The sequence below is a fragment of the Paraburkholderia sp. Cpub6 genome (genome assembly GCF_014201065.1).
GTDB lineage: Bacteria > Pseudomonadota > Gammaproteobacteria > Burkholderiales > Burkholderiaceae > Paraburkholderia > Paraburkholderia tuberum.
In genome coordinates, this window is record NZ_JACHDM010000002.1 from 1 (window position 1) to 227,630 (window position 227,630).

The 227,630-nt window shown below is 64.8% G+C and carries 210 protein-coding genes, 2 tRNA genes, 1 other RNA gene, 2 pseudogenes and 2 riboswitches (1 of these 217 running past the window's edge); of the genes and pseudogenes, 121 read left to right on the forward strand and 94 right to left on the reverse strand.

The window, feature by feature from the left end; translation table 11 throughout:
• From tnpA to HDG33_RS04760, 3 genes and pseudogenes are all read right to left on the reverse strand, one after another.
• A partial coding sequence (gene tnpA, locus HDG33_RS04750; RefSeq protein WP_409258968.1) for an IS66-like element accessory protein TnpA occupies positions 1-319 on the reverse strand: 319 nt, incomplete at its 3' end.
• A gap of 46 nt (positions 320-365) precedes the next feature.
• Positions 366-607: pseudogene (locus HDG33_RS04755) on the reverse strand (transposase); the annotation flags it as partial.
• 102 nt (positions 608-709) lie between these two features.
• Complete coding sequence (locus HDG33_RS04760) at positions 710-1,906, reverse strand: M20 aminoacylase family protein (protein ID WP_184022853.1); 1,197 nt, start codon at positions 1,904-1,906, stop codon at positions 710-712.
• A 187-nt stretch (positions 1,907-2,093) separates the two neighbouring features.
• Between HDG33_RS04760 and HDG33_RS04765 the strand changes: the two genes are divergently transcribed.
• Together HDG33_RS04765 and HDG33_RS04770 are read left to right on the forward strand one after the other, a co-directional pair.
• Complete coding sequence (locus tag HDG33_RS04765; RefSeq protein ID WP_184022854.1) at positions 2,094-4,172, forward strand: molybdopterin-dependent oxidoreductase; 2,079 nt, start codon at positions 2,094-2,096, stop codon at positions 4,170-4,172.
• A gap of 147 nt (positions 4,173-4,319) precedes the next feature.
• On the forward strand, positions 4,320-5,993 hold the full coding sequence (locus tag HDG33_RS04770) for a long-chain fatty acid--CoA ligase (protein ID WP_184022855.1): 1,674 nt from the start codon (positions 4,320-4,322) through the stop codon (positions 5,991-5,993).
• Between the two features lie 126 nt (positions 5,994-6,119).
• On the opposite strand, the gene HDG33_RS04775 is transcribed toward HDG33_RS04770, so the two are convergent.
• Positions 6,120-7,316 (reverse strand): porin, encoded by a 1,197-nt coding sequence (locus HDG33_RS04775; RefSeq protein ID WP_184022856.1) that lies wholly within the window; start codon positions 7,314-7,316, stop codon positions 6,120-6,122.
• Between the two features lie 304 nt (positions 7,317-7,620).
• Between HDG33_RS04775 and coq7 the strand changes: the two genes are divergently transcribed.
• The 18 genes from coq7 (at position 7,621) to lpxC (ending at position 28,095) form a co-directional block, all read left to right on the forward strand.
• Positions 7,621-8,259 (forward strand): 2-polyprenyl-3-methyl-6-methoxy-1,4-benzoquinone monooxygenase, encoded by a 639-nt coding sequence (gene coq7, locus HDG33_RS04780; RefSeq protein WP_184023305.1) that lies wholly within the window; start codon positions 7,621-7,623, stop codon positions 8,257-8,259.
• 456 nt (positions 8,260-8,715) lie between these two features.
• Entirely contained in the window at positions 8,716-9,144 is a 429-nt protein-coding gene (mraZ, locus tag HDG33_RS04785; protein WP_013090620.1) for a division/cell wall cluster transcriptional repressor MraZ, read from the forward strand.
• A gap of 15 nt (positions 9,145-9,159) precedes the next feature.
• The gene (gene rsmH, locus HDG33_RS04790; protein WP_184022857.1) at positions 9,160-10,113 is read left to right on the forward strand and encodes a 16S rRNA (cytosine(1402)-N(4))-methyltransferase RsmH; all 954 of its coding nucleotides are present in this window, start codon (positions 9,160-9,162) and stop codon (positions 10,111-10,113) included.
• A complete protein-coding gene (gene ftsL, locus HDG33_RS04795) occupies positions 10,110-10,460 on the forward strand; it encodes a cell division protein FtsL (RefSeq protein ID WP_090801975.1) in 351 nt (116 codons plus the stop codon). The genes rsmH and ftsL overlap by 4 nt, the downstream gene beginning before the upstream one ends.
• Positions 10,457-12,322, forward strand: a complete 1,866-nt coding sequence (locus tag HDG33_RS04800; protein ID WP_184022858.1) for a penicillin-binding protein 2 — start codon at positions 10,457-10,459, stop codon at positions 12,320-12,322. The genes ftsL and HDG33_RS04800 overlap by 4 nt, the downstream gene beginning before the upstream one ends.
• Positions 12,319-13,881: a UDP-N-acetylmuramoyl-L-alanyl-D-glutamate--2,6-diaminopimelate ligase gene (locus tag HDG33_RS04805; protein ID WP_184022859.1), complete on the forward strand. Its 1,563-nt coding sequence runs from the start codon at positions 12,319-12,321 to the stop codon at positions 13,879-13,881. Before HDG33_RS04800 ends, HDG33_RS04805 begins: the two co-directional genes overlap by 4 nt.
• Positions 13,878-15,290 (forward strand): UDP-N-acetylmuramoyl-tripeptide--D-alanyl-D-alanine ligase, encoded by a 1,413-nt coding sequence (murF, locus tag HDG33_RS04810; protein ID WP_184022860.1) that lies wholly within the window; start codon positions 13,878-13,880, stop codon positions 15,288-15,290. The genes HDG33_RS04805 and murF overlap by 4 nt, the downstream gene beginning before the upstream one ends.
• A gap of 17 nt (positions 15,291-15,307) precedes the next feature.
• The gene (gene mraY, locus HDG33_RS04815) at positions 15,308-16,477 is read left to right on the forward strand and encodes a phospho-N-acetylmuramoyl-pentapeptide-transferase (RefSeq protein WP_184022861.1); all 1,170 of its coding nucleotides are present in this window, start codon (positions 15,308-15,310) and stop codon (positions 16,475-16,477) included.
• Between the two features lie 25 nt (positions 16,478-16,502).
• Entirely contained in the window at positions 16,503-18,041 is a 1,539-nt protein-coding gene (gene murD / locus HDG33_RS04820) for a UDP-N-acetylmuramoyl-L-alanine--D-glutamate ligase (protein WP_184022862.1), read from the forward strand.
• Positions 18,038-19,303 carry a putative lipid II flippase FtsW gene (ftsW, locus tag HDG33_RS04825; protein ID WP_184022863.1) on the forward strand — a complete coding sequence of 422 codons (1,266 nt, stop codon included), beginning with the start codon at positions 18,038-18,040 and terminating at the stop codon, positions 19,301-19,303. Before murD ends, ftsW begins: the two co-directional genes overlap by 4 nt.
• Entirely contained in the window at positions 19,300-20,424 is a 1,125-nt protein-coding gene (gene murG / locus HDG33_RS04830; protein ID WP_184022864.1) for an undecaprenyldiphospho-muramoylpentapeptide beta-N-acetylglucosaminyltransferase, read from the forward strand. The genes ftsW and murG overlap by 4 nt, the downstream gene beginning before the upstream one ends.
• The gene (murC, locus tag HDG33_RS04835; RefSeq protein ID WP_184022865.1) at positions 20,421-21,824 is read left to right on the forward strand and encodes a UDP-N-acetylmuramate--L-alanine ligase; all 1,404 of its coding nucleotides are present in this window, start codon (positions 20,421-20,423) and stop codon (positions 21,822-21,824) included. The genes murG and murC overlap by 4 nt, the downstream gene beginning before the upstream one ends.
• Position 21,825: 1 nt before the next feature.
• Positions 21,826-22,767, forward strand: a complete 942-nt coding sequence (locus HDG33_RS04840; protein ID WP_184022866.1) for a D-alanine--D-alanine ligase — start codon at positions 21,826-21,828, stop codon at positions 22,765-22,767.
• A gap of 23 nt (positions 22,768-22,790) precedes the next feature.
• On the forward strand, positions 22,791-23,543 hold the full coding sequence (locus HDG33_RS04845) for a cell division protein FtsQ/DivIB (RefSeq protein WP_184022867.1): 753 nt from the start codon (positions 22,791-22,793) through the stop codon (positions 23,541-23,543).
• Between the two features lie 27 nt (positions 23,544-23,570).
• Positions 23,571-24,803: a cell division protein FtsA gene (gene ftsA, locus HDG33_RS04850; protein WP_008921172.1), complete on the forward strand. Its 1,233-nt coding sequence runs from the start codon at positions 23,571-23,573 to the stop codon at positions 24,801-24,803.
• Between the two features lie 116 nt (positions 24,804-24,919).
• Positions 24,920-26,122 carry a cell division protein FtsZ gene (gene ftsZ, locus HDG33_RS04855; RefSeq protein ID WP_184006597.1) on the forward strand — a complete coding sequence of 401 codons (1,203 nt, stop codon included), beginning with the start codon at positions 24,920-24,922 and terminating at the stop codon, positions 26,120-26,122.
• 265 nt (positions 26,123-26,387) lie between these two features.
• The gene (locus HDG33_RS04860; RefSeq protein WP_184022868.1) at positions 26,388-26,891 is read left to right on the forward strand and encodes a peroxiredoxin; all 504 of its coding nucleotides are present in this window, start codon (positions 26,388-26,390) and stop codon (positions 26,889-26,891) included.
• A 286-nt stretch (positions 26,892-27,177) separates the two neighbouring features.
• Positions 27,178-28,095 (forward strand): UDP-3-O-acyl-N-acetylglucosamine deacetylase, encoded by a 918-nt coding sequence (lpxC, locus tag HDG33_RS04865; RefSeq protein WP_090801955.1) that lies wholly within the window; start codon positions 27,178-27,180, stop codon positions 28,093-28,095.
• A gap of 63 nt (positions 28,096-28,158) precedes the next feature.
• Here lpxC and HDG33_RS04870 read toward each other — a convergent pair whose 3' ends face one another.
• Positions 28,159-28,641, reverse strand: a complete 483-nt coding sequence (locus tag HDG33_RS04870) for a DciA family protein (RefSeq protein WP_090801953.1) — start codon at positions 28,639-28,641, stop codon at positions 28,159-28,161.
• 285 nt (positions 28,642-28,926) lie between these two features.
• On the opposite strand from HDG33_RS04870, the gene secA reads away from it, so the two are divergent.
• From secA to HDG33_RS04890, 4 genes are all read left to right on the forward strand, one after another.
• Positions 28,927-31,743, forward strand: coding sequence for a preprotein translocase subunit SecA (gene secA / locus HDG33_RS04875; protein WP_184022869.1), 2,817 nt, complete (start codon positions 28,927-28,929; stop codon positions 31,741-31,743).
• A 153-nt stretch (positions 31,744-31,896) separates the two neighbouring features.
• A complete protein-coding gene (gene argJ, locus HDG33_RS04880; RefSeq protein WP_184022870.1) occupies positions 31,897-33,138 on the forward strand; it encodes a bifunctional glutamate N-acetyltransferase/amino-acid acetyltransferase ArgJ in 1,242 nt (413 codons plus the stop codon).
• Positions 33,139-33,175: 37 nt separating this feature from the next.
• The gene (locus HDG33_RS04885; RefSeq protein WP_184022871.1) at positions 33,176-34,045 is read left to right on the forward strand and encodes an ATP-binding protein; all 870 of its coding nucleotides are present in this window, start codon (positions 33,176-33,178) and stop codon (positions 34,043-34,045) included.
• Positions 34,042-34,512: an NUDIX domain-containing protein gene (locus HDG33_RS04890; protein WP_184022872.1), complete on the forward strand. Its 471-nt coding sequence runs from the start codon at positions 34,042-34,044 to the stop codon at positions 34,510-34,512. Before HDG33_RS04885 ends, HDG33_RS04890 begins: the two co-directional genes overlap by 4 nt.
• Before the next feature lie 87 nt (positions 34,513-34,599).
• Here HDG33_RS04890 and yacG read toward each other — a convergent pair whose 3' ends face one another.
• From yacG to HDG33_RS04935, 9 genes are all read right to left on the reverse strand, one after another.
• Positions 34,600-34,803 (reverse strand): DNA gyrase inhibitor YacG, encoded by a 204-nt coding sequence (gene yacG, locus HDG33_RS04895; protein WP_184022873.1) that lies wholly within the window; start codon positions 34,801-34,803, stop codon positions 34,600-34,602.
• A 123-nt stretch (positions 34,804-34,926) separates the two neighbouring features.
• Positions 34,927-35,682: a cell division protein ZapD gene (gene zapD / locus HDG33_RS04900; RefSeq protein WP_008921182.1), complete on the reverse strand. Its 756-nt coding sequence runs from the start codon at positions 35,680-35,682 to the stop codon at positions 34,927-34,929.
• 188 nt (positions 35,683-35,870) lie between these two features.
• The gene (coaE, locus tag HDG33_RS04905; RefSeq protein WP_184022874.1) at positions 35,871-36,485 is read right to left on the reverse strand and encodes a dephospho-CoA kinase; all 615 of its coding nucleotides are present in this window, start codon (positions 36,483-36,485) and stop codon (positions 35,871-35,873) included.
• Between the two features lie 3 nt (positions 36,486-36,488).
• Positions 36,489-37,430, reverse strand: a complete 942-nt coding sequence (locus tag HDG33_RS04910; protein WP_184022875.1) for an A24 family peptidase — start codon at positions 37,428-37,430, stop codon at positions 36,489-36,491.
• 27 nt (positions 37,431-37,457) lie between these two features.
• Positions 37,458-38,696 carry a type II secretion system F family protein gene (locus tag HDG33_RS04915; RefSeq protein ID WP_184022876.1) on the reverse strand — a complete coding sequence of 413 codons (1,239 nt, stop codon included), beginning with the start codon at positions 38,694-38,696 and terminating at the stop codon, positions 37,458-37,460.
• Positions 38,693-39,949 carry a GspE/PulE family protein gene (locus HDG33_RS04920; RefSeq protein ID WP_184022877.1) on the reverse strand — a complete coding sequence of 419 codons (1,257 nt, stop codon included), beginning with the start codon at positions 39,947-39,949 and terminating at the stop codon, positions 38,693-38,695. The genes HDG33_RS04915 and HDG33_RS04920 overlap by 4 nt, the downstream gene beginning before the upstream one ends.
• 147 nt (positions 39,950-40,096) lie before the next feature.
• Positions 40,097-41,395: an HlyC/CorC family transporter gene (locus HDG33_RS04925; RefSeq protein WP_184022878.1), complete on the reverse strand. Its 1,299-nt coding sequence runs from the start codon at positions 41,393-41,395 to the stop codon at positions 40,097-40,099.
• A 242-nt stretch (positions 41,396-41,637) separates the two neighbouring features.
• Positions 41,638-41,714, reverse strand: a tRNA-Pro gene (locus HDG33_RS04930).
• Between the two features lie 49 nt (positions 41,715-41,763).
• Positions 41,764-42,756 carry a polyprenyl synthetase family protein gene (locus tag HDG33_RS04935; RefSeq protein WP_184022879.1) on the reverse strand — a complete coding sequence of 331 codons (993 nt, stop codon included), beginning with the start codon at positions 42,754-42,756 and terminating at the stop codon, positions 41,764-41,766.
• Positions 42,757-43,041: 285 nt separating this feature from the next.
• Between HDG33_RS04935 and rplU the strand changes: the two genes are divergently transcribed.
• The 4 genes from rplU to proB all read left to right on the forward strand — a co-directional run bounded on the left by rplU (position 43,042) and on the right by proB (position 46,186).
• A complete protein-coding gene (gene rplU, locus HDG33_RS04940; RefSeq protein WP_184022880.1) occupies positions 43,042-43,353 on the forward strand; it encodes a 50S ribosomal protein L21 in 312 nt (103 codons plus the stop codon).
• Between the two features lie 25 nt (positions 43,354-43,378).
• Positions 43,379-43,639: a 50S ribosomal protein L27 gene (gene rpmA / locus HDG33_RS04945; RefSeq protein ID WP_008923994.1), complete on the forward strand. Its 261-nt coding sequence runs from the start codon at positions 43,379-43,381 to the stop codon at positions 43,637-43,639.
• 237 nt (positions 43,640-43,876) lie between these two features.
• Entirely contained in the window at positions 43,877-44,998 is a 1,122-nt protein-coding gene (gene cgtA / locus HDG33_RS04950; protein WP_184022881.1) for an Obg family GTPase CgtA, read from the forward strand.
• A gap of 69 nt (positions 44,999-45,067) precedes the next feature.
• Positions 45,068-46,186, forward strand: a complete 1,119-nt coding sequence (gene proB, locus HDG33_RS04955) for a glutamate 5-kinase (protein WP_184022882.1) — start codon at positions 45,068-45,070, stop codon at positions 46,184-46,186.
• A gap of 133 nt (positions 46,187-46,319) precedes the next feature.
• On the opposite strand, the gene HDG33_RS04960 is transcribed toward proB, so the two are convergent.
• Positions 46,320-46,877 (reverse strand): CNP1-like family protein, encoded by a 558-nt coding sequence (locus tag HDG33_RS04960; protein ID WP_184022883.1) that lies wholly within the window; start codon positions 46,875-46,877, stop codon positions 46,320-46,322.
• Positions 46,878-46,953: 76 nt separating this feature from the next.
• The gene (locus HDG33_RS04965; RefSeq protein ID WP_090801927.1) at positions 46,954-47,703 is read right to left on the reverse strand and encodes an RNA pyrophosphohydrolase; all 750 of its coding nucleotides are present in this window, start codon (positions 47,701-47,703) and stop codon (positions 46,954-46,956) included.
• A gap of 300 nt (positions 47,704-48,003) precedes the next feature.
• Here HDG33_RS04965 and HDG33_RS04970 point away from each other — a divergent pair, with 300 nt between their 5' ends.
• Complete coding sequence (locus HDG33_RS04970; RefSeq protein WP_184022884.1) at positions 48,004-49,740, forward strand: proline--tRNA ligase; 1,737 nt, start codon at positions 48,004-48,006, stop codon at positions 49,738-49,740.
• 12 nt (positions 49,741-49,752) lie between these two features.
• The gene (locus HDG33_RS04975) at positions 49,753-50,352 is read left to right on the forward strand and encodes a MarC family protein (protein WP_018421862.1); all 600 of its coding nucleotides are present in this window, start codon (positions 49,753-49,755) and stop codon (positions 50,350-50,352) included.
• Positions 50,353-50,449: 97 nt separating this feature from the next.
• On the opposite strand, the gene HDG33_RS04980 is transcribed toward HDG33_RS04975, so the two are convergent.
• Entirely contained in the window at positions 50,450-51,001 is a 552-nt protein-coding gene (locus HDG33_RS04980; protein WP_008923084.1) for a hypoxanthine-guanine phosphoribosyltransferase, read from the reverse strand.
• A gap of 157 nt (positions 51,002-51,158) precedes the next feature.
• Positions 51,159-52,526, reverse strand: coding sequence for a signal recognition particle protein (ffh, locus tag HDG33_RS04985; protein WP_090801921.1), 1,368 nt, complete (start codon positions 52,524-52,526; stop codon positions 51,159-51,161).
• 81 nt (positions 52,527-52,607) lie between these two features.
• Between ffh and HDG33_RS04990 the strand changes: the two genes are divergently transcribed.
• The 7 genes from HDG33_RS04990 to HDG33_RS05020 all read left to right on the forward strand — a co-directional run bounded on the left by HDG33_RS04990 (position 52,608) and on the right by HDG33_RS05020 (position 60,908).
• Positions 52,608-53,531, forward strand: a complete 924-nt coding sequence (locus tag HDG33_RS04990; protein WP_090801919.1) for an inner membrane protein YpjD — start codon at positions 52,608-52,610, stop codon at positions 53,529-53,531.
• 8 nt (positions 53,532-53,539) lie between these two features.
• Positions 53,540-53,851: a PP0621 family protein gene (locus HDG33_RS04995; RefSeq protein ID WP_090801917.1), complete on the forward strand. Its 312-nt coding sequence runs from the start codon at positions 53,540-53,542 to the stop codon at positions 53,849-53,851.
• Positions 53,848-54,444: a 1,6-anhydro-N-acetylmuramyl-L-alanine amidase AmpD gene (gene ampD, locus HDG33_RS05000; RefSeq protein WP_184022885.1), complete on the forward strand. Its 597-nt coding sequence runs from the start codon at positions 53,848-53,850 to the stop codon at positions 54,442-54,444. Before HDG33_RS04995 ends, ampD begins: the two co-directional genes overlap by 4 nt.
• A 534-nt stretch (positions 54,445-54,978) precedes the next feature.
• Entirely contained in the window at positions 54,979-58,002 is a 3,024-nt protein-coding gene (locus HDG33_RS05005) for a ribonucleoside-diphosphate reductase subunit alpha (RefSeq protein ID WP_184022886.1), read from the forward strand.
• A 594-nt stretch (positions 58,003-58,596) separates the two neighbouring features.
• Positions 58,597-59,832 (forward strand): ribonucleotide-diphosphate reductase subunit beta, encoded by a 1,236-nt coding sequence (locus HDG33_RS05010; protein ID WP_090805471.1) that lies wholly within the window; start codon positions 58,597-58,599, stop codon positions 59,830-59,832.
• A gap of 87 nt (positions 59,833-59,919) precedes the next feature.
• Positions 59,920-60,237, forward strand: coding sequence for a hypothetical protein (locus HDG33_RS05015; RefSeq protein ID WP_084754174.1), 318 nt, complete (start codon positions 59,920-59,922; stop codon positions 60,235-60,237).
• 29 nt (positions 60,238-60,266) lie between these two features.
• Entirely contained in the window at positions 60,267-60,908 is a 642-nt protein-coding gene (locus HDG33_RS05020; RefSeq protein WP_184022887.1) for a histone H1-like DNA-binding protein, read from the forward strand.
• 225 nt (positions 60,909-61,133) lie between these two features.
• Here HDG33_RS05020 and HDG33_RS05025 read toward each other — a convergent pair whose 3' ends face one another.
• From HDG33_RS05025 to HDG33_RS05070, 10 genes are all read right to left on the reverse strand, one after another.
• On the reverse strand, positions 61,134-61,610 hold the full coding sequence (locus HDG33_RS05025; RefSeq protein WP_184022888.1) for a glycine zipper 2TM domain-containing protein: 477 nt from the start codon (positions 61,608-61,610) through the stop codon (positions 61,134-61,136).
• A 25-nt stretch (positions 61,611-61,635) separates the two neighbouring features.
• Positions 61,636-62,574, reverse strand: coding sequence for a carbohydrate kinase family protein (locus HDG33_RS05030; protein ID WP_090801910.1), 939 nt, complete (start codon positions 62,572-62,574; stop codon positions 61,636-61,638).
• A 95-nt stretch (positions 62,575-62,669) separates the two neighbouring features.
• Positions 62,670-63,170 carry a thiol peroxidase gene (tpx, locus tag HDG33_RS05035; protein WP_090801909.1) on the reverse strand — a complete coding sequence of 167 codons (501 nt, stop codon included), beginning with the start codon at positions 63,168-63,170 and terminating at the stop codon, positions 62,670-62,672.
• Between the two features lie 72 nt (positions 63,171-63,242).
• On the reverse strand, positions 63,243-64,625 hold the full coding sequence (locus HDG33_RS05040) for a zinc-ribbon and DUF3426 domain-containing protein (RefSeq protein ID WP_184022889.1): 1,383 nt from the start codon (positions 64,623-64,625) through the stop codon (positions 63,243-63,245).
• Between the two features lie 47 nt (positions 64,626-64,672).
• Positions 64,673-65,575: a 50S ribosomal protein L11 methyltransferase gene (gene prmA, locus HDG33_RS05045; RefSeq protein ID WP_090801906.1), complete on the reverse strand. Its 903-nt coding sequence runs from the start codon at positions 65,573-65,575 to the stop codon at positions 64,673-64,675.
• 3 nt (positions 65,576-65,578) lie between these two features.
• Positions 65,579-66,943: an acetyl-CoA carboxylase biotin carboxylase subunit gene (accC, locus tag HDG33_RS05050; RefSeq protein ID WP_184006568.1), complete on the reverse strand. Its 1,365-nt coding sequence runs from the start codon at positions 66,941-66,943 to the stop codon at positions 65,579-65,581.
• Between the two features lie 116 nt (positions 66,944-67,059).
• Positions 67,060-67,530, reverse strand: a complete 471-nt coding sequence (gene accB, locus HDG33_RS05055; RefSeq protein ID WP_184022890.1) for an acetyl-CoA carboxylase biotin carboxyl carrier protein — start codon at positions 67,528-67,530, stop codon at positions 67,060-67,062.
• A 77-nt stretch (positions 67,531-67,607) separates the two neighbouring features.
• Positions 67,608-68,063: a type II 3-dehydroquinate dehydratase gene (aroQ, locus tag HDG33_RS05060; RefSeq protein ID WP_090801901.1), complete on the reverse strand. Its 456-nt coding sequence runs from the start codon at positions 68,061-68,063 to the stop codon at positions 67,608-67,610.
• 208 nt (positions 68,064-68,271) lie between these two features.
• A complete protein-coding gene (locus HDG33_RS05065) occupies positions 68,272-68,832 on the reverse strand; it encodes a TlpA disulfide reductase family protein (protein ID WP_184022891.1) in 561 nt (186 codons plus the stop codon).
• Positions 68,833-68,851: 19 nt separating this feature from the next.
• Positions 68,852-69,502 carry a UDP-N-acetylmuramate--alanine ligase gene (locus tag HDG33_RS05070; RefSeq protein WP_184022892.1) on the reverse strand — a complete coding sequence of 217 codons (651 nt, stop codon included), beginning with the start codon at positions 69,500-69,502 and terminating at the stop codon, positions 68,852-68,854.
• A gap of 188 nt (positions 69,503-69,690) precedes the next feature.
• Here HDG33_RS05070 and mpl point away from each other — a divergent pair, with 188 nt between their 5' ends.
• The 16 genes from mpl to pyrF all read left to right on the forward strand — a co-directional run bounded on the left by mpl (position 69,691) and on the right by pyrF (position 87,747).
• Positions 69,691-71,085 carry a UDP-N-acetylmuramate:L-alanyl-gamma-D-glutamyl-meso-diaminopimelate ligase gene (gene mpl, locus HDG33_RS05075; RefSeq protein WP_184022893.1) on the forward strand — a complete coding sequence of 465 codons (1,395 nt, stop codon included), beginning with the start codon at positions 69,691-69,693 and terminating at the stop codon, positions 71,083-71,085.
• Entirely contained in the window at positions 71,082-71,696 is a 615-nt protein-coding gene (locus HDG33_RS05080) for a YqiA/YcfP family alpha/beta fold hydrolase (protein WP_184022894.1), read from the forward strand. Before mpl ends, HDG33_RS05080 begins: the two co-directional genes overlap by 4 nt.
• A gap of 215 nt (positions 71,697-71,911) precedes the next feature.
• Positions 71,912-74,044 carry a ribonuclease catalytic domain-containing protein gene (locus HDG33_RS05085; protein WP_184022895.1) on the forward strand — a complete coding sequence of 711 codons (2,133 nt, stop codon included), beginning with the start codon at positions 71,912-71,914 and terminating at the stop codon, positions 74,042-74,044.
• Positions 74,041-74,904, forward strand: a complete 864-nt coding sequence (gene aroE / locus HDG33_RS05090) for a shikimate dehydrogenase (RefSeq protein ID WP_184022896.1) — start codon at positions 74,041-74,043, stop codon at positions 74,902-74,904. Before HDG33_RS05085 ends, aroE begins: the two co-directional genes overlap by 4 nt.
• Before the next feature lie 25 nt (positions 74,905-74,929).
• Entirely contained in the window at positions 74,930-75,664 is a 735-nt protein-coding gene (gene mtgA / locus HDG33_RS05095; RefSeq protein WP_184022897.1) for a monofunctional biosynthetic peptidoglycan transglycosylase, read from the forward strand.
• Positions 75,665-76,027: 363 nt separating this feature from the next.
• On the forward strand, positions 76,028-77,056 hold the full coding sequence (locus HDG33_RS05100; RefSeq protein WP_184022898.1) for an IclR family transcriptional regulator: 1,029 nt from the start codon (positions 76,028-76,030) through the stop codon (positions 77,054-77,056).
• On the forward strand, positions 77,053-78,168 hold the full coding sequence (locus tag HDG33_RS05105; protein ID WP_184022899.1) for a 2-dehydro-3-deoxygalactonokinase: 1,116 nt from the start codon (positions 77,053-77,055) through the stop codon (positions 78,166-78,168). The genes HDG33_RS05100 and HDG33_RS05105 overlap by 4 nt, the downstream gene beginning before the upstream one ends.
• A gap of 45 nt (positions 78,169-78,213) precedes the next feature.
• Positions 78,214-78,894, forward strand: a complete 681-nt coding sequence (locus tag HDG33_RS05110; RefSeq protein WP_090801888.1) for a 2-dehydro-3-deoxy-6-phosphogalactonate aldolase — start codon at positions 78,214-78,216, stop codon at positions 78,892-78,894.
• Positions 78,891-79,679: an SDR family oxidoreductase gene (locus HDG33_RS05115; RefSeq protein ID WP_184022900.1), complete on the forward strand. Its 789-nt coding sequence runs from the start codon at positions 78,891-78,893 to the stop codon at positions 79,677-79,679. The genes HDG33_RS05110 and HDG33_RS05115 overlap by 4 nt, the downstream gene beginning before the upstream one ends.
• Before the next feature lie 120 nt (positions 79,680-79,799).
• Positions 79,800-80,798 (forward strand): arabinose ABC transporter substrate-binding protein, encoded by a 999-nt coding sequence (locus HDG33_RS05120; RefSeq protein WP_184022901.1) that lies wholly within the window; start codon positions 79,800-79,802, stop codon positions 80,796-80,798.
• A 262-nt stretch (positions 80,799-81,060) separates the two neighbouring features.
• Complete coding sequence (gene araG / locus HDG33_RS05125; RefSeq protein ID WP_184022902.1) at positions 81,061-82,617, forward strand: L-arabinose ABC transporter ATP-binding protein AraG; 1,557 nt, start codon at positions 81,061-81,063, stop codon at positions 82,615-82,617.
• 54 nt (positions 82,618-82,671) lie between these two features.
• Positions 82,672-83,688, forward strand: coding sequence for an L-arabinose ABC transporter permease AraH (araH, locus tag HDG33_RS05130; RefSeq protein WP_184022903.1), 1,017 nt, complete (start codon positions 82,672-82,674; stop codon positions 83,686-83,688).
• Positions 83,689-83,739: 51 nt separating this feature from the next.
• Positions 83,740-84,540 carry an SDR family NAD(P)-dependent oxidoreductase gene (locus HDG33_RS05135; RefSeq protein WP_090801880.1) on the forward strand — a complete coding sequence of 267 codons (801 nt, stop codon included), beginning with the start codon at positions 83,740-83,742 and terminating at the stop codon, positions 84,538-84,540.
• Positions 84,537-85,478: an SMP-30/gluconolactonase/LRE family protein gene (locus tag HDG33_RS05140; protein WP_184022904.1), complete on the forward strand. Its 942-nt coding sequence runs from the start codon at positions 84,537-84,539 to the stop codon at positions 85,476-85,478. The genes HDG33_RS05135 and HDG33_RS05140 overlap by 4 nt, the downstream gene beginning before the upstream one ends.
• A gap of 220 nt (positions 85,479-85,698) precedes the next feature.
• Complete coding sequence (locus HDG33_RS05145) at positions 85,699-86,760, forward strand: aldose 1-epimerase (protein WP_184022905.1); 1,062 nt, start codon at positions 85,699-85,701, stop codon at positions 86,758-86,760.
• 171 nt (positions 86,761-86,931) lie between these two features.
• Complete coding sequence (gene pyrF / locus HDG33_RS05150) at positions 86,932-87,747, forward strand: orotidine-5'-phosphate decarboxylase (RefSeq protein WP_184022906.1); 816 nt, start codon at positions 86,932-86,934, stop codon at positions 87,745-87,747.
• A gap of 51 nt (positions 87,748-87,798) precedes the next feature.
• Here the strand turns inward: pyrF and HDG33_RS05155 are convergent, their stop codons facing one another.
• From HDG33_RS05155 to thiL, 4 genes are all read right to left on the reverse strand, one after another.
• On the reverse strand, positions 87,799-88,329 hold the full coding sequence (locus HDG33_RS05155) for a cupin domain-containing protein (RefSeq protein WP_184022907.1): 531 nt from the start codon (positions 88,327-88,329) through the stop codon (positions 87,799-87,801).
• Positions 88,330-88,361: 32 nt separating this feature from the next.
• Complete coding sequence (locus HDG33_RS05160; protein WP_184022908.1) at positions 88,362-88,862, reverse strand: CinA family protein; 501 nt, start codon at positions 88,860-88,862, stop codon at positions 88,362-88,364.
• A 109-nt stretch (positions 88,863-88,971) separates the two neighbouring features.
• Positions 88,972-89,547 (reverse strand): phosphatidylglycerophosphatase A, encoded by a 576-nt coding sequence (locus HDG33_RS05165; protein WP_184022909.1) that lies wholly within the window; start codon positions 89,545-89,547, stop codon positions 88,972-88,974.
• On the reverse strand, positions 89,537-90,538 hold the full coding sequence (thiL, locus tag HDG33_RS05170) for a thiamine-phosphate kinase (RefSeq protein WP_184022910.1): 1,002 nt from the start codon (positions 90,536-90,538) through the stop codon (positions 89,537-89,539). Before thiL ends, HDG33_RS05165 begins: the two co-directional genes overlap by 11 nt.
• 178 nt (positions 90,539-90,716) lie before the next feature.
• On the opposite strand from thiL, the gene HDG33_RS05175 reads away from it, so the two are divergent.
• The 3 genes from HDG33_RS05175 to HDG33_RS05185 all read left to right on the forward strand — a co-directional run bounded on the left by HDG33_RS05175 (position 90,717) and on the right by HDG33_RS05185 (position 94,467).
• Complete coding sequence (locus HDG33_RS05175) at positions 90,717-93,056, forward strand: NADP-dependent malic enzyme (protein WP_184022911.1); 2,340 nt, start codon at positions 90,717-90,719, stop codon at positions 93,054-93,056.
• A gap of 420 nt (positions 93,057-93,476) precedes the next feature.
• Positions 93,477-93,890: a ribonuclease gene (locus HDG33_RS05180; RefSeq protein ID WP_184022912.1), complete on the forward strand. Its 414-nt coding sequence runs from the start codon at positions 93,477-93,479 to the stop codon at positions 93,888-93,890.
• A 16-nt stretch (positions 93,891-93,906) separates the two neighbouring features.
• Positions 93,907-94,467: a barstar family protein gene (locus HDG33_RS05185; protein WP_184022913.1), complete on the forward strand. Its 561-nt coding sequence runs from the start codon at positions 93,907-93,909 to the stop codon at positions 94,465-94,467.
• A gap of 129 nt (positions 94,468-94,596) precedes the next feature.
• Here HDG33_RS05185 and HDG33_RS05190 read toward each other — a convergent pair whose 3' ends face one another.
• From HDG33_RS05190 to speE, 3 genes are all read right to left on the reverse strand, one after another.
• Entirely contained in the window at positions 94,597-95,337 is a 741-nt protein-coding gene (locus tag HDG33_RS05190; RefSeq protein ID WP_184022914.1) for a 16S rRNA (uracil(1498)-N(3))-methyltransferase, read from the reverse strand.
• A gap of 19 nt (positions 95,338-95,356) precedes the next feature.
• Positions 95,357-95,770 carry a glyoxalase/bleomycin resistance/extradiol dioxygenase family protein gene (locus HDG33_RS05195; RefSeq protein WP_090801864.1) on the reverse strand — a complete coding sequence of 138 codons (414 nt, stop codon included), beginning with the start codon at positions 95,768-95,770 and terminating at the stop codon, positions 95,357-95,359.
• A 104-nt stretch (positions 95,771-95,874) separates the two neighbouring features.
• Positions 95,875-96,777 carry a polyamine aminopropyltransferase gene (speE, locus tag HDG33_RS05200; protein ID WP_184022915.1) on the reverse strand — a complete coding sequence of 301 codons (903 nt, stop codon included), beginning with the start codon at positions 96,775-96,777 and terminating at the stop codon, positions 95,875-95,877.
• A gap of 269 nt (positions 96,778-97,046) precedes the next feature.
• Between speE and tkt the strand changes: the two genes are divergently transcribed.
• Both tkt and gap read left to right on the forward strand, forming a co-directional pair.
• Positions 97,047-99,068, forward strand: a complete 2,022-nt coding sequence (gene tkt / locus HDG33_RS05205) for a transketolase (RefSeq protein WP_184022916.1) — start codon at positions 97,047-97,049, stop codon at positions 99,066-99,068.
• Between the two features lie 112 nt (positions 99,069-99,180).
• Positions 99,181-100,191, forward strand: coding sequence for a type I glyceraldehyde-3-phosphate dehydrogenase (gene gap, locus HDG33_RS05210; protein ID WP_008923882.1), 1,011 nt, complete (start codon positions 99,181-99,183; stop codon positions 100,189-100,191).
• Positions 100,192-100,262: 71 nt separating this feature from the next.
• On the opposite strand, the gene HDG33_RS05215 is transcribed toward gap, so the two are convergent.
• The gene (locus HDG33_RS05215) at positions 100,263-100,949 is read right to left on the reverse strand and encodes a FadR/GntR family transcriptional regulator (RefSeq protein ID WP_184022917.1); all 687 of its coding nucleotides are present in this window, start codon (positions 100,947-100,949) and stop codon (positions 100,263-100,265) included.
• Positions 100,950-101,185: 236 nt separating this feature from the next.
• On the opposite strand from HDG33_RS05215, the gene HDG33_RS05220 reads away from it, so the two are divergent.
• The 3 genes from HDG33_RS05220 to HDG33_RS05230 all read left to right on the forward strand — a co-directional run bounded on the left by HDG33_RS05220 (position 101,186) and on the right by HDG33_RS05230 (position 104,200).
• Entirely contained in the window at positions 101,186-102,514 is a 1,329-nt protein-coding gene (locus tag HDG33_RS05220; RefSeq protein WP_184022918.1) for a C4-dicarboxylate transporter DctA, read from the forward strand.
• Positions 102,515-102,649: 135 nt separating this feature from the next.
• Positions 102,650-103,660 (forward strand): allantoicase, encoded by a 1,011-nt coding sequence (gene alc, locus HDG33_RS05225; protein WP_184022919.1) that lies wholly within the window; start codon positions 102,650-102,652, stop codon positions 103,658-103,660.
• A 27-nt stretch (positions 103,661-103,687) separates the two neighbouring features.
• On the forward strand, positions 103,688-104,200 hold the full coding sequence (locus HDG33_RS05230) for an ureidoglycolate lyase (protein WP_184022920.1): 513 nt from the start codon (positions 103,688-103,690) through the stop codon (positions 104,198-104,200).
• Positions 104,201-104,302: 102 nt separating this feature from the next.
• Here HDG33_RS05230 and fur read toward each other — a convergent pair whose 3' ends face one another.
• Positions 104,303-104,731, reverse strand: a complete 429-nt coding sequence (fur, locus tag HDG33_RS05235) for a ferric iron uptake transcriptional regulator (RefSeq protein WP_013090534.1) — start codon at positions 104,729-104,731, stop codon at positions 104,303-104,305.
• Positions 104,732-104,883: 152 nt separating this feature from the next.
• On the opposite strand from fur, the gene HDG33_RS05240 reads away from it, so the two are divergent.
• The 9 genes from HDG33_RS05240 (at position 104,884) to HDG33_RS05280 (ending at position 114,815) form a co-directional block, all read left to right on the forward strand.
• Positions 104,884-105,732, forward strand: a complete 849-nt coding sequence (locus HDG33_RS05240) for an outer membrane protein assembly factor BamE (RefSeq protein ID WP_184022921.1) — start codon at positions 104,884-104,886, stop codon at positions 105,730-105,732.
• Between the two features lie 357 nt (positions 105,733-106,089).
• Complete coding sequence (gene dapB / locus HDG33_RS05245; RefSeq protein WP_184006535.1) at positions 106,090-106,887, forward strand: 4-hydroxy-tetrahydrodipicolinate reductase; 798 nt, start codon at positions 106,090-106,092, stop codon at positions 106,885-106,887.
• Positions 106,888-106,965: 78 nt separating this feature from the next.
• On the forward strand, positions 106,966-107,685 hold the full coding sequence (locus HDG33_RS05250) for a MotA/TolQ/ExbB proton channel family protein (RefSeq protein ID WP_184022922.1): 720 nt from the start codon (positions 106,966-106,968) through the stop codon (positions 107,683-107,685).
• A 101-nt stretch (positions 107,686-107,786) separates the two neighbouring features.
• Positions 107,787-108,215 (forward strand): biopolymer transporter ExbD, encoded by a 429-nt coding sequence (locus HDG33_RS05255; protein ID WP_184022923.1) that lies wholly within the window; start codon positions 107,787-107,789, stop codon positions 108,213-108,215.
• A gap of 184 nt (positions 108,216-108,399) precedes the next feature.
• Positions 108,400-110,991 (forward strand): leucine--tRNA ligase, encoded by a 2,592-nt coding sequence (leuS, locus tag HDG33_RS05260; RefSeq protein ID WP_184022924.1) that lies wholly within the window; start codon positions 108,400-108,402, stop codon positions 110,989-110,991.
• A gap of 88 nt (positions 110,992-111,079) precedes the next feature.
• The gene (gene lptE, locus HDG33_RS05265; RefSeq protein ID WP_184022925.1) at positions 111,080-111,631 is read left to right on the forward strand and encodes an LPS assembly lipoprotein LptE; all 552 of its coding nucleotides are present in this window, start codon (positions 111,080-111,082) and stop codon (positions 111,629-111,631) included.
• 54 nt (positions 111,632-111,685) lie between these two features.
• Complete coding sequence (gene holA, locus HDG33_RS05270; RefSeq protein WP_184022926.1) at positions 111,686-112,813, forward strand: DNA polymerase III subunit delta; 1,128 nt, start codon at positions 111,686-111,688, stop codon at positions 112,811-112,813.
• 264 nt (positions 112,814-113,077) lie between these two features.
• A complete protein-coding gene (locus HDG33_RS05275) occupies positions 113,078-114,349 on the forward strand; it encodes a glutamate-5-semialdehyde dehydrogenase (RefSeq protein ID WP_184022927.1) in 1,272 nt (423 codons plus the stop codon).
• 49 nt (positions 114,350-114,398) lie between these two features.
• Complete coding sequence (locus HDG33_RS05280) at positions 114,399-114,815, forward strand: CopD family protein (protein ID WP_018421800.1); 417 nt, start codon at positions 114,399-114,401, stop codon at positions 114,813-114,815.
• A 112-nt stretch (positions 114,816-114,927) separates the two neighbouring features.
• On the opposite strand, the gene HDG33_RS05285 is transcribed toward HDG33_RS05280, so the two are convergent.
• Positions 114,928-115,773, reverse strand: a complete 846-nt coding sequence (locus HDG33_RS05285) for a MurR/RpiR family transcriptional regulator (RefSeq protein WP_090801838.1) — start codon at positions 115,771-115,773, stop codon at positions 114,928-114,930.
• Positions 115,774-116,070: 297 nt separating this feature from the next.
• On the opposite strand from HDG33_RS05285, the gene edd reads away from it, so the two are divergent.
• From edd to HDG33_RS05305, 4 genes are all read left to right on the forward strand, one after another.
• Entirely contained in the window at positions 116,071-118,047 is a 1,977-nt protein-coding gene (gene edd, locus HDG33_RS05290; protein WP_184022928.1) for a phosphogluconate dehydratase, read from the forward strand.
• Between the two features lie 2 nt (positions 118,048-118,049).
• Complete coding sequence (gene eda, locus HDG33_RS05295) at positions 118,050-118,691, forward strand: bifunctional 4-hydroxy-2-oxoglutarate aldolase/2-dehydro-3-deoxy-phosphogluconate aldolase (RefSeq protein ID WP_184022929.1); 642 nt, start codon at positions 118,050-118,052, stop codon at positions 118,689-118,691.
• Positions 118,692-118,947: 256 nt separating this feature from the next.
• Positions 118,948-120,351: a gluconate:H+ symporter gene (locus tag HDG33_RS05300; protein ID WP_184022930.1), complete on the forward strand. Its 1,404-nt coding sequence runs from the start codon at positions 118,948-118,950 to the stop codon at positions 120,349-120,351.
• Positions 120,352-120,361: 10 nt separating this feature from the next.
• Positions 120,362-120,856 (forward strand): gluconokinase, encoded by a 495-nt coding sequence (locus tag HDG33_RS05305; RefSeq protein ID WP_090801834.1) that lies wholly within the window; start codon positions 120,362-120,364, stop codon positions 120,854-120,856.
• Between the two features lie 98 nt (positions 120,857-120,954).
• On the opposite strand, the gene purB is transcribed toward HDG33_RS05305, so the two are convergent.
• Complete coding sequence (purB, locus tag HDG33_RS05310; protein ID WP_184022931.1) at positions 120,955-122,343, reverse strand: adenylosuccinate lyase; 1,389 nt, start codon at positions 122,341-122,343, stop codon at positions 120,955-120,957.
• A gap of 164 nt (positions 122,344-122,507) precedes the next feature.
• On the opposite strand from purB, the gene HDG33_RS05315 reads away from it, so the two are divergent.
• The 6 genes from HDG33_RS05315 to HDG33_RS05340 all read left to right on the forward strand — a co-directional run bounded on the left by HDG33_RS05315 (position 122,508) and on the right by HDG33_RS05340 (position 128,357).
• Entirely contained in the window at positions 122,508-123,464 is a 957-nt protein-coding gene (locus HDG33_RS05315) for a LysR family transcriptional regulator (RefSeq protein ID WP_184022932.1), read from the forward strand.
• A gap of 161 nt (positions 123,465-123,625) precedes the next feature.
• On the forward strand, positions 123,626-124,948 hold the full coding sequence (locus HDG33_RS05320; RefSeq protein ID WP_184022933.1) for a Glu/Leu/Phe/Val dehydrogenase: 1,323 nt from the start codon (positions 123,626-123,628) through the stop codon (positions 124,946-124,948).
• Positions 124,949-125,232: 284 nt separating this feature from the next.
• Entirely contained in the window at positions 125,233-126,126 is an 894-nt protein-coding gene (locus tag HDG33_RS05325) for a glutamate/aspartate ABC transporter substrate-binding protein (protein WP_184022934.1), read from the forward strand.
• 91 nt (positions 126,127-126,217) lie between these two features.
• Positions 126,218-126,958, forward strand: coding sequence for an amino acid ABC transporter permease (locus HDG33_RS05330; protein ID WP_184022935.1), 741 nt, complete (start codon positions 126,218-126,220; stop codon positions 126,956-126,958).
• Positions 126,958-127,635 (forward strand): glutamate/aspartate ABC transporter permease GltK, encoded by a 678-nt coding sequence (gene gltK / locus HDG33_RS05335; protein ID WP_184022936.1) that lies wholly within the window; start codon positions 126,958-126,960, stop codon positions 127,633-127,635. Before HDG33_RS05330 ends, gltK begins: the two co-directional genes overlap by 1 nt.
• Complete coding sequence (locus tag HDG33_RS05340) at positions 127,632-128,357, forward strand: amino acid ABC transporter ATP-binding protein (RefSeq protein WP_090801826.1); 726 nt, start codon at positions 127,632-127,634, stop codon at positions 128,355-128,357. Before gltK ends, HDG33_RS05340 begins: the two co-directional genes overlap by 4 nt.
• A 100-nt stretch (positions 128,358-128,457) precedes the next feature.
• Here the strand turns inward: HDG33_RS05340 and HDG33_RS05345 are convergent, their stop codons facing one another.
• Positions 128,458-129,417: a class II glutamine amidotransferase gene (locus HDG33_RS05345; protein WP_184022937.1), complete on the reverse strand. Its 960-nt coding sequence runs from the start codon at positions 129,415-129,417 to the stop codon at positions 128,458-128,460.
• Between the two features lie 163 nt (positions 129,418-129,580).
• On the opposite strand from HDG33_RS05345, the gene pyrC reads away from it, so the two are divergent.
• The 3 genes from pyrC (at position 129,581) to rnpB (ending at position 132,032) form a co-directional block, all read left to right on the forward strand.
• On the forward strand, positions 129,581-130,642 hold the full coding sequence (gene pyrC, locus HDG33_RS05350) for a dihydroorotase (protein ID WP_184022938.1): 1,062 nt from the start codon (positions 129,581-129,583) through the stop codon (positions 130,640-130,642).
• Positions 130,643-130,653: 11 nt separating this feature from the next.
• Complete coding sequence (locus HDG33_RS05355; RefSeq protein ID WP_184022939.1) at positions 130,654-131,583, forward strand: DUF3025 domain-containing protein; 930 nt, start codon at positions 130,654-130,656, stop codon at positions 131,581-131,583.
• 35 nt (positions 131,584-131,618) lie between these two features.
• Positions 131,619-132,032: RNase P RNA component class A (rnpB, locus tag HDG33_RS05360), an RNA gene on the forward strand.
• Positions 132,033-132,119: 87 nt separating this feature from the next.
• Here the strand turns inward: rnpB and HDG33_RS05365 are convergent.
• Entirely contained in the window at positions 132,120-132,542 is a 423-nt protein-coding gene (locus HDG33_RS05365) for an OsmC family protein (protein ID WP_026226035.1), read from the reverse strand.
• A 635-nt stretch (positions 132,543-133,177) separates the two neighbouring features.
• Here HDG33_RS05365 and rplM point away from each other — a divergent pair.
• The 3 genes from rplM (at position 133,178) to erpA (ending at position 134,611) form a co-directional block, all read left to right on the forward strand.
• Positions 133,178-133,606 (forward strand): 50S ribosomal protein L13, encoded by a 429-nt coding sequence (rplM, locus tag HDG33_RS05370; RefSeq protein WP_013090508.1) that lies wholly within the window; start codon positions 133,178-133,180, stop codon positions 133,604-133,606.
• 11 nt (positions 133,607-133,617) lie between these two features.
• Positions 133,618-134,010: a 30S ribosomal protein S9 gene (gene rpsI, locus HDG33_RS05375; RefSeq protein ID WP_011489810.1), complete on the forward strand. Its 393-nt coding sequence runs from the start codon at positions 133,618-133,620 to the stop codon at positions 134,008-134,010.
• 235 nt (positions 134,011-134,245) lie between these two features.
• A complete protein-coding gene (gene erpA, locus HDG33_RS05380; protein ID WP_027198818.1) occupies positions 134,246-134,611 on the forward strand; it encodes an iron-sulfur cluster insertion protein ErpA in 366 nt (121 codons plus the stop codon).
• A gap of 121 nt (positions 134,612-134,732) precedes the next feature.
• Here the strand turns inward: erpA and HDG33_RS05385 are convergent, their stop codons facing one another.
• Positions 134,733-135,863 carry an anhydro-N-acetylmuramic acid kinase gene (locus HDG33_RS05385; RefSeq protein WP_184023306.1) on the reverse strand — a complete coding sequence of 377 codons (1,131 nt, stop codon included), beginning with the start codon at positions 135,861-135,863 and terminating at the stop codon, positions 134,733-134,735.
• Between the two features lie 179 nt (positions 135,864-136,042).
• Between HDG33_RS05385 and tyrS the strand changes: the two genes are divergently transcribed.
• From tyrS to HDG33_RS05400, 3 genes are all read left to right on the forward strand, one after another.
• Entirely contained in the window at positions 136,043-137,293 is a 1,251-nt protein-coding gene (gene tyrS, locus HDG33_RS05390) for a tyrosine--tRNA ligase (RefSeq protein ID WP_184022940.1), read from the forward strand.
• Positions 137,290-137,748 (forward strand): D-aminoacyl-tRNA deacylase, encoded by a 459-nt coding sequence (gene dtd, locus HDG33_RS05395; protein WP_184022941.1) that lies wholly within the window; start codon positions 137,290-137,292, stop codon positions 137,746-137,748. Before tyrS ends, dtd begins: the two co-directional genes overlap by 4 nt.
• Before the next feature lie 102 nt (positions 137,749-137,850).
• A complete protein-coding gene (locus HDG33_RS05400) occupies positions 137,851-138,519 on the forward strand; it encodes a histidine phosphatase family protein (RefSeq protein ID WP_184022942.1) in 669 nt (222 codons plus the stop codon).
• Between the two features lie 36 nt (positions 138,520-138,555).
• Here HDG33_RS05400 and HDG33_RS05405 read toward each other — a convergent pair whose 3' ends face one another.
• From HDG33_RS05405 to ruvC, 4 genes are all read right to left on the reverse strand, one after another.
• Positions 138,556-139,533 carry an oxygenase MpaB family protein gene (locus tag HDG33_RS05405; RefSeq protein WP_184022943.1) on the reverse strand — a complete coding sequence of 326 codons (978 nt, stop codon included), beginning with the start codon at positions 139,531-139,533 and terminating at the stop codon, positions 138,556-138,558.
• A 23-nt stretch (positions 139,534-139,556) separates the two neighbouring features.
• Complete coding sequence (gene ruvB / locus HDG33_RS05410) at positions 139,557-140,618, reverse strand: Holliday junction branch migration DNA helicase RuvB (RefSeq protein WP_184022944.1); 1,062 nt, start codon at positions 140,616-140,618, stop codon at positions 139,557-139,559.
• 30 nt (positions 140,619-140,648) lie between these two features.
• Complete coding sequence (gene ruvA / locus HDG33_RS05415) at positions 140,649-141,230, reverse strand: Holliday junction branch migration protein RuvA (RefSeq protein ID WP_184022945.1); 582 nt, start codon at positions 141,228-141,230, stop codon at positions 140,649-140,651.
• Positions 141,231-141,306: 76 nt separating this feature from the next.
• Positions 141,307-141,849, reverse strand: coding sequence for a crossover junction endodeoxyribonuclease RuvC (gene ruvC / locus HDG33_RS05420; protein ID WP_184006515.1), 543 nt, complete (start codon positions 141,847-141,849; stop codon positions 141,307-141,309).
• Between the two features lie 131 nt (positions 141,850-141,980).
• Between ruvC and HDG33_RS05425 the strand changes: the two genes are divergently transcribed.
• Positions 141,981-142,220 carry a hypothetical protein gene (locus HDG33_RS05425; RefSeq protein ID WP_184022946.1) on the forward strand — a complete coding sequence of 80 codons (240 nt, stop codon included), beginning with the start codon at positions 141,981-141,983 and terminating at the stop codon, positions 142,218-142,220.
• A 74-nt stretch (positions 142,221-142,294) separates the two neighbouring features.
• Here the strand turns inward: HDG33_RS05425 and purH are convergent, their stop codons facing one another.
• The 5 genes from purH to HDG33_RS05450 form a co-directional block, all read right to left on the reverse strand.
• The gene (gene purH / locus HDG33_RS05430; protein WP_184022947.1) at positions 142,295-143,860 is read right to left on the reverse strand and encodes a bifunctional phosphoribosylaminoimidazolecarboxamide formyltransferase/IMP cyclohydrolase; all 1,566 of its coding nucleotides are present in this window, start codon (positions 143,858-143,860) and stop codon (positions 142,295-142,297) included.
• 55 nt (positions 143,861-143,915) lie between these two features.
• Complete coding sequence (locus HDG33_RS05435; RefSeq protein ID WP_008919619.1) at positions 143,916-144,149, reverse strand: Fis family transcriptional regulator; 234 nt, start codon at positions 144,147-144,149, stop codon at positions 143,916-143,918.
• Positions 144,146-145,222 carry a tRNA dihydrouridine synthase DusB gene (dusB, locus tag HDG33_RS05440; protein ID WP_090801809.1) on the reverse strand — a complete coding sequence of 359 codons (1,077 nt, stop codon included), beginning with the start codon at positions 145,220-145,222 and terminating at the stop codon, positions 144,146-144,148. Before dusB ends, HDG33_RS05435 begins: the two co-directional genes overlap by 4 nt.
• Before the next feature lie 188 nt (positions 145,223-145,410).
• Positions 145,411-146,682 (reverse strand): UbiH/UbiF/VisC/COQ6 family ubiquinone biosynthesis hydroxylase, encoded by a 1,272-nt coding sequence (locus tag HDG33_RS05445; RefSeq protein ID WP_184022948.1) that lies wholly within the window; start codon positions 146,680-146,682, stop codon positions 145,411-145,413.
• 6 nt (positions 146,683-146,688) lie between these two features.
• Positions 146,689-148,107, reverse strand: a complete 1,419-nt coding sequence (locus HDG33_RS05450; protein WP_184022949.1) for an aminopeptidase P N-terminal domain-containing protein — start codon at positions 148,105-148,107, stop codon at positions 146,689-146,691.
• Positions 148,108-148,318: 211 nt separating this feature from the next.
• Here HDG33_RS05450 and HDG33_RS05455 point away from each other — a divergent pair, with 211 nt between their 5' ends.
• Positions 148,319-148,933: a glutathione S-transferase C-terminal domain-containing protein gene (locus HDG33_RS05455; RefSeq protein WP_184022950.1), complete on the forward strand. Its 615-nt coding sequence runs from the start codon at positions 148,319-148,321 to the stop codon at positions 148,931-148,933.
• An 83-nt stretch (positions 148,934-149,016) separates the two neighbouring features.
• Here HDG33_RS05455 and lnt read toward each other — a convergent pair whose 3' ends face one another.
• The 7 genes and pseudogenes from lnt to HDG33_RS05490 form a co-directional block, all read right to left on the reverse strand.
• A complete protein-coding gene (gene lnt / locus HDG33_RS05460; RefSeq protein ID WP_184022951.1) occupies positions 149,017-150,774 on the reverse strand; it encodes an apolipoprotein N-acyltransferase in 1,758 nt (585 codons plus the stop codon).
• Positions 150,775-150,896: 122 nt separating this feature from the next.
• The gene (locus HDG33_RS05465) at positions 150,897-151,802 is read right to left on the reverse strand and encodes an HlyC/CorC family transporter (RefSeq protein ID WP_184022952.1); all 906 of its coding nucleotides are present in this window, start codon (positions 151,800-151,802) and stop codon (positions 150,897-150,899) included.
• A gap of 219 nt (positions 151,803-152,021) precedes the next feature.
• Positions 152,022-152,681 (reverse strand): gamma-glutamylcyclotransferase, encoded by a 660-nt coding sequence (locus HDG33_RS05470; RefSeq protein WP_184022953.1) that lies wholly within the window; start codon positions 152,679-152,681, stop codon positions 152,022-152,024.
• A 41-nt stretch (positions 152,682-152,722) separates the two neighbouring features.
• Positions 152,723-153,184: an rRNA maturation RNase YbeY gene (gene ybeY / locus HDG33_RS05475; RefSeq protein WP_184022954.1), complete on the reverse strand. Its 462-nt coding sequence runs from the start codon at positions 153,182-153,184 to the stop codon at positions 152,723-152,725.
• An 84-nt stretch (positions 153,185-153,268) separates the two neighbouring features.
• Positions 153,269-154,345: a PhoH family protein gene (locus HDG33_RS05480; RefSeq protein ID WP_184022955.1), complete on the reverse strand. Its 1,077-nt coding sequence runs from the start codon at positions 154,343-154,345 to the stop codon at positions 153,269-153,271.
• Between the two features lie 43 nt (positions 154,346-154,388).
• Positions 154,389-155,774, reverse strand: a complete 1,386-nt coding sequence (miaB, locus tag HDG33_RS05485) for a tRNA (N6-isopentenyl adenosine(37)-C2)-methylthiotransferase MiaB (protein ID WP_184022956.1) — start codon at positions 155,772-155,774, stop codon at positions 154,389-154,391.
• A 132-nt stretch (positions 155,775-155,906) separates the two neighbouring features.
• Positions 155,907-156,266: pseudogene (locus HDG33_RS05490) on the reverse strand (LysR substrate-binding domain-containing protein); the annotation flags it as partial.
• Between the two features lie 126 nt (positions 156,267-156,392).
• On the opposite strand from HDG33_RS05490, the gene HDG33_RS05495 reads away from it, so the two are divergent.
• Entirely contained in the window at positions 156,393-157,115 is a 723-nt protein-coding gene (locus HDG33_RS05495; protein WP_184022957.1) for a helix-turn-helix domain-containing protein, read from the forward strand.
• Positions 157,116-157,253: 138 nt separating this feature from the next.
• Positions 157,254-157,436: riboswitch (FMN riboswitch) on the forward strand.
• Between the two features lie 147 nt (positions 157,437-157,583).
• Positions 157,584-158,303: a 3,4-dihydroxy-2-butanone-4-phosphate synthase gene (ribB, locus tag HDG33_RS05500; protein WP_184022958.1), complete on the forward strand. Its 720-nt coding sequence runs from the start codon at positions 157,584-157,586 to the stop codon at positions 158,301-158,303.
• Between the two features lie 95 nt (positions 158,304-158,398).
• Here ribB and HDG33_RS05505 read toward each other — a convergent pair whose 3' ends face one another.
• From HDG33_RS05505 to glpD, 3 genes are all read right to left on the reverse strand, one after another.
• Positions 158,399-159,085: an HAD family phosphatase gene (locus HDG33_RS05505; RefSeq protein ID WP_184022959.1), complete on the reverse strand. Its 687-nt coding sequence runs from the start codon at positions 159,083-159,085 to the stop codon at positions 158,399-158,401.
• A 123-nt stretch (positions 159,086-159,208) separates the two neighbouring features.
• The gene (glpK, locus tag HDG33_RS05510) at positions 159,209-160,708 is read right to left on the reverse strand and encodes a glycerol kinase GlpK (RefSeq protein ID WP_184022960.1); all 1,500 of its coding nucleotides are present in this window, start codon (positions 160,706-160,708) and stop codon (positions 159,209-159,211) included.
• Between the two features lie 259 nt (positions 160,709-160,967).
• Positions 160,968-162,497: a glycerol-3-phosphate dehydrogenase gene (glpD, locus tag HDG33_RS05515; RefSeq protein WP_184022961.1), complete on the reverse strand. Its 1,530-nt coding sequence runs from the start codon at positions 162,495-162,497 to the stop codon at positions 160,968-160,970.
• Between the two features lie 198 nt (positions 162,498-162,695).
• Between glpD and HDG33_RS05520 the strand changes: the two genes are divergently transcribed.
• Positions 162,696-163,070: a hypothetical protein gene (locus HDG33_RS05520; RefSeq protein ID WP_184022962.1), complete on the forward strand. Its 375-nt coding sequence runs from the start codon at positions 162,696-162,698 to the stop codon at positions 163,068-163,070.
• Positions 163,071-163,098: 28 nt separating this feature from the next.
• Here HDG33_RS05520 and HDG33_RS05525 read toward each other — a convergent pair whose 3' ends face one another.
• From HDG33_RS05525 to HDG33_RS05535, 3 genes are all read right to left on the reverse strand, one after another.
• Positions 163,099-163,752: a TetR/AcrR family transcriptional regulator gene (locus HDG33_RS05525; RefSeq protein WP_184022963.1), complete on the reverse strand. Its 654-nt coding sequence runs from the start codon at positions 163,750-163,752 to the stop codon at positions 163,099-163,101.
• Between the two features lie 195 nt (positions 163,753-163,947).
• The gene (locus HDG33_RS05530) at positions 163,948-164,145 is read right to left on the reverse strand and encodes a hypothetical protein (protein ID WP_167368606.1); all 198 of its coding nucleotides are present in this window, start codon (positions 164,143-164,145) and stop codon (positions 163,948-163,950) included.
• 306 nt (positions 164,146-164,451) lie between these two features.
• Positions 164,452-165,231 (reverse strand): DeoR/GlpR family DNA-binding transcription regulator, encoded by a 780-nt coding sequence (locus tag HDG33_RS05535; protein WP_184022964.1) that lies wholly within the window; start codon positions 165,229-165,231, stop codon positions 164,452-164,454.
• Positions 165,232-165,550: 319 nt separating this feature from the next.
• Between HDG33_RS05535 and ggt the strand changes: the two genes are divergently transcribed.
• The 4 genes from ggt (at position 165,551) to HDG33_RS05555 (ending at position 170,610) form a co-directional block, all read left to right on the forward strand.
• On the forward strand, positions 165,551-167,191 hold the full coding sequence (ggt, locus tag HDG33_RS05540) for a gamma-glutamyltransferase (protein WP_184022965.1): 1,641 nt from the start codon (positions 165,551-165,553) through the stop codon (positions 167,189-167,191).
• Positions 167,192-167,375: 184 nt separating this feature from the next.
• Positions 167,376-168,746 carry an MFS transporter gene (locus tag HDG33_RS05545; RefSeq protein WP_184022966.1) on the forward strand — a complete coding sequence of 457 codons (1,371 nt, stop codon included), beginning with the start codon at positions 167,376-167,378 and terminating at the stop codon, positions 168,744-168,746.
• Positions 168,747-169,110: 364 nt separating this feature from the next.
• Positions 169,111-169,938, forward strand: a complete 828-nt coding sequence (locus tag HDG33_RS05550) for a ferritin-like domain-containing protein (RefSeq protein ID WP_026226031.1) — start codon at positions 169,111-169,113, stop codon at positions 169,936-169,938.
• Positions 169,939-170,076: 138 nt separating this feature from the next.
• Positions 170,077-170,610 carry a hypothetical protein gene (locus tag HDG33_RS05555; protein WP_184022967.1) on the forward strand — a complete coding sequence of 178 codons (534 nt, stop codon included), beginning with the start codon at positions 170,077-170,079 and terminating at the stop codon, positions 170,608-170,610.
• A 59-nt stretch (positions 170,611-170,669) separates the two neighbouring features.
• Here HDG33_RS05555 and HDG33_RS05560 read toward each other — a convergent pair whose 3' ends face one another.
• The 4 genes from HDG33_RS05560 to HDG33_RS05575 all read right to left on the reverse strand — a co-directional run bounded on the left by HDG33_RS05560 (position 170,670) and on the right by HDG33_RS05575 (position 175,283).
• A complete protein-coding gene (locus HDG33_RS05560; RefSeq protein ID WP_184022968.1) occupies positions 170,670-172,250 on the reverse strand; it encodes a DEAD/DEAH box helicase in 1,581 nt (526 codons plus the stop codon).
• 225 nt (positions 172,251-172,475) lie between these two features.
• Positions 172,476-173,096, reverse strand: coding sequence for a PAQR family membrane homeostasis protein TrhA (gene trhA, locus HDG33_RS05565; RefSeq protein ID WP_184022969.1), 621 nt, complete (start codon positions 173,094-173,096; stop codon positions 172,476-172,478).
• Between the two features lie 132 nt (positions 173,097-173,228).
• Positions 173,229-174,530 carry a cytochrome c gene (locus HDG33_RS05570; protein WP_184022970.1) on the reverse strand — a complete coding sequence of 434 codons (1,302 nt, stop codon included), beginning with the start codon at positions 174,528-174,530 and terminating at the stop codon, positions 173,229-173,231.
• A 21-nt stretch (positions 174,531-174,551) separates the two neighbouring features.
• Positions 174,552-175,283: a c-type cytochrome gene (locus tag HDG33_RS05575; protein ID WP_184022971.1), complete on the reverse strand. Its 732-nt coding sequence runs from the start codon at positions 175,281-175,283 to the stop codon at positions 174,552-174,554.
• Between the two features lie 394 nt (positions 175,284-175,677).
• Here HDG33_RS05575 and copC point away from each other — a divergent pair, with 394 nt between their 5' ends.
• Both copC and HDG33_RS05585 read left to right on the forward strand, forming a co-directional pair.
• Positions 175,678-176,055: a copper homeostasis periplasmic binding protein CopC gene (gene copC / locus HDG33_RS05580; protein ID WP_184022972.1), complete on the forward strand. Its 378-nt coding sequence runs from the start codon at positions 175,678-175,680 to the stop codon at positions 176,053-176,055.
• Positions 176,052-176,981: a CopD family protein gene (locus HDG33_RS05585; RefSeq protein WP_184022973.1), complete on the forward strand. Its 930-nt coding sequence runs from the start codon at positions 176,052-176,054 to the stop codon at positions 176,979-176,981. Before copC ends, HDG33_RS05585 begins: the two co-directional genes overlap by 4 nt.
• A 135-nt stretch (positions 176,982-177,116) precedes the next feature.
• Here HDG33_RS05585 and HDG33_RS05590 read toward each other — a convergent pair whose 3' ends face one another.
• A complete protein-coding gene (locus HDG33_RS05590) occupies positions 177,117-177,419 on the reverse strand; it encodes a hypothetical protein (protein ID WP_184006488.1) in 303 nt (100 codons plus the stop codon).
• 247 nt (positions 177,420-177,666) lie between these two features.
• Positions 177,667-178,815 carry a galactonate dehydratase gene (gene dgoD / locus HDG33_RS05595; protein ID WP_090801766.1) on the reverse strand — a complete coding sequence of 383 codons (1,149 nt, stop codon included), beginning with the start codon at positions 178,813-178,815 and terminating at the stop codon, positions 177,667-177,669.
• 182 nt (positions 178,816-178,997) lie between these two features.
• On the opposite strand from dgoD, the gene HDG33_RS05600 reads away from it, so the two are divergent.
• Positions 178,998-179,711 (forward strand): FadR/GntR family transcriptional regulator, encoded by a 714-nt coding sequence (locus HDG33_RS05600; RefSeq protein WP_184022974.1) that lies wholly within the window; start codon positions 178,998-179,000, stop codon positions 179,709-179,711.
• A gap of 23 nt (positions 179,712-179,734) precedes the next feature.
• On the opposite strand, the gene HDG33_RS05605 is transcribed toward HDG33_RS05600, so the two are convergent.
• Positions 179,735-181,204, reverse strand: coding sequence for a DHA2 family efflux MFS transporter permease subunit (locus tag HDG33_RS05605; RefSeq protein WP_260336435.1), 1,470 nt, complete (start codon positions 181,202-181,204; stop codon positions 179,735-179,737).
• 205 nt (positions 181,205-181,409) lie between these two features.
• On the opposite strand from HDG33_RS05605, the gene HDG33_RS05610 reads away from it, so the two are divergent.
• Positions 181,410-181,853: a MarR family winged helix-turn-helix transcriptional regulator gene (locus tag HDG33_RS05610; protein WP_184022975.1), complete on the forward strand. Its 444-nt coding sequence runs from the start codon at positions 181,410-181,412 to the stop codon at positions 181,851-181,853.
• A gap of 76 nt (positions 181,854-181,929) precedes the next feature.
• Here HDG33_RS05610 and HDG33_RS05615 read toward each other — a convergent pair whose 3' ends face one another.
• The 8 genes from HDG33_RS05615 to HDG33_RS05650 form a co-directional block, all read right to left on the reverse strand.
• Entirely contained in the window at positions 181,930-182,268 is a 339-nt protein-coding gene (locus HDG33_RS05615; protein ID WP_184022976.1) for a hypothetical protein, read from the reverse strand.
• 114 nt (positions 182,269-182,382) lie between these two features.
• Positions 182,383-184,215, reverse strand: coding sequence for an allophanate hydrolase (gene atzF / locus HDG33_RS05620; protein WP_184022977.1), 1,833 nt, complete (start codon positions 184,213-184,215; stop codon positions 182,383-182,385).
• Between the two features lie 17 nt (positions 184,216-184,232).
• Entirely contained in the window at positions 184,233-187,832 is a 3,600-nt protein-coding gene (gene uca / locus HDG33_RS05625) for an urea carboxylase (RefSeq protein ID WP_184022978.1), read from the reverse strand.
• A gap of 172 nt (positions 187,833-188,004) precedes the next feature.
• Positions 188,005-188,646 carry an urea amidolyase associated protein UAAP2 gene (locus tag HDG33_RS05630; RefSeq protein ID WP_184022979.1) on the reverse strand — a complete coding sequence of 214 codons (642 nt, stop codon included), beginning with the start codon at positions 188,644-188,646 and terminating at the stop codon, positions 188,005-188,007.
• A gap of 15 nt (positions 188,647-188,661) precedes the next feature.
• Positions 188,662-189,378 carry an urea amidolyase associated protein UAAP1 gene (locus tag HDG33_RS05635; RefSeq protein ID WP_184022980.1) on the reverse strand — a complete coding sequence of 239 codons (717 nt, stop codon included), beginning with the start codon at positions 189,376-189,378 and terminating at the stop codon, positions 188,662-188,664.
• 13 nt (positions 189,379-189,391) lie between these two features.
• A complete protein-coding gene (locus tag HDG33_RS05640; RefSeq protein ID WP_184022981.1) occupies positions 189,392-190,183 on the reverse strand; it encodes an ABC transporter ATP-binding protein in 792 nt (263 codons plus the stop codon).
• Positions 190,180-190,992 carry an ABC transporter permease gene (locus tag HDG33_RS05645; protein ID WP_090801751.1) on the reverse strand — a complete coding sequence of 271 codons (813 nt, stop codon included), beginning with the start codon at positions 190,990-190,992 and terminating at the stop codon, positions 190,180-190,182. The genes HDG33_RS05640 and HDG33_RS05645 overlap by 4 nt, the downstream gene beginning before the upstream one ends.
• A gap of 75 nt (positions 190,993-191,067) precedes the next feature.
• Positions 191,068-192,138, reverse strand: coding sequence for a putative urea ABC transporter substrate-binding protein (locus tag HDG33_RS05650; RefSeq protein WP_184022982.1), 1,071 nt, complete (start codon positions 192,136-192,138; stop codon positions 191,068-191,070).
• 57 nt (positions 192,139-192,195) lie between these two features.
• A riboswitch (guanidine-I (ykkC/yxkD leader) is annotated at positions 192,196-192,295 on the reverse strand.
• Between the two features lie 299 nt (positions 192,296-192,594).
• On the opposite strand from HDG33_RS05650, the gene HDG33_RS05655 reads away from it, so the two are divergent.
• Positions 192,595-193,806 (forward strand): MFS transporter, encoded by a 1,212-nt coding sequence (locus HDG33_RS05655; protein WP_184022983.1) that lies wholly within the window; start codon positions 192,595-192,597, stop codon positions 193,804-193,806.
• A gap of 183 nt (positions 193,807-193,989) precedes the next feature.
• Here HDG33_RS05655 and HDG33_RS05660 read toward each other — a convergent pair.
• The 4 genes from HDG33_RS05660 to HDG33_RS05675 all read right to left on the reverse strand — a co-directional run bounded on the left by HDG33_RS05660 (position 193,990) and on the right by HDG33_RS05675 (position 198,377).
• Positions 193,990-194,066: transfer RNA gene (locus HDG33_RS05660), tRNA-Met, on the reverse strand.
• An 86-nt stretch (positions 194,067-194,152) separates the two neighbouring features.
• The gene (locus tag HDG33_RS05665) at positions 194,153-195,811 is read right to left on the reverse strand and encodes an MFS transporter (protein ID WP_184022984.1); all 1,659 of its coding nucleotides are present in this window, start codon (positions 195,809-195,811) and stop codon (positions 194,153-194,155) included.
• A 208-nt stretch (positions 195,812-196,019) separates the two neighbouring features.
• Positions 196,020-197,579: a sensor histidine kinase gene (locus HDG33_RS05670; RefSeq protein ID WP_184022985.1), complete on the reverse strand. Its 1,560-nt coding sequence runs from the start codon at positions 197,577-197,579 to the stop codon at positions 196,020-196,022.
• 9 nt (positions 197,580-197,588) lie between these two features.
• On the reverse strand, positions 197,589-198,377 hold the full coding sequence (locus HDG33_RS05675) for a response regulator transcription factor (protein WP_184022986.1): 789 nt from the start codon (positions 198,375-198,377) through the stop codon (positions 197,589-197,591).
• A gap of 254 nt (positions 198,378-198,631) precedes the next feature.
• Here HDG33_RS05675 and recA point away from each other — a divergent pair, with 254 nt between their 5' ends.
• The 8 genes from recA (at position 198,632) to HDG33_RS05715 (ending at position 207,115) form a co-directional block, all read left to right on the forward strand.
• Positions 198,632-199,708, forward strand: a complete 1,077-nt coding sequence (gene recA, locus HDG33_RS05680; protein ID WP_018421721.1) for a recombinase RecA — start codon at positions 198,632-198,634, stop codon at positions 199,706-199,708.
• Between the two features lie 7 nt (positions 199,709-199,715).
• Positions 199,716-200,474 carry a recombination regulator RecX gene (recX, locus tag HDG33_RS05685; RefSeq protein ID WP_184022987.1) on the forward strand — a complete coding sequence of 253 codons (759 nt, stop codon included), beginning with the start codon at positions 199,716-199,718 and terminating at the stop codon, positions 200,472-200,474.
• A 130-nt stretch (positions 200,475-200,604) separates the two neighbouring features.
• Entirely contained in the window at positions 200,605-201,279 is a 675-nt protein-coding gene (locus HDG33_RS05690) for a DUF2889 domain-containing protein (RefSeq protein WP_184022988.1), read from the forward strand.
• A gap of 54 nt (positions 201,280-201,333) precedes the next feature.
• Positions 201,334-202,503 (forward strand): ADP-forming succinate--CoA ligase subunit beta, encoded by a 1,170-nt coding sequence (sucC, locus tag HDG33_RS05695; protein WP_184022989.1) that lies wholly within the window; start codon positions 201,334-201,336, stop codon positions 202,501-202,503.
• 131 nt (positions 202,504-202,634) lie between these two features.
• The gene (sucD, locus tag HDG33_RS05700) at positions 202,635-203,516 is read left to right on the forward strand and encodes a succinate--CoA ligase subunit alpha (RefSeq protein ID WP_184022990.1); all 882 of its coding nucleotides are present in this window, start codon (positions 202,635-202,637) and stop codon (positions 203,514-203,516) included.
• A gap of 166 nt (positions 203,517-203,682) precedes the next feature.
• On the forward strand, positions 203,683-204,387 hold the full coding sequence (locus HDG33_RS05705; protein ID WP_184022991.1) for a TerC family protein: 705 nt from the start codon (positions 203,683-203,685) through the stop codon (positions 204,385-204,387).
• A 157-nt stretch (positions 204,388-204,544) separates the two neighbouring features.
• Positions 204,545-205,168 carry a pilin gene (locus tag HDG33_RS05710; RefSeq protein WP_184022992.1) on the forward strand — a complete coding sequence of 208 codons (624 nt, stop codon included), beginning with the start codon at positions 204,545-204,547 and terminating at the stop codon, positions 205,166-205,168.
• 162 nt (positions 205,169-205,330) lie between these two features.
• Complete coding sequence (locus HDG33_RS05715) at positions 205,331-207,115, forward strand: Wzy polymerase domain-containing protein (RefSeq protein WP_184022993.1); 1,785 nt, start codon at positions 205,331-205,333, stop codon at positions 207,113-207,115.
• 53 nt (positions 207,116-207,168) lie between these two features.
• Here HDG33_RS05715 and HDG33_RS05720 read toward each other — a convergent pair whose 3' ends face one another.
• Both HDG33_RS05720 and moaC read right to left on the reverse strand, forming a co-directional pair.
• A complete protein-coding gene (locus tag HDG33_RS05720) occupies positions 207,169-207,519 on the reverse strand; it encodes a nucleotide pyrophosphohydrolase (protein WP_184022994.1) in 351 nt (116 codons plus the stop codon).
• A 31-nt stretch (positions 207,520-207,550) separates the two neighbouring features.
• Entirely contained in the window at positions 207,551-208,030 is a 480-nt protein-coding gene (gene moaC, locus HDG33_RS05725; protein WP_018421713.1) for a cyclic pyranopterin monophosphate synthase MoaC, read from the reverse strand.
• Positions 208,031-208,217: 187 nt separating this feature from the next.
• Here moaC and HDG33_RS05730 point away from each other — a divergent pair, with 187 nt between their 5' ends.
• Positions 208,218-209,951 (forward strand): M48 family metalloprotease, encoded by a 1,734-nt coding sequence (locus HDG33_RS05730; protein ID WP_184022995.1) that lies wholly within the window; start codon positions 208,218-208,220, stop codon positions 209,949-209,951.
• Between the two features lie 30 nt (positions 209,952-209,981).
• Here HDG33_RS05730 and HDG33_RS05735 read toward each other — a convergent pair whose 3' ends face one another.
• The 6 genes from HDG33_RS05735 to HDG33_RS05760 all read right to left on the reverse strand — a co-directional run bounded on the left by HDG33_RS05735 (position 209,982) and on the right by HDG33_RS05760 (position 214,731).
• Entirely contained in the window at positions 209,982-210,557 is a 576-nt protein-coding gene (locus HDG33_RS05735) for a DUF2946 family protein (RefSeq protein WP_184022996.1), read from the reverse strand.
• Positions 210,550-211,602, reverse strand: coding sequence for a hydrolase (locus HDG33_RS05740; RefSeq protein ID WP_184022997.1), 1,053 nt, complete (start codon positions 211,600-211,602; stop codon positions 210,550-210,552). Before HDG33_RS05740 ends, HDG33_RS05735 begins: the two co-directional genes overlap by 8 nt.
• Before the next feature lie 52 nt (positions 211,603-211,654).
• Positions 211,655-212,101, reverse strand: coding sequence for a nuclear transport factor 2 family protein (locus HDG33_RS05745; RefSeq protein WP_184022998.1), 447 nt, complete (start codon positions 212,099-212,101; stop codon positions 211,655-211,657).
• A 165-nt stretch (positions 212,102-212,266) separates the two neighbouring features.
• Positions 212,267-213,292 (reverse strand): lipopolysaccharide heptosyltransferase II, encoded by a 1,026-nt coding sequence (waaF, locus tag HDG33_RS05750; RefSeq protein ID WP_184022999.1) that lies wholly within the window; start codon positions 213,290-213,292, stop codon positions 212,267-212,269.
• Between the two features lie 246 nt (positions 213,293-213,538).
• Positions 213,539-213,733, reverse strand: a complete 195-nt coding sequence (locus HDG33_RS05755) for a zinc-finger domain-containing protein (protein ID WP_008920434.1) — start codon at positions 213,731-213,733, stop codon at positions 213,539-213,541.
• Positions 213,734-213,807: 74 nt separating this feature from the next.
• Entirely contained in the window at positions 213,808-214,731 is a 924-nt protein-coding gene (locus HDG33_RS05760) for a branched-chain amino acid transaminase (protein WP_184023000.1), read from the reverse strand.
• A gap of 226 nt (positions 214,732-214,957) precedes the next feature.
• Between HDG33_RS05760 and HDG33_RS05765 the strand changes: the two genes are divergently transcribed.
• From HDG33_RS05765 to HDG33_RS05805, 9 genes are all read left to right on the forward strand, one after another.
• Positions 214,958-215,713 (forward strand): AzlC family ABC transporter permease, encoded by a 756-nt coding sequence (locus HDG33_RS05765; protein ID WP_184023001.1) that lies wholly within the window; start codon positions 214,958-214,960, stop codon positions 215,711-215,713.
• The gene (locus tag HDG33_RS05770) at positions 215,710-216,033 is read left to right on the forward strand and encodes an AzlD domain-containing protein (protein WP_184023002.1); all 324 of its coding nucleotides are present in this window, start codon (positions 215,710-215,712) and stop codon (positions 216,031-216,033) included. The genes HDG33_RS05765 and HDG33_RS05770 overlap by 4 nt, the downstream gene beginning before the upstream one ends.
• Positions 216,034-216,311: 278 nt before the next feature.
• Complete coding sequence (locus HDG33_RS05775) at positions 216,312-217,505, forward strand: phosphoglycerate kinase (protein WP_184023003.1); 1,194 nt, start codon at positions 216,312-216,314, stop codon at positions 217,503-217,505.
• Between the two features lie 487 nt (positions 217,506-217,992).
• Positions 217,993-219,429, forward strand: coding sequence for a pyruvate kinase (gene pyk / locus HDG33_RS05780; protein ID WP_184023004.1), 1,437 nt, complete (start codon positions 217,993-217,995; stop codon positions 219,427-219,429).
• A gap of 188 nt (positions 219,430-219,617) precedes the next feature.
• A complete protein-coding gene (gene fba / locus HDG33_RS05785; protein WP_184023005.1) occupies positions 219,618-220,682 on the forward strand; it encodes a class II fructose-bisphosphate aldolase in 1,065 nt (354 codons plus the stop codon).
• A gap of 133 nt (positions 220,683-220,815) precedes the next feature.
• Positions 220,816-221,706, forward strand: coding sequence for a phosphoribosylaminoimidazolesuccinocarboxamide synthase (locus HDG33_RS05790; RefSeq protein ID WP_184023006.1), 891 nt, complete (start codon positions 220,816-220,818; stop codon positions 221,704-221,706).
• A 57-nt stretch (positions 221,707-221,763) separates the two neighbouring features.
• Complete coding sequence (gene purE, locus HDG33_RS05795) at positions 221,764-222,282, forward strand: 5-(carboxyamino)imidazole ribonucleotide mutase (protein WP_018421699.1); 519 nt, start codon at positions 221,764-221,766, stop codon at positions 222,280-222,282.
• 104 nt (positions 222,283-222,386) lie between these two features.
• On the forward strand, positions 222,387-223,583 hold the full coding sequence (locus HDG33_RS05800; protein WP_184023007.1) for a 5-(carboxyamino)imidazole ribonucleotide synthase: 1,197 nt from the start codon (positions 222,387-222,389) through the stop codon (positions 223,581-223,583).
• Positions 223,584-223,593: 10 nt separating this feature from the next.
• A complete protein-coding gene (locus HDG33_RS05805) occupies positions 223,594-224,646 on the forward strand; it encodes an L-threonylcarbamoyladenylate synthase (protein ID WP_184023008.1) in 1,053 nt (350 codons plus the stop codon).
• 162 nt (positions 224,647-224,808) lie between these two features.
• On the opposite strand, the gene HDG33_RS05810 is transcribed toward HDG33_RS05805, so the two are convergent.
• The 3 genes from HDG33_RS05810 to dacB all read right to left on the reverse strand — a co-directional run.
• Positions 224,809-226,014 (reverse strand): SGNH/GDSL hydrolase family protein, encoded by a 1,206-nt coding sequence (locus tag HDG33_RS05810; protein WP_184023009.1) that lies wholly within the window; start codon positions 226,012-226,014, stop codon positions 224,809-224,811.
• Between the two features lie 95 nt (positions 226,015-226,109).
• Positions 226,110-227,027 carry a sterol desaturase family protein gene (locus HDG33_RS05815; RefSeq protein ID WP_184023010.1) on the reverse strand — a complete coding sequence of 306 codons (918 nt, stop codon included), beginning with the start codon at positions 227,025-227,027 and terminating at the stop codon, positions 226,110-226,112.
• Between the two features lie 188 nt (positions 227,028-227,215).
• Positions 227,216-227,630, reverse strand: the final stretch of a protein-coding gene (gene dacB, locus HDG33_RS05820) for a D-alanyl-D-alanine carboxypeptidase/D-alanyl-D-alanine-endopeptidase (protein WP_409258972.1). The gene runs 1,169 nt beyond the window's last position; only the last 415 of its 1,584 coding nucleotides appear in the window; the start codon falls outside the window, past its right edge — the gene reads right to left on this strand; it ends in the stop codon at positions 227,216-227,218.

Sequence of the window (227,630 nt, forward strand, 5' to 3'; positions counted from 1 at the left end):
TCCGGTTGCAGACGTCCCTTGCATCTGGGGGCATCGCCACGCGCTGCGGCGGCGTCTCATGAACCACCGCCACTGGAATCAGGCACGTCGTTTCCCCCTGCAATTGCTCGCGATAGCGACGCCGCCAGGTAAACAGCATGTTTGCATTGATGCCATTGTCCCGCGCCAGCTTCGCGACCGACGCACCAGGCTCACATGCCGCGGCCGCAAGCCGGCGTCGAAACTCGCGATCATAATTCGGGCGTCCCTTGCGGCTACCCGGCTTGGCTTCCGACTCTGTCACAGTGATGTCCATCAAATCGAAAATGATGGGCACCACTTTGATGTCGGTTCTCGCCGCCGTCTACGACGGTCGTCGTGAGGTGCTTACCGAGCAGTCGCTGGAGTTCCCTGATTTGCTTCAGCGCATCGCTCAGCTCCGACGCTGGTACGACTTCCTCCCCGGCACTGACAGCCGACAGGCTGCCATCCCGATACAGCTTGCGCCAGTGAAACGACTGGTTCGGATTCACGCCGTGCTGGCGTGCAACCATCGAGACCGACTTGCCCGGCTCGAAACTCTCTCTCACCACCGCCGCCGGCGTTCCGGTCCCATCAACACTTCCATCACTTCTTGTTTGTTGCTAGTCAAAAACACAGTCATATGCCTACCCGCTATTTTAAGTGGGAAACTGTGTCCGGTGATTCAGGGGGCCGCTCCATCAACTCTCTACTTCCCTTGCGCCAGAAACTTCTGCGCCAGTCGGACCCAATACGTCGATCCCACCGGCAACAACTCGTCGTTAAAGTCATAACTCGCGTTGTGCAGCATACAAGGGCCCGCGCCGTGGCCCGCCTCGCGGTGGCCGCCATCGCCGTTGCCCAAAAACGCATAGCAACCCGGTTTCGCCAGCAGCATGAACGAAAAATCTTCGGCACCCATGGTCGGTTCAACCGCGTCATCGACATTTTCCGCGCCAACGATCTCTTTCATGACCGACGCCGCAAAACGCGCTTCCTCGCTGCTGTTGATCGTCGGGGGATAGTTCCGGTGGAATTGGATCTGAACGGAGCAATCGTATGCTTCGGCTGTACTGTGCGCGATCTTGCGCATGCGTGACTCGATCAGGTCGAGCGTTTCTGTAGTGAAGGTCCGAACGGTCCCCGCGATCCATGCGTCGTCCGGTACTACATTGACCGCATCGCCCGCATGTATCTGCGTTATCGACAATACCGCAGTATCCAGCGGCTTTTTGTTTCGCGTGATGATGCTTTGCAGCCCGTTGGCAATTTGCACCGCCGCAAAGACCGGATCACGGCCATTGTGCGGTAGCGCTGCATGCGAGCCGACGCCCTTGATTTCGATGCGAAATTCATTGCTCGACGCCATGATCGGGCCTTCGGTCACGCCGAAGTGGCCCGCCGGCATGCCCGGCCAGTTGTGAATGCCAAACACGGCGTCCACGGGGAATTTGTTGAACAAGCCGTCGTCCATCATAGCCTTCGCGCCGGCGCCGCCTTCTTCAGCCGGCTGGAAAATGAACACGATCGTGCCGTCGAAAGCACCATGTTTGGCCAGGTAGTGCGCGGCACCGAGCAGCATCGCCGTATGTCCGTCGTGCCCGCACGCATGCATCTTGCCGTCGTTCGTCGACCGATGATCGAAGCTGTTGAGCTCCTGGATCGGCAGCGCGTCCATGTCGGCTCGCAGGCCAATCGCGCGCGAGCCGTTACCTCGTTTCAATACGCCGACCACGCCCGTCTTGCCGAAACCACGGTGGGTCTCGATGCCCCAGGACTCGAGCGAACGCGCGACGAGATCAGCAGTCGCCGTCTCTTCGTAGCGCAACTCCGGGTGGGCATGGATGGTTCGTCGAAGGGTCTGGATTTCGCCGCGAGCGGCTTGAATTTCGGGGATGAGTTTCATGATGGAGTGATTATGCGTTTGTGCTTGACGAGCATGAGATCGCCGCGGACCACGTCGGCCCGGGCACTGCGGATAATTCATTCTACGCCGAAGGCATTTTTGGTGGCGCCACGGAGGTCGGCGGCCTATAGACGTAATAAAATTCCACTTTGCGCGACCGCTTACTGCTCGCCAGGACACATTGCCGATGAACGCCCCGACCGAATTCGCGCGCGCCGTGTGCCCGCACGATTGCCCCGACACCTGCGCGATGCGCGTGACCATCGACAATGGACGGGCGATCAAGGTCGCCGGCGATCCCGACCATCCGCCGACTCAGGGCGTGCTGTGCACAAAGGTCAGTCGTTACGCGGAGCGTGTATACCATCCGAACCGATTGACGACGCCCATGAAGCGTGTCGGCCGCAAGGGCGAGGGCCGTTTCGAGCCAATCAACTGGGACGAAGCGTTCGACCTTGCCGCAAGCCGCCTCGGCGAGATTGTCCGTCGCGCGTCGGAAGCGATTCTGCCTTACAGCTACGCGGGCACGATGGGCCTGGTGCAGGGCGATAGCATCGCGCAACGCTTTTTCCACAAGCTCGGCGCATCGCAGCTGGATCGCGCGATTTGCGCGGCGGCCGGCGCTGCCGGCCTCAAATACACGTACGGCGCCGGCATCGGTATGCACACCGAGTTTTTCGCCGAGAGCGAGGTGATCCTGATCTGGGGAGCGAATCCGATCGCATCGAATCTGCATTTCTGGACGCGCGCGCAGGAAGCCAAACGTCGCGGCGCCCGGCTGATCGCAATCGATCCGTATCGCTCGCTGACCGCGGAGAAATGCCATCAACACATCGCGCTGAAGCCAGGCACAGACGGCGCTCTCGCGCTCGGCATCATGAACGTCCTGATTACCGAGAATCTGCTCGACTACGAGTACATCGCGGCGCACACGCTGGGCTTCGCCGACTTGAAGGTGCGTGCGCTCAGCTATCCATTGTCTCGGGTTAGTGAAATCTGTAGCGTCGAAGAAGAGGAAATCGCCGATCTTGCGCGACTTTACGCCAGCACGAAGAAAGCCGCGATCCGCTTGAATTACGGTCTGCAGCGGGTGCGTGGCGGGGGCAATGCGGTGCGCGCAATCGCGTGTCTGCCGTCGCTGACCGGCGCATGGCGCGAGCGCGCGGGCGGGGCGCTGTTGTCGGCGAGCGGTTGGGCACCGGTCGACTCGCACGCGTTGCAGCGTCCCGACCTGATGCCGGGTTGGCCGTCGAAGCCGAGCCGCGTGATCAATATGAATGCGATCGGCGACGCGTTGCTGCATCCGGGCGACGCGACGTTCGGCCCCAAGGTCGAGGCGATCGTGGTCTACAACTCGAATCCGGTCGCGGTCGCACCGGACTCCGAACGTGTCGCGGCGGGTTTTGCGCGCGAGGATCTGTTCACGATCGTGCTCGAGCATTTCCAGACCGACACCGCGGATTACGCCGACCTGCTGTTGCCTGCCACGACGCAGCTCGAGCATCTCGACGTGCACAAGTCGTACGGTCACACGCACGTGATGGTCAACCTGCCCGCCATCGCGCCGTTCGGCGACGCACGGCCGAATACCGATATCTTCCGCAGCCTCGCGCGCCGCATGGGCATGACGGAGCCGGCGCTCTTCGACAGCGACGAAGCCGTCGCGCAAGCCGCATTTCGCTGGGACGACAAGACGCTGGACGGTGTCGACTGGCCGATGCTGAAGCAAGCCGGCTGGGCCCGTCTCAATCTGCCTGACGCGCCATTTGCCGACGGTGGTTTTCGCACGCCATCCGGCAAGTGCGAGTTCTACAGCGAGCGCCTTGCGCAACAGGGCCTCGACCCGCTGCCGGACTACCTGCCACCCTACGAATCGGCCGACGGCGCGCCCGAACTGGCGGCCCGCTATCCGCTCGCGATGATTTCACCGCCCGCGCGCAACTTCCTGAACAGCACCTTCGTGAACATCGAGAGTCTGCGCGCGACGGAAGGCGAGCCGCATCTGGACATCCACCCTGCCGACGCGCACGCGCGCGGCATCGGCGACGGCGATCAGGTGCGCATCTTCAACGACCGCGGCTTGATGCAAGCGCGTGCCCGCGTGACCGACCGGGCGCGCGAAGGCCTGGTCGTCGGGTTGTCGATCTGGTGGAAGAAGCTCGCGCCGGACGGCCGCAACGCGAACCAGTTGACGAGCCAGGCACTCACCGATCTCGGCGGTTCGGCGACGTTTTACGACTGTCTCGTCGAAGTCGAGCGGGCCTGAAAGCCGCGCCGCACATTGAAGCTGGCGCCCAGCCTCGCAAGTTCGAGGCTGCCGTCTAACCTCATCGCTTTGCCCATTGGCCGCAATATGCCCATGCTACGATGCGTTTTTAGCACGACCATTCGAAAATAATTCAGGAGACGCTGCATGGAGAAAATCTGGCTGAAATCTTATCCGCCCGGCGTTCCAGCAGAGATCGACCCGACACGCTATTCGTCGGTGACCGAGTTGCTCGAGGAAGCCTTTCGCGAACACCGCGCAAAGCCGGCGTTCGTGTGCATGGGCAAGCAGATCAGCTACGGTGAACTCGACGAGCTTTCGCGCAATCTTGCAGCGTGGCTGCAGTCGAAAGGGCTCACGCGCGGCTCGCGTGTCGCGATCATGATGCCGAACGTGCTGCAGTATCCAGTCGCGCTCGCCGCGATTCTGCGCGCGGGCTATGTGGTCGTGAACGTGAATCCGCTGTACACGCCGCGCGAACTCGAGCACCAACTGAAGGACAGCGGCACTGAGGCGATCATCCTGCTCGAGAATTTCGCGGGGACCTTGCAGGCAATCGTGCGCAATACGCCGGTCAAGCATGTGGTCGTCGCGGCGATGGGCGACCTGATGGGCATCAAAGGCCCGCTCGTGAACTTCGTCGTGCGCAAGGTCAAGAAGATGGTGCCGGCGTGGAGCCTGGCTGGGCACGTCAAGTTCAACGACACGGTCTCGGAGGGTGCACGTCTGACGTTCAAGCCGGTCCGGCAGGGGCCCGACGATATCGCGTTCCTGCAATACACGGGCGGCACCACCGGCGTGGCCAAGGGCGCGACGCTGCTGCACCGGAACCTGATCGCGAACGTGCTGCAGTCGGAGGTCTGGCTCAATCCGGTGCGCGCGAACCGCACGGATATCGATCAGTTCATTACGGTCGTCGCGTTGCCGCTGTATCACGTGTTCGCGCTGACCGTGTGCGGGCTGCTGACGATCCGCACCGGCGGTCTCGGCGTGCTGATTCCGAATCCGCGCGATATCCCCGGCATGATCAAGTCGCTCGAGGGGTATGCGATCACGACGATTCCCGCGGTCAACACGCTCTACAACGCGATGTTGAACAGCCCCGACTTCCACAAGCTCGACTTCTCGAAGCTGCTGACCGCGAACGGCGGCGGCATGGCGGTGCAGGAGGCGGTCGCGAAGCGCTGGTTCGAGCTGACGCGCACGCCGATCGTCGAGGGCTACGGGCTGTCGGAAACGTCGCCGTGCGTGACCTGCAATCCCGTCACCGCCACCGAATACAACGGCACGATCGGCCTGCCACTGCCGTCGACCGAAGTCTCGATCCGCGACGACGAAGGCAACGAAGTGCCGCCCGGCCAGTCCGGCGAGATCTGCATCCGCGGCCCGCAGCTGATGGCGGGCTACTGGAACAGGCCCGACGAAACCGCCAAGGTGATGACGGCGGACGGCTTCTTTAAATCAGGCGACGTCGGCATCATGGGCGCGGACGGCTTTGTGAAGATCGTCGATCGCAAGAAGGACATGATTCTGGTGTCCGGCTTCAACGTGTATCCGAATGAAGTCGAGGACGTCGTCGCAAAGCTGCCGGGTGTGTTCGAAGTCGCGGCGGTGGGTGTACCGGATCAGCATTCCGGCGAGGCAGTGAAGCTGTTCGTCGTGAAAAAGGATCCGTCGCTGACCGACGAACAGATCTTCGCATACTGCAAAACGCAACTGACCGGCTACAAGCGGCCGAAGGTCGTCGAATTCCGCGCCGAGTTGCCGAAGAGCAATGTCGGCAAGATCCTGCGCCGCGAGTTGCGCGACGGCAGGGCTTAAGCGAGCGAAGAACAAAAACCCGGCGCACGAAAATGCGCCGGGCTTTTTGTTGCCCGTACAAAATCCGCGCATAAAAAAAGGCGCCCGAAGGCGCCTTTGAGACAAACTGCGTTTTTTTACGACTTATTAGAACTTGTGACGGATACCGATACGAGCCGTGAACTGGTTGTTGCTCGACGAACCGGTCAGGCCGTTGATGCCTGCCGTTGCTGCGACCACCTGACCCGTTGCGTTGACCGTGTCGCCCAAAGCGTGCTGGTACACGCCGACCAGGTACACGTCGGTACGCTTGGACAGGAAGTAGTCCACGCCCAGCGCGCCTTGGTGGTACTGAGCACGCGAGTTGCCTTCGATCTGCGTGCCGCGCGTGTAGTCATACGCCGCGCCGACCAGCAGTGCCGGGGTCAACTGATACTTGAAGTTGATTTCGCCGTTGTTGAACGTTGCCTTCTGGCCAGCGAACGGCGACGCGAACGTCTTGCCGAGGTTGCCGAACTGGATGTTCGAATACGTCAGGCCGATGGTTGCCGCGCCGAACGTGTACGCACCGCCCGCGCCGATGACCTGGTACGTGTTGGCCGATGCGAAGCCTGCGTAGATCGGGGTCGTGACTGCGAAGTTAGCTGCAGTAGTACCCGTGGCCGGCGTATTCGTTGCGATCGTGCCGCCGTTGTTGAACAGACCGCCCGAAGCTGCCGGCGTGCGCGCGTTCAAATAACCCAAGCCCAATTGCAGCGGACCGTTGTTATAGCCAGCACCCAACGACCAGATCTGGTTATGCGTGAAGTCACCGGCGACGCCGCCGAAGCTATACGTGCCGCCGAACTTCAGGCCGTTGTAGTCTTTGCTGGTGAACTTGACCGTGTTGTTGGTGCGATACGCGTTGTTGAAGTTGTCGATATCGCCCGGGTGAGCGGCGATGTAGCCGCCCCACTGATCACCCGATTCGAACGGACCCACGTAGTCGACGACGGAGTCGTACTGACGACCCAGCGTGACCGTGCCGAACTGGCTCGACAGACCGACGTAAGCCTGACGACCGAACATCAGGCCGCCTTGACCGAGCTTGCCGTTGGTCACGTCAAAGCCGTTTTCCAACACGAACAGGGCCTTCAGACCGCCGCCCAGATCTTCAGTGCCACGCAGGCCGAAACGCGAGCCTTGCAGGACGCCGCTGGACATGTTGTACAGATGCTTACCGCCCGAGTTGGTGTTCATGTTGATACCAACGTCAACGATGCCGTACAGGGTCACGCTGCTCTGCGCATGAGCGACGCCTGCGAATGCGCCCAGTGCTGCGAGAGCGAGAAGCGACTTTTTCATCGAATGATCTCCAAGGAATACGAATCTTTTGTACAAGGCGAAATATTTAGTTAGTGCTGAGGGCCTTGCTGTCCAACTTCGCGAGAAGTTGCCACGTAATGTAACAAAAGGCATACATGGAACAAAGAAAAAGGAGTCGCTCCGGAAGGCCGCTGTTTCGTTTACGCAACATGGTCTAGAATCGCAAATTAACCGCCCATTTCATGCGGATTGGTGCCTGTCGGGCCACGGCTTTCGCGTCGCGAGGCCTTGTCGCACGGACCTTCCGGAACGATGCGGCGGTTATCGAATCAGGGAGCGCTTTATGTTGCTGGACGAGTTGATTGGCGAGTTTGATCGGGGTTTACGCTCACTGACGGGGGTCTCGCGGATGAGCCGTCCGCTGCCGCTTCCGCAGGCTTCCGCGGCGACGGCCGAAGCTCCCGAACTCTCGTCCGCGGAGCGCGCGCATGCGGCGGGTTTGATGCGTGTGAACCACGTCGGCGAAGTGTGCGCGCAGGCGCTTTACCAGGCGCAGAAACTCGCCACCGACTCACCTTCATTGCGCGCCATGTTCGATCACGCCGCGTCGGAAGAAGAGGATCATCTGGCGTGGACCGCCAAACGCCTCCAGGCGCTCGACTCGCGTCCGAGTCTGCTCAATCCGCTGTGGTACACCGGCGCGCTCGCGATCGGTCTCGCCGCGGGGCGTCTCGGCGATCGCGTGAGTCTTGGCTTCATGGCCGAAACGGAGCGCCAGGTCGAGCAGCATCTCGACAGTCATCTCGATCAGCTCCCCGCCGCGGACCATGAATCGCGCGCGATCGTCGAGCAGATGCGCGTCGATGAAGCGCAGCACGGCAAGGCCGCGATGGACGCGGGCGGCATCGAGTTGCCGTTTCCTGTACGCGCGTTGATGCGTGCGATGTCGAAGGTGATGACGCGCACCGCCTATTACATATGAGCGTTTCACCCGCTTCGCTTCGCTAACCGGCGCACCGCACGTATCGCCTCAGCCATCGCTGAACGCATTTCCGCAAGCGAGACGGCGCCGCGCGCCCCGTTCGTCGTCGATCCGGGCGACGCCGCCTCTTCCCTTTCAGAATCCCTTGACGATCTCTTTCAATTCGCGCTGTTTCCTCGCACTTTTCACGTATCACCTTCACAAGTTGCACTAGCCCTTTCATTTATAACGGTTTTCTGTTTTATGCTGGACGTGAAGGAGTCGCGCTAAGTCCTTGTTCTAGCAAACAAAATCCGCTCGAAAAGCGCGCCGCTCCCTTGACCCGTGTTTAGCGTTCCTCTAAAGTGGGAGACAGTGTGAGAAAGTGTATTTTTGTGTGTTCTCGGCACCACTTTCGGGTAGATTTTCACGGACCGGGCGGGCGGCGCAAACAGCGCCGCAATAGGGGAGAGCGAAGTGTTCCAAGGGGCGTCGGCGCTGACGCTCGATGCGAAAGGGCGGATGTCGATTCCCTCTCGTTATCGGGATGCGCTGCAAACACAGGCAGAGGGCCGGGTGACGATCACCAAGCACCCGGACGGCTGCCTGTTGCTCTTTCCGCGCCCCGAATGGGAAATCTTCCGTGACAAGGTCGACAAGCTGCCCATGAACGCCGCCTGGTGGAAACGCATTTTTCTCGGCAATGCAATGGATGTGGATATGGACGGCGCAGGCCGTGTGCTCGTGTCGCCGGAGTTGCGAGCGGCTGGCTCGCTGGAGAAAGAAGTGACCTTGCTCGGCATGGGCCGCCATTTCGAGCTGTGGGATGCACAGATCTACGCCGCGAAGGAACAGGCGGCGATCGCCGAGGGCATGCCCGACGCGTTGAAAGATTTCACGTTCTGATCGCGGCTTATTTATATGGCACCTGCGATGGGAAACGAATTGCAGCATCGCACGGTGCTGCTGAACGAAGCGGTCGATGCGCTGGTCACGCGCGCCGACGGCACGTATGTGGACGGCACGTTCGGCCGTGGCGGCCATAGCCGCCTCGTGCTGGAACGGCTCGGTGAAGCAGGGCGGCTGATCGCGTTCGATAAAGATCCGCTCGCGATCGCGACGGCGCAGAAGATCGCCGATCCGCGCTTTGCCATCGTCCACGAGAGTTTTGCTTCACTGCGCGCCGCGATGGCGGAGCGCGGGGTAGGGCGTGTGTCGGGGGTGTTGCTGGATCTGGGCGTGTCGTCGCCGCAAGTCGACGATCCGGAGCGGGGCTTCAGCTTCCGCGCCGACGGCCCGCTCGACATGCGGATGGACCCGACGCGCGGCGAGTCCGCCGCTGACTGGCTCGCGCGGGCCACGGTGCAGGAATTGACGGAGGTGATACGAGATTATGGGGAAGAACGGTTTGCTTTTCAGATTGCAAAGGCGCTTGTTGCTCGCCGGGCAGAGTCCGACCGTCTTGGGCCTCTCGTCAGCACGGGCGAGCTTGCCCAAATCGTGGCTAACGTCGTCAAAACCCGTGAGAAGGGCAAGGACCCGGCAACCCGCACCTTTCAGGCTATACGGATTCACGTCAATCAAGAGCTTGCGGAGCTGCAAGTCGTTCTAGAAGCAGCGTTGTCGTTGTTGGAGCAAGGGGGGCGGCTGGTGGTCATCAGCTTTCATTCGCTCGAGGACCGGATCGTCAAGCGATTCATGCAGGCGCACGCGAGCACGCCGGCGGTGGATCGCCGTCTGCCGATCCGCGCGGTCGACCTGCCGAGCCCTCCGCTCAAGATCATCGGCCGCGTATTCGCGAGCGACGCTGAAGTCGCCGGCAACCCGCGCGCCCGTTCTGCCGTGATGCGCGTGGCGGAGCGGATCGCGCCATGAACCGCCTCAATATTTTCCTGCTGATCATCGTGATGGGCTGTGCCTTGTCGGTCGTCAACGCGACCAATCAGCAGCGTCAGATCTTTATCCAGCTGCAGCGCGCGCAGTCGCAGGAGCGTCAGCTGCAGCAGGACTATTCGCAGCTTCAATATCAGCAGAGCGCGCTGTCCAAAACGTCGCGCATCGAGCAGCTCGCCACTGCCTCGCTGAAGATGCAATCGGTCACCACGGGCCGCACCCAGTACCTGACGCTCGCCCCGGGTGCCGCGACGGCGATCGACGCACCCATTCCGACTTCCGCGCCGGCCTCGGCGCCGGTCGCGACCCGTCGCGGAGCCACGCGATGAAAAAATCGTCGGCCCACAAGAGCGTTGCGTTTTCGGCCAATCCGATTCTGTCGGTGCGCCTGCCGATGTGGCGCTCGAAGCTCGTCGTGTTCCTGCTGTTCATGGCGTTCGTCGCGCTCGCCGCGCGCGCGTTCTGGATTCAGGGGCCGGGCAACGCGTTCTATCTGAAGCAGGGCGAGATCCGCTATCAGCGCCGCATCGACATGCCGGCCACGCGCGGCAAGATTCTCGACCGCAACGGCCTCGTGCTCGCCACGAGTCTGCCGGTGCGTGCAATCTGGGCGATTCCCGAATCGGTGCCCGACGACCTCGGCGCCGACAAGCTCGACGCGCTCGGCAAACTGCTCGGCATGACCACTAAGGAATTGCGCTCGAAGCTGTCGGAAGACAAGACCTTCGTCTACGTGAAGCGCCAGGTGCCGGTCGACGTCGCAGAAAAAGTCGCGGCGCTCGACATCCCCGGCATTTACTCGCGCGACGAGTACAAGCGCTTCTATCCGGAAGGCGAGATCACCGCTCACCTGATCGGCTTCACGAACGTCGAGGACGAGGGCCAGGAAGGCGTCGAGCTCGGCGACCAGAAGCTCCTCGCGGGCATGTCGGGCAGCCGTCGCGTGATCAAGGACCGGATGGGCCACATCATCGAGGATGTCGACGAACAGGTCGTGCCGCACAACGGCAAGGACGTCGATCTGTCGATCGACAGCAAGATCCAGTACATCGCCTATACGAACCTGAAAGCGGCCGTCGAGAAATTCAAGGCGAAGGCCGGCGCGGCGATGGTGATCGACGTGCGCACCGGCGAAGTGCTCGCGCTCGTCAATTACCCGACCTACAACCCGAACGACCGCTCGCACCTGACCGGCGACCAGCTGCGCAACCGCATCCTCACCGACACGTTCGAGCCGGGTTCGATCATGAAGCCGTTCACGGTGTCGCTCGCGCTCGATCTGCACCGGGTGACGCCGACTACACTGGTAGATACGGGCAACGGGCACTTCGTACTCGACGGCGCGCCGATTACCGACGACAGCGGCTTCGGCGTGCTGACGGTCGGCGGCGTGATCCAGAAGTCGAGCAACATCGGCGCGACCAAAATCGCGATGCAGTTGCGGCCCGAAGAGATGTGGAACATGTACACCAGCATCGGTCTCGGCCAGGCACCGAAGGTCGGCTTTCCGGGCGCGGCGGCGGGCCGTCTGCGTCCGTGGAAGAGCTGGCGCCGCATCGAGCAGGCGACGATGTCGTACGGCTATGGCCTGTCGGTGTCGCTGTTCCAGCTCGGCCGCGCGTACACCGCGATCGCGCACGACGGCGAAATCATGCCGGTGACGATTTTCCACACGCCGGGCGACCCGCCGGCCACCGGTCCGCAGATCTTCTCGCCGACCACCGCGCGTGAAGTGCGCGCGATGCTCGAAACCGTGGTGTCGCCGCAAGGCACATCGCCGGATGCGGCGGTGCCCGGCTATCGCGTCGGCGGCAAGAGCGGTACCGCGTACAAGCACGGTCCGCACGGCTACGACCACTCCAAATATCGCGCCTCGTTCGTCGGCATGGCGCCGATGCCGAATCCGCGCATCGTCGTTGCGGTGTCGGTCGACGAGCCGACGGCCGGTAGCCACTTCGGCGGCCAGGTGTCGGGCCCGGTGTTTTCGGGCATCGCCGGGGATACGCTGCGCGCGCTGAACGTGCCGCCCGACATGCCCGTCAAGCAGATGGTCGTGTCCGACGATTCGGCGCCGCCCGCGCCCGGCGCGCCGGCCACGCCGCCCGTGGTGAAGAAGCTGTCGACGAGCCCCGGCGTGAAGAAGATGACCATTTCCGCCACCCCGAAAAATCATCCAGGAGTCGAGCGATGAGCGCGCTGCGCGAGCAACATCCAGCGCACCGGCAGATCGCCGACGCCCTCGCCTGGCTGCACGCACACGTGCAGCCAGGCGCGCATCTGCACGCCGACACGCGCTCGCTCGCGGCCGGCGACGCGTTCTTCGCATACGCGGTCGATGGCGCGGACAACCGCCCGTTCATCGACGCCGCGATCGAGCGCGGCGCGGCCGCCGTGCTCGTGCAATCCGAAGGCTTCGGCGGCACGCTCGATGCGTCCGTCGCGCACGCGGTGCCGGCGTTGAACGAACTCGCCGGCACGATCGCGAGCGCGTGGTATCGCGATCCGAGCGACGCGATGCTCGCGGTCGGCATCACCGGCACGAACGGCAAGACCTCGTGCAGCCAGTGGGTCGCCGCGGCGCTGTCCGCGCGCGGCATGCGCTGCGCGATCGTCGGCACGCTCGGCACAGGGCTCGTCGGCCAACTCGTGCACACCGGCTTCACGACGCCCGACGCACCGCAATTGCAACGCAGCCTCGCGCAATTGCGCGACGCGGGCGCGCAGGCGGTGGCGATGGAAGTGTCGTCGCATGCGCTGCACCAGGGGCGCGTGAACGGCACCGCTTTCGACATCGCGGTGTTCACGAACCTGACGCAGGACCATCTCGACTATCACGGCACGTTCGAGGCCTATGAAGCCGCCAAGGCGCGTCTGTTCGCCTGGCCCGAGCTGCGCGCGGCCGTGATCAATCGCGACGATGCCGCCGGCCGGCGTTTGCTCGCGAGCACGCGTAGTCACGCGCGCACGATCGCGTATGGCATCGAGGGCGAGCATGGCGACGCCAACGCTGACGGCACACCGCAAGCCGACGCGTGGCTCACTGCATCGAACGTGCGTGCCACCGCGACCGGCACCGCGTTTCATCTGAGCACCTCGGACTGGGGCAACGCCGAAGTCGAAGTGCAAACGCTCGGCCTCTTCAACGTCGCCAATCTGCTCGCGGTGCTCGGCGTGCTGCTCGCCGCCGACGTGCCGTTCGACGCGGCGCTCGCCGAACTCGCGAAGCTCGAACCGGTGAACGGCCGCATGCAGCGTCTGGGCGGCCGTCTGCAGAACGACGAACCGCTCGTCGTGATCGACTACGCGCACACACCCGATGCGCTCGAAAAGACGCTCGAAGCACTACGGCCGATCGCGACGGCGCGCGGCGGCGAACTCGTCTGCATGTTCGGCTGCGGCGGCGACCGCGATGCGACCAAGCGTCCGCTGATGGGCGCGATCGCCGAGCGGCTGGCGGACGACGTCGTCGTGACGAGCGACAACCCGCGCAGCGAAGATCCGCTCGCGATCATCGAGCAAATTGCCGCGGGCATGCAGGAAGCGTCGCAGGCGCGCCGCATCGAGGACCGCGCGAGCGCGATCCTGCAGGCGATCCGCGGCGCCGCGCGCGAAGACGTGATCGTGCTGGCCGGCAAGGGGCACGAAGCCACACAGGAAATCATGGGCAAGAAACGCGCTTTCTCCGATCAGGACCACGCCCGCCTCGCGCTCGCCGCGCGCGCCACACAAACACGCGGAGGTGGCGAATGAACATGTTCTCGCTACGTGCAGCCGCCGCGCAGATCCCCGGCGCGAGCGTCACCGGCGACGACAGCGTGCGCTTCGAGCGCGTGTCGACCGACAGCCGCAGCGCTGGCCCCGGCGATCTGTTCATCGCGATCAAGGGCGACCGTTTCGACGCGCACGACTTCCTGCCGCAAGTGGCCGAGCGCAACGTCGCGGCGGTGCTCGTCGCGCGCACGCCGGATAGCTGGAGCGTGCCCGCGATCCGCGTCGCCGATACGCGCGAAGCGCTCGGCGCGCTCGCGCGCGGCTGGCGTCGTCAGTTCGACCTGCCGCTCGTCGCGGTCACGGGCAGCAACGGCAAGACCACGGTCAAGGAAATGATCGCCTCGATCTTCGCGGCCGCGGTCGGCGCGGATGCGCGTCTCGCGACCGCGGGCAATTTCAACAACGACATCGGCCTTCCGCTCACCCTGTTCCGTCTGCATGCCGCGCATCGGCTCGCCGTGGTCGAACTCGGCATGAACCATCCGGGCGAAACTGAACTGCTCGCGAAGCTCGCCGAGCCGACGGTTGCCGTCGTCAACAACGCGCAGCGCGAGCACCAGGAATTCATGGCGAGCGTCGAGGCGGTCGCGCTCGAACACGCGAGCGTGATTCACGCGCTGTCGCCGGAAGGCACGGCGGTATTCCCCGCCGACGACGCATACGCGAGCATCTGGCGCGTCGCCGCGACCGGCAGTCGCATCATCGATTTCGCGTTGAACAGCGCGGAGCGCACGACCGAAGCCGCGGTGAAGGGCAGGTTCGACGGCAAGCGTTTGAGTATCGACACGCCGCAAGGCCATCTCGACGTCACGCTGCAGGTGCTCGGCAATCACAACGCACACAACGCGCTCGCGGCGGCCTCGGCGGCGTTGGCAGCGGGCGTGTCGCTCGACGCGATCCAGCGCGGCCTCGAATCGTTCGGCGCGGTGAAGGGTCGTCTGCAGGTCAAGCAGGCCGTGCTCGGCACGCTCGCGGGCGCAACCGTGATCGACGACACCTACAACGCGAATCCCGATTCGATGCGCGCCGCGATCGACGTGCTCGCGTCACGTGAATCGCCGCGTGTGCTCGTGATGGGCGACATGGGCGAAGTCGGCGACAACGGCCCGGCGTTTCACCGCGAAATCGGCGCGTATGCGAAAGAGCGCGGTATCGACGCGCTGTATGCGATGGGCGACGCCTCGCGCGACGCCTGCACCGCATACGGCGCGGGTGCGCACCACGTCGCCGATGTCGGCGCACTGGTCGCGCAACTGCAGCAGGCCGGCTTTGGCGCTGCCGCAACGCTTCTCGTGAAAGGCTCGCGCTTCATGCAGATGGAGCGCGTGGTGGACGCCGTTACGAGTCCACAACCCAACGCCGCGGGCACGACGCCCGCTGCACATTGAAATAGAAGGATCCAGGCATGCTACTGGCGCTGGCGCAATGGCTGCAGAATGACGCAAGCTTCTTGCGCGTGTTCAGTTATCTGACGTTTCGCGCGGTGATGGCGACGATCACCGCGTTGTTGATCGGGCTCGTCTGCGGCCCGGCGGTCATTCGCAAGCTGACCGCGATGAAGGTCGGCCAGGCCGTTCGCAAGGACGGTCCGCAAACTCACCTCGTCAAATCGGGCACGCCGACGATGGGCGGCGTGCTGATCCTGCTCGGCATTGCCGTGGCCACGCTGCTGTGGGCCGATCTGACCAACCGCTTCATCTGGATCGTGATGCTCGTCACGTTCGGCTTCGGCGTGATCGGCTGGGTCGACGATTACCGCAAGGTCGTCTACAAGGACCCGCGCGGCATGTCATCGCGCGAGAAGTATTTCTGGCAATCGGTGATCGGCCTGTTCGCGGCGGTTTATCTCGCGTTCAGCGTGTCCGAGGCGAGCAACGTGCGCGTGTTCGACCTGTTCATGGCGTGGGTGCGCAGCGGTCTGTCGATGGGCCTGCCCGCGCGCGCCGACCTGCTGCTGCCGTTCTTCAAGTCGATCACTTATCCGCTCGGCGTGTGGGGCTTCATCGTGCTCACGTACCTCGTGATCGTCGGCGCGAGCAACGCGGTGAATCTGACCGACGGCCTCGACGGCCTCGTGATCATGCCGGTCGTGCTGGTCGGCGCGTCGCTCGGTGTGTTCGCGTACGTGATGGGCAGCTCGGTCTACTCGAAATACCTGCTGTTCCCGCACATCCCCGGCGCGGGCGAATTGCTGATCTTCTGTTCGGCGATGGGCGGCGCGGGTCTTGCGTTTCTTTGGTTCAACACGCACCCGGCGCAGATGTTCATGGGCGACGTCGGCGCGCTCGCGCTCGGCGGTGCGCTCGGCACGGTCGCGGTGATCGTGCGTCAGGAAATCGTGCTGTTCATCATGGGCGGCATTTTCGTCGCGGAAACGCTGTCGGTGATGCTGCAGGTCACGTGGTTCAAATACACGAAGCGCCGTTACGGCGAAGGGCGGCGGTTCTTCAAGATGGCACCGCTGCATCACCATTTCGAATTGTCGGGCTGGAAGGAAACGCAGGTGGTCGTGCGTTTCTGGATCATCACGTTGATGTTGTGCCTGTTCGGTTTGTCCACGCTCAAATTGCGTTAAGCAGCAGTATTTAAGGAAGCAGGCGATGTTCGGCGAGAAGTTTCGGGATCGGCAAAAGCCGATGGTGCTCGTGCTGGGACTGGGTGAATCCGGTCTCGCGATGGCGCGCTGGTGCGCCAGGCACGGCTGTCGGCTGCGCGTGGCCGATACGCGCGAAGTGCCGCCGAATCTGTCCGCGCTCGAAGCGCATGGCGTCGATGCCGATTTCGTCGGCGGTCCGTTTTCGCCGGTGCTGCTCGAAGGCGTCGAGCTGGTCGCGATCAGCCCGGGACTGTCGCCGCTGGCCGCCGATCTGCTGCCGCTGATCACGGCGGCGCGCGAGCAGGGCATCCCGGTGTGGGGCGAACTCGAACTGTTCTCGCAGGCGCTGCGCGCGCTCGGCGAGTCCGGCTACGCGCCGAAGGTGATCGCGATTACCGGCACGAACGGCAAGACCACGACGACGAGTCTCGCCGGCCTGCTGTGCGAACGCGCGGGCAAGAAGGTCGCGGTGGCGGGCAACATCAGCCCGTCGCTGCTCGACAAGCTCTCCGAAGCGATCGACCAGACTGCGCTGCCCGACGTGTGGGTGCTCGAACTGTCGAGCTTCCAGCTGGAGACCTCGCATACGTTTGCGCCGGACGCGGCCGCCGTGCTCAACATCACGCAGGATCATCTGGACTGGCACGGCGGACTTGATGCGTACGCAGCCGCGAAGGGCCGCATCTTCGGTACACGGACGGTGCGCGTGCTGAACCGCGACGACGCACGCGTAATGGCGCTCGCGCCTGCCAGCGGCGACGCGGAGGTCGTCACGTTCGGCGTGACCGAGCCGAAGAACGACGGTGACTATGGCCTCCTGCGCGACAACGGCATGGTGTGGCTCGTCGAAGCGCAAGATCGCGACGCGAGCGACGAGTCCCCCAAGGGGACTTCCTTCGGGGCGCCGACGCCGAAGCGCCGTCGCAAGAACGAAGCAGCCGCAACGCCCGACATCGCGTTGAAGCGTCTGATGCCCGCCGACGCACTGCGCATCCGTGGCCTGCACAACGCCGCCAACGCGTTGGCCGCGTACGCGCTCGCACGCGCGATCGGCCTGCCCGGCGCGCCGCTTTTGCACGGCCTGCGCGAATATCGCGGCGAGCCGCATCGCGTGGAACTGATCGCGTCGATCGACGGTATCGACTATGTGGACGACAGCAAGGGCACCAACGTCGGCGCGACGGTCGCCGCGCTCGACGGTCTCGCGCAGCGCGTCGTGCTGATCGCCGGCGGCGACGGCAAGGGTCAGGAGTTCGAGCCGCTCGCCGCACCGGTGATGCGCTGGTGCCGCGCGGTGATGCTGATCGGCCGCGATGCGCCACAGATTCGCGCGGCGCTCGAACATTGCGGCGTCGCGATGACCGATCACGCGACTCTTGAAGACGCGACGCGCGCGGCCACCGCGCTCGCGCAGCCCGGCGACGCGGTGCTGCTGTCGCCCGCGTGCGCGAGCTTCGACATGTTCAAGGGTTACGCACACCGCGCGGCGGTATTTCGCAGCACGGTCGAAGATATCGCGGCCGAACGGGGGACGATGATATGAGCTGGTCGGAACGTTTCGGCTCGCGCGAACCCTCCGGCGGCAACGGCGCCGCGGCGCGCACGTCCACCCGCACGGGCGGCAGCGGTCTCGCGAGCGCGGTCAACGGCGTGCGGCCGCTGCGCTCGCGCATGCTCGACTACGACCACTCGCTGCTGTGGGTCGTCGTCGCGCTGCTCGGGCTCGGCGTCGTGATGGTGTACTCGGCGTCGATCGCGATGCCCGATTCGCCGAAGTACGCGTCGTATCGCGATTGGGCGTTCCTCGTGCGCCAGATCATCTTCGTGCTGATGGGCGCGGCGGTCGGCGTCGCGTCGTTCCGCATTCCGATTTCGACGTGGGACAAGTACGCACCGAAGCTCTTCCTGATCTCGCTCGTCGCGCTCGTGATCGTGCTGATCCCGCACGTCGGCAAGGGCGTGAACGGCGCGCGCCGCTGGATTCCGCTCGGCATCACGAACATGCAGCCGTCGGAAATCATGAAGCTCGCGGTGACGATCTACGCGGCGAACTACACGGTGCGCAAGCAGGAATACATGCACAGCTTCGCCAAGGGCTTTCTGCCGATGGCCGTCGCGGTCGGTCTCGTCGGCATGCTGCTGCTGCTCGAGCCGGACATGGGCGCGTTCATGGTGATCGCGGCGATCGCGATGGGCGTGCTGTTCCTCGGCGGTGTGAACGGCAAGCTGTTCGGCGGCCTCGTCGCGACCGCGGTGGGCACGTTCACGTTGCTGGTGTGGGCGTCGCCGTGGCGTCGTGAGCGGATCTTCGCCTACCTCGACCCGTGGGACGATCGCTACGCGCAGGGCAAGGCGTATCAGCTGACGCACTCGCTGATCGCGTTCGGGCGCGGCGAGTGGTTCGGCGTCGGTCTCGGCGGCAGCGTCGAGAAGCTCAACTATCTGCCGGAAGCGCATACCGACTTCATTCTCGCGGTGATCGGCGAGGAGCTGGGTTTCGTCGGCGTGCTCGTCGTGATCCTGATGTTCTACTGGATCGTGCGCCGCTCGTTCGAGATCGGCCGCCAGGCGCTCGCGCTCGATCGCACGTTCGCGGGTCTGGTCGCGAAGGGCGTCGGCATATGGTTCGGCGCGCAGACCTTCATCAACATGGGCGTGAACCTCGGCCTACTGCCGACCAAGGGCCTGACGTCGCCGCTCGTCAGTTACGGCGGCTCGGGCATTTTGTTGAACTGCGTGGCGATCGCGGTGCTGATGCGGGTCGACTATGAGAACCGGGTGTTGATGCGCGGGGGCAAGGTATGACGGCTCTGCCACAACGCACGCTGATGGTGATGGCCGGCGGCACCGGGGGACATGTGTTCCCGGGGCTCGCGGTCGCACATCTGATGCAGGCGTGGGGCTGGAAAGTCGTGTGGCTCGGCAACCCCGCGGGCATGGAAGCGACGCTGGTACCGAAGCACGGCATTCCAATGGAGTACCTGCGCTTCGGCGGCGTGCGCGGCAAGGGCCTGAAGACCAAGCTGATGCTGCCGGTGAACCTGCTGCGCGCATGCACGCAGAGTTTGAGCGTGCTGCGTCGCGTGAAGCCCGACGTCGTGCTCGGCATGGGCGGCTACATCACGTTCCCGGCCGGTCTGATGACCGCGCTGAGCGGTCGGCCGCTCGTGCTGCACGAACAGAATTCGATCGCGGGTCTCGCGAACAAGGTGCTCGCGAAGCTCGCGAAGCGCGTGCTGGTCGCATTTCCAAATGCGCTGCCGCACAGCGAATGGACCGGTAATCCGATTCGCGAGGAACTTGCGCGGGCGAATCCACCCAAAGCACGCTACGCGCAGCGTAATGGTCCGCTGAACATGCTCGTCGTGGGCGGCAGTCTCGGCGCCGCGGCGTTGAACGAAGTCGTGCCGCGCGCGCTCGCGCTGCTTGGCTCCAACGAGAGACCGCGCATCGTGCATCAGGCGGGCGCGAAGCATATCGACGCTCTGCGCGAGAACTACGCGGCGGCTGGTTTGCAGGCTGGTGCGGATGTCTCGCTCGTGCCGTTCATCGACGACATGACGAGCGCTTACGAAGCAGCCGATCTGGTGATCTGCCGCTCGGGCGCGATGACCGTGTCGGAGATCTCGGCGGTCGGCGTCGCGGCGCTGTTCGTGCCGTTCCCGTACGCGGTCGACGATCACCAGACCACTAATGCAGCGTTCCTCGCCGACAACGGCGCGGCGCTGGTCGTGCAACAACGCGATCTGTCGGCGGAAAAGCTCGCCGACTGGTTGCGCAGCCAGACGCGGGAAAGTCTCGCGGAAATGGCGGAGCGTTCGCGCTCGCTCGCGAAACCGGATGCCACCGAACAGGTCGCGCAGATCTGCGCGACGGTGGCGGCTGCGGGTTCGATGGCGGGCGTGAGCCCAGAAGGAAAGCAATGAAACACATCGTCAAACACATTCATTTCGTCGGCATCGGCGGCGTGGGCATGAGCGGCATCGCCGAAGTGCTCGTCAATCTTGGCTATCAGGTGAGCGGCTCGGACCTGTCGGGCAACGCGGTCACCGAGCGCCTCGCCGGGCTCGGTGCGCGCATTTCGATCGGGCACGCGGCGCAGAACATCGAAGGCGCGAACGCGGTGGTGGTTTCGACCGCGGTGCGCAGCGACAACCCGGAAGTGCTGGCCGCGCGTCATCGCCGCATTCCGATCGTGCCGCGCGCGGTGATGCTCGCGGAGTTGATGCGTCTGAAGCAGGGCATCGCGATTGCCGGCACGCACGGCAAGACCACGACCACGTCGCTGGTCGCGAGCGTGCTCGCCGCGGGCGGGCTCGATCCGACCTTCGTGATCGGCGGCCGGCTGATCAGCGCGGGCGCGAATGCGCGCCTCGGCACCGGCGACTTCATCGTCGCCGAGGCGGACGAATCGGACGCGTCGTTCCTGAACCTGTTCCCGGTGATCGAGGTCATCACGAACATCGATGCCGATCATATGGACACCTATGGCCACGACTTCGCGCGTCTGAAGCAGGCCTTCATCGAATTCACGCACCGTTTGCCGTTCTACGGCATCGCGGTGCTGTGCGTCGACGATCCGAACGTGAAGGAGATCCTGCCGTTCGTGTCGAAGCCGATCATCCGCTACGGTTTCGCGGCCGATGCGCAGGTGCGCGCGGTCAACGTCGAAGCTCGCGAAGGCCGCATGCATTTCACCGTGATGCGCGAAGACGCGGCGCCGCTCGACGTGACGTTGAACCTGCCGGGCGAGCACAACGTGCAGAACGCGTTGGCCGCAATTGCAATTGCGACTGAACTTGAAGTGAAAGATGCCGATATCCAGCGAGCGCTCGCGGATTTCAACGGCGTCGGCCGACGCTTCCAACGCTATGGCGAAGTGCCGGTTCTCAGCGACGGCCAGGCCGCGGGCTCCTACACGCTGGTGGACGACTACGGTCACCACCCGGTCGAAATGGCCGCCACGTTGGCGGCGGCGCGCGGCGCATTTCCGGGCCGGCGTCTGGTGCTGGCGTTCCAGCCGCACCGCTTCACGCGCACGCGTGATTGCTTCGAGGATTTCGTGAAAGTGCTGTCGACCGTCGACGCGCTCGTGCTGACCGAAGTCTATGCGGCCGGCGAAGCGCCGATCGTCGCCGCCGACGGCCGCGCATTGGCGCGCGCGCTGCGCGTCGCGGGCAAGGTCGAGCCGGTGTTTGTCGATACGGTGGATGAAGTGCCGGACGCGCTGTCCACGGTGGTGCGCGACGGCGATGTGGTGATTACGATGGGCGCGGGTTCGATCGGCGGTGTGCCGGTTCGACTCGCTCAGGAACAGAAGGTGTGAGATGAGCAGTATCGACCCTAAACAATTCGGCAAGGTGGCAGTGCTGCTCGGTGGTAATTCCGCCGAGCGCGAGGTGTCGCTCAATTCCGGGCGCCTGGTGTTGCAAGGCCTGCGTGACGCGGGCGTCGACGCGCATCCGTTCGATCCGGCCGAGCGTCCGCTGTCCGCGTTGAAGGATGAAGGCTTCGTGCGCGCGTTCAACGCGCTGCATGGCGGCTACGGCGAGAACGGCCAGATCCAGGGCGCGCTGGATTTCTATGGCATCCGTTACACCGGTAGCGGCGTGCTCGGCTCGGCGCTCGGTCTCGACAAGTTCCGCACCAAGCTCGTGTGGCAGCAGCTCGGCATTCCGACTCCGCCGTTCGAAGCGGTGCTGCGCGGTGACGACTACGAAGCGCGCGCCAGGGAGATCGTCGCGAAGCTCGGTCTGCCGCTGTTCGTGAAGCCGGCGAGCGAAGGTTCGAGTGTCGCCGTGATCAAGGTGAAGAGCGCGGACGCGCTGCCGGCCGCGTTGATCGAAGCCGTGAAGCACGACCGTATCGTCGTGGTCGAGAAGAGCATCGAAGGCGGCGGCGAATACACCGCGTGCATCGCCGGCAATCTGGACCTGCCGGTGATCCGCATCGTGCCGGCTGGCGAGTTCTACGACTACCACGCGAAGTACGTCGCCAACGACACGCAGTATCTGATTCCGTGCGGTCTCGGCGCCGAAGAGGAAGCGCGCCTGAAGGTGCTCGCGCGCCGCGCGTTCGATGTGCTCGGCTGCACCGACTGGGGCCGCGCGGACTTCATGCTCGACGGCGAAGGCAAGCCGTACTTCCTCGAAGTGAATACGGCGCCCGGCATGACCGATCACTCGCTGCCGCCGAAAGCGGCGCGCGCGGTCGGCATCAGCTATCAGGAACTGGTGGTCGGCGTGTTGGCGCTGACGCTGCAGGATTAACCAAGGCAACCGCAAGCGACACCATGTGGAACAACGTTCGCCAGCTCAATCTCGCCACCAACGCGCTGCACGCGTTGCTGGTGCTCGTGCTGCTGGCGGCGGGCGCTTACTGGCTGATCCAGCGCCCGAATTTCGCGCTGCGCGAGATCCAGATCGACGGCGATACCGAGCACATCAATTCGCCGACGGTACGCGCCGGCGTGGTGGGGCGACTGAAGGGCAACTACTTCACGGTCGATCTCGACGTCGCGCGGCAGGCGTTCGAGCAGATGCCGTGGGTGCGTCACGCGAGCGTACGGCGCGTGTGGCCGAATGCACTGGCTGTCACGCTCGAGGAGTACAAGCCGCTTGGGACGTGGGGCAGCGATCAGCTGGTGAGCGTCGACGGCGAGCTGTTCACCGCGAACCAGGGCGAGCTCGACGGAGACCTGCCGGCGTTCGACGGCCCGGACGGTACGGCGAAGGAAGTCGTCGCGCGTTATCACGACTTCCAGAAGTGGTTTGCGGCGATCCACGAGACGCCCGAGGAAGTGACGCTGTCGCCGCGCTACGCGTGGACGGTGAAGCTGTCGAACGGCACGCAGGTGGAGTTGGGCCGCGAACGCAATCAGGACACGCTGGCCGATCGCAGCAAGCGCCTGACCGCGGCATGGAGCGCGGTGACGCAACGTTGGGGAAAGGATATCGAGAATGCGGACTTGCGCTATCCGAACGGTTTCGCGATTCGTGCCACTGGCATGCGCTTCATCAGCGAACCCGACAAGGGCAAGAAGTAAACGGACATCACACGCACTGAGCACGCTATGAGTAAAGACTATAAAGATCTGCTGGTCGCCCTCGACATCGGAACGTCGAAGGTAGTGGCCATCGTCGCCGAGTTGAAGGGCGAGGGTCACTACGAGGTGATCGGTCTCGGCCAGAGCGAATCGAAGGGGCTCAAGAAGGGCGTGGTGGTGAATATCGAAGCCACCGTGCAGTCGATTCAGCGCGCGCTCGAGGAAGCCGAGCTGATGGCCGACTGCAAGATCACGAACGTGTTCACCGGGATCGCCGGCAGCCATATCCGCAGCTTCAATTCGAGCGGCATGGTCGCGATCAAGGAGAAGGAAGTCACGCAGGCCGACGTCGCGCGCGTAATTGAAACCGCGAAGGCGATCAACATTCCGACCGACCAGCAGGTGCTGCATATCCTCACGCAGGAATTCATCATCGACGGTCAGGAAGACGTGCGCGAGCCGATCGGCATGAGCGGCATCCGCCTCGAAGTGAAGGTGCATATCGTGACCGGTGCCGTGAGCGCGGCGCAGAACATCGTCAAGTGCGTGCGTCGCTGCGGCCTCGAAGTGAACGACCTGATTCTGCAGCCGCTCGCGTCGTCGCTCGCGGTGCTGACGGAAGACGAAAAGGAACTGGGCGTGGTGCTGGTCGATATCGGCGGCGGCACGACGGACATCGCGATCTTCAGCGAAGGCGCGATTCGCCACACGGCCGTGATTCCGATCGCCGGCGACCAGATCACGAGCGACATCGCGATGGCGCTGCGAACGCCGACGCCGGATGCCGAGGACATCAAGGTTGACTACGGCATCGCCAAGCAGGCGCTCGCCGATCCGGACGAGATGATCGAAGTGCCGGGTCTCGGCGAGCGCGGTCCGCGCACGCTGTCGCGCCAGGCATTGGCGGCCGTGATCGAGCCGCGCGTCGAAGAACTGTTTTCGCTCGTGCAGCAGGTGGTGCGCGAGTCGGGTTATGAGGAACTGCTGAGCTCGGGCGTCGTGCTGACGGGCGGCGCGTCGATGATGATCGGCATGGTCGAACTCGGTGAGGACATTTTCCTGAAACCGGTGCGCATCGGCGTGCCGGAGTATGCGGGCGGTCTCGCCGACGTCGTGCGCAATCCGCGCTATTCGACGGCGATGGGTCTGCTCGTCGAAGGACGCTCGCAGCGTATGCGCGGGCGCAAGGTTGCGGTGCAGTCGGGGTCGATGGGACAGGTGTTCTCGCGCATGAAGGACTGGTTCCTCGGCAACTTCTGACTACGGGTTTCGAGAAATTCGCGCTGGTGCCGGCGGCCGGCGCGCGACAGGGGGTTGCCCGATCTCCTGCCGGATAACGCCGAGTGGCGGTAACTTTTTATCTTGACGGAGGCAACATGGAATTCCAGATGCTGGAAACCGAAACGAGCGGCACGATCATCAAGGTCGTCGGAGTCGGTGGCGCTGGCGGCAATGCCGTTCAGCACATGATCAACAAAGGCGTGCAAGGCGTCGACTTCATCGTGATGAACACGGACGCGCAGGCGCTGTCGCGTTCGCGTGCCACCGCGGTGATCCAGCTCGGCAACACGGGTCTGGGCGCGGGCGCCAAGCCGGAAATGGGCCGCGCCGCCGCTGAAGAAGCACGCGAGCGTATCGCCGACGCACTGCGCGGCGCGCACATGGTGTTCATCACCGCCGGCATGGGTGGCGGTACCGGCACGGGCGCGGCACCGGTCGTCGCGCAGATCGCGAAGGAAATGGGTATTTTGACCGTTGGCGTCGTCAGCAAGCCGTTCGAATTCGAAGGCGGCAAGCGTATGCGCGTGGCGGAAGCCGGTTCGCAGCAACTGGAGGATCACGTCGACTCGCTGATCGTCGTGCTGAACGACAAGCTGTTCGAGGTGATGGGCGACGACGCCGAAATGGACAAGTGCTTCCAGTGCGCTGACGACGTTCTGAACAACGCTGTCGCGGGCATTGCGGAAATCATCAACGTCGACGGTCTCGTCAACGTCGACTTCGAAGACGTGAAGACCGTAATGGGCGAGCAGGGCAAGGCGATGATGGGCACGGCGACGGTTGCCGGCGTCGATCGCGCGCGTCTTGCTGCCGAACAGGCCGTCGCGAGCCCGCTGCTGGAAGGCGTCGATCTGTCGGGCGCGCGTGGCGTGCTGGTCAACATCACGTCGAGCCGTTCGCTGCGTCTTTCGGAAACGCGCGAAGTGATGAACACGATCAAGAGCTATGCCGCGGAAGATGCCACGGTGATCTTCGGCGCCGTGTACGACGACGCGATGGGCGACGCGCTGCGCGTGACGGTCGTTGCGACGGGCCTCGGCCGAGCGGCGAAGAAGCAGCAATCTGCACCGATGACGCTGCTGCGCACCGGCACCGACAACCAGCCGATCGGCGCGATGGCGCATGCGGCGTACGCACCGGCGGCAGGCCACGCCAGCACGGCCGACTACGGCGCGCTCGATACGCCGGCAGTGTGGCGCACGTCGCGCGACACGGCGGCCTCGCACGTGCAGGCGCTGCAGGAAAAGGGCGTCGATACGTACGACATTCCGGCATTCCTGCGCAAGCAGGCGGACTGAGCGCACGGGCAGGCTTCGTTGCCGCGTTGCGAGTAAGGTCGCAGATGCAGCGCTGGCGGACGAATGCACGAGCGTGGCGGGTGAACGGCAAGCAGGTCGCTTATCGTCTGATTCGCGGCAGGGGCAACTGTCCTCTGCGGATTCGCGAAGCGGACGAAGTGACTGCCGCCGAACGGCGTTGGCTTATCGTTGAATGGGCCGAACCGAAATTCACTGCGACACGAGGACGTGCGAGCGTGCTTCGCATCGATGCAAAGGACTGAGCATGATCAAGGTAGGTGAAAAGCTGCCCGACGCGACGCTCTTCGAGTACGTCGAAGACGACCGGGCGGGCTGCACGATCGGACCGAACAGTTTCGACGTGCACGAGCAGACGGCGGGCAAGCGCGTGGTGATCTTCGGATTGCCCGGCGCGTTCACGCCGACCTGTTCGGCCAAACATGTACCGGGCTATGTCGAGCATGCCGAGCAGTTGCGCGCTGCCGGCATCGACGAAATCTGGTGCGTGTCCGTCAACGACGCGTTCGTCATGGGCGCGTGGGGACGCGATCAGCACACCTCGGGCAAGGTGCGCATGATGGCGGACGGTAGTGCGGCTTTCACACGGGCGCTTGGTCTGGAGCAGGATCTGTCGGCGCGCGGCATGGGGATCCGTTCCCTGCGCTACGCGATGGTGATCGACGACGGCGTGGTCAAGACGCTGAACGTCGAGGCTGCCGGCAAATTCGAAGTCAGCGATGCAGCGAGTATTCTCGCCACGTTGAGCTAGTTGCTGACGTCGCACCTTCGTCGCGACCCTGCGCTTATGCCGCGTGGCGTTACGGCAACGGTGATTACGACGCTTTTGTGACAGGCCGTTACGCGGGCCGATGACCGGAAACGCCTCCGTTCCGGGGCATCGGCCCGTCACGCTTTCCGTCGCTGAGCCCAGTGGGTAATGCAGCGAAACAGATTGTCACGTTCCCCGCAAAGACGCTGGTCTGGGGATTGGAGTATAATTCGCGCTATGGAATAAAAAATCCTGATTAGGATTTTCAATCGAACAGAATGCCATTATGTTGAAGCAGCGCACAATTAAATCGATCGTCAAGACTGTCGGCATCGGGCTGCACTCCGGCCGTAAAGTCAATCTGACACTCCGCCCGGCGGCGCCGGGCACTGGCATCGTGTTTTCGCGCGTGGATTTGCCCACGCCGGTGGACATTCCTGCGTCGGCGCTGGCGATTGGCGATACGCGTCTGGCTTCTGTGTTGCAGAAAGACGGCGCGCGCGTGTCGACCATCGAGCATCTGATGTCCGCCTGCGCCGGTCTTGGCATCGACAATCTTTACGTCGACGTCACCGCCGAGGAAATCCCGATCATGGACGGCAGCGCGGGTTCGTTCGTGTTCCTGATCCAGTCGGCGGGTATCGAAGAGCAGAACGCGCCGAAGAAATTCATCAAGGTCACGAAGCCGGTCGAAATCCGTGACGGCGACAAGTTCGCGCGCCTCGATCCGTACTTCGGTTTCAAGCTCAAATTCACGATCGACTTCCGTCACCCGGCCGTGGACAAAACCGGTCAGGCGTTGGAAGTGGATTTCGCCAACACGTCGTACGTGCGCGAAATCGCGCGTGCCCGCACGTTCGGCTTCGCGCATGAAGTGGAAATGATGCGTGAGCTCGGCCTCGCGCGCGGCGGCAGCATGGACAACGCGATCGTGCTCGACGAGTATCGCATCCTGAACAACGACGGCTTGCGTTACGACGACGAGTTCGTCAAGCACAAAATGCTCGACGCCATCGGCGACCTGTACGTGGTCGGCCACCCGCTGCTCGCGTCGTACACCGCGTACAAGTCGGGCCACGGTCTGAACAACGCGTTGCTGCGTGAGCTGCTCGCGCACGAAGACTCGTACGAAATCGTCACTTTCGACGACACGCAGAAGGCCCCGCGCGGCTTCGCGTACGAGACGCAGACTGCGTTCGCATAAAGCCAGCGTAACAGGCAAGCAAACAAAAAACGGCCCCTCGGGGCCGTTTTTTTCGTCGAGCGTTCAGCGATTGCGCCGATGTCGCGCGGCCATGCGCGCCAGCGCCTCCTGCAACGGCGAAGGCTCGAGCGATTCGCTCAACGCCTGCAGCGCGGCGGCGCCCGCCGGCGTCATGCGCGCCTGTTTTACGGGCGGCGGTTCTTTCAGCGGCTGCGGCCGCACGCGAATCTTCAGCGCCTGCACGGGCCAGCCGCGCTGCTGCAAATCCGCCAGCAGCCGCGGCTCCAGATGCCGCAGACGCGCCGCGAGCGCGTTGTGCGCGGCGAACAGGGCCAGCACGCCCTCCTTGATGAAGCCAGGCTCGACGCTCGTCGCCAGATAATCGGGCAGCAGCTCGCGCAGATCCTTCTCGAGCGCGGCGATCTGCTCGACGCCTGCGCGCAGCGCAGCGAACGCGTCCGTGCGGCCGAGTACCTCGGCAAGCGGTTGCGGACGGCGCCGATCGAACTGCTTCGGCGGCCTTGAAAAGGACGAAAAACGGCTCATGTTTGGGATTGACGACGTGAGCTCGCCCCATGCGCGCTCACGCCGCGATTGTACCGCGCGGGCAGCTTGCGAAGTCGGTCCGCGCCGCGCCGGAGGTTGCCGGGCGGGGCTGGCGGAGGTCGGCGCCGTCACGCCTGCGACACGAGCGCGGCCGGAGGCGCGTGCTAAAATGCCCGATTCGAATTCACTCTTGGACTAAGCCGCCGAGGACTTTCCGACCCAGGCGCGGTATGCGCATAGTGCATACCGCGAGCCAGCCGAAGCCGCGACGCAGACACCGATCCGATGACCACCGGTTTTCTACAGAAGATTTTTGGCAGCCGTAATCAGCGGCTAGTCAAGCAATATCAAAAGACCGTCGCGGCGATCAATGCGCTCGAGCCGCAGATCGAGCAATTGACGGATGACCAACTGCGCGCCAAAACGGGTGAATTCCGCCAGCGCGTTGCGAGCGGCGAATCGCTCGACAAGATCCTGCCGGAAGCGTTCGCGGTCTGCCGCGAGGCCAGCAAGCGGGTGCTGAAGATGCGCCACTTCGACGTGCAGCTGATCGGCGGTATGGCGCTGCACTACGGCAAGATCAGCGAAATGCGCACCGGCGAGGGCAAGACGCTCGTCGCGACGCTGCCGGTCTACCTGAACGCGCTGTCGGGCCGCGGCGTCCACGTGGTCACGGTCAACGACTACCTCGCGCAGCGCGACGCCGAATGGATGGCGCGTCTCTACAACTTCCTCGGTCTGTCCGTCGGTATCAACCTGTCGCAGATGGAGCACACGGCGAAGCAGCAAGCCTACGCCGCCGACATCACCTACGGCACCAACAACGAATTCGGCTTCGACTACCTGCGCGACAACATGGTCTACGAGACCGACGCGCGCGTGCAGCGTAGCCTGAACTTCGCGGTCGTCGACGAGGTGGACTCGATCCTGATCGACGAAGCGCGTACGCCGCTGATCATCTCCGGCCAGGCCGAAGATCACACCGAACTCTACGTGCGCATGAACGCGTTGCCGCCGCTGCTCGAGCGCCAGATCGGCGAAGAGAAGGCGGACGGCACCGGCGTCGAGAAGCCGGGCGACTACACGCTGGACGAAAAAGGCCGTCAGGTCTTCCTGACCGAGTCGGGCCACGAAAAGGCCGAGCGCCTGCTCTCCGAGTGGGGCCTGATCGGCGACGGCGAAAGCCTGTACGCGCCGCAGAACATCACGCTGATGCACCACGTGTACGCGGCGTTGCGCGCGCACACGCTGTTCTTCAAGGATCAGCACTACGTCGTGCAGAACGGCGAAGTAATCATCGTCGACGAATTCACCGGCCGTCTGATGGCCGGCCGCCGTTGGTCTGACGGTCTGCACCAGGCGGTCGAGGCGAAGGAACACGTGAAGATCCAGAGCGAGAACCAGACGCTCGCATCGATCACGTTCCAGAACTACTTCCGCATGTACGCGAAGCTGGCCGGCATGACCGGCACGGCCGACACCGAAGCGTACGAATTCAACGAGATCTACGGTCTCGAAACGGTCGTGATCCCGACCAACCGTCCGCCGAAGCGGATCGACAAGCAGGATCAGATCTACAAGACCGCGAAGGAACGCTACGACGCGGTGATCCGCGACATTCGCGAGTGCTTCGAACGAGGTCAGCCGGTGCTGGTTGGCACGACGTCGATCGAGAACTCGGAGCTGCTGTCGCATCTGCTGAAGCAGGTCAGCTTGCCGCACGAAGTGCTGAACGCGAAGCAGCACGCGCGCGAAGCGGAGATCGTCGCCGAAGCGGGCCGTCCGCAGCGCATCACGATCGCGACCAACATGGCCGGCCGTGGTACGGACATCGTGCTCGGCGGCAACGCGGAGAAGCAGGCGTCGTTCATCGAGCAGGACGAAACGCTCGCCGCCGACGAAAAGCAGCGCCGCATCCAGAAGCTGCACGACGAATGGCAGACGCTGCACGATCAGGTGAAGGCCGCGGGCGGCCTGCACATCATCGGCACCGAACGTCACGAGTCGCGCCGGATCGACAACCAGCTGCGCGGCCGTGCGGGCCGTCAGGGCGACCCGGGTTCGTCGCGCTTCTATCTGTCGCTGGAAGATCCGCTGCTGCGCATTTTCGCGGGCGACCGCGTGCGCGCGATCATGGACCGCCTGAAGATGCCGGAAGGCGAGGCGATCGAAGCGGGCATCGTGTCGCGCTCGATTGAATCGGCGCAACGCAAGGTCGAGGCGCGCAACTTCGATATTCGTAAGCAATTGCTCGAATACGACGACGTATCGAACGACCAGCGCAAGGTGATCTACCAGCAGCGCAACGAACTGCTCGAAGCGAACGACATCACCGAGACCATCAGCGCGATGCGTCACGGCGTGGTCGGCGACATCGTGCATCAGTTCGTGCCGGTGGGCAGCATAGAAGAGCAGTGGGACGTGCCCGAGCTCGAGGAAGTGCTGCGCAACGAATGGCAGCTCGACCTCGCGATTCAGGAAATGATCAACGAGTCGAACTCGATCAGCGCGGAAGAGATTCTCGAAGCGGTCGAGGCCGCCGCGGACGAAGGGTACGAGGCGAAGGTCCAGTTGGTCGGCCGCGAATCGTTCAGCGCGTTCGAGCGCTCGATCATGCTGCAGACGCTCGACCGCGCGTGGCGCGAGCATCTGGCCGCGCTCGATCATCTGCGTCAGGGCATCCATCTGCGCGGCTATGCGCAGAAGAACCCGAAGCAGGAATACAAGCGCGAGGCGTTCGAACTGTTCGCCGCGATGCTCGACGCCGTGAAGCTCGAAGTCACGCGCATCGTGATGAACGTGCAGATCCAGTCGCCGGAGCAGCTCGAAGCGGCCGCGGAGCAGATGGAAGAGCAGGGCGGTCATCTGGAGCACGTCGAGTTCCGTCATGCCGAGTTCGCGGAAGCCGGCGCCGCCGCGCCGGTCGCGGCCGAAGCGGCCACCGCCGCGATGATCGGCGACGCGATGAGCCACGGCCACGGCGCAGCGCCGCAGGCGGCCGTGCACATGAATGCCGACAACGTGCCGAAGGTCGGCCGCAACGACCCGTGCCCGTGCGGCAGCGGCAAGAAGTACAAGCAGTGCCATGGCAAGATCGCCTGATGGCGATGCGGCGCGCTTCCGGGCGCGCCGTGTCGTTTTTAAGCGCCGTTTGGCCGTTTTGATTTCGCGGGTGACCCGGCAACACACCCGGGTCATCAGTTCCGTTTCCCCGATGCCGGCGTCCGCCGGCATTTTCTTCGACAGGTCGCGACCATGGCTGTCAACTTTCCCTCGATCGATCCCGCTCAACTCCACCCCGTCGCCGGCGTCACGCTAGGCTGGGCGGAAGCGAATATCCGCAAACCGAACCGCAAGGACGTGCTCGTCATTTCCGTCGACGAAGGCGCGACGGTAGGCGGCGTGTTCACGCAGAACCGCTTCTGCGCGGCGCCCGTCACGGTCTGCCGCGAGAACCTGCAGCGCGTGCGCGCGGGCGGCAAGCCGATTCGCGCGCTGGTGATCAACACCGGCAACGCGAACGCGGGCACCGGTGAGCCGGGCCTCGCGGCGACGCGCGAAACCTGCGCGGAACTCGCGCGTCTCGCCGACATCGTGCCCGAGCAGGTGCTGCCGTTCTCGACGGGCGTGATTCTCGAACCGCTGCCGGTCGATCGTCTGAAGGCGGGCTTGCCGGCCGCGCTCGCGAATCGCAAGGAAGCGAACTGGTACGACGCGGCGCAGTCGATCATGACGACCGACACGCTGCCGAAGGCGAGTTCGCGCCAGGTCACGATCGGCGGTCATACCGTCACGCTGACCGGCATCAGCAAGGGCGCCGGCATGATCAAGCCGAACATGGCGACCATGCTCGGCTTCCTCGCGTTCGACGCAGCCGTCGCGCAGCCGGTCCTCGACGAGCTCGTGAAGCACGTCGCGGATCGCTCGTTCAACTGCATCACGATCGATGGCGATACGTCGACCAACGATTCGTTCATCCTGATCGCGTCGGGCAAATCGAGCCTGCCCGCGATCACGTCCACCGATTCGCCCGCTTATGCAGCGCTGCGCGACGCGGTGACCGAGGTCGCGCAGAACCTCGCGCAACTGATCGTGCGCGACGGCGAGGGCGCGACCAAATTCATGACCGTGCATGTCGAAGGCGGCTCGAGCGTCGGCGAATGCCGCCAGATCGCCTACGCGATCGGCCACTCGCCGCTCGTCAAGACGGCCTTCTATGCATCGGACCCGAACCTCGGCCGTATTCTCGCGGCCATCGGCTATGCCGGCGTTGACGATCTCGACGTCGGCAAGATCGATCTGTATCTGGACGACGTGCTGGTCGCGACTGCCGGCGGCCGCAACCCGGCCTACCGCGAAGAAGACGGCCAGCGCGTGATGAAAAAAAGCGAGATCGGCATTCGCGTCGTGCTCGGCCGCGGTAATGCGCAAGCCACGATCTGGACCTGCGATCTGTCGCACGACTATGTGAGCATCAACGCCGACTACCGCTCGTAATCAGCTTCAAAGCGCGGCCGCGGGCCGCCTACTTACCATGGACAAACTCGAACAGTTTCTGAACCGGGCCGAAGCCGTGCTCGGCCGCCTGGAAGCGATGCTTCCGCCCGCCGCGCCGGACATCGACTGGTCGGCCGCGGTCGCTTTCCGCTGGCGCAAGCGCCAGGGTCGCGGCTACTTGCAGCCGGTGCATGCCATTTCGCCGATCACGCTCGACGACCTGCAGAACATCGATCGCCAGAAGGGGTTGATCGAACAGAACACGCGCCAGTTCGTGCGCGCTCAGCCGGCCAACAACGTGCTGCTGACGGGCGCGCGCGGTACCGGCAAGTCGTCGCTGATCAAGGCGTGCCTGAACGCGTATGCGAAAGACGGCCTGCGCCTGATCGAAGTGGACAAGGACGATCTGCACGACCTCGGCGACATCGTCGATCTGATCGCGAAGCGCCCGGAGCGCTTCGTCGTGTTCTGCGACGACCTGTCGTTCGAAGAAGGCGAGTCGGGCTACAAGGCGCTGAAGGTCGCGCTCGACGGCTCGGTGGCCGCGCAGTCCGACAACGTACTGATCTATGCGACGTCGAACCGCCGCCATCTGCTGCCCGAGTACATGAGCGACAACGAGACGTACAAGCACACTTCGGACGGCGAGATTCATCCGGGTGAACTGGTCGAAGAGAAGATTTCGCTGTCCGAGCGTTTCGGGCTGTGGGTCAGCTTCTATCCGTTCAAGCAGGACGACTACCTGACGATCATCGCGCACTGGCTGCGTCATTTCGGTTGCGACGACGCCGAGATCGAATCGGCGCGCGGCGATGCGCTCGTGTGGGCGCTCGAACGTGGCTCGCGCTCGGGACGGGTCGCATGGCAGTTCGCGCGCGACTGGTCCGGCCGTAAGACGCCGGCATGAGCGACGCTAACAAAAGCGCCGGCAATAGTGCCGGCAATAGTGCCGGCAATAGCGTCGGCGCCAATGGCGCGGGCCGTCCGGTCACCGAAGTCGCGGTCGGCGTGCTGGTGCAGCCGGATGGGCGCTATCTGCTCGCGCAGCGTCCGACGGGCAAGCCGTACGAGGGCTACTGGGAGTTTCCGGGCGGCAAGCTCGAAGCGGGCGAATCGGTCGAAGCCGCGCTTGTGCGCGAGCTGCACGAGGAGCTGGGAATCGAGGTCGAGGCGAGCCATCTGTGGCATACGCTCGAACACGATTATCCGCACGCCTATGTGCGCCTCTTCTTCTGCAAGGTGACGCAGTGGTCGGGCGAGCCGCACGGGCGTGAAGGCCAGGCCTTCGTCTGGCAGAGCTTGCCGGCGGACGTCTCGCCGTTGTTGCCGGCCACGATTCCGGTGCTGGAGTGGCTCGCGGCCGAGAAGAAGTGATCGATTGAAGGCAGTGACTGAAAAGGCCACGCGGTAACGGACGCTGTATCGGCAGCGTCGGTTCGCGTGGCTTTTTTACTGGCTCGCTCAGTGCGGGTTGTAGTCGCCGCGCGGCGTTTCCTCTTCGGACGAAGACCCTTCCTGTTCGTTGCCGCCAATCTTGTATTTTTCGGCGGCCCATGCGCCGAGATCGATCTGCTTGCAGCGCTCGGAGCAGAAAGGACGGAAACGGCTTTCGGAGGTCCAGCGGACATCTTTACCGCAGGTAGGACATTTGACGACGGTAGGCATACGGTCGGACGGTCAATCGCAAACGGAACAAGTAACGAATATAGGGCTATTTCGCGCCGGTTCAAAGGCGCGTTCGGTCAAATCCGGTGTGCGCTGCTCAATGCGGCGGTGATTGACAGGCGATTACAGGCTGCAGAGCGTGAGTTGGAACGGCACGTCGACGTCGACCGCGCGCGGCCGCAGATCGCCGTCCTGCACCGTAAAGCGCACCCACAGCATGTACTTGTTGGCGCTCGCTTCGGGAATCACGCGCAATTCGGGAGCGACGCGAACCTGCATCAATTGATACGAGCGGCCCGACAGCATTTGCTGATAGCTGCCTTGCATCGCCATCACCTTCGACGCCTGGCCCGACTCACGCGCGAGCCGCAGCACGATGGTGGCCGCGTCGCGCAGCGGTAAAAGCGGAGTCACCCACTTGGCGATGTCCTGGCGACGCTGATCGGGATGCAACTGTTGCCACGCGTAATACGAGGGCAGGTCGAATTTGCAGGTACCACCGGGGATGATTGCGCGGCTGCGAATGCTCGCGAGCCACTCGTTGTCTGCAAGATGCTGGCCGGTCTTGCCTTGCATCTGCGTGAGCCCCGCAAGCGTCTGCTCGATTTCGCCGAGCACCGCTTCGAGCGCGTTCTGCTCGATGCCCGGATTGCCGCGAAATGGCGCGAGCGTTTGCCGCTGCCGCTCGAGCTCTTTCATCAGATCCGATTTCAGATCCGCGCGGCCCGCCACTTCGGAGATTTCGAACAGCGTTGTCAGTGCGACGTGATGTTCCCGCGCGTCTTCCTGAGTCAGAAAGAACGTGAAGCGCTCGAACAGATCTTCGAGCCGCAACAGCGTCCGGATTCGCTCATTGAAGGGGTACTCGTAAAGGATCAAGCGGGCTCGCCTCGGGCGTGGTCGGTGACAGGAATGCAAAACATTCTAATGCCGTGGGACTACCCAGGCAATCACGCACTTTTTCTGCGCGCTTTCGCAACTTTTTTGTGAGTTCCGGGTGTTATGAGCGCTTCGGCTCCCGCGTGCGCGCAAAGTTCAATGTGCCGGTGACGACGCGTCTGCGCGCGCTACAACTCGGCATCGCCCTTCGCCAGCGACAGATAGGCTTGATGGTGAGCGTCCACCTGCGCCTCGAGTTCTTCGAGCGGCGCATTGTCATTGACGATCACGTCGTCGGCGGCGGCGAGCCGCGCTTCGCGCGTGGCCTGGCGCGCAATGATTGCGAGCACCTGCTCACGGCTGAAGCCGTTGCGGCTCACCACACGCGCGATCTGCGTGTCGACGCTGCAGTCGACGGTGAGCACGCGATTCACGCGGTTCTTCCAGGTCCCGGACTCGACCAGCAACGGCACCACGACGATCACATACGGTCCTTTCGCTTCGCGCTCTTCGCGCTCGGTTTCCGCGCGAATCAGCGGATGCGTGATGCCTTCGAGACGTTTGCGCGCGGTCTCGTCGCTGAACACGAGCGTGCGCATGCGCGCGCGATCGAGGGAGCCGTCGGCGGCGACGAATTGCGCGCCGAATTCGGCGGCGATGTGCGGCATTGCGAGGCCATGCGGCGCGGTGATGCGATGCGCGATCACGTCCGTGTCGACGAGCGGCACGCCGCGCGCGGCGAACAGATCGGCCACCGTCGATTTGCCGCTGCCGATGCCGCCAGTGAGTCCCACAACGAACATGGTTCAGCCCCCCAGAGCCAGATAAAGCGGCGTGCCGGCAAACAGCGTCAACACACCGCCCGCCGCGAGAAACGGCCCGAACGGCAGCGGCTCCTCGAAGCGCATTCGGCCGCGCCACGTCGCCGCGAGGCCGATCACGGCACCGGCCACCGCGGCGACCAGCACGATCTGCGGCAGCGCGGGCCAGCCGAGCCACGCGCCGAGCGCGGCGAGCAGCTTGAAGTCGCCATAGCCCATGCCTTCGATACCACGCACGAGCTTGAACACCCAATGCACGGCCCACAACGCCAGATATCCGAAGATAGCGCCGAGCACCGCATCATGCAGATTCGTGAACATGCCGTTGAAATTGACGATCAGGCCGGCCCACAACAGCGGCAGCGTCAAGGAGTCGGGCAGCAAATGCGTGTCGACGTCGATCGCGCTCATCGCGAGCAACGTCGCGCACAGGCCGAACGCGGCGAGTGCCATCAGCGTCGGGCCGAACGCTATCAGTGCGCCTGCCGCGAAAGCGGCGCTCGCGATTTCGAGCAGAGGATAGCGTGCGCTGATATGCGTGCCGCACGCGGAACAACGGCCGCGTAACAGCAGGTAGCTCAGCACCGGCAAGTTTTCCCACGCGCTCAGCACATGGCCGCAATGCGGGCACGCGCTGCGCGGCACCCACAGGTTGTAGCGCGCGGGCAGTCCGTGGTCGGGCGGCGGCACGTCGGTGGTCTCGCTGATTTCGGCGCGCCATGCACGCTCGAGCATGATCGGCAATCGATGCACGACCACGTTCAGGAAGCTGCCAATCACGAGGCCAAGCACGCTCGCGAATGCGATCTGCACGCCGGCGGGCAGGCTCGCGAGCGCGAGGCCGATATCGCTGGCAAAGCGGCCCGGCAGTAAGCCCGCGAGCAGGCTGGAGGAAGGTTGTGACACGAGCGGAAGAGGAGCCTGCATGGTGACGAAGTGGATTCGGCTGCGATGCTACACCACGTTGCCGAGTTGAATAATGGGAAGATACATCGCGATGACGAGGCCGCCGACCAGTGTGCCGAGCACGACGATCACGAGCGGTTCACACAGGCTCGATAGCGTGCCGATCCTGTCGTCGACCTGGCGATCCGCAAGCGATGCGACATCGAGCAGCATGCTGTCGAGCGCGCCGGATTCCTCCGCGACCGCAACGGGCTGCACGACTTCGGGAGGGAAGCAGCGGGCCGCGAGCATAGCCGCGGCGAGCCGTTCGCCGCGCCGCAATCTGATGGCGATGCTTGCCGTCGCGCGATCGAAGAAGGCATTGCCGGTCGCCTGAGTGAGCGAATCGAATGCGTCGGCGAGCGGCGTGCCGGCGGACAGCAAGGTGCCAAGCGCGCGACTCCAGCGCGCCGCGCACAGCGTGCGCAGCAGCGGGCCGGCCACCGGCAGGTCGAGCGACAGGCGCGCGAAGCGGATGCGCGCGCCTACCGAACGACGCAGCACGAGCGTGATGGCCGAACTCATTGCGAGCATCAGTATGAACAGCGGCACACTCCAGCGCGCGGCGGCCGCCGAGAGCGCCAGCACGAACTGCGTCGGCGCGGGCAGCTTCGCGCCGAAGCCATCGAAGATCTGCTTGAACGTCGGCACGACCCACACCAGCAATGCGGCAGTTATCGCGAGCGCGAGCAGCAGGATCGCGGCTGGATAGGTGAGAGCCGCGCGCACCTTGGCGCGCTGCGCGGCGGCGCGTTCGCGATCGTCGGCGAGGCGGGCGAGCACGGTGACGAGCGCGCCCGCCGCTTCGCCCACCTCGACGAGCTGGCAATACAGCGCATTGAACTGCGCCGGGTGCCGCTGCAAGGCCGCCGAAAACCGCAGGCCGGCGGTGATGTCGCGCGCGACAGTGCCAACGATGCGCGGCATGCCTTGCCGCTGACCCGACGTCGGCGTCTGCGCGAGTAGTTCGAGCGCGGGCGCGAGCGGCAAACCGGCACGCAGCAGACTGGACAGTTGTCGCGTGAACAGCGTGACAGCGGCCGCGCTCGTCTTCGGGCGTGGCGCCGGCCCTTGCGTTGCGAGTTCGACGATAAAGAGGTTGTCGCGTTTGAGCATCGTGCGTGCGGCGCTCGCGTCGGGCGCGATCAGCGTGCCGCTTTGGCGCGTGCCGTCCGCGTCGACGCCGCGCCATCTGAAGCGTAGGTCGGCTGAGACGGACCGGGTTGGTGACAGCGCGGCGGTACTCATGCGACCTCCGTGGCGGCGAGCGCTTCGGCGAGACTCGTGGTGCCGTCGCGCACGCGCGCAAGCGCCGCGTCGCGTAACGTCGCGACCTGTTCCATCTGCGCGAGGCGGGCCAGCTCGTGCGCGCCCGCGCTTGCGACGATCTGCTCACGCATCGCGTCGGAGACGGGCATCACCTGATGAATGCCGACGCGCCCCCGATAGCCGATGCCATGACAAACCGCGCAGCCGGTCGCCGCATACGGTTGCCAGCCGTCGAGCTCATGCTCGCCAAAGCCCGCGGCGTGGAGTGCCGCCGGCGAATGCGGCGCGGGCGCGCGGCATGCGACGCACAGTCGCCGCACCAGCCGCTGCGCGGTCACCATGCGCAGCGCGGCGGCAAGGTTGTACGGCTCGACACCGATGTCGATGAGCCGCGCGATGGCCGCGGGCGCGTCGTTCGTATGCAGCGTGGACAGCACGAGGTGACCGGTTTGGGCGGCCTTCACGGCAACGTCGGCGGTTTCGTTGTCGCGGATTTCGCCAACCATGATCACGTCCGGGTCCTGACGCAGAAAAGCCCGCAGCGCGACCGCGAAAGTCAGTCCGGCTTTTTCGCGCACGCTGACCTGGTTGATGCCGGCCAGCTGGATCTCGGCTGGGTCTTCCACCGAGCAGAGGTTGCGTGCCTCGCCATTCAGCAGGTTCAGGAAGCAGTACAGCGATAGTGTCTTGCCGCTGCCCGTCGGTCCGGTGACGAGCATCAGACCGTGCGGCGCGCGGATCGCGGCGTCGACGGATTCGCGCTGCCGCGGATCGAGGCCGAGCGAATCGAGCGAAAGATCGGTGGGCAACGCGTCGAGCCGTCGTAGCACGAGCTTTTCGCCGAACAGTGTCGGCAGCGAATTGACGCGGTAATCCTCGAGCCGCCCTGGCGACGTCGCCAGGCGTAGCCGGCCGTCCTGCGGCACGCGTCGCTCGGCGATGTCCATGCGCGCGAGCACTTTCACACGCGTGACGAACGCGTCGCGCAGATGGGCGGGCGGCCGCGGAATTTCATGCAGCACGCCGTCGATACGCAGGCGCACACGCCAGCCATGCTCGGCCGGCTCGATGTGGATATCCGACGCATTGCGCCGCGTCGCTTCGTGCAACGTGTCGGTCAACAGACGCACGGCTGGGGCGTTGTCGGGGTCGTTCAGACTCGTTGCGGTGGATTCGCCGTCGACAGCGAGTGGGCGCGGCAATGCCGCGGCGGTGGCAAAGGGTGTTTGCATTAGAGACCGGTGATGAACCGCCTTTAGAACATGACGGCTTCATCTTCCGGTTGCGGGCGTCTGAATGCCATTCGGCCATTCGGCTAATGGCGCGTTTCGCGAGCCTGTGCGATGCTGACCGTAAATCAGCGTGCGGCGGCGCGAAGTTCAGGCTGACCTTGCTTTACCGGCCTTCGTGCGCGACGGCGGTTTGAAAAGCTTGACGGTGCGGATCGCCTGATCGTCGCTGCGCATCACTTCGAGCTTGGTGTCTCCGATGCGCACGCAGACGTCGCCGTCGGGGATGTCTTCGAGGATTTCGAGAATCAGGCCGTTCAGCGTTTTGGGGCCATCGGTGGGCAGCCCGAGTTGCAGCCAGCGGTTCAGCTCGCGCAACGGCATGCTTCCCGCGACGATGCATTCGCCCGCCTCGTTCCAGCCGCCGCGTGAGCTGGCGCTGCGCGGAATCGACGTGGTGAATTCGCCGATCAGTTCCTCGATGATGTCTTCCGGTGTGACGAGGCCTTGCAGTTCGCCGTATTCGTTGACGACGAGCGCGATGCGTTGCCGGCTCTCCTGAAAGTATTGCAGCTGCTGGAACACCGGCGTGCCGCTTGGCACGAAGTACGGCTCGGCGAGCAGCTCGCGCAAGGTATCGCGCTCGAGCTCCTGGTTGTGCAGCGCTGAGAGCGTCTTGCGCACGTGCAGCACACCGAGCACGCGGTCGATGTCGCCCTGGTAGACGATCAGCTTGTTGTGATAGCAGGTCTCCAGTTGATGCAGGATCTGTTCGAACGGGGCATCGAAGTCGAGGGCCTCGATACGGCGACGCGGGATCATCACGTCATCGACGGAGATGTTTTCGAGGTCGAACAGGTTCAGCAGGATGCTGCGGTGCTTGGTGGGCATGAAGCTTCCCGACTCGAGCACGATGGTGCGCAGTTCTTCCGTGGACAGCCGCTGGTCGCGTGCGCCCTTCGTGTTGATATGCAGCACACGCAGGATGCCGGTCGCGAACAGGTTGACAAACCAGATCAGTGGTCTCGCGACGCGCATCAACGGCGCGATCAGCAGGCTCGCGGGCAGCGCGATTTTCTCGGGAAACGTCGCGCCGACGATCTTCGGTGTGATCTCCGCGAACACGATAATGAGGAACGCGACGATACCGGTCGCGATCGACAGCACGAGGCTATTGCGGCCGAACGTATGCAGCGCGAGCGATGTCGTGAGTACCGGAATGATCGTGTTGAACAGGTTGTTGCCGATGAGGATCACGCCGAGCAGCTGATCGGTTTTTGCGAGCAGGCCCTGAGTCGTCTTTGCGCCGAGCGTGTTCTTGCTGGCGAGATGTTTGAGGCGATGACGATTGAGCGCCATCATCGCTGTCTCGGAAATGGAAAAGAAGGCGGAGCAGACAAGCAGCAGAAGGACGGCGCCGATCTGCGCCCATAAGGGAAGTTGTTCCACGCGTCGTGAAAAATAAGGGAAAGGATGGAGAGAATATAGCAGAGGGGGCCGCGCGCTCCGGTGTGGACGACGGCTGACGCCGCTAGGACGACAACGTGGCAACGTACGCGCTGCGCCTGGCGAGTCGGAGGAAAGAAAGCGGCGAAGGGCAGCACGAGAGCAACGAAAAAAGCGCCGCGCAAAACAAAAAACCGCCCAGCAACGCTGCGGCGGTTTTGAACCTTGAGCTAACAAGGAGAATCTGGTCGGGGTGAGAGGATTCGAACCTCCGGCCTCTACGTCCCGAACGTAGCGCTCTACCAGGCTAAGCTACACCCCGATTGGGTACTGCCGACTCGATTCAGACTAATTCGGTGTACCAGTCTCGTTCAAGACTGTCTTGCCGTCGAGTAAGAGCATAATTCTAGCAGGCTCTCCTTGAAAATGGAATGGGGAAATGACGAAATTGCTGCCGCGGCTGCCTGCGCCTCCTGTTTCGCGCACTCGAGCGTGTGATCCAGCGCGCCTGAGCGCGTGATCGCGTCGAAAATCGTATCGAAACGGTCGGTGCCACCTTGCTCGATGGCTTCGCGCGCGAGCGCCGACTGCTCGGGCGTGCCGCGTTCGATCAGATAGATGAGCGGAAGCGTCGGTTTGCCTTCGCGCAGATCGTCGCCGGCGTTCTTGCCCATCGACTCGGCCGTCCCCGTGTAGTCGAGCCAGTCGTCCATGATCTGGAAGGCGGTGCCGATGCGACGACCGTACTCGGCGGCGGCGGCTTCGGTTTTCGCGTCCGCGCCGGCCAGCACCGCGCCGAGCTGGGCGGCCGCCTCGAACAACTTTGCGGTCTTGTAGCGGATCACCTGCATGTAACGGGCTTCGTCGACGTCGGCATCGTGCATGTTCAACAGCTGCAGCACTTCGCCTTCAGAGATGATGTTGGTCGCCTCCGACAGAATTTCCATCACGCGCATCTTGCCCACGCCGACCATCATCTGGAACGACCGTGAGTAAAGAAAGTCACCGACCAGCACGCTCGCCGCGTTGCCGAACAGCGCATTGGCGGTCTGGCGGCCGCGCCTCAGGTCGGACTCGTCGACCACGTCGTCATGCAGCAGCGTGGCCGTGTGGATGAATTCGACGACCGCTGCCAGCTCGTACCGGTGCCCCGTCGTATCGCCCAGCGCGCCCGCCACCAGCAACAGCAGCGCGGGCCGCAGCCGCTTGCCGCCGGCGCTGATGATGTACTCGGAAATCTGATTGATCAGCATCACGTCCGACGCAAGACGTTGCCGGATGACGCGATTGACCTGCTGCATGTCTTCGGCGATCGGAGCAAGCAGGCTGGCGACGTTGGGGGAGGTGGTGGCAGTCGACGACATGATGGCTGAATTGGGTAGTGCCGCGAATTATAAGGCGATCGGGGCGCTTCTGGGTCGTCGGCTGCGGCGTGGATGCGGTCCGCATGGCGCGCGGGGCGCCTGCCAGGGCCGTCTGCGGGGCGCCGCGCGATACAGGTTTGCCATCTGCGAGCGCCTGCGAGGGAGGGCGAAGCCGGACGGTAGACGGTTTGGTAAGCAGGTTTTGACCGAGCAGCTAACTCTATGTATAATTGAGAGTTTCCGCGCGCGGTGCGTGGGAAAAATGAATACAGAGTGAGGTTCTCAATGTACGCGGTCATAAAAACCGGTGGCAAGCAGTACAAGGTTGCCGTCGGCGAAAAACTTAAAGTAGAACAGATACCGGCAGACATTGACGCTGAAATCACGCTCGACCAGGTTCTCGCAGTGGGCGAAGGCGAATCGATTAAGTTCGGTACGCCGCTGGTCAGTGGGGCTTCCGTCAAGGCTACCGTCGTGTCGCAAGGTCGTCACGCCAAAGTGACGATCTTCAAGATGCGTCGCCGGAAGCACTACCAGAAGCATGGCGGCCACCGCCAGAACTATACCGAACTGCGCATCGACGCGATCAACCCGTAAGCGCACCGGTTAAGGAGCAAATCAAATGGCACACAAAAAGGCAGGCGGATCGTCCCGAAACGGCCGCGACTCCGAATCGAAGCGCCTCGGCGTTAAGGTTTACGGCGGCCAGGCTATCAACGCTGGTGGCATCATCGTGCGTCAGCGCGGTACGCGCATGCACGCTGGCGAGAACGTCGGCATGGGCAAGGATCACACCCTGTTCGCGCTGAAGGACGGCCACGTCCAGTTCTCGACGAAGGGCGCGGCGAAGAAGCACACCGTTTCCGTCGTCCCGGCAGCCTGAGTTTAATCAGGCACGGGCTTCAGGACCGGAAAAAGGCCCCGCGAAGTTCGCGGGGCTTTTTTTATTGCGGCGCCTCTTTAGCTTGGCGCCGAAGCCGCGCAGCCGACCGCTCCTCATCGGCGGACTATGCCGTTCGGTCGATTGATCAACGCGCGGCGCGCGCGGCAAAATAGCAGCATCCAATCAGTATCAACCCCTGCATCGAATCGGGCAGTACACCACGGGACGGAGTAACACATGAAGTTCATTGACGAAGCGAGGATTGAAGTCATCGCCGGCGACGGAGGGGATGGCAGCGCGTCGATGCGCCGCGAGAAGTTCGTCCCGTTCGGCGGCCCCGATGGCGGTGACGGCGGCCGGGGCGGCAGCGTGATCGCGGTGGCTGACCGCAACATCAACACGCTGATCGATTACCGCTACGCGAAAAAACATCTGGCGCGCAACGGCGAAAACGGCCGCGGCTCGGATTGCTACGGCAAAGGCGGTGATGACATCACGCTGCGCATGCCGGTCGGCACCACCATCACGGACATGGAAACCGGCGAGCTGATCGCCGATCTGACCGAGCACAACCAGAGCGTGCAAATCGCGCAAGGGGGAGCCGGCGGCCTCGGCAACCTCCATTTCAAGTCCAGCACGAACCGCGCGCCGCGTCAGAAGACCGACGGCAAGCCGGGCGAGCGCCGCATGGTCCGCCTCGAACTGAAAGTGCTGGCCGACGTCGGTCTGCTCGGCATGCCGAATGCGGGCAAGTCGACGTTTATCTCGTCGGTGTCGAACGCGAAGCCGAAAATCGCCGATTACCCGTTCACCACGCTCGCGCCGAACCTCGGCGTCGTACGCGTCGGGCCGAGCCGCAGCTTCGTGATTGCCGACATTCCGGGGCTGATCGAAGGCGCGGCGGAAGGCGCCGGCCTAGGCCATCAATTCCTGCGTCACCTGCAGCGCACCGGGCTGCTGCTGCACATCGTCGACATCGCACCGTTCGATGAATCGATCGATCCAGTCGCGGAAGCGAAGGCGATCGTCAACGAACTGCGCAAGTACGACGAAGAGCTTTATCAGAAGCCGCGCTGGCTTGTGCTGAACAAGCTGGACATGGTGCCTGAGGAAGATCGCGAAGCGCGCGTGGCGGCGTTCCTCGAAGGCTTCGGCTGGGACGGTCCGGTGTTCGAGATCTCGGCGCTGACTGGCCAGGGCTGTGAAAATCTTTGCTACGCCGTGTTCGACTACCTCGCCGAGCACTCCGACGCGCAACGCGCGGCCGAAGCCGAAGACCTGGCCTCCGACGTGCGTTTCCGCGACGGGACGCAAGTATCGGCCGCGACCCGCGAAGCCGGCACCGATCCGCAGGAATAACAACTCGAGCGCCGGCGCCAGCGGCGGGTGCCGGTATGCATCACGCGTCATCTTGGGAGACAGCGCACAATGCGTTCCGTCATCGCAGATTCACGGCGATTGGTCGTCAAAGTCGGTTCGAGTCTCGTCACGAACGACGGGCGCGGCCTCGATCATGCGGCGATCGGCCGCTGGGCCGCGCAAATTGCAGCACTGCGCGCGCAAGGCAAGGAAGTCGTGCTGGTCAGCTCGGGCGCGATCGCCGAGGGCATGCAGCGGCTCGGCTGGACGAAGCGGCCGCGTGAAATCGATGAGCTGCAGGCGGCCGCAGCGGTCGGTCAGATGGGTCTCGCGCAAGTGTACGAAAGCCGCTTCGCCGAACATTCCATCCAGACTGCGCAGATCCTGCTTACTCACGCTGACCTTGCTGACCGCGAGCGCTATCTGAACGCTCGCTCCACGCTGCTCACGCTGCTGGGGCTCGGAGTTGTACCGATCATCAACGAGAACGACACGGTCGTCACCGACGAAATCAAGTTCGGCGACAACGACACGCTCGGCGCGCTGGTTGCCAATCTGATCGAGGGCGACGCGCTGATCATTCTGACGGACCAGCAAGGCCTCTTCACCGCAGATCCGCGCAAGGACCCGACCGCGACACTCGTCCAGCAAGCCGACGCCGGCGCGCCCGAGCTCGAGGCGATGGCGGGCGGTGCGGGCTCGAGCCTCGGCCGCGGCGGCATGCTGACCAAGATTCTCGCTGCGAAGCGTGCGGCCCATAGCGGCGCCAATACGGTGATCGCGAGTGGGCGCGAGTCGGACGTGCTGGTGAGACTGGCGGCCGGCGAGGCGATCGGCACCCAACTGATCGCGCGCACCGCGCGCATGGCGGCGCGCAAGCAATGGATGGCCGATCACCTGCAGGTGCGCGGCCACGTCGTGATCGATGACGGCGCGGTCGAAAAACTGACCGCCGGCGGCAAGAGCTTGCTGCCGATCGGCATCGTCGGTGTGCAGGGTGCATTCGCGCGCGGCGAGGTGATCGCGTGTCTGAGCGCGTCAGGCCGCGAGGTCGCACGTGGTTTGACGAACTACAGCAGCGCGGAAACCAAACTGATCCAGCGGCGTCCGAGCGGCGAAATTGAGTCAGTGCTCGGCTATATGCTCGAGCCCGAACTGATTCATCGCGACAATCTCGTGGTGCTTTGATCTGCGCGGCGGCGCGCATATCGCGCGTATGAAGAGCCAACAATTACGCCGTTCCAGCGCAGGCTGGAACGGCTTTTTAATCGTCACGGATAAGCAACGGCGCCTGAGTCGGGCGCGCGCCGCGCAACCGGCCTCAATGAATCTGCGACGTCTGCGTGCGCTTGTAACGAATGTTCTCGACGATGTGCTGCGCGCTGCCGGTCGGAATCTTGTTTGCGCACATATAGTCCTGATACAACGCGGCCTGGTACGCATTCAGCGCGCCGTTTTCTATCCGCGAAAACGGGTTTGCGACCGTCGTGTCCCAGCCGTCGTGATCGGCGTTCAGGCCCGCATACTGACGCCATTCATACGTGTCGCAACGGATGCCCTCGTAATTGACGTTGCGCGCACCGCCCGGGCTCGTGACGACCACCGTGTAACGCACGACGCCGTCGTTGCCGACGCTGACGGACTTCGGGTCGATCGCAAATTGCAGCGGCGTATTGCCGGAGACTTCGAACGGCAGCAGGTTCGCGTCGGAGGGCAGCGGCGGCAACGTGTCGACCTTGTTTTCAACCCAGTTGCTCTTGCGATCCAGCAGATAGGTGAACTCGCTGTCGTCTTTGTTGGTCGGTTTGCCGGCGCTCGAACAGCCTGCCAGCAGGGCGCCGGTGGCGACGCACGCCACGGCGAATGCAAGTGCTTTCAATCTGATTCCCTCGAGAGACAGACGCGGCTCGAAAGCCGCGCCAGAGAGAGGCGGCGCGAGCCGCCGCCTGGAATGGTTAATCGCGCACGCCTCGTCGGACTAACGGGGCGACGGCCTCGTCGGCTTCGGCCGTTTCGCGCTCATCCTCCGATCTCATGTTGGCATCCGGTGAGCCGGGACCGCAATCCGGCGCGACCAGCACGTGCGTCGAAGTTTCGACGCTGACCGAAGTTACGGTCGTGACGGTGGTGACCACCGTGCTTACCGTGGAATCCGGCGGGCTTTGCATCGACGACGCTATTCGGGGATAACGCGACCCATGATGCCCGCCAGGTTTTTCCGCACGCGGCGCAGGCCGGCGCATGAAACGGGACAGCTCCGTTAGCGCCAACTGATACACATCCCGCTTGAACTCGATCACACAGTCGAGCGGCACCCAATACTCGTTCCAACGCCACGCATCGAACTCAGGGTGGTCGGTGGCGCGCAAACAGATGTCGCAGTCGCGTCCTACCATCCGGAGCAAAAACCAGATTTGTTTCTGGCCGCGGTAATGACCGCGTACTTCGCGCTTGATGAACTTGTCAGGCACCTCATAACGCAACCAGTCGCGCGTGCGACCGATCACCTTGACGTGCTCAGGAAGCAGCCCGGTCTCTTCGTGTAACTCCCGATACATCGCTTGCACGGGGGTCTCACCATATTTGATGCCCCCTTGCGGAAACTGCCAGGAATGTTCACGGAGTCGTTTGCCCCAAAACACCTCGTTGTGCGCGTTCAAGAGGATGATGCCGACGTTCGGGCGAAAGCCTTCACGATCCAGCATACAACCACCTTCGAATCCTTTAAAATTGCTTTGATTATAAACAGATAACGGACCCTACGCACCGAATCGCATCAGAATGGAGCGATTCGCCGCAACAGGCCCGGGTTTGCGGTAGCCTGTCGGTTTTCCGTGCCTATCCCTTGTGAGAGAGGCTTTGCGCGGCGGTTTCGGCGCCGCACGGGGGCAGGGCGCCGCCGGTCGGGCGAACCCTGCCGGCTTCGCCGCGGATCTGTGTCGATTTCCCTCATTTTCCCCTTTTCTGGCGGTCCTACCGGAAGCCGCCGCTTTTGGACACCTTGAATGAAAGCTTCCCGTTTCTTTATCGGCACTCTCAAAGAAGCGCCCGCCGACGCCGAAATCATCAGCCACAAGCTCATGGTGCGCGCGGGCATGATCCGTCGCGTCGCGGGCGGTATCTATAACTACCTGCCGGTCGGCCTGCGTTCGATCCGCAAGGTGGAAGCGATCGTGCGTGAGGAAATGAACCGGGCGGGCGCCATCGAGCTGTTGATGCCGGCCGTGCAGCCAGCCGAACTGTGGCAGGAATCGGGGCGCTGGGAGAAGTACGGTCCCGAGCTGCTGCGCTTCAAGGACCGCAAGCAGGCCGATTTCGTGATGGGCCCGACGCACGAGGAAGTGGTCACCGACATCGCGCGCAATCAGATCAAGAGCTATCGCCAACTGCCGGTCAACTTCTATCAGATCCAGACGAAGTTCCGCGACGAGATCCGTCCGCGTTTCGGCGTGATGCGCGGCCGCGAGTTCATCATGAAAGACGCGTACTCGTTCGACAAGGACGCGGAGGGTCTGCGCGAGTCGTATCGCAAGATGTACGACGCGTACGTGCGCATCTTCACGCGCCTCGGTCTGGACTTCCGCGCGGTGGCGGCCGACAACGGCTCGATCGGCGGCAGCGGCTCGCATGAGTTCCATGTGATCGCCGACACCGGCGAAGACGACATCGCGTATTGCCCGACCTCCGATTTCGCCGCGAACGTCGAGGCGGCCGAAGCGCTACCGCTGATCGCAGAGCGCGCGGCGCCGGCAGAAGAGATGAAGAAGACCGCGACGCCCGGCAAGGCGAAGTGCGAGGCGGTTGCCGAACTGCTGAACGTTCCGCTCGAACGCACGATCAAGTCGGTCGTGCTCGCCACCGAGAACGAAGGCGCCGAGCCGACGATCTGGCTGCTGATGCTGCGTGGCGATCATGATCTGAACGAGATCAAGGCGGCCAAGCTCCCGGGCCTCGGTAATTTCCGCATGGCGACCGAAGCCGAGATCGTCGAGACGTTCGGCACACCGCCGGGCTATCTCGGTCCGATCAACACGAAGAAGCCGGTCAAGGTGATCGCGGACCGCACGGTCGCGAACATGAGCGACTTCGTGGTCGGCTCGAACGACGTCGACTATCACACCACCGGCGTGAACTGGGGCCGCGACCTGCCGGAGCCGGTCGTCGCCGACATCCGCAATGTGAAGAAGGGCGATCCGTCGCCGGACGGCAGGGGCGTGCTCGACATCTGCCGCGGCATCGAAGTGGGCCACGTGTTCCAGCTCGGCACCAAGTATTCCGAAGCGATGAACGCGGCCTGTCTCGACGAAACCGGAAAGCCTCGGCCGATGGAAATGGGCTGCTACGGCATCGGCGTCACGCGGATTCTCGGCGCCGCGATCGAACAGAATTTCGACGACAAGGGCATCATCTGGCCGGAGTCGATTGCGCCGTTCGAAGTCGTGCTGTGCCCGATGGGCTATGACCGCAGCGACGCGGTGCGTGAGCAGGCCGACAAGCTGTACGCGGAACTCGTCGCGGCCGGTATCGACGTGATCCTCGACGATCGCGGCGAGCGGCCGGGCGTGATGTTCGCCGACTGGGAACTGATCGGCGTGCCGCATCGACTGGTGATCGGCGACCGTGGTCTGAAGGACGGCAAGATCGAGTATCAGGGCCGTCGCGAGGCCGAAGCGACGCTGCTGCCGGTCGCGGATGCCGCGCACACCGTGATCGGCAAAGTGCGCGCGGCGCTGGCGAACTAAGCGGAGCGGGCGGTGGAGTACACCTTCCTGTCCGCGACGGTGCTGCTAATCCTGATCACCGATCCGCTCGGCAACATCCCGATCTTCGTCAGCTGTCTGCGCGGTGTGTCGCCGGAGCGTCGCACGGTCGTGATCCTGCGCGAGGTCGCGATCGCGTTTGCGATCCTGCTGGTGTTCATGATGCTCGGGCAGAGCTTTCTGCGCATGATGAGCCTCAGCGACCAGTCGTTGCGGATCGGCGGCGGCATTGTGCTGTTTCTGATTGCGCTGCGCATGGTGTTTCCGCATCCGGACGGTCCGTTCGGCGGCGACGCGCGCGGCGGCGAGCCGCTGATCGTGCCGCTCGCGATTCCTGCGCTAGCGGGTCCGTCGGCGTTGGCGACGGTCATGCTGCTGACCTCGCAGGCGCCGGGCAAGACGTTCGAGTGGGTCGGCGCGCTGACCGTCACGATGATCATCTGTGCGATCGTGCTGATGCTCGCCGAGCGCATTCAGGCGTGGCTCGGTGAACGTGTGATGGCGGCGTTCGAGCGGCTGATGGGGCTCGTGCTCGTCGCGATTTCAGTCGAGATGATGCTCGGTGGAATCCGCTCTTTCGTGCACAAGCTGTGAAACGCGAGCCGGTGCGCGCATTGCCACCGTCGCAGCCATAAAAAAGCAGCCAGGCAGGCTGCTTTTTTTTCGCCGGCAGGGCGGGCGGATGCCCCGCTCACGCTCCCTCGGTCAAGGCCCGAATGGTCGGCAGGTTGCGCCAGTAGCCCTTCGCATCCATCCCGCAGCCGAACACGTACCGGTCCGGCACTTCGAAGCCGCAGTAATCGGGGCGCAGCGGTTTCGCCTTCGGAATGATCTTCTCGCACAGCACCGCGGACAGGAAGCGCTTCGCGCCCATCGCGAGGATGCGGTCGCGGATTGCGGCCATCGTCTCGCCTTCGTCGAGGATGTCGTCGAGCACGAGCACCACGCGATCCTTGACCGACTCCGCCGGCGCGACGCGCCATTGCATCTCGTTGCTGCCCTTCGTCGTATTGCGGTAGCGCGTCAGGTGGATGTAGTCGAACTCGAGCGGGAAATCGAGGTGCGGCAGCAGCATGCCGGTGAATACCGCGGCGCCGCCCATCACCGACAGCACGAGCGGGAAGTCCTCGCTCATCTCGTCGCGGATGGCAGCCGCCATGCGGGCGATCGACGCAGTGACGTCCGAGGCCGAAACTATCTCTTCGGAGTGTTGAAAAATGTGGAGGGCTTCTTCGCGGTTCATGACGTCTGACGGACGGTAACTGTATACATAGTGTGAGTGGCAACGTCCCGAGGGACGTTCCCGCGAGGGACGGCGCAATGCGCTACAGAATAAACCCGCACGATGCCGAAGTCAGCCGCGCCGCACTCGGCGCGAGCGCGCGCCGGTCCCATCAAGCTTAGCGCATGCCGGGCATCATGCCCTTCATGCCGCGCATCATCTTCTGCAGGTTGCCGCCCTTGAGCTTCTTCATCATCGTGCGCATCTGTTCGTACTGGTTCAGCATGCGGTTGACTTCCTGCACCTGCACGCCCGCACCCGCGGCGATGCGGCGCTTGCGGGTCGCCTTGATCAGTTCGGGCTTGGCGCGCTCGGCCGGCGTCATCGAGTTGATGATGCCTTCCATGCGGCGCATCTGCTTCTCGGCCTGACTCATGTCGGCGCCGGCCGCGGCTTGCTGGAACTGCGCGGGCAGCTTGTCCATCAGCGACGACAGGCCGCCCATGCCCTTCATTTGCGTGAGCTGGGCGCGGAAATCGTTGAGGTCGAAGTCGCCGCCTTTCTTGACCTTGTCGGCGAGCTTCTGCGCGGCCTGCACGTCGACGCCGCGCTGCGCTTCCTCCACCAGCGCGAGAATGTCGCCCATGCCGAGAATCCGGCTCGCCATGCGGTCCGGGTGGAACACTTCGAGGCCGTCGAGTTTTTCGGCGACACCCACGAACTTGACCGGCTTGCCCGTCACGTGACGCACCGAGAGCGCCGCGCCACCGCGCGAATCACCGTCGAGCTTGGTGAGCACGACGCCGGTGAGCGGCAGCGCGTCGCTGAACGCCTTCGCGGTGTTGACCGCGTCCTGGCCGAGCATCGCGTCGACGACGAACAGCGTTTCCGCCGGCTTCAGCTCGGCGTGCAGCGCGGTGATTTCGTTCATCATCACCTCGTCGATACCGAGACGGCCGGCCGTGTCGACGAGCAGCACGTCGTGATAGTGGCGCTTGGCCCAGTCGAGCGCGGCGCGGGCAATGTCGACCGGCTTCTGGTTCAGCTCCGACGGGAAGAAGTCCGCGCCGACCTGCTCGGTCACCGTTTTCAGCTGCGCGATGGCGGCGGGACGATAGACGTCGCACGAAACGGTCAGCACCTTCTTCTTGTACTTCTCGCGCAGCAGCTTGGCGAGCTTGCCGACCGTGGTCGTTTTGCCGGCGCCCTGCAGACCCGCCATCAGGATGATCGCGGGCGGCGCGACGGCGAGATTGAGCTCGGAGGCCTTGCCTTCGTAATCGCCGCCGATCACCGCGGTCAGTTCGCGCTGCACGACGCCGACGAGCGCCTGACCCGGCGACAGGCTGGAGATCACTTCCTCGCCGAGCGCCTTCTCCTTGACCTTCGCGATGAACTCGCGCACGACGGGCAGCGCCACGTCGGCCTCGAGCAGTGCGAGACGCACCTCGCGCAGCATTTCCTGGGTGTTCGCCTCGGTGAGCCGGGCTTCGCCGCGCAGCGTCTTGACGACGCGCGCCATCCGTTGAGTCAGATTGTCGAGCATGGGGAGCGATGAACGGTGGGGCCCGCGCAGCGCGCGAAGCGCAAGACGTCGCGGAGTAGGACCCTAGTGTAAACTTCGAATATGGATATTGTACTGTATGCCCTCACCGCGCTTCTCTATGGCGGTCTTGCCGTGGCCGGCTGGCGCTCTCACCGGCACGCGGCCGTGCGGCCGCTGCTCGAGAGCGTGCCGCCGCTGCCCGGTCATGCCGCCAACGCGGGCGCTCTGGTGGCCTCCGGCATGAGCGCGCCCGGGCGCGCGCTGCTGTTCGTCGCGCTGCTCGCTCACGGCGTGCTGCTGCATAGCACGATCTTCCCGCAGAACGCGATGGTGTTCGGCTTCGCGTTCGCGCTGTCGGCGATGTTCTGGCTCGGCGCCGGCATCTACTGGATCGAGAGTTTCTTTTTCCCGCTCGACGGACTGCGCCTGCTGGTGTTGCCACTCGCGTGCGTCGCGTCGCTGCTGCCGCTCGCGTTCGGCGGCGTGCGCGTGCTGCCGTATGCGGCCGCGCCGATGTTCAAGCTGCACTTCCTGATTGCGAATATCGCGTACGGTCTGTTCGCGATCGCGGCGCTGCACGCGGTGCTGATGCTGGCGGTCGAGCGGCGTCTGCATTCGATGCGCGGTGGTCTCGCGCAAAGGCACGCGGCGGCGGACAATGGCTGGTGGTCGAGTTGGCTCGACGCGCTGCCGCCGCTGCTCACGCTCGAGAAGCTGCTGTTCCGTCTGATCGGCGCCGGCTTCGTGCTGCTCACGCTGACGCTGCTGTCGGGCATCCTGTTCAGCGAGCAGCTGATCGACCGCGCGTTGCGGCTCGATCACAAGACCGTGTTCGCGATTCTTTCGTGGGTGATGTTCGGCGCGCTGCTGACCGCGCGCAAGGTGTCCGGCTGGCGCGGCCGTGCGGCATTGCGCTGGGTGCTGGCCTCGTTCGTCGCGCTGTTGCTCGCGTACGTCGGCAGCCGTTTTGTTTTCGAGGTGCTGTTGCACCGGCCCGTGGTGTGAGTGTCCCCATGCGACAAATCTTTTTGCTGATTCTGCTGTTCATCGTCGGTCAATGGCTCGTGAAGGCGCTGCGCCGCCACGACGCGCAATCCGCGCAACGCACCGGTGCCGGCGGCGCCAACGCTGCCGGCACCGCGAATGGCGGCGCGCGTTCTTCGAATGGGCAACAGCCGCAGCTTGCCGAGCCGATGATCCGCTGCGTCGAGTGTGGCGTGCACGCACCGAAGAGCGACTCGGTCAGCGTCGCGGGGCAGGCGTTCTGCTGCGCCGCGCACGCGCAGCGCCACGGCGCGCGTCCGAGCGGGCGCGACGCCCGATGAGCGGCGCGTACAGCGTCGATGCCGACGGTTGGGTTCCTGCCGCACGCAAGCTTGCCTCGCCAAACTTCGAAGCGCGGCCGCAAGGCGCGCTGCCGACGCTGATCGTCGTTCACAACATCAGCCTGCCGCCGAACCAGTTCGGCGGCACCGCGATTGCCGAGCTGTTCCAGAACGCGCTCGACTGCAACACTCACCCGTACTACGACACGCATCTGCGCGGCGTGCGCGTGTCCGCGCATTTCGTGATTCATCGCGATGGCGCACTCGAGCAGTTCGTGTCGTGCAACGAGCGCGCGTGGCACGCGGGGCCGTCGAATTTTTTCGGCCGCGAGCGCTGCAATGATTTCTCGATCGGCATCGAGCTCGAAGGCAGCGACACCACCGCCTTCGAAGCGGCGCAATACCGCACGCTCGCCGCGCTCGTCAGAGCACTGAAGGCACGCTATCCGATCGACGCGCTTGCCGGCCACTCCGACATCGCACCCGGTCGCAAGACCGATCCCGGTCCGTATTTCGAGTGGCCGCGACTGCAGCGCGACACCTTGCTCGACGGTCGGTATTTCCCCTATCTCAAGTTTTCCGAAACGCGGTAACCCCCTTCGCACGATCTTGCGTGATCCACGGAGAACGAGGCGCAGCCTGCTTCTCCGGGGAGCTTGTGCGCGCCGCGTGAAGCAAAAGTCAAGACTGCGAGCGCAAATAAAACCTTTTGACCTGTCTCGAAACTCCACTATACTTGGTGCCGACAACTGAGTTTCGCACTATATCTTGTGTTGTGCTGTGAATAACCATGTGCATAACCGAGTGAATAAGAGTGGATAAGTCTGCGGCGTCCCGCTCCCCGAGCATGGCACCGCAAGCATTCCAGACAGCGAAAAAAATTCCTGGGGCGCAGCCGGTAGGGGATCTCCGGCCGCATCCAGAAGCATTCAGGAAAGGACCAGCCAGTGATCGCGACCGACCCGATGAAGACCGTCATCAAATCGAACCAGGCTTCCTCGCAGTTGCATTCCACCAACCGGCGTAGCCGGCCTTCCTGCACCTCATCGCACGCGCACGCGGCGGCGCGGCGTTTGATTTAATCCGCGGCACTCGCCGCAATATTTCCAAGACCAGGAGCTTTGCACATGCAAACCACCGACAACGTGACGACCCGTTACGAGGGCTCACCGACTGGCCAGGCCTTCGGCCAGACCCAAGGCGCGCAGGCGCTCGCGCCGCAAGCGAATTACGCCGACTACAAGGTGATCCGCCGCAACGGCAGCGTGGTGTCGTTCGAGCCGTCGAAAATCGCGATCGCCGTGACGAAGGCGTTCCTCGCCGTCAACGGTGGTCAGGGCGCGGCGTCGGCACGGGTGCGCGAACTGGTCGAGCAACTCACGCTGAACGTGGTGCGCGCGCTGGTGCGCAGCCGTCCGAATGGCGGCACGTTCCATATCGAAGACATTCAGGATCAGGTCGAACTCGCGCTGATGCGCGGCGGCGAACACAACGTCGCGCGTGCTTACGTGCTGTATCGCGAGAAGCGCAACCAGGCGCGCGCGCATGACGCTCATGAAGGTCAGGCAGCGGAAGGGGCCAGCACCCCGGGCCTGAACGTGACCGACAACGGCATCACGCGTCCGCTGGACATGGCTGCGCTGCGCGGCATCATCGAGTCCGCGTGCGCGAACCTCGGCGACGCCGTAAGCGCCGAGCCGATCGTCGCGGAAACGGTGAAGAACCTGTACGACGGCGTGCCGATGAGCCAGGTGTACGACTCGGCGATCCTCGCTGCCCGTACGATGATCGAAAAGGACCCGGCCTACAGCCAGGTCACCGCGCGCATCCTGCTGCATACGATCCGCCGCGAGATTCTCGAAGAGGAAGTCACGCAAGCCGAGATGGGCGAGCGCTACGCCGAGTACTTCCCGCAGTTCATCAAGCGCGGCGTGCAAGCCGAGCTGCTCGACGACAAGCTGCTGCAGTTCGACCTGAAGCGCCTCGGGGCCGCGCTCGACGCGAACCGCGACCTGCAGTTCGGCTACCTCGGTCTGCAGACGCTGTACGACCGCTACTTCCTGCATCACGACAACGTGCGTATCGAAATGCCCCAGGCATTCTTTATGCGTGTCGCGATGGGTCTGTCGCTGAACGAGATCGACCGCGAAGCGCGCGCGATCGAGTTCTACAACGTGCTGTCGAGCTTCGACTTCATGAGTTCGACGCCGACGCTGTTCAACTCCGGCACGCGCCGCTCGCAGCTGTCGTCTTGCTACCTGACCACGGTCGACGACGACCTCGACGGCATCTACGAAGCGCTGAAGGAAAACGCGCTGCTGTCGAAGTTCGCCGGCGGCCTCGGCAACGACTGGACGCGTGTGCGCGCGCTCGGCTCGCACATCAAGGGCACCAACGGCAAGTCGCAGGGCGTGGTGCCGTTCCTGAAGGTCGTCAACGACACGGCGGTCGCCGTGAACCAGGGCGGCAAGCGCAAGGGCGCGGTGTGCGCGTACCTCGAATCGTGGCACCTCGACATCGAGGAATTCCTCGAGCTGCGCAAGAACACCGGCGACGACCGTCGTCGCACGCACGACATGAACACCGCGAACTGGATTCCCGACCTGTTCATGAAGCGCGTGATGGAAGGCGGCGACTGGACGCTGTTCTCGCCGTCCACCTGCCCGGACCTGCACGACAAGTTCGGCGCCGAGTTCGAAACGGCTTACACGGCTTACGAAGACAAGGTCGCGCGCGGCGAGATCAAGCTGTTCAAGAAGATCCCGGCGGCGCAGCTGTGGCGCAAGATGCTGGGCATGCTGTTCGAAACCGGCCATCCGTGGATCACGTTCAAGGATCCGTGCAACGTGCGCTCGCCGCAGCAGCACGTCGGCGTCGTCCACTCGTCGAACCTGTGCACGGAAATCACGCTGAACACGAGCGACGCCGAAATCGCCGTCTGTAACCTCGGCTCGGTGAACCTCGTCGCGCACCTGAAGGAGCAGGCCGACGGCACGCTCGCGCTCGACCACGACAAGCTGAAGCGCACGATTAGCGTCGCGATGCGCATGCTCGACAACGTGATCGACATCAACTACTACGCGGTTGCCAAGGCGCGTAACTCGAACCTGAAGCACCGTCCGGTCGGCCTCGGCATCATGGGCTTCCAGGACTGCCTGCACGTGCTGCGCACGCCGTACGCGTCGCAGGAAGCGGTCGAGTTCGCCGATCGCTCGATGGAAGCGGTTTGCTACTACGCGTACTACGCGTCGACCGAGCTTGCCGAAGAGCGCGGCCGCTACTCGAGCTACCGCGGTTCGCTGTGGGATCGCGGCATCCTCCCGCAGGATTCGGTGGCGCTGCTCGCCGAAGCGCGCGGCGGTTATGTCGAGGTCGATTCGAGCGAGTCGATGGACTGGCCCGCGCTGCGCTCGCGTATCTCGACCTACGGCATGCGCAACTCGAACTGCGTGGCGATCGCGCCGACCGCGACGATCTCGAACATCATCGGCGTGTCGGCGTGCATCGAGCCGACCTATCAGAACCTGTACGTGAAGTCGAACCTGTCGGGCGAGTTCACGGTGGTCAACGACTACCTGGTGCGCGACCTGAAGGCGCGCGGCCTGTGGGACGAAGTGATGGTCGCCGACCTGAAGTACTTCGACGGCACGCTGTCGCGCATCGACCGCATCCCGGCCGACCTGCGCGCGATCTACGCGACCGCGTTCGAAGTCGATCCGGTGTGGCTCGTCGAGTCGGCTTCGCGTCGTCAGAAGTGGATCGACCAGGCGCAGTCGCTGAACATCTACATGGCGGGCGCATCGGGCAAGAAGCTCGACGAGATCTACAAGCTCGCATGGCTGCGCGGTCTGAAGACCACCTACTACCTGCGCACGATGGCGGCGACGCACGTCGAGAAGTCGACGGTCGCGCACGGCGCGCTGAACGCGGTGAGCTCGGGTCATGACGGCTCGGGTGGCGCAGGCGGCGCGGCAGGCGGCTTCGGCGTGGGCGGTGGCGCGGCGGGTGGTGTGGGCGGCGGCTTGCAGGCTGCTGCAGCGGTCGCAGCGACTGCCGCGGTCGCGGTCGACGCGGCACCCGAAGCGGATGGTCCGGTCTGCATGATGCGTCCGGGCGATCCTGGCTTCGACGAGTGCGAGGCTTGCCAGTAAAGATTGGCAAGCAGCGGGAGCGATGCTTGCTAACTGCACGCGAGGGTCGTAGGTGGTGATCCGCAGGCGGTGAGCGACGCGCCCCGTCGATGAAGTAGAAAGCAGGTCGACGAGCGGTGAGCAGTATCGAAGTCTCACCGCTCGTCGATGCAGTAAAGCAACCCAGCCGTTGGCAACACCAGACGATCGCACGACATGGCATCGCACCTCGACCGCCAACGCTGACGCATCACGCTCGACACGGCTCACCGCCGACTCTCGCGATGCGCGGCTCGTGCGGCATCGATCAGTCGATCAGTCCATCGATCAGTCGGCGGATGCCGTGAACGCACTGCGCAATACATATAGATAGAGCAACGAAACGTCGTGTCGAAACGTTGCTCTTCGAGTTCGCGAAGGACCTCGGCAACACATGTTCAACTCGCGTTCATCACGCGTCACTCGATGCGTCACTGGATGGGTCACACGCAGCATGTCGAACAAAGTGTTGTATGAACGTAGCAACGCGAATCGAAAACAGGAATTTTCGCGAGTGAACTCTTTTATCGCTCGTGAAAAGATGGTACAAACCGTTCTAAATTGATGGTGACATTTATGCTCAACTGGGATGACGAGATCACTGCCGTAACTCCCTCGAGCGCGACGCAACCGAACGTGTTGCGCAACGCTGCGGGGTCGGCTGTGGATTCGCAAATCGGAACGCGTTCCGCGCCGCATGCTCCCTCCGCTCAAGAAGTCTTCGCGAACGACGTCGCTGTCGCTCCCGTCGCTCATATTGGCAACGCGGTTGCCAACGCGGCGGCCGCTTCCGAAGCGCGCGTCAATGTCGCCGACAAGCGCATCATCAACGGCCAGACTGACGTCAATCAGTTGGTGCCGTTCAAGTACAAGTGGGCTTGGGAAAAGTATCTGGCGGGTTGCGCCAACCACTGGATGCCGCAGGAAGTGAACATGTCGCGCGACATCGCCTTGTGGAAAGACCCGAACGGGCTGACCGAAGACGAGCGCCGCGTCGTCAAGCGCAACCTGGGTTTCTTCGTGACGGCAGATTCCCTCGCCGCCAACAACATCGTGCTGGGCACCTACCGCCACATCACGGCGCCCGAATGCCGCCAGTTCCTGCTGCGCCAGGCGTTCGAAGAGGCGATCCACACGCACGCTTACCAGTACATCGTCGAGTCGCTCGGTCTGGACGAGGGCGAAATCTTCAACGCGTATCACGAGGTCCCGTCGATCCGCGCGAAAGACGAATTCCTGATTCCGTACATCCACGTGCTGACCGACCCGGCCTTCAAGACCGGTACGCTCGAAGCAGACCAGACGCTGCTGCGCTCGCTGATCGTGTTCGCCTGTGTGATGGAAGGCCTGTTCTTCTACGTCGGCTTTACGCAAATCCTGGCGCTCGGCCGCCAGAACAAGATGACCGGCGCGGCGGAGCAGTACCAGTACATCCTGCGTGACGAGTCGATGCACTGCAACTTCGGCATCGACCTGATCAACCAGATCAAACTCGAAAACCCGCACCTGTGGACGGCCGAATTCCGCGCCGAGATTCGCGCGATCTTCCAGCAGGCGGTCGAGCTCGAATACCGCTACGCCGAAGATACGATGCCGCGCGGCGTGCTCGGCCTCAACGCGTCGATGTTCAAGAGCTATCTGCGCTTCATCTGCAACCGCCGTTGCCAGCAGATCGGTCTCGATCCGCTGTACCCGAACGAGGAAAACCCGTTCCCGTGGATGAGCGAGATGATCGACCTGAAGAAGGAACGCAATTTCTTCGAGACGCGAGTGATCGAATATCAGACTGGCGGTGCGCTTTCCTGGGAGTAAGCCGGGATTCGTATCGCGGATGTATTCATTGATGGGGATGCCGCCGCCTGTGGCCGCGGCGCCCCGGGTTAGGAGCAGAACGGCCTGATGCAAAGCGTGCCCGGTGCCTTGACGGCCCACAAACATGACAGGCACTTTGCGGACCCTTCAGTGGGATGGGCAAACTTCCCCCCGGAAAAAGCCGCTGGCGTCGTTGCCGGCGGCCCGATCAAGCAATTGCCGGCGTCGCCTTGCGACGCCGACCAGATTTGGCGCGCGGTGCCTTCGGGCACGGCGCGCCTTACCGCATTCATTAGCGTAAGCGCGCCGCACCTGCGTACGCCGATGAATAGCCCGCTTCGTAGCGCGCGCCCTGAGAAGCGTCCGCGGGAAGCGGGTTTTGACGAAGGGTGTAGTTTGAACTGACCTCATCTGAAAACCTGAAGGAGAAAATGATGGCAACTGCAAAGAAGGCCGCGGCCAAGAAGCCCGCAGCAAAGAAGACCGCAGCAAAGAAGGCTGCTCCGGCTAAGAAGGCTGCTCCGGCCAAGAAGGTCGCCGCGAAGAAGGTCGCAGTGAAGAAGGTCGCCGCGAAGAAGGTTGCAGCGAAGAAGGTTGCAGCGAAGAAGGTCGCGGCGAAGAAGGCAGCACCGGCGAAGAAAGCCGCAGTGAAGAAGGTCGCGGCGAAGAAGGTTGCAGCCAAGAAGGTCGCGGCGAAGAAGGCAGCACCGGCGAAGAAAGCCGCGGTGAAGAAGGTCGCAGCGAAGAAGGTCGCAGCGAAGAAGGCAGCACCGGCGAAGAAGGCCGCAGCGAAGAAGGCAGCACCGGCGAAGAAGGTCGCGGCGAAGAAGGCCGCTGCCAAGAAGGCGGCGCCTGCCAAAAAGGCTGCAGCCAAGAAAGCTGCACCTGCCAAGAAGGCTGCCGCGAAGAAGGCCGCTGCGCCTGCGAAGAAGGCTGCCCCTGCGAAGAAGGCTGTCGCCAAGAAGGCCGCGCCTGCTCCCGCTGCGCCTGCTGTCTCGAGCGCACCGGCGGCGACGGTGAAGACCGCGCTGAACCCGGCAGCGGCATGGCCGTTCCCGACGGGCAGCCGTCCGTAAGCAGTAGCAGTAAGTCGACACATCGTACGATGTGTCGGATGACCGGGTCGTGCTCGATTTCTTGCGAGCGCCACCCGGTCAATGACCCGTTACCGGTGTGCCGGTGGCGGGTTTTTTTTGACCGTCGTCCCGAAATGAAAAAACACGCATGGACCCGTGAGGACCCATGCGTGTGAAGTCGTCGTCGCGGCGCTGAACTACGCGCCGCCGCGCGGGAGGTGAACTTTAGTGTGTGATGCGCGTGACGCCGCCGCTCGACAGCAGCCTCACGCGATCGCCGGCGCGGAAGATTTCGCCGGTAGCAGTTTGGGTGACGGCGCGCATGTCGCCGTTGTCGAGGCGCACGGTGATTTCGATACCGTCGCGCATGGCGACGCGGTTTTCGATTGCATTGCCGGCGACCGCACCGCCGATGCCGCCGACGATACCGGTCGCGACCGAGCCACGTCCGCCGCCGATCGTGCTGCCGGCGAGCGCGCCGAGCGCCGCGCCACCGAGTGCGCCGATGCCGATCGGCTGACCGTCGTTCGTGCTGATCCGCACCGCGCGCACGCTCTCCACCGTGGCCATGCGAACCGTCTGTTCACGCTGCGCCTGCGAGGCGGTGAAAACGTCGGGAGAGCTGCTGTTGACCGCACACCCCGACATGGCCAGCGAACCGGCGATCAAGGTGACGACGATCAGGCGACTCGATGTTCTCATTCCCAAACTCCCATAGCACGCGATATCAGTGCAGGTCGTATCCGAAGGCCTGCTTGAACCGCTCGTTGATTTCCGCCCGGCTGGGCGCGTAGTTTTGCGGGCCTTGATGCTCGATCTTCAGTGCGCCCATCAGGCTGGCGAGACGGCCGGTCGTGGCCCATCCGAGACCCTTCTCGATACCGTAGAGCAAGCCACCGCGAAACGCGTCGCCGCAGCCGGTGGGATCGAGCACCTGCCTGGCCGTTACCGCCGGAATCTCTTCGATACCGCCGCCGTGATGGATCTGCGCACCCTTCTCGCCGAGCGTGATGATCAGCGCGTCGACCTTGCCGGCGATCTGTTCGATCGACCAGCCGGTCTTGTTGCTCACCAGCGCGGCTTCGTAATCGTTGACCGCTACATAAGTAGCAAGTTCAATGATGCGCCGCAGCGTCTCGCCGTCGAACAGCGGCAAGCCCTGGCCCGGATCGAAGATGAACGGCACGCCTGCGGCGGCAAGCTGTTCGGAGTGCTGGACCATGCCGTCATAGCCGTCCGGCGCGACGATGCCGAGCGTCAGGCCCGCCACTTCGTCGGCGCGGTTCTGATGCGACTGCATCATCGCGCCCGGATGGAAAGCGGTGATCTGGTTGTTCTCGAGGTCGGTCGTGATCATCGCCTGCGCCGAGTAGGTGTCGGGCACGACGAGCACGTTTTCCGTCGACAGGCCGAGCTGCGCGAGCCGGTCCAGATAGAGCTGTGCGTCGACGGCGCCGATCGCGCCCATGATGCGTGCGTCGCCGCCGAGCAGATTCAGCGCATAGGCGATGTTGCCCGCGCAGCCGCCGAACTCGCGACGCATGGTCGGCACGAGAAAGCTTACGTTCAGGATGTGGACCTGCTCCGGCAGGATGTGCTCCCGAAAGCGGCCTTCGAAGGTCATGATGTTGTCGTACGCGAGCGAGCCGCAGATGAGCGTAGCCAAGGCGAGCGTTCCTGTATGAAAGCGGTGGGAAGAGACGCGCCGCGCCGACAGCGCCGCGCGCGAGGCGCGGCGCCGTGGTTCGCGCGCGAGAGGGCTTACTTCAGCGCGGCGAGCGCTGCGTCGTAGTTCGGCTCGTTCTTGATCTCGCCGACCAGCTCGGCGTGCACGACCTTGTCGTTTTCGTCGAGCACGACGACCGCGCGCGCGGTCAGGCCGGTCAGCGGACCGCTCGTCACGTCGACGCCGTACGCTTGCGCGAACTCATGGCCGCGGAACGTCGACGCGGTCACCACGTTCTCGATGCCCTCGGTCGTGCAGAAGCGCGACGCCGCGAACGGCAGGTCGCCCGACACGACGATGACGGCCGTGTTGCTGAGCTTCGCGGCGGCTTCGTTGAACTTGCGCGTCGACGTCGCGCAGGTCGGCGTGTCGAGACTCGGGACGATGTTGAGCACCTTGCGCTTGCCGGCGAAGTCGGCGAGCGTCAGCGGCTTCAGGTCTCGGCCGATCAGCGAGAATGCGGCGGCCTGCTGGCCGACCGACGGGAACGTGCCGCTTACTTCGATCGGGTTGCCACCCAGCGTGACTTGACTCATGTGTTGTGCTCCGAAAAGGGCGTCAGTGATGACAATGATGCGCCCGCTCGGGAGCGGGCGCGCGAGGGTGCGTTACGGATAAAAAATCTGTACGCGAAAATTGGAGGCAATCGCGCTGCCGGTGTCGAGGTGCACGATCATCGTCTGCGTCGCGTGCGCGGGCAGGCCGGACGCGATCACGGTGCCGGGCGGCACGTAATCCTGCGGCCACAGCACGCGCCGCACGGCGACGTTGTTCTGATCGTCGAGCAGCGTGAGTTCGATCGCGGGGTAGGCGAGCGCGATGTTCAGGCGGTTGTGCAGCGGCATCTTCAACTCGAGCTTGTGCGGGCCGTCGATCTGCCGCAGATCGGAGGGCTCGACCAGCAGGCCTTCGATATCGTGCGGCGGCGTCAGCTGACAGCCGAGATGCGCGCAGGCCTGCGCGTACAGGATCTGCGAGCGCGGCAGGTTGACCATCACGGTCTCGCGTTGCCACCACGCGAGTTGCGCGAGCAGCGCAATGACGAGCAGCGCGGCGAGCACCACACCGGCGACGATCCAGCCGACGCGTCTGGCGTCCACCGGGCGGGTTTCGCGCACGACCGGGAACGGATCGTCGCCATCGCTGACGGGAGGATTGACCGAGAATGGCTCGCCGCTCGATGGGGCGAGCGACGGACCGCCCGGCGGGCGCGGGCCGCCGGGACCGCCGGCGCCCGAAGCACCTGCGGCACCCATGCCTGCGGCGGCGCCGAAGCCGCCCACGCCCCCACCGACCGGGCCGAAGTGCGGCTCGTTGTCGGGCATGCCATGCAGACTTGCTGGTTCGCGCAGCGCCGGTTCATCGAGCGTGGACGGCTCCGGGCGTTCGATCTTGTGCCAGACGCGCGGCGCTTCGTCTTCGACTCGCGGTGGGGAAGCAGGCGCGGTGGGCGGGACGACAGGCGGTTCATCGACCGCGTTGTCGGCGGGATAGGCGAAGGGTTCGAGCGGCGCGTCGGCCAGCGTCGGCTCATCGTCCGCGGGTAGCGGTGCCGTGAAAGCGCCGGCGCGCAATTCCGGTTCGGTCGCCTGGCGAGGAGTGCCCGATGTGACGGGTGCGTGCTCGTTGCCGCCAGGCGGCAGCGGCGCGAGCGGCACGCTGCTCGCGTGGTCGCGCAAACGGGCATCGAGCGTGCTGCGGGAAATGCTGGTGGAGTCCTGTTCCGAAGCCGGCGCCCACGGGTCCCACGCGACGCCGCTGAAGTCCGGGTTGGGTTGCCGCACACCCGACAGCGCTTCGATTGCCGCCGCGGCGGCAACCGGTTTGGCCGTGGAAAAATCGCCGCCTTCGGAGACGTCGAACAGACTGCTCGACGCGTCGAAGACTTCCTGGCAATGCCCGCACCGCACGAGGCCGCGGCGCTGCGCAAGCTGCGCCGGTTGCAGAAGGAAGACAGTTTCGCAGAAGGGGCAACGCGTCGCCAGGTGCATATCGAGCCGTTGAGCCTGAGGCCGTTAGGTTGACAATACGCCTTATTCTAATTGCTTTCGCGGCGCGTTCCGGCGAGGCACACCCAACCTTCATGTTCGCGCCACACGCTGATATCGATCCAGCGCGCGTAGACCTGCGCGACCTCCTCGGCCTGGCGGGCGAGAATGCCCGACAGCGCGATGTGGCCGCCCGGCTTCACCTTCGACGACAGCATCGACGCCATCAGCTTGAGCGGATTGGAGAGAATGTTCGCGACCACGACGTCGAATTCGCCGGCCGGACAGGCGTCGGGCAGGCCATAGGTGACTTCGGCGTGATTGCGTTCGCTATTGTGACGCGCCGATTCGACCGCCTGCGGATCGATATCGATGCCGATCACCGGATCGGCGCCGCACTTCTTCGCGAGAATCGCGAGGATGCCCGAGCCGCAGCCGTAGTCGAGCACGGACTGGCCGGGCTTGATCGACTGCTCGATCCACTCCATGCACAGACGCGTGGTGGGGTGGCTGCCGGTGCCGAACGCGAGACCCGGATCGAGTTCGAGCACGAGCGCGTCGGGGTCCGGCGCATCGTGCCACGACGGCACGACCCAGATGCGCTCGCCGATCTGGATTGGATCGAACTGCGACTGCGTGAGCCGCACCCAGTCCTGCTCCTCGACCTCGCGCACGGTGTATGCCGGCGCGGCATCGAGTCCGATCTCGTTGGCTGCGGCGGTCAGCAGCACGGCCGGATCGTGTTCCGGCGCGAGCAGCGCGATCACGCGCGAATGCTGCCATGCCGTGCGATCCGGCGTGAGGCCGGGCTCGCCGAACAACGGCTGCTCGTCGGGCGTGTCGGCGTCGGCGTCTTCGACCGACACCGACAACGCGCCCAGCTCGAGCAGCGCGTCGGACAACTCCTCCGCGTGCTCGCGCGCCAGTTCGGCAACCAGTTCCCGATAGCTCATGACTTACGCTTCTTCCGCGACCTGCTGACGCGCGGCCAGCCGGTTTTCGAGGTAGTGGATGCTGGTGCCGCCTTCGACGAACTTCGCGTCGAGCATCAGCTCACGGTGCAGCGGGATGTTGGTCTGAATACCTTCGACCACCATTTCCGACAGCGCGATGCGCATCCGCATGATCGCCTGTTCGCGCGTGGCGCCGTAAGCGATCAGCTTGCCGATCATCGAATCGTAGTTCGGCGGCACGAAATAACCATTGTAGGCGTGCGAATCGACGCGGATGCCGGGACCGCCCGGCATATGCCACGAGGTCAGGCGTCCCGGTGACGGCGTGAACTTGAACGGATCTTCGGCGTTGATCCGGCATTCGATCGCATGGCCGCGGAACTGGATGTCGCGCTGACGGAACGTGAGCTTCTCGCCGGCCGCGATGCGGATCTGTTCCTGCACGATGTCGACACCGGTGATCAGTTCGGTCACCGGATGCTCGACCTGTACGCGCGTGTTCATCTCGATGAAGTAGAACTCGCCGTTTTCATACAGGAACTCGAAGGTGCCCGCGCCGAGATAGCCCATCTTCTTGCACGCGTCCGCGCAACGATCGCCGATACGGTCGATCAGGCGACGCGCGATGCCCGGCGCCGGCGCTTCCTCGATCACCTTCTGGTGACGGCGTTGCATCGAGCAGTCGCGCTCGCCGAGCCACACGGCGTTCTTGAACGAGTCGGCCAGCACCTGGATTTCGATGTGCCGCGGGTTCTCGAGGAATTTCTCCATGTAGACCTGCGGGTTGCCGAACGCGCGGCCGGCTTCCTCGCGGGTCATGATGACCGCGTTGACGAGCGCCGCTTCCGTGTGGACCACGCGCATGCCGCGGCCGCCGCCGCCGCCAGCCGCCTTGATGATGACCGGATAACCGATCTGGCGGGCGATCTTCACGATCTCCTTCGGATCGTCCGGCAGCGCGCCTTCCGAACCCGGCACGCAAGGCACGCCGGTCTTGATCATGGTCTGCTTGGCCGTGACCTTGTCGCCCATCATGCGGATCGTTTCCGGACGCGGGCCGATGAAGGTAAAGCCGGACTGCTCGACGCGCTCGGCGAAGTCGGCGTTCTCCGACAGGAAGCCGTAGCCGGGGTGGATCGCTTCGGCGTCGGTGACTTCGGCCGCGCTAATCAGCGCGGGCATGTTCAGATAGCTCAGATTCGACGGTGCCGGGCCGATGCAGACCGCCTCGTCGGCGAGCTTCACGTACTTGGCTTCCTTGTCGGCTTCCGAATAGACGACGACCGTCTTGACGCCGAGCTCGCGGCAGGCGCGCTGGATACGAAGCGCGATCTCGCCACGATTGGCAATGAGGATTTTTTCAAACATAGCGGGTTTTCGACTCATCAATGGGCGCCGGGTCGGTCACGACGCCGGCTGCCGCAGAGGATCGGTCGCGCGCCTCGGGACGAGCGGCGCGCGGGCGGCAAATAGTGCGTGCCGCGTTAGCCGACCACGAACAGCGGTTGGCCGTATTCGACCGCCTGGCCGTTTTCGACGAGGATTTCCTTGACTACGCCGGACTTGTCCGACTCGATCTCGTTGAGCAGCTTCATCGCTTCGATGATGCAGATGGTCTGGCCTTCCTTGACCGTGTCACCGACCTGCACGAACGGATCGGCGCCCGGCGACGGCGCGCGGTAGAACGTGCCGACCATCGGCGAGGTGACGACGTGACCCTGCGGTGCGGCGGCGGCCGGCGTGGCCGGAGCACCCGCGGGGGCTGCCGGTGCTTCGACAGCGCCGAACGGTGCCGGTTGTGCGAATTGCGGTGCGTATGAGGCGGACGGTTGGACGTAAACCGGCGGCGCATTCTTGACGATGCGGACCTTGCCTTCGCCCTCGGTCACTTCGAGTTCGGAAATACCGGACTCCGAGACGAGGTCGATCAGAGTTTTGAGTTTACGTAGATCCATCAGGGTGCCCCTTTCAATGCGTAGTGTGCCGGCGTGTGCAAGTCGCAGTAGCCGGCTCAAATTGGACGTGTTTGGATTCAGCCGCGCGACGACCCGGCCGCGAGCCGGTCGAGCGCGAATTCGAGCGCGTACAGATACCCCTTCCAGCCGAGGCCGCAAATGACGCCCTCAGCCTGGTCGGAGAAATACGAGTGATGCCGGAACGGTTCGCGGCGATGCACGTTCGACAGATGAATCTCGACGAACGGGATGCCGACTCCCGCCAGTGCGTCGCGAATGGCCACGCTCGTGTGTGTGTACGCGGCGGGATTGATCAGGATGAAATCGGTTTGCTCGGTGCGGGCCGCCTGAATACGGTCGACCAGTGCGCCTTCGTGATTGCTCTGAAACGACGCGAGTTCGACGCCTGCGTCGGCTGCGCGGTCCGCCAGCGCCTGATCGATCTGCGGCAGGGTCACGCGACCGTAGACCTCGGGTTCCCGGCTGCCGAGAAGATTGAGGTTGGGTCCGTGCAGTACCAGCAGTCGCGTCATGGTCGCTTCTTTTTCCGTGGAATTGCGCGCACTTTAGCGCTGATTAGAGAAACTTGTCTAGTTTCGCGCGCGTACGCGACGACGGCCGGCGCGGGCCGCGGCGCAGCCTTGGGTCCAACTTCACTCAAATTCGGGAATTATCCGTGTATTTTTGCTCGTTCTGCACGGAATCGCATGCCAAAAAGCGTAGCGTGGGAAATCGGGAAATTTACAGCGCGTCGAGCGTCTGGCGCAGCGCCGTCGGGTCGATCTGGCCCAATTTTGTCGAGCGGATGTTGCCTTTTGCGTCGATCACGACGGTAAACGGCAAACCGCCCGCATTGTTGCCGAACGCGCGCGCGAGGTCGGCGCCCCCGAAGCCGGTCACGTAGACGGGGTACGCGACCTTGACCTTCTGCAGGAAGGTCTGGATGTTCTTTTCCGAGTCGACGCCGAGGCCGACGAACTGGATGCCTTTCTTCGCGTACTCGCGCTGGATCTGCGACAGCGCCGGCATTTCCTCGACGCACGGAGCACACCACGACGCCCAGAAGTTGACGACGATCGGATGGCCCTTGAGCAGGCTCAGCGACTGCGGTTTGCCGTCGACGTTCGTGACCGGCGCGGTCCACAGTTGCTGCACGGGACTCGCAGAGGTGGCAGGCTGCGCTCCGGCCTGCGCCGCGTACGCGACGTCGGAACCGCGATTGAGCCAGTGATTGGCCAGTACGCCGCCGCCCGCGGCAATCAGCGCGACGACCGCGCCCGCCAGCATACGTCTCGTGTTCATCGTGCTCCGTTCTGTCTGATCAATTGGTGAAGGACGGCACTTCGTCGCCGTCGAGCAGCGCCTGCACCGCCGGCAAATTGGCCCGCGCCGTGCGGCCGCGCGCGTCGGCGCGTACCGCGCCACGCAGGTCGTCGGTTTCGTACAGCGCGACGTGGATGCCGACCGGCTCGGCGTTGCGCTCGCCCGCGGGGCGCCACAGAAAGCTCAGCGTCTCTACGTAGCCGCGGCCCGCGAAGTGGCGCGTTTCCGACACGTCGTACTGGATGTTTGCATTGAGCATGTAGATCGCGACTTCCTTCGGGTTGTCGCAAAACACCTGCAGATGCACATCCGAATGCTCGCCGGCCGTACCGCCGAGCACCGCGCCCGTCAGATACGGATTGAACGGCGCGAGCCGCTCCATCCAGTCGATCGCGATTATGCGCAGGCGCCGCAGCAGCGCCGGCTGGCTGTCACTCTGGAACAGCGACTGATATTCGCGGATTTCTTCTTCGATCTGATCGTTGTCCGGCAGCCATTCGCCGGCAACACGAGTCTCGCCGACGACCTGCCGGGCCGCCTTGCGCTTCGCGCTGGCGTAATCCAGGCCGTCTTCGGCAATCAGGCGTGCCGCCGCGATTGCGATTTCCTCGCGCAGGCGCTGCGGATCGAAATGTGATTTGCGGACCATCCTTGCATGATACTCGATCGAGCCTGCGACGCGGTTCGGCGGCCCGCACGGGGCGGCGCCGGGCGTGGCCGGCAGGGGGCAGCGCGCGTCGCGTCGGTTACAATAGGCGTCCTTTGCAGACGGTCGTTCCGACCGTCCTGTGGCTCTCTCATCCCTCGCAAGAAACGCCCCCGCGGCACGACAGGCTTATGCATATCCACATCCTCGGCATCTGCGGCACCTTCATGGGCGGTCTCGCGGTGCTCGCGCGCAATGCGGGCCACACGGTGACCGGCTGCGACGCCGGCGTCTATCCGCCGATGAGCACGCAGCTCGAGGCGCAAGGCATCGGTCTGATCGAGGGTTATGACGCGGACCAACTGAACGGCCTGAACGCGGATCTGTTCGTGATCGGCAACGTGGTCACGCGCGGCAACCCGCTGATGGAAGCGATTCTGGACCGCGGCCTGCCGTACGTGTCCGGTCCGCAGTGGCTCGGCGAGCACGTGCTGAACGGCAAATGGGTGCTGGCCGTGGCCGGCACGCACGGCAAGACCACCACGAGCTCGATGCTGACCTGGCTGCTCGAAGATGCGGGCCTGAACCCGGGCTTCCTGATCGGCGGTGTGCCGCTGAATTTCGGCGTGTCGGCGCGGCTCACCGATTCGAGCTTCTTCGTGATCGAAGCGGACGAATACGACACCGCGTTCTTCGACAAACGCTCGAAGTTCGTCCATTACCGCCCGAAAACGGCGGTGCTGAACAATCTCGAATTCGATCACGCCGACATCTTCCCTGATCTCGCCGCGATCGAAACGCAGTTCCATCATCTGATCCGCACGGTGCCACGCCTCGGCCGCGTCGTCACGAACGGCCGCGAGGACGCGCTCGAGCGCGTACTGACGCGCGGCTGCTGGAGCGAGGTCGAGCGCTTCGGCGTCCAGGGCGGCTGGGAGACCCAGGCGGCGGAGCAGGGCGTGCCCGTCGACGAACGCTTCGCCGTCTATCACAACGGCGAGCGCGTCGGCGTGGTCGACTGGCAGGTGCAGGGCGAGCATAACCGCCTGAACGCGCTCGCCGCGATCGCCGCCGCGCGCCATGTCGGCGTGCCGCCCGCGCAGGCCGCGAAGTCGCTGTCAGGCTTTCGCAACGTGAAGCGCCGCATGGAAGTGCGTGGCAGCGTCGAGGGTGTGACCGTGTACGACGACTTCGCGCATCACCCCACGGCGATCGAGACGACGGTGGCCGGCCTGCGCGCGCGGGTCGGCCGCGACAACACGCGGATCCTTGCGGTGCTGGAACCACGCTCGAACACGATGAAGCTCGGCGTGATGAAAGCGCAACTGCCGGCGAGCCTCGCCGACGCCGATCTCGTGTTCGGCTACGGCGCGCCGGGCGGGCGCGACGCGCTCGGCTGGAACCTCGGCGAAGCGCTCGCGCCGCTCGACGGCAAGGCGCAGGCGTTCGACAACCTCGACGCGCTCGTGAAGGCGGTGGTCCACGCGGCGCGCCCCGGCGACCAGATTCTGGTGATGAGCAACGGCGGCTTCGGCGGCGTGCATCAGAAACTGCTCGACGGTCTTTCGACGCGAGGCGCGTCGTGATTCTGTATCTGCACGGTTTCCGTTCGTCGCCGAATTCGTTCAAGGCGCGCCTGCTCGCGGCGCGTCTCGCCGAGCTGGGTCGCGCCGACGAGTGGTGCTGCCCGATGCTGCCGGTGTCGCCGTTCGAAACCGTGGCGCTCGCCGAATCGCTGGTCGCCGACGCACGCGCGAAGGGCGATGCGCGGCAGGTGACCGTGATCGGCAGTTCGCTCGGCGGCTACTTCGCCACCCATCTGGCCGAGAAACACGGCTGGCCGGCCGTGTTGCTGAACCCGGCGGTCGTGCCGCAGCGCGACCTGAGCGCGTATCTCGGCGAGCAGCCGTTGTGGCACGGTGGCGGCAGCATCGTCGTCGAGCCGCATCATCTGGATGAATTGCGCGCGCTCGGCGTCGCGTCGATCACGCGGCCCGAACGCTATTATTTGATGGCAGCCACCGGCGACGAAGTCCTCGACTACCGCGAAATGCTCGCGCACTATCCGGGCGCGCGCACCACGCTGATCGAGGGCAGCGACCATGCGATCAGCGAGTTCGCGCAGTATCTCGATGACGTGCTGGCCTTTTGCGACGCCGAACATGTCGAGCCGCCGGCGCCGCGCGCGGCGGCCTGACGGCACGCAAGGGCGGCGACACCGAACCCTGCCAGGACGTCAGTCAGAGAGGCACACCGACCGCCACCGCTGGTCGCAAGATTCAACCCGCTGGCACGCGCAGTGCGCGCCGCGGATTCACTATCACGAACAGGTTGCCGTGCCGCGCATGCAGTGATCGATCGCCACGGGGCGTCGGGCGCGACGGCAGACGCAAGTCAGAACGAGAGTATTGAGTGAACGTCTTCTTCGAGGAATCGGGCAGTTTCAAGGCCGGCAGCGTGCTGTCGCGCCAGGGCGACGCGTTTCAGGTCGAGTTGCCGGGCGGGCGGCGCGCGAAGGTGCGCGCGAAGGATGTGCTGATCGAGTTCGAGAAGCCCACCGCGGCCGAACTGATGCAGCAGGCCGACGCGTTGGCGCAAGAGATCGATCTGGACTTCCTGTGGGAATGCGCGCCGGACGATGAATTCCCGTTCGCGACGCTGGGCGCCGAGTACTTCGGCGCGAGCTTCGGCGCGATCGAGCGCGCGGCGCTGGTGCTGCGCATGCACGGCTCGCCGGTGTACTTCCGCCGCAAGGGCCGCGGCATGTACCAGCGCGCGCCGCAGGAGCAACTGAAGATGGCGCTCGCGGGCCTCGAGCGCAAGCGTCAGCAGGCGCTCGTGCAGGCGCAGTACGAGGAAGAGCTGAAAGCAGGCCGTCTGCCTGAAGCGTTCGCGGGCGGCAAGGGGCTCGCGCTCTTGACGAAGCCCGACAAGAACACCATCGAGTACAAGGCGCTCGAGGGCGCCGCGGCCGCGCGCGGCATCTCGCAGGCGCGGCTGATGCTCGAATGCGGCGCGATCGCGTCGCCGCGCGCGCTGCACGAAGCGAAATTCCTGTCCGAGTTCTTCCCGCACGGCACCGGCTTCCCGTCCGTCGCGGCCGCGAACGTGCCCGACGATCTGCCGCAGGCCGACGTCGAAGCGTTCTCGATCGACGACATCACCACGACCGAAATCGACGACGCGTTCTCGGTCGAGCATCTGGCCGACGGCCGTGTGCGCATCGGCGTGCACATCGCCGCGCCGGCGCTCGGCATCCAGCGTGGCGACGACGTCGATGCGATTGCGCGCGCGCGTCTGTCGACGGTCTACATGCCCGGCGACAAGATCACGATGCTGCCCGACAGCGTCGTCGACACCTTCACGCTTGCCGAGGGTGGGTATCGGCCGGCGCTGTCGCTGTACGTGATCGTCAATCGCGAGACGCAGGAGATCGTCGCGAGCGAAACGCGCGCCGAGCGCGTGTTCGTGAAGAACAATCTGCGCCACAACACGCTCGACGAAATCGTCACCGAGAAGGCGCTCGCCGAGGGCACCGGCGAGTATCCGCACAAGGACGATATCGCCGTGCTGTGGCCGTTCGCGCAAGCGCTGTTCGAAAAGCGCCAGACCGCGCGCGCCGGCTACGGCCTGCGCCGCGAAGTGCAGCGCAATACCGACTTCAATTTCTACGTCGACGGCGAGCATGTCACGATTACGCCGCGCCGGCGCGGCTCGCCGCTCGACACGATCGTCGCCGAGCTGGCGATTCTCGCGAACTCGTCGTGGGGCGGGTTCCTGCACGATCACGGCGTGCCGGGCATCTATCGCACGCAGCGCGCGTTCGGCGTGCCGAGCGGCCCGAAGCGCACGCGCATGCAGACCAACGCCGCGCCGCACGAAGGGCTCGGCGTCACGCAGTACGCGTGGAGCACGTCGCCGCTGCGCCGCTACGTCGACCTCGTGAATCAGTGGCAGCTGATCGCGTGCGTGCAGCATGGCGTGACCGCCAAGCTCGCCGCGCCGTTCAAGCCGAAGGACGCCGATCTGTTCGCGGTCGTGCAAGGCTTCGACGACACCTACACCGCGTACGCCGACCATCAGCGTCGCATGGAGTACTTCTGGTGTCTGCGCTGGCTCAGGCAGGAAAACCGCAAGCAGGTGGTCGCGTCGGTCGTGAAGGGCGATCTCGTGCGTCTCGAGGAAATTCCGCTGCTGCTGCACGTGCCGGGCCTCGGCGTGCATGCGCGCGGCACGCGTTTGCAGATGGAAGTCATGTCGATCGATGAGCTGACGATCGAAGCGTCGGTGCGTCTGTTGCACGTGCTCGATGCACCGACCGTGACGAGCGGCGGCGAAGCCGAAGAAGGCGAGGACGAGGGCGAGGAAGAGTTGCTCGACGCATCCGACGACAGCGCCGAAAGCGAAGCCGAAGCTGAAGCGGAAGCCGACGGCGGCAATCCCAACGACAACCCCAGCGCAGACGAATCCGCGGCGACCGGCGACGGCAACGACGCCGCGAACAACGCCGACCGCGACCAACACATCACGGAGCCGGGACGATGAGCGGCAACCCAACGCGCGAGCGCTACGCGGTCATCGGCAACCCCGTCGGGCATAGCAAGTCACCGTTCATCCACGGCCGCTTCGCCGCGCAAACCGGCGAGCCGGTCGAGTACGGTCATCTGCTCGCGCCGCTCGACGCGTTCGTGCCGCACGTGCGCGCGTTCATCGAAGCGGGCGGACGCGGCCTGAACGTGACGGTGCCGTTCAAGCTCGACGCACATGCATTCGCGAACACGCTGTCGCCGCGCGCGGCGGCGGCCGGCGCGGTGAACACGCTGCGGGTCGACGCCGACGGCATCTACGGCGACAACACTGATGGCTTCGGCCTCGTGCGCGACATCGAGGTGAATCTCGGCGTGTCGCTGAAGGGCGCGCGCATCCTGCTGCTCGGCGCGGGCGGGGCCGCGCGCGGTGTCGTGCTGCCGATGCTCGAGCGCGCACCGCATACGCTGACGATCGTCAATCGCACGGCGCAGAAGGCCGAAGCGCTGGTCGACCAGTTCGCGCAGGCTGCCAGCGGCGCGCACTGCCGTCTGACCGGCGGCAGCGCCCGCGCGATCGAAGCGGGCCAGTACGACGTGATCGTCAACGCGACCGCGGGGAGCCTCGATGCGTCGCTGCCCGAGTGCGACGATCGCGCGTTCGGCAACGGCACGCTCGCCTACGACATGATGTACGGCGCGCATCCGACCATCTTCATGCAGCACGCGGCGAAACTCGGCGCGCGCGGCGCCGACGGACTCGGCATGCTGGTCGAGCAGGCCGCCGAATCGTTCCATGTGTGGCGCGGCGTGCGTCCGGACAGTGCGCCGGTGCTCGCCGAATTGCGCGCGCTGCTGACGGCGCCGTCGCCCGCGTAACGTCGGCACGCGGATAGCACGCACCATGACAGCGACGCGACGCGCCAGCGGTTCGCGCGGCCAGTCCGGCCCGCTGCGCTGGCTCGCCTGGTTGACCGCGGTCGTGGCCATCGCCTGGCTCGCGACGCAGGCGTACTACTTCGCGCAGATCGCAATCTGGAACGTCGTCAATCCGCGCTCGACCGCGTTCATGCGCTCGGACGCATGGCGTCTGTCGCAGGACCGGCCGGATCTGTCGGTGCAGCGAACGTGGGTGCCGTACGATCAGATTTCGCGCAACCTGAAGCGCGCGATCATCGCGTCCGAAGACGCGAACTTCGTCAACAACAAAGGCTACGAAACCGACGCGATCCTGCAGGCGTGGGAGCGCAACAAGGCGCAAGGCCGGATCGTGCGCGGCGGCTCGACGATCTCGCAGCAGCTTGCGCGCAACCTGTTTCTGTCGCGCGAGAAAAGCTATATCCGCAAGGGCCAGGAGCTGATCATCACGTGGATGCTCGAAACGCTGATGGACAAGCAGCGCATCTTCGAGATCTATCTGAACTCGGTCGAATGGGGCAGCGGCGTGTACGGCGCTGAGGCGGCCGCGCAGTACTACTTCAAGACCTCGGCGAGCAAGCTCACGGCCGCGCAGTCGGCGCGGCTCGCGGTGATGCTGCCACGCCCCAGGTATTTCGATGAACACAGGAATTCGGCGTATCTCACGCAACGCGCGCGCGTGATTGCGCGGCGGATGGGCGCGGCTGAATTGCCGGATTGAAAGAGCCCTCGATCTCATTGTCCTGCTTCGAAGCCCGCCTCGCGCGGGCTTTTTTGCGTCAGCAGACCGCGACCGCGACAGTTTGCTAAACACTCGATCGCCCACTAAAATCTCACTATATGGACTCAACATTCACATATTGGTGATTCTCAAAAGTCGCCCTACAATCCAAGCCAACATGCATCGCGAGTCGGCGCCCCAGCGCGCCGAAACAGCGAACAGCGACAGAAAAAAACCGGAGACGAGACCGACCATGTCTGGCAGCCAACCACAGCAGCCGCGCGAGCGCGGCGCCGCACCCGTTCCCGCCCTGTTCTCCGGCCCCGCGCGCTAAGCGCAGAAACCATCCGAAGGCGAATCGCCATGAACAAAGCGATGCCCACTCCCGCCGCCAGCGCGGCCGAGGCCGCGCAGGACTCGAACGGCGGGCCGAACAGCGCCGCGAATCCGGCGCTGAATTCCGCGCCGCGCGAGGCTTCAGCCGTCAACGCCAATGTCGCCGCCAGTGCGTCCGCTACCGCGAGGGCGTCGCGCCCGGTGGCGCGCGCGGCGACCGTCGACGGTCTCGGGCTGCCGGTCACGCTGCTGGAAATCACGCCGCAGCAGGCCGGCACGCAGACGCTGTTGCGCGGCCTTGCGATTCTCGAGGCGGCCGCGGCCGGTGTGCGCGATCTGCGCAGCTTCGGCGCCGCGCTCGGCACGACCCGCAGCACCACGCACCGGCTCGTCAGCAGCCTCGTGCAGGCGCGCTATCTGCGCCAGGTGCAGGGCGGCTATCTGCTCGGGCCGAAGCTGATCGAGCTCGGCACGATCGCTCTCGAACAGATGCCGCTGACGGCCGTCGCGCGTCCGCACCTCGAGTCGCTGGCCGAGCAGACGCTCGACACGATCCACCTCGGCGTGCGCGACGGCGACGACGTGCTGTACATCGACAAGATCCCCGGCACGCGCGGCCTCGAAATGCGCTCGCGCGTCGGCCATCGGATGCCGCTCGCGTCGACCGGCATCGGCAAGGCGATGATGCTCGACCTCGCGCCGGACGCATGGCAGTCGCTGTTCGACGCGTCGCGCCGCGCGCTCGCGGGCGTCAGCTTCAAGCCGGACAACCGCCCCGATGCGCCGACCTTCCTGCAGCGCATGACGAACTACGCGGCCGGCGGCTACACGTTCGATCTCGAAGAGAACGAAGCGGCGATCCGTTGCGTCGCGGCGCCGGTGCGCGATGCGTCGGGGGCGATCGTCGCGGCGTTGTCGGTGGCCAGCACGATTCCCTATATGCCGCTCGAACGGATGGACGAACTGATTCCGGTCGTGCAGCGCGAGGCGCGCGCGATTTCGGAAGAACTCGGTTGGCGCGCACCGCGACCGGCCACGCGCAGGATCAAGCGATGAAACAAGCGGGCACCGCCACGCTGGCGAACCACCGGGCGGCCGCCGCGCCCGACACGGGCGGGAAGCCGGACGCGACCGCCGCCGCCGATACCGCCGCCGTCGATTTCACGCACGCCGCGCTGATCGCGCTCGACTGGGGCACGACGTCGCTGCGCGCCTATCTGTTCGACGCGCACGGTCGCGTGCTGGCGACGCGCGCATCGACGGCCGGCATCATGAATCTGCCGCGTGGCGCGGCCGAGGGCGGCTTCGACGCCGCGTTCGAGGACGCCTGCGGCGCATGGCTCGACCATGCGCGCGGCGCGCCGGTGATCGCGGCGGGGATGATCGGCAGCGCGCAGGGCTGGCTCGAAGCGCCGTATGTCGAGACACCCGCGAACGCCGATGCGTTGGTGGCCGGTATCGTCCGCGTGCAGACCGCGCGCGGCGCGACGCTGCATATCGTGCCGGGCGTGCTGCAACGCGGTGAATTGCCGAACGTGATGCGCGGCGAGGAGACGCAAATTTTCGGCGCGCTCAGCGCGGACGCGGACGGCGCGCACGACGCGAACTCGGTCGACAGCAACGCCCGCTCGCTGATCGGCCTGCCCGGTACGCACGCGAAATGGGCGGTCGTGCAGGCGGAGCGCATCGAGCGTTTTCATACGTTCATGACCGGCGAGGTGTTCGCCGCGCTGCGCGAGCACACGATTCTCGGCCGCACGATGGTCACGCCCGATCGCCCGGATACCGAAGCATTTCTGCGCGGCGTGAACATCGCGCGCGAGAAGGGCCAGGCAGGCGTGCTCGCGACCGTGTTCAGCACGCGCACGCTCGGCTTGACCGGCGCGCTGTCGAGCGAGGCACAGCCCGACTATCTGTCGGGCCTGCTGATCGGGCACGAACTCGCCGGCCTCGAAGCGGTACTCGCGCAGCAAGGCAGCTCGCTCGCGCAGCAGAGTCTGCGGCTGATCGGCAACGACGCGCTGTGCGAGCGCTACCGCCTCGCGCTCGCGCAATTCGGCTGTCTGCGCGCGGAGCCGGTCAGGCATGCAACCGAACGCGGCCTGTGGCGCGTCGCCGTCGAAGCGGGGCTCGTCCGGCCGTCCGCCCAGGCGGCGCGCGCAGGCTGACCGGCGGCAGAGCCCTTTACGACGCTCACGAAACAAGGAACCGACATGCAACCACACATCAATCTGCCCGCACCGTACATGCCGCACGCGGGTCTGATCGCCGCGTTCGAAGCCTGTCCGCTGATCGCGATCCTGCGCGGCGTCACGCCCGCCGACGCGGCCGATCACGGCCAGGCCCTGTACGAAGCCGGTTTTCGCATCGTCGAAGTACCGCTCAATTCGCCGCAGCCGTTCGACAGCATCTCGGCGATCCGCAAGGTGCTGCCGGCCGACGCGATCGTCGGCGCGGGCACGGTGCTGCATCCGCTGTTCGTGGACGACGTGAAGGCCGCGGGCGGCGAACTCATCGTGATGCCGCACAGCGATCCGGAAGTCGTGATCGCCGCGAAGGCGCGGGGCCTCGCCTGCGCGCCCGGCGTCGCGACGCCGACCGAGGCGTTCATCGCGCTGAAGAACGGCGCGGACGTGCTGAAGATGTTCCCCGCCGAGCAGCTCGGCTGCCAGGTCGTCAAGGCATGGCGCGCGGTGATCGCGGCGCAGGTGCCGCTCGTGCCGGTCGGCGGCGTCACGCCGGACAACATGGGGCCGTTCCTGAGCGCCGGCGCGAACGGTTTCGGCCTCGGCTCGGCGCTGTACAAGCCGGGCCAGAGCGCGGCGGTGACCGCGTCGCATGCGAAGGCGTTCATCAACGGTTTGCGGATCGCCCGCGCGGGCGTGAAGAAATGAACCGGCTCGCCGGCAAAGCCGCTCTCGTAACCGGCGCTGGACGTGGCATAGGCGCGGCGATCGCGCTGGCGTTCGCGCGCGAGGGCGCGGCGGTCGTGCTGGCGGAACTCGACCTCGACCTGGCGCAGCGCACGGCCGCGCAGATCGAGGCAGACGTTGGCACCGGCGCCGGCGCGCGCGTGCTCGCGGTGCAGACCGACGTGACGCAACCGGCGTCGGTGCGGCACGCGGTCAGCGAAGGCGAACGCGCGTTCGGCGCGCTCGACATCCTCGTCAACAACGCGGGCATCAACGTGTTCTGCGATCCGCTGACGATGACCGACGCCGACTGGCGGCGCTGCTTCGCGGTCGATCTCGACGGCGTGTGGAACGGCTGTCGCGCGGTGCTGCCGGGCATGGTCGAGCGTGGCGCGGGCAGCATCGTGAACATCGCGTCGACGCACGCGTTCAAGATCATTCCGGGCTGCTTTCCGTACCCGGTCGCGAAGCACGGCGTGATTGGCCTCACGCGCGCGCTCGGCATCGAGTACGCGCCGCGCAACGTGCGCGTGAACGCGATCGCGCCGGGCTACATCGAGACGCATCTGACGCACGACTGGTGGAACGAGCAGTCCGATCCGGCCGCCGCGAAGCAGGCGACACTCGATCTGCAGCCGATGAAGCGCATCGGCCGTCCGGAGGAGGTGGCGATGACCGCGGTGTTCCTCGCGTCGGACGAAGCGCCGTTCATCAATGCGAGCTGCATCACCGTCGATGGCGGGCGCTCGGTGCTTTACCACGACTGAATTTGCGTCGCCAAAAGACGCACAGAACACCGGACGACGCGCTGGCCGCGCGTGTCAGACCGGTACAAGAAGACGCGGCCGATTACCTTCTCGTTATCAATTAGTCAGGAGACACGCATTATGAAACGTAGAATTTTCCTCACGCTGGCAGCGGCGGCGGCGGGTGTGTTCTTCAACGCACCGGTCGTACAGGCCGCCGATTCGGTCAAGATCGGCTTCCTCGTGAAGCAGCCGGAAGAACCGTGGTTCCAGGACGAATGGAAGTTCGCCGAGATGGCCGCCAAGCAGAAGGGCTTCACGCTCGTGAAGATCGGCGCGCCGTCGGGCGAGAAGGTGATGAGCGCAATCGATAACCTCGCCGCGCAGAAGGCACAGGGCTTCGTGATCTGCACGCCCGACGTCAAGCTCGGGCCGGGCATCGTCGCGAAGGCGAAGGCGGACGGCCTGAAGATGATGACGGTCGACGACCGCCTCGTCGACGGCGCGGGCAAGCCGATCGAAGCGGTGCCGCACATGGGCATCTCGGCGTATAACATCGGCAAGCAGGTCGGCGACGGCATCGCGGCTGAAATCAAGAAGCGCGGCTGGGACATGAAGGACGTCGGCGCGATCGACGTGACCTACGAGCAGTTGCCGACCGCGCATGACCGCACCACCGGCGCAACCGACGCGCTGGTCGCCGCGGGCTTCCCGAAAGCGAACATCGTCACCGCGCCGCAGGCGAAGACCGACACGGAAAACGCGTTCAACGCCGCCAACATCGCGCTGACGAAGAACCCGCAGTTCAAGCACTGGGTCGCTTACGCGCTGAACGACGAAGGCGTGCTCGGCGCGGTGCGCGCGGCGGAAGGCCGTGGCTTCAAGGCCGACAACATGATCGGCATCGGCATCGGCGGTTCGGAGTCCGCGATGAACGAGTTCAAGAAGCCGCAGCCGACGGGCTTCTACGGCACCGTGATCATCAGCCCGAAGCGCCACGGCGAGGAAACCTCGGAACTGATGTACGCGTGGATCACGCAGGGCAAGGAACCGCCGCTGCTGACGCTGACGACCGGCATGCTGGCGACGCGCGACAACGTCGGCGAAGTGCGCGAGAAGATGGGCCTCGCGTCGAAGTAATCGCAAGACTTGCGGTGGTATGAAGTACACCGCCGGCGCGTCGCTTTCCCTGCCTGGCGCAGGGGACGGCGCGCCGGCGGCGAGAGACGATCTGCGGTAGACAGACGGATCGCGCGCAATACGCGTACGGTCAACATGACGCAGCAATATCTTGCATGGGACCGGAGTAAGCGCTAAAGCGCTAACTCCGGTCGACCGCGATGAAACTGCATGGGACCGGAGTAAGCGCTAAAGCGCTAACTCCGGTCGACAAGGAGGCGAAGTGTCAGCGACGCTACGTTTTGACAATATCGGCAAGGTTTTTCCAGGCGTGCGTGCGCTCGACGGTGTGTCCTTCGACGTCAACGTCGGCCAGGTGCACGGCCTGATGGGCGAAAACGGCGCGGGAAAATCGACGCTGCTGAAAATTCTCGGCGGCGAGTATCAGCCCGATTCGGGCCGCATGCTGATCGACGGCAACGAGGTGCGCTTTCCGAGCGCGGCCGCGTCGATCGGTGCCGGCATCGCGGTGATTCACCAGGAACTGCAGTACGTGCCCGACCTCACGGTCGCGGAGAATCTGCTGCTCGGCCAGCTGCCCAATGCGCTCGGCTGGGTCAACAAGCGCGAGGCAAAGCGCTTCGTGCGCGAGCGGCTCGAAGCGATGGGCGTCGCGCTCGATCCGAACGCGAAGCTGCGCAAGCTGTCGATCGCGCAACGGCAGATGGTCGAAATCTGCAAGGCGCTGATGCGCAACGCGCGCGTGATCGCGCTCGACGAGCCGACCAGCTCGCTGTCGCACCGCGAGACCGAGGTGCTGTTCAAGCTGGTGCGCGATCTGCGCGCCGACAACCGCGCGATGATCTACATCTCGCACCGCATGGACGAGATCTACGAGCTGTGCGACGCGTGCACGATCTTCCGCGACGGCCGCAAGGTCGCGTCGCATCCGACGCTAGAAGGCGTGTCGCGCGACACGATCGTCAGCGAGATGGTCGGGCGCGAAATTTCGGACATCTATAGCTATTCGGCGCGGCCGCTCGGCGAAGTGCGTTTCGCGGCGAAGGCGATCGAAGGTCATCCGCTCGCGCAGCCGGCGAGCTTCGAGGTGCGGCGCGGCGAGATCGTCGGCTTCTTCGGACTCGTCGGCGCGGGCCGCAGCGAGCTGATGCATCTGGTGTACGGCGCCGAGCATCGCAAGGGCGGCGAACTCATACTCGACGGCAAGCCGATCAAGGTGCGCAGCGCGGGCGAGGCCATTAAGCACGGCATCGTGCTGTGCCCCGAGGATCGCAAGGAAGAGGGCATCGTCGCGATGGCGAGCGTCGCGGAGAACATCAACATCAGCTGCCGCCGTCACTATCTGCGCGCGGGCGTGTTTCTCGATCGCAAGAAGGAGGCGCAGACGGCGGATCGTTTCATCAAGCTGCTGAAGATCAAGACGCCGCATCGGCGGCAGAAGATCCGCTTCCTGTCGGGCGGCAACCAGCAGAAGGCGATTCTGTCGCGCTGGCTCGCCGAGCCCGATCTGAAAGTCGTGATTCTCGACGAACCGACACGCGGCATCGACGTCGGCGCGAAACACGAGATCTATAACGTGATCTATCAGCTCGCGGAGCGCGGCTGCGCGATCGTGATGATTTCGTCGGAATTGCCGGAAGTGCTCGGCGTGTCCGACCGGATCGTCGTGATGCGCCAGGGCCGCATTTCCGGCGAGCTCGCGCGCAAGGACGCGACCGAACAGTCGGTGCTGAGCCTCGCGCTGCCGCAAAGCTCGACCGCGCTGCCTGAAAACGCGAACGCCAACGCCGCCAACCAGAGCGCGTCGCGCGCGGCCTGAACCTTATCCGGACGTGAGTCCGCAACCCGTGGGGAACGGGGAGGAGTATTGAACATGCAAGCCAGAGAAAACCTCGCGCAGCAGACCGCCAAGAGCGCGGCCGACGCGCTGATTCCGCAGACCGGCGACAAGGCCAAATGGTGGCAGCAGATCACCGAATACAGCCTGATCGTGATCTTCATCCTGATGTTCGTCACGATGTCGCTGACCGTCGATCATTTCTTCTCGATCGAGAACATGCTCGGCCTCGCGCTGTCGATCTCGCAGATCGGCATGGTCGCGTGCACGATGATGTTCTGCCTCGCGTCGCGTGATTTCGACCTGTCGGTCGGCTCGACCGTCGCGTTCGCCGGCGTGCTGTGCGCGATGGTGCTCAACGCGACCAACAGCACGGTCATCGCGATCATCGCGGCGGTCGCGGCGGGCGCGGTGATCGGCTTCGTCAACGGCGCGGTGATCGCTTATCTGCGCATCAACGCGCTGATCACGACGCTCGCGACGATGGAAATCGTGCGCGGCCTCGGCTTCATCGTGTCGCATGGGCAGGCGGTCGGCGTGTCGTCGGATACGTTCATCGCGCTCGGCGGCCTGACGTTCTTCGGCGTGTCGCTGCCGATCTGGGTCACGCTGATCTGCTTCATCGTGTTCGGCGTGATGCTGAACCAGACCGTGTACGGCCGCAATACGCTGGCGATCGGCGGTAATCCGGAAGCGTCGCGGCTCGCCGGTATCAACGTGGAGCGCACGCGCGTTTACATCTTTCTGATCCAGGGCGCCGTCACCGCGCTTGCCGGCGTGATTCTCGCGTCGCGTATCACGTCGGGTCAGCCGAACGCCGCCGAAGGCTTCGAGCTGAACGTGATCTCCGCGTGCGTGCTCGGCGGCGTGTCGCTGTTGGGCGGCCGCGCGACGATCTCCGGCGTCGTGATCGGCGTGCTGATCATGGGTACGGTCGAGAACGTGATGAACCTGCTGAACATCGACGCGTTCTATCAGTACCTGGTGCGCGGCGCGATCCTGCTCGCGGCCGTGTTGCTCGACCAGTTGAAGAACCGCGGCTCGCGCGATTGAGTCGCTTTCACCCCATCCCAAGCACATCCAAGCTCATAAAGGAATCGAACGATGTCGTCTCCGGCCAATGCAAACGCCAGCCTCGCTGACACCGCGTACGCGCGCTATCCGAGCCTCGTCGACCGTACGGTGCTGATCACGGGCGGCGCGACCGGAATCGGCGCATCGTTCGTCGAGCACTTCGCGGCGCAGGGCGCGCGCGTCGCGTTCTTCGATATCGACGCGAGCGCGGGCGAAGCGCTCGCCGACCAGCTCGGCGATTCGAAGCACAAGCCGCTGTTTCTGGCCTGCGATCTGACCGACGTCGACGCGCTGCAAAAAGCGATCGCCGACGTGAAGGCCGCGCTGGGTCCGATCCAGGTGCTCATCAACAACGCTGCGAACGACAAGCGCCATCAGATCGGCGACGTGACGCGCGAGTCGTTCGACGCGGGCATCGCCGTGAACATCCGCCATCAGTTCTTCGCGGCGCAGGCCGTGATGGAGGACATGAAGGCCGCGCGTAGCGGCTCGATCATCAACCTCGGCTCGATCAGCTGGATGCTGAAGAACGGCGGCTATCCGGTGTACGTGATGTCGAAGTCGGCGGTGCAGGGTTTGACGCGCGGGCTCGCGCGCGACCTCGGCCACTTCAATATCCGCGTCAACACGCTGGTGCCGGGCTGGGTGATGACCGACAAGCAGCTGCGCCTGTGGCTCGACGACAACGGCCGCCGCCAGATCAAGGAAGGCCAGTGCATCGACGCCGAGCTGATGCCGGCCGACCTCGCGCGCATGGCGCTGTTCCTCGCCGCCGACGACAGCCGCATGATCACCGCTCAGGACATCGTCGTCGACGGAGGCTGGGCGTGAGCGCCAGCCCGCGCGTGCAACGGGCCACGCTGCTGCTCGACGCGCAATGCGAGCTCGGCGAAGGCGCGACCTGGTGCGCGAGGAGCGCCCGCTTCTACTGGACCGACATCGAAGGCGCGCGGCTGTGGCGCTACGATCCGGCCGACGGCCGCAGCGATTCGTTCGACATGCCCGAGCGGCTCGCCACCTTCGCACTGTGCGAAAACCCGCGCTACGTGCTGCTCGGGCTCGCATCGCACCTCGCGTTTTTCGATCTGCAGACAGGCAGCACACAGCGCATCGTCGACGTCGAGCCCGGTCTCAACACGCGCGTCAACGACGGCCGCTGCGATCGGCAAGGGCGTTTCGTGTTCGGCACCAAGGACGAAAGCGGGCAACGGCAGACGGTCGCCGGCTTTTATCGGTTGAATCACGATCTGTCGCTCGAACGTTTACCGTTGCCAGCGCCGGCGATTTCGAACAGCATCGCATTCAGTCCCGACGGCGCGACGATGTACTACTGCGATTCGCCGACGCGTGAAATCCGCGCGTGCGACTATCGCGCGGACGGCGGCATCGCGAACGATCGCCTGTTCACTCGCCTGACCGATGCGAACGGCATCCCCGACGGCTCGACCGTCGACAGCGACGGCGGCCTGTGGAACGCGCAATGGGGCGGCGCGCGCGTGGTGCGCTACGGCCCCGATGGCGTGGAAACCGAGCGCATCGACGTGCCGACCACGCACCCAAGCTGCGTCGCGATCGGCGGTGCCGCGCTCGGCCAGACCACGGGCAGCGCCCAGGGCGAGACTGCGCTCGACACGCTGTACATCACGAGCGCCTACGCCGAGCTCGATGCGACGGCGCGCGCGGCCGACACGCTCGCGGGCGACCTGTTCGTCGCGACGCTCGCGCGGCGCGGTGTTGCGGAGCCGCTGTTCCAGGGCGCGCCTATCTAGCGCAGAATGACGCAGCCCCGGCCGCACGCCGGGGCCGCGATCCTGAAGGTGAAGCAGAAGTCGATGTGGCAGTTTCGGTCCGCGAGCAATACGCGCGCGACCGGCCGGCAACGAATCGGCAGCATGCAGTTCGGACTCGAGGCGAATTGGTCACAAAAAGTCGCCCGCCACTCCCGTCAACCCTGACGGCAACGTCCCACGCCTCTCGATGGAGCCAGATATGACTGTTGCGAATCTCGTTTCAGCCTCATCCCCAACCTCTCAAACGCGACGCTCGCGACTCGCCGCGGCCGCCAATCCCGTGCTGGCGGGCCCGAGCACGTCGGCGGTGGCCCTCGGCGAAGGCAGCGCCGGCGATGTCGCGTGCATCACGCTCGCCAACTCGCAATTGCGTCTCGATGTCGCGCCGGCGCTCGGCGGCGGCGTGACCCGCTTCGACTGGCGCGACGACGGCGCGCTGACGCCGATCTTCCGGCGCTGCAGTCACGTCGGTGTCGATACGCAACCGAACCAGCTGGCCTGCTATCCGCTCTTGCCGTACTCGAACCGCATCGGCGGCGGCCATTTCAGCGTGGCCGGGCGGCGCGTCGAGGTGCCGCGCAACCGCGCCGACGAGCCGCTGCCGATTCACGGCGACGGCTGGCTCGCGCAATGGCAGGTGCTCGACGCGGGCCGCGAGCACGTGCGTCTCGCGCTCGACCGCAGCGACGGCAAGCCGTACGCGTTCCGCGCGACACAAACCTATACGCTGGACGGCCCAACGCTGGTCGTCTCGCTCGACATCGAAAACGCCGGCCGCGAGACGCTGCCGTTCGGGCTCGGCGTGCATCCGTTCTTCGTGCGCGACGCGGACACCGAGCTGTCGGCGGCGGCCGGCGGCCTGTGGCTCTCGGGCGACGACTGGCTGCCGGTGCGCCACGTGCCGGCGCCCCCCGCGTGGCAGTTCGGCGTCGCGTATCCGCTGCCGGAGACGATCGTCAATCACGCGTTCACCGGCTGGAGCGGCCAGGCGGCAGTGGTATGGCCGAAGCGCCGTCTGTCGCTGAACATCGCCGCCGACACCGACTATTACGTGCTGTACACGCCGCCCGGCGAAGACTTCTTCTGCTTCGAACCGGTCGATCATCCGATCAATGCGATGAACCTGGCGGGCGGCGCGAGCGAAAACGGCATGACGCTGCTCAAGCGCGGCGAGCGGTTGACGCGCACGTTCCGCTTTACGGTCGAGCGGACTGGACTGCGCTCGATGCCGGGCGGGCGTGGCGCGCGGCGCAGGCAGTAGCCGCAGTCGTAGCCGCCGGGCCGCCGGCCGGACGAACGTCCGAACGGGCGGCCTGGCGCTGCTACCGCCAATGAGGCGCGGGCCGCGCGGTGACCGCCATCGACGGACGGCGATCGTGGGACAGGTAAAATACGCGCCTCCTCCGATTACCGGCTCGCCGCGAGACTCACCATGTCCAATTTCATCCAGACACTCAACGACGCCTGGCAGCGCACGAACTCGCTGCTGTGCGTTGGCCTCGATCCCGAGCCCAGCAAATTCCCGGGTGCGCTCGCGGGCCGCGCCGACGCGATCTTCGAGTTCTGCCGCACGATCGTCGATGCAACCGCGCCGTACGCGTCGTCGTTCAAGCCGCAGATCGCCTACTTCGCCGCGCATCGCGCAGAAGAGCAGCTCGAGCAGCTGATCGCCCACATTCACGCGAACCATCCGGGCCTGCCGGTGATTCTCGACGCCAAGCGCGGCGATATCGGCAGCACGGCCGAGCAATACGCACGCGAGGCCTTCGAGCGCTACCAGGCCGACGCGGTGACGGTCAATCCGTACATGGGTTTCGATTCGATCGAGCCGTATCTCGAGCACGCAGGCAGGGGCGTGATCGTGCTGTGTCGCACGTCGAACGCGGGTGGCTCGGATCTGCAGTTTCTCGAGACAGGTGGTCGGCCGTTGTACCAGGTCGTCGCGCAACTGGCCGCGCAGAAGTGGAATGCGAGCGGCCAGCTTGGGCTCGTGGTCGGCGCGACGTTTCCGAAGGAAATCGAAGTGGTGCGCGGAATCGTCGGCGACATGCCGCTGCTGATTCCGGGCATCGGTGCGCAAGGCGGCGACGTGCAGGCCACCGTGAGCGCCGGACGCACCGCGAACGGCACCGGCATGCTGATCAACTCTTCGCGCGCGATCATCTACGCAGGCAAGGGCGACGATTTCGCGCAAGCGGCCGCGCAGGCGGCGAAGGACACCCGCGACCGGATCAACGCGTTTCGTTGAACCGGCGGGCGATCCCGCGGCGGGCGGTCCCGCGACGGCCGGCGCGGCGCGTCAGCGCGCCGGTGCGAGCCGCCCGATCAACCCCGCATGCCGCGGATGCCGCGCCTTCAGCGCGTCCACCTCCGCGAGTTCGAACTCGCTGAATTCGAAACCCGGCGCGACCGTGCAGCCGACCAGCGCGAACGATGCCGGATCGGCACACTCGGCCGCGAACCACAAGCCGGCCGGCACGACGGCCTGACAGACCGTATCGGGATGCGTGAGCGGATTGCCGAGCCGGTGCGTGACGAGCACACCGCCGGCATCGCTTTCATCGAGCACGTGGACCAGCAGCGGCTCGCCGGCATAGAAATGCCAGACTTCGTCGGAACGGATCCGATGCCACGCCGAATGCGCGCCGTCGCACAGCAAGTAATGGATCGCAGTCGACGCCGCACGGGCGTTCCCAACCTCGCTCGGTTCGCCGGCGCGCAGCACACGCGCGGCCGAGCGGTAGGTCTCCGCGAAAAAGCCGCCTTCAGGATGGGGCTTCAGATCGAAGCGGCGGATCAGTTCGTCTGCGATCGCGCGCGAATCCGGCATTGTCCGCCTCCTCAGTGATAGTTAGCCGCCGCTCAATGCTCGCGTTCATCGAGTAGCGCCAGCAGGCCGCGCAGCGCGTGCGCCGCGGCCTGCACGCGGATCTGGTCGCGGTCGCCCTTGAAAATCTTCGTTTCCACCGACGTGTGCAGCCGGTTGCTCCAACTGAACGACACCATGCCGACCGGCTTGGTTTCCGTGCCGCCGCCGGGGCCGGCGACGCCGGTGATCGACAGCGACACCTGCGCTCGGCTGTTGCGCAGCGCGCCTTCGGCCATCGCTCGTGCGACCGGCTCGCTGACCGCGCCGTGCTTTTCGATCAGGTCGGCCGGCACACCGATCATTTCGCTTTTCGCCTGGTTCGAATACGTGACGAAGCCGCGTTCGAACCAGCCGCTGCTGCCGGAGATGTCGGTGATCGCGGTCGCGACCATGCCGCCCGTGCAGGACTCGGCGGTCACGAGCATCAGGCGCTCGTCGCGCAGACGGTTGCTCACGCGGATCGCAAGCTGGTGAACGACGGAATCGGTAGGCATGGCGTCAGTCAATCCGGAAAACGAAGCCGGCCGGGCGGCGCGGCGAACGGCAGGGGCTGGGCGGCGACCAAAAGAGTCGAACGGTACTCGAACGGCGAACAGGCAGCGCTCAAACCGACATCCGCCACAGCGCAATCACCAGCAACGTAAAAAATGCGGCGATCAGGTCATCGAACATGATGCCAAAGCCACCTTTCAGCCGGCGGTCGAAGTAGCCGATCGGCGGCGGCTTCACCATGTCGAAGAAGCGGAAGATCAGGAACGCCCACACCTGGCCGGTGAGCGTGGCAGGCGTGACCATCAGCAGCACGAGCCAGAACGCGACGATTTCGTCCCACACGACCGCCGACGGATCCTCGACGCCGAGCCGCTTCGCGGTAAAGCCGCACAACGCGATGCCGCCGAGAAAGCCGACGCCGATCAGCACGCCCCATTCGATAACTGTCAGATAACGACTCAGCACCGCGAACGAGGCCCACCCGAGCAGCGTGCCCATCGTGCCCGGTGCGACGGGCGACAGCCCGCTACCGAAGCCGAGCGACAGAAGGTGGACTGGATGCGACAGCATGAAGCGCGCGGTCGCGCGGCGCGGCTGAGCAGGCTTCGGCGCGCGCGGTCCAGGCGCCTGGGGCGGCTCGCCGCCGAGGAAGTCGTCGGCGGGGCCGAGCGGGGGGTCATTCTGCATGAAAGTGATCGAAACCTTGCAAGGTCAGAGTGAGCGGCGCGCCGCTGGCGTTGCGCCACGCGATGGCCGGGCGGTCGGTGGCCGCCTCCAGTGCGCTTATTGTACCGATGCGGGTGACCGGCACGGCGGCCTTCTGCGCGGCGGCCTCGACCGCGGCGCGCGCGGCGGCGGGCGCGGTGAAGCACAGCTCGTAGTCGTCGCCGCCGGCGAGCGTGCAGCGCTGCTGGACGTCGGGCGGCAGGCGGCGTAGCGCGGCCGAGCGCGGCACCGCATCGACGTCGACGCTCGCGCCCACCGACGAGCGTTCGAGGATGTGCCGCAGATCGCCGGCGAGTCCATCCGACAGGTCGAGCGCCGCGTGTGCGATGCCGCGCAGCGCGAGGCCGAGCGCGATGCGCGGCTCGGGGCGTTCGAGCGCCCGGCGGAACGTCGCGGCGTCATTCGGGGTGGCGGACCATTCGCCGCGCTGCGCGCCGAGGCCGGCGCGCGCGTCGCCGAGAGTGCCGGAGATCCAGATGTCGTCGCCGGGTTGCGCGGCATCGCGGCGCAAGGCTGTTCGTGGCGGCACGCTGCCGAATACCGTAATGCACAGATTGAGCGGCCCGCCCGTCGTATCGCCGCCGATCAGCTCGCAACCGTAGCGCTCGGCGAGCGCGAACAGGCCTTCGCTGAAACCGGAAAGCCAGGCTTCGTCGGCTTTCGGCAGCGAGAAGGCCAGCGTGAACGCCCGCGGCTGCGCGCCCATTGCGGCGAGGTCAGACAGATTGACGGCAAGCGCCTTGTGACCGAGCGCTTCGGGATCGATATCGGCAAAGAAATGACGGCCTTCGACCAGCATGTCGGTCGATATCGCCAGCATTTCGCCGGCAGGCGGCGCCAGCAACGCGCAATCGTCGCCGATGCCGAGCGTGCCGCCTTCGGCATTGGCGGGCCGCACGGCGGCGGCGCGGCGGGCAAAGAAGCGATCGATCAGCGAAAACTCGGAAAGCATGATGGCGAACGGTGAGCGGAGAACGATTGGAGAAATAGCGCGGATCAGGGTGATTGAGCGTGATGCCCCGTCGCAAGCGCCGGACCATCCGGACGACGGGCAACGCGCGCTTTCACGCTGTTTCAGTCGCGGCTGTTGTACCCGTATTGAAGGAATTGCGTAGGCAATTGGGGCTACAATGCCGTCGAACGTCTATTCTAATCTGCCCTCCGAAGCCCGCCTTATGTCGAATCCCGTCAATACCAAACTCCGCGAAGCAGCTCTCGATTACCACGAGTTCCCGACTCCCGGCAAAATCGCGATCGCCCCGACCAAGCAGATGATCAACCAGCGCGACCTCGCGCTGGCGTATTCGCCTGGCGTCGCGTTCGCGTGCGAGGAAATCGTCGAGAGCCCGCTGAACGCCGCGCGCTTCACCGCGCGCAGCAACCTCGTTGGCGTCGTCACGAACGGGACCGCGGTGCTGGGCCTCGGCAACATCGGGCCGCTCGCGTCGAAGCCGGTCATGGAAGGCAAGGCCGTCCTGTTCAAGAAGTTCGCCGGCATCGACGTGTTCGATATCGAGATCAACGAGACCGATCCGCACAAGCTGGTCGAGGTGATCGCCGCGCTCGAACCGACCTTCGGCGGCATCAACCTCGAAGACATCAAGGCGCCGGACTGCTTCATCGTCGAGCGCGAATGCCGCAAGCGCATGAAGATTCCGGTCTTCCACGACGACCAGCACGGCACCGCGATCGTCGTCGCGGCGGCGGTCACCAACGGGCTGAAGGTCGTCGGCAAGGACATCAAGGAAGTCAAGCTGGTCGCGTCGGGCGCGGGCGCGGCGGCGCTCGCGTGTCTGGACCTGCTGGTCGACATAGGCCTGTCGCTCGAAAACATCACCGTGACCGACCTCGCGGGCGTCGTGTACAAGGGCCGCACCGAACTGATGGACCCGGACAAGGAGCGTTTCGCGCGTGAAACCGACGCGCGCTCGCTTGCCGAGGTGATCGAAGGCGCGGACGTGTTCCTCGGGTTGTCGGCCGGCGGCGTGCTCAAGCAGGACATGGTCAAGCAGATGGCCGCCAGGCCGCTGATCCTCGCGCTTGCGAACCCGACGCCGGAAATCCTGCCGGAACTCGCGCTCGAAGTGCGTCCGGACGCGGTGCTGTGCACGGGCCGCACCGACTACCCGAACCAGGTCAACAACGTGCTCGTGTTCCCGTTTCTGTTCCGCGGTGCGCTCGACGCCGGCGCGACGACGGTCACGCGCGAAATGGAAATCGCCGCCGTCAACGCGATCGCCGAGCTGGCGCGCCAGGAGCAGAGCGACATCGTCGCGACCGCGTACGGCATCCAGGATCTATCGTTCGGACCGGAATACCTGATTCCGAAACCCTTCGATCCGCGTCTGATCGTCAAGGTCGCGCCCGCGGTGGCGAAGGCCGCGATGGAATGCGGCGTCGCCGAGCGTCCAATCGAGGACATGGACGCGTACGCGCAGCATCTGCAGCAGTTCGTTTATCACAGCGGCACGACGATGAAGCCGATCTTCCAGCTCGCGCGCAGCGTCGAGCCGGAGAAGAAGCGCATCGTGTTCGCGGAAGGCGAAGAAGAGCGTGTGCTGCGCGCGATGCAGATCATCGTCGACGAAAAGCTCGCAAAGCCGATCCTGATCGGCCGGCCGGCCGTGATCGAGCAGCGGATCGCGCGTTATGGCCTGCGGCTCGTCGCGGGGCAGGACTACACGGTCGTCAACACCGATCATGACGAACGTTACCGCGAGTTCTGGCAGGAATACGCGAAGATGATGTCGCGCAAGGGCATCACCACGCAGATGGCCAAGCTCGAGATGCGCCGCCGCACCACGCTGATTGGCTCGATGATGGTGAAGAAGGGCGAGGCGGACGGCATGATCTGCGGTACGGTCAGCACCACACACCGCCACCTGCACTTCATCGATCAGGTGATCGGCAAGAAGCCCGGCGCGAAAGTCTATGCGGCGATGAACGCGCTGGTGCTGCCGAATCGGCAGATTTTCCTCGTCGATACGCACGTGAACGTCGATCCGACACCGGCCGAGCTGGCTGAGATCACGATCATGGCAGCCGAGGAAGTGCGCCGTTTCGGCATCGAGCCGAAGGTTGCACTCGTGTCGCACTCGAACTTCGGTTCGAGCAACGCGCCGACGGCGCAGAAGATGCGCGATACGCTCGAGATCCTGCGCGAACGCGCGCCGGGGCTGCAAGTTGACGGCGAAATGCACGGCGACGTCGCGCTCGACGCCAACCTGCGCCGTGAGGTATTGCCCGATTCGACGCTCGAAGGCGACGCGAACCTGCTGGTGCTGCCGAACATCGACGCGGCCAATATCTCGTACAACCTGCTGAAGACGGCGGCCGGCAACAACATTGCGATTGGCCCAATTCTGCTTGGCGCGGCCAAGCCGGTGCACGTGCTGACGCCGTCGGCGACGGTGCGCCGGATCGTCAACATGGCGGCGCTGCTGGTCGCGGACGTCAGCGCAACCCGCTAACTGCGCATCGTGATCGGGCCGCGACGGGCCCGGCGCCGGTTTTCCAACCGGCGTACCTGAAAAAAAGGCGTGCCCGCAATGGGCACGCCCTCAGGGCAAGCTGGGGATCGCCACCCCGAAAAATGGCAATGACACGGCCTTTCGGCTCAGTGGTTTCAGGCTCTAACAACCGCAATCGAGCGCCTCTGCCAGCGGCCGCTTGCACCGCTCGCACTGCACTCGATCACGGTTGAGCTCAGTTTAGCCTGATCGAGCTAAACATTCTGTCAAAAGTCGTCAAAGTCCCCGCCACCGGCTTTTCCGCGGGGTGAGGCGGGGTTGCCATCGGCCGTCGAACGTTGATTCCAAAGGCTATTAGCGATACCCTTACGACTTTCATGGTCGTCAAACTCGTGATCTGACAGCGGGGAAACCTGATACATGGCACGCAACTGGTTGCGCATGAAAGGCGTGCTGATCGGTGCCGCCGCACTCTGCGCGTTGTCCAGTTCCGCGCCCGAAGCGCTGGCGCGAGATTACTCGGCGCCAACTGGGGTGGAAGCGCAGGTGGGCACCATCGCGCTGGCGCAATTGCCGCGCGAGGCAGTCGATACGTTGAACCTCATTGCCGCCGGCGGGCCTTACCCGTATCAGAAGGACGGCGTCGTATTTGGCAACTACGAACGGGTGCTGCCCGCCCATCGGCGCGGCTATTACCATGAATACACCGTCCCCACGCCTCACGCGCGTAATCGCGGGGCGCGCCGCATCGTCTGCGGAGGTCCGCTACAGCGGACCGACAATTGTTATTACTCGGACGACCATTACACCAGTTTTAACCACATTGTTGAATGACATTGGGATGAACGGCATGAGCGACAACATCTACGCGCACGATTCCGGAGTCGCGACGGATCTTTTCGCGGCCGGCGACGGCAATTTGTTCCAACGCGTCATGAAGATGCGCGCCGACGAGCAGGGCCGCGACAATCAAAGCGAGGCTGCCACGGTGGTTTCATCGAACGAGGAGCCCATGAGCCTTTTCAGGACGGTGCGGCCGAACATCGTGCAGTCGATCCGCGCGTTCCGCGTGCAGGATCTCGCCGACGAGGCCAACCTGCTCGGCCAGCACTTTCTGTATGCGCACTGCGCGAACGCCGCCTCGAAGCAGGAAGTGCTCGAGACGATCGCGACGTCGTTCCTGTTTCCCAAGCATTTCGGCAAGAACTACGACGCGCTCTACGACTGCCTGACCGACCTCGTGCACAAGGCCGGCGCGCAGCCCGGCTTCGTGATCGTGCTCGAACACCTGCCGATCGCGCAGAAATTCGACAAGGAAGGGCGCGAGACGCTGCTCGACGTGTTCCGTGAAGCGGCCGAATTCTGGGCCGAGCGCAAGGTCGCGTTCCGGGTGTTCTACTCGTTCGCTTGAAGTTCGCCGGATTTTCGCCTGTTCAGGCGTAGCTGCTTGAGTCTGACAGTGAACGTCGCGGTATAAACGGCAAAGGCCCGCTAATTGGCGGGCCTTTGCTTTTGTCGCGCGGCTTGGGCAAGCTCCCGCTCACCAGCCGCCCCAGCGCGCCGCGAGCCCCGCCAACACTGCGATTCCGGCGGTCTCGGTGCGCAGCACACGCGGTCCCAAGCCAATCGCGGTAAAGCCCTGTTCGACGGCGGCGGCTTCCTCGTCGGCGCAAAGGCCGCCTTCGGGGCCGATCAGCAGCGTCACGCCACCAGGCGGCGGCGCGTCAGGCAGCGCCGCAAAGCCGATGCTCGCGCGCGGCGATAACAGCAGGCGCAGCTCGTCAGGCGCCGGCTCGCGCGACAGCGTATCGAGCCACGCGCCAATCTTGCACACCGGCATCACGTCCGGAAGCCGATTACGTCCGCACTGCTCGCACGACGCCCGCACCACACCCTGCCAGTGCTGCTGCCGCCGCTGCGCGCGCTCGCCGGTAAGCCGCACGATGCTGCGCGCGGTCGCGAGCGGCACGAAGCCCGAGGCGCCGAGTTCGACCGCCTTCTCGATCAGCCAGTCCATCTTGTCGCCGCCGGCGATGCCTTGGGCGAGCGTCAGCCGATACGGCGGCTCGACCTCGATCGCGCGAAATTCGCCGATTTTCACGCGAGCCGCACGACGCTCGACCTCCACGAGTTCGGCGCCGTATTCGCCGCCCTTGCCGTTGAACAACGCCAGGGAATCGCCTGGCTGCAGACGCAGCACGGCCACGTGGCGCACGACGTCGTCGGGCAGTGCGATCACGTCGTCGGCGTAAAGCGGGATATCAACAAAAAAACGGGGCATCGACGGGAGACTCTTAAATTCAGGACAGGTGGCGGGCGAGCGCCCAGCGATAGCCGTCGATATCCTCGACCTGCGCGAAGCGGTCGCCCCAGAACTGGTCCTGTGGCTCGCTCAGCGACTTCGCGCCGGCCGCGAGCGCGCGAGCATACACGGCGTCGACGTCCTCGACATAGACATAGAACGATTGCGGCGCGATCGTGCCCGCGCTTTTCGGCGTCTTCGCGGTCGAGCCGAACGCGCCTTCAGGCGCGAACATCACGATCAGCTGGCCTTGATAGGTCATCTCGACGTGCATGACGACGCCGTCGTCCTGCACGCTGTCGCGCACGTCGAAACCGAACGCCGCCGAGAAGAATGCCGTCGACGCGCGCGCGTCGCGCACCGTCAGATAGGGGGTGAGCCAGGGCACACCGGCGGGGTGGGGGGCGGTCATGGAGTTCTCCGGATCTCGTGAGGCGGCGAGGCCACGGTTGCGGGTTTCGGTCGGGCGCGGCACGCCGGCATCACACGAACCGATTCGCGCAAGGTGTCCGCGCTTCAAAAGGACGACTTCGTCAACGGGCTCAGTTTATCGCGCGCCGATCGCGCCGCCGAGAATAGCCCCGCGTGCAGGGCTGGTTCGTAATGACGCAGCGAATCGATGCCGCGCGCGGCGAGACGCTCGGTGAGCGTGTCGGCTGTGAGCGCGGCGGGGTCGAGCGTGTCGCTGGCGATCGCCATCAGCCATAGCGAGCCGTAGAGCGGCACGAAGGTGCCCAGCGTGCGCACCTGTGCGAACGCGGCGTGCAGATCGCCGAGCAGCGCGGCGATGCGCGGCGCGTGGTGGTACGGCGAGCCGAGATGGAGCGACAGCAACGCATCAGCGCGCAGCACGCGCTTCAACTGCGCGTAGAAGGTCGGCGTGTACAGGCCGGCCGCGGGCGAATCGGGTGGCGTCAGGTCGAATACGACGAGGTCGAACTGCGCGGCCGCGACGTTCGTTGCACCCTGCGTCGCGCGGGCCGCCGCCGCGACGTAGTCCGCCGCATCGCCGATCACCAGCTCGACGCGCGGATCGTCGAACGCACCGCCATGCACCTGCGGCAAATGTCCGCGCGTGAGCCGCACGACCTCGGGATCGAGCTCCGCGACGACGATCCGCTCGATGCCCGGATGCCTGAGCAATTGCCTCGCGGCCCCTCCATCGCCGCCGCCGAGCACGAGCGCCGCGCGCGGCGCCGGATGCGCGAGCGCGGCCGGATGCACCATGGATTCGTGGTAGATGAATTCGTCGCCTGCGGACGTCATCGGACGGCCGTCGAGCGTGAACAGCGCGCCGAGCTGCGGCGTGTCCCAGATCTCGATCGTCTGATAACGGGATTCGACACGCTCGACGAGGCGCGCGTGAGGAAAGCCGTAGACGGCGTCGGGACAAGGCTGGAACAATAGCGGGGCGTTCACGGCGGACGGGCTCGATCGGTAGTGCGGGCACACAGCTGCTCGAATTGTAAATGCCGCCGCCTGGCGGTGTGCGTTGAACCTCGCGGCCAGGCGGCTTTCCGGCCGGATAGGGGTTAACCTTCTGCTAGAATGTAACGCTTTCAGCCTTGTCCGCTTGCTCTGCCCGTTTCGCGTCTCCTGGCGCCGCATCGTGCGCCGTAGCGAAGTGACCGCCGAGCTTCCGGGCCTCAAGCGCGCCCCCGCTTTCTGACTCTGTCTCCGGACTCGACATGACGACCCCGTCTCCCGCACCCACCTCCCTGATGGCCAACGCGATCCGCGCGTTGGCCATGGACGCCGTTCAAAAGGCGAACTCCGGTCACCCCGGCATGCCGATGGGCATGGCCGAAATCGGCGTCGCCCTGTGGTCGCGTCATCTGCGCCATAACCCGAAGAACCCGCAATGGGCCGATCGCGACCGCTTCGTGCTGTCGAACGGTCACGGCTCGATGCTGCTGTACTCGCTGCTGCATCTGACCGGCTACGACCTGCCGATGGACGAGCTGAAGAACTTCCGCCAGCTCCATTCAAAGACGCCGGGTCACCCGGAATATGGCATCACGCCGGGCGTCGAGACGACCACCGGCCCGCTCGGCCAGGGTCTCGCGAACGCGGTCGGCATGGCGCTCGCCGAATCGCTGCTCGCCACCGAATTCAACAAGCCCGACGCCAGGATCGTCGATCACCACACGTACGTGTTCGTCGGCGACGGCTGCCTGATGGAAGGCATCTCGCACGAAGCCTGCTCGCTCGCGGGCGTGCTGAAGCTGAACAAGCTGATCGCGTTCTACGACGACAACGGCATCTCGATCGACGGCGAAGTGGTGCACTGGTTCCACGACGACACGCCGAAGCGCTTCGAAGCGTACGGCTGGAACGTGATCCCGAACGTGGTCGGCCATGACGTCGACGCGGTCGACGCGGCGATCAGGCAGGCGAAGCTGTCGGACAAGCCGACGCTGATCTGCTGCAAGACCGTGATCGGTGAAGGCGCGCCGACCAAGGCGGGCTCGCACGATTCGCACGGCGCGCCGCTCGGCGACAAGGAAATCGCGGCGACGCGCGAAGCGATCGGCTGGAAGTGGGAGCCGTTCGTGATTCCGCAGGAAGTCTACACGGCATGGGACGCGAAGGAAGCGGGCGCGCGCTTCGAAGCGGAATGGGACGAGGCGTTCGCTGCCTACGCGGCGAAGTACCCGCAGGAAGCGGCCGAATTCAAGCGCCGCAGCGCGAAGCAACTGCCGGCCGACTGGAAAGATAAGGCGCAAGCGATCATCGCCGGCGCGAACGAGCGCGCTGAGACCGTGGCGACGCGTAAGGCATCGCAGCAGGCCATCGAAGGTCTGTCGGCCGTGTTGCCCGAACTGCTCGGCGGTTCCGCCGACCTGACCGGATCGAACCTCACCAACTGGAAGGCCGCCAAGCCGGTGCGCGTGAATGCCGAAGGCCGTGCCGCCGGCAACTACGTGAACTACGGCGTGCGCGAATTCGGCATGAGCGCGGCGATCAACGGCGTCGCGCTGCATGGCGGCTACAAGGCGTTCGGCGGCACGTTCCTGACGTTCTCCGACTACAGCCGCAACGCGCTGCGCGTCGCCGCGCTGATGAAGTCGCCGTCGATCTTCGTGTTCACGCACGACTCGATCGGTCTCGGCGAAGACGGCCCGACCCACCAGTCGATCGAACACGTCGCGAGCCTGCGCCTGATCCCGAATCTGCAAACGTGGCGCCCGGCCGACACGGTCGAAACCGCGGTGGCCTGGACCCATGCGATCGAGCATGAAGGTCCGTCGTGCCTGATCTTCAGTCGCCAGAACCTGCAGTTCAACGAGCGCACCGACGCGCAGATCGCCAACATCGAGAAGGGCGGCTACGTGCTGCGCGACTGGGATGAAGAGATCGTCGCGCGTAAGATCATCCTGATCGCGACGGGCTCGGAAGTCGAACTCGCGATGAAAGCCGTCGAGCCCCTCGCGCGCGAAGGCATCGCCGCCCGCGTCGTGTCGATTCCGTCGACGACCGTGTTCGACAGGCAGGACGCCGAGTACCGCGAACGCGTGCTGCCGCATGGCGTGCGTCGCGTCGCGATCGAAGCGGGCGTGTCGGATTTCTGGCGCAAGTACGTGGGTCTGGAAGGCGGCGTGGTCGGCATCGACACGTTCGGCGAATCGGCCCCGGCAGGCGTGCTGTTCAAGCATTTCGGTTTCACCGTCGAGCACGTGGTGGCGACGGTCAAGGCCGCGCTCGGCTGATGGTTGCGTCGCGTTGCCGTCGTGCCCCTCGTGGCTGCGCGCGGCAACGCACCGAACCGGATGTCCGAGCAGCCGAACATACACGGATTTTTTAGCCATCAGGAGATAAATCATGACGATTCGCGTCGCAATCAACGGCTACGGCCGGATCGGCCGCAATACCCTGCGCGCCTTCTATGAAAACGGCAAGAAGCACGATATCGAAATCGTTGCCATCAACGATCTGGGCGATGCGAAGACCAACGCCCACCTGACGCAGTACGACACCGCGCACGGCAAGTTCCCGGGCGACGTGTCGGTGGACGGCGACTACCTCGTCGTGAACGGCGACAAGATCCGCGTGCTGGCGAATCGCAACCCGGCCGAACTGCCGTGGGGCGAGCTGGGCGTCGACGTCGTGATGGAGTGCACGGGCTTTTTCACGACCAAGGAAAAGGCGAGCGCGCACATCAAGGGTGGCGCGAAGAAGGTCATCATCTCGGCGCCGGGCGGTAAGGACGTCGATGCGACGATCGTCTACGGCGTGAACCACAACGTGCTGAAGGCGTCGGACACGGTCATCTCGAACGCATCGTGCACGACCAACTGCCTCGCGCCGCTGGTCAAGCCGCTGAACGACAAGATCGGTCTGGTGAACGGCCTGATGACGACGATCCACGCGTACACGAACGACCAGGTTCTGACCGACGTGTACCACGAAGACCTGCGCCGCGCGCGTTCGGCCACGCATAGCCAGATCCCGACCAAGACCGGCGCGGCATCGGCGGTCGGCCTCGTGCTGCCGGAACTGAACGGCAAGCTGGACGGCTACGCAATCCGCGTCCCGACGATCAACGTCTCGGTCGTCGACCTGTCGTTCATCGCCGCGCGCGACACGACGGTCGAGGAAGTCAACGCGATCATGAAGGAAGCATCGGAAGGCGCGCTGAAGGGCGTCCTCGGTTACAACGACGCACCGCTCGTGTCGATCGACTACAACCACAACCCGGCTTCGTCGACGTTCGATTCGACGCTGACCAAGGTGTCGGGCCGACTCGTGAAGGTGTCGAGCTGGTACGACAACGAGTGGGGCTTCTCGAACCGCATGCTGGACACGGCTGTGGCGCTCGCGAACGCGAAGTAAGTTTCGGGTTTCACGCTGCATGAAAAAGCCGCTCTTCGGAGCGGTTTTTTTTCGTCTGCGATTTTCGCCGTCTACGGCGTGGGGAAATAGACGCCGGCGCGCTGCGCGGCGTTCGCGATGTGCGTCTCGATCGCGTTGCCCGCGGCGAGCGAATCGCGGGCCTTCAACGCGTCGAGAATCGCGCGATGTTCGGTGTACGTGGACAGCACCCGCTCGCGCCGGTAGAACGGCATGCGCTGGCTTTCCTGCATGATCTCGGCGCTGCTGCGCAGGATCGACTCGATCGCCGCATTGCCCGCGATGCTGACGATGCGCATATGGAACGCGTAGTCGAGCCGAGCCGCTTCGTCGAGTTCCTCGCAGGCGAGCGCGCTTTGCATCGCGGTGATGTTTTCCTCGAGCCACGCGAGGTCGTCGTTGGTGACCGCGAGCACCGCCATGCGCGCGACGAAGCCTTCGAGCGCGTAGCGCATCTGATACGTGTCGGGCAGCGACGACTGCTCGGCGAAGCGCCACGCCTGCGCGTTTTTCGCCTGCGCGCTTTCCACGTAGACGCCCTTGCCGGGGCGGATCACCAGCAGACCAAGCGCTTCCAGCGTGGAAAGCGCTTCGCGCAGCGACGCGCGGCTGATCGACAGTTCATCGGATAGCTGGCGCTGCGCCGGCAGCAGACTGCCCACCGGATAGACGCCCCCCTCGATACGCTCGCGGATGGTCGCGATGGCCGCGTCGGTGACGGTGTGCGGGACGTTTTTCATGAGGGATCGCTCGGTAGCGTGGTCTGACCGCAATTCTAATACTTGCGCGCGAGAAGGCGCGCCGCGCGCCGTCTGAAATCCCGAATCCGACCCGAAATCGCCGAAGAAACAACGGGTAAACACTCTTCGATGAGTTCTTGACGTGGGTATATCGGCTTCCTACTATTCGCCATAACAGCACTGGTCGGACCAGTCTGAACAGAAGTGACCGAGACAACCATCCGCAGGAGGAAGCCGTGTTGAAATTCTTCAATTCGCTATTTGGCCGGGTCGTGATAGCGCTCGTGGTCGGCGTCGTGCTCGGTGCCGTTTTTCCGCATTTCGCGCAGTCCTTGCGGCCGCTTGGCGACGGCTTTCTGAAGCTGATCAAGATGGTGATCGGGCCGGTCGTGTTCTGCGTGGTGGTGAGCGGCATGGCGCACGCGGGCGATCTGCGCAAGGTCGGCCGCGTCGGCTTGAAGTCGGTGATCTACTTCGAGGCGATGACGACGATCGCGCTCGTGATCGGCGCGGTGCTCGCTTACGCGACGCGTCCTGGTGCAGGTATGAACGTGAACCTGAACTCGCTCGATGCGGCATCGCTCGCGACCTATACCGAGCACGCGAAGAGCCTGAAGGACACAGCGGGCTTCCTGCTGAAGATCATCCCCGACACGGCGATCAACGCGTTCGCGACCGGCGACATTCTGCAGATCCTCGTGTTCTCGGTGCTGTTCGGCTCGGCGCTGTCGCTGCTCGGCAAGCGCGCGCAGCGCGTGAGCGGGTTGATCGATGAGCTGTCGCAGGTGTTCTTCCGCGTGATGGGCTTCATCATCAAGCTCGCGCCGCTCGGCGTGCTCGGCGCGATCGCGTTCACGACCGGCACCTACGGCGTCGAGTCGCTGAAGCAGCTCGGCTTGCTCGTGCTGGTGTTCTACGCGAGCTGCGTGGTGTTCGTCGTCCTCGTGCTCGGCGCGGTGATGCGGCTCGCCGGCTTCAGCATCTTCAAGCTGATCCGCTATCTGCGCGAAGAACTGTCGATCGTGCTCGGCACCGCGTCGTCCGACGCCGTGCTGCCGCAGATCATGCGCAAGCTCGAATGGATGGGCGTCAAGGATTCGACGGTCGGTCTCGTGATTCCGACCGGTTACTCGTTCAACCTCGACGGCTTCTCGATCTATCTGACGCTCGCCGTGCTGTTCATCGCCCAGGCGACCAACACGCCGCTGTCTATTCATGACCTGATCGTCGTCGTGCTGGTGTCGCTGGTGACGTCGAAGGGCGCGCACGGCATTCCGGGCTCTGCGATCGTGATTCTCGCGGCGACGCTCTCCGCGATTCCCGCGATTCCTGTGCTCGGTCTCGTGCTGATTCTGCCGGTCGACTGGTTTGTCGGCATCGCCCGGGCGCTCACCAACCTGATCGGCAACTGCGTCGCGACGGTGGTGGTCGCCGTGTGGGAAAACGATATCGACAAGGCGCGCGCGCATCGCGTGCTGAATCGCGACGCGGCGCTGCGCTACGTGCCCGTCGTCGACGACACGCTCGTCGAACCCGGTGCGGCCGAACCCGCGCCGGCGGTCTGACGGCTGCGCGGGGATCTGGTCTGACCGGACGAACCAGCATCGCTTTCCAGATAGCTCCTCGACCTTTTTTCGCAAAGCCGGCGGTTGCCGTGGCGCCGCCGGCTGTTTCCGACCTCTTCGACACCGACCGACATCATGGCCAACCCGATCCTCGACCCGAACGCTCCCGCCTTCACACGCCGCTACATGAACCTCGCCGATCCGCGCCTCGGCGCGAAGGCGCTGTTCGCCAGCGACGAATTCTTCGCGCCGAAAGAGCGCATGCTCGACCCGCAGCCGGCGGTGTTCATCCCCGGCAAATACGACGACCACGGCAAGTGGATGGACGGCTGGGAGACGCGTCGCAAGCGCACCACCGGCCACGATCATTGCGTGATTCGGCTCGCGCGGCCGGGCGTCGTGCATGGGGTCGATCTCGATACGAGCCACTTCACCGGCAATTTCCCGCCGGCGGCGTCGATCGATGCCTGTCATAGCGACACAGACGTGCCGCCCGAGCACGCCGACTGGCAGCCGCTCGTCCCGGCGACAACGCTACAGGGCAACCAGCATCACTACGTCGAGGTGAAAGACGCGCGCCCGGTCACCCATCTGCGCGTGAATCTGTATCCGGACGGCGGGCTCGCGCGACTGCGCGTGTATGGCCAGCCGCAGCGCGACTGGAGCCGCGTCGAGCGCGGCACGCTGCTCGATCTCGCTGCGATCGAAAACGGCGCGTACCTCGTCGCCGCGAACAACCAGCATTTCGGGCCGGCCTCGCAGATGCTGATGCCGGGCCGTGGCGTGAACATGGGCGACGGCTGGGAAACGCGGCGGCGTCGCGAGCCGGGCAACGACTGGGCGATCGTCGCGCTCGCGCGGCCCGGCGTGATCCGCAAGGTCGAAGTGGACACCGCGCACTTCAAGGGCAACTTCCCGGATCGCTGCTCGCTGCAGGCGGCATCGGTGACGGGCGGCACAGACGATTCCCTCGTCACGCAGGCGATGTTCTGGCCGGTGCTGCTCGGCGAACAGAAACTGCAGATGGATCACGTGCACGCGTTCGCGGACGACCTCGCCGCGCTCGGGCCGGTCACGCACGTGCGCTTCAACATCTTCCCGGACGGCGGCGTGTCGCGCCTGCGTCTGTGGGGCGAGATCGCTTAACGCAAGCAACGTCATGGAGCGGCACGCATGAAGATCCTGCAGATGGAACGCCTGACGCGCGCGGCCTTCGCGCCGTTCGGCGACGTGATCGAACTCGACGGCGCGCGTCGTTTTCCGATCAACGGCGGTACCACCGAGCGCTATCACGACCTCGCGCGCGTCGACGTGGTGGAGCAGGGCGGCCGGCCGCTCGTCAGTCTGTTTCGCGCGCAGCCGCGCGCGCTGCCCGTCGAGATCACGATGATGGAGCGGCATCCGCTCGGCAGCCAGGCTTTCATTCCCTTACGCGCGGGCCGATATCTGATGGTGGTCGCGCCGGCCGGCGAGTTCGACGGCGCGCGCATGCGCGCGTTCTGGACCGATGCGTGGCAGGGCGTCAATTACGCCAAAGGGGTCTGGCACCATCCGCTGCTCGCGCTGGATCAGGTCAGCGACTTCATCGTCGTCGATCGCGGCGGCGATGCGCCGAATTGCGACGAATTGCAGTTGGCCGAGCCGTGGCGCCTCGCCTTCGAGCCGAGCGTGGAGTTGGTCGGATAGCGGCGATTGCCGCCGCCTGAATAGAAAAGACCCGGCCGATGCCCATCGGCCGGGTCTTTTTTCTGACTTGCCAGGTCGCGTTCGCAGGCGACCCGCGACGCATCAGTGCTTACGATGCGGACAATTTTCCTTCGTGCACGCCCCATACAGCGCCAGCGCGTGTTCCTGCAGCTTGAAGCCGCGTGCCTTGGCGATGGACTGCTGACGGCTTTCGATTTCGGGGTCGAAAAATTCCTCGACCAGCCCGCAATCGAGGCACACGAGGTGGTCGTGGTGCGACCCCTCGTTCAGTTCGAACACCGCCTTGCCCGATTCGAAATTGCTGCGCGAGAGCAGGCCGGCCTGCTCGAATTGCGTCAACACACGATACACGGTGGCGAGACCGATATCGAGCTCCTCGTGCAGGAGGTTGCGGTACACGTCTTCGGCGGTCAGGTGACGCACCGGGCTATGCTGGAAAATCTCAAGGATTTTGAGGCGCGGAAGGGTCGCCTTGAGCCCGATATTCTTGAGATCGGTTGGATTGGTCATGACAAGGGATCCCTAGAGTACAATGCTGGGCTCTCATAGTAATGTGTTTTGGCGTTCTGGTCATTTTCGATGGAATGAGCGCGGCCCGCAAGCGGGCCCGCACGGTGAGTGAAATGATTTCTAAATCTCAATTGATCTACCGGGGGAGCCGCATGCGGGGTACCTTGATCGCTGTTGCGACTGTCGCGGTTCTTGCCGGATGTTCCACGTACGACAGCCTGACCCAGCGCGTTGCCCAACGCATTACGCCGTATCGGATTACGGTCGTGCAAGGTAACTTCGTGTCACAGGAAATGGCCGATCAGATGAAGGTCGGCATGACGCGCGCGCAGGTGCGTCAGTTGCTCGGCACGCCGCTGCTGACCGACATGTTCCACGCGAATCGCTGGGATTACGTGTTCTATTTCAAGCGCGGCTCGACGTCGATCGTTCAGCAGCGCGACTTCGTCGTGTTCTTCTCGGGTGACATCGTGACCCACTGGACGGGCGGCGAGGATCTGCCGACCAATCTCGAATTGCTGGCCGAGATCGACGGCGACCGCCGTGGCCGCAGCCCTAACGCGACGCCGCCGCGCGCGACGAGCGCGGCCGAGGCCGCCAACGCCGTGGCCGCCAGCGACGCAGCCGCCGCCAGTGCGGCGGCCGCCGCAGCACCGGCTACCGTGGATACGACGCGCTCGCCGTCGGTCGAAGGCGCCCAGCAGGCCGCCACGCCGTCCATGGACGCAAACGCGGAAGCCGCCCAGGCGGCCAATCGCGCAACGAGCGCGGTGCCGACGCCGAGCCGCGCGCCGTCCGTGCGGTCGGCCGTGCCGAGAGCGGGCGCTGGCGGGATCCCGACGCAAGGCCCGACGTCCGGCGGTCAGCCGCAGTTCCAGTTCAAGCGTCCGCCGCCGCCCGCTCAGGAGAACGAGAGCAACCCGGTCGGCCCGACGGGCTCGCAAAGCAGCGGGAGCCCGACGCTGAACACTTCGCCGGCGACGCCGGGAACGAGCAACTGATTTGCTCGTCGGTGTTGTGAGGCGGGCTGCGCGCCACATGTGCGGCGCCCGCCAGATGTGTGTTTGTCCGGCACCAGGCGAGGTCGGAAATGCGCCGCTTGGGCCGCATGAATGTGTTGCCGCGGCAGTGGGTCGCCGCAGCGGGCCGTATCGGTCAGTCACCTGAGCGAGCCGTCCCGGTTGGCCGCCCGCATTGGCTCCAGCAGCGAGCCGGGTGATTTTGCTCCCTGCCGCCGCGTGTCCCTCCGCGTGTCCCTATATCGACCGGGCGCATTCCCCGGCACACTGGTCCGGGCATTGGCCGGGCCGCGTTTGCCGGGCTCCATACCGGTTGACTCTTTTCGAATCCTCATCGTCATGAAAATTGCCATTGCAGGCGCATCGGGCCGGATGGGCCGCATGCTCATCGAAACCGTCCTCAACGATGCCGACGCGACGCTGTCCGGCGCGCTCTGCCGCACGGGCGCTGCTCAGCTTGGCCAGGACGCCGGCGCGTTCCTCGGCAAAGAGACCGGCGTGCTGCTGTCCGACGACATCGAGCGTGTGTTCGCCGAATCCGACTACCTGATCGACTTCACGCGTCCCGACGCGACGCTCGCGCATCTCGAAGCCGCGCAGCGCCACGACGTGAAAATGGTGATCGGCACGACCGGCTTCGACAACGCGCAAAAAGCGCAGCTGCGCGCGGCGGCGCAGAAGATCGGCGTCGTGTTCGCGTCGAACATGAGCGTCGGCGTGAACGTCACGCTAAAGCTGCTCGAATACGCGGCGCGGCACTTCTCGACCGGCTACGACATCGAGATCATCGAGGCGCATCATCGTCACAAGGTCGACGCGCCGTCCGGCACGGCGCTGACGATGGGCGAAGTGATCGCCAACGCGCTCGGCCGCAATCTCGACGACTGCGCAATCTACGGTCGCGAAGGCGTGACCGGCGAGCGCGATCCGTCGACGATCGGCTTCTCGGCGATTCGCGGCGGCGATATCGTCGGCGATCATACGGTGCTGTTCGCGGGCATCGGCGAGCGCATCGAGATCACGCACAAATCGGCAAGCCGCCTGTCATATGCACAAGGCGCGCTTCGTGCTGTACGCTTTCTCGAAGGCCACGACAACGGCTTCTTCGACATGCAGGACGTGCTCGGCCTGCGTTGAGCGAAGCCCGTTGCGCAGAGGCGGAGTAGCGCATCCCGAGCGCGCCCTCCCGAAGTCACTTTCCCAAGGCGAGGTCAGATGGCAGGCAGCAGCGGCATCATCCATTACCTGCAAACGAGCGACGCAATCACGCATGGCGTCGCCTATGTGCTGCTGACCATGTCGATTGCGAGCTGGTGTTTTCTGATCGTCAAGAGCTGGATTCTGACGCGCGCGAAACGCCAGGCCAACCGGGCGATCGCGCGCTTCTGGCAGGCGCCGACGCTCGCCGAAGGCGTCGCCATCCTGCGCCGCGCCGACCGCGAGCGCGTGTTCGCGCCGCTCGCCGAAGCGGCGCTCAACGCGGCCGAGATCGACATTCCGGGCGCGCTGCTCGCGCGCGTCGAGCGCAGCGAACGGGTGCTGCGCGCGCTGCGTCAGGCGCTCAACGCGTCGCAGCGGCGGCTCGAGTTCGGTCAGGTGCTGCTGGCGTCGGTGGGCAGCACCGCGCCGTTCGTCGGTCTGCTCGGCACCGTGTGGGGCATCTATCACGCGCTCGGCAGCATCGCGGCGAGCGGGCAGGCGCAGATCGAGAACGTCGCGGGACCGGTCGGCGAGGCGCTGATCATGACCGCGTTCGGTCTGGTGGTCGCGATTCCGGCGGTGCTCGCGTACAACGTGCTGGGCCGCCTCGTGCGGCAATTGTCCGAAGAACTGGACGGCTTCGCGCACGATCTGCACGCGTACGTATGCTCCCCAACCGAGCACGCGCCGACGCCGCCGCGCGCGCAGCACGCGGCGCACGAGGCACACCGCTGACGCGTCACGCGCGCGGCAGACCCGACACTTCGCGACACCGCGACCCACGACCTACGGCCCACCGCCCATCGCACGGGCAAGCTCAGACGCAAGGAGGCGACATGGCATTCGGCGGACTCGAGAAGAAGCAGACGGCCGCGCCGATGGCCGAGATCAACATGACGCCGCTGATCGACGTGATGCTGGTGCTGCTGGTGATTTTCATCATCACCGCGCCGCTGTTCTCGCACGCGATCCGGCTCGATCTGCCGAAGGTCGCGGCGGCGCCCGCGCGTCAGACCCCGCAAACCATCTCCCTTTCGATCGACGGCGCCGGCAAGCTCTACTGGAACGGCAAGCCGATCACGCTCGCGCAGATGCGCGCGCAGTTCGCCGAGGCCGGCAAGCGGGCGGACCAGCCGGACATCCAGTTGCGCGCGGAGCGCTCGACGCGCTACGAAGTGATTGCGCAGGTGATGGGCGCCGCGCAGCAGGCGGGGCTCGAACGGATCGGCTTCGTGACGGACCCGCCGCCCGCCGCGCAGCATTGAGCGCCACCGGGTGCGCACCGCGTTCACGAATCCGGCATACCCAGTCCCGCACCACGCCGCGCGGCGCACCCGTCCGCGAACGGTATAATCAGCCCTTTCCCCGCCGAAGGGGACACGACGCAACGACATTCTGCAGAGCACCGGGCCGGTGCGAAAGCACCGAACCTGGCGATCCGATCACACCATGCACGAAAAATACGTTCCCTCCGACGTCGAAGCCGCCGCGCAAGGGCAATGGCGCGCCATCGACGCCTACAAGACGACGGAAACCACCGACAAGCCCAAGTTCTACTGCGTCTCGATGCTGCCGTATCCGTCGGGCAAGCTGCACATGGGGCACGTGCGCAACTACACGATCAACGACGTGATGTACCGCTATCTGCGGATGAACGGCTACAACGTGCTGATGCCGATGGGTTGGGACGCCTTCGGCATGCCGGCGGAGAACGCCGCGATGGCCAACAACGTGCCGCCCGCGCAGTGGACCTACGACAACATCGCTTACATGAAGAAGCAGATGCAGTCGATGGGCCTCGCGATCGACTGGTCGCGCGAAGTCGCGACCTGCAGCCCTGACTACTACAAGTGGAACCAGTGGCTGTTCCTGAAGATGCTCGAAAAGGGCATCGCGTACAAGAAAACCGGCACCGTGAACTGGGACCCGGTCGACCAGACCGTGCTCGCGAACGAGCAGGTGATCGATGGGCGCGGCTGGCGCTCGGGCGCGCTCGTCGAAAAGCGCGAAATCCCGATGTACTACATGCGCATCACGCAGTACGCGGATGACCTGCTGAACGATCTCGAAGGCCTCGGCTGGCCCGAGCGCGTGAAGATCATGCAGCAGAACTGGATCGGCAAGAGCTTCGGCGTGAACTTCGGCTTCCCGTATGAAATCGACGGCGAACAGAAGCTGCTGCGCGTGTTCACGACGCGCGCCGACACGATCATGGGCGTCACGTTCTGCGCGATCGCCGCCGAGCATCCGCTCGCCACGCGTCTCGCGCAAGACAAGCCGGAACTGCAGCCGTTCATCGACGAATGCAAGCGCGGCGGCGTCGCCGAAGCCGACGTCGCGACGATGGAAAAGAAAGGCATGGCCACCGGCTTCTACGTCACGCATCCGCTGACGCAGGCGAAGGTCGAGGTGTGGATCGGCAACTACGTGCTGATGACTTACGGCGAAGGCGCGGTGATGGGCGTGCCGGCGCACGATGAGCGCGACTTCGCGTTCGTGAAGAAATACGGTCTGCCGGTCAGGCAGGTCGTCGCGGTCGAGGGCAAGGAATTCTCGACCGAAGCGTGGGCGGACTGGTACGGCGAGAAGACCGGCACGCTGGTGAACAGCGGCAAGTACGACGGCCTCGCCTACGACGAAGCCGTAGACCGCATCGCCGCCGATCTCAAGGAACTGGGCCTCGGCGACAAGCAGATCACGTGGCGTCTGCGTGACTGGGGCGTCTCGCGCCAGCGTTACTGGGGCACGCCGATCCCGATCATCCACTGCCCGAAGTGCGGCGACGTGCCGGTGCCGGAAAAAGACCTGCCGGTCGTGCTGCCGGAAGACCTGGTGCCGGACGGCACGGGCAATCCGCTCGCGAAGTCCGAAGCGTTCCTGAACTGCACGTGCCCGAGCTGCGGCGGCGCGGCAAAGCGCGAAACCGACACGATGGACACCTTCGTCGATTCGTCGTGGTACTTCTACCGCTACGCGTCGCCGGATGCGAAGACGATGGTCGACGAGCGCACCGACTACTGGGCGCCGATGGATCAATACATCGGCGGTATCGAACACGCGATCCTGCACCTGCTGTACTCGCGTTTCTGGGCGAAGGTGATGCGCGACCTCGGTCTCGTGAAGTTCGGCGAACCGGCGAAGAACCTGCTCACGCAGGGCATGGTGCTCAACGAAACCTATTACCGCGAAAACGAAGCGGGCAAGAAGACCTGGTACAACCCGGCGGAAGTGACCGTGTCGTTCGACGACAAGGGCCGCCCGGTCGGCGCGGTGCTGAACGCTGACGGCCAGCCGGTCGTGCTCGGCGGCGTCGAGAAGATGTCGAAGTCGAAGAACAACGGCGTCGACCCGCAGACGCTGATCGATCAGCACGGCGCGGACACCGCGCGTCTGTTCGTGATGTTCGCGGCGCCGCCCGAGCAGCAGCTCGAGTGGTCGGGTTCGGGCGTCGAAGGCGCGAGCCGCTTCCTGCGTCGCGTGTGGAACTTCGGCTATTCGAACGAAGCCGCGCTGCGCGCGGGTGGCCAGTTGGACGCCGCACGATTCAACGACACCGACAAGGCGCTGCGTCGTGAGATCTATAGCGTGCTGAAGCAGGCCGATTTCGACTATCAGCGTCTTCAGTACAACACGGTGGTATCGGCCGCGATGAAGATGCTCAACGCGCTCGACGGCGCGAAGGGCGCGCAGACCGCCGTGCTGCGTGAAACCTACGGTGTGATGCTGCGCGTGCTGTACCCGGTCGTGCCGCACCTGACGTTCCAGCTGTGGCAGGAGCTCGGCTATGCCGACGAATTCGGCCCACTGCTCGACGCGCCGTGGCCGAAGGTCGACGAGAAGGCGCTCGAACAGGCCGAGATCGAACTCGTGCTGCAGGTGAACGGTAAGGTGCGCGGCGCGATCACGGTCGCGAAGGACGCGTCTCGCGAAGCGATCGAGCAGCTCTCGGCCGAGCACGCAATGGTCGTGAAGTTCAGCGAAGGCAAGGTACCTAAGAAGATCATCGTGGTGCCGGGCCGCCTCGTGAACGTGGTCGTTTGACGTTCCAGGCCCTCATCCGGCAGACGGAGCGCCGCCCGCCCGGCGGCGTTCCTCGGCACCGCGAATCCACTGCGAACCGGGAGCGAATGTGACTCGCAGATCGTTTTTGACGCTCGCTTGCAGCGTAATGATGTTGTCGGCCTGCGGCTTCCAGTTGCGCGGCCAGCAGGACTTCGCGTTCAAGCGCCTCTATGTGGCGGGCGGCTCGCCCGCGGCCATGGCGCGCTTCACGCGCATCGTGCAGGGCGGCAGCGACACCGTGGTGGTCAGCTCGCCCGCCAATGCCGATGCGCTGCTGCAGATCACGCAGAACCGCAACGTCAGCACGCTGACGCTGAATTCGCTGGGCGTCGTCGCCGAGTATCAGCTGAACCTGCAGATGAACTACACGCTGACCGGCAAGGACGGCACCGTGTTGATTCCGGGCAGCGTGATCGCGCTGAACCGCGCGATGACCTATAGCGACCAGTTCTCGCAGGCGAAGGCCGCCGAGTCCGACATCCTGTTCGCCGACATGGAAAACGACGCGGTCGATCAGCTGGTCCGCCGTCTCGGCGTGGTGCGCTCGCTGCATCCGACGCCGGCCGAGGCCGTGCCGGCCATCGCGCCGCGCGCACCGCTGCCGCCGCCGCCGCTGTGAGCATCGCGCCGTTCGTGATTCGTCGAATCTCATTCATCCCGTCAACCGCCAGCCATGCAACTGCGACCTGACGCGCTCGAAGCGCATCTCGCCCGCGGCCTCGCCGGACTGTACGTCGTATACGGCGACGAGCATCTGCTCGCGCAGGAAGCGTGCGATCGCATCCGCGCGGCGGCGCGCGCGGCCGGTTTCACCGACCGCTCGGTGTTCACGGTCGAGCGCGGTTTCGACTGGAGCTCGCTGCTCGGCGCGAGCCAGTCGATGTCGCTGTTCGGCGACCGTCAGCTGGTCGAGTTGCGCATTCCGTCGGGCAAACCCGGTAAGGAAGGCGCCGATGCGCTGAAGGTGCTCGCATCCACCGTCAACGACGACGTGCTGACGATGATTACGCTGCCGCGCCTCGATGCGGCCACGCAAAAGTCGGCATGGTTCACCGCGCTCGCCGACGCCGGCGTCGCGCTGAAGATCGATCCGGTCGAGCGCGCGCAGCTGCCGAACTGGGTCGGGCAGCGGCTCGCGGCCCAAGGTCAGCGCGTCGCAGCCGGCGAGGAGGGGCGGCGAGCGCTCGCGTTCATCGCCGAGCGCGTCGAGGGCAATCTGCTCGCCGCGCATCAGGAAATCCAGAAGCTCGGGCTGCTGTATCCGAACGGCTCGCTGAGCTTCGATCAGGTTCAGGACGCGGTGCTCAACGTCGCGCGCTACGACGTGTTCAAGCTCAACGAGGCGATGCTCGCGGGCGACGTCGGCCGTCTCGCGCGCATGCTCGACGGGCTGCGCGGTGAAGGCGAGGCCGCGGTGCTCGTGCTGTGGGCGGTCGTCGAAGAAGTGCGCACGCTGCTGCGGATCAAGCGCGGCGTCGCGGCCGGCAAGCCGCTCGCGATGCTCACGCGCGAGAACCGCGTGTGGGGTCCGCGCGAACGGCTGATCGGACCTGCGCTGTCGCGCGTCAGCGAAGCGGCGCTCGAGACGGCACTCGCGCTGGCGGCGCGGCTCGACCGGCAGGTGAAGGGGCTGTCGGGCGGCACGCCGGGTAATCATCGCAACGATCCGCCGCCCGATCCGTGGGACGGCCTGTTCGAACTCGCGATGACGGTGGCGGCGCCGAAACCGTCGGCAGCTTCGCCAGTGCCGCCGCCGCGACCTCGGGTGCCAACGGCGGCGCCAGCGCGGCGGCCAGTCTGAAGCGGCACACCTGAGTCGCGCGAGCGTCGAAGCAGTGGCTGACGCGAGCAATCGTGTACCAACTGCCAGTCGTTCCACACATACAGACCAGCGTGTTTCGCGTGCCACGCGCCGAACGAAACGCATCGGCGAACCTGCGACAGCACAGTGCACCCGCCGCCCGCGTGCGAGCAAAGCCCCGGTACCCGACTTACAATCGTTTGATTTTTCGCTAATCCTGCCCGACCACCGCATGCCAACGTGCGGGGCATCACGAGAATGACCATGGATATCGACCAGTACATGACCGACCTCGGCCAACGCGCCCGTCAGGCTTCGCGCGCGATGGCGCGGGCGTCGACCGCCGCGAAGAATGCGGCGCTTGCGGCCGTTGCCGAGGCGATCGAGCGCGATGCCGATCTGCTGAAGGCCGCCAACGCGCGCGACCTCGAACGCGCCCGCGGCAAGGGCCACGATGCCGCGTTCATCGACCGGTTGACGCTGTCCGACAAGGCGCTGAAAACGATGGTCGAAGGCCTGCGCCAGGTCGCGGCGCTGGCCGACCCCATCGGCGAGATCAGCAATCTGAAGTACCGGCCGAGCGGCATCCAGGTCGGCCAGATGCGTGTGCCGCTCGGGGTGATCGGCATCATCTACGAATCGCGCCCGAACGTGACGATCGACGCGGCGGCGCTGTGCCTGAAGTCCGGCAACGCGACCATTTTGCGCGGCGGCTCGGAAGCGCTCGAATGCAATACCGCGCTCGCGAAGCTGATCGGCGAGGGCCTCGAAGCGGCCGGTCTGCCGCAGGACGCGGTGCAGGTGGTCGCGACGTCGGACCGCGCGGCGGTCGGCAAGCTCATCACGATGACCGGGTACGTCGATGTGATCGTGCCGCGCGGCGGCAAGAGCCTGATCGAGCGTTTGATGAACGAAGCGCGCGTGCCGATGATCAAGCACCTCGACGGCATCTGCCACGTTTATGTCGACGATCGCGCGGACCTGCCGAAGGCGCTGAACGTCTGCGACAACGCGAAGACGCACCGCTACGGCACCTGCAACACGATGGAGACGCTGCTGGTCGCGCGCGGCATCGCCGCTGAGGTGCTGCCGCCGCTCGGCAAGCTGTATCGGGGCAAGGACGTCGAGCTGCGCGTCGATGCGGCGGCGCGCGCAGTGCTGGCCGATGCGGGCGTCGGTCCGCTCGTCGATGCGAGCGAGGAAGACTGGCGCACCGAATATCTCGCGCCGGTGCTCGCGATCAAGGTGGTCGACGGCATCGACGCGGCGATCGAGCACATCAACACGTATAGCTCGCAGCACACCGACGCGATCGTCACCGAAGACCACGATCGCGCGATGCGCTTCCTGCGCGAAGTCGATTCGGCGAGCGTGATGGTCAACGCGTCAACGCGTTTCGCGGACGGCTTCGAGTTCGGCCTCGGCGCCGAGATCGGCATTTCGAACGACAAGCTGCACGCGCGCGGCCCGGTCGGCCTCGAAGGGCTGACGTCGCTGAAATACGTCGTGCTGGGTCATGGCGAAGGCCGTCAATAAAGCACGAATCGAAGCGCCACAACAACAAGGACCACAAGGACCCCCGCCGATGCTTTGGGTAAAGACGTTTCACATCGTATTGATTGCCTCCTGGTTTGCCGGCCTGTTCTATCTGCCGCGCATCTTCGTCAATCTGGCGATGGAAACGGAACCCGCCGCGACGGCGCGTCTTCTGCTGATGGCGCGCAAGCTGTTCCGCTTCATGAGCTTCATCGCCGTGCCCGCGATCGCGTGCGGCCTGTGGTTGTGGCTCGTGATCGGCATCGGCAGCGGGCAGGGCTGGATTCACGCGAAGGTCGGCGTGGTCGTGCTCCTCGTCATCTATCACGCGTATTGCGGCGTGCTGTTGCGCAGGTTCGAGCGCGGCGAGAATCGCCGCTCGGACAAGTGGTATCGGATGTTCAACGAGCTGCCGGTGCTCGGTATGCTCGCCGCGGTCGCGCTGGTGGTGATCAAGCCGTTCTGAGCGGCTGACGGCGTTAAGCAGGGCGCTGGAATAGACCAAAGGGCGGTATGCCGGTTGAATGGCACACCGCCCTTTTGCGTTATTCCGTCGTTCCGCGTTTCATCGCAGCGGTTCACCCCTGCGAATCCACCCGCCGCCGGTGGATCACTTCCTTCGTTTGCGCGAGCTTCTCCAGCAGTTCGGGCCCGCGGCTCAGCGCGACGCCGACCGCCAGAATGTCGCCGATCGCCAGATGTGACACGCGCGAGGTCATCGGGGAGAAGATGTCGGTGTCTTCGTCGACGTTCGCAAAGAGGCCCACGGTTGCGAGCCGCGCGAGCGGCGAATTGCCGTGCGTGATCGCGATCACCTTCGCGCCCGCGTTCAGCGCGGCCTTCGCGGCATCGATGATGTCGCGCGTGCGACCCGTATTGGAAATCGCGACGACCACGTCCCCAGGTCCGAGCAGCGCGGCCGACATCAGAAACGTATGCGGGTCCGAATACGCGACGCTCGGCATGCCGAGCCGAAAGAACTTGTGCTGCACGTCGAGCGCGGCGATGCCTGAGCCGCCCGCTCCGTAGAACTCGATGCGCTTCGCTTGCGCGAGCATGTCGATCGCCGCGGCGACGCTATCCGACGACAGATTGTTGCGCACCTGAATCAGCGCGCCGATCGTCCGGTCGAGCACCTTCGCGGCGACGCCCGGCGTCGGCTCGTCGGGCCGCACGTCGCGATAGACGGCGGGCACTTCGCTGGCGATGCCCTGCGCGAGACGGATCTTGAATTCGCGAAAGCCGGAGAAACCGAGCGCGTGACAGAAGCGCGCGATCGTCGGCTGACTCACGCCCGCGCGCGCGGCGACCTCGGTCATCGACAGATCGAGCACCTCGCGCGGCGCCTCGATCACGTAATCGGCCAGCTTGCGCTCGGACGGGCGCAGCTGGTCGCGCATCTCTTCCACCTGGGACAGCATCATCGGAAAACTCGCACTATGCTGAAGAACGTGTGGACTATATCCGATTGGTCGTTGGCGCACAAAAGATAGGTACAAAAACTACATATCGGCGAGTAAGTGTATTCCCTGGGTTTCTGCTGTAAAGCGCTGAGGCGCGCCAGTAGGGCGACTTGGCGATCCGCGCCATGCGGCGCCGCAACAGAGTTCGTCATTGCGATCATGTAGTTTTTCTACTAAGATGACGTCGTTCAATATCACAACCCCGCGATACCGCCTGGTGTCATGCGTGCGCCTGCCGCCAGCGACGAAGGAGCTCCGATGGTTTCCCCGCATTCGCAATTGTTGAAGGTCACGCAACGCGTGATCGAGCGCAGCAAGCCCACGCGCGAAGCGTATCTGGCCCGCATCGAACATGCGCAGGGGCGCTTTCCGGCGCGCGGCGCGTTGTCGTGCGCGAACCTCGCTCACGGTTTCGCCGGCCTCGAGGGCAACGACAAGCTCGTGATCAAGCAGATTCGCGAGCCGAATATCGGCATCGTGTCGTCGTACAACGAGATGCTGTCGGCGCACGCGCCGTACAAAAACTACCCGGACATCATCAAGCAGGCCGCGCGCGAAAACGGCGGCGTCGCGCAATTCGCGGGCGGCGTGCCGGCGATGTGCGACGGCGTCACGCAGGGCAACGCGGGCATGGAGCTGTCGCTGTTCTCGCGCGAAGTGATCGCGATGAGCACGGCCGTCGCGCTTACCCACAACATGTTCGACGCGGCGCTGTGCCTCGGCATCTGCGACAAGATCGTGCCGGGCCTGCTGATCGGCGCGCTGCAGTTCGGCCATTTGCCGACCATCTTCGTGCCGGCCGGCCCGATGGCAAGCGGCTTGTCGAACGACGACAAAGCCAGGACGCGTCAGCAGTTCGCGACCGGCCAGTGCGGCCGCGACGCGCTGCTCGAAGCGGAGGCGGCCGCCTATCACAGCCACGGCACCTGCACGTTCTACGGCACCGCGAACAGCAACCAGATGCTGATGGAAGTGATGGGCCTGCATCTGCCGGGCTCGGCCTTCGTGCATCCGCACACGCCGCTGCGCGACGCGCTGACCGCGCAGGCCGCGCGCCGCGTGCTCGATCTGACGGTCGAGCGCGGCCACTACATGCCGATCGGCCATGTGGTCGACGAGAAGGCGATCGTCAACGGCATCGTCGCGCTGCTGGCGACCGGCGGCTCGACCAATCACACGCTGCACCTCGTCGCAATCGCGCGCGCGGCCGGCATCGTGATCGACTGGGACGACTTCGACACGCTGTCGCAGGCGGTACCGCTGCTTGCGAAGATCTATCCGAACGGCAAGGCCGACGTGAACCACTTCCACGCGGCGGGCGGCGTCGCGTTCCTCGTGCGCAATCTGCTCGAAGGCGGTCTGCTGCATGAAGACGTGAACACGGTCGCGGGCAAGGGCCTGAAGCGCTACACCGAGGAGCCGAAGCTGCTCGACGGCAAGCTGCAATGGGTGGCAGGTGTCGAGGCGAGCGCGGACACAGCGGTGCTGCGCGACATCAAGGAGCCGTTCCAGCCGGACGGCGGCCTGCGTCTGATGCAGGGCAAGCTCGGCCGCGGCGTAATCAAGATTTCGGCGGTCGCGGCGCAGCATCGCAAGGTGAAGGCGCCGGCAATCGTGTTCGATTCGCAGGAGGCGGTGCAGGAAGCGTTCGACAAGGGCGAGCTCAAGCGCGACTTCATCGCGGTGGTGCGCTTCCAGGGCGCACGCGCAAACGGCATGCCCGAGTTGCATCGTTTGACGCCGCTGCTCGGTGTGCTGCAGGATCAGGGTTTCCATGTCGCGCTGGTGACCGATGGCCGTATGTCGGGTGCGTCGGGCAAGGTGCCGGCGGTCATCCATCTGTCGCCGGAAGCGTTGCTGCAAGGCCCGATCGGCAAAGTGCGCACGGGCGACATGCTGGTGATCGACGCCGAAGCGGGCGTGCTCGACATCGAAATCGACGCAGCCGAGTGGGCCGCGCGTCCGAACGCCGAGCCGCTGCATCAGGCGGACAACGAAGTCGGCTTCGGCCGCGAGCTGTTCGGCGTGTTCCGTGCGGCGGCGGCGCCGGCGGAGCAGGGCGCGTCGGTGTTCGGCAAGCTGGTCGGCGAGGGTGGCACGGTCGACGGCCAGCACGGCCACGGCAGCCATCACAAGCACGGCCACGACGGTGACCATCAGCACGGCCATCAACCCAGCGACCATCACACGAGCACCGCGCAAGCCGGCGCGGCGCCGCAGAAACAAGGAGTCTGACTATGACGTCGAAAACAGTAAGCGATATCGTGCGCCTCGGCCCGGTGATTCCGGTGCTCGCGTTCGACACGGTCGAACAGGGCGAACACGTGTCGCGCGCGTTGCACGCGGGCGGCGTGAAGGTGCTCGAAATCACGCTGCGCACGCCGGCGGGCCTCGGCGCGATCGAGCGTGCGTGCGAACTCGCGGACGACATCGTGGTCGGTGTCGGCACGATCACGAAGCCCGAGCATTGCGCCCAGGCGAAGAAGGCGGGCGCGCAGTTCGGCGTGTCGCCGGGTCTGACCAAGGACATGCACAAGGCCGCGCAGGATGTGGGTCTGCCGCTGTTGCCCGGCGTGATGACGCCGTCGGACATCATCCTCGCGCTCGAGCTCGGCTACGAGATCGTCAAGTTCTTCCCCGCACAGCAGGCGGGCGGCGTGCCGATGCTGCAGGCGTTCCACGGCCCGTTCCCGGCGCTGAAGTTCTGCCCGACCGGCGGCATCACGCCGGAAAGCGCGCCGCACTTCCTGTCGCTGCCGAACGTGGTCTGTGTCGGCGGTTCGTGGCTCACGCCGAAGGCCGCGCTTGCCGCGCAGAACTGGGACGAGGTCACGCGCCTCGCGCGCGCCGCGAGCCAGCTGGCGGCACCCGCGCACTAAGCCCCACAACCCAATAGCGCATCGGTCGACTGAACCGGGCCCAGGAGTCTCGTCGATACAGCCGCATCAGGCTGTCGCGCCGAGACTCTTTTTTTGCTTGATATGCGTGCTGGATTTGCGCGCGCTTTCTGGAAACAAACAGTAGAATTCAGCGTCCGCGCGGCTAGCCGGGTTTTCAGGCATCGCGCAGGTTGCCGTGAGACGTAGTGCCGGCCGCATCCGCACTCTGAAATCAATAAACCAAAGGAGGGGCTTCATGGAATCTGCCCACGGCAGCTTGCTGCTGGTCTACGCATTGATCGCGATCGCGCTGCTGATCTTGATGATCACGCGCTTCAAGGTCTATCCGTTTCTCGTTCTGATCATCGTGTCGTTGCTGCTGGGCCTCGTGGCCGGCATGCCGATGCAGACCATCGTCAAATCGTTCGAAACGGGGAACGGCAACACGCTCGGGCACATTGCCATCGTCGTCGGTCTCGGTACGATGCTCGGCAAGATGATGGCCGAATCGGGCGGCGCCGAGCGCGTCGCGACCACGCTGATCAACTGGTTCGGTGAGAAACACATTCACTGGGCGATGATGGTGGTCGCGATCATCGTCGGCTTGCCGGTGTTCTTCGAAGTCGGCTTCGTGCTGCTGATTCCGATCGCGTTCAACGTCGCCAAGCGCACCAACAAATCGCTGCTGCTGGTCGGCCTGCCGATGGTCGCGGGTCTGTCCGTCGTGCACGGGCTGATTCCGCCGCACCCGGCCGCACTGCTCGCCGTGCAGGCGTATCACGCGGACATCGGCAAGACGATCGCCTACGGTCTGATCGTCGGCGTGCCGTGCGCGATCGTCGCCGGTCCGCTGTTCGCGTTGCTGGTGAGCCGTCATATCCAGTTGCCGAAGGAAAATCCGCTTGCCGCGCAATTTCTGGGCAGCGACGTGAAGGACGCCAACGGCGTGCAAAGTGGTAACGCCGCGAAGGCCGCTGCACCGAAGCGCGAACTGCCGGGCTTCGGCATCACGCTGGTCACGATCCTGTTGCCGGTGGTCCTGATGCTGGTCGGCAGCTGGGCCGACCTGGTCTTCGAGCCGAAGACGCTGCCGAACGATCTGCTGCGCTTTTTCGGCAACACCGACGTCGCGCTGCTGACGGCCGTGCTGGTCAGCTTCTGGACCTTCGGCGCGAGCCGCGGCTTTAACCGCGAGCAGATCCAGAAGTTCTGCGGAGAATGTCTGGCGCCGATCGCGGGTATTACACTGATCGTCGGTGCGGGCGGCGGTTTTGGCCGCGTACTGATGGATAGCGGCATTTCGAAGGAAATCACCAGCGTGGCGACCGCGATGCATCTGTCGCCGCTGCTGTTCGGCTGGCTCGTCGCGGCGATGATGCGTCTCGCGACCGGCTCGGCCACCGTCGCGATGACGACCGCCTGCGGCATCGTCGCGCCGATCGCGGCGGCGGGCGCGGTGCAGGTGAAGCCGGAACTGATGGTGCTCGCGACCGGCTCGGGCTCGCTGATCTTCTCGCACGTGAACGACGGCGGCTTCTGGCTGATCAAGGAATATTTCGGCATGACGGTGGTGCAGACCTTCAAGACGTGGTCGCTCCTCGAAACCATCATTTCGGTGATGGGGCTGGGCCTGACCTTCGCACTCGCGGCGGTCCTGTAAGGAGTTTCAAATGATTCTGATCGCAATGGGCGTGTCGGGCGCCGGCAAGACGAGGATTGGCGAAATGCTGGCCGAGCGCCTGCATTGCGCGTTCACCGACGGCGACGCGTTCCATAGCGCGGCGAACAAGGAGAAGATGCACCACGGCATTCCGCTCACCGACGAAGACCGCTGGCCGTGGCTGAAGACGATCCGCGCGGCGATCGAGGAAAAGCAGAAAGCGGGCGAGACGGCGGTGTTCACGTGTTCGTCGCTGAAGCGCTCATATCGCGACATTCTGCGTGCCGGCGACAAGGACGTGTGCTTCGTCTACCTGAAGGGTTCGCGCGAGGTGCTCGCGGAGCGTCTCGGGGATCGCACCGGGCATTTCTTCGATCCGTCGCTGCTGCAAAGCCAGCTCGATACGCTCGAGGAGCCCGGTGACGACGAAGCGATCACGGTCAGCATCGATCTGACGCCGGAACAGATCGTCGACGAGGTGCTCAGGCAGGTCGAAGCGCGCTGAGTCGTTGATTGCTTCGCGTTCCAGCTTCGAACGCGGGACGAAAAAAAGCCGCTCCTCGGAGCGGCTTTTTTATGCATTGAAGAAGCTGGGCCAGCAGATCAGCCGATCCGCTTCGCCAGTTCGACGGCCCGGCCGATGTACGAGCCGGGCGTCATCGCGAGCAGGCGGTCCTTCGCGTCCTGCGGAATCGCCAGGCCGCCAATGAAGCTCTGCAGCGCCTCGCGCGTGATGCCCTTGCCGCGCGTGAGCTCCTTCAGCTGCTCGTACGGATTCTCGATGCCGTAACGGCGCATCACGGTCTGCACCGGCTCGGCCAGCACTTCCCAGCAGTTGTCGAGGTCTTCGTCCAGACGTTGCGCGTTCACTTCGAGCTTGTCGAGGCCGCGGATCAGCGAGTCGTACGCGAGCAGCGAGTAGCCGAACGCGACGCCGATGTTGCGCAGCACCGTCGAGTCGGTCAGGTCGCGCTGCCAGCGCGACACCGGCAGCTTGTCGGCGAGGTGACGCAACGTCGCGTTCGCGAGGCCGAGGTTGCCTTCGGAGTTTTCGAAGTCGATTGGGTTGACCTTGTGCGGCATCGTCGACGAACCGATTTCGCCGGCCTTCGTGCGCTGCTTGAAGTAGCCGACCGAGATGTAGCCCCACACGTCGCGGTCCAGATCCAGCAGGATCGTGTTCGCGCGCGAGATCGCGTCGAACAGCTCGGCCATGTAGTCGTGCGGCTCGATCTGGATCGTGTACGGATTGAACGCGAGCTTCAGACGGTTCTCGACGACGTCCTTCGAGAATGCTTCCCAGTCGAACTCCGGATACGCGGACAGGTGCGCGTTGAAGTTGCCGACCGCGCCGTTCATCTTGCCGAGCAGTTCGACCTTCGCGACCCGCTCGATCGCACGCGCGAGCCGCGCGGCGACGTTGGCGATTTCCTTGCCGAGCGTGGTCGGGCTGGCCGGCTGGCCGTGCGTGCGCGACAGCATCGGCTGGGCGGCGTGCGCGTGCGCGAGCGCAACGAGGCGTTGATGCACCGAGCGCAGCGCCGGCAGGATCACGTGTTCGCGCGCGCCGGCGAGCATCAGGCCGTGCGACGTGTTGTTGATGTCTTCCGACGTGCACGCGAAGTGGATGAACTCGCTCGCGCGCTCCAGTTCTTCATGGCCCTTCACCGATTCCTTCAACCAGTATTCGACGGCCTTCACGTCGTGGTTCGTCACGCGCTCGATTTCCTTGATGCGCGCGGCGTCGTGCGCGGTGAAGCGCTCGGCCAGTTGCAGCAGGAATTGCTCGGACGCCTCGGAGAAGCGCGGCACTTCGGCGAAGCCGGCGCGCGACAGCGCGATCAGCCAGTGGATTTCGACCGTCACGCGATTGCGCATGAAGGCGGCTTCCGAGAGCCAGTCGCGCAGGGCTTCGGTTTTGGCGGCGTAGCGGCCGTCGAGCGGGGAAAGCGCGTTCAGCGCGAACAGGGTGTCGGGGCGGGTGTCGGACATGATGAGGACCGGGTTGAAGCGGTTGAGCGCTCAGCGAGCGGGTCGGGAACGGAGGGAACCGTGGATTTTACCACTGTGACGCGATCGGCCCGCCCGGATGCGTCGGTCGCAATCCGCGCCGCTAGAATGCAGACTTCTTCCCTCTCGACGGCAAGCGCAATCGCATGGAACTGAAATGGCTCGAAGACTTCATTTCGCTCGCGGAAACGCGTAGCTTCAGCCGCTCGGCCGAGTTGCGCCACGTCACGCAGCCGGCTTTCTCGCGCCGCATCCAGGCGCTCGAGGCGTGGCTCGGCACGGAACTGATCGACCGTTCTGTTTATCCGACGCGGCTCACGGCGGCCGGCCAGGTGTTCAACGAGCAGGCGCTCGCGATGCTGTCGCAATTCCACGAGGCGCGCGCGCTGCTGCGCGGCCACACGGCGACGCCCCAGGCGACGATCGAATTCGCGGTCCCCCACACGCTGTCGCTCACTTACTTTCCGCGCTGGCTGCAGCGCATCGAGGCGCAGATGGGCCCGATCCACACGCGGCTGCGCGCGCTGAACGTGCACGACGCGGCGCTCTCGCTGGTGGAAGGCGGCTGCGATCTGATGATGGGCTACCACCATCCGAGCCATCCGGTCGCGCTCGATCCGGCGCGCTACGACATGCTGACGCTCGGCCACGAGCCGATCAGCCCGTTCTCGGCGCCGGCCCGCGCGGGCCGGCCGCGTCACACGCTGCCAGGCTCGGCCGAGGCGCCCGCGCCGTATCTGTCGTACACGCCGAACGCGTACCTCGGGCGCATGACCGAGGTGATTCTCGCGAACGCGCCGGAGCGCCTGTACCTCGACCGGCTCTACGAAACCGACATGGCCGAGGGGCTCAAGGCGATGGCGCTCGCTGGTCACGGCATCGCGTTTCTGCCGCATAGCGCGGTCGAAGATGCGGTGGCCGAAGGCCGGCTGATCCGCCTCGATCGCGCGACGCGCGGCACGCCCGAAGGGCAGCTGACGCTCAGCATGGAGATTCGCCTGTATCGCGACAAGCTCGCCGCGAAAAGCGACGACGCGCGCCAGATTCTCGTGCGCCAGTTGTGGGACGTGGTGTCGGAGGAACTCCGGCAGAGCGCCGCCTGAGCCGCGGCATAAAACTCAAACTCGAACTGCGTCGCGACGACGCGAATTTGCGGCTTTGCGAACGTTATGCAAGAAAAACATAACGGGATAAGGAAACGGCATTGGATTTCGATACGGCGTTTTTCCACAATGCCCGTACTCGATCAAACGCCGGAGCGTTCATGTCATCCCAGCAACAAGCCGCAGAATCGGTACAAGCCGCCTCAACGTTGCAAGCCGTTCCCTCCTACCTCAATAAGGAAGACCTCGGCCCTTGGGGCAACTATCTGCGCCAGGTCGACCGCGTCGCGCCGTATCTCGGTTCGCTGTCCCGCTGGCTCGAAACCCTGAAACGCCCGAAGCGCATTCTCGTCGTCGACGTGCCCATCGAACTCGACAACGGCACGGTCGCGCACTTCGAGGGTTATCGCGTGCAACACAACGTGTCGCGCGGTCCGGGCAAGGGCGGCGTGCGTTATCACCAGGACGTTACGCTATCCGAAGTGATGGCGCTGTCCGCGTGGATGTCGGTGAAGAATGCGGCGGTGAACGTGCCGTACGGCGGCGCGAAGGGCGGCATCCGCGTCGATCCGCGCACGCTGTCGCGTGGCGAGCTCGAGCGCGTGACGCGCCGCTACACGAGCGAGATCGGCATCATCATCGGACCGAATACCGACATCCCCGCGCCGGACGTGAACACGAACGAGCAGATCATGGCGTGGATGATGGACACGTACTCGATGAATCAGGGCCAGACGGCCACCGGCGTCGTGACGGGCAAGCCGATCACGCTCGGCGGCTCGCTCGGCCGTCGCGAGGCGACCGGCCGCGGCGTGTTCGTGGTGGGCTGCGAAGCGGCTCGCCGCATCGGCTTCGACATCGAAGGCGCGCGTATCGCGGTGCAGGGCTTCGGCAACGTCGGCGGCATCGCCGCGCGTCTGTTCCAGGAGGCGGGCGCGAAGGTCGTCGCGGTGCAGGACCACACCGGCTCGGTGTACAAGTCCACCGGCATCGACGCGGTCGCGCTGCTCGACTACGTCGCGAAGACGGGCGGCGTCGGCGGTTTCCCCGAAGCGGACGCGATCACCGGTGATGAGTTCTGGACCGTCGAGTCGGACATCCTGATTCCGGCGGCGCTGGAAAATCAGATCACCGAAAAAAACGCAGGCAAGATCAAGACCAGGATCATCGTCGAGGGCGCGAACGGCCCGACCACTACGGCGGCGGACGACATCCTGCACGATCGCGGCATCCTCGTGATTCCGGACGTGGTCGCAAATGCCGGCGGTGTGACAGTGTCATATTTCGAATGGGTCCAGGACTTCTCGAGCTTCTTCTGGACCGAGGACGAGATCAACGAGCGCCTCGAGCGCGTGATGCGCGAAGCGTTCGCGGCGGTGTGGCAGGTGTCGAGCGAGCAGAACGTGTCGGTGCGCACGGCTGCGTTCATCGTCGCGTGTAAGCGGATTTTGCAGGCGCGCGAGATGCGCGGCTTGTATCCCTGATGGACCGTGTCCTATCTTGTTTGAAACGGCGGTGACGCGGCGCGGTATCCGGGCCGGGAGGCGCACACCGTCGAAACTTCGTGCATCAACGCGGTCCACAAGACGGCGTGTTTGACCGGCGGGCGGCATCCTATCGATGCCGCCCGCCTTCTCATATCCGCGAAACGGCCGTGCCACGGCGCCGCGGGCCCATCGCGGCGTGCGCGCAACAGAATGGTTAATAGCGATACTTTCAGAAAAATTACTTTGTTACACTGGCGCCGGTTCTTGCCAAGGAGATCAAGATGAAGATTAAAAAAGCTGCGCTGCTGCTCGCGACTCTCGGACTGTTTACGGTTGGCGCGCATGCGCAAGACTCGGGCACGCTGAAAAAGATCAAGGATACGGGCGTCATTTCGCTGGGCCATCGCGAATCGTCGATCCCGTTCTCCTATTACGACGAAAAGCAGAACGTGATCGGCTACTCGCAGGATTACGCGATGAAGATCGTCGAGGCCGTCAAGCAGAAGCTGAACATGCCGAACCTGAAGGTGAAGCTCGTGCCGGTCACGTCGCAGAACCGCATTCCGCTCGTGCAGAACGGCACGGTCGACATCGAGTGCGGCTCCACCACGAATAACCTCGAGCGTCAGCAGCAGGCCGCCTTCACGAACACGATCTTCGTGATCGGCACGCGCCTGATGACCAAGAAAGATTCCGGCATCAAGGACTTCCCGGACCTGAAGGGCAAGACGGTCGTCACGACCGCCGGCACCACGTCCGAGCGCCTGCTTCGCAAGATGAACCAGGAGAAGAACATGGGCATGAACATCATCAGCGCGAAGGATCACGGCGAATCGTTCCTGACGCTGTCGACGGGCCGTGCCGCCGCGTTCATGATGGACGACGCGCTGCTCGCCGGCGAGCGCGCGAAGTCGAGCAACCCGGGCGATTTCGTGATTGTCGGCACGCCGCAATCGCGGGAGGCGTACGGCTGCATGCTGCGCAAGAACGACCCCGACTTCAAGAAGGTCGCCGACGACGCCATCGCGAAGGTGCAAACGTCGGGCGAAGGCGAACAGATCTACAAGCGCTGGTTCGAATCGCCGATCCCGCCGAAGGGCCTGAACCTGAACTTCCCGATGAGCGACGATATGCGTGCGCTGTTCAAGAACCCGAACGACAAGGCAATCGACTAAACCCTAGCTGCTTTTTCGACACTTTCGAAACGCTGAACGGAACGGAAGGGGCCACGCGCTTCTTCCGTTTCTTTTTGCCGGAGTCTTGGTCATGTCATATCACTGGAACTGGGGCATTCTGCTGAGTCCCGTCTCCACGGGCGAGCCGACCACCTATCTGGGCTGGCTGTTCTCGGGGCTGCGGGTGACGGTCACCGTGTCGCTGTCGGCATGGGTGATCGCGCTGATCGTCGGCTCGCTCTTCGGTGTGCTGCGCACGGTGCCCAACAAATGGGCGTCGGGCGTCGGCACCGTCTACGTCGCGATTTTCCGTAACATTCCGCTGATCGTGCAGTTCTTCATCTGGTATCTGGTGATACCGGAGCTGCTGCCCGTGTCGATCGGCAACTGGTTCAAGCAATTGCCGCCGGGCGCGCAGTTCTTCTCATCGTCGATCGTGTGTCTGGGCCTCTTCACCGCCGCGCGCGTGTGCGAGCAGGTGCGCTCGGGCATCAACGCGTTGCCGCGCGGCCAGCGCGCGGCCGGTCTGGCGGTAGGCTTCACGCAGTGGCAGACGTATCGCTACGTGCTGCTGCCGGTCGCGTACCGCATCATCGTGCCGCCGCTCACCTCCGAGTTTCTGAACATCTTCAAGAACTCCGCCGTTGCCTCGACGATCGGTCTGCTCGATCTGTCCGCGCAGGCGCGCCAGCTCGTCGACTACACGTCGCAAACTTACGAGTCGTTCATCGCGGTCACGCTCGCATACATGCTGATCAATCTGATCGTGATGCAACTGATGCGCTGGGTCGAAGTGAAGGCCCGGCTGCCCGGCTATATCGGAGGAAAGTGATGCATCATTTCGACTGGAGCGGTATTCCGGGCGCGCTGCCTACGCTATGGACCGGCGCGATCATCACGTTCAAGATCACGTTGATCGCGATCGTATTCGGCATCATCTGGGGCACCATTCTCGCGATGTTTCGACTGTCGCCGATCAAGCCGCTCGGATGGTTCGCGCAGGGTTACGTGACGCTCTTCCGTTCGATCCCGCTCGTGATGGTGCTGCTGTGGTTCTTCCTGATCGTGCCGCAGGTGCTGCAAAGCGTGCTCGGTCTGTCGGCCGACATCGACATCCGGCTCGCCTCGGCGATGGTCGCGTTCTCGCTGTTCGAGGCCGCGTATTATTCGGAGATCATCCGCGCCGGCATTCAGGCGGTGCCGCGTGGTCAGGTCAACGCGTCGTTCGCGCTCGGCATGACCTATGGGCAGGCGATGCGCCTGATCGTGCTGCCGCAGGCGTTCCGCGCGATGGTGCCGCTGCTGCTCACGCAGGGTATCGTACTGTTTCAGGATACGTCGCTCGTCTACGTGATCAGCCTCGCCGACTTCTTCCGCACGGCTACGAATATTGGCGATCGTGACGGCACGAACGTCGAGATGGTACTGTTCGCGGGCGCGTGTTATTTCGTGATCTGCGTGATCGCGTCGAGCCTCGTCAAAGGTCTTCAGAAAAAGGTCGCAAGATGATCTCTATCAAGAATGTTTCGAAGTGGTACGGCCATTTCCAGGTGCTGACCGACTGCACGACGGAAGTCAAAAAGGGCGAAGTGGTCGTGGTGTGCGGGCCGTCCGGTTCGGGCAAGTCCACGCTGATCAAGACCGTCAACGGACTCGAGCCGTTCCAGAAGGGCGAGATCGTCATCAACGGTCAGTCGCTGACCGACAAGAAAACCAATCTGTCGAAGCTGCGCTCGAAGGTCGGCATGGTATTCCAGCACTTCGAACTGTTTCCGCATCTGTCGATCGTGCAGAACCTGACGCTCGCGCAGGTCAAGGTGCTCGGCCGCTCGAACGACGAGGCGACCGCGAAGGCCCTGAAGCTGCTCGATCGCGTCGGTCTGCGCGCACATGCGGACAAGTATCCGGGGCAGCTGTCCGGTGGTCAGCAGCAGCGCGTGGCGATTGCGCGTGCGCTCTCCATGGACCCGATCGCGATGCTGTTCGACGAGCCGACCTCGGCGCTCGATCCGGAGATGATCAACGAAGTGCTCGACGTGATGGTCGAACTCGCGCAGGAAGGCATGACCATGATGTGCGTGACGCACGAAATGGGCTTCGCGAAGAAGGTCGCGCATCGCGTGATTTTCATGGACAAGGGTTTGATCGTCGAAGACGACCGCAAGGAAGACTTCTTCGCGAATCCGAAGTCGGATCGCGCGAAGGATTTTCTCGCGAAGATTCTGCACTGAGGGTTGGCGCGCAGGCCTCGTTTCGGGGCTCGCGCGGGACGAAAAAAAGCCGCTCCGTGGAGCGGCTTTTTGTTTCGCACGCGTAGGGTGACGCGGCGGCTTACGACTCGAACGCTGCCGTGTCATCGGCGGCTTCGAGATCGGTTTCGCTGTCGGCTGAAAGCGTGGTTGCGCTCGTGCCCACCGCGTGCGCGCCGTTCGACGCCGCGATCGTCGTGGCCGACGCCGATGCGTCGAGCGCCGGATTGCGCAGCTTTTCGAGCACCGACTCCGGCACCGGAATATTGGCGCGGCCGATCACGTCGCCATGCTGGAACATCAGCAGATCGCCGGGCTTGAACGCGGTCCACACTTCGTTGTCGGTCAGCGGCTTGGTCGCGATGACTGCGACGCGGTCTTCGGGTGTCGTGTATTTGGCGAAATCGATCGACACGTCCGCGTCGACCAGATGCGCGGTCGAAAACGGCCAGCGACGCACGACGTAATGCAGATGCGTCGAGCAATGCGCGAACAGGGCCTGGCCGTTAGACATCAGGAAATTGAACACGCCGTACTGCGTGATTTCACGCGTGAGCGTCTCGAGCGCGGCGAACAGCTCGTGAAGCGGCGGCTGCTGCGCGCCCGGAAAAGCCTTACGCAAACCTTCCAGCAGCGCGCAGAACGAGAGTTCGCTGTCGGTCGTGCCGACCGGCTGATACACGCCGTTCAGTTCCGGCGCGTAAGCCTGCAGGTCGCCGTTATGCGCGAAGATCCAGTGACGCCCCCACAGTTCGCGCATGAACGGGTGGCAGTTTTCGAGCAGGATGTGCCCTTGCGTCGCCTTGCGGATGTGCGCGATCGTGTTTTTCGATTTGATCGGATAGCGCTTGACCATCTCGGCGATCGGCGACGTGGCCGACGATTGATGATCGATGAACAAGCGGCACGCCTTGTCTTCAAAGAAAGCGATGCCCCAGCCGTCGGCGTGGTGATCGGTGACGCCGCCACGCGCCGCAAAGCCGGTAAAGGAAAACGTGACGTCCGTCGGCGCGGCGCAGTTCATTCCGAGAAGTTGGCACATGTTGCAGGTGAGCCTGTGAACGGAGTGAGCCGTTACAATGATGATCTTCCAAGCATATCACCGAGCCGAACCCGCCAAATAGCGAAATTGACATGTGTTTGGGCCGCTACAACGCGGTTTGACCGGTCGATCAGCGAGGCGCGCGAAGTCTCGTATTCCTGCCATGACTGCTTCCAACGTTTCCCCCGATTCCGTCACACTGGTCCGCCCGGACGACTGGCATCTGCACGTGCGCGACGGCGCGATGCTCGCGGCCGTGCTGCCTGACACCGCGCGCCAGTTCGGTCGCGCGATCATCATGCCGAACCTGAAGCCGCCGGTCACGACGACCGCGATGGCGAAGGCATATCGCGAGCGCATCATCGCCGCGATTCCCGAGGGCGCGAAATTCGAGCCGCTGATGACGCTGTACCTGACCGACAACACGCCGCCCGACGAGATCCGCCGCGCGCGCGAGAGCGGCTTCGTGCACGGCGTGAAGCTGTACCCGGCGGGCGCGACGACGAACTCCGACGCGGGCGTCACCGATCTGATGAAGTGCGCGAAGACGCTGGAAGTGATGCAGGAAGTCGGCATGCCGCTGCTCGTGCATGGCGAGGTGACCGATTCGGACATCGATCTGTTCGATCGCGAAAAGGTCTTCATCGATCGCGTGATGATGCCGCTGCGCCGCGCATTTCCGGCGCTGAAGGTCGTGTTCGAGCACATCACGACGAAGGACGCGGCCGACTACGTCCGCGAAGCGGGCGTCGCGCCGGAACTGCTTGGCGCTACGATCACCGCGCACCATCTGCTGTACAACCGCAACGCGATTTTCCAAAGCGGCATCCGTCCGCATTACTACTGCCTGCCGGTGCTCAAACGCGAGACGCATCGCGTCGCGCTGGTCGAGGCGGCGACCTCGGGCGATCCGCGCTTCTTCCTCGGCACCGACAGCGCGCCGCATCCGAAGGGGCTGAAGGAACACGCGTGCGGTTGCGCGGGCTGCTACACCGCGCTGCACGCGCTCGAGCTCTATACCGAAGCATTCGACAAGGCCGGCGCGCTCGACAAGCTCGAAGGCTTCGCGAGCTTCCATGGTCCGGACTTCTACCGTCTGCCGCGCAATACGGAGAAGGTCACGCTGCGTCGCGAGGAATGGACGCTGCCGGCCGAGCTGCCGGCCGGCGATACGCCGGTCGTGCCGCTGCGAGGCGGGGAGTCGATTGGCTGGCGTCTCGTTTGAGGCTGCGGTAGATGCAGGAGCGTGAGGCGGGGCAGCGCGCTGCCAATATTGATAAGGCGGCGAAAGCGGGCTCCGCGGTAGACCATGAAGCCGCGGCGGCCAAAGCTGCGCGCGGCATGGCACCCGAGCCTCAGCCACCGTGCTTCGCCGCAATCGACTGGTCGAAGCCGTGGTTCGCGCAATTCGCCACACGCGGTCAGCGTTGGCAGCAAGCCGCGCTGAGCGGCTACGTGGACCTTCTCGCCGCGATGAACGCCGACGCCGCCCAGATGCAACAGACCACCGGCCGCGGCCAGCCTCTTGCGTTCATCGCGCAGGACGACCTGCCACCGGGTGCCGCGTACGAGGGGCATATAGCGTCGACCGGTTGCGTGCCGACGCGCCACAATCTGCACGACTTCTTCAACGGTTCGATGTGGTTCGCGTTTCCGCGCATCAAGGCGGCGCTGAACGCGCGCCAGTCGGCGGAGCTCGACGTGCTCGGCGTCGGCCCGACGCGTGGCGGTGCGCGCGACATGCTGACCCTCTTCGACGAAAACGCGCTGCTGTTCGCTTGCGCTGATTCTTCGCTGAGCGCCGCGCTACGCGGCTTCGAGTGGCAGACGCTGTTTGTCGCGTGGCGCGATGCGTGGGGGCGGCGCTGCGAAGTGCGGTGCTTCGGCCATGCGCTGCTCGAAAAGCTGATCGCGCCGTTCAAGGGCTGCACCGGCCATGCATGGATCGTCGACGTTCCGGCAGAGTATTTCGAATGGGACACCCCGACGCGCGACGCATGGCTCGATGAAGCCGTCAGCGCGGCGCTGCTCGGCCCCGGCGCTTTGACGAGCCGCATGTTCGCGCCGCTGCCGGTGCTCGGCATTCCGGGCTGGTGGCCCGAGAACGAATCGCCGGCGTTCTACGACGACACGTCCGTGTTCCGCACGGGGCGGCGCAAGCGCTAGGCGCTTCCAAATTCGGTGTTAAAATTCGCGCCAGCAAAGCAGGCCAGGCAGTCGCGGCCTCGACGGCTTCGGCCAACGAGGGCGAGGAAAGTCCGGACTCCACAGGGCAGGGTGATGGCTAACGGCCATCCGTGGCGACACGCGGAACAGGGCAACAGAAAGCAAACCGCCGATGGCCCGGCGCAAGCCGGGATCAGGTAAGGGTGAAACGGTGCGGTAAGAGCGCACCGCGGCTGTCGCAAGGCAGACCGGCACGGTAACCTCCACCCGGAGCAATTCCAAGTAGGCAGGCGCGCATCTTCGCGATGCAGGACGGGGCCCCCGTCTCGTCTGCGGGTAGGAAGCTTGAGCGCGTCAGTAATGGCGCGCCTAGAGGAATGGCTGCCACGCGGGTCGAGTCTTCGGGCGCGGCGCGTGCACAGAATCCGGCTTATCGGCCTGCTTTGCCGCTGAATAAGGAAAGCCGGCGTCCGTTGGGACGCCGGCTTTTTCATTTGGGGCGGGGTGGCGGCCGTGGCCGCCCATCGCTTTCGCGCTCAGAGCGCGACGATGTCGAACGAATGCGTGAGCTCGGCGGTCTTCGCGATCATGATCGACGCCGAGCAGTATTTGTCGTGCGAGAGGTTGATCGCACGCTCGACGGTCGCCGGGTTCAGATTCTTGCCCGTCACCGTGAAGTGGAAGTGGATCTTCGTGAACACCTTCGGATCTTCGCTCGCGCGCTCGGCCTTCAGCGTCACCGAGCAGCCGGCGATCTCCTGGCGGCTCTTCTTCAGGATCATCACGACGTCGTAGGCGGTGCAGCCGCCGGTGCCGAGCAGCACCATTTCCATCGGGCGCGGCGCGAGGTTGCGTCCGCCACCCTCGGGTGCGCCGTCCATCGCGACCAGATGACCGCTGCCCGTCTCGGCCGCGAACGCCATCCCGTCTTGTCCCATCCAGCTTACTTTGCATTCCATGCTGTCACTCCCACCGCGCATCGCTTTGTCGAGACGGCATTGTAGCCCGGTGTCTGACGATTGGCGCACGCTGAGCGCATCCCGCGTCCATGCACGGCGATTGCTTTCTTGTTGCGGTGCGGAATGGACGGGCGGTTCCAGAATTCCTCGGGCAGTTTAGGGTCCTACTCTAGGGCATGCCTGATGCGATTCGCATTCTTTGGCCTTTAGTGCTTGATCCAAAAGGAGTTTCGTCAAATGTCCTCCCTGCATCGAATCTGTCACATTATGAAAACTAATTTCACAATGCAAATCTTCTTGCGTTGCACAAGGGTGACTCTTATAATTTACTCCATCGTTGCAGCAGTTCTGCAACCTCCGCTGTCTCCTCCACCTCCTCCTTTGGTGGATTAAACCCGAACCGCTCGTTTGGGTTTTTTTTCGGCCCCGTTGTCAGGCGTTTCGCCCCGTTTCCTGGCCGCTTGCGGCGAGCGCATCGCACGTTTTGACTTGCCAGCACAAATTCCTTTATAATTCAGGGCTTTTCCGCATCCGCGCCCGCGGAAGAAGAACCAGGGAGAGCCTGCACGCGCCTCGATGCGCACACTACAAGCAGGAAAGAACACATTGGGCGCAGCAATTTTTTTGGATCGATCATGAAGACGTTTTCCGCAAAAGCCCATGAGGTGACGCGCGAATGGTACGTGATTGACGCGACGGATAAGGTTCTCGGGCGTGTCGCCAGCGAAGTGGCACACCGTCTTCGCGGCAAGCACAAGCCTGAATTCACTCCCCACGTCGACACCGGTGATTTCATCATCGTCATCAACGCCGGCAAGCTGAAGGTCACGGGCAACAAGGTTACGGACAAGAAGTACTACCGTCACTCGGGCTACCCGGGCGGTATCTATGAAACGACGTTCGGCAAGATGCAGGAACGCTTCCCGGGCCGTGCGCTCGAGAAAGCGGTCAAGGGCATGCTGCCGAAGGGTCCGCTCGGCTACGCGATGATCAAGAAGCTGAAGGTCTACGCTGACGCAACGCATCCGCATTCGGCACAACAGCCGAAGGCGCTCGAGATCTAAGGGGAGCCCACATGATCGGTAACTGGAATTACGGCACGGGCCGCCGCAAGAGCGCCGTCGCTCGTGTGTTCATCAAGGCAGGCAAGGGCGACATCGTTGTGAACGGCAAGCCCATCGCCGACTACTTCTCGCGCGAAACGTCGCTGATGATCGTGCGTCAACCGCTGGAGCTCACGAACCACGGTGTCACGTTCGACATCAAGGTCAACGTGACCGGTGGCGGTGAAACGGGTCAGGCCGGTGCGGTTCGCCACGGCATCACCCGCGCGCTGATGGACTATGACGCAACGCTGAAGCCGGAACTGTCGAAGGCTGGCTTCGTCACGCGTGACGCTCGTGAAGTCGAACGTAAGAAGGTCGGCTTCCACAAGGCACGTCGCCGCAAGCAGTTCTCGAAGCGTTAATCGTTTCGGGCGTGAACCGGCCCTCGCGCCGGTTTGCAGCAAAAGCCGCCAACGCCACGCGCGAAGGCGGCTTTTTTTATGGTTCGCCGGCGTTCGCACCCCGGTCCCGTTCCCTCAAGTGCCAACGGATCGCCTCGCATCGACCTTGCAGCAAGAGCGCATTGATTTTGTGGACTTCAGCACGATATCCGGAACAGCCCTACAATATCGGCTAAAGCTTTTTGGAGAGTTCGAAATGAACGCAGTCACCGACACCCCCGTGACCGAGATGCCGGCCCCCTTCGTCTTCACCGACGCAGCGGCTGATAAGGTCAAGCAACTGATCGATGAGGAAGGCAACCCGGAGCTCAAGCTGCGCGTGTTCGTGCAGGGTGGCGGCTGCTCGGGCTTCCAATACGGCTTCACATTTGATGAAGCGATCAACGAAGACGACACCGTGATGAACAAGAGCGGCGTCCAGCTGCTGATCGACTCGATGAGCTACCAGTACCTGGTCGGCGCAGAGATCGACTACAAGGACGACATCAACGGCGCGCAGTTCGTCATCAAAAACCCGAACGCGAGCACGACCTGCGGTTGCGGTTCGTCGTTCTCGGTCTGAGCGGACAGGCTCTTCGTGCCACAGTGAAAACGGTGCCTCGGCGCCGTTTTTTTATTGTTTTCGCGCCGCAGAGGCAACCCGCGACGTCAAAAGGCGTGGGTTTGTTCGCATCTGCCTTTTCTCAGCGCGGATAAATAGCCCCCAACACCCGCTCCGCGGATGCCCCGGTCACGCTTGGCAGACTGCCCGGCAGACGCGCGATGCAGCGCATCGCGAGCCACGCGAACGCGAGCGGCTCGACCTGGCTCGGCGGCACGCCGAGCGCGTCGGTCGTCATCACGGGCACGCCGCTTACGCCGCTGTCTTCGAGCGCCTGCTGCAACGCCTTCATGATCTCCGGATTGCGCGCGCCGCCGCCGCACACGTACACGGCCCGCGCATCGGATGCATGCCGCTCAATCTCGCGCGCGACCGTCACCGCGGTCAGCGCGACGAGCGTCGCCTGTACGTCGGCTGGTGCGAGCGCGGAGAACGGCTCGAGCTTCGCATCGAGCCATGCGGTGTTGAACAGATCGCGGCCGGTGCTCTTGGGCGGCTGCTCTGCGAAGAATGGTTCGTCGAGCAACGCGTTCAGCAGCTTGCGATCGACCTGGCCACTCGCCGCGAAATGACCGTTTTCGTCGAATGGCTTGCCGAGCTGGCGCTCGGCCCACGCGTCGAGCAGCGCGTTCGCCGGCCCGCAGTCGAAGCCGCGCACGCCGCCGGTCGCGTTCAGGATCGTGATGTTGCCGATTCCGCCAAGATTGCAGACGACGCGCGTTTCGTCCTTCGCACCGAAGATCGTCGCGTGAAAAGCGGGCACGAGCGGCGCGCCCTGGCCGCCTGCCGCGACGTCGCGGCTGCGGAAATCGGCGACCACATCGATATGCAGCATTTCCGCGAGCAGCGCCGGGTTGTTGATCTGTCGCGTGTACCCCTTTTCCGGCCGATGCCGCACGGTCTGCCCATGCACGCCGATCGCACGGACGTCATCGGCCGATACGCGGCTGTCGCGCAGCAGATCGTGGCAGCACACCGTGTAGCGCGTCGCGAGCGCGTTGGCGGCGAGCGCCTCGCGCTCGATCTCGTTGTCCCCCGGCTGTTGCAGCGCGAACAGCGCTTCGCGGATGCCGGCCGAAAAGCCGACGAACGCTTCGGCCAGCACCTCGGGCGGCTTCCCATTGGCAAACCGGACGGCCACGCCGTCCACACCGTCCATGCTGGTTCCCGACATCAGTCCGAAATAGATGCCGTCTGCGGGATCTTGCGCCACGTCGCTGCTCCTGTCGATGTTCATTCCGATTCGTTGTAGCAGATTATCGGCGCAAACGGCGAAGGTGACGCGAGCCGCAACGAATTGGCCCGTCGCGGGGCATTGCGGGGCGCGTGAGTGGGCGCGGCGGCGCGCATCTATGGGACAATCCTGTTTTTTCGCGACTTCACGTTTCCAGCATGAGCACCGAGTCCACCCAGCCCAATCCCGCTTCCGCCTTCCCGATCACCGACGAAGTCCGTCACGCGCTCGCCGTGACCAGGCGCGGCGTCGACGAACTGCTGATCGAAGACGAATTCGCGCAAAAGCTCGCGCGCAGCGCGGCGACGGCCAAGCCGCTGCGCATCAAGCTCGGGCTCGATCCGACTGCACCCGACATCCACATCGGCCACACGGTCGTGCTGAACAAGATGCGCCAGTTGCAGGACCTCGGCCACACGGTGATTTTCCTGATCGGCGACTTCACGTCGCTGATCGGCGATCCGTCCGGGCGCAACGCGACCCGCCCGCCGCTCACGCGCGAGCAGATCGAATCGAACGCGAAGACCTATTTCGAGCAAGCCGCGCTCGTGCTCGATCGCGACAAGACCGAGATTCGCTACAACAGCGAATGGTCGATGCCGCTAGGCGCCGACGGCATGATCAAGCTTGCGTCGCGCTACACAGTCGCACGCATTCTCGAGCGCGAGGACTTCACGAAGCGCTTCCAGGGCGGCGTGCCGATCTCGATCCACGAATTCCTGTACCCGCTGATGCAGGGCTACGACTCGGTCGCGCTGAACGCGGACCTGGAGCTCGGCGGCACGGATCAGAAGTTCAACCTGCTGGTTGGTCGCGAGTTGCAGAAGCAGTACGGCCAGGAGCAGCAGTGCATCCTGACGATGCCGCTGCTCGAAGGGCTCGACGGCGTCGAGAAGATGTCGAAGTCGAAGAACAACTACATCGGCATCAGCGAAAAGCCGACCGACATGTTCGGCAAGCTGATGAGCATCTCCGACACGCTGATGTGGCGGTACTTCGAACTGCTGTCGTTCCGTCCGATGGACGAAATCGCCGGCTTCAGGCGCGAGGCCGACGCGGGCCGTAATCCGCGCGATTTCAAGGTGATGCTCGGCCAGGAAATCGTCGCGCGTTTCCACTCGCAGGCGGACGCCGAACGCGCGCTCGAGGACTTCAACCATCGCGCGAAGGGCGGCGTGCCCGACGATATCCCGGCCGTGACGCTCGCGGGCGCACCGCTCGCGATCGGCCAGTTGCTGAAGCAGGCGAACCTCGTACCGTCGACGAGCGAGGCGCTGCGCAATATCGAGCAAGGCGGCGTGAAGATCGACGGCACCGCGGTGTCCGACAAGGGCCTGAAGGTCGAAGCGGGCGAGTACGTCGTGCAGGTCGGCAAGCGCCGCTTCGCGCGCGTGACGCTGACGGCGTGATCGCGCTGATCCAACGCGTGCGGCGCGCCGAAGTGCGCGTCGCCGATCGTGTGACCGGCGCGATCGACGCGGGCCTGCTCGCGCTCGTCTGCGCGGAGCGCGGCGACACCGAGGCCACGGCCGACAAGCTGCTCGCCAAGGTGCTCGGTTACCGCGTGTTCAGCGACGCTGCCGGCAAGATGAACCTGTCGGTGCAGAATCTCGACGGCGCCGGACGCGCGGGCGGCCTGCTGCTCGTGTCGCAGTTCACGCTCGCGGCCGATACCAACAGCGGCCTGCGCCCGAGCTTCACGCCGGCCGCGCCGCCCGACGAGGGCAAGCGCCTGTTCGACTACTTCGTCGCGGCCGCGCGCGCGAAGCATCCGATCGTCGAGACTGGCGAGTTCGGCGCGGATATGCAGGTGTCGCTCGTCAACGACGGGCCGGTCACGTTCTGGTTGCAGACCAACGCGTAAAAGAACGCAAACGTTCGAGCGCGCCGTCGCCGCAGGCGAGCCGTGCCGCTGCTTTTTGCCACAATAGTCGCTCGACACAACCGCGAAAGGCACCTCTCTCTCATGACGACGCAGATCCTGTTTATCCGGCACGGCGAGACCGACTGGAATCGCATCAAGCGCATTCAAGGCCACATCGACATTCCGCTCGCGACGACCGGCGTCGCGCAGGCGCGACGTCTCGCGCAGCGCCTCGCCGACGAGGCGAAGCAGGGCGCGCGGCTCGACGCGATCTATTCGAGCGACTTGCAGCGCGCGCAGCAGACCGCGCAGCCGATTGGCGAGGCGCTTGGTCTGCCGCTGCAGTCGCGCGAGAACTTGCGCGAGCGCTCGTACGGCGCGTTCCAGGGCCATGACAGCGACGAGATCGCGCTGCGTTTCCCCGACGAATACGCGCAGTGGCAAACCCGCGATCCCGGCTTTGCGCCGCCCGAGGGCGAGTCGCACCGTGTGTTCTACCACCGCATCGTGCATGCGATCGAGCCGCTCGTCGCCGCGCATCCGGGCGGGCGCATCGCCTGTGTCACGCATGGGGGCGTGCTCGACTGCGTGCGCCGCTTTGCAACCGGCATGCGGCTCGACGCACCGCGCGACTACCCGCTGCTGAACACCAGCCTGAACGTCGTCGATTACGGGGACGGTCGCGCGACGATCGTGTCGTGGGCGGACGTAACGCATCTCGACGCGGGCAGCGCCGACGATGATGGTTTCAGGAAGGGACCGGGGCGGTAAGCAAAGGCGGGCAATGGCCCGAGACGCATGGCGCAATCAATCCTGCTCCCGCACCGCCGCCGCCGCGCGCCGCCGAGCCCGCTTCGATACTCCATTGACCAGCGCCCAGCGGATCACCGGCGCGACGACCCGCACGGCAGGCCGCGCGAAGGTTCGACGCAGCGCCGCGTGGCGATTCAAGCCGAGCATCGTCTGCGCCCAGTCGGGCAACAGATCGACCCCCGCGTTGAGCATCAGCGTGCCGGCGGGTCGCATCGCGAAGCTCGGTGCCGGCGCGTTCATCAGAATCCTCACGACTTCGCGCGTGCGCTCGCTCGCGACGAGCGCGGGCCGCATCGCGAGCAGGTACGCCTCGATCTCGGCGCGCGAGCGCGGAATATCGACGGCGCCGAGCATTTCCGCGATGCGCGCGGTTTCCGCGAAGTATTGGTCCTGCGCCGCGACGGACAGCACCGGATTCACATAGCGCAGATGCGCGGTCATGAAGCTCGACACTTCCGCGACGTGCACCCACGTCAGCAGCGCGGGCTCGCTCGCGCGATACGACTGGCCGTCCGGTGCGACGCCGGTCACGTCGAGATGAATGCGCTTCACGCGCTCGATCAGCGCGAGCGCATCGTTCTTGCTGCCGTACGTTGTGCCGGCGATGAACGTCGCCGTGCGACGCAGCCGGCCCAGGATGTCGGTGCGAAAGCTCGAGTGATCCCAAACGCCCGCGAGCGCGAGCGGATGCAGCGCCTGAAGCAGCAGCGCGCTGATGCCGCCGGTCATCATCGACGTGAAGTCGGCGTGGACCTTCCAGCAGACGGAGTCCGGCCCGAACAGACCGGGGTCGCCCGGCGGCGACGAGTAGTCGAGCACCGGTCCGCTGCCGGTCGTCAGATGCGTGACGCCGGCGGCGAGCTTCGAGCGCAGGCGGTGGGTGAGGCGCTGCGTGAAATTGCCGGACGGGTCGCCGGCGGGATTGACAGGTGAACGGTTGGAAGGGCCGGGTTGCTGGGTCTGGTCTGACATCCTGGTCGGCCTCGTCGCGTGACTCAGTTCGTGGAATCCCACAGACCCGGCCGCGCGCTCGCCGAATCCGGCGCGGCCAGTCCGAAATGCCGGTACGTGAGCAGCGTGGCGATGCGGCCGCGCGGCGTGCGCTGCAGGAAGCCCTGCTGGATCAGATACGGCTCGAGCACGTCTTCGATCGTGTCGCGCTCCTCGCCGATTGCCGCCGCGAGATTGTCGACGCCAACCGGGCCGCCGTCGAACTTGTACAGGATCGCTTCGAGCAGCTTGCGGTCCATCAGGTCGAAGCCGACCGCGTCGACGTCGAGCATGCTGAGCGCGGCGTCGGCCACCTGCGCGGTGATGTTGCCGTCGGCCTTCACTTCGGCGAAGTCGCGCACGCGCCGCAGCAGGCGGTTCGCGATACGCGGCGTGCCGCGCGCGCGACGGGCGATTTCGAACGCGCCGTCCGGATGGATCTGCGCGCCGAGCAGCGCGGCCGAACGCGTGACGATGCGCGTGAGCTCCTCGGCGTTATAGAACTCGAGTCGCGCGACGATGCCGAAGCGGTCGCGCAGCGGATTGGTCAGCATACCCGCGCGCGTGGTCGCGCCGACCAGCGTGAACGGCTGCAGATCGAGCTTCACGCTGCGCGCGGCCGGCCCTTCGCCGATCATGATGTCGATCTGATAATCCTCGAGCGCTGGATACAGGATTTCCTCGACGACCGGCGAGAGCCGGTGGATTTCGTCGATGAACAGCACGTCGTTGGCTTCGAGATTGGTCAGCAGCGCGGCGAGGTCGCCGGCGCGTTCGAGCACCGGCCCCGACGTTTGCCGCAGATTGACGCCCATCTCGCGCGCGATGATGTGCGCGAGCGTGGTCTTGCCGAGGCCCGGCGGCCCGAACAGCAGCACGTGGTCCAGCGATTCGGAACGGCGCTTCGCGGCCTCGATGAAGATTTCGAGCTGGCCGCGCACTTTCTCCTGCCCGACATATTCGTCGAGCTGACGCGGGCGCAGCGCGCGCTCGAACGCTTCTTCGTTCGGCGACACGGGCGTGGCCGCGATGATGCGCTCGGCGGCGAGTTTGTCGGTTTCGATCATGCGGTCATTGTACCGCGCGCGGCTTGGCGCTTAGCCCTTCGACAGCGCCTTCAACGCGAGCTTGATGCCCTCGGACACGCCCGTACCGGCCGGCACGTTCTTGATCGCCGCGAGCGCTTCTTTTTCCGAGTAGCCGAGCGCGAGCAGCGCATTGAGGATGTCGGACGCGTGGTCGGATGGCGACGCGGCGCCCGCCATCGCGCCGAGGTCGGCGCCGAGCTTGCCCTTCAGTTCGAGCAGCAGCCGCTCGGCGGTCTTCTTGCCGATGCCCGGTACGCGCGTGAGGCGCGCGGCGTCCTGCATCGTGACGGTCTGCGCGAGCTCTGCGACGCTCATGCCCGACAGCACCGCGAGTGCCATGCGCGCGCCGATGCCGGAAATCTTCAGCAGCTCGCGGAACGTCGAGCGTTCCTGCGCGGTGCCGAAGCCGTAAAGCAGATGCGCGTCCTCGCGAACGATCATCTGCGTGAGCAGCACGATGCGCTCGCCGGTCGACGGCAGGTTGTAGAAGGTGCTCATCGGCACGTCCACTTCATAGCCGACGCCGTTGCAGTCGACGAGCAGATGCGGCGGATTTTTTTCCAGCAGAACGCCGGCAATGCGACCGATCATGGCGGATTAGTTTTCAGACTCGGATGGGAAAGCGCGAGTGTAGCGCAGCGGATCGGCGGCGCGGGGCATAGTTGCGCTAGCCGACCAGACGCCCGCGCCGCACTCGCAACCCCTTCTTCGCGAGCGCCGGTGCGATGCCGCCAAGCGTGCTCAGCGTCGAGCCGCCGTGCGCGTGGCAGATGGCCATGCCGAGCGCGTCGGCGGCGTCGGTGCCGGGCACGCCCGACAGGCTCAGCAGCCGCACGACCATCTGCTGCATTTGCTCCTTGGTCGCGCGGCCATAGCCGACCACCGACTGCTTCAGTTGCAGCGCGGTGTATTCGGCGACCGGCACGCCGCCCGCGACGAGCCCGCAGATCGCGGCGCCGCGCGCCTGGCCGAGCAGCAGCGTCGACTGCGGATTGACGTTGACGAAGACTTTTTCGATGGCCGCCTGATCCGGCGCGTGCTCGCGGATCAGCGTCGAGATGCCCGCGAAGATGGTGCCGAGCCGCGACGGCAGATCGGCGTCGGCGGTGCGGATCACGCCGCTCGCGACGTAGCTCAGTGTGTGGCCGTGTTGTTCGATCACGCCGAAGCCGGTCACGCGCAGGCCGGGGTCGATGCCGAGAATTCTCATGAGGTGCCGCACAAGCGATAAAAACCAGGTGCCTGCGATACTACATCGAACGCGGTGCGCGGCGGTCCGCTGGTAGCATGCTTAGCGGAATAAAAGCTGCTAAAGGCTTTGCGCAGGGAGGGCGATCGAGAATGGAGCGCTACCGCAATCTCAGCGGCGACTCGGGTGTCGACGCTTACGAAATCGGCGACGATTTCGTCAAGGTGCGCTTTCGGCCGGGCGTCGTGTATTGGTACACAGAGGCGAGTGTCGGCGCCGAACATGTCGCGGTGCTGAAGCGTCTCGCGCGGCGGGGCCGGGGTTTGGGTACATACATCAGCCAGCATGCGCAGGTGCGGGACGGTTACGCGCGCAAAGAGCCGGACGATTGAACGCGTCGCCGCGAAACAAAAGGCCCGGCGGGACACCCGCCGGGCCTGTCTTGCGGCTACCGAACTTCAGCCGATCAATGACGGAAGTGACGCACGCCAGTCAGCACCATCGCGATGTTGTGCTCGTCGGCGGCGCTGACCACTTCGTCGTCGCGCACCGAGCCGCCCGGCTGGATCACGCAGGTCGCGCCTGCCGCGACGACCACGTCGAGACCGTCGCGGAACGGGAAGAACGCGTCCGATGCGACCGCCGAACCGGCCAGCGTCAGACCGGCGTTCTGCGCCTTGATGCTCGCGATGCGCGCCGAGTCCACGCGGCTCATCTGGCCCGCGCCGACGCCGAGCGTCATACCGTTCGCGCAGAACACGATCGCGTTCGACTTCACGTACTTCGCGACTCGCCATGCGAACAGCAGGTCGTCCATTTCCTTCGGCGTCGGATGACGCTTCGTGACGACGCGCAGTTCGCGCGGCTGCACGTTCTTCGAGTCGAGCGACTGCACGAGCAGGCCGCCGCCGACGCGCTTCAGATCGAATGTGTTATGGCCTTCGCCCAGCGTGATTTCGAGCAGACGCACGTTCTGCTTCGCCGCGAACACCTGACGCGCTTCGGCGCTGAACGACGGCGCGATCAGCACTTCGACGAACTGCTTCGCCACCGCTTGCGCGGTCGCTTCGTCGACTTCACGGTTGAACGCGATGATGCCGCCGAACGCCGAGGTCGGATCGGTCTGGAATGCTTTCGAATACGCTTCGTGCGCGTTCGCGCCGAGCGCGACGCCGCACGGATTCGCGTGTTTGACGATCACGCAGGCCGGCACGTCGAAGGTCTTCACGCATTCCCACGCCGCGTCGGAGTCGGCGATGTTGTTGTACGACAGTTCCTTGCCCTGCAACTGGTTGTAATTCGCGAGCGCGCCGGCCGGCACCGCCAGGTCGCGGTAGAACGCCGCGCTCTGATGCGGGTTTTCGCCGTAGCGCAGGTCCTGCACCTTGTCGAACGCCATGTTGAAGGTGGCCGGGTACTCGTTGCGCGACGAATGCTGCAACTCGTCGGTCAGGCTCGTCAGGTAGTTCGTGATCGCGCCGTCGTATTGCGCGGTGTGCGCGTACACCTTGGTCGCGAGGCGGAAGTTCGTCTTGTACGACACCGTGTTGCCGTTCGAGCGCATTTCGTCGAGCACGACCGCGTAGTCGGCCGGATCGACCACCACCGTCACGTCGCGGTGATTCTTCGCGGCCGAGCGCAGCATCGTCGGGCCGCCGATGTCGATGTTCTCGATCGCGTCCTCGAGCGAGCATTCTTCCTTCGACACGGTCTGCACGAACGGGTACAGGTTCACGACCAGCAGGTCGATGGTCGGAATGTCGTGCTTCTCGAGCGCGGCCATGTGCTCGGGCAGGTCGCGGCGCGCGAGGATGCCGCCGTGCACCTTCGGATGCAGCGTTTTCACGCGCCCGTCGAGCATTTCCGGGAAACCCGTGTAGTCGGCGACTTCGGTGACGGACAGGCCCGCGTCCGCGAGCAGTTTCGCGGTGCCGCCGGTCGACAGGATCTTGATGCCGAGGTCCGACAGCGATTTGGCGAAGTCGACGATGCCGGACTTGTCGGAAACGGAGATGAGCGCTTGCTTGATCATGATGAAGACGAAAAGCCGAAGGGAAACGTGGCAGGGCGCGAGAAACTACGACGCGCTACAGCAAACCGTGTTGTTGCAGCTTCTTGCGCAGCGTATTGCGGTTGATGCCGAGATACTCGGCGGCCAGCGACTGGTTGCCGCCGGCCTGCTCGAGCACCACTTCGAGCAAGGGTTTTTCCACGCATGAAATGACCATGTCGTAGACGTCGTGCGGATTGGAGCCGTCGAGATCCTGGAAATACACGTCCAGGCTGTCGCGGACAGATTGTTCGATGTTGTTCTTGCTCATGCTGCTAGTCGGTCGGAGTTGTCCTCGCTCTCGCTGTCGAGCCCGGGGTTGCCGGGCGCTTCGTCGACGTAGACGAGGCGGTCTGAGATCGCCTTTTGCGCGTCAAAGAACTCGTTGACGGCGAGGAGTTGTTCGCGCGTGGTGTCCAGCGTATTCATGCGATGCCGGAACAGGTTGGCGCCGGAAAGGCCGCGAGTGTACCAGCCGATGTGCTTGCGCGCAGTGCGGACACCGGTAAATTCCCCGTAAAAAGCGTAGTGATCTTCGAGATGTTCGTTCATCACCTGCTGGATTTCGTCGATGCGCGGCGGCGGCAGCAGCTCGCCCGTTTGCAGGAAATGCTCGATCTCGCGAAAGAGCCACGGACGGCCCTGCGCGGCGCGCCCGATCATGATCGCGTCCGCGCCGGTCGCGGCGAGCACCTCGCGCGCCTTTTGCGGCGACGTGATGTCGCCGTTCGCGACGACCGGAATGCGCACCGCCGCCTTTACCGCGGCGATGGTTTCATACTCGGCGTCGCCGTGGTACAGGTCCGCGCGCGTGCGGCCGTGCACGGTCAGCATCGAAATGCCCGCTGCTTGCGCGAGACGCGCGACGTTCAGCGCGTTTTTATTCTCGCGATTCCAGCCGGTGCGGATTTTCAGCGTGACGGGCACCGCGTCGGGCCCGACGCCGACCGCGTTCACGACGGCCTCGACGATGCGCTGCACGAGCGGTTCGTTTTGCAGCAGCGCCGAGCCGGCCGCGACGTTGCAGACCTTCTTGGCGGGGCAGCCCATGTTGATGTCGATGATCTGCGCGCCGTTCGCGACGTTGTAGCGGGCGGCTTCGGCCATCATCTCCGGGTCCGCGCCGGCGATCTGCACCGCGATCGGCTCGACCTCGCCTTCGTGGTTCGCGCGGCGCATGGTCTTTTCGCTCTTCCACAGCTGCGCGTTCGACGCGACCATTTCCGACACCGCATAGCCCGCGCCGAGCCGTTTGCACAGCTGGCGGAACGGTCGGTCGGTCACGCCGGCCATCGGGGCGACGAACAGGTTGTTACGCAGATTGTGGGGGCCGAGAGGGGGCATGGCGTGAGTGCGCGCCGACGACGGGCCAGGATTTGACAATCGTGAGAGCCGGCGCAGCGCGAAATGCGAGGGAAAACCGCTATTTTAGCGTTAACGGGTTGCCGGGACTCGCGAACCGAGTCTCGTAACCCGTTAAATCTTCTATGAAAGTCGCCCGGCTCATAGAACCGCGCAGCGATTTCTCGCGCTTAACGGCGCTGGCCGAACATCATCTGCCGGGCGAGCGCGGTTTTGACCGGCGGCACGAATTCGAGTGCGGTCAGGGCGAGGCCGCGCAATACCGCGAGCGGCGCGAAGTCGACGGTAAAGAGGCGCGCGAGCGTGTCGGTCGAGCCGATCGTCAGGCGCCGGTCGAGCGCGCGGCGTTGCGCGAAGGTGGCGAGCGCGAGCGGGGTCGGGCCTTCGGCCGATAGCGCGTCGACGAGCGCATGCGCATCGCGCAAGCCCAGATTGAGGCCCTGGCCCGCCACTGGATGCAACGTCTGCGCCGCATTGCCGATCGCGACGATGTGGCCGTTCACGAGCGTGTCGACCGTGTTCAGACCGAGCGAAAACGACGCGCGACCCTTGATGTGCGTAAAGCGGCCCATGCGGCCGCCGAACGCGGCGTCGAGCTCGCGCAGGAACGCTTCGTCGGAAAGCTGCGCGCGGCGCGCGGCTTCGTCGGGCGCACAGCACCAGACGAGCGCGTAGTCGGCGCCACGCACGCCACCCATCGGCAGTAGCGCGATCGGACCTTGCGAGGTGAAGCGCTCCCATGCGACGTGCGGCTGCGGCGCGGACACGGTGACCGTGCCGACCAGCGCGGTCTGGCCGTAGTCGCGCGAGCCGGCGTTGTTTTTACCGATGTCGCGTGCGTCGGCGTATTCGTCGGTGGCGCGGCTCGGATTTTTCGCGTGCTTCTGGTCGCCGAACAGGCCGCCCTCGGCGTTGACCAGAATCCGCGTGCGCAACTGGCGCGCGACGCCCGCGGTTTCGATCGGCAGCGTGACGCCGTCGAGCTCCTGAACCGGCGCGCCGGCCGAGGTCGAGCGGAACCAGTGGACCGGCGTCGCATGCACGGCGTCGGCGAGGCCATGCACGATCGAGCCATAGCGCAGCACGTAGCCGAGCGCGGGCAGGCCGTGCTCGCGATGATCGATCAGCGTGCGGCCGAAATGACCGCGTTGCGACACGTGGATGCGCTCGATCGCGGTGGCGTCGGCGGGCCAGCGCAGCGGCTCGAGGATCATCCGGCTGCCGTGCGAGACCGCGATCGCGCGCGGATCGGCGATCGAGTCTTCCGGCTCGCGCGCGTCGACGAGCGCGATCTTCAGCTCGCGCGTCACGCTGCGGCGCGCGAGCCAGCCGGCGAGCGCGAGGCCGACCGGCCCGGCGCCGACGATCGTCACGTCGAAATCGAACCCCTGCTGGTGGGAGGCGGGCCTCAGGATCACCGCCGAGGGAGATGCGTCGTTCATCGCGGATCAGGTTCTCTGTTGATGCGACGCTTGATGGAGGGCTCGTGCTTCCTGCATCAGCGCCTCGATCTCGTCGGCGGCGACCGGCACGTCGCGCGTGATCAGCTCACAGCCGGTCGGCGTCACGATCGCGTCGTCCTCGATGCGGATGCCGATGTTCCAGTAGCGTTCGGGCACACCCTCGGCCGGGCGGACGTACAAGCCCGGCTCGATCGTCAGCGTCATCGACGCGCGCAGCGTGCGCCACGGCAGCACGCCCGCTTCGTCGCGCGGCGCGCCGCGCTCGCGGTAGTCGCCGCAGTCGTGTACGTCCATGCCGAGCCAGTGGCCGGTGCGGTGCATGTAGAACGGCACGTAGGCGCGCTCGGCGATCACGTCGTCGATCGAGGCGAACTTCGCGCGCGGCACGATGCCGGTGTCGAGCAGCCCCTGCGACAGCACGCGCAGCGCGGCCTGATGCGGATCGTCGAAGCTCGCACCGGCGCGCGTCGCGTCGACGGCGGCCTGTTGCGCTGCCAGCACGATGTCGTACAGCTCGCGCTGCGCCGGCGTGAAACGCCCGCTCGCCGGAAACGTGCGCGTGATGTCGGACGCGTAGCCGTCGAGTTCGCAGGCCGCGTCGATCAGGATCAGGTCGCCGTCGCGCGCGATCGCGTTGCCGGCCGGGTAGTGCAGCACGCACGCGTTCGCGCCAGCCGCGACGATCGACGTATAGGCCGGCGCCTGCGCGCCAAACTTGCGGAACGTGTAGAGCAGTTCGGCCTCGAGTTCGTACTCGCGGATACCGGGCCGGCACACCGCCATCGCGCGACGATGCGCGGCCGCCGAAATCTGTCCGGCGCGGCGCATGATCGCGAGTTCGTGGTCGTCCTTGACGAGCCGCATCTCGTCGAGCAACGGCAGCAGGTCGCGCGCGGCCGTGGGCGCGACGGTGCCGCCGCGGCTTTGCGCGCGCACCGCGTCGAGCCAGCCGCGCACCTGCTCGTCGAAATGGGCCGAGGTGCCGAACGCGTAGTGCAGCGCCGGCTTGTCGGCGATGATGCGCGGCAACTGCGTGTCGAGTTCGCCGATCGGGAACGCGGCGTCGAGCCCGAATGCTTCGCGCGCGCCGTCGGGGCCGAAGCGGAAGCCTTCCCATGTCTCGCGCTCGACGCTTTTCTCGCGGCAGAACAGCATCGACGCGGGCGCGCCGGGCACGGCGCTGGCATCGAGCACCAGCAGCGCTTCGGGCTCGGTGAAGCCGGTCAGATAATAGAAGTAGCTGTCGTGGCGGTACGGGTAGTCAGTGTCGCGGTTGCGCAGCGCTTCCGGCGCGGTCGGGACGATGGCGACGCCGCCGCCCGCGGCGCGCAGCGCGGCGAGAACGCGCTCGCGGCGCGTGCGGTAGACGTCGATGGCGATGGTGGGTTCGGTCGGCTGGTTCATCGTGCGATTGTAGCGCCGCGATTCTCCTGGCCCCATTCTCGGCGCACGACATTGACTCGCTTTGTGCGGCTCCGGACGGCGCGGCGGCCGCCGTCATGTTGCAATCCGTCCACAGCGGCTCGGCGGGCGGTTCGCGAAGATGGCGCCAGCACGCTCGCGGAAGCCTTAGACCACTTATACTTTCGCCGGATTCAGAAAAAGGCAGAAGGTCATGATGAAACTCATCGGTTCGTTCGGCAGCCCGTTCGTGCGCAAAGCACGCATCGTGCTCGCCGATAAGAAGATCGACTACGAACTGGTGCCCGAGAACGTCTGGGCGCCGGATACCCGGATTCACACCTTCAATCCGCTCGGCAAGGTGCCGTGCCTCGTGATGGAAGACGGCGAGGCCGTGTTCGATTCACGCGTGATCTGCGAGTACGTCGATACGCTGTCGCCGGTCGGCAAGCTGATTCCGCCGTCGGGGCGCGAGCGCGTCGCAGTGCGCTGCTGGGAAGCGCTCGCCGACGGCCTGCTCGACGCGGCCGTGCTGATCCGTCTCGAAGGCACGCAGCGCGCGCCCGAGCAGCGCGTGGACGCGTGGCTCGCGCGGCAGCAGCGCAAGATCGACGAAGCGCTGATCGCGATGTCGCAAGGTCTCGGCAGCAAGCCGTGGTGCGCGAGCAATCACTACACGCTGGCCGACATCGCGGTGGGCTGCGCGCTCGGCTATCTGGACTTCCGTATGCCGGAACTGAACTGGCGCGAATCGCATCCGAACCTGGACAAGCACTTCCAGAAGCTGTCGCTGCGGCAGTCGTTCATCGATACGGTGCCGAAGGATTGATGAAGCTCGAACGAGCATGAAAAAAAATGCGCCTGCATGTCAGGCGCATTTTTTTTGCGGGTGTCGTGCCTTTGGCGTCGGCGTTACCGCTTGCCGTTGCGTCGCCGCGCGAGCCCCGGTCCGAATGCGAAACCGAACGCGAGCAGCAGCGCCGACACCGCGAGCACCGTGTTGTTGCCGCTCGTCACGTAAGGCGTGTTGCCTGAGGTGCCTTGCACGCGCACGTCGAGCGAACCGACCGTGTAGGGCGTCAGGCGCCCGATCACGCGGCCGTTCGCGTCGATCGCCGCGGTCATGCCGGTGTTGGTTGCGCGCAGCATCGGCCGGCCGGTTTCGAGCGAGCGCATGCGCGCGATCTGCAGATGCTGGTCGAGCGCGATCGTGTCGCCGAACCACGCGAGATTGGTCGAGTTGATCAGCACGCCGGCGGGCGGCGCATTCTCGCGCAGCGTGCGCGCGATCTCCTCGCCGAAGATGTCCTCGTAGCAGATGTTCACCGCGACCGGCTGGTTATGCACCATGAACGGCTTTTGTACCGGCGGGCCGCGGAAGAAATCGCCGAGCGGAATGTTCATCAGGTTCACGAACCAGCGGAAGCCCCACGGCACGAATTCGCCGAACGGTACCAGATGGTGCTTGTCGTAGCGATAAATCTCGTGCGAGCCGGGCGTGACGCCGAACAGGCTGTTGGTGTAGTCGACCACCCGGCCGTCCGGCGTGATCGTGCCGCCGATCGCGCCGAACAGTAGCGCGCTGCCGGTCGAATCCGTGAAATGGCGGATCGCGGCCGCGAAGTTCGGCGGAAGCTGCTGCGCGAGCACGGGGATCGCGGTTTCCGGCGTGACGATCAGATCGGCCGGCTTCGACGTGATCATCTGCTGATACTCGTCGACCGCCGCGCGCAAGCCGGCTTCCTCGAACTTCATCTCCTGCTTCACGTTGCCTTGCAACAGCCGCACCGACAGCGCCGCGTTGGCGGGCGTGGTCCACTGCACGAGCGGCAGCAGCAGGCCGATCACGAGCAGCGCGAGCGCGACGCCAGCAGGCACGACGATAGGGGCGACGCGCGTGCCGCGGCCCCGCGCGGCGCGACCGCCGGCGTCATCGGCGGCGCTGGCGTTCGGCTCGAGCGATTCATTCGCCCGCCCGGAGCGCCACGACGGCAGCAGCGCCAGCAACGCCTGCACGATCAACGCGGCCGTCAGCGCAACCATCCAACCGACGCCATATACGCCGACCACCGGCGCAAACCCCGCCAACGGGCCGTCGACCTGCGCATAACCGGTGGCGAGCCACGGAAAGCCGGTGAACACCGTGCCGCGCAGCCATTCGCCGATCGCCCACGCGCTCGCAAAGGCGAGCGCGCCGTGCCAGGTCGGCGAGAATGGCGCGCGCTCGTCGGCCGCGCCGTTGCGCGCATGGCCCGCGCAGAACGACCACACCCCCGCGGCGAGCGCCGGATAGACCGCGAGATACAGCGAGAACAGCACGAGCGCCGTGCCGGCGAGCGGTGCCGGCATGCCGCCGTAGTAGTGCATGCTCACATACAGCCACCAGACCCCGCTCACGAAGTTGCCGAAGCCGAACGCGCCGCCCGTCAGCGCGGCGCTTTTCCAGCCGGTGCTGCGCGTGAGCCACGCGAAGAAGAACACGAAGATCGCGAGTTGCAGCCAGCCGCCGTGCGGCGTCGGCGCGAACGACAGCGTATTGGCCGCGCCAGCGGCCAGTGCGACGAGGTAGTGCCAGCGCGGCAGCGCGCGGCTGCGCGTGCCGTCTTCGGTGGGAGCGGGAGCGGGGGCGCTCACGCCGCGGTGCGAACGGGAAGTGATCGGGTCGGCCATTGTTGCGCGGTCGGCGTCGGTAGTTGAAAGGGCAACTCGGTAGGTAAAAAAACGAGTTGGCAAATGCGCCGGCAATGAAAGCGCGCGGGCGCTCAGGCCGTGCATCGGCCCGAGCCGCCGGCTCAGGTCTGCACGTGCTCTGACTCGCGCTCGCGCTCGCCCGCGAGCGGGTCGCGGCGCACCAGCAGCATGTGGATCTGGCGGGCGTCGCCGCGCAGGATCTCGAAGATCAGGTCGTCGAGGCGGACTTTCTCGCCCCGATGCGGCACCCGGCCGAAGTGATGCGTGACCAGCCCGCCGATCGTGTCGACTTCGTCGTCCAAATAATGCGTGCCGAAGGTGTCGTTGAACTGCTCGATCTCGGTCAGCGCGCGCACGCGGAAGCGTCCGTCCGGCGAAGCGATGATGTTGCCGCTCTCCTCGTCGAAATCGTATTCGTCCTCGATGTCGCCGACGATCTGCTCCAGTACGTCTTCGATCGTGATCAGGCCCGCGACGCCGCCGTACTCGTCGACGACCACCGCGAGATGGTTGCGGTTCACGCGGAAGTCGTGCAGCAGCACGTTCAGCCGCTTCGACTCGGGGATGAACACGGCAGGGCGCAGCATGCCGCGTACGTCGAACTCTTCTTCGGCGTAGTAGCGCAGCAGATCTTTCGCGAGCAGCACGCCGATGATGTTGTCGCGATTGCCCTCGTAGACCGGGTAGCGCGAATGCGCCTTGTCCAGCACGTAGGGGATGAATTCAGCAGGATTGTCCGCGATGTTGATCGCGTCCATTTGCGCGCGCGGCACCATGATGTCGCGTGCGCTCAGTTCCGACACCTGGAACACCCCTTCGATCATCGACAGCGAGTCGGCGTCGATCAGGTTGCGTTCGTGCGCGTCCTGCAGAATTTCCAGAAGTTCGGCGCGCGAGTCGGGCTCGGGCGAGATGAAGTCGGTCAGGCGCTCGAGCAGCGAGCGCTTTTCCTGCGGTTTGTCGAGTTGACGTCCGGTATGGCGTCGACTGGGATACGTGTCGTTCATGGTAGTGCGCCCGGCGAGACTGGGCGCGCTGTTGCAGAGCGTTAAGGATACACCAGGCGCATGGCGGAACCGTGTCCCGCCGGGCCCGGCGATGAGCGAAGCCAGGGTGAAACGGCCCCGCCGCGACGGCGGAGCGTGGAATCATCCTAACCGATTACGCGGGCAAAAGCGCTCGCTGGCAAAAAAGTCGCGGGTGGGGTTTTCGCCGAGATGCCGCGCTCACACGGCCGGCTTGCAGCGCGCGAGCAGCGCTTCGAGCGCGCGGTCCGGCATGCCGCTCTCGCGCAGCGCGTGCACGGTGCGGCTCACGTAATCGAAGGTCGTGCCGTAGCGGCCGCTCGCACAGCCCAGCACGGTCTGGATGATGTCGTCGCGCAACTTGCCGGTGTAGCTCGGCACGTCGCGGCGCATCACGAATGCGAGCGCGTCGACGCGCCGGCCGTCCGCGAGCACGCACGGCAGCCACGCGGGACGGTACGAGCCCATCGGCATTTCGCGGCGCCACAGTGCGTCGAGATGCGGCCTCGAGCCATCGGCCGCGAGCCGGAAGGCCATGCCGGTGCACGAGCCGCCGCGATCGAGCGCGAGCACGAGGCCGGGCTGCTCTGGCGTGCCGCGATTGACTCGCGACCACAGATAGAGGCCGCGGTGATAGCCGTGCACCTTCGAGCGCATCGCCTCGACGGTCGGCAGGCCCGGGTTCCAGATCAGCGAGCCATAGCCGAACAGCCACAGATCGCTTTGGCGGTCCCGGCCGCGCAACGTGGATTCGAGCGACGCGCGCAGTTCGTCGTCCGTCAGAAGCCGCGAGTCGCCGAGCACCGGCGGGTAGTCCGGACAGCGCACGGGGATATCGGTTTCGGGGGACGGAGTGCTCACGGTGGGTTCGGGCGGGCTGGCGTCGAGGAGGGGCGGAACGCCTATTGGTAAGGGTCCGGAAAGCCGAGCTTGCCGAGGATTTCGGTTTCGATCGCTTCCATTTCCTCGGCTTCTTCTTCGACCTCGTGGTCGTAGCCCTGTGCATGCAGCGTGCCGTGCACGAGCAGGTGCGCGTAATGCGCGGCGAGCGGCTTGCCCTGCTCGGCGGCTTCCTTCTCGACCACCGGGCAGCACAGAATCAGATCGCCCGTGACCGGATCATCTTCCGATTCGGCATAGGCGAAGGTCAGCACGTTGGTCGCGTAATCCTTGCCGCGATAGGTGCGATTCAGCGTGCGGCCTTCTTCGGCGTCGACGAACCGAACCGTCAGTTCGCCGTCCGCGAACAGCGCCGCCTTGATCCAGCCGGCCACCGTCGCGCGCGGCAGCAGCACCTTGTGTTCCGGCCAGGCTTTGGCGGCGGGGAATTGCAGGCTCAACGTCAGTTTCGGGGTGCGGCTCATGCGGTTTCTATGCGTGGCATTCGTGGCTCAGTCTTTTTTTTTGCGGCGAGGCAACGCGGGCCTCGCGCTGCGAAGCGCATCGCTTTAGCGCGGATCGACCGCGGCCGGCGACTTCTGCGCATGCGCATCGTACGCCTCCACAATTCGCGCGACCAGCGGATGCCGCACCACGTCCGCGCTCGTGAAACGCGTGAGCGCGATGCCGCGCACGTTCGCGAGCACCTGTTGCGCTTCGATCAGCCCGCTCTTCTGGCCGCGCGGCAGATCGACCTGGGTCGTGTCGCCGGTGACGACCGCCTTCGAGCCGAAGCCGATTCGCGTGAGGAACATCTTCATCTGCTCGGGCGTGGTGTTCTGCGCCTCGTCGAGGATGATGAACGCGTGATTCAGCGTGCGGCCGCGCATGTATGCGAGCGGCGCGATTTCGATCATCTGCCGCTCGAACATCTTCGCGGTTTTGTCGAAGCCGAGCAGGTCGTACAGCGCGTCGTAGAGCGGGCGCAGATACGGATCGACTTTCTGCGCGAGATCGCCCGGCAAAAAGCCGAGCCGCTCGCCCGCCTCGACGGCCGGGCGCGTCAGCACGATGCGTTTGACCTGGTCGCGCTCGAGCGCGTCGACCGCGCAGGCCACCGCGAGATAGGTCTTGCCGGTGCCGGCGGGGCCGACGCCGAACGTGACATCGTGCGACACGATCTGCTTCAGGTACTCGCGCTGCGCCGGCGTGCGGCCGCGCAGATCCGCGCGTCGCGTGTACAGCTTCGGGCCGTATTCCTCGAAGTCGTCCTCGCTCGCATTGGCGTCGGCGGGCTGGTCGAACGGGTGATCGGGATTGCCGGCGAAGTGCGCGTCGACGGGGTCGCCATTGCCGTTGCCATTCGAACGATGACGCACCGGATGACGCACTTCGACGAGCGCGAGCTGGATGTCGTCGACCGACAAAGGCTCGCGCGCGTTGTTGTAGAAGTTTTCGAGCGCGGTGAGCGCGAGTTTCGCGCCGCGCCCGCGGATCGCGATGCGGTGGCCGCGGCGCTGCAGGGTCACGTCGAGCGCCTGCTCGATCTGCCGCAGATTTTCGTCGAGCGGTCCGCAGAGGTTGGCAAGCCGCGCATTATCTTCGCGCGGTGCGGTGAATTCCAGAGGCTGCTGAGTGGTCTTCAAGGCGGTGAGTCGATCCTGTCGGTTGCGGTACTCAGAATGTCGTTCAATGCGTCGTCGCGGCGCTGTCGTCGTGAACCATCACGAGTTCACCACGCAGCGAGTGTGGATACGCGTGCACGATCTTCACGTCGACCATCTGACCGATCAGCCGTGCATGCGACGCGACCGGCGCCGGGAAATTGACGACGCGGTTGTTCCCGGTGCGGCCCGCGAGCTCGTTCGGGTCCTTGCGCGCCGGGCGTTCGACCAGAATGCGTTCGACCTTGCCGACCATCGCGTCGCTGATGCGCTGCACGTTCTCTTCGATCGTGGCCTGCAGATGTTGCAGGCGCTTGAGCTTCACCTCGTGCGGCGTGTCGTCGTGCAGGTTCGCGGCCGGCGTACCGGGACGCGGGCTGTAGATGAACGAGAAGCTCGTGTCGTACTTCATCTCTTCGACGAGCGCCATCATCTTCGCGAAGTCTTCCTCGGTCTCGCCGGGGAAGCCGACGATCATGTCCGTCGACAGCGACAGGTCCGGGCGGATCGCACGCAGCTTGCGGATCACCGACTTGTACTCGAGCACGGTGTAGCCGCGCTTCATCGCCATCAGGATGCGGTCGGAGCCGTGCTGCACCGGCAGATGCAGGTGGCTGACGAGCTTCGGCACCTTCGCGTAGGTGTCGATCAGGCGCTGCGTGAACTCCTTCGGATGCGACGTCGTGTAGCGGATCCGTTCGATGCCGGGGATGTCCGCGACGTATTCGATCAGCGTCGCGAAGTCGGCGATCTCGGTCGAACCCACGGTCAGCGCGCCGCCGAATTTTCCACGATAAGCGTTCACGTTCTGGCCGAGCAGCGTGACTTCGCGCACGCCCTGGTCGGCGAGGCCGGCGATTTCGGTCAGCACGTCGTCGAGCGGACGCGACACTTCCTCGCCGCGCGTGTACGGCACGACGCAGTAGCTGCAGTACTTGCTGCAGCCTTCCATGATCGACACGAACGCGCTCGGACCTTCGACGCGCGCCGGCGGCAGGTGATCGAACTTCTCGATTTCGGGAAACGAAATATCGACCTGCGCGCGGCCGCTCGCGCGGCGCTCGTCGATCATCTGCGGCAGGCGGTGCAGCGTTTGCGGACCGAACACGATATCGACGTACGGCGCGCGCGCGACGATCGATGCGCCTTCCTGACTCGCGACGCAGCCACCCACGCCAATGATCAGATTCGGATTCGCGTCCTTCAGCTCGCGTACGCGGCCGAGGTCGGAGAAGACTTTTTCCTGCGCTTTTTCGCGCACCGAGCAGGTATTGAACAGGATCACGTCGGCGTCTTCCGGCGTGTCGGTCTTGACGAGTCCTTCAGCGGCACCGAGCACGTCGACCATCTTGTCGGAGTCGTACTCATTCATCTGGCAGCCAAAGGTCTTTACATAAACTTTCTTGGTCATCGAATTTCGCCGGTCGCAGTGGTTAACCTGGGGGCGTCGTAAAGAGGTGAAGGAGGCCGCGGCGCGGGGCAGCGCGGCGCGTGATGGCCGGCTTGCGCGTGTCTTTGCAGCGTAACTCCATATTATAGCCCTTCACGTAACGGGGGTTTCGGCGCTCATTGGCCGGTCCGGCGGCAGTCCCAGCAGGCTTTCCAGTTCATCCGACACCTGCGCGAAGCGCTCGGCGAGAAAATCGAGCAGCACGCGCACGCGCGGTGCCATGAAGCGATTGCGGTGATACAGCGCGTGCAGCGGCGCATCGGGGTAGCGCCATTCCGGCAACAGGATCTTCAGGCGGCCGGCGCGCAGGTCCGCTTCCACGTCCCACATCGATTTGATCGCGATGCCGTAGCCGCGCCGCGCCCATTCGCGCGCGACCGCGCCGTCGTTGGTTTCGCGCGCCGCTTCGAACGGCACGCTGTAGTGCTGCACCTCGTCACCGCGCGTGAGTCGTCAGTTGCTTGCCTCCGCCATGCTGATAACAGTGTGAAGATAACTTCGTTGGGCGCGGCCAAAGCCGATGCTATCTTGCTTCCACTTACTGCTCTTGCGCCGCCTGGCGGCGCTCTGGAGGCCAATATGCATTCCCCGCTCGCGCTGGTCCGCGATCCCTCTGCCGATGCCGACACCGACGCGGCGCCGCGCTCCGCCGAACCCTTCGATGCGCTCGAACAGCTGGTCGGCGTGAATCTGGCGCGGTTGCGCGCCGAACGGCAGCTTTCGCTCGATGCGCTGGCGCGCGCGTCAGGCGTGTCGCGCGCGATGCTCGCGCAGATCGAATCGGCGCGCAGCGTGCCGTCGATCAAGGTGCTGTGCAAGGTGGCGGCGGCGCTGAAGGTGTCGGTGGCGGCGTTCCTGCGGCGTCACGCGACCAACGGCTTCGAGCATCTGCCGGCCGAGCGCTCGGCCCGCGTGGTCAGCGCGAACGGTCGCTACTCGGTGCGGCCGCTGTGTCCCGACGACGAGTCGATCGCCGCCGAGTTTCACGAACTGCGGATCGCCCCGCTACATACCGAAGCGGGCGTGCGCCGCGCGCCTGGCACGACGGTGAATCTGGTGGTCAGCGACGGTACGCTCGAAGTCAGCGTGCACGACCAGCGTCAACTGCTCGCGACCGGCGACGCGGTCGTGTTCGACGCCGACCAGCCGCACAGCCTGCGCAATCCCGGCGACACCGAGGCGCGCGCGTTTCGCGTGACGCTGCGGGCTGAGACGCCGCCGCGCTGGGAAGTGCCGGCCGCGGGCGCCGCACGCGACGAAGCCGCACGCGACGAAGCCGCACGCGAAGGTGTGCCGGGTTGAGAATCGACGGCGTCCGAGGTTCAAGCGCGGGTCAGGGCGTCGATGCAGGTCAAATGCAGTGAGTAGGGTCTTTGTTCGTCGCGCTGCAGCGCTCGCGCGACTGTTGTATGCTTCGCCCGCCGGTCGAACCGGCAATCAGTGCGTCTTCAGGGCGGGGTGAAATTCCCCACCGGCGGTGGGCCGGCAGCGCGACAGCGTGAGCCGGCAAGCCCGCGAGCGCCCGCATCGAGCGGTCTTCGAGTGTTGGAGACAGCGGCGGGGTCAGCAGATCTGGTCAGAATCCAGAGCCGACGGTCATAGTCCGGATGGAAGAAGATGTGCAGATAGTCATGTGCGTTCCGCGACGCCGCCTGTAGCCGGGTGGCGTATCAGCGTCCGCTTTCGCGCGGCGCCTGGGCGGCGCGTGTCAGTCTGTTTGCAATGCCCTGAAACGTTTCTCGCCCAACTTTTGCGATAAGCGTTTCAACTATGTCCTTTGCTACTTTTCCTGCTCCGTCGACGATTGCAGACGATGCCTTCGCCGATCTCCCGCTGCTTGCCACCGAAGCCGTTCCGCCGCGTATCGCCGCCGCCTTGCAGGCGCTGCGCGAGGGCCGTGCCGTGGTGCTGCAGGACGACCACGACCGCGAGAACGAAGCCGATCTGATCGTCGCGGCCGAGCGCCTGTCGGTCGAAACGATGGCGCTGCTGATCCGGGAATGCAGCGGCATCGTCTGCCTGTGCCTGCCCGACGACAAGATCCGCGCGCTCGAACTGCCGCCGATGGCCGTCAACAACGAAAGCCGTCACGGCACCGCGTTCACGGTGTCGATCGAAGCGCGCGAAGGCGTCAGCACCGGCGTGTCCGCGCAGGATCGCGTGACCACGATCCGCGCCGCGATCGCCGATACGGCCAAACCCGCCGACATCGTGCGCCCCGGCCACGTGTTCGCGCTGCGCGCGATGCCGGGCGGCGTGCTGGCGCGGCGCGGCCACACCGAAGGCACCGTCGATCTGGCGATTCTCGCGGGCCTGAAGCCGGCCGGCGTGCTGTGCGAACTGATGAACGCCGACGGCACGATGACGCGCGGCGCGGACGTCGAGCGCTTCGCCGCGCAACATGATCTGCCGATGCTGACGATCGCCGAGCTGGTCGAGTTTCGCGAGTCGCTCGCGCAGGCGCGCGAGGGCGCGATGGCCGAGGCTTGACGGGCCATCCCTCGAGCGGCACGCGACGCCATGACGCAAAAAGCCGGTTCTTCTTCCGAAGAACCGGCTTTTTTTATCGGCGTTGCGCAAAACCGCTACGACTGCACGTCGCCGAATTCGCCGCGCACGCCCGCCTCGATCAGCGCCGGCAGTTCATCCATATGCTTGATGATTCGCGTGATACCCATCGCGCGCAGCGCATCCGCGTAGCCGTCCGGAATATGGCTCGCGCCGACGAACGCGATCGTCTTCATGCCTGCCGCACGCGCCGCGTTCAACCCCGCGACGCTGTCCTCGACGACGAGGCAACGCGCCGGCACGACGCCAAGCGTCGTGGCCGCGAACAGATAGACGTCCGGATACGGCTTCGGCCGCGCGACCTGCTCGGCGCTGAACACGCGCTCGCCGAAAATCTGCTGCAGACCCGCGCGCCGTACCGATGCGGCGACGCGCGACATACGGCTGTTCGACACGACCGCAGCCGGCAGCGTCACGCGTTGCAGCGCGTCGCGCACGCCGTGGATCGGGCCGAGCGACGCGGCGAGCGCGAGCTCGACGTGATGCTCGATCGTGTCGAGGAAGTTCACAGGCAGCGTGATGTCGAACTGCGTTTCGAGGCCGGCGAGAAAGCGCGAGGTTTGCTGGCCGAACGCGGTTTTGACGACGGGGGCGAAATCGATGCCGGGGAAGGTGGCCGTCAGCGTGTCGAACATCACGCGATCGGCGATGACTTCACTGTCGACGAGCACGCCGTCGCAGTCACAGATGAGGTGGTCGATCATGCCTGAAAAACGGTAAGCGCAAAGCGCGCGGGCGGCGGGTTGCGGGCCCGCGCGCCGGGATGAAAAGCGTCATCATACGTACTTTCGGACCACGTCCTTTTGGCGTTCTTCGCGCCCTCGACCTTACGGCGTATCGGCCCAGGCCTTCGCCGCGCGGATCGCGCGCTGCCAGCCATCGAGGCAGGTCCTGACCTCTGCATGCGGTAGCGCCGGCGTGAAGCGGTGCTCGAGCTTCCACTGGCTTTTCAACTCGTCGATGTCCTTCCAGTAGCCCACCGCAAGACCGGCCAGATAGGCGGCGCCGAGTGCGGTGGTCTCGGACACCTGGGGGCGCACCGTGTCGACGCCGAGGATGTCGGCCTGGAACTGCATCAGCAGATTGTTCGCGCAGGCGCCGCCATCCACGCGCAACTCGCCGATGCGAATGCCCGAGTCGGCTTCCATCGCCTTCAGCACGTCGAGCGATTGATAGGCGATCGAATCGAGCGCCGCGCGCGCGATATGCGCGGAGGTCGTGCCGCGCGTGACGCCGAACAGCGTGCCGCGCGCATGCGCGTTCCAGTGCGGCGCGCCGAGGCCGGCGAACGCGGGCACGAGATACACGCCGTCGCAATGCGGCACGCCGCGCGCGAGCGTTTCGATTTCCGCCGCGTTCCTGATGATGCCGAGGCCGTCGCGCAGCCACTGCACCACGGCGCCGCCGATGAAGATGCTGCCTTCGAGCGCGTAGTCGATACGCTCGCCGATCTGCCAGGCGATCGTCGTGACGAGATTGTTGTTCGATTCGATCGGTTTGGCGCCCGTGTTCATCACGAGGAAGCAGCCGGTGCCGTAGGTGTTCTTGACCATGCCGGACTCGGTGCACATCTGGCCGAACAGCGCGGCGTGCTGATCGCCGGCGATGCCCGCAAGTGGAATCTTCGACGCGAACACGGTGGTCACCGTCGGTCCATACACCTCCGACGACGGCCGTACTTCCGGCAGCATGCTGCGCGGAATGTCGAGCGCGGCGAGCAGTTCGTCGTCCCACTTCAGGGTGTGGATGTTGAACAGCATCGTGCGCGACGCGTTGGTCACGTCGGTGACGTGCAGCGCGCCCTTCGTGAAATTCCACATCAGCCAGCTGTCGACGGTGCCGAACGCGAGCCGGCCCTGACGCGCTTTTTCGCGCGCGCCTTCGACGTTGTCGAGAATCCAGCGGATTTTGGTCGCCGAGAAATACGAGTCGATCGGCAAGCCGGTCTTCGCGCGCACGCTCGCTTCGAGACCCTGCGCTTTCAGGTCGTCGCAGAAGTCGGCGGTGCGGCGGTCCTGCCAGACAATCGCGTTGTAGATCGGGTGGCCGGTTTCGCGATCCCACACGATCGTGGTTTCGCGCTGGTTCGTGATGCCGATCGCGGCGATCGACGTGCCGTTCATGCCGGCTCGTGTGACCGCCTCGGCGGCGACGCCGGCCTGCGTCGACCAGATTTCCTGCGGATCGTGCTCGACCCAGCCCGGGTGCGGGTAGATCTGCTGGAATTCCTTTTGTGCGGTCGATACGACGTTGCCGCGCCGGTCGAACAGCATCGCGCGCGAGCTGGTGGTGCCTTGGTCAAGCGCGAGAACGTACTGATCCAGCATTGTCTCTTCTCCATGCATGTTACGGATCGCCGGATTGCTGGCCGGCGATGCGAGCGGCGTGTTGTCGTGAGCGGGCCGCCATAGTGTGAGGGCGCGTGCCGGTGTCGTCCAGCCGAAGCTGCGGTGGGGCCGGCCCGGGACGCGCGGATGGTGTGCGCCGTTTCTACGGGCTCGCGCCGTTTGCTTCCCCCGGCATTGGCGCCGCGTTGTGTTTGCCGCCGCTTTTGTCGGGGCATGCCAGTTTGCCCGGCCGGGCCGCCTACGCGTTCTGCCGGGCCGGTTCGCGCGCGAACCACGCGTCGATATCGCGCGTAACCTCGTCGAGCGTGCCCGGCTCGACGTGCAGGCCGAGCTTCGAGCGCCGCCACAGCACGTCCTGCGCGGTGCACGCCCATTCGGTATCGCGCAGATAAACCAGCTCGGCTTCGTGCAGTCCCGGCGCGAACTCGCGACCAAGCTCGGCGCGCGAGCGCGCGAGGCCGATCACGCGATTCGCGCGCGTGCCATACGCGCGCGCGAGCCGATGCGCGAGCGATGCCGGCAGCCACGCATGCTCGCGCGAGAACTCTCCGAGGAAGCGATTGAAGTTCGCCTGTGCGATGTCGCCGCCCGGCAGCGGCGCGTCGACGGTCCACGCGGACCCGCCGTGGCGCAGCGCGTCGGTGAGCGTATCGACGGCCTGCTCGGCGAGCTTGCGAAACGTCGTGATCTTGCCGCCGAATACCGACAGCAGCGGCGCCTGTTCCGCGGGCGCGTCGAGTTCGAGCGAGTAGTCGCGCGTGACCGCCGACGGATTGTCCGCGTTCTCGTCCTCCAGCAGCGGGCGTACGCCCGAATAGCTCCAGCGCACGTCGGCCGGCGAGATCTTCTGCCTGAAGTACCGGTTGATCGAATCGCACAGATACTGCGTTTCGTTGGCGTCGATCGCGACTTGCGACGGGTCGCCGCGATACTCGAGGTCGGTGGTGCCGATCAGCGTGTAGTCGTGCTCGTACGGAATCGCGAAGATGATCCGCTTATCGGCGTTCTGGAAGATGTACGCGTGGTCGTGCTCGAACAGGCGCCGCGTGACGATGTGGCTGCCCTTGACGAGCCGCACGCTATGCGACGATGGCCTGCCGAGCGCGCCCTTCAGCAGCTCGCCGACCCACGGGCCCGCCGCGTTCGCGATCGCGGCGGCGCGCACGTCGAGCGTCGTGCCGTCCGCGCGTTGCAGTTGCGCGCGCCACTCGCCGCCGGCGCGCTCTGCGTTGACCAGCTTCGTGCGCGTGAGGATCGTCGCGCCGCGCTCGTGCGCGTCGAGCGCGTTCAGGACGACGAGGCGCGCGTCGTTGACCCAGCCGTCCGAATAAACGAAGCCGCTCTTGATCGTTTCGACGAGCGGCGCGCCGGCCGGATGCCGGCTCATCACGATGCCGCGCGAGCCCGGCAGCAGCTCACGTTTGGCCAGATGGTCGTACAGGAACAGACCCGCGCGGATCAGCCAGGCGGGGCGCAGATCCGGCATATGCGGCATCACGAAGCGCAGCGGCCAGATGATGTGCGGCGCCGCGCGCAGCAGCGTCTCGCGCTCCTGCAGCGCCTTGCGCACGAGCCCGAACTCGCGGTACTCGAGGTAGCGCAGGCCGCCGTGGATCAGCTTGGTACTCGCCGACGAGGTGTGCGCGGCCAGATCGTCCTGCTCGCACAGCAGCACCGCCAGGCCGCGGCCGGCCGCGTCGCGGGCGATGCCGGCGCCGTTGATCCCGCCACCGACGACGAGCAAATCGTATTTCGTGCCTTGCGTCACCTGCTGAGCCCCTGCATCGAATCGGAAAGAGAGTTGGAAAGCCAATTGAACGAAGCATGTTCGTTTTCGAACTCTAATGAACATATTCGAAAAAGTAAAGTTCGCTTCGACCCGAGCGAGCCTGGGTCGAATGGCACGGAGTGGCGCAACGCGCGACCGCGGACGATACTCTCGGTAGCAGCCATTTCGAGGTGATGTATGCGTGGACTTTTGATGATCGGCGCGGCGGTGCTTCTGGCGGGATGCGTGAGTACGCCGAGTCTGGAAGGGACGAGGGGCGCAACGTCGTTCGAGGCGTTGCAGAAGATGTGCTCGCCGCAGACCGTCGACTACGGCAGCGACGCGCAGATCGTCTACGAGACGTTCTTCGATGCCTATGTGGCGAACCGGCGCGGCCGGCTGTCGAACGACGACTTCTGCGCGTTCCAGGCATCGATCGCGCAGCGCCATGCGAGCGAGGCGACGAGCAGCGATCCGAAGGTGCGCAACCAGTGGGTCGAGTTCTTCAACGAGCAGCGCGCAAGGGCGATCAGCTGGCGTGCGAGTGCCGATCCGACCTTGCGCAGCGGGTAAGCAGCAGCGGCTTGACCGGCGAGCCGGATCACTTGTGCGGCGCCAACGCTCCGCGCCACAGCATGCGCAAAATCTGCGCGAATACGGCTTCACGTGATGGCTGCGGCGCTCCGTCGCCGGCGGAATCGGCCTGTTGCGCGGCCGACGGCGGTAGCTGGTTGGCGAGCGCCAGCATCGTGAAGCCGTGCAGGCTCGTCCAGTACGCATAGCCGATCAGGCGCGGATCGCCTTCGAGAATACCCGCCTCGACGAGCCGCTCGAAGTGCGCTTCCAGCAGACGCCACGCGCGCTGCGACGCCGCGGCCAGTTCAGGGTAAGCGCCTTGCTGTTGCGGCGTCTGATCGAACATCAAACGGTAGGCGTGCGGTTCATCGAGCGCGAAGTCGACGTAGGCCCGGCCGACGGCGCTGTGATCGATGGCGGGGGCGTTCGCGGGGATGCCGCGCGCGGCCGCTTCGAGGCGCGCGGCGAAGCGGTTGAACGCGGCGGCGCGGACCATCGCCAGAATCTCTTCCTTGTCGCGGAAATAGCGATACGGTGTCATCGCGCTGCAACCGAGCTCCTTCGCCAGCTCGCGCATCGTCACGCCTTGCGCGCCGCGGGTCGCAAATGCGTTTTCGGCGACGCGTCGCATGGCTTCGCGAAACTGCTGGATGTCGTCGGCGGAGAGCGTCTTGGGCATGCGCGAGGGCGGGGAAGTCCGTCGCGTGAATTTACTGTGTAAATGAGATGCGCACAACAAAGGGCCGCGAAGGCGGCCCGCTGTCAGGGGAATTGAACGATACGAGACCAGTAGTCGCGAGCGAAGCGCGCGGCGCATCCGCCAAGGCGGCGCGGATACGCCGCCAACGGCTCTCGGATCGAACGACAGGAAATCTCAGGAAAAACGTTTGATGGCCCGCAATGCGGTGTCGCCGGTTTCGGTCACGCGCCATTCTTCGTTGCCCGATGCGAGGCGTTCGAGTTGCACCAGTTGGCGTTCGAGCAACGCATCGAGTTCTTCTCGGTCCATTTCGACCTGGTTGGGGGCGTCCTTGACGAGTAACAACGTGGCGAATTCATGCGGACTCAGCATCGTTCTCTCCATGTCAGCAAATTGCGGACAGCCTTGCAGTCGACCGGCAGGCCGGGGCGGGGTCCGCTAAGGATCAGGGCGGGAGGTACGGCTTACACGACAGATTCACAAACCGACGCCGTGCGAAACTCGCAACGCACGTTGGGGAACTGGAGTGTAGGCGAGCACCGATGAAACGCCAACCTGGTCCCCGTAAATTTTCCATTTGACAATTGGTCGCGCGATAGGCGGTCCGGCCCCGCAGCCAGATTCTTGATTTCACGCGAGGTTTTGCGTGCACCGCAGCATGGCGGAGATCGCCTGGAATTATCCGGCGATATAGATTTGACAATTCGCGGCGTTCAGCGCCTCGGCCATGTCGGCGGCCGGCGCGGCGTCGGTGAACAATGCGTCGATCTGCTCCAGATGTCCCTGGCGAACTAGCGCCGGGCGGCCAAACTTGGAGTGATCCGCGGCGAGGAACACGGTGCGTGCGTGCTCGATGATCGCCTCGGCGACACGCACTTCGCGCGTGTCGAAATCGCGCAGCGTACCGTCCGTTTCGATGCTCGACGTGCCGATGATCGCGAAATCGACTTTGAACTGCCGGATGAAGTCGATCGCCAGTTCACCGACGATGCCCTTATCCCACGGCCGCACGATGCCCCCCGTCACCAGCACTTCGCAATCCGGGTAGCCGCTCATCATGCTCGCGACGTTCAGATTGTTCGTGATCACGCGCAGTCCACGGTGGCGGTTCAGCGCGCGTGCCACTTCCTCGGTGGTCGTGCCGAGGTTGATGAAGAGTGATGCCTGATCGGGAATGTGAGTGGCGACTAGCGCCGCGATGCGTCTTTTCTCTTCATGAAACATGCGCTGGCGCGCGGTGTAGGAGACGTTCTCGGAACTGGTCGGCAGACTGGCGCCGCCGTGATAGCGGCGCAGCAGATTCATATCGGCGAGCCAGTTGACGTCGCGGCGGATCGTCTGCGGGGTGACGTCGAAGTGGCTCGCGAGGTCGTCCACGGTCACGAAGCCGTCGCGTTGCACCCACTCCAGCAATTCCTGTTGCCGGGCGTTGAGAGTCAGGCGGGGGTCTCGTGTCATGTGTCTCGGGTGGTGGCTGTCGTGTCGGTGTGGTCCGTCGCGATCATCGAGCGGCTGGCAGAAAGCCCGCCGTCGACGAACGCGATTGCGGCTATTGTAAAACCATCGTGCCCCTTGTCCGCCAACTGGCCGCGAATGCTCCGAACCTGCTCGAACCTTCATTCAGGTGCAATGCGCATTTATTCATTTGATAAATGAATTTGTTTTTTGGTGCGCTTCGCGATGCAATCCTGCGTTCCGCGATTTATCTGCCTTACAACCTTTCCCATGATGTCCGGCGACTTTTTCGTGCCGGCCCGCGCTTTCGAGAGTGTTCGACATGACTGGCTTCAGCAACTGGCAAAACCCTTATCCGACGCAACGTCTGCCCGTATTCGCACGCAATATCGTTTCGACCTCGCATCCGCTCGCGGCGCAGGCCGGGCTGCGCATGTTGTGGAAGGGCGGCAATGCCGTCGACGCGGCCATCGCGGCCGCCGCAGCGATGACAGTGGTCGAACCTGTGTCGTGCGGCCTGGGCGGCGACGCGTTCGCGCTCGTGTGGGACGGCAAGAAGCTGCATGGTCTGAACGCGTCGGGCGTGTCGCCGGCTGCGTGGAACGTCGATTACTTCAAGCGCAAATACGGCGAGGAAAACGGCTTCGCGAAACAGCCGAAGCGTGGCTGGGACGCCGTCACGGTGCCGGGCGTGATCGCCGGTTGGGAAGCGCTGCACCAGAAGTTCGGCAAGCTGCCGTTCGCCGACCTGATGGAGCCGGCCATCGAGATCGCCGAGCGCGGTCACGCGGTGGCGAGCATCGTCGCGTACAAATGGGCGGCTGCGGTGCCGGAACTGAAGGATCAGCCGGGCTTCGCGCAGACCTTCATGCCGCGCGGCCGCGCGCCTGAGGTCAGCGAGCTGGTGCGCTTGCCCGGTCACGCGAAGACGCTGCGCCTGATCGCCGAGCAGGGCCCGCGCGCGTACTACGAAGGCGAGATCGCCGAGCGGATCGCCGCGTTCGCACGCGAAGGCGGCGCCGCGCTGAGCGCCGACGATCTCCGCAACTACCGCGCGGACTGGGTCGAGCCGATCGGCAAGGACTATCGCGGCTACACCGTGCATGAGATTCCGCCGAACGGCCAGGGCATCGCGGCGCTGGTTGCGCTCGGCATCCTCGAGAAGTTCGACGTGAAGTCGCTGAAGGTCGACAGCGTCGAGTCGCAGCATCTGCAGATCGAAGCGATGAAGCTCGCGTTTGCCGACCTGTATCGCTATGTGGCCGACCCGGGGTCGATGGAAGTCACGCCCGAGCAGATGCTCGACGACGCGTACCTGAGCTCGCGTGCGAAGCTGATCGATCCGAAGCGGGCGACGCACTTCGACTTCGGCATGCCGAAGGCGGGCGGCACCATCTACATGTCGGCCGCGGACGAGAGCGGCATGATGGTCAGCTTCATCCAGTCGAACTACATGGGCTTCGGCTCGGGTGTGGTCGTGCCGGACAGCGGCATCGCGCTGCAGAACCGCGGCTGCGGCTTCTCGATGGATCCGAAGTCGCCGAACGTCGTCGAGGGCGGCAAGCGGCCGTTCCACACGATCATCCCGGCGTTCCTCACGCAGCAGGTGAACGGTCAGCAGGAAGCGGTGATGAGCTTCGGCGTGATGGGCGGCGACATGCAGCCGCAAGGCCATCTGCAAACGGTGGTGCGCATGCTCGATTATGCTCAGCAGCCGCAGGCCGCGTGCGACGCGCCGCGCTGGAAGGTCAACCGCGACTTCACGGTCGATATCGAGTCGACGCTCGATCCGAAGACCACCGAGGGCCTGCAGAAGCTCGGCCACACGATCAAGTCGGTCGACGATCCGTACATGGACTTCGGCTCCGGCCAGTTCATCTGGCAACTCGATCGCAACGAGCCGGAGCGCGGCTACGTGGCGGCCAGCGACAGCCGCCGCGACGGTCTCGCCGCCGGCTTCTAGGCCACCACGAGGCAACGCCCGGGGCCGAGGTCCGCACCGGGACTCAGGTCCGACACCCGGTAACACGTAACGAACGCGCGGCATGCCGTATGCCGCGCTATTGCGCGCCCGCCAGCCGCCTCGCTGACCCAGGCGGTGCCGCACCTACCACAGCTATCACGCAGCAGTCAGGCAGGAGACCATCATGAACACCCCCGCGTCGCACTCGACGACCGCTTCCCCCCACGCCGCGCCGCTTTCGAAAGCGATGGTGCGGCGGATCGTTTTCTCGTCGTCGATCGGTAACGCGCTCGAGTGGTTCGACTTCCTGGTCTACGGCTACTTCGCGACGATCATCGCGAAACAGTTCTTCCCGATGCAGGACGAGTGGCTGTCGACGCTGCTCGCGATCGCCACTTTCGGCCTCTCGTTCCTGATGCGCCCGCTCGGCGCGATCGTGCTCGGCGTGTACGGCGACCGCAAGGGCCGCAAGGCGGCGCTCACGCTCGCGATCGCGCTGATGATGGTCGGTACTTTCACGATGGCCGTGATGCCGCCGTTTTCGACGATCGGTCTCGCGGCGCCGCTGCTGGTGCTGCTGGCGCGGCTCGTGCAGGGCTTCGCGGTCGGCGGCGAGTTCGGCAGCGCGACCGCGTTCATGGTCGAGCACAGCGCGACTCGGCGCGGCTACTACGCGAGCTGGCAGTTCGCGAGCCAGGGTCTCGCGGCGATCACCGCGGCGGCCTTCGGTTCGCTGCTGACCGCGTGGCTGCCGGCCGAGCATCTGAACAGCTGGGGCTGGCGTGTGCCGTTCGTGTTCGGTCTGCTGGTCGGGCCGGTCGGCTACTACATCCGCTCGCATCTCGACGAGACGCCCGAATTCCTCGCATTGCGTGAAGAACGCGCGGCTCGCGAGGCGGCTGGCGAGCACAAGGTCGTCAGCGGAATGAAGGACGCGTCGTTCTCGAATCAGTGGGTCAACCTGCTGCTCGCGATCGGCATGGTTGCGCAGTCGACGGTCGGCGTGTACGTGCTGCAGCTCTACATGCCGCTTTACGCGGTCAAGCAGCTGCATATGGCGGCGGCCGCGTCGTTCGGCGTGGTCGTGCTGAACGGCGGCATGCAGTTCATCTTCTCGCCGATCATGGGCGCGCTGTCCGATCGCATCGGCCGAATTCGCATCATGCTGAGCACGTCGATCCTGATGGGCCTGCTGATCTATCCGATGTTCGCATGGCTGCAGACACATCCGACGATTGGCTGGCTGCTCGTGCTGCAAGGCGTCGCCGGTATTTTCAAGGCCTCGTACTCGGGGCCGATGCCCGCGCTGATGTCGGAGATCTTCCCGACCGAGGTGCGCTCGACTGGCCTTTCAATCGGTTACAGCATCGGTGTGACGATCTTCGGCGGCTTCGCGCCGACCATCGTCGAAACCTTCATTCATTTGACCGGCGACAAACTCGCGCCAAGTTATTACGTCCTGCTTGCGGCGGTGCTCTCGGGCGTATCGCTGATCATCGTCGCGCTGCGCATGCGTCGCGTGCCTCCCATCCCGGGCGACGTCCAACCTGCCTGAGGAAGAGGGGGCCCGCCTAGGGGGCCCGCCCGAGGGAGCCCGCCTATGGCGCCCGCCCGTGTCCCCAACCCCGTCGGGTCTGATGTCTGTCCGAAAAGCCAGCCTTTTGGGCTGGCTTTTTTTGCCTTGCGCACATCGTTTTAACACGTTGGAAGATTTCGACTATCTTGAAATCGGAACTGCGTCGATGCGGCATGGTCTGTGCTGTGTGATCTGCATGGTCGGATATCTCCGGCTAAGATGCAGAGTACAAGGGCCCAACTCTAATTCACGGCGTTGTATCCGACACGCAGAAACATCACGGCGAGCGCGGTGGCAGTTGCGAAGAACTCCACGGGTCGGTACAGCATGGGAGCAAGACACGATGCACACAGAGCTGAACCATGTCATGCCCTGGCGGATCGAAGACATCGATCTGACGCGCATTGACCGTCAGAAGGCCGCGGCCAACGAGGACCTGCTGCTGTTGTTGTGCGCGGCTTCGTTCATCGAAAGCGGCACCGATCTCTACACCAGCAATCTGAGTACGTTTTTCAACGACGACCCTGAGGTCTCGGCCTGGCTCAACCATGAGTGGGAGCCCGAGGAAATGCAGCACGGCCGGGCGCTGAAGACCTATATCGCGTATGTATGGCCCGAGTTCGACTGGGACACCGCGTTCCGCAATTTCATGGGCGAGTATTCGCTCACGTGCTCGGTCGAGGATTTCGAAAAGACCCGCGCGCTGGAGATGGTCGCGCGTTGCGTAGTCGAAACGGGTACCGCGACGCTGTACCGCGCGATCAACGAGTGCTCGGACGAAGCGGTCCTCAAGCAGATTACCGACAACATCCGTACCGACGAGGTCCGTCACTACAAGCACTTTTTCAGGTACTTCAAGAAGTACAACCGGATCGAGGGCAACGGTCGGCTCGCGGTGCTGGGCGCGTTGATGCGTCGCGTGATGGAAATCAAGAACGAAGATTCGGAGATCGCGTTGCGGCACGTGTTCGCGATTCGCTATCCGGAGCGCGTGCACGACTCCGCGTATAACCGCGAGCGCGCGGCGCGCATCAACAAGCTGGTGCGCCGCAATCTGTCCGCCGACATGTGCGTGAAGATGCTGCTCAAGCCGCTCGATCTGCCGGCGCGCATTCAGCCGGGCGTGCATTATCCGCTCGCGAAGATCACGCAGCACGTATTCTTTCGCTGAGCTATCGATCGTCGCGCGAGGCATCGGCTGAATGCAGCTGCAACGACCTGACGAAACGAACCAGAGCCCGCTCATGCGGGCTTTGGTTTTTTCGAGGCATGATGGAGCTTTACCGACTACTTCGACTGGATCGATGGCATGAGCGCTTCCTCCTCCGCATCTACGTCCGCGCGTCCGCTCGAACAGATCGTGTTCGACGAATGGCCGGCCAACGTGCGCGCGTTGTTCGACGGTTCGTCGCTTGCGGACAAGCTGGGCTTCACCGCGTCGCTACTGACCGTCGATGCGAACGGCCACGTGCGCACATCTCTGCTGAGCGTCGGCGAACTCTATGCGCCCGACTCGCGCACGCTGTGCATCGCGCTATGGCCGCAGGCGCGCGCGACGCGCGCGATCGCGCAAAGCGGGCGCGCGGCGCTGAGCTTCGTCTGCGATGCGGCGTTCTATCAGGTGCAGTTGCGTGTCGCGCCGCTGCCCGGTGTTGCTGGCGACGACAGCGGCCTCGTCTATCTGCTCGGCTCGATCGACACAGCGGAAGCGCAAAGCGTCCGTTATGCGCGCCTGACGGGCGGCATCACGTTCGAATTGCAAGGAGAGGGAAGTGTGGTGCTCGAGCGATGGGAACGGCAGGTCGAGCATTTGAAGCAGGCTGCCGCCGCGAGCAGCCGTTAGTCTTCGAGCAGGGAAGCGCTAACGGCTGATGCGCGGGCAGCCTTTAGGCCGCGCGACGCTTAACGGCCACGGTCGCAGTTGCGCGACGGTTGCGCACGACGCGGCGCATCGTTGCGCTTCGCGCCGCCGCCGAGCAACGCGCCCGGATTGCCGTTGTGCGAACGATTGCCCTGCGGCTTGCGCGGCGCATGCTGCGCGGGAGCGCCATCATGCGCGGCGGGACGCGGCCGATCGTCGTGACGCTGCGTATCGCGACGCGGCTGATTGCCATTGCCGGCCGGCTTCGCACCTTGTGGCCGCGGCGTGGGCTGAGCGTTCGACGCACGCTGGCCCGAACGCTGACCCGTGCCTTGTCCCGAACGCTGACCGGAGCCTTGAGCCGGCTTGGCCGGTGCGCCACCACCAGCACCGCCGTCACGACGCACCGCATCTTGTCCCTGGCGCGGCGAGCGCCCGCCGCCGCCCTGCCCGCGTCGCAGGATCGGCTCCGGCTTCGCGGTCGGGTCCGGCTCGAAACCGGCGATCACTTCCTGCGGGACCGGACGCTTGATCAGCTTCTCGATGTCCTTCAGCAACTGCAGTTCATCGACGCACACGAGCGACACCGCCTCGCCGGTCGCACCCGCGCGACCCGTGCGGCCGATGCGGTGCACGTAGTCTTCCGGCACGTTCGGCAGATCGAAGTTGACCACGTGCGGCAACTGATCGATATCGATGCCGCGTGCGGCGATGTCGGTCGCCACCAGCACCTGCAGCGTACCGTCCTTGAACTCGGCGAGCGCGCGCGTGCGTGCCGACTGGCTCTTGTTGCCGTGAATCGCGAGCGCGCTGATGTCGTCCTTCGCCAGCTGCTCGGCGAGGCGATTCGCGCCGTGCTTGGTGCGCGTGAACACAAGCACCTGGAACCAGCTGTGCTGACGGATCAGATGCGTGAGCAACTCGCGCTTGCGGTCGCGATCGACCGGGTGAATCTTCTGCGCGACCGTTTCGGCCGTCGTGTTGCGGCGCGCGACTTCGATCAGCGCCGGCGAGTCGAGCAGGCCATCGGCGAGTGTCTTGATCTCGTCGGAGAAGGTCGCCGAGAACAGCAGGTTCTGGCGCTTCGGCGGCAGCTTCGCGAGCACGCGCTTGATGTCGTGGATGAAGCCCATGTCGAGCATGCGGTCGGCTTCGTCGAGTACGAGGATCTCGAGATGCGACAGGTCGATGGTCTTCTGCTGCATGTGATCGAGCAGACGGCCCGGCGTCGCGACGACGATATCGATGCCGCGCCTGAGCGCATCGATCTGCGGATTGATGCCGACGCCGCCGAACATCACGGTCGACTTCAGCTTCAGATACTTGCCGTATGCACGCACGCTTTCTTCGACCTGCGCGGCGAGTTCGCGCGTCGGCGTGAGGATCAGCGCGCGCACCACGCGCTTGCCGCCGGCGGCCGGCGGCATCGAATTCAGGCGCTGCAGGATCGGCAGCGTGAAGCCGGCGGTCTTGCCGGTGCCGGTTTGCGCGCCGGCGAGCAGATCGCCGCCGTTGAGCACGGCCGGGATCGCCTGAGTCTGGATCGGAGTCGGGCTGGTGTAGCCGAGTTCATTGACAGCGCGGACCAGCGGTTCGGACAAGCCGAGGGAATCAAAAGACATAAAAGCTCTTTGCAATGCAGTGTCGCGAACGGCCCCGCTGGGCCCAAAGGACCCCAACGCGGAAAAACCAGCGCGGCATCGACACGCCCGCATGGCGTGTTCGAGGCCGAGGCCCGGTTCCGTTCACGGAGAAATCGGCGGCACGCTCACAGATGTGCCGAATGTTTCAACGCGCTATGCAGACACGTCGACTGGCCTTAAGTTGCAATTCGTCGCCGTGGAATGTCACGCGACATAGCGCGCGACACTGACGAATTGACACAGACTGCCCGCCAGTACGAACAGGTGCCAGATACCATGTCCGTGGCGGATGCGCTCGTCGTTGATGAAGAAATAGATGCCGGCGCTATAGATGACGCCGCCGGCCACGAGCCACGCGGTCCCCGCGGCCGGCAACGCCTGCACCAGCGGGTGGACGGCTACGAGCGCGAGCCATCCCATCAACACATACAGCACCATCGACACGCTGCGGGTGCGTCGCCCGAGCGTGAGTTCCTGCACGATGCCGAGGGCAGCGAGCCCCCAGCTCACGCCGAATAACGACCAGCCCCACGGTCCACGCAACGTGACGAGCGTGAACGGCGTGTAGCTGCCGGCGATCAGCAGGTAGATCGCCGAATGATCGCATTTCTGCAGAATCGCCTTCAGACGCGGATGGCTGACGCTGTGATACAGCGTCGAGATCGCATACAGCACGAACAGCATCGCACCATATACGGCGAAGCTGACGACCTTGTACGCGTCGCCGGCGAGCGCGCCCATCGTGACGAGCGTCGCCAGCCCCACCACCGACAGCACGGCGCCGACGAGATGGGTGATGCTGTTCAAACGCTCACCGAAGGGCACAACTCTTTCCTCCTGCACGGTCCCACGAGGGCAACCTCCAACACAAATAGCCCTACATGATACCGGTCCTGAAAAAACGAAGGGCGCGGCCGCGAATTTCGCAGGCCGCGCCCGGGGTGCGTCGAACCCTGCTTAGTCGAGCGGCGCCGAACGCAGATCGGCCACCTGCTGCGGCGACACGGCCGTGCCGTGGTTGCCCCAGGACATACGGATGTACGTCACGACCGCTGCCACTTCCTGATTCGACAGAGCCTGCGCGAACGGCGGCATGCCATACGGATGCGGGTTCCCTTCCGTGCTCGGCGGATAACCACCGTTCAGCACCATGCGGATCGGGTTGACCGCGGACGGCATCTGGATCGACTGGTTGTTCGCGAGCGGCGGGAATGCCGGCGGCCGGCCGAGACCGTTATCCTCGTGGCACTTCGCGCAGTTGTCAGCGTAGATCTTCTGACCTTGCTTCAGCAGTTCGCCGCCGAATTTTTCCGAGGTTTCGAGCTGCAGCGGTTCCGGTGCTTCGCTCTTCTGCGGAATCGTCTTCAGGTACGTCGCCATCGCGTTGATGTCTTCGGTCGACAGATACTGCAGGCTGTTGTGAACCACTTCGGCCATCGGACCGAACACCGCGCCGCGGCTCGACACGCCGGTCTTGAGCAGGTCGGCGATGTCCTTGAGGTCCCAGTCGCCGAGGCCGGCTTCGCGGTTCGATGTCAGCGACGGCGCATACCAGTTCTGCAGCGGAATCAGGCCGCCCGCGAACGCCGCCGAGTTGACCGGGGCGCCCATCGCATTGATCGACGTGTGGCACATGCCGCAGTGACCAAGGCCTTCGACCAGATACGCACCGCGGTTCCATTCGACCGACTTGGTCGGATCCGGCTTGAACTCGCCTTCACGGAAGAACAGCGTGCGCCAGCCGATCAGCATGTTGCGCTGGTTGAACGGGAATTTCAGTTCGTGCGGACGGCTCGGTACGTTGACCGGCGCGACCGAGCGCAGGTACGCGTAGATCGCGTCCGAGTCGGCGCGCGTGACCTTCGTGTAGCTCGTGAACGGGAAGCCCGGATAGAGCAGGCTGCCGTCCTTCGAGCGGCCGGTGTGCATCGCGCGATAGAAGTCGTCCTGGGTCCACTTGCCGATGCCGTACTGGTCGTCCGGCGTGATGTTCGGCGTGAACATCGTGCCGAACGGCGTGGCCATCGGCAGGCCGCCCGCGAACGGCAGCCCGCCGCGCACCGTGTGGCAGGCAATACAGTCGCCGGCGCGGGCGAGGTACTCGCCCTTCTTGATCAGGTCGGCCTGGTCCGCGGGCGTTGCCGCCACGGCTGCGCCGCTGCTATGCAGATTGTCGCCGCCCGACCACAGGACGGGAACGAGTGCGGCGGCCGCGACCACGACGACTGCCGAGAGGGCGAACAAAGACTTGTGTTTCATTTGAATGTCTCTCCCGGCGCCTTATTGCGGTTCGCTGCCGCAGGCAAGCGGAGTCTTCAAGGAGCGGGCCGGAGCCGGCACGGGGTTTGGCGGAGCCTGCTGCGTGGAAAGCCAGGCCGCGACGGCGTTCACGTCTTCGTCGCTGAGGCGCGTGGCGATCGTGTGCATGCAGTCCGGCGCGATCGCGTGACGCGTGCCCGAGCGCCATGAACCGAGCTGCGCGCTGATGTAGTCGGCGTGCAGACCGACGAGACCCGGGATTGCCGGTTCCATACCGGTCAGCGCCTTGCCGTGGCAGGCCGCGCAAGCGGGCACCTGCTTCGATGCATCACCGTGCAGCACGATCTGCTCACCGCGCGCGAGCGTGGCGGCCGAGACCGTCGGCTTGGCCGGCGTCGGATACGGCGGGCGCTGCTGCGAGAAGAACGTGGCGATCTGATGCAGGTAGTCGTCGGAGAGATACGTGACGAGGTAGTTCATCGGCGGGTACCTGCGGCGCCCTTCACGGAAGTTCTGCAACTGATTGAACAGATATTCCGCCGGCTTGCCGGCGAGGCGCGGGAAGTAGTCGTTGTCGGTGCCTTGCCCATGCGAGCCATGACAGGCCGTGCAGCCTTGCACGCGCGCTTCCATCGTGTCGGGGGCCTTCGGTTGAGTCTGCGCTTTCGCTGCGCTATAGACACCCGCGGTGCCGATCAACAGAAGGGCAAGCAACGGGCGGAAGAGGCGTCTTGAAGACACGCGTAACTCCATCAGAATCGGGGACCTGACCGAACTTCGGGCGGCTCGGTGTGAAGGACAGCCGTCGCTGCGGCGACGCAGCATTCTATCATCGAAGGGTAATGGTGACTATTTGCCGCATTAGAGACGGTTCCAGGTGTGACCGCCATGCGACAGTGTGTCGCGTTATGCCGGTTTCGGACTTTGGTTGCGTCACGGATCGTGGTCGACGTCTTTGCCTCAAAAATAATCACGGCGTCGCCGCCGCAAACGTGATGCCGTGTGACGCATTCGATCAAGCCAGGTTGAACCGATCCCCACGCGCGCCATCGAAGCGTACACTTCCGGGCTCGCCGGCCGTCGTGCAGACGATGCGCCTCGCCGGCCCGCCTATGTTCCGTTCGTTCTCATCCGCTATCGGCCTTACATGAAGCTATTCGATTTCTCCTCGTCGACGCTGCGAGCGTTGATGTCCGGCGCGGTGGCGCTGGCCATGTCGTCCACCGCGTTCGCGCATGCGCATCTGATCTCGAGCGTGCCGGCCGCGAACGCCGACGCCGTCGCGCCTACCGACCTGACGATCCATTTCACCGAGCCGCTCGAGCCCGCATTCAGCAAGATCACACTCGCCGATGCAAACGGCAAGCCCGCGACGCCGGGCGCGTCGACGGTCGATAGCGCGGACGCCCGCGTGATGCACCTCGCGCTGCCTCAGTTGACAAGCGGCCGCTATGCGGTGCACTGGATCGCGGTGGCCACCGACGGCCATCGTACCCATGGCGACTTCGCGTTCAACGTCAAATGAACTTCGACGGACTGTGGATCGGGCAGGTCGCAATGGCCGCGCTCATGAACGTCTCGTTCGGCTTCGCCGTCGGCTCGGCGCTACTCGGCGCATGGCTCGCGAGGGACGGGCTCAAGGGCACTTCACCGGCGCGTCCCGGCGGGATGCGCGCGCAACGCTCGATGCTCGCGGCCACCATCGTGCTGGTGCTCGCGGATCTCGGCTGGCTCCTGTATCAGGCGGCGTCGATGAGCGGTGTCGCATTGTCCGCGGCGTTCGGCGTGGTGCCGACGGTGCTGACGCAAACGCATGTCGGCTATGGCTGGAGCGTCGCGTTCGGCGGCGCGCTGGTGCTGCTCGGCACCGCGCTGAGCCATGGCACGGGCATGCTGCGCAATACGCTGCTGTGGCTCGCGGTGCTCGCGATCGCGGCGGGTAAGGCGTCGCTCGGTCATGCGGCCGATGCCGGCGTGGTGTCGGCCGCGATCGGCATGCAGACGCTGCACGTGCTCGCAACGAGCGTATGGGGCGGACTCGCGATGGCCTCCGGCCTGGCGGTGCTGCCGGCGCTCGGGGCATCCACCGCGCGGGGCATGCTGATCCGCACGGCGACCCAGGTGTCGAACGTGTCGATCGTCGCGGTCGCGTTGGCGTTGCTGTCGGGCGTCTTCAATGCGGTGCGCGACTCGGGCAGTTCGTTCGAAGCGATTCAGGCGAGCACGTGGGGTCATGTGCTGACGTTGAAGCTCGTGCTGGTCGCGCTCGCGCTGGTGCTCGGCGCGCTGAACCGCACATCGGCGCTGCCACGCCTGCGTCGCACCGCATCGACGATGGATGCGCACACCTTCGTCAACGTGATGTATCTGGAAGCGCTCGTGATGATCGGCGTGTTCGTCGTCGCGGCCGCGTTGTCACACACCGTGCCGGCGTTCGCTGTGCTCGGTTGAACGCGCGGCGCGGCATAGGCGATTGACCAATCGGCGATGGATGCGCGACGGCCGCGCGCGTCCATCGTGCGTCAGTTCTACGACAGCACCCGCGGATGCGCGCCGCGTAAAAAAGCGCCGCACTGCGAAGCCCGCTTACTCGAAGCCGAGGCGATGACCGAGAATCGGCGCGCAGAACAACGCGATCGCGCAGCCCGCGGCCTTGCCTTCGAGTTCGGCGCCGGCCGCGTGCGAGCCGACCATCTGCGTGAGCAGATCGAAGACCTGCGGCAGGCAGTACAGCACCGCCGCGGCGATAAAGCATTTCCCGACTACCGAGATGTTCCATCCGCGCTCGTACGCGAGCATCGCGCCGATGATGCGCAGCACGCCGAACGCAACCAGCGCGCCGACCGCCGCCTGTTCGCGGATCAGATAGTCAGGAAGGAATTCGCCCATGGTGCTCCTCGCTGCATGCGTTGTTGGCATGCATTTCAGCAAGGAGCAGGCCATCCGTATGTCCGATACCGAACAAACGTCGCGAAAGCCAGGCGGGATAAGGCTCGGTGGGGAGTGATGCAGGTCGGGGCGGCAGCGCTCGAACGCCGGTTCGAGCCGGCTGGTCCGGGATGTTACGTTACTGCGACGGCCCGGGCGTCACGTGGCCCGCCGGCGGCGTTCTGCCTGCTTCGCTCAGGTGTTCAGATCACCATTCGGCGACGCTGCCGTCCGCGTGACGCCACACCGGATTGCGCCAGCGGTGACCGACCTTCGCCATCTCGCGCACCTTCTCTTCGTTGACCTCGATGCCGAGTCCGGGGCCCTGAGGAATCGACACGAAGCCGTCTTCGTACTTGAAGACTTGCGGATTCTTGATGTAGTCGAGCAGGTCATTGCCCTGGTTGTAGTGGATGCCGAGGCTCTGTTCCTGGATGAACGCGTTGTAGCTGACCGCGTCGATCTGCAGACAGGTTGCGAGCGCGATCGGGCCGAGCGGGCAATGCAGCGCGAGCGCGACGTCGTAGGCTTCCGCCATCGCGGCGATCTTGCGGCACTCGGTGATGCCCCCCGCGTGCGACGCGTCCGGCTGGATGATGTCGACGTAGCCGCCCGACAGGATGTGCTTGAAGTCCCAGCGCGAATAGAGACGCTCGCCGAGCGCGATCGGCGTGTTGGTCTGATTGACGATGTCGCGCAGCGCCTCGGCGTTTTCCGACAGCACCGGCTCTTCGATGAACAGCAGCTTGTACGGGTCGAGTTCCTTGGCGAGCACCTTCGCCATCGGCTTATGCACGCGGCCGTGGAAGTCCACGCCGATTCCGATGTTCGGCCCGACCGCCTCGCGCACCGCCGCGACGTTGTTGATCACGCCTTGCACCTTGTCGAAGGTGTCGATGATCTGCAGCTCTTCCGAGCCGTTCATCTTGACGGCCTTGAAGCCGCGCTCGACCACCGCGCGTGCGTTGTTCGCGACATCGCTCGGACGGTCGCCGCCGATCCACGAGTACACCTTGATTTTGTCGCGCACCTGGCCGCCGAGCAGCGCATGCACCGGTACGCCGTGATGCTTGCCCTTGATGTCCCACAGCGCCTGATCGACGCCGGCGATCGCGCTCATCGTGATCGGGCCGCCGCGATAGAAGCCCGCGCGGTACATCACCTGCCAGTGATCCTCGATCAACAGCGGGTCCTTGCCGATCAGATAATCGGATAGTTCCTCGACGGCCGCGGCGACCGTATGCGCGCGGCCTTCCACCACCGGCTCGCCCCAACCGACGATGCCCTCGTCGGTCTCGATCTTGAGGAAGCACCAGCGCGGCGGGACGATGAAAGTTTCGAGCTTGGTGATTTTCATGGTGTGTGTCTCCGGTGTCGATCGGAGTTGGCACTTTGGCGCTTACTCCGAACCCATGCAAAGCAGGTTTGCGGGCATGCAAAATTTCGGGGAATTCCATGCTACAACAAAACTGCACTAAAATACTATTAATAGTATTATTTGCCACATAGTGGTGAGATCTGGCCGACTTACCGCGCGCGTTGCGCGACGGGATCATCAACCGCGAGGAGAAAACCATTACGCACGATCTGCACGGGCGAGTCGCCCAACTGCTGGCGACCGCGATTCTGCGCGGGGACTATGCGCCGGAGTCGATCCTGCCTCGTGAAGCCGAGTTAATGGAGATGTTCGGCGTGAGCCGCACGGTGCTGCGCGAGGCGCTGCGCACGTTGACGTCGAAAGGGCTGATCGAATCGCGGCCGCGCGTGGGTACGCGCGTGCGGGTCAAGTCCGCGTGGAATCTGCTCGATGCCGATCTGCTCGACTGGTATTCGCGCGTCGCCGAGCCGATGGCGTTCGCGCTCAAGCTGCAGGAAATGCGCGAGATGATCGAGCCTTACGCCGCCGGCCTCGCGGCCGCCGCGCACACCGACGACACGTTGGGTGCGCTTGCGGCCGCGCATACCGCGATGGTGGCGGCGCGCAACGTCGACGAATGGGTGCGCGCGGATCTGCAGTTCCACCTGTGCGTGCTCACCGCGTGCAGCAACGAGCTGCTGATCCCGCTTGGCGCGCTGATCGAGCGCACGCTCGAGGCACAATTGCGGCTCAATGCGAAACGCGCCGATGTGTTCAACGCGTCGCTCGCCGAGCACACGGCGGTGTTCGACGCGATCCGCGCGCGCGATGCCGCCGCGGCGTACGCGGCGATGGCGTCATTGCTCGGCGTGACGCGCGGGCGAATCGAAGGCTAAAACGGACGTCGGCGCATTCGGTCTCAATCCATCGCCGCATGCGCGATCGACGCATCCGGTGCCTTGTGCGACGGCCGGATCAGCAGCAACAGCGGGATGACCAGCAGCGTCGCCACGAACATCAGCTTGAAGTCGTTCAGATACGCGACCATCGCCGCCTGCTGCGTGATCGACGCGTTCAGCGCCGCGATGTCATAGTTCGAGCCGCTGTTGAGCATCGACTGGAGCGCCGGATTGAACGCGGTGACGTTCGCAGCGAGGTCCGCGTGTGAGATCTGCGTGTTGCGCGTCATCAGCGTCTGCACGATCGAAATGCCGATACTGCTGCCGATGTTGCGCATCAGGCTATAAGTCGCGGTGCCGTCCGCGCGCAGCTCCGGCGACAGCGTCGAGAACGTCAGCGTGGACAGCGGCACGAACACGAGGCCGAGTCCGAAGCCCTGGATCACGCCGGGCCACACGATGTCCGATGCCGATAGCACGATCGTGTACTGCATCATCTGCCACAGCGCGAACGCCGATATCAGGAAACCGCAGAGCAGCAACAGCCGCGCATCGACGCGCTTGAGCAGCCGGCCGGCGATCAGCATCGCGACCATCGTGCCGGCGCCGCTCGGTGCGGTGACGAGGCCCGTGGTCGCGACCGGATAGCCCATCAGGTTTTGCAGCATCGGCGGCAGCAGCGCACGGGTCGCGTACATCACCGCGCCGATCACGAAGATGAACAACGTGCCGGTCGCGAAGTTCGGGTCTTTCAGCAACTTGTACTTGAAAAACGAGCGCTCGCCGATCGTCGCCGTGTGCACGAGAAAGAACGCGAAGCTGATTGCCGCGACGAGCGCCTCGATCACGATCTCGGTCGACGAAAACCAGTCGAGCTGCTCGCCGCGATCTAGCATCGCCTGCAACGCGCCGATCGCGAGGCCGAGCGTGATGAAGCCGAACGCGTCGAACTTCACGTCGTGTTTCGGCTCGCGCGTCGGCAGGAAGCTCGCGACGCCGAACAGCGCGATCGCGCCGATCGGCACGTTGATGAAGAACACCCAGCGCCAGTTGTAGCTATCGGTGAGCCAGCCGCCGAGCGTCGGGCCGAGGATCGGCCCGACCATCACGCCCATGCCCCACACGGCCATCGCCTGGCCCTGCTTTTCACGCGGGTTGATGTCGAGCAGGATCGATTGCGACAGCGGCACCAGCGACGCGCCGAAGATCCCTTGCAACAGACGCGACACGACGATCTGCGGCAGCGTCTCGGAGAGTCCGCACAACGCGGAAGACACGGTGAAGCCGCCGATCGCGATCAGCAGCAACCGCTTCACGCTGAGGCGGTCCGCCAGCCAGCCGGTGAGCGGCGTGGCGATCGCGGCGGCGACGATATAGGAGGTCAGCACCCACGTGATCTCGTCCTGCGACGCGGACAGCGTGCCTTGCATATGCGGCAGCGCCACGTTGGCGATCGTGCTGTCGAGGGTCTGGATCAGCGTCGCGAGCATGATCGAGATCGTGATCATCGGCCGGTTGAGCAGCTCAGTGGCGCTCGCCGACGTGGAGGCGGAAGACATGAATGGTGGGGAGGGTCGATATAGTAAGCATGCTTAGTATATCGTCAATACGGGTTGGCGCTATCCGGAGTTGTGCCGGGGATAGAACGCATACGCAGTCGCGCTGTACGCCGAAGTGCTTCCGTATAATCGGCGCATGAAAACCCAATTCGAAGAACGCTTCGGCTTTCTGATCTACGACGTCGGCCGGCTGGCGGGCAAGCGGTTCGACGATCTCGCGAGGTCGTCGGTCGATCTGACGCGCGCGCAGTGTCGCGTGCTGGCCTATCTCGGCCACTACGGCGACATCAATCAGGCCCGGCTGGCGGATCTGCTCGAGGTCGCGCCGATCTCGGCGGGCCGGCTGCTCGACCGGATGGAGGAGGCCGGCTGGATCGAGCGGACCGCGAATCCGCAGGATCGCCGCGAGCGCCAGGTGCGCATGACGCCGAAGGCTGAGCGCACGCTCGGCAAGGCGCGCAAGGTCGGCGACGAGGTCGCGCTCGAAGCGCTCAATGGTTTCAGCGATGAAGAAGCGGCGCAGTTGATCGCGCTGCTGCAGCGGGTGCGCGGCAATCTGAGCCGGCTCGTGGATCGCTGAAGCGTCGCGGTGTTGGCGCGACGCCGAAGTCTTTCGCGCGAGCCGGGGTTACGTTGAACTCGCGCTTCAAATCACGTTATCTGGATTCCGACGCCGGCGTGGCGCCGCTCGGCGGGACCAGCTCGTAACAGCCCGGCGCCACCGACGTTTTTGCTTTTGCATCCGGTTGCTGCGGATCGATGCATTTGAACGCGCTCTGATCGCGCTGCACGAAGATCGTGTCGGCGGTACCGTTGTTGACCACGGCGACGATCTTGTAGCCGTCCTGCAGCAGCGTCGCGAGCAGGGTGGAACTGGCGCGCCATTGACTGTCGGCGGTGCTCGGCGTTTGAGCTTGTGCGATGAGGGCGGCGGTCGTGCCGGCGAGCGTGAGCGCAGCGGTGGTTGCGGCGAGCGCGACGGTGCGGAGCGTCATTAAGGAACCTCTCGAAGTTGCGACGGAATTGCGGAAGGAAGCCGGAGGTGCCAACCAAACCCGCGGCGCTTCACTGCCCATACCCTGCGACGCCGCTGCTCATCGTTCGTTCCATCAGAAACTCGCGCAACGCTCGCTGGCAAGCCATGCTCGCCATCCGCCAAGCTCCGAGATATCGGTTCCCGACTGCACGCCATACGGCTCGCAGAGGAAACCGGTAACCCACGAACCGTCGACGAGTTCGACCTTCCCCAGAACCAGCGGAGACGGAACGGTCGAAATAAACGAGCCGAACTCCACGCTGGGCATTTCCCACACTTCGACAGCAATTTTTGCGCCGCCATCGGTGACGCGCCACAGGCCTGGACGTTTCGTACCGTCCGCCGACGCAGGCAGCGCCGACAACCGGTATTGCGCGGCAGTCTGAGTGGCCTGCAAGAGCCGCGCGCGTCGGGCAAGCAGATCGCGGTTGAGGGGCAAACCTTGCATGTGTGCGCCGCAGACCGCGATCCGCATGCGATCGTGGCTCGCCGCGCATCGTTCGCCGTGCGGCTCCGGCTCGACGGTTAGACCTCCGACGCAGTGCACGCCGCTCTTTCGTTGCAGCAGGTCGGCCACACCCAACAGATACTGGTCGGTGAACGCGCGGCCAAAGACGGTCACGCCCCAAGGCAGACCATTCTTCATGAAACCGGTCGGCGTAGCGACGGCGGCATAGTCCAGCAGATTCATGAAGTTGGTGTAATAGCCGAGCAGGGAGTTCGGACCAATGGGGTCGCGCTCCAACTCGTCGAGCGTCACGGCACGCGGATACGTCGGCGTCAGAACGAAATCGAGTGAATCGATCGACGCATCGCAGAGGGCCTTCAATTCCTGCAAGCGGTACTGCGCGCGAAACAGTTCGACCGCGCTCGCGCCGGGTGCCTTCGCCAACACATCGCGAATGACGGGCAAAACCGCAGCGGGTTTCTCCGTCATCAACTCGCCCGCCACGCTGTAACGCTCGGCCACCCACGGCCCCTGATAGAGCAGATTGGCGGTTTCGACAAACGGCGTGAAGTCGATTTCGACAGCTTCACCACCTGCTTCTTCGAGCAACGCGCGCACCTTCGCGAACAGCCCGGGGCTCTCGGAACAGCCGGCGAATTCCAGTTGCGCCGGCACGCCGAACCTGAACGCCGTGGGCTCGCCAAACGCGCGTGCCGTATTCCATTGCGGATTCGCGCGGCTGTATGCATCGCGAGGATCGGGGTGCGCGCTCAACGCAAGCAGTTCGCTCGCTTCTTTCGCCGTCGCCGTGAAGAACGTCACGCAATCGAGCGTGCGGCACGCGGGCACCACACCCGCGGTGGACAGCAGGCCTTTAGTCGGCTTGAGACCGACGAGATTGTTCAGCGCGGCAGGCACGCGACCGGAACCGGCCGTGTCGGTCCCGAGCGCGAAACTGGCGACGCCGAGCGCGACCGCGAGTGACGACCCCGCGCTCGAGCCGCCCGACGGATAGTCGGGATGCACGCTATTGCGACACTTGCCATACGGCGACCGGGTGCCGTTCAGTCCGGTCGCAAACTGGTCGAGATTGGCTTTGCCGAGCGGCACCGCGCCGAGCGCGATCAATTGCGCAACGACGCTCGCCGATCGCGACGGCGTGTACGCGAACGCGGGGCACGCGGCGGTCGTCTGAATGCCGGCGAGATCGATGTTGTCCTTGATCACGAACGGAACGCCATAGAGCGGCAGGCTTTCGACGTCCTGGGTGTCGAGCCAGTCGAGGTAGGGCGCGACTTCATCTTCGGTCAGAAGATGGATGAACAGATTGAACGATGGATTGAGCGCCGCAGCTTTTTCGAGCAGTTCAGCGACGAGCCTGCGCGGTGTGAGCGTTCCATCACGGTATGCGGAGCGAAGTGTCGGGAGGCGAAGATCGAATGACGAGAATGAAGACATGGTTTGCGTCCAGATAATTAGTGACGTTCGACGACGGCGACGCGTTGCCCCGCGCGCACGGGCGAACCCGGCGCCACGTAGATCTCGCCGACCGTTCCGGCGCACGGCGCACACACCGCGATTTCCATCTTCATCGACTCGATGATGAGCAGCACGTCGCCCGCCTCGACCGCGTCGCCGGTTTTCACCTTGACTTGCCAGAGGCTGCCGGCGATCTCGCTGTCCACGGCGACTTCGCCGTCGTGAAGCGGAGCTAACTGAGTGTCTTCGATGACCGGCGTCTCGAACGTGACTTCCGAGGTGCCCGCTTCACGCCACCGCTCGCGCTCGGCCTGGAAGGCCGCCTGCTGCCTTGAACGGAACTGCTCGATGCTGGCCGATTCGCTAGCGAGAAACGCCTGATAGTCCGGCAACGAAAGCTCGGACTCTTCAATCCGCAACGGAAAACGCCCAAGCGGAAAGTCCGCGCGGATGCGCAACAGTTCGTCGGCCGATACTTCGTAGAAACGAATCTGGTCGAAGAAGCGCAGCAAATAATGCTGTCCGGCGAAATCCGCGACTTCGCGGTAGCGATTCCACATCTGCAACGTGCGGCCGACGAATTGATAGCCGCCAGGCCCTTCCATGCCATACACGCACAGATACGCGCCGCCGATGCCGACCGAGTTCTCCGCGGTCCACGTACGGGCCGGGTTGTATTTCGTCGTGACCAGCCGGTGACGAGGGTCGAGCGGTGTCGCGACGGGTGCGCCGAGGTACACGTCGCCGAGGCCCATCACCAGATAGCTCGCATCGAAGACGATTTGCCTGACCGCGTCGATGGAGTCGAGGTCATTGATGCGGCGAATGAATTCGAGGTTGCTCGGGCACCACGGCGCGTTCTTGCGCACGGTGGTCATATATTTTTCGATCGCGAGCTGGCACGCGGGGTCGTCCCATGACAGCGGCAGATGAACGACCCGCGACGGCACGCGCAGATCCTTCTGCAACAAGACCTCGTCCCACGCCCGCGCGACGATGTCGAGCAACCTGGCGAGCGGCAGATCCTCGGGCCGGTAGTGGATCTGCAGCGAACGGATGCCCGGCGTGAGATCGATGACGCCAGTCAGATGCTTCGCTTCGAGGGACTGCATCAGCGCATGTCCGCGAAACCGTGCCACGAGGTCGAGTTCCGCTGGACCGATTTCGAGCAGCAGATGCGTGTCGCCGGATACACGTGCGACGAGTCTGTCGCGGTCCGCCCCGATATCGAGCACGATCGGCGACGTCAGCGATGCTCTTCTTTCGCTCGGCGCACTCGGTGCAATCTCGAGGCTCTCCAGTTCCCGACGACGCTCACGCGCAGCCTCACGCGCTTCTTCGACTTCGACGGGCGCGAAGCGGATCCTGTCGCCTGCTTTCAACTGGCCGATCTGCCAGAGGTCCGCCTCGATGATCGTCACCGGACAGACGAAGCCGCCGAGACTCGGGCCGTCGGGTCCGAGAATCACGGGCATGTCGCCGGTGAAGTCGACGGCGCCGACCGCGTACGGATTATCGTGAATGTTCGACGGATGCAGTCCGGCCTCGCCGCCGTCCTCGCGCGCCCACTCGGGTTTCGGTCCGATCAGGCGCACGCCAGTACGGCTGGAGTTGAAGTGAACCTCCCACTCGGTGTCGAGCAGCTGCGCGATATAGCGGGCGCTGAAGTATTCGGGTGCGCCGTGCGGGCCATAGATCACGCGAACGGTGCGCACGCCGTCGAGCGTCGGCGCGTTGACGAGCGCCGCGCCGGCCTGTGCATTGTCGAGCGGATAAAGATGCAGCACGTCGCCCGCGCGGATCGCGCGGCCGCCATGTCCGCCGAACTGGCCGAGCGTAAAGGTGCTGCGGCTGCCGAGATACAGTGCGACGTCGAAGCCGCCGCGCACGCACAGATAAGCGCGCGCGCCCGCGCCGCGTATCGTGCCGAGCGCGAGCGTCGAACCCGCCGGCACATGGAGGCTCGTGTTCAGCGGCTGAGCGACATCGTCGAGCAGCACCGGAATCTGCGCGCCGGTGATGGCGACCACGGCATCCGTGTTGAAGCGCAGCGTCGGCCCGCTCATCGTGACTTCGAGAGCGGCGGCGTCGGCCGCATTGCCGAGCAGGCGATTGCCGAGCCGCATCGCCCGGTCATCCATCGGCCCCGACGGCGGGATGCCGACTGCCCAGTAGCCCAGGCGGCCGGGATAGTCCTGCACCGTCGTCTGCGTGCCGCCGCTGACGACTTCGACCGTGCTGGCCCGATACCTGAGCCCTTCGAGACATCGAGTCCACGGTTCGCCCGACGCAAACGGCCGGTCGCGCAGAATCTGGCGCAGATAGTCGCGATTGGTCTCGACGCCGTAGAGTCGGGTGTTGCGCAGCGCAGCGTCGAGCGCATCGCGCGCTTCATCGCGAGTCGGCGACCACGCGATCACTTTCGCGAGCATCGGGTCGAAGTATGGCGGCACTTCGCAACCGGCCTCGATCCATGTATCGATGCGCAATGCGCGCCCGTCGGCATTCGGGAACGCGACATCGGTCAAGAGGCCCGGACTCGGTTTGAAATCACGCCCCGGATCTTCCGCGTAGAGTCGCGCCTGGATCGCGTGCCCTCGCGGCGTTAGACTCGCCGCCAGCTCCTTCAGCGGCGCGAGCGTGCCGGCCGCCAGTTCGATCATCCAACGCACGAGGTCGACGCCCCACACCTGTTCGGTGACGCCGTGCTCGACCTGCAGACGCGTATTGACTTCGAGAAAGTAGAACTGTTCGGCGGCGCTGTCGTACACGAATTCGACGGTGCCGGCGGAGCGATAGTCGACGGCTTTCGCAAGCTTGACCGCTGCCTCGCAGAGCGCGGCCTGAATGCCGTCCGGCAGGCAGGGGGCGGGCGTTTCCTCGAGCACCTTCTGATTGCGCCGCTGCACCGAGCAGTCACGCACGCCAAGCGCGAGCGCGTCGCCTTTGCCATCGCCGAATACCTGCACTTCCAGATGCCGCGCCCGTTCGATGTACTTCTCCAGAAACACGCCGGCATCGCTGAAATTGTTTTCGCCGAGGCGCTTCACGGCATCGAAATGGGCGCCGAGTTCGTCGGCGTTCCAGCACACCCGCATGCCGATGCCGCCGCCGCCCGCGGTGCTCTTCAGCATCACCGGATAGCCGATGGCCTGTGCCGCCGCGAGCGCCGCCGGCAAGTCCGCGAGCAGCCCGGTGCCTTCGAGCATCGGCACCCCTTCGTTGGCCGCGATTTCGCGGGCCGTGTGCTTGAGGCCGAACGCGCGAAGCTGCGCGGGTGTCGGTCCGATAAACGCGATGCCGGCCGCTTCGCAGGCTTCGCCGAACGCCGCGTTCTCCGATAAGAAGCCGTAGCCGGGATGGATCGCCTGCACGCCTTCGCGACGCGCAATCGCGAGGATCTTGGCCACGTCGAGATAAGTCAGCGCGGCCGGACCCTCGCCGAGCGCATGCGCGACAGGCGCATCGCTGACGTGGCGGCTCGCTCGGTCGGCTTCCGCATAGATGGCGACGCCGGTGACGTCGAGTTCGCGCAACGTCCTGAGAATGCGGCACGCGATAGCGCCGCGATTGGCGATCAGAATCTTCTCGAACATGGAAGGTGTGTTGATTCGAAGGCGGGCCGTCCCGCCGTGGGAATGGCCGGCCGTGGTCGTCCACGGCCGAAGTCGCGTCAGCGATGCGTCTGGGTCAGTTCTTCGCGCGTACGGCTGAAGTACCGGCCCGAGCGAACCAGCATGAGCAGAAAAAGCCAGTGGCGGATGCGCTTCAATTCCATATCAGCAGCTCCGCGGGCGTCGGGTTGTAGGCGTTGCACGGATTGTTCAGCTGCGGGCAGTTGGAGATCAGTACGATCACGTCCATCTCCGCGCGCAATTCGACGTATTTGCCCGGCGCAGAAATGCCGTCTTCGAAGCTGAGCCCGCCCGTGGCCGTGACCGGCACGTTCATGAAGAAGTTGACGTTCGCGCCGATGTCCTGCTTCGACAGGCGGCCGTCATGTGCGCAGGCACGCAGGAAGTTGTCGCGGCAGCTGTGCATGTAGCGCTTCTCCAGTGCGTAGCGCACCGTGTTGCTTTCCTGCGCGCAGGCGCCGCCGAGCGTATCGTGGCGGCCGCACGTGTCGGCGACGATCGTCAGCATCGGCTTGCCGAGGTTCGAGTACAGCACCGAGCCCGTCGTCAGGTAAAGGCTTTTTTGCCGGCGCAACGTGCGTTGCGGGTCGAAGCGCTCGCGCGGATCGGCGAGGCTGTAGAACAGCGTGTCGACCGCCTGGTTGCCTTCGAGATCAACGATGCGCAGCGTTTGCCCGGCCTTCACCTCGTGAAGCCACGGCTCGCCGGCGGCGAGTGTCTCGCGATAGACCGCGGTTTCCGGACGTTTGTCGCTGACGATAAGCGTGCTGGTCATAAGCGTGGCCTTCGCTCAAAGAAAGAAGCGTTCTGTGTTGATGAAACCGCGTGCGTTCTCTTCGCATGCGGTGCGGCAAACTTCGGCGACCTCGGGGCGCGCGTCGCTCAACTCGAGCTTGACGGGCCTCGGCGCGTACTCGGGGTTCGGGTCGAGCGGGTGCTGGATCGCGGTGAGCACGACGAGCGTGTTCATCGGTGCGTAGAGCTCGACGTAGTTGCCGGCTTTTGAGTTTCCTGGCACGAAACTGAGAACGCCGTCGTCGCTGACATCGACACGGCTGAACAGATTGAGCGTCATCAGCAGGTCAGTGATGCCGAGCCCCCACTTGCCCATTTCGACGAGCAGGTTGTCCGTGCCGTTGCGATAGAACGCGTTGCGCAGCTCCTGGTAGCGGCCCGCGCCGTATCGTTCGCGGACCTCGTCGGCGTTCGAAGCTCCGCCGATGCTGTCGTGCCAGCCACAGGTATCCGCGACGATCGCGGCAAGCACGCGGCCCATGTCGGAGTACAGGCAGTGCCCGACCGTGAGCCTGGCCGTGTGCTGGCACTTCAACGAATCCGGCAGATTGAGCCGTTCGCTCTTTTCCGTCGCGTTGACCATCATCACGCTGACGTTCGCACCGCCGCGCAGGTCGGTAATGCGCAGCGATCGACCACGCTTGACGATCAGCGACGTGTGGCCGCCGCCTGGGACGGTTTCTTCAAGCAATAAGGTCGTATCTGAGTTCATACCTGAGTTCCCTTCAGTCGGAGACCAGTTCGATATGCGACGCGCCTCGCACGGCAGCCTCGGCGATATGCACGGCGGACATGGAATCGCGGCTACGGTCGAGCGCAATGTTGTACGTGATGCGCGCGCCATAGGCGCCCGGCGCCTGCGGGTCGACGCGCACCTTGTCGAAAACCAGCACGCGGCTTCCCAACGTGAAGCCTTCTTTCAGGTCATGCGTGACCATGAAGATCGTGAGCTTCGCTTCGCGCCACAGGCCGGAGAGCAGCTCATGCATGTCCTTGCGGATGCCGGGGTCGAGCGCGCCGAACGGTTCGTCGAGCAGCAGCACGCGAGGCTTCATCATCAGCGCCTGCGCGATCGCGAGGCGTTGCTGCATGCCGCCCGACAACTGCTGCGGAAACTTGTTCAACGCAGCGCCCAGCCCGACGCGCTCGAGCATGGCCGATGCCTCGTCTTGCGCCACGCGCCGACGGGCACCGAATAGCCGGCCGGTGAACTTCGCCTGTGGAAGCTCCAGCCCCAGCATCACGTTGCGCAACACGCTCAGATGGTCGAACACCGAGTAGCGTTGAAACACGACGCCGCGATGCCTGTCCGGTTCGCCGGGCAGCGGCTTGCCGTCCAGCAGGATCTCGCCGCGCGTCGCGTGCTCCTGGCCCAGCAGCAGGCGCAGAAATGTCGACTTGCCGCAGCCGGACGCGCCGACCATCGAACAGAACTCGCCTTCCTTGACGGTCAGATTCAAACGCTCGAGCACGACCTGGTCGCCGTACTCTTTCCAGACGTTGCGGACTTCGATCATCGCGCGCCTCCGTACCACGGGAAGCACCATTGCGTGATCCGGCGCAGCAGCTCATCGGTGAGCCATGCGAGCAGCGTGATCCACGCGACGTACGGCAGGATCAGATCCATCGACAGATAGCGGCGCACAAGAAAGATGCGGTAGCCGAGGCCATCGGTCGACGCGATCGCTTCGGCGGCGATCAGAAAGAGCCACGCCGCGCCGAGAGAAAGACGCGTCGCCGCCAGCAGACGCGGCAACAGTTGCGGCAGCACCAGACGCAGAATCAACGTCCAGCTGGTGGCGCCGAGCGTCTGCGCCTTGACCCACAGCTCGACCGGAATCTCGCGGGCGCGAGCATGCAGATCGCGAATGATCACCGGCGTGATGCCGACGACGATCAGCACGACCTTCGACAACTCGTCGAGCCCGAACACGATGAACAGGACCGGCAGCACCGCCAGCGGCGGCACCATTGAGATCACGGTGATGAATGGCGACAGCGTCGCGCTGACGAGCGGCAACGAACCGGTCGCGATCGCGGCCACCAGTGCGATCACGGCACTGACGACAAGGCCGATGCCGAGCCGCCGCAAGCTCGACAGCGTGTCGGTCCACAACAGATACTCGCCGGTGCGCTTGTCCTCGGTGAAGGCGGCCGACTTCACCGCGTCGCTCATTTGCGCCGCGCTCGGCAGCAGCTTGTCATCGGGATTGAGCGAGAGTCGCATCGAGGACCCGGTGAAGTAGACCGCGAACAGCACGACGAACGGCAGCAGGAGCAGCATCAAGCCGCCGATCCGGCTCGGATGTCGATTGATGAGTCGCATGGTGAGCGCCTGGTTGGAAAGCTGGGATGCGAGCCCGCTATGGCGAGCCCGTGGCGAGTGCCTGGACGGTCCGTGTCAGAGCTTGCCCGCGGCCGCCATCGCGACGTAGGTCGGATCGAAACGCAGCTTGACGTTGTTCTTGTTGCCGACGACGACGCCCTTGTCGAACGCCATGCCGACCGCGTCCGCGCTCTTCGCGTCCTGTCCGAGCAGGCCGTGATCGAAAGAGAACTTCGCGACGCGCGTCATGATCTTCGGCATGTCGGCGCTGGTGACGAAGTCGAGCGCGGCTTGCGGCGAATAGAAGAGGGCGGTCGTCGCCAGTTGGCCCTTGAAGTTGGCGAGATCGGTGCCCGAGGCCTTCGCCATCGCGGTCAGCGCGGACGTGCTGGCCGCGGAGTCGGTGTGCATCAGCGCGACCATTTCGAACCATGCACCGGTCAGCGCTTTGCCGAGGGCGGGGTTCTGCTGCAACGTCTTCGTGTTGACGACCATCATGTCCATGATTTCGCCGGGGATCTTGCTGGAGTCGAAGACTTCGCTGACGTTCGGCTGCGACTTCAGATCGGCGAGCATCGGATTCCAGGTGACCGCGTTGTGAACCGTGGGGGTCGCGAATGCGCCCGAGATGTCGGCATCCGAGGTGTTCACGACCTTGAGGTCGCGCTCGCTCATGTGAGCGCTTTCGAGCGCGCGTGCGAGCAGGTAGTGGGAGACGGAAAACTGCACGAGGTTGACCTGTTGGCCCTTCAGGTCGGCGATCTGCTTGCCCTTGCCCTTCATCAGCACGCCGTCGTTGCCGTTCGAGTAGTCGCTGACGATCAGGGCCGTCGAATCCACGCCGCCGGAGGCGGGAATCGTGAGCGCGTCCATGTTGGTCATCGCGCAGCCGTCGAACTTGCCGGCCGTGTACTGATTGATGGACTCGACGTAGTCGTTCAGCTGCACGATGTCGACATTGATGCCGTATTTCCGGGCCCATTTGGACACGATGCCCTGGGTTTTCGCCTCACCCCACGGCATCCAGCCGGCGTAGATGGTCCAGCAGACCTTGAAGTCGTTGCGGCCCGCGGCGAACGTGGGGCTCGAGGCGAAGGTGGCGAGGGAGACGGCGGCAATGCCAAGACAGCGGACGAGCTTGAACATGGGTTGACCTCGGAGGGGACGGTTAGCGACGGCAGGGAGCAGCGCAAACATCGCGTTCTCTCCCGGGCTTTTATCCCGCCGTGTAACCTCACCTGAGGTCGACAGCTCTCGGACCAGCACCTGCGTGAAGCAGGCCGGAACCCTAGCCGTCCATTTCCAGATTGTCTGTCGAACCGGAGGTTGCGCCGGCTCCTTGCGCGGTCTTTAAAGCGGGAAGTGTGCCAGGGGCCATACCGCGGGTTGGTCGCTAGCTTTGTGCGGCGAAGGGCAAGTTTTTGCCCTGGGGCGGGGAAGGTGTGCACTGATGTGTGTCAGGGAGTGCACTCGATTCGGGCGTGAGAGGACGGGTATCCGACTCAGCGATGCCAGACAAGATGCAACGGTCGTAGCGGGCTGCCTTGCTGCTCGCTTGCGTCTGCGCCGTTCGAACGTGTTATTTGATGCCATCCCTATCGAATGCGAAACGAACCGCAAGTCAATGTCGTCCGGCAGATTCCACGCAGCGTGTGGGTTCTAGGATGCGTGAGTCTTTTCATGGACATCTCATCCGAAATCATCCACAGCCTGCTGCCGATGTTTCTGCTGGCAAGCCTTGGCGCCGGCGCCGGCACGATTGGGCTCATCGAGGGCATCGCGGAGGCCACGGCCCAGATGGTCAAGGTGTTTTCGGGAACGCTGAGTGACTACCTCGGCAACCGAAAGTGGCTCGCCGTAGCAGGGTATTCGCTCGGCGCAATGAGCAAGCCGCTTTTTGCCATTGCGTCCTCGGTTGGAGTCGTGGTGACGGCGCGCGTCATTGACCGTGTTGGCAAGGGCATTCGCGGTGCGCCTCGCGATGCACTCATCGCGGATGTCACGCCGCAGCACCTGCGTGGCGCGGCCTTCGGCCTGCGCCAGTCGCTCGATACGGTCGGTGCGTTCCTCGGACCGCTGCTGGCCGTTCTCATCATGCTGATATGGGCAGATAATTTTCGGCTTGCCTTCTGGCTTGCCGTCATTCCCGGTGTGCTCGCGGTTGCGCTGTTGACGTTTGGTATCACGGAGCCTGAGCACGAGCCTCGCGCCAAAAGAAGCAATCCGGTGCGGTGGCAGAGTCTCAGGGAGCTTGGTTTGGACTACTGGTGGGTCGTAGGGATAGGCGCCGTTTTTGCGTTGGCGCGATTCAGCGAGGCTTTTCTGGTGCTTCGTGCGATGGGCAGCGGCGTACCGATTGCGCTCGTTCCGCTCGTCATGGTGGCAATGAATATCGTCTACGCGCTGTCCGCTTATCCGTTCGGGAAGCTCGCGGACACGATGCGGCATACGCGGCTGCTGATAGGTGGTCTGATCGTGTTGATTGGCGCCGACCTCGTGCTTGCACACGGCACCCACTGGAGCATAGTCGTCGTAGGCGTAGCGCTGTGGGGGCTGCACATGGGGATGACGCAAGGCCTGCTCGCTACGATGGTCGCGCACACGGCACCTGCGCATCTGCGCGGGACTGCGTTCGGTTTCTTCAATCTGCTGAGCGGCATCGTGACGCTGGTTTCGAGCGTTATCGCAGGCCAGTTGTGGGAACGTCTGGGCGCAGCCACGACCTTTTATGCGGGCGCAGCCTTCGGTCTGATGACCGTGGTGCTGCTGCTTTTTCACCCGACACCGGTTCAATCTCTTCACGACCTGAGCTAACGTGGCATAGCCGGGGTATCCGTCTGGAAAATGCGCGCATTGTTGCCGCTATTTCCCCAACGTCGAGTGGTGTGTCGCTGCATCTGCCTGAACTCGGATGCCCATCGGTCGTCAGGCTTCGTGGCAGCGTTTCAAAACAAAAAAGCCGCTGTCCTTGTGGGACAGCGGCTTTTTTCTTGAAGCTGGTGGCGAATCAGGGACTCGAACCCCGGACCTGCGGATTATGATTCCGTCGCTCTAACCGACTGAGCTAATTCGCCGAAAGAAGCGAGATTATGCTGGGGCCACCGGAGGCTGTCAACCCCAGGCTCACAACTTTTTCAGATAGCTCCGGCTGTCGGTCCACTCAATCCTTCGCGTAGATATCCGAGTCCTTGGTTTCGCGCACGAACAGCATGCCGATCACGAAGGTGACCACCGCGATGATGATCGGATACCAGAGCCCCGAGTAGATGTTGCCCTTCGCCGCGACGATCGCGAACGCGGTGGCCGGCAGGAAGCCGCCGAACCAGCCATTGCCGACGTGATACGGCAGCGACATCGACGTATAACGGATGCGCGTCGGGAACATCTCGACCAGCATCGCCGCGATCGGCCCGTAGACCATCGTCACGTAGATCACAAGGATCGTCAGGATCACGATGCTCATCGGCCAGTTGATCTGAGCCGGATCGGCCTTCGGCGGGTAGCCGGCGGCCTTCAGCGTCGCGGCGAGCGTCTTCTCGAACGTCTTGGCTTGCTCCTTCGCGTCGGCGGCGCGGCCGTCGAACGTGTTGACGACCGTATCGCCCACGCGGATCTGCGCGATCGTGCCGGCAGGCGCCGCGACGTTATCGTAGTTCAGGCCGGCTCGCGACAGCGCGCCCTTCGCGATGTCGCATGAGCTCGTGAACTTCGCCGTGCCCACCGGGTTGAACTGGAACGAGCACTCGGCCGGATCGGCGATCACCACGATCGGCGACTTCGCGGTTGCCGCTTCGAGCGCCGGGTTCGTGTAGTGCGTGAGCGCCTTGAACAGCGGGAAGTAGGTGAGTGCGGCGATCAGCAGGCCGGCCATGATGATCGGCTTGCGGCCGATGCGATCCGACAGCGAGCCGAAGAACAGGAAGAACGGCGTGCCGATCAGCAGCGCGAGCGCGATCATGATGTTGGCGCTCGAACCGTCGACCCTCAGCGTCTGCGTGAGGAAGAACAGCGTGTAGAACTGGCCCGTGTACCAGACGACAGCCTGGCCGGCCGTCAGGCCGAGCAGCGCGATAATCACGACCTTCAGGTTCTTCCATTGGCCGAACGCTTCGGAAAGCGGCGCCTTCGAGGTCTTGCCCTCGGCCTTGATGCGCGCGAACACCGGCGACTCATGCAGTTGCAGGCGAATCCACACCGACACCGCGAGCAGCAGGATCGACACGACGAACGGAATGCGCCAGCCCCAGGCGCCGAAGGCGTCTTCGCCCATGAACGTGCGAACGCCGAGAATCACGAGCAGCGACAGAAACAGACCGAGCGTGGCGGTGGTCTGGATCCATGCGGTGTAGAAGCCGCGGCGGTTCGCCGGCGCGTGTTCGGCCACGTAGGTCGCGGCGCCGCCATACTCGCCGCCGAGCGCGAGACCCTGCAGCAGGCGCATCGCGATGAAGAGCACCGGCGAAGCGATGCCGATCGCCGCGTAGCCCGGCAGGAAGCCGACGAGGAACGTCGACAGGCCCATGATGACGATCGTGATCAGGAACGTGTACTTGCGCCCGACCATGTCGCCGAGCCGCCCGAATACGATCGCGCCGAACGGCCGCACCGCGAAGCCCGCCGCGAAGCTGAGCAGCGTGAAGATGAACGCCGCGGTCGGATTGACGCCGGAGAAGAAGCTCTTGCTGATGAAGGCCGCAAGCGAGCCGGCCAGATAGAAGTCGTACCACTCGAAAACCGTACCCAGCGACGATGCGAAGATCACCCGCTTCTCATCGCGCGTCATCGGCACGTGCGAGATTTGCCCGCCAACGGTAGCCATATTGTCGTCTCCAATATTGATATATCCACGGATCGCCGGCACAGCCGTTCCCGTGCAACCGATTATTGGAGTGGAAACTTACGGCGTTCTGACTCGGCGCCTGAACTTGGGGTAGTCCGGTAAGCCGACGAATAGGCGTTCAATTTCCGTTAATGTGCTGGTATGTGCGCGCAACCCACGCTGAAATATCTCAAAAAAACGCTGACCGTCAAGCTGCCGATAGAGGCGCGTTAGGGTAAGTCCCGCCCCGTTCGAGCACGTGCAAGCTGACGCGCACCAGTGTGCCGGCGAGCCGCGGTGACTCCTGGTAGACGTTGTCGTCGATGGCGAGCTCGCCGCCGTGCATTGCCGCAATCTCGCGCACGATCGCGAGGCCGAGGCCGCTGCCGTCGCCCTCGCGGCCCAGAATCCGGTAAAAGCGCTCGACCACACGCGAGCGCTCGCTGGCCGGAATGCCGAGCCCGGTGTCCTCGACTTCCAGGTGCACGAGCCGCGCGGGGGTGTCGTGCCGCACGCGCACGGTGATGCGGCCGCCCGCCGGCGTATAGCGGATCGCGTTGTCGATCAGGTTCGACAGCATTTCACGCAGCATCACCGGATTGCCGGCGACTTCGACGGGCTCGTTGGGCGCTTCGTAGCCGATGTCCATCTGTTTCGCGAGCGCGGCCTGCACCCATTCGCGCACCGCGCTGCGCGCGAGTTCGCCCAGTTCGACCGGCGTGAAGATCTGCCCCGACCGACGGTTCTCCGCGCGCGCCAGCGCGAGCAATTGCGTGACGAGCCGCGCGGCCTGCTCGGAGCTCGTCGCGATCTGTTCGAGCGAGCGACGAACCTCGGCCGACGCGTTCTGGCGCAGCGCGAGCTCGGCCTGGGTGCGCAGGCCGGCCAGCGGCGTTTTCATCTGATGCGCGGCGTCGGCGATGAAGCGCTTCTGCAGCTCCATGTTCTGTTCGAGGCGCGTGAGCAGATCGTTGAACGACGTGACGAGCGGCTCGATTTCCGGCGGCGCGCGGCGCGCTTCGAGCGGCGACAGATCGTCCGGCCGGCGCGCGCGGATATGCGCCTGCAGCGCATGCAGCGGCTCGAGCCCGCGCGACAGTCCGAACCACACGAGCAGGATCGCGAGCGGCAGGATCACGAACTGCGGCAGGATCACGCCCTTGATGATGTCGTTGGCGAGCTGGCTGCGCTTGTCGAGCGTTTCGGCGACCTGCACGAGCACGGCCTGCGCGCCCGGCGTCTGCGGAAACTCGACGGTCGTGTAGGCGACGCGGATGTCGTTGCCGCGCAGCACGTCGTCGCGGAATTCGACGAGGCCCGGCGGCGGGCGGTCCTCCTCGTGCGGCAGTGGCATGTCACGCTCGCCGGCCACGAGCTCGCCGCGCGTGCCGAGCACCTGAAAGAACACGCTGTCGACGTTGTCGGCGCGCAGGAAATCGCGCGTCGACTCGGGCAGTGACAGCTCCGCGACGCCATTGACCGGATGGATCTGGCGCGCGAGCACGTAGGCGTCGATTTCGAGCGCGCGGTCGAACGGCCCGTTCGCGATCGACTTCGCGACCAGATAGGTGACCGCGAGGCTCATCGGCCACAGCAGCAGCAGCGGCGCGAGCATCCAGTCGAGAATTTCGCCGAACAGCGAGCGCGGACGCGCTTCGGCGGCGGCTTCGGTTTCGTCGGGCGCGGCGAACGGATTGGCGTAGCGCGCGTCGCGCGCCTCGTCGAGGTCCGCAGCGTGCGCCGTGGCGCGATCAGCGCGTGCGGACATCGCTGGCCTCTATTTGTAGTGGTGGCTCGCCGGCATCGCGGTGGACGACGGCGCGGTGGACGATTGTGCCGCTTGTGCCGTCTGCGGCTCGGAGCCGGCCGGGGTGGCGGGCGCGCTCGCATTTGCCGGCGGCGCCGCTTTTTCGAGGCAGTAGCCGAGCCCGCGCACGGTGATGATGCGCACGCCGCTCGGTTCGATCTTCTTGCGCAGCCGGTGCACGTAGACTTCGATCGCGTTGTTGCTGACTTCCTCGCCCCATTCGCATAGATGGTCGACGAGCTGCTCTTTCGAGACCAGCCGGCCGATCCGTTGCAGCAGCACTTCGAGCAGACCGAGCTCGCGCGCCGACAGATCGATCGCCTGGTCGTTGACGTAGGCGATGCGGCCCACCTGATCGAACGACAGCGAGCCATGCCGCACGACGGTCGGGCCGCCGCCCGCGCCGCGCCGTGTCAGCGCGCGCACGCGCGCTTCGAGTTCGTTCAGCGCGAAGGGCTTGGCCATGTAATCGTCGGCGCCGAGGTCGAGGCCTTTGACGCGTTCGTCGACGCTATCGGCGGCGGTCAGGATCAGCACGGGCAGGTTCGAATTGCGCGCGCGCAGGCGGCGCAGCACCTCGAGCCCGGACATGCGCGGCAGGCCCAGATCGAGGATCAATAGGTCGAACGTCTGCATTGACAACGCGGTATCGGCTTCCACGCCGCTTTTCACGTGATCGACCGCATAGGCCGATTGGCGGAGTGATCGAACCAGACCATCCGCGAGTATGCTGTCGTCTTCGGCAATTAGAATTCGCATGATGCGCCAGCCTGGCTTTGCCGGCACCGTGGGGTTGCCCCGGCGCGCAGCGGTCTCCGAACATTATTGTGGGTAGTTGGGGCGATGCGACAGTAAAAGATGCGCGTTCGCATCACAATCGCGCTTGCCAAAACTACTGTTTTTTTATACAGTGTCTGCGTTTCGTGTGATGTCCTGGAGACTCCGCTCAATTCGAGTGGAACCACGGGTGCACATCTGCCTCAGACGCCGTTCATCATAGCAAAGGACGATTCATGGAAGAAAGCAAGAAAGGCTCGGCTGGACTGACTGCTGAAAAGAGCAAGGCTCTCGCCGCCGCGCTCGCGCAGATCGAAAAGCAGTTCGGCAAAGGGTCGGTCATGCGGCTCGGCGCAGGTGAGGCAGTCGAAGACATCCAGGTGGTCTCCACCGGATCGCTCGGCCTCGACATCGCACTGGGCGTCGGCGGTTTGCCGCGCGGCCGCGTGGTCGAAATCTACGGTCCGGAATCGTCCGGTAAAACCACGCTGACGCTGCAGGTCGTCGCCGAAATGCAGAAGCTCGGCGGCACCGCGGCGTTCATCGACGCGGAACACGCGCTGGACATTCAATACGCGGGCAAGCTCGGCGTGAACGTCGCCGACCTGCTGGTCTCGCAGCCGGACACCGGCGAACAGGCGCTCGAAATCGCCGACGCGCTGGTGCGCTCGGGCTCGATCGACATGATCGTGATCGACTCGGTCGCGGCGCTGGTGCCGAAGGCGGAAATCGAAGGCGAAATGGGCGACTCGCTGCCGGGTCTGCAGGCGCGTCTGATGTCGCAGGCGCTGCGCAAGCTGACCGGCACGATCAAGCGCACGAATTGCCTCGTGATCTTCATCAACCAGATCCGCATGAAGATCGGCGTGATGTTCGGCAACCCGGAAACCACCACGGGCGGTAATGCGCTGAAGTTCTACGCGTCGGTGCGTCTCGACATTCGCCGCATCGGCTCGATCAAGAAGAACGACGAAGTGATCGGCAACGAAACCCGCGTGAAGGTCGTCAAGAACAAGGTGGCGCCGCCGTTCCGTGAAGCGATTTTCGACATCCTGTACGGCGAGGGCATCTCGCGTCAGGGCGAAATCATCGACCTCGGCGTGCAGGCGAAGATCGTCGACAAGGCCGGCGCATGGTACAGCTACAGCGGCGAGCGGATTGGTCAGGGCAAGGACAACGCGCGTGAATTCCTGCGCGAAAATCCGGATATCGCTCGCGAAATCGAGAACCGTATCCGCGAATCGCTGGGCGTTACCGCGATGGCGAACGCCGTGACCGGCGCGGACGCTGAAGTCGCGGGCGAAGAAGAGTAAGCATCAAGTGATACGCAAAGGCCGGCCGCTGTCCGGTTTCGACTCCGGACGCTATCCGGACGGCCCGCGCGACGCGGCGGACGGATCGCCTGAGTCCGGCGATCCGTTCGAACCGTTCGACGCACATGACCGCGCCGCGGGCCGCGGCCCGCAGCGTACGCGGTCTGCGCCCGCTGCAGCGTCGTCCAGCCGGGATTCCTCCGGACTCGATTCCCCAATCCCCTCCGAGGTCACCTACACCCGCTCGCGTCGCCAACCCGGCGAAGAGAAGCCGGGCCAGTCCGACAGAGACGACAGCAGAAAATCCCAACGCCCCGCCCGTTCGCTGAAAGCGCGCGCGCTCGGCTATCTGTCGCGCCGCGAATATAGCCGCGCCGACCTCGCCCGCAAGCTGAAGCCTTACGTCGAGGAAACCGATTCGCTCGACACGGTGCTCGACGCGCTGCAGGCCGAAAACTGGCTATCCGACTCGCGCTTCGCGGAAAGCCTGATCCATCGGCGCGCATCGCGGCTCGGCACGAGCCGCATTCTCGGCGAACTGAAGCAACACGCGCTCAACCCGGCGCTCGTCGAAGAGGCGAGCGCGCAATTGCGCGAAACCGAACTCGCACGCGCCCAGGCGGTCTGGCGCAAGAAGTTCGGCCAGTTGCCGCAAACGCCGGCCGAGCGCGCGAAGCAGGCGCGCTTTCTCGCGTCGCGCGGCTTCTCCGGCGCGACGATCGGCAAGATCCTGAAGGGTATCGACGACATCGGGGACGGCGACTAACACGCCAGTCTCGACGGGTAGGGCAATTACCGCGCCGTAACCTGGCGCCAGGCCGTGCGCAATCGGGGCTGTCCCAAATACCCGTTATGCTAAACTCCAGAGGTTTTCCAATCCGGCCTTTCCTTCCCGCATGTCGCTCTCCCCGCCAGTGCCCCGTCAGTTGCGCCATCGTCGCGCAATCAGAGCGGAAGCTTACGAGCGAGCCGATGGCCTGTGGGATGTGGAAGCGTGCCTGACCGACGAAAAGCCACGCGATGTGGCGCTTGCGTCGGGAATCCGGCCCAATGGTCAGCCGATCCATGAACTCTGGCTTCGCATCACCATCGATCGCAAGCTCAATGTCGTCGACGCCGAAGCGTCGTCCGACTGGGTGCCCTATCCAGGGTTGTGCCAGGCCAGCAATCCCGCCTACCGTGCCCTCATCGGGCTCAATCTGTTCCACAACTTCCGTCGCGATGCTGCCCGTTTGCTGGCCGGCACGGCCGGTTGCACGCATCTCACCGAGCTGTGCGCGATCCTGCCGACCGCCGCGATCCAGGCGTTCGCCGGCGACGTATGGAACACCGATGACGGCACGCCGGGCGCGAACGCGGGTTCGGGAGACGAGTCGTCTAACGGCACAGGCGAGCATTCCAACGACAAACCGCCATTCCAGCTGGGACGCTGCCACGCGCTGCGTTTCGACGGCGAGGCGGTGAAACAGTTTTATCCGCGCTGGTATGGCCACGCACCGCGTCCGGCGGAACGCGCGGCCTCGTCGGACGACGCGGCGGCCCGCGAACGAAGCGGCGACGCGTCGGCCTGAACGGCGGCAACGGAAACGAAGTTCTATCCAACTCTCAGACTGAAGGAATCACGCATGAAGATTCACGAGTACCAGGGTAAGGAAATCCTGCGGAAATTCGGCGTCGCGGTACCGCGCGGCAAGCCGGTCTTCTCGGTGGATGATGCGGTCAAGGCCGCGGAAGAGCTCGGCGGCCCGGTGTGGGTCGTCAAGGCTCAGATCCACGCAGGTGGCCGTGGCAAGGGCGGCGGCGTCAAGGTCGCGAAGTCGCTGGAACAGGTTCGCGAGTACTCGAGCCAGATCCTCGGCATGCAGCTCGTCACGCACCAGACCGGTCCGGAAGGCCAGAAGGTCAACCGCCTGCTGATCGAAGAAGGCGCCGACATCAAGAAGGAACTGTATGTCGGTCTCGTGATCGATCGCGTTTCGCAGAAGATCGTCGTGATGGCGTCGAGCGAAGGCGGCATGGACGTCGAAGAAGTCGCGGAAAAGACGCCTGAGCTGATCCACAAGGTTGCAGTCGATCCGTCGACCGGCCTGAAGGACTCGGAAGCAGACGACCTCGCGAAGAAGATCGGCGTGCCCGACGCTTCGATCCCGCAAGCTCGCGCGATCCTGCAAGGCCTGTACAAGGCATTCTGGGAAACCGACGCATCGCTCGCCGAAATCAACCCGCTGATCCTGACCGGCGACGGCAAGGTCATCGCACTCGACGCGAAGTTCAACTTCGACTCGAACGCGCTGTTCCGTCACCCGGAAATCGTCGCGTACCGCGATCTGGACGAAGAAGATCCGGCTGAAATCGAAGCGTCGAAGTTCGACCTCGCGTACATCTCGCTCGACGGCAACATCGGCTGTCTGGTGAACGGCGCCGGCCTCGCAATGGCAACGATGGACACCATCAAGCTGTTCGGCGGCGAACCGGCGAACTTCCTCGACGTCGGCGGAGGAGCTACGACCGAGAAGGTCACCGAAGCGTTCAAGATCATGCTGAAGAACCCGAACCTGACCGCGATTCTGGTCAACATCTTCGGTGGCATCATGCGCTGCGACGTGATCGCGGAAGGCGTGATCGCGGCGTCGAAGGCCGTGTCGCTGAAGGTGCCGCTCGTGGTCCGCATGAAGGGCACGAACGAAGACCTGGGCAAGAAGATGCTCGCCGAATCCGGCCTGCCGATCATCTCGGCGGACAGCATGGAAGAGGCGGCTCAGAAGGTCGTCGCGGCTGCTTCGGGCAAGGCGTAAGCCAAGCTGTCCACGGCGCATTTACCAGCTCATTTGCCAGGTTTACGAGTGGCGGCGCGCAAGCGACACAGGCGTGAAGCATCGCGCCGAGTGGCGCTACCGCGCGACGCCAAACGAACAGAGGTCAATACATGTCGATTCTGATCAATAAAGACACCAAGGTCATCACGCAGGGCATCACCGGCAAGACCGGTCAGTTCCACACGCGTGCTTGCCGTGAATACGCAAACGGCCGCGAAGCGTACGTCGCGGGCGTGAACCCGAAGCGCGCCGGCGAAGATTTCGAAGGCATCCCCATCTACGCGAGCGTCGCTGAAGCCAAGGCTGAGACGGGCGCGACCGTGTCGGTGATTTACGTTCCGCCGGCAGGCGCTGCCGCCGCAATCTGGGAAGCAGTCGAAGCCGACCTGGATCTCGCAATCTGTATCACGGAAGGCATTCCCGTCCGCGACATGATCGAGATCAAGGACCGTATGCGTCGCGAAAACCGCAAGACGCTGCTGCTCGGACCGAACTGCCCGGGCACGATCACGCCGGACGAGCTGAAGATCGGCATCATGCCGGGTCACATCCATCGCAAGGGCCGCATCGGCGTCGTGTCGCGTTCGGGCACGCTGACGTATGAAGCAGTCGGCCAGCTGACCTCGATCGGCCTCGGCCAGTCGTCGGCAGTCGGCATCGGCGGCGACCCCATCAATGGTCTGAAGCACATCGACGTGATGAAGATGTTCAACGACGATCCGGATACGGACGCCGTCATCATGATCGGCGAAATCGGCGGTCCGGACGAGGCGAACGCCGCGCACTGGATCAAGGACAACATGAAGAAGCCGGTGGTTGGCTTCATCGCTGGCGTCACGGCGCCTCCGGGCAAGCGCATGGGCCACGCCGGCGCGCTGATCTCGGGCGGTGCGGACACCGCTGAAGCGAAGCTGGAAATCATGGACGCGTGCGGTATCAAGGTCACGAAGAACCCGTCGGAAATGGCGCGTCTTCTGAAGGCGATGCTGTAAGTCGAATTCGCGTGCCGTAGGCGCGCGATTTTGATACGCTTACGAAGTCCTTTCGTGAGCGAGCGGTCCCGAAAAGCGGGGGAGTGCAGACTCCCCCGCTTTTTTTTCGTCCGCGCTAGCGCCTTGTTTCTGTCTGTCCGGCTGATTTTTTCTTACTCTTTTTTCCATGCTCGAATTCTTCACGACCCTCCATTGGGGTGCGGTCTTTCAGATCATTGTTATCGACGTTCTGCTTGGCGGCGATAACGCGGTCGTCATTGCGCTCGCCTGCCGCAACCTGCCGCAGGCGCAGCGCACGCGGGGCATCGTGTGGGGGACCGCCGGCGCGATCCTGCTGCGCGTCGTGCTGATCGCGTTCGCGGTCACGCTGCTCGACGTGCCGTTTCTGAAGTTCGCGGGCGGCCTGCTGCTGCTGTGGATCGGCGTGCGCCTGCTGGCGCCCGCGCACGACGCTCACGACAACGTGAAGCCGGCCGACAAGCTGATCTCGGCGGTGAAGACGATCATCATCGCGGATGCGGTGATGAGCGTGGACAACGTGATCGCGATCGCGGGCGCGGCCGAAGCAGCAGAGCACGAGCACCGGTTGGCTCTGGTGATCTTTGGCCTGGTCGTGAGCATTCCGCTGATCGTGTGGGGCAGCCAGCTGATTCTGAAGCTGCTCGATCGCTTTCCGGGCATCGTGCTGTTCGGCGCGGGTCTGCTCGGCTGGATCGCGGGTGGTCTGATGGTCAACGACCCGGCCGGCGACCGCTGGCCGATCCTCGACACGCCAGTCGCCGAATACGGGATGAGCATCGCGGGCGCGCTGTTCGTCGTGATCGTCGGTTATCTGTTGAAGCGCCGTAACGCGAAACGCGCGGCGGTGTGAGCATGGCGCTGACGGTGCATCGCTGCCTGATTCGTGATGCCGTCCGAATGCAAGCCTGGCCATCCGGCTGACTGTGACGCGCGAGCTTCGCTCGCTACGATTGAAACGCCTGTTCCCGATCCACGGGCCAGGCGTTTCTCGTATCAGGAGTCTGCCGATGATCGTTACCCTGCCATATTCCCCATACTCTCAATCGACGCAATCCTCGCGCAGGTCGCGCCGCGCACGCTGGCGCGCGAGCTGGTTCGCGCGCATCTGCCGCCGCTGCGGCGTCGGCTTCACGCTGATCGAGTTGATGATCGTGCTCGCGATCGTCGGCGTGATCGCGGCCTACGCGATTCCCGCGTATCAGGACTATCTGGCGCGCAGCCGGGTCGGCGAGGGCTTGTCGCTCGCGGCGTCGGCGCGTCTCGCGGTGGCCGAAAACGCCGCGAGCGGCAACGCGTTCAGCGGCGGTTATGCGTCGCCGCCCGCCACGCGCAACGTCGAGTCCATCCAGATCGACGACGACACTGGTCAGATCACGATCACGTACTCGACGCGTGTCGCGCAGGCCGGCGCAAACACCATGACGCTGGTGCCGTCGGTCCCGGACAACGTCGATGCGCCGAGCGCGCGAGTCGCGCTGAGCAAGGACGCGGTGCAGACCGGCGCGTTGACGTGGGAATGCTTTGCGAGCGGCAAGAGCGCGTCGTCGTTGCCGGCGCCGGGTTCGGGGCCGATGCCAGGCGAAGCGCCGACGCTCGCCGCGAATCTGGCGCCGCCCGAATGCCGTTCGTAAGGGGCAAATGAGTGAGTGAACGAGACAGCAGCCGAGCGCTGACTGGATGAGTCGAAGCCACAACGTAAAAGGCTGATTTTCAGCCTATTTCGGCCGGACCGGCGCACAGTGCAACGAAATTTTTGTATAGTGCGCCGGTTGCTGACGCCCACCGTTGATTCGATGCCCACCCCTTTCGCGCGCTACCTGTCTCTCGTACTGCTGGCTCTTGCGTTGATCCTGCCCTACGCGGTTGCCAACCATACGTATCCGATCCCAACCTTCTACGCCGAATTCACCACGCTCGCGCTGTTTCTGCTGAGCGGGGCGGCCGTCGTGCTGCTGGTCGCGACCGCCCGGCCGCGCGTGAGCTTCGCGTCGCCCACGGTCGCGCTCGTACCCCTGCTGTTCGGCCTCGTGCTGGTCGTGCAGACGCTGGTGCTGCCGGTCGCGGAGCCATCGATGAACTGGCTCGGCGCGGGCTTCCTGCTCGCTGCGTGGATGGCCGTGCATGTGGGCTACGGCTTCACGCGCGTGAAGCTCGACGAGACCGCGTTGCGCTGGGCGGCGGGGGCGTTGATCGTCGGCGGTCTGTTCGCGGTGTTCAGTCAGGTGATCCAGCTGTTTCACCTCGAGGCGCGCGTGGCTCCGCTCGTCGTCGCGTACAACATAACCGTCGAGCGCCGGCCGTTCGGCAACATGGCGCAGGCGAACCACCTCGCGACGTATATCGCGTTCGCGATGGCGGGCGCGCTGTACCTCGTGCAGACGCGCCGCATCGCGGTGCCCATCTGGCTGCTCGTGTCGACGATTTTCTCGGTCGGCCTCGCGCTGACCGTGTCGCGGGGTCCATGGCTGCAGATGGGCGTGATCGTCGTCGCCGGCTTCTGGATGGCCTTCGCGCAGACTCGCAACGAACCGCAATTGCGCCGCAGCAACCGTGAATGGCTGGTGCCGATCGCGCTCGCGGTGCTGTTTTTCGTGGTCAATGCGCTGATCCGCTGGGCCAACGTGCGCTTTCACCTCGAACTCGCGCAGTCGGCGGCCGAACGCTTCCAGGATGCCGGCCAGATCGCGCCGCGCCTCGCGCTGTGGAAATACGGCTGGACGATGTTCAAGCAGCATCCGCTGCTCGGCGTCGGCTGGGGCGAATTTCCGAGCCACCAGTTCGAGCTCGTCAAGCAGCTGGGCGGCGTCGAAATCGCCAACAACTCGCACGACATTTTCGTCGACCTGCTCGCGAAAACCGGTCTGATCGGTCTCGCGATCGTGCTCGTGGGTCTCGTCGCGTGGCTCGTGCGCGTCGTGCGTGCGCCGCAAAGCGCCGCGCGCGTGTTCGGCATCGCGCTGATCGGCGTGCTGACGATGCATGCGCTCGTCGAGTATCCGCAGCAGTACATGTTCTTCCTGTTGCCCGCGATGTTCGTATTCGGCCTGCTCGAAACGCGGCCGTTGCGCGCGGTGCCGGCGAATCTGTCGCTCGGCGCGTTCGCGGTGGTGGTGTTCGGCGGACTCGCCGCGCTGTATCCGGTGTATCGCGACTATGCGCGTGCCGAGGTGCTCTACTACGGCGCGCGTCCGGCCGAGCAGTACAGCGCCGATCCGTCGTTCATGTTCGGCGCGTGGGGCGAATACGGTCTAGCGACGCTGCAGCCGATGAATCCGCTGAACCTGCAGCGCAAGCTCGCGATGCACAAGCAGGCGATCGCGCTGTTGCCGGGCGAGACGGTGCTGCGTCGCTACGCGGTGCTGCAGGCGCTGACCGGCGATACCGCGGCGGCGCTCGATACGGTCGGACGCTTGCGGATCTTCGCCGAGGAATTGAAAGACTGGCCGGCGCAGCTCGGCTATCTCTACCAGCTCGTCGACGAGCAGAAGTCGCTCGCGGGCTTCAGGCAGCAGTTGGTGAAGCGCTACGGCACACCGGCGCACGATGCGACGCCGGATGACGACAGCGACGAAGATTGATCGGACCGCGGAAGCTTAGGCGTGCTGGCGCCGCGGCTTCCTCCCTTCAAAGTTCAAAGCTCGGAATACTTCGCGGCCGTGCCTTTCGCCTTGTCGACGGGGTAGCGCGCTTCGTTCAGCTTCAGTTTTTCCGCTGCCGCCTCGACGAGATCGAAGCCGGCGGTATGGGCGACCAGCAGCAGGTACATGAACACGTCGGCGCACTCGTGCCTGAGGTTCGTCGATTGCGCGGGATCGCCGAGCAGCGCGTCGATCTGCGCATCGGTCTTCCACTGAATCGTCTCCAACAGCTCACCGGCTTCGATGCCGGTGGAGACGATCAGGTTGCGCAGCGTGTGAAACTGCCGCCAGTCGCGCGCGTCGCGAAACGCCAGTAGCTGCTCGAGCAGTTCGTCGATGGTCATGTTGCTATCCGGATAGTTGTCGAACCGCACGTCAAGCTTGCGCCACCCAATCCCCCGATTTCCCGCCATGCTTTTCCATCACCTTCACATCGGTGATGGTCATGCCGCGATCCACCGCCTTGCACATGTCGTACACGGTCAGCAGCCCGATCTGCACGGCGGTAAGCGCCTCCATTTCGACGCCCGTGCGTCCAAACGTCTCGACCTGGACCGTGCAATGCACGCCAGGCATCTGCTCGTCGAGTTCGAAATCGGCCTTCACGCGTGTCAGCGCGAGCGGATGACAGAGCGGAATCAGATCGGCGGTGCGCTTCGAGGCCTGGATCGCCGCGATCCGCGCGATGCCGATCACGTCGCCCTTTTTGGCGTTGCCGTCGCGGATCAGCGCGAACGTGTCGGGCAGCATGCGGATCGAGCCACGCGCGATCGCGATGCGCCTGGTCTCCTGCTTGCCGCCGACGTCCACCATATGCGCGTCACCGGCCGCATCGAAATGAGTGAGTTCAGGCATGGTTGACTCCTTCAGAGGGCGCCTATCATAGCAGTGCGGCGCGGCCTCGAATCGTCGCGGCGACTGATTCCACTTGCGCTGTGCCGTGCTCTAAGTTTCGCCTCGTACGCGTCCTGCGACGCCCTTGCCCGTTATCTTAGTCCGGGCCACGGGCGGCGTTTTTCGACTTCGTCAGGCCGGCTTCGCGATGCATCCAAAACGATTCCTCGCTGCGTTGCTATCCGTCGCGCTCGCGATGCCGCCGGGCGCGCTCGCGCAATCGACGGGCGGGGCGGCCATCGTGCCGGGAACGTCATCGTCCGAGGCGCCGCTCGTGAGCGGCCCGAGCGACGCGCATGCCGATCCGATCCTGCCGCCCGACATCGCGCTCGGCGTGTTCGGCACCTACGGCGGCGCGCAGAGCCGCTTTTCCAATGGCGGCGGTAGCGGTGGCACCGGCGGCAAAACCGGCAGCAACGACTGGCGCGCGCCGATCGTCGCGCAGCAGTTGCCCGATCTCGGCAGCGGCGGCGCCGGCTCGCTGACTCCACAGGCCGAACGCAAGCTCGGCGAGCGCGTGATGCGTGAGATACGCCGCGACCCCGACTATCTCGACGACTGGCTCGTGCGCGACTATCTTAATTCGGTTGCCGCCAAGCTAGCGGCAGCGGCCAGCGCGCTGTACATCGGCGGTTATCGTCCGGATTTCGAGCTGTTCGCGGTGCGCGACGCGCAGATCAACGCGTTTTCGCTGCCGGGCGGTTTCATCGGCGTGAACACGGGGCTGATCGTGACGACGCAGACGGAGTCCGAGCTCGCGTCGGTGCTGGGTCACGAGATGGGGCACGTGCTGCAGCGGCACATCTCGCGGATGATCTCGAACGGCGAGCGCGGCGGCTACGCGGCGCTCGTCGGTGTACTGTTCGGCGTGCTGGCAGGCGTACTCGCGCATAGCGGCGACCTCGGCAGCGCGATCGCGCTCGGCAGCGAGGCGTATGCGGTCGACAGCCAACTGCGCTTCTCGCGATCGGCCGAGCAGGAGGCAGACCGCGTCGGTTTTCTGCTGCTCGCCGGCGCCGGTTACGATCCCTACGCGATGCCCACGTTCTTCCACCGGCTCGACCGCGCGGCGATGAACGAAAACGGCATTCCGGCCTATGCGCGCACGCATCCGCTGACCGTCGAGCGGATCGCCGACATGGAGGACCGCGCGCGCGGCGCGCCGTATCGGCAACCGCATCAGGATCCCGAGTACGGCTTCGTGCGGGCGCGCTCGCGTCTGTTGCAGGACCGTTCGCGCAGCGAATACGCGGACGAGATTTCGCGATTGCGCTCGGAAATCGAGGACCGCACCGCGCTGAACGTCGCGGCGAACTGGTACGGCATCGCTTACGGGCAGCTGCTGCTCGAGCGCTACGACGACGCGGCGGCCTCGCTCGCGAACGCGCGCGCGACGTTCGTCTCGGGCGCGCGTGCGCAAGGCGAGCCCGAGCGCGATTCGCCGAGCCTCGACGTGCTCGCGACCGACATCGCACGGAGTGCCGGTCACGCCGACGAAGCCGCGCGTCTCGCCGAGCTCGCGCAGAAGCGCTGGCCGCAATCGAACGCGGCGATCGACATGCATATCCGCACGCTGTTGACGCTGCATCGCTTCACCGACGCGCAGGCGCTCGCGGAGCAGGAGACCCGGGCGCATCCCGATCGACCCGCGTGGTGGCTCTATCTCGCGCAGGCGAGCGCGGGCAGTGGCGATGCATTGACGCAGCATCGCGCGATGGCGGAGAAGTTTGCGCTGGAGGGCGCGTGGCCATCGGCGATCCGGCAGCTGAAGGACGCGCGCGACCTGAAGACGATCGGCTATTACGACCTCGCGACCGTCGACGCGCGCCTGCACGAGATGGAGAGCCGCTACAAGGAGGAGCGGCTCGACGAGAAAGGGTAGGGTGGACGTGAACGCGCGCCGCTGCGCGCGTCAGACCTGCGCCGCCGGGCTCGCAACGAAGTCAAAGCGCTCGGCCACCTGATCGCGTCGCACGCTTTGCAGCGGCAAGGTGCGCTGAACACGCCAGTGGAACGCACCGCTCAATGAGCCATCGTCGGCGAGCGTCGCGTGATCGGAGAAGATTTCAAGGTCGTGATCGTGCAGCACCGCGATACGTGCTGGCTGCGAGCGATCGGCAAACAGAATGCCGCCGTCTTCATCCGCGAACACCGCCGCCGGCTCGAACGCGCCGCCGCCCTGGTCGTGCAGCGCGAGCGTTCCATCCGCGTGCGCGGACAATCTGACCACCCACGGCGTATAAGCCAGCTCGACGTACACGCGCTGTGGTCCGTTCTGAAAAAACCACTGTCCGCGCTCATCGGCCTCGTAGTTCCGGTTGATGAAGCCAAGCAGCGCCTCATGCCGGATCGGCACGCCGGGCGCGCCGCTCACCTGGGCCGCTTCGTCGCGCATGCGCCAGTTGCCGCGCCGGTCGAGCATCAGCCAGCCGGTGCAACTCGGCACGTTCGGCCATTTGGCGAGCGCCTGTTTGACGATGTCATCCATGATCGACGTGTCGCTCCAGATAGCCGAACACGCGCCGCGACAGCCAGTCGATGCGGCCCGGGAACGGCCCGGTCATGAAGCCCGCGTGGCCGCCGTGCTCAGGCTGATAAAGCTCGACCGCCGCCGATACCTCGTGCCGCGACGGCAGCGCTTCGGCCGGCAGGAACGGGTCGTTGCGCGCGTTGAGCACGAGCGTCGGCACCTGAATGTGCGGCAGCAGCGGGCGGGTGGTTGCGGTGCTCCAGTAGTCGTCGGTATCGCGAAAGCCGTGCAGCGGCGCGGTCACGACATTGTCGAACTCGTACATCGTGCGGCTCGCGAGCATCGCGTCGCGATCGAACAGGCCCGGGAACTGCTCGAGCTTCTGGTTGGCCTTGTGTTTCAGCGTCTTCAGGAAGCTGCGCGTGTAGACGAGGCCGAAGCCCTGCGACAGCGCACGGCCACCCGCATGGACGTCGATCGGTGTCGAAATCGCGGCAGCGGCGGCTACCACCCGCGCCGCATCGGCCTGCCGCTCACCGAGCCAGCGCAGCAGCACGTTGCCGCCGAGCGACACGCCCGCCGCGACCACCGGCCCGCGATGCGCGGCGCGCAGGCGGCGCAGGATCCAGTCGACCTCGTTGCTGTCGGCGAGATGGTAGAAGCGCGGCAGCCGGTTCAGCGGGCCGCTGCAACTGCGAAAGTGCGGCACCACGCCGTGCCAGCCGTATTCGCGCGCGGCGGCCATCAGCGCGACCGCGTAGTGCGACGACGAACTGCCTTCGAGGCCGTGAAACAGCACGAAGAGCGGCGCGGTGTCGGTGGGCGGAGTATCGTGCGCGACCCAGTCGAGATCGATGAAATCGCCGTCCGGGGTGTCCCAGCGCTCACGGCGAAACGATACCGCGGGGCGGCGCGCGAACAGCGACGGGACGATCGTCTGCACATGCCGGTTCGGCAGCCACAGCGGCGCGCGGTACAGCAGCTCGACGGTCGCCTCGACGGCGGCCGCCACCTTGGCGGGGGCCGTACCGGAGGAAGCGGGTTTATGTGGCGTCGAACTCATACCGGCGGAAAAGCGAGAGAACGTGATTCTGAATCTGTCGTGGTGCCGCGCGTCAGTGCAGCGGACCCTGGCCATGCCGCATCTTCGTTGCAAACTGGCTGGCGGTCTCGTTCGGCATCGGGCTTGCGTGAATATGCGCAATGCGCCATTCGCCGCGTTCATGGACCAGCACGTAGGTGGTGAAGACCATCGCGGGCGTGGCGGTCGGGTCGGCCGGACGATGTGCTTCGGCAATCGCATAGACGACGGTGCCTAGGCTGTCGTAGACGCGGATGTCGAGCGGCTCGATCGACACCGGCAGCGCTTCGAGCTGGACCTGCAAGCCATTGCGGATGCTCTCGAGGCCGTGCAGATGCGAGCCGTCCGCGCAGATGCAGCTGACGAACTCCTCGTCGATCCACAAGCCCATCAAGCTGTCGATATTGACCTCGGCGACGGCCTGATAGTAGGCGTTCAGGGTGTCGGCGGCGGCTTCGAAGATATGGGCAAAACGTGGCATGGCTCGTCAGTCTCTTGTGCGCGGCGCGCGGTTGCGGGTCAGCGGTAGCGGGACGGTCCAGAGCGCCGGACCATCGCCCCCGGCGTCAGCTTGCCCGTGCCGCAAGGCGCGAACATGACGCGACGCGCCCGGGGCGTGCGGTGTTGCGTGCAAGTGCCAGTCGGCTCAGCGCTGCGCGAGCAGCATGCCGCGCAAATCGCCGAAAACCTGCTCGGCGCTCAGCTGCTTCAGACAGTTCAGATGACCGAGCGGGCACTCGCGCTCAAAACAGGGGCTGCATTCGAGATGAAGCCATTGTACCTTCGCGAGCTCGGACAAGGGCGGGGTGTGGCGCGGATCGGTCGAACCGTAGACGGCCACGAGCGGGCGGCGCAGCGCGGCGGCGACGTGCATCAGTCCGGAGTCGTTGGTGACGACCGCGTTGGCCCGCGAGATCAGCGCGCAAGCCTCGCCGAGTGCGGTCTGGCCGCACAGGTTGCGCACGTTCGGCGCTTTCTCGGCGATCGCCTGCGCGAGCAGCGCGTCTTTCGGCGAGCCGAGCGCGACGATTTGCGTGTACGGGAACGACTGGCCGACCATCTGCGCGAGCGACGCGAAGTGCTCGGGCGGCCAGCGCTTCGCGGGACCGTATTCGGCGCCGGGGCAGAACACCAGCAGCGGCACGCGCGTATCGAGATTGAAGCGCGCCGACACGCGCGAGGCCTCGTTCAGGTCCGTGTCGAGGCGCGGCATCGGCAGATCTTCGGGGACCTTGGCGCCTGGCGCATAGGCGAGGGCGGCGTAGTGGCCGACCATCGGCGGGCGGGCGTCCTTGCGCGGATTCGCGTGACGCACGTTCAGCACGCCGTAGCGACTCTCGCCGGTGTAGCCGATGCGCAGCGCAATGCCCGCCAGCCACGGAATCAGCGCCGACTTGAACGAATTCGGCAGCACGTAGGCCGCGTCGTAGCCGACGTCGCGCAGATCGCTCGACAGCTGCCAGCGGCGCAGCATCTGCAGCTTGCCGTGGGCGAGATCGGTCGCGTAGACGTCGCGGATTTCCGGCATGCGTTCGAGCACGGGTGCGACCCAGCTGGGCGCGACCGCGTCGATGACGATGCGCGGATGCAATTTCACGAGGCGCGCAAACAGCGGCTGCGCCATCAATGCGTCACCGATCCAGTTCGGTGCGATAACCAACGCGCGACGCATCAGGGTGAGTGTCCGGTGTCGATAACAAGCGCCGCGCGCGCGATGCGCGCGGCACTCGGATAGGTAAATGGGGAAAGCGGAAAGCCGCACGGCGCGATGCCGTTTGGCCACACGCGCCGCGATGGCGGCGCGGCGGCGGTGCGGCCGCACGGGTCGTGCGGTCGAGCCTGCGGCGCGGCGGGCGCGTGATTCAAAACGCGCGCCTCGTGCCGTGCAAGCTGGCTCAGAACCGCTCGATGCGTTGGATCAATGGCCCTTGATCACTTCGCCGTCGCGCAGCTTGTAACGCGTGCTGCAATACGGGCAACGCGCTTCGCCGTGCGACACGTCGATGAAGACGCGCGGATGCGCGCTCCAGCGCGGCATGGCCGGGTTCGGACAATACGCCGGCAGATCTTTTGCCGACAGTTCGACCAGCGGCATTTCCTTGATTTCGCTCATGAGACTTTCTCGTTGTATGCGGGGTGCTTACAGTGCGCCGCCGTTGGGCTGCGCGGGGCATCTCGAAACGTCGCTCAGATCTTCGTGAGCCAGTGCGCGTATTTCGCGCTCCTGCCGTTCACAACGTCGAAGAAAGCCGACTGCAGCTTTTCGGTGATCGGGCCGCGCGCGCCAGCGCCGATCGTGCGGTTGTCGAGCTCGCGGATCGGCGTGACTTCGGCCGCCGTGCCGGTGAAGAACGCTTCGTCGCAGGTATAGACTTCGTCGCGCGTGATGCGCTTTTCGATCACCTGCAGGTCCATGTCGCGCGCGAGCGTGATGACGGTGTCGCGCGTGATGCCGTCGAGGCACGACGACAGATCAGGCGTGTACAGCTTGCCGTTGTTGACGAGGAAGAAGTTCTCGCCCGAGCCTTCCGACACGTAGCCGTCGACGTCGAGCAACAGCGCTTCGTCGTAGCCGTCGGCGATCGCTTCCTGGTTCGCGAGGATCGAGTTCACGTACCAGCCCGACGCCTTCGCGCGCACCATCGACACGTTCACGTGATGGCGCGTGAACGACGACGTCTTTACGCGGATGCCCTTGGTGATGCCGTCTTCGCCAAGGTATGCACCCCACGGCCACGCGGCGATCGCGACGTGAATCGTGTTGCCCTTGGCCGACACGCCGAGCTTTTCCGAGCCTACCCAGATGATCGGGCGCAGATAGCACGAATCGAGCTTGTTCTCGCGGACCACTTCGCGCTGCGCGGCGGCGAGCGTTTCATGGTCGAACGGCACGGCCATCTGGAAGATCTTCGCCGAGTTCAGAAGGCGCTTGGTGTGCTCCTGCAGGCGGAAAATCGCGGTGGCGCCGTCGGCCGTCCTGTAAGCGCGCACGCCCTCGAACACGCCCATGCCGTAGTGCAGCGTATGGGTGAGCACGTGGATTTTGGCATCACGCCACTCGATGAGCTTGCCATCCATCCAGATCTTGCCGTCGCGGTCGGCCATTGACATACGGTTCTCCAGCAGGTGCGTTATGAGGTGCGGCCATGAGCGCAGGACATGGCCGGGAGCGCTATTTTAGCGTCTTTTGCACACACCACGGGCATTTGGGCGCACCCCGGACGCTATAATCCAGCGCACGCATAAATCAAATCCGGATGCGCCAGCGGGTGGTCTCGCAAGCTGGCGCCGACCTGGCCTTTTTGACGGCGTTTCCTGCGCCCGCACCCTTCGCCCGATGCTCGCTCGACTGTCCGAAACCGATCGCCGCGCTTTTCGTGAAGGCGCGCGCGCCTACGCCCCCACGCTGATGGCGATTTTTTCCTGGGGCCTCGTGACCGGCATCGCGATGAGCAAGTCCGTGCTGACGCTGCCGCAGGCACTGACCATGTCGCTGCTGTGCTACGCCGGTTCGTCGCAGCTGGCGGTGTTGCCGCTCCTCGCCGCGAAGCTGCCGGTGTGGACCGTGTTGCTGACCGCGGCGATGGTCAACACCCGCTTCGTGATCTTCAGCGCCGGCCTCGCGCCGCACTTCCCGTATCTGTCGATGTGGCGGCGCATCGTGCTGGGCTATTTCAACGGCGACGTGATCTATCTGCTATTCGTCAAGAAGAGCTTTCCGACCGGCTACGTGCCTGGCAAGGAGGCGTACTTCTGGGGCATGGCGGTATCGAGCTGGCTGTCGTGGCAGGTGTCGTCGATCATCGGCATCCTGCTCGCGAGCCTGATTCCGGACAACTGGGGGCTCGCGCTGGCCGGCACGCTCGCGCTGCTGCCGGTGATGGTGTCGGCGATCGCCACCCGCTCGACGCTGGTCGCGGTCAGCGTGGCCGGCATCGTGTCGCTGCTCGCGCTCGATCTGCCGTACCGGCTGGCGTTGCCGCTCGCGGTGATCGCGGCGATCGCGGCCGGCAGTGCGGCCGACCTGATGATCGAGCGCGCCGACCTGCGCCGCATTCGTGGCGTGAACGATCGCGCCGGAGACTCCCGATGACCTCCACGCAAATCTGGCTCGCCATTTTCGGCATGACCTTGGTCACCGCGCTCACCCGCGCGATGTTCCTGATCGGCGGCGAGCGCACGGTACTGCCGGCGCGCGTGCAGAAGATGCTGCGCTACGCGCCGGCCGCCGCGCTCGCCGCGGTGGTGGTGCCCGACGTGCTGACGACGTCCGATGGGCTGTCGTTCGCGCCTTCCAACCATGAGCTTTACGCGACGCTCGCCGGCCTCGGCTGGTTTTTGTGGCGGCGCACCATGCTCGGCACGATCGTGACCGGAATGGTCGTATTCACGCTGATGCGCGTCTTCCTGTGAGGGCCGGGCCCGGGGTGCGGCGATGAATGCTACGCCGCGGCATCTGCGGCCTTGCGATCAAATGCGCGACATTCGCCGTGTCGCGGATCAGAAGGCCGTTGGGATCAGTTAAAATGCCTTTTCCGGGTTGAGCGCGCCGCGGCAAGGCGCCTGGTGCCGCGGCCGGCCGCCGGCGCCCGATCCCGCGGAGCCGTTGGGCCGAAGCGCTGGAGTTCGCTGCGCCTCGTCCCCGCGCGCTGTCCGTCACCGCCTTCTCATCAACTCGCATACTCAAGCCCATGAACAAGGTATTGCGTCTCTCCGACCTGATCGCCGAAGGCAAGCTGTCCGGCAAACGCGTGTTCATCCGCGCCGATCTGAACGTGCCGCAGGACGATCAAGGCAACATCACCGAAGACACCCGCATCCGCGCTTCCGTGCCGGCCATCAAGGCCGCGCTCGACGCCGGCGCCGCGGTGATGGTCACCTCGCACCTTGGCCGTCCGACCGAAGGCGACTTCAAGCCGGAAGATTCGCTCGCACCAGTGGCGAAGCGTCTCGCGGAGCTGCTCGGCCGCGACGTGCCGCTCGTCGCGAATTGGGTCGAAAACGGCGTGAACGTCGCGCCGGGCTCGGTCGTGCTGCTCGAAAACTGCCGCGTCAACAAGGGCGAAAAGAAAGATTCCGACGAGCTCGCGCAGAAAATGGCCAAGCTCTGCGATATCTACGTGAACGACGCGTTCGGCACCGCCCACCGCGCCGAAGCGACTACGCACGGCATCGCGAAGTACGCGCCGGTTGCCTGCGCGGGTCCGCTGCTCGCCGCTGAGCTCGAAGCGCTCGGCAAGGCGCTCGGCGCACCGAAGCGTCCGCTCGTGGCGATCGTCGCGGGCTCCAAGGTGTCGACCAAGCTGACCATCCTGAAGTCGCTCGCGGAGAAGGTCGACCAGCTGATCGTCGGCGGCGGCATCGCCAATACGTTCATGCTCGCGGCCGGCCTGAAGATCGGCAAGTCGCTCGCCGAAGCCGATCTCGTCGACGAAGCGAAGGCGATCATCGACGCGGCCAAGGCCCGCGGCGCCTCGGTGCCGATCCCGACCGACGTCGTCACGGCCAGGGAGTTCTCGCCGACCGCGAAGGCAGAAGTAAAGGCCGTCGCCGATGTGCAGGACGACGACATGATCCTCGACATCGGCCCGGAAACGGCCAAGGTGCTCGCCGCGCAACTCGAGAAGGCCGGCACGATCGTGTGGAACGGCCCGGTCGGCGTGTTCGAGTTCGACCAGTTCGGCAACGGCACGAAGACGCTCGCGGACGCGATCGCGCGCTCGGCGGCGTTCTCGATCGCAGGCGGCGGCGATACGCTCGCGGCAATCGCCAAGTACGGCATCCACGACCAGGTGAGCTACATTTCCACGGGCGGCGGCGCATTCCTCGAGTTCCTCGAGGGCAAGAAGCTGCCGGCGGTAGAAGTTCTGGAATCGCGGGCTTAACGTGGCGACGCGCTCCCCAGCGGCGAAGTCGACCAAGGCGCGTGGCGTGAAAGCGCCGCGCGGTAACGCGGCAACGCCGGCAGGGGAGCGCGCGACACGCGCGGCCGCTGCGTCGGCAGCGGCCGGACAGGACGAGGCTGCCGAAGCGCCGATAGCGCCCGCGGCCACCGAACCGGCGCTAGCCGCCGGAGCGCCCGCGGGACCGGTTGCAGCGCATGCTCCGACCGGCGACGCGGAGCAGCCCCCAACGGCACAGGTCGAAGCTGCTCAACACGATTCGGCCCAGCCGGAACAGCCTTCCGGCAAGCAGGGCAGCAAATCTCCGGCGCGCGAGGCGCCGCTCTCGAATACCGCATCACCCGCATCACTCCACAAAGCGACACCGGCCACAACCGGCGCGCGACCCCAGGCAGCATCTTTCGATGCGCGAACTCCGCAGCAGCCCCGCAGCGCTCTTACCAGCGATCCTATCCAGACGAGGAGACTCATGCATCGCGCCACCAAGATTGTCGCTACTATCGGTCCGGCTTCCAGCACGCCGGAAATCCTGCTGCAAATGATTCAGGCGGGATTGGACGTGGTGCGGCTCAATTTCTCACATGGCACCGCGGACGACCATCGCGAGCGCGCCGAATTCGTGCGCGAGGCGGCCCGCCAGGCCGGCCGCGAAGTCGCCATCATGGCTGACCTGCAAGGCCCGAAAATCCGCGTCGGCAAATTCGAGAACGGCCGCACGACGCTCGTCACCGGCAATCCGTTCGTCCTCGATGCCGACTGCGAGCTCGGCAACGACGAGCGCGTCGGCCTCGACTACAAGGATCTGCCGCGCGACCTGAAGCCGGGCGACGTACTGCTGCTCAACGACGGCCTGATCGTGCTGAACGTGCAGCGCCTGATCGGCAACGAGATCCACACGGTCGTGAAGATCGGCGGCGAGCTGTCGAACAACAAGGGCATCAACCGCCAGGGAGGCGGTCTGTCGGCGCCCGCGCTGACCGCCAAAGACATGGAGGACATCCGCACGGCGATGTCGCTCGGCGTCGATTTCGTCGCGGTGTCGTTCCCGAAAAACGCGACCGACATGGAAATGGCCCGCCAGCTCGCGAACATCGCCGGCGCGCCGTACGGCATCAAGCCGAAGATGATCGCGAAGATCGAGCGCGCGGAAGCGATTCCGGCGCTGCAAGGCATCCTCGACGCGTCGGACGGCATCATGGTCGCGCGTGGCGATCTGGCCGTGGAAGTGGGCAATGCCGCGGTGCCGGCGCTGCAAAAGCGCATGATCCGGATGGCGCGCGAATCGAACAAGTTCGTGATCACCGCGACGCAGATGATGGAGTCGATGATCCACGCGCCGGTGCCGACCCGCGCGGAAGTGTCGGACGTCGCCAACGCGGTGCTCGACGGCACGGACGCGGTGATGCTGTCGGCGGAATCGGCGGCGGGCAAGTACCCGGTGCAGACCATCGAGACGATGGCCGCGATTTGCGTCGAAGCGGAAAAGTCCGAGCAGTCGGAGCTCGACAAGGACTTCCTCGACCGCACGTTCACGCGGATCGACCAGTCGATCGCGATGGGCGCGCTGTTCACCGCCTATCACCTTGGCGCCAAGGCCATCGTCGCGCTGACCGAATCGGGCTCGACCGCGCTGTGGATGTCGCGTCACTGGACCCACGTGCCGATCTTCGCGCTGACGCCGCGCGTCGGCAGCGAACGGGCGATGGCGCTGTACCGCAACGTGACTTCGCTGCATCTGGACACCAACACCGACCGCGACACGGCGCTGCAGCAGGCGCTCGAAACGGTGGTCGGCAAGGGCTACGCGTCGCACGGCGACATGGTCGTGCTGACGGTCGGCGAGCCGATGGGTCAGGCGGGCGGCACCAACACGTTGAAGATCGTGCGGGTCGGTGAACCGTACTGATCAGGCAGGACTGCTCGATCGGTACAGGCTCGATTGAGCGAAGCAGGGCGGCGAAACCCGCACGGGTCCATGTGCGACGGCGCACCAAAGCGCCGGTGTCATCGCGGGAACGCCGCCTGCTTCGCGATAAAATCGCCGCAAAAGATGCCGACGGCAAAAGAATTCGTCTCAATCTAAGGAGTTTCAGCATGCCTCTCGTATCAATGCGTCAACTGCTGGACCATGCTGCGGAAAACGGCTATGGCCTTCCGGCATTCAACGTGAACAATCTGGAGCAGGTGCAGGCGATCATGGCCGCGGCCGACAAGGTCAACGCCCCGGTCATCATGCAGGCGTCGGCCGGTGCGCGTAAGTACGCGGGCGAGCCGTTCCTGCGTCATCTGATCGAAGCGGCGGTCGAGTCGTATCCGCACATTCCGGTCGTGATGCACCAGGACCACGGTCAGTCGCCGGCGGTGTGCATGGCGGCGATTCGCAGCGGCTTCACCAGCGTGATGATGGACGGTTCGCTCGAAGCCGACGGCAAGACGGTCGCATCGTACGAGTACAACGTCGAAGTGTCGCGCAAGGTCGTCGAGGCGGCGCACTCGATCGGCGTCACCGTGGAAGCGGAGCTGGGCGTGCTCGGTTCGCTCGAAACGATGAAGGGCGACAAGGAAGACGGCCACGGCGCCGAAGGCACGATGACGCGTGAACAACTGCTGACCGATCCGGAGCAGGCCGCCGACTTCGTCAAGCTGACCCAGTGCGACGCGCTGGCCATCGCGATCGGCACCTCGCACGGCGCCTACAAGTTCAGCAAGAAGCCGACGGGAGATATTCTCTCGATCCAGCGCATCAAGGAAATCCATCAGCGCATTCCGAACACGCACCTCGTGATGCACGGCTCGTCGTCGGTGCCGCAGGAGCTGCTCGCGGAAATCCGCGAATTCGGCGGCGACATGAAGGAAACCTACGGCGTGCCGGTCGAAGAAATCCAGGAAGGCATCCGTCACGGCGTGCGCAAGGTCAACATCGATACCGACCTGCGTCTGGCGATCACGGGCGCGATCCGTCGCTACATGGCGACCAACCCGGGCAAGTTCGATCCGCGCGATTACCTGAAGCCGGCGCGCGAAGCGGCGATGAAGATCTGTATCGACCGTTACACGCAATTCGGCTGCGAAGGCCAGGCTGGCAAGATCAAGCCGGTTTCGCTTGATAAAATTGCGCAGAAGTACAAGTCGGGCGAGCTCGCGCAAGTCGTCCGTTAAGCTGTAGTTTTGGCTCCGCGCCTGGCCGTTTGGCCAGGTTGTCGTCCGATCGCCGTTCCCGCATCATCGGGGGAACGGCGTTTCCCTTTTGTTCCGGTCACATTTTTTGCACCACTTTTAGCGAACCACGACGATGTCTACCCTCTACGAATCCACGCTCCGCTCGCTGCCGCTGCTCGGCCGCGGCAAAGTCCGCGACAACTATGCGGTGGGCAACGACCAGTTGCTGATCGTCACGACCGACCGTCTGTCGGCGTTCGACGTGATCATGGGCGAGCCGATTCCGAACAAGGGTCGCGTGCTCAACGCGATGGCGAACTTCTGGTTCGAGAAACTGAAGCACGTGGTGCCGAACCACCTGACGGGCGTCGCGCCGGAGTCGGTGGTCGCGCCGGACGAAGTCGAGCAGGTCAAGGGGCGTGCGGTGGTCGTCAAGCGTCTCGAGCCGATCCTCGTCGAAGCGGTGGTGCGCGGCTATCTGGCCGGCAGTGGCTGGAAAGATTACCAGGCCACCGGTTCGGTGTGCGGCGTGCAACTGCCGCCGGGTCTGCAGAACGCGCAGAAGCTGCCCGAGCCGATCTTCACGCCGGCCGCCAAGGCCGAGATGGGCCACCACGACGAAAACATCACCTACGACGAGATGGAGCGCCGCATCGGCACCGAACTGTCGGCCACGATCCGCGACATTTCGATCCGTCTGTATCAGGAAGCCGCTGATTACGCGGCCACGCGCGGCATCATCATTGCGGACACGAAGTTCGAATTCGGTCTGGACAATCACGGCAAGCTGTACCTGATGGACGAGGCGCTGACCGCCGATTCGTCGCGCTTCTGGCCGGCGGACCAGTACCAGGTCGGCACGAACCCGCCGTCGTTCGACAAGCAGTTCGTGCGCGACTGGCTCGAAACCCAGCCGTGGAAGAAAGAGCCGCCGGCGCCGAAGCTGCCGGACGACGTGGTCGCGAAAACGGGCGAGAAGTACCAGGAAGCGCTCGAGCGCCTGACCGGCCACAAGCTCGACTGATCTGATCGCGCGCGCCGTGTCAGGCGCGCATAGCCGGGAAACAAGGAAGCCGTAAAGATGAGTGAAGCACAAACCGCCCATACGCATGATGCGCCGGTCGTCGGCGTATTGATGGGCTCCAGTTCCGACTGGGAAGTGATGAAAAACGCCGTCGCGATTCTGCAGGAATTCGGCGTGCCGTACGAAGCGAAGGTCGTGTCCGCGCACCGCATGCCCGACGAAATGTTCGCCTATGCTGAAAGCGCGCGCGAGCGCGGCATTCGCGCGATCATCGCGGGTGCGGGCGGCGCTGCGCATCTGCCGGGCATGCTGGCCGCGAAGACCACGGTGCCGGTGCTTGGCGTGCCGGTCGCGAGCAAGTATCTGAAGGGCGTCGATTCGCTGCATTCGATCGTGCAGATGCCCAAGGGAGTGCCGGTCGCGACGTTTGCGATCGGTGAGGCGGGTGCCGCGAACGCGGCGCTGTTTGCGGTGTCCCTGCTCTCCGGCACCAGCGCCGAATACGCGGACAAGCTCGCTGCATTCCGTGTGCGCCAGAACGAAGCGGCTCACGCGATGGTATTGCCGGCGCTGTAAGCGCGCTGGTTGTTTTATACGACGTCTCCTGTCCGACCCCCGGCCGGATGCCCGCCGCTCGCTGTGCGAGCGCGACGCGTATCCGGCCGCGACCGACCACCAAGATGAACCCTGACAACACACCGGTTTCACCGATTCTGCCCGGCGCATGGCTTGGCATGGTCGGTGGCGGCCAGCTCGGCCGCATGTTCTGTTTTGCCGCCCAGGCGATGGGCTATCGCGTCGCCGTGCTCGATCCGGACGAAACCAGCCCGGCCGGCGCGGTCGCCGACCGCCACCTGCGCGCGGCCTACGGCGACGAAGCGGCGCTGACCGAACTCGCGCGGTTGTGCGCGGCGGTGTCGACCGAATTCGAGAACGTGCCGTCCGCGAGCCTCGACTTTCTCGGCAAGACCACCTTCGTGAGCCCGGCGGGGCGTTGCGTCGCCGTCGCGCAGGACCGGATCGCCGAGAAGCGCTTTATCGCGTCGTCGGGTGTGACGGTTGCGCCGCACGTCGTGATCGAGTCGTCGGATGCGCTTGCGGCGCTGGGCGATGGCGAGCTCGAAGCGGTGCTGCCCGGCATCCTGAAAACGGCGCGCATGGGTTACGACGGCAAAGGCCAGATCCGCGTGCGCAACGCCGAGGAAGTGCGCGAGGCGCATGCGTCGCTCGGCGGCGTGCCGTGTGTGCTCGAGAAGCGCCTGCCGCTGAAGTTCGAGGTGTCGGCGCTGATCGCGCGCGCGGCGAGCGGGGCGTCGGTGGTCTATCCGCTCGCGCAGAATACGCATCGCGACGGCGTGCTGTCGCACACCATCGTCCCCGCGCCGGACGCGTCGCCGGCGCTCGTGCAGCAGGCTCAACAGGCCGCGCTGCAGATCGCCGAGAAGCTCGGCTACGTCGGCGTGCTGTGCGTCGAATTCTTCATTCTCGAAGACGGCTCGCTAGTCGCCAACGAAATGGCGCCGCGCCCACATAACTCCGGCCACTACACGGTCGACGCGTGCGCGACGAGCCAGTTCGAGCAGCAGGTGCGCGCGATGACCAGCATGCCGCTCGGCGACACGCGCCAGCATTCGCCGGCTGTGATGTTGAACATCCTCGGCGACGTGTGGTTTCCGGACGGTCCGAAGCGCGCGGCGGTCACGCCGCCGTGGCAGGAAGTCGCCGCGATGCCGTCAGCGCGCCTGCATCTGTACGGCAAGGAAGAGGCGCGTTGCGGCCGCAAGATGGGCCACGTGAACTTCACCGCGCCGACCCTCGAAGAAGCCCGCACCGCGGCGCGCGATTGCGCGCGGCTGCTGCACATCGCCACCAGCTGACGCGCGCGCCATGCCGGATCAACAGAAACCCGCCGAGGACGCTACCAACGCATTGCCGGTCAGCGCCGCGCAGATCGAGCACGCGGCGGCCTTGCTCGACGCGGGGGGGCTGGTCGCGTTTCCGACGGAAACCGTGTACGGCCTCGGCGGCGATGCCGAGAACCCGGACGCGGTCGCGCGCATTTACGCGGCGAAGGGGCGGCCGGCCAATCATCCGGTGATCGTGCATCTCGCGCCGCATGGCGATCCGAACTACTGGGTCGAGTATTTGCCGGCGGATGCGCAGCGCCTGATCGACGCGTTCTGGCCGGGACCGCTCACGCTGATCCTCAAGCGCGCTGCGCGCATTCCGGCGGCGGTCAGCGGCGGGCAGGACTCGGTGGGACTGCGCTGCCCGTCGCATCCGGTTGCGCAGGCGTTGCTCGATGCATTCAGCGCGTTGCGCGGCGGGCATGGCGGCGTCGCCGCGCCGTCGGCGAACCGCTTCGGGCATGTGAGCCCGACCACGGCGCAGCATGTGCGCGACGAGTTCGGCAGCGCGATTCATGTGCTCGATGGCGGCGCGTCGGATGTCGGCATCGAGTCGACGATTCTCGATCTGTCGCGCGGCTTTCCGGCGCTGCTGAGGCCCGGTCGCGTGACGCCGCAGGATATCGCCGACGTGCTCGGCGAGGCGCCGCGTCTGCCCGACGGGTCGGACGCGACCGCGCCGCGCGCGTCGGGCACGTTGAAAGCGCATTACGCGCCGCGCACGCCGCTCGTGCTGCTGCCATTCGGCGAGCTCGAGCCGCTTCTCGCGGTGCGTGAGCCGGGCGAGCGCGTCGCGCTGGTCGCGCGCGCGTCGCGTGCGGGACAGTGGGCCGATGTCGACGGCGTGCATTTCGTCGCCGCGCCGGAAGATCCGCACGTCTATGCACGCGAGCTCTATGGCTTGCTGCGCGCGCTCGATCGCGCGAACGTCACGCGGATTCTGATCGAGAAGCTGCCCGATACGATCGAATGGATTGCGGTCAACGATCGGCTCGGGCGCGCGGCGGCGGCATTCGAAGCGCACGAGTCCTGAAGGCGCTACGTTTTCGCCTCTGATACTTCGCGCGCCAAGCAAAAGCGAACACGCAAAACCAGAAAGCCCGACTCGCAATGAGGCGGGCTTTTTTCGTATCGAACTAAAGTTCGAGAAGACGTTAGCGGGAGACAACGCTCCCGCCGGACGCCGGATGTGCGCTTACTTGCCCAGACCCGTCGCCGCGATCTGCTGTTCGACGAAAGTTGCGAACGCAGCGTGTGCGTGCGTCGTCGGATGGAGCGTGTCGGCGAAGACGTACGACTGGTCGGCGCCCGCTACCGTGAGGGTCTGCGGCGAGCAGAACAGCGACGAGCCGAATTGCTGGCCGTACTGCTGCGCCGTCATGCCGCCTTGCAGCACCGACGGATTGGCCGTCGCATACGCGGTCGCGTTCTGCTCCATCTGTTGGAGCGCGCAGGCCGTGCCCGTTGCATTGGAAAATCCCTGCGACTGGTAGCTGGCGAGCAACTGATGCTGCCAGGCGAACGAGCTGACCGGAATCACTTTCGTGTCAATCCCGGCTGTCTTGAGTCCATTCGCGACCAGCGTGTTGTATGCGGTCACGATGGCAGTGATCAGCGTCGGCAGTTGCGGCGCATTGCTTGCTGCCGCTTGGGCAGCCGCGAGCGGCGCCTGGCCGATGTCCGGCACGTCCATGACGACGACATGTGTCGCACCTTTCGAGAGGGCGGTGCCGACGACGCCCACAAAGCTCTGGATAGTCGTCTGAAGCTGCGTTCCAACCGCCGTCCCAATGATCAACTGCTGTTGCTGCAAGGAGGTGGCCGTCGCGAGCTGGGTCTGGAGGTCGGTCATGAACTGCGTGTTCTGCAACAGTTGCAGGACGTCGTTGGCGCCGCCGCTCACCAGCACGAGCTGATTCGAATTGAAGCTGCCGTGGTCCGTCAGGTACTGCGCGATCTGCGACGTGACAGGTACGGTCGTGGCCGCCATGCTATTGGGTGCGAAGCCAATGCCGATGGGGTTCGCCACATCGGAGCCGCCTTGCGCATAGCCCAAGCCGCCGTTGGCCTTCAGTGGCACTCCGAAGCCGCCCACAAAAGCTGGCGTCAGCGTATCCCCATAGTACTCAGCGACTTTCTGCGTCCAGACTTCGCCAGGATTCGTCGTGAAACGACCGCCGCCGAAACTGGCCTGGATCACCGGCGAATACGTGCCGACGTCCGACAGGCTGTCGCCGAACGACACGACCTGCAACTTGACGCCACCTGACGGCGTGCTGCTGCTCGAACTATTGTTGTCGCTGCCACCGCCGCATGCCGCGAGCGCGGCGAACGCTGCGCTCGCCACTGCGATCTGCGTGACGCGCAGCCATTGCTGTTTCTTCGAAGCGGTTTGATTCATGTTGACTGCATCTCCTCGTATGTGTGGCCCTTGATGCCATGTGTTGCAGGCGGCGTCCACCGCGTTGGCGGCGTGACGACAGCTTACAGAATCTTCTACGGCCTGCGCGATGTCCGAAGCGCGACCGTATGGTTTGAGTTCAAGCCGGCTCCCTTCGCGCGCTGCGCATGATAAGCGGCGGCCCAGGCGGGCGGCGCGAACAGCGCACGCCATTTGTTGCGCCAGCCTCGCACGCTCGCGAAGTCGGCGGCCATCGATGCCCATTCGTGAAACGTCGCCTTCAGCGGGTTGTACGTGTGCAACGGCTCGACGATGCCGTACCGCGGCGCCTCGTGCGGATCTTCTTCGACGTAGCTGCCGAGCAGGCGATCCCAGATCACCAGTACACCTGCGTAATTGCGATCGATGTAGCGATCGTTGCGTGCATGATGCACGCGATGGATCGACGGCGTATTGAACACGTATTCGAGCCAGCCGAGCTTGTCGATCGCCTGCGTGTGCACGAAGAACTGGAAGCCGAGATTGATCAGCACGATCGCGACGATCTGCTTCGGAGCAAAGCCAGGAATGGCGAGCGGAATCCAGAACACCCACATGCCGGCGATCGGGTACATCAGGCTCTGGCGGAACGCGGTCGAAAAATTCATCCGCTCCGACGAGTGATGCACGACGTGCGCGGCCCACAGCCAGCGCACGCGATGACTGCAGCGATGAAAGACGTAATAGAGCAGGTCCTGCGCGACGAACAGCACGACGAACGACAGCCATGTCGCCGGCCATGTATGAATGCGGTAATGCTCGTAGAAAAACGCGTAGACAGGGATGATCGCGAGCCACGCGAGCTTGTCGGCGGCCTGCTGCAGCAGCGCGAGCGCGGCGTTGCACAGCGTGTCGCGCCAGCTGTAGAGCCGCTCGGCCGGGCGCGTGCGGCTCACGTGCCACGCCTCCCAGCCGATGCAGGCAAGAAAGACGGGCGCCATGGCGAGCAGCAGCAATTCGGCATCGAATTGCATCTTGTCTCCCTTCCTGGTCCCTGACCGCCGCGCGGTACGCGGCGGGTGGTGTCGTTATCGTTCGTGAGGTCGCGCGGTCTGCACGACCGGCGCCCTGCGCGGCAAGCCCGTGATGTCGCGCGCCGCATGCTGCCCGACAGCGTACACGGTTAGGAGCTTGCCGCGCGCGGCATCGCTAGAAGGAATACTCAGTGGCTGCCGCGCTTGCGCGGGTTTTTCCTGGGCTTCTCGCGCGCTTCCTCGATGGGCGCGGAAACCTTCGTAAAGCCCTGCGACGGGCCTTCGTACACCCATTCGAGCAGCGCGTCGTGCGCGGCGCGCGCCGCTTCCGAATGCGGATCGTTGATCAGGCTGACGACGACATAGCTGTTGCCGTCGGCCGACGCGACGTAGCCGGCGATCGCGCGTACGTCGCGCAGCGTGCCGGTCTTGATGTGCGCGTTGCCGCCCGCGCCCTGGCTGGTCAGGCGATTGCGCATCGTGCCGTCGACACCGGCGATCGGCAGCGAGTCGACGAACACCTGCGCGACTGGGCTCGCGTTCGCGCGTTGCAGGACATCGGCGAGCGCGAGCGCGGTGATGTGTTCGTCGCGCGACAGGCCC

Bases quoted from the DNA above. Each gene is read 5' to 3' on its own strand.
- HDG33_RS04760 (WP_184022853.1), bottom strand. From the start codon at position 1,906: ATGAAACTCATCCCCGAAATTCAAGCCGCTCGCGGCGAAATCCAGACC.
- HDG33_RS04765 (WP_184022854.1), top strand. From the start codon at position 2,094: ATGAACGCCCCGACCGAATTCGCGCGCGCCGTGTGCCCGCACGATTGC.
- HDG33_RS04770 (WP_184022855.1), top strand. From the start codon at position 4,320: ATGGAGAAAATCTGGCTGAAATCTTATCCGCCCGGCGTTCCAGCAGAG.
- HDG33_RS04775 (WP_184022856.1), bottom strand. From the start codon at position 7,316: ATGAAAAAGTCGCTTCTCGCTCTCGCAGCACTGGGCGCATTCGCAGGC.
- coq7 (WP_184023305.1), top strand. From the start codon at position 7,621: ATGTTGCTGGACGAGTTGATTGGCGAGTTTGATCGGGGTTTACGCTCA.
- rsmH (WP_184022857.1), top strand. From the start codon at position 9,160: ATGGCACCTGCGATGGGAAACGAATTGCAGCATCGCACGGTGCTGCTG.
- ftsL (WP_090801975.1), top strand. From the start codon at position 10,110: ATGAACCGCCTCAATATTTTCCTGCTGATCATCGTGATGGGCTGTGCC.
- HDG33_RS04800 (WP_184022858.1), top strand. From the start codon at position 10,457: ATGAAAAAATCGTCGGCCCACAAGAGCGTTGCGTTTTCGGCCAATCCG.
- HDG33_RS04805 (WP_184022859.1), top strand. From the start codon at position 12,319: ATGAGCGCGCTGCGCGAGCAACATCCAGCGCACCGGCAGATCGCCGAC.
- murF (WP_184022860.1), top strand. From the start codon at position 13,878: ATGAACATGTTCTCGCTACGTGCAGCCGCCGCGCAGATCCCCGGCGCG.
- mraY (WP_184022861.1), top strand. From the start codon at position 15,308: ATGCTACTGGCGCTGGCGCAATGGCTGCAGAATGACGCAAGCTTCTTG.
- murD (WP_184022862.1), top strand. From the start codon at position 16,503: ATGTTCGGCGAGAAGTTTCGGGATCGGCAAAAGCCGATGGTGCTCGTG.
- ftsW (WP_184022863.1), top strand. From the start codon at position 18,038: ATGAGCTGGTCGGAACGTTTCGGCTCGCGCGAACCCTCCGGCGGCAAC.
- murG (WP_184022864.1), top strand. From the start codon at position 19,300: ATGACGGCTCTGCCACAACGCACGCTGATGGTGATGGCCGGCGGCACC.
- murC (WP_184022865.1), top strand. From the start codon at position 20,421: ATGAAACACATCGTCAAACACATTCATTTCGTCGGCATCGGCGGCGTG.
- HDG33_RS04840 (WP_184022866.1), top strand. From the start codon at position 21,826: ATGAGCAGTATCGACCCTAAACAATTCGGCAAGGTGGCAGTGCTGCTC.
- HDG33_RS04845 (WP_184022867.1), top strand. From the start codon at position 22,791: ATGTGGAACAACGTTCGCCAGCTCAATCTCGCCACCAACGCGCTGCAC.
- ftsA (WP_008921172.1), top strand. From the start codon at position 23,571: ATGAGTAAAGACTATAAAGATCTGCTGGTCGCCCTCGACATCGGAACG.
- ftsZ (WP_184006597.1), top strand. From the start codon at position 24,920: ATGGAATTCCAGATGCTGGAAACCGAAACGAGCGGCACGATCATCAAG.
- HDG33_RS04860 (WP_184022868.1), top strand. From the start codon at position 26,388: ATGATCAAGGTAGGTGAAAAGCTGCCCGACGCGACGCTCTTCGAGTAC.
- lpxC (WP_090801955.1), top strand. From the start codon at position 27,178: ATGTTGAAGCAGCGCACAATTAAATCGATCGTCAAGACTGTCGGCATC.
- HDG33_RS04870 (WP_090801953.1), bottom strand. From the start codon at position 28,641: ATGAGCCGTTTTTCGTCCTTTTCAAGGCCGCCGAAGCAGTTCGATCGG.
- secA (WP_184022869.1), top strand. From the start codon at position 28,927: ATGACCACCGGTTTTCTACAGAAGATTTTTGGCAGCCGTAATCAGCGG.
- argJ (WP_184022870.1), top strand. From the start codon at position 31,897: ATGGCTGTCAACTTTCCCTCGATCGATCCCGCTCAACTCCACCCCGTC.
- HDG33_RS04885 (WP_184022871.1), top strand. From the start codon at position 33,176: ATGGACAAACTCGAACAGTTTCTGAACCGGGCCGAAGCCGTGCTCGGC.
- HDG33_RS04890 (WP_184022872.1), top strand. From the start codon at position 34,042: ATGAGCGACGCTAACAAAAGCGCCGGCAATAGTGCCGGCAATAGTGCC.
- yacG (WP_184022873.1), bottom strand. From the start codon at position 34,803: ATGCCTACCGTCGTCAAATGTCCTACCTGCGGTAAAGATGTCCGCTGG.
- coaE (WP_184022874.1), bottom strand. From the start codon at position 36,485: ATGTTCGTTGTGGGACTCACTGGCGGCATCGGCAGCGGCAAATCGACG.
- HDG33_RS04910 (WP_184022875.1), bottom strand. From the start codon at position 37,430: ATGCAGGCTCCTCTTCCGCTCGTGTCACAACCTTCCTCCAGCCTGCTC.
- HDG33_RS04915 (WP_184022876.1), bottom strand. From the start codon at position 38,696: ATGAGTACCGCCGCGCTGTCACCAACCCGGTCCGTCTCAGCCGACCTA.
- HDG33_RS04920 (WP_184022877.1), bottom strand. From the start codon at position 39,949: ATGCAAACACCCTTTGCCACCGCCGCGGCATTGCCGCGCCCACTCGCT.
- HDG33_RS04935 (WP_184022879.1), bottom strand. From the start codon at position 42,756: ATGTCGTCGACTGCCACCACCTCCCCCAACGTCGCCAGCCTGCTTGCT.
- rplU (WP_184022880.1), top strand. From the start codon at position 43,042: ATGTACGCGGTCATAAAAACCGGTGGCAAGCAGTACAAGGTTGCCGTC.
- rpmA (WP_008923994.1), top strand. From the start codon at position 43,379: ATGGCACACAAAAAGGCAGGCGGATCGTCCCGAAACGGCCGCGACTCC.
- cgtA (WP_184022881.1), top strand. From the start codon at position 43,877: ATGAAGTTCATTGACGAAGCGAGGATTGAAGTCATCGCCGGCGACGGA.
- proB (WP_184022882.1), top strand. From the start codon at position 45,068: ATGCGTTCCGTCATCGCAGATTCACGGCGATTGGTCGTCAAAGTCGGT.
- HDG33_RS04965 (WP_090801927.1), bottom strand. From the start codon at position 47,703: ATGCTGGATCGTGAAGGCTTTCGCCCGAACGTCGGCATCATCCTCTTG.
- HDG33_RS04970 (WP_184022884.1), top strand. From the start codon at position 48,004: ATGAAAGCTTCCCGTTTCTTTATCGGCACTCTCAAAGAAGCGCCCGCC.
- HDG33_RS04980 (WP_008923084.1), bottom strand. From the start codon at position 51,001: ATGAACCGCGAAGAAGCCCTCCACATTTTTCAACACTCCGAAGAGATA.
- ffh (WP_090801921.1), bottom strand. From the start codon at position 52,526: ATGCTCGACAATCTGACTCAACGGATGGCGCGCGTCGTCAAGACGCTG.
- HDG33_RS04990 (WP_090801919.1), top strand. From the start codon at position 52,608: ATGGATATTGTACTGTATGCCCTCACCGCGCTTCTCTATGGCGGTCTT.
- HDG33_RS04995 (WP_090801917.1), top strand. From the start codon at position 53,540: ATGCGACAAATCTTTTTGCTGATTCTGCTGTTCATCGTCGGTCAATGG.
- ampD (WP_184022885.1), top strand. From the start codon at position 53,848: ATGAGCGGCGCGTACAGCGTCGATGCCGACGGTTGGGTTCCTGCCGCA.
- HDG33_RS05005 (WP_184022886.1), top strand. From the start codon at position 54,979: ATGCAAACCACCGACAACGTGACGACCCGTTACGAGGGCTCACCGACT.
- HDG33_RS05010 (WP_090805471.1), top strand. From the start codon at position 58,597: ATGCTCAACTGGGATGACGAGATCACTGCCGTAACTCCCTCGAGCGCG.
- HDG33_RS05015 (WP_084754174.1), top strand. From the start codon at position 59,920: ATGCAAAGCGTGCCCGGTGCCTTGACGGCCCACAAACATGACAGGCAC.
- HDG33_RS05020 (WP_184022887.1), top strand. From the start codon at position 60,267: ATGGCAACTGCAAAGAAGGCCGCGGCCAAGAAGCCCGCAGCAAAGAAG.
- HDG33_RS05025 (WP_184022888.1), bottom strand. From the start codon at position 61,610: ATGAGAACATCGAGTCGCCTGATCGTCGTCACCTTGATCGCCGGTTCG.
- tpx (WP_090801909.1), bottom strand. From the start codon at position 63,170: ATGAGTCAAGTCACGCTGGGTGGCAACCCGATCGAAGTAAGCGGCACG.
- HDG33_RS05040 (WP_184022889.1), bottom strand. From the start codon at position 64,625: ATGCACCTGGCGACGCGTTGCCCCTTCTGCGAAACTGTCTTCCTTCTG.
- prmA (WP_090801906.1), bottom strand. From the start codon at position 65,575: ATGAGCTATCGGGAACTGGTTGCCGAACTGGCGCGCGAGCACGCGGAG.
- accC (WP_184006568.1), bottom strand. From the start codon at position 66,943: ATGTTTGAAAAAATCCTCATTGCCAATCGTGGCGAGATCGCGCTTCGT.
- accB (WP_184022890.1), bottom strand. From the start codon at position 67,530: ATGGATCTACGTAAACTCAAAACTCTGATCGACCTCGTCTCGGAGTCC.
- aroQ (WP_090801901.1), bottom strand. From the start codon at position 68,063: ATGACGCGACTGCTGGTACTGCACGGACCCAACCTCAATCTTCTCGGC.
- HDG33_RS05065 (WP_184022891.1), bottom strand. From the start codon at position 68,832: ATGAACACGAGACGTATGCTGGCGGGCGCGGTCGTCGCGCTGATTGCC.
- HDG33_RS05070 (WP_184022892.1), bottom strand. From the start codon at position 69,502: ATGGTCCGCAAATCACATTTCGATCCGCAGCGCCTGCGCGAGGAAATC.
- mpl (WP_184022893.1), top strand. From the start codon at position 69,691: ATGCATATCCACATCCTCGGCATCTGCGGCACCTTCATGGGCGGTCTC.
- aroE (WP_184022896.1), top strand. From the start codon at position 74,041: ATGAGCGGCAACCCAACGCGCGAGCGCTACGCGGTCATCGGCAACCCC.
- mtgA (WP_184022897.1), top strand. From the start codon at position 74,930: ATGACAGCGACGCGACGCGCCAGCGGTTCGCGCGGCCAGTCCGGCCCG.
- HDG33_RS05100 (WP_184022898.1), top strand. From the start codon at position 76,028: ATGAACAAAGCGATGCCCACTCCCGCCGCCAGCGCGGCCGAGGCCGCG.
- HDG33_RS05105 (WP_184022899.1), top strand. From the start codon at position 77,053: ATGAAACAAGCGGGCACCGCCACGCTGGCGAACCACCGGGCGGCCGCC.
- HDG33_RS05110 (WP_090801888.1), top strand. From the start codon at position 78,214: ATGCAACCACACATCAATCTGCCCGCACCGTACATGCCGCACGCGGGT.
- HDG33_RS05115 (WP_184022900.1), top strand. From the start codon at position 78,891: ATGAACCGGCTCGCCGGCAAAGCCGCTCTCGTAACCGGCGCTGGACGT.
- HDG33_RS05120 (WP_184022901.1), top strand. From the start codon at position 79,800: ATGAAACGTAGAATTTTCCTCACGCTGGCAGCGGCGGCGGCGGGTGTG.
- araH (WP_184022903.1), top strand. From the start codon at position 82,672: ATGCAAGCCAGAGAAAACCTCGCGCAGCAGACCGCCAAGAGCGCGGCC.
- HDG33_RS05135 (WP_090801880.1), top strand. From the start codon at position 83,740: ATGTCGTCTCCGGCCAATGCAAACGCCAGCCTCGCTGACACCGCGTAC.
- HDG33_RS05145 (WP_184022905.1), top strand. From the start codon at position 85,699: ATGACTGTTGCGAATCTCGTTTCAGCCTCATCCCCAACCTCTCAAACG.
- pyrF (WP_184022906.1), top strand. From the start codon at position 86,932: ATGTCCAATTTCATCCAGACACTCAACGACGCCTGGCAGCGCACGAAC.
- HDG33_RS05155 (WP_184022907.1), bottom strand. From the start codon at position 88,329: ATGCCGGATTCGCGCGCGATCGCAGACGAACTGATCCGCCGCTTCGAT.
- HDG33_RS05160 (WP_184022908.1), bottom strand. From the start codon at position 88,862: ATGCCTACCGATTCCGTCGTTCACCAGCTTGCGATCCGCGTGAGCAAC.
- HDG33_RS05165 (WP_184022909.1), bottom strand. From the start codon at position 89,547: ATGCAGAATGACCCCCCGCTCGGCCCCGCCGACGACTTCCTCGGCGGC.
- thiL (WP_184022910.1), bottom strand. From the start codon at position 90,538: ATGCTTTCCGAGTTTTCGCTGATCGATCGCTTCTTTGCCCGCCGCGCC.
- HDG33_RS05175 (WP_184022911.1), top strand. From the start codon at position 90,717: ATGCCGTCGAACGTCTATTCTAATCTGCCCTCCGAAGCCCGCCTTATG.
- HDG33_RS05180 (WP_184022912.1), top strand. From the start codon at position 93,477: ATGGCACGCAACTGGTTGCGCATGAAAGGCGTGCTGATCGGTGCCGCC.
- HDG33_RS05185 (WP_184022913.1), top strand. From the start codon at position 93,907: ATGAGCGACAACATCTACGCGCACGATTCCGGAGTCGCGACGGATCTT.
- HDG33_RS05190 (WP_184022914.1), bottom strand. From the start codon at position 95,337: ATGCCCCGTTTTTTTGTTGATATCCCGCTTTACGCCGACGACGTGATC.
- HDG33_RS05195 (WP_090801864.1), bottom strand. From the start codon at position 95,770: ATGACCGCCCCCCACCCCGCCGGTGTGCCCTGGCTCACCCCCTATCTG.
- tkt (WP_184022916.1), top strand. From the start codon at position 97,047: ATGACGACCCCGTCTCCCGCACCCACCTCCCTGATGGCCAACGCGATC.
- gap (WP_008923882.1), top strand. From the start codon at position 99,181: ATGACGATTCGCGTCGCAATCAACGGCTACGGCCGGATCGGCCGCAAT.
- HDG33_RS05215 (WP_184022917.1), bottom strand. From the start codon at position 100,949: ATGAAAAACGTCCCGCACACCGTCACCGACGCGGCCATCGCGACCATC.
- alc (WP_184022919.1), top strand. From the start codon at position 102,650: ATGGCCAACCCGATCCTCGACCCGAACGCTCCCGCCTTCACACGCCGC.
- HDG33_RS05230 (WP_184022920.1), top strand. From the start codon at position 103,688: ATGAAGATCCTGCAGATGGAACGCCTGACGCGCGCGGCCTTCGCGCCG.
- fur (WP_013090534.1), bottom strand. From the start codon at position 104,731: ATGACCAATCCAACCGATCTCAAGAATATCGGGCTCAAGGCGACCCTT.
- HDG33_RS05240 (WP_184022921.1), top strand. From the start codon at position 104,884: ATGCGGGGTACCTTGATCGCTGTTGCGACTGTCGCGGTTCTTGCCGGA.
- dapB (WP_184006535.1), top strand. From the start codon at position 106,090: ATGAAAATTGCCATTGCAGGCGCATCGGGCCGGATGGGCCGCATGCTC.
- HDG33_RS05250 (WP_184022922.1), top strand. From the start codon at position 106,966: ATGGCAGGCAGCAGCGGCATCATCCATTACCTGCAAACGAGCGACGCA.
- HDG33_RS05255 (WP_184022923.1), top strand. From the start codon at position 107,787: ATGGCATTCGGCGGACTCGAGAAGAAGCAGACGGCCGCGCCGATGGCC.
- leuS (WP_184022924.1), top strand. From the start codon at position 108,400: ATGCACGAAAAATACGTTCCCTCCGACGTCGAAGCCGCCGCGCAAGGG.
- holA (WP_184022926.1), top strand. From the start codon at position 111,686: ATGCAACTGCGACCTGACGCGCTCGAAGCGCATCTCGCCCGCGGCCTC.
- HDG33_RS05275 (WP_184022927.1), top strand. From the start codon at position 113,078: ATGGATATCGACCAGTACATGACCGACCTCGGCCAACGCGCCCGTCAG.
- HDG33_RS05280 (WP_018421800.1), top strand. From the start codon at position 114,399: ATGCTTTGGGTAAAGACGTTTCACATCGTATTGATTGCCTCCTGGTTT.
- HDG33_RS05285 (WP_090801838.1), bottom strand. From the start codon at position 115,773: ATGATGCTGTCCCAGGTGGAAGAGATGCGCGACCAGCTGCGCCCGTCC.
- edd (WP_184022928.1), top strand. From the start codon at position 116,071: ATGGTTTCCCCGCATTCGCAATTGTTGAAGGTCACGCAACGCGTGATC.
- eda (WP_184022929.1), top strand. From the start codon at position 118,050: ATGACGTCGAAAACAGTAAGCGATATCGTGCGCCTCGGCCCGGTGATT.
- HDG33_RS05300 (WP_184022930.1), top strand. From the start codon at position 118,948: ATGGAATCTGCCCACGGCAGCTTGCTGCTGGTCTACGCATTGATCGCG.
- HDG33_RS05305 (WP_090801834.1), top strand. From the start codon at position 120,362: ATGATTCTGATCGCAATGGGCGTGTCGGGCGCCGGCAAGACGAGGATT.
- purB (WP_184022931.1), bottom strand. From the start codon at position 122,343: ATGTCCGACACCCGCCCCGACACCCTGTTCGCGCTGAACGCGCTTTCC.
- HDG33_RS05315 (WP_184022932.1), top strand. From the start codon at position 122,508: ATGGAACTGAAATGGCTCGAAGACTTCATTTCGCTCGCGGAAACGCGT.
- HDG33_RS05320 (WP_184022933.1), top strand. From the start codon at position 123,626: ATGTCATCCCAGCAACAAGCCGCAGAATCGGTACAAGCCGCCTCAACG.
- HDG33_RS05325 (WP_184022934.1), top strand. From the start codon at position 125,233: ATGAAGATTAAAAAAGCTGCGCTGCTGCTCGCGACTCTCGGACTGTTT.
- HDG33_RS05330 (WP_184022935.1), top strand. From the start codon at position 126,218: ATGTCATATCACTGGAACTGGGGCATTCTGCTGAGTCCCGTCTCCACG.
- gltK (WP_184022936.1), top strand. From the start codon at position 126,958: ATGCATCATTTCGACTGGAGCGGTATTCCGGGCGCGCTGCCTACGCTA.
- HDG33_RS05340 (WP_090801826.1), top strand. From the start codon at position 127,632: ATGATCTCTATCAAGAATGTTTCGAAGTGGTACGGCCATTTCCAGGTG.
- HDG33_RS05345 (WP_184022937.1), bottom strand. From the start codon at position 129,417: ATGTGCCAACTTCTCGGAATGAACTGCGCCGCGCCGACGGACGTCACG.
- pyrC (WP_184022938.1), top strand. From the start codon at position 129,581: ATGACTGCTTCCAACGTTTCCCCCGATTCCGTCACACTGGTCCGCCCG.
- HDG33_RS05355 (WP_184022939.1), top strand. From the start codon at position 130,654: ATGCAGGAGCGTGAGGCGGGGCAGCGCGCTGCCAATATTGATAAGGCG.
- HDG33_RS05365 (WP_026226035.1), bottom strand. From the start codon at position 132,542: ATGGAATGCAAAGTAAGCTGGATGGGACAAGACGGGATGGCGTTCGCG.
- rplM (WP_013090508.1), top strand. From the start codon at position 133,178: ATGAAGACGTTTTCCGCAAAAGCCCATGAGGTGACGCGCGAATGGTAC.
- rpsI (WP_011489810.1), top strand. From the start codon at position 133,618: ATGATCGGTAACTGGAATTACGGCACGGGCCGCCGCAAGAGCGCCGTC.
- erpA (WP_027198818.1), top strand. From the start codon at position 134,246: ATGAACGCAGTCACCGACACCCCCGTGACCGAGATGCCGGCCCCCTTC.
- tyrS (WP_184022940.1), top strand. From the start codon at position 136,043: ATGAGCACCGAGTCCACCCAGCCCAATCCCGCTTCCGCCTTCCCGATC.
- HDG33_RS05400 (WP_184022942.1), top strand. From the start codon at position 137,851: ATGACGACGCAGATCCTGTTTATCCGGCACGGCGAGACCGACTGGAAT.
- HDG33_RS05405 (WP_184022943.1), bottom strand. From the start codon at position 139,533: ATGTCAGACCAGACCCAGCAACCCGGCCCTTCCAACCGTTCACCTGTC.
- ruvB (WP_184022944.1), bottom strand. From the start codon at position 140,618: ATGATCGAAACCGACAAACTCGCCGCCGAGCGCATCATCGCGGCCACG.
- ruvA (WP_184022945.1), bottom strand. From the start codon at position 141,230: ATGATCGGTCGCATTGCCGGCGTTCTGCTGGAAAAAAATCCGCCGCAT.
- ruvC (WP_184006515.1), bottom strand. From the start codon at position 141,849: ATGAGAATTCTCGGCATCGACCCCGGCCTGCGCGTGACCGGCTTCGGC.
- HDG33_RS05425 (WP_184022946.1), top strand. From the start codon at position 141,981: ATGGAGCGCTACCGCAATCTCAGCGGCGACTCGGGTGTCGACGCTTAC.
- purH (WP_184022947.1), bottom strand. From the start codon at position 143,860: ATGATCAAGCAAGCGCTCATCTCCGTTTCCGACAAGTCCGGCATCGTC.
- HDG33_RS05435 (WP_008919619.1), bottom strand. From the start codon at position 144,149: ATGAGCAAGAACAACATCGAACAATCTGTCCGCGACAGCCTGGACGTG.
- dusB (WP_090801809.1), bottom strand. From the start codon at position 145,222: ATGCCCCCTCTCGGCCCCCACAATCTGCGTAACAACCTGTTCGTCGCC.
- HDG33_RS05445 (WP_184022948.1), bottom strand. From the start codon at position 146,682: ATGAACGACGCATCTCCCTCGGCGGTGATCCTGAGGCCCGCCTCCCAC.
- HDG33_RS05450 (WP_184022949.1), bottom strand. From the start codon at position 148,107: ATGAACCAGCCGACCGAACCCACCATCGCCATCGACGTCTACCGCACG.
- HDG33_RS05455 (WP_184022950.1), top strand. From the start codon at position 148,319: ATGATGAAACTCATCGGTTCGTTCGGCAGCCCGTTCGTGCGCAAAGCA.
- lnt (WP_184022951.1), bottom strand. From the start codon at position 150,774: ATGGCCGACCCGATCACTTCCCGTTCGCACCGCGGCGTGAGCGCCCCC.
- HDG33_RS05465 (WP_184022952.1), bottom strand. From the start codon at position 151,802: ATGAACGACACGTATCCCAGTCGACGCCATACCGGACGTCAACTCGAC.
- ybeY (WP_184022954.1), bottom strand. From the start codon at position 153,184: ATGAGCCGCACCCCGAAACTGACGTTGAGCCTGCAATTCCCCGCCGCC.
- miaB (WP_184022956.1), bottom strand. From the start codon at position 155,774: ATGACCAAGAAAGTTTATGTAAAGACCTTTGGCTGCCAGATGAATGAG.
- HDG33_RS05495 (WP_184022957.1), top strand. From the start codon at position 156,393: ATGCATTCCCCGCTCGCGCTGGTCCGCGATCCCTCTGCCGATGCCGAC.
- ribB (WP_184022958.1), top strand. From the start codon at position 157,584: ATGTCCTTTGCTACTTTTCCTGCTCCGTCGACGATTGCAGACGATGCC.
- HDG33_RS05505 (WP_184022959.1), bottom strand. From the start codon at position 159,085: ATGATCGACCACCTCATCTGTGACTGCGACGGCGTGCTCGTCGACAGT.
- glpK (WP_184022960.1), bottom strand. From the start codon at position 160,708: ATGCTGGATCAGTACGTTCTCGCGCTTGACCAAGGCACCACCAGCTCG.
- HDG33_RS05520 (WP_184022962.1), top strand. From the start codon at position 162,696: ATGCGTGGACTTTTGATGATCGGCGCGGCGGTGCTTCTGGCGGGATGC.
- HDG33_RS05525 (WP_184022963.1), bottom strand. From the start codon at position 163,752: ATGCCCAAGACGCTCTCCGCCGACGACATCCAGCAGTTTCGCGAAGCC.
- HDG33_RS05530 (WP_167368606.1), bottom strand. From the start codon at position 164,145: ATGCTGAGTCCGCATGAATTCGCCACGTTGTTACTCGTCAAGGACGCC.
- HDG33_RS05535 (WP_184022964.1), bottom strand. From the start codon at position 165,231: ATGACACGAGACCCCCGCCTGACTCTCAACGCCCGGCAACAGGAATTG.
- ggt (WP_184022965.1), top strand. From the start codon at position 165,551: ATGACTGGCTTCAGCAACTGGCAAAACCCTTATCCGACGCAACGTCTG.
- HDG33_RS05545 (WP_184022966.1), top strand. From the start codon at position 167,376: ATGAACACCCCCGCGTCGCACTCGACGACCGCTTCCCCCCACGCCGCG.
- HDG33_RS05550 (WP_026226031.1), top strand. From the start codon at position 169,111: ATGCACACAGAGCTGAACCATGTCATGCCCTGGCGGATCGAAGACATC.
- HDG33_RS05555 (WP_184022967.1), top strand. From the start codon at position 170,077: ATGAGCGCTTCCTCCTCCGCATCTACGTCCGCGCGTCCGCTCGAACAG.
- HDG33_RS05560 (WP_184022968.1), bottom strand. From the start codon at position 172,250: ATGTCTTTTGATTCCCTCGGCTTGTCCGAACCGCTGGTCCGCGCTGTC.
- HDG33_RS05570 (WP_184022970.1), bottom strand. From the start codon at position 174,530: ATGAAACACAAGTCTTTGTTCGCCCTCTCGGCAGTCGTCGTGGTCGCG.
- HDG33_RS05575 (WP_184022971.1), bottom strand. From the start codon at position 175,283: ATGGAGTTACGCGTGTCTTCAAGACGCCTCTTCCGCCCGTTGCTTGCC.
- copC (WP_184022972.1), top strand. From the start codon at position 175,678: ATGAAGCTATTCGATTTCTCCTCGTCGACGCTGCGAGCGTTGATGTCC.
- HDG33_RS05585 (WP_184022973.1), top strand. From the start codon at position 176,052: ATGAACTTCGACGGACTGTGGATCGGGCAGGTCGCAATGGCCGCGCTC.
- HDG33_RS05590 (WP_184006488.1), bottom strand. From the start codon at position 177,419: ATGGGCGAATTCCTTCCTGACTATCTGATCCGCGAACAGGCGGCGGTC.
- dgoD (WP_090801766.1), bottom strand. From the start codon at position 178,815: ATGAAAATCACCAAGCTCGAAACTTTCATCGTCCCGCCGCGCTGGTGC.
- HDG33_RS05605 (WP_260336435.1), bottom strand. From the start codon at position 181,204: ATGCTCGCGACGCTGATCCAGACCCTCGACAGCACGATCGCCAACGTG.
- HDG33_RS05610 (WP_184022975.1), top strand. From the start codon at position 181,410: ATGAAAACCCAATTCGAAGAACGCTTCGGCTTTCTGATCTACGACGTC.
- HDG33_RS05615 (WP_184022976.1), bottom strand. From the start codon at position 182,268: ATGACGCTCCGCACCGTCGCGCTCGCCGCAACCACCGCTGCGCTCACG.
- atzF (WP_184022977.1), bottom strand. From the start codon at position 184,215: ATGTCTTCATTCTCGTCATTCGATCTTCGCCTCCCGACACTTCGCTCC.
- uca (WP_184022978.1), bottom strand. From the start codon at position 187,832: ATGTTCGAGAAGATTCTGATCGCCAATCGCGGCGCTATCGCGTGCCGC.
- HDG33_RS05630 (WP_184022979.1), bottom strand. From the start codon at position 188,646: ATGACCAGCACGCTTATCGTCAGCGACAAACGTCCGGAAACCGCGGTC.
- HDG33_RS05635 (WP_184022980.1), bottom strand. From the start codon at position 189,378: ATGAACTCAGATACGACCTTATTGCTTGAAGAAACCGTCCCAGGCGGC.
- HDG33_RS05640 (WP_184022981.1), bottom strand. From the start codon at position 190,183: ATGATCGAAGTCCGCAACGTCTGGAAAGAGTACGGCGACCAGGTCGTG.
- HDG33_RS05645 (WP_090801751.1), bottom strand. From the start codon at position 190,992: ATGCGACTCATCAATCGACATCCGAGCCGGATCGGCGGCTTGATGCTG.
- HDG33_RS05650 (WP_184022982.1), bottom strand. From the start codon at position 192,138: ATGTTCAAGCTCGTCCGCTGTCTTGGCATTGCCGCCGTCTCCCTCGCC.
- HDG33_RS05655 (WP_184022983.1), top strand. From the start codon at position 192,595: ATGCGAAACGAACCGCAAGTCAATGTCGTCCGGCAGATTCCACGCAGC.
- HDG33_RS05665 (WP_184022984.1), bottom strand. From the start codon at position 195,811: ATGGCTACCGTTGGCGGGCAAATCTCGCACGTGCCGATGACGCGCGAT.
- HDG33_RS05670 (WP_184022985.1), bottom strand. From the start codon at position 197,579: ATGTCCGCACGCGCTGATCGCGCCACGGCGCACGCTGCGGACCTCGAC.
- HDG33_RS05675 (WP_184022986.1), bottom strand. From the start codon at position 198,377: ATGCGAATTCTAATTGCCGAAGACGACAGCATACTCGCGGATGGTCTG.
- recA (WP_018421721.1), top strand. From the start codon at position 198,632: ATGGAAGAAAGCAAGAAAGGCTCGGCTGGACTGACTGCTGAAAAGAGC.
- HDG33_RS05690 (WP_184022988.1), top strand. From the start codon at position 200,605: ATGTCGCTCTCCCCGCCAGTGCCCCGTCAGTTGCGCCATCGTCGCGCA.
- sucC (WP_184022989.1), top strand. From the start codon at position 201,334: ATGAAGATTCACGAGTACCAGGGTAAGGAAATCCTGCGGAAATTCGGC.
- sucD (WP_184022990.1), top strand. From the start codon at position 202,635: ATGTCGATTCTGATCAATAAAGACACCAAGGTCATCACGCAGGGCATC.
- HDG33_RS05705 (WP_184022991.1), top strand. From the start codon at position 203,683: ATGCTCGAATTCTTCACGACCCTCCATTGGGGTGCGGTCTTTCAGATC.
- HDG33_RS05710 (WP_184022992.1), top strand. From the start codon at position 204,545: ATGATCGTTACCCTGCCATATTCCCCATACTCTCAATCGACGCAATCC.
- HDG33_RS05715 (WP_184022993.1), top strand. From the start codon at position 205,331: ATGCCCACCCCTTTCGCGCGCTACCTGTCTCTCGTACTGCTGGCTCTT.
- HDG33_RS05720 (WP_184022994.1), bottom strand. From the start codon at position 207,519: ATGACCATCGACGAACTGCTCGAGCAGCTACTGGCGTTTCGCGACGCG.
- moaC (WP_018421713.1), bottom strand. From the start codon at position 208,030: ATGCCTGAACTCACTCATTTCGATGCGGCCGGTGACGCGCATATGGTG.
- HDG33_RS05730 (WP_184022995.1), top strand. From the start codon at position 208,218: ATGCATCCAAAACGATTCCTCGCTGCGTTGCTATCCGTCGCGCTCGCG.
- HDG33_RS05735 (WP_184022996.1), bottom strand. From the start codon at position 210,557: ATGGATGACATCGTCAAACAGGCGCTCGCCAAATGGCCGAACGTGCCG.
- HDG33_RS05740 (WP_184022997.1), bottom strand. From the start codon at position 211,602: ATGAGTTCGACGCCACATAAACCCGCTTCCTCCGGTACGGCCCCCGCC.
- HDG33_RS05745 (WP_184022998.1), bottom strand. From the start codon at position 212,101: ATGCCACGTTTTGCCCATATCTTCGAAGCCGCCGCCGACACCCTGAAC.
- waaF (WP_184022999.1), bottom strand. From the start codon at position 213,292: ATGCGTCGCGCGTTGGTTATCGCACCGAACTGGATCGGTGACGCATTG.
- HDG33_RS05755 (WP_008920434.1), bottom strand. From the start codon at position 213,733: ATGAGCGAAATCAAGGAAATGCCGCTGGTCGAACTGTCGGCAAAAGAT.
- HDG33_RS05760 (WP_184023000.1), bottom strand. From the start codon at position 214,731: ATGTCAATGGCCGACCGCGACGGCAAGATCTGGATGGATGGCAAGCTC.
- HDG33_RS05765 (WP_184023001.1), top strand. From the start codon at position 214,958: ATGCTCGCTCGACTGTCCGAAACCGATCGCCGCGCTTTTCGTGAAGGC.
- HDG33_RS05770 (WP_184023002.1), top strand. From the start codon at position 215,710: ATGACCTCCACGCAAATCTGGCTCGCCATTTTCGGCATGACCTTGGTC.
- HDG33_RS05775 (WP_184023003.1), top strand. From the start codon at position 216,312: ATGAACAAGGTATTGCGTCTCTCCGACCTGATCGCCGAAGGCAAGCTG.
- pyk (WP_184023004.1), top strand. From the start codon at position 217,993: ATGCATCGCGCCACCAAGATTGTCGCTACTATCGGTCCGGCTTCCAGC.
- fba (WP_184023005.1), top strand. From the start codon at position 219,618: ATGCCTCTCGTATCAATGCGTCAACTGCTGGACCATGCTGCGGAAAAC.
- HDG33_RS05790 (WP_184023006.1), top strand. From the start codon at position 220,816: ATGTCTACCCTCTACGAATCCACGCTCCGCTCGCTGCCGCTGCTCGGC.
- purE (WP_018421699.1), top strand. From the start codon at position 221,764: ATGAGTGAAGCACAAACCGCCCATACGCATGATGCGCCGGTCGTCGGC.
- HDG33_RS05800 (WP_184023007.1), top strand. From the start codon at position 222,387: ATGAACCCTGACAACACACCGGTTTCACCGATTCTGCCCGGCGCATGG.
- HDG33_RS05805 (WP_184023008.1), top strand. From the start codon at position 223,594: ATGCCGGATCAACAGAAACCCGCCGAGGACGCTACCAACGCATTGCCG.
- HDG33_RS05810 (WP_184023009.1), bottom strand. From the start codon at position 226,014: ATGAATCAAACCGCTTCGAAGAAACAGCAATGGCTGCGCGTCACGCAG.
- HDG33_RS05815 (WP_184023010.1), bottom strand. From the start codon at position 227,027: ATGCAATTCGATGCCGAATTGCTGCTGCTCGCCATGGCGCCCGTCTTT.